At 47.1% G+C, this 230,686-nt stretch carries 211 protein-coding genes and 25 pseudogenes (2 of these 236 only partly in view); 126 read left to right on the forward strand and 110 right to left on the reverse strand.

What is annotated here, in order from left to right; translation table 11 throughout:
• The 3 genes in view from BJF97_RS29185 to hutG are tightly spaced (at most 11 nt apart) and all read left to right on the forward strand, a layout consistent with a single transcriptional unit that may run on beyond the window.
• Positions 1 to 711: the 3' portion of a purine-cytosine permease family protein gene (locus BJF97_RS29185; protein ID WP_004118873.1), read on the forward strand. It extends 681 nt beyond the left edge of the window; the window shows 711 of its 1,392 coding nt (coding positions 682-1,392); its start codon lies beyond the left edge, outside the window; the stop codon is at positions 709 to 711.
• 11 nt (positions 712 to 722) lie between these two features.
• The gene (hutI, locus tag BJF97_RS29190) at positions 723 to 1,931 is read left to right on the forward strand and encodes an imidazolonepropionase (protein ID WP_004118868.1); all 1,209 of its coding nucleotides are present in this window, start codon (positions 723 to 725) and stop codon (positions 1,929 to 1,931) included.
• Positions 1,924 to 2,733 (forward strand): N-formylglutamate deformylase, encoded by an 810-nt coding sequence (gene hutG / locus BJF97_RS29195; RefSeq protein ID WP_004118865.1) that lies wholly within the window; start codon positions 1,924 to 1,926, stop codon positions 2,731 to 2,733. The genes hutI and hutG overlap by 8 nt, the downstream gene beginning before the upstream one ends.
• A gap of 202 nt (positions 2,734 to 2,935) precedes the next feature.
• On the opposite strand, the pseudogene BJF97_RS29200 reads toward hutG, so the two are convergent.
• Positions 2,936 to 3,187: pseudogene (locus BJF97_RS29200) on the reverse strand (IS3 family transposase); the annotation flags it as partial.
• Here BJF97_RS29200 and BJF97_RS33295 point away from each other — a divergent pair.
• The 4 genes and pseudogenes from BJF97_RS33295 to BJF97_RS29215 form a co-directional block, all read left to right on the forward strand.
• Positions 3,154 to 3,467: pseudogene (locus tag BJF97_RS33295) on the forward strand (IS1-like element transposase); the annotation flags it as partial. The pseudogenes BJF97_RS29200 and BJF97_RS33295 sit on opposite strands and share 34 nt — an antisense overlap.
• A gap of 94 nt (positions 3,468 to 3,561) precedes the next feature.
• A pseudogene (locus BJF97_RS33300) lies at positions 3,562 to 4,635 on the forward strand (integrase core domain-containing protein).
• Between the two features lie 52 nt (positions 4,636 to 4,687).
• Positions 4,688 to 4,861 (forward strand): annotated as a pseudogene (locus BJF97_RS35255) (plasmid mobilization relaxase MbeA); the annotation flags it as partial.
• 186 nt (positions 4,862 to 5,047) lie between these two features.
• Positions 5,048 to 6,604, forward strand: coding sequence for a sensor domain-containing diguanylate cyclase (locus BJF97_RS29215; protein ID WP_038992358.1), 1,557 nt, complete (start codon positions 5,048 to 5,050; stop codon positions 6,602 to 6,604).
• Between the two features lie 91 nt (positions 6,605 to 6,695).
• Here BJF97_RS29215 and BJF97_RS35260 read toward each other — a convergent pair.
• The 3 genes and pseudogenes from BJF97_RS35260 to BJF97_RS29220 all read right to left on the reverse strand — a co-directional run.
• A pseudogene (locus BJF97_RS35260) lies at positions 6,696 to 6,923 on the reverse strand (IS3 family transposase); the annotation flags it as partial.
• Positions 6,924 to 7,229: 306 nt separating this feature from the next.
• A pseudogene (locus tag BJF97_RS33315) lies at positions 7,230 to 7,343 on the reverse strand (transposase); the annotation flags it as partial.
• Positions 7,344 to 8,283: 940 nt separating this feature from the next.
• Entirely contained in the window at positions 8,284 to 9,555 is a 1,272-nt protein-coding gene (locus tag BJF97_RS29220; RefSeq protein WP_004181719.1) for a DUF1173 family protein, read from the reverse strand.
• 182 nt (positions 9,556 to 9,737) lie between these two features.
• Here BJF97_RS29220 and BJF97_RS29225 point away from each other — a divergent pair, with 182 nt between their 5' ends.
• The 4 genes from BJF97_RS29225 to BJF97_RS29245 all read left to right on the forward strand — a co-directional run bounded on the left by BJF97_RS29225 (position 9,738) and on the right by BJF97_RS29245 (position 13,182).
• Positions 9,738 to 10,232, forward strand: coding sequence for a thermonuclease family protein (locus tag BJF97_RS29225; protein WP_032455404.1), 495 nt, complete (start codon positions 9,738 to 9,740; stop codon positions 10,230 to 10,232).
• Positions 10,233 to 10,342: 110 nt separating this feature from the next.
• Complete coding sequence (locus tag BJF97_RS29230) at positions 10,343 to 11,161, forward strand: phospholipase D family protein (RefSeq protein WP_004181718.1); 819 nt, start codon at positions 10,343 to 10,345, stop codon at positions 11,159 to 11,161.
• Positions 11,162 to 11,564: 403 nt separating this feature from the next.
• Positions 11,565 to 11,963: an H-NS family histone-like protein gene (locus BJF97_RS29235; RefSeq protein WP_070083037.1), complete on the forward strand. Its 399-nt coding sequence runs from the start codon at positions 11,565 to 11,567 to the stop codon at positions 11,961 to 11,963.
• Positions 11,964 to 12,549: 586 nt separating this feature from the next.
• The gene (locus BJF97_RS29245) at positions 12,550 to 13,182 is read left to right on the forward strand and encodes a DUF6904 family protein (protein ID WP_001567369.1); all 633 of its coding nucleotides are present in this window, start codon (positions 12,550 to 12,552) and stop codon (positions 13,180 to 13,182) included.
• Positions 13,183 to 13,210: 28 nt separating this feature from the next.
• Here the strand turns inward: BJF97_RS29245 and BJF97_RS29250 are convergent, their stop codons facing one another.
• Positions 13,211 to 14,614 (reverse strand): ISNCY-like element ISKpn21 family transposase, encoded by a 1,404-nt coding sequence (locus BJF97_RS29250; RefSeq protein WP_001567368.1) that lies wholly within the window; start codon positions 14,612 to 14,614, stop codon positions 13,211 to 13,213.
• A 111-nt stretch (positions 14,615 to 14,725) separates the two neighbouring features.
• Between BJF97_RS29250 and BJF97_RS29255 the strand changes: the two genes are divergently transcribed.
• Positions 14,726 to 16,258, forward strand: coding sequence for an IS3-like element ISKpn38 family transposase (locus BJF97_RS29255; RefSeq protein ID WP_009310015.1), 1,533 nt, complete (start codon positions 14,726 to 14,728; stop codon positions 16,256 to 16,258).
• A 150-nt stretch (positions 16,259 to 16,408) separates the two neighbouring features.
• On the opposite strand, the gene ltrA (BJF97_RS29260) is transcribed toward BJF97_RS29255, so the two are convergent.
• The gene (gene ltrA / locus BJF97_RS29260; RefSeq protein WP_023332914.1) at positions 16,409 to 17,896 is read right to left on the reverse strand and encodes a group II intron reverse transcriptase/maturase; all 1,488 of its coding nucleotides are present in this window, start codon (positions 17,894 to 17,896) and stop codon (positions 16,409 to 16,411) included.
• 435 nt (positions 17,897 to 18,331) lie between these two features.
• On the opposite strand from ltrA (BJF97_RS29260), the gene BJF97_RS29265 reads away from it, so the two are divergent.
• The 4 genes from BJF97_RS29265 to BJF97_RS29275 are packed head-to-tail and all read left to right on the forward strand — an operon-like array spanning position 18,332 to position 20,280.
• Positions 18,332 to 18,646 (forward strand): hypothetical protein, encoded by a 315-nt coding sequence (locus BJF97_RS29265; protein ID WP_004196316.1) that lies wholly within the window; start codon positions 18,332 to 18,334, stop codon positions 18,644 to 18,646.
• 8 nt (positions 18,647 to 18,654) lie between these two features.
• A complete protein-coding gene (locus tag BJF97_RS29270) occupies positions 18,655 to 19,164 on the forward strand; it encodes a hypothetical protein (protein ID WP_004181938.1) in 510 nt (169 codons plus the stop codon).
• A complete protein-coding gene (locus BJF97_RS33325; protein WP_074404002.1) occupies positions 19,154 to 19,594 on the forward strand; it encodes a hypothetical protein in 441 nt (146 codons plus the stop codon). Before BJF97_RS29270 ends, BJF97_RS33325 begins: the two co-directional genes overlap by 11 nt.
• 29 nt (positions 19,595 to 19,623) lie before the next feature.
• Positions 19,624 to 20,280: a hypothetical protein gene (locus BJF97_RS29275; RefSeq protein ID WP_004181937.1), complete on the forward strand. Its 657-nt coding sequence runs from the start codon at positions 19,624 to 19,626 to the stop codon at positions 20,278 to 20,280.
• A gap of 273 nt (positions 20,281 to 20,553) precedes the next feature.
• Here the strand turns inward: BJF97_RS29275 and BJF97_RS33330 are convergent, their stop codons facing one another.
• The 7 genes from BJF97_RS33330 to BJF97_RS29305 form a co-directional block, all read right to left on the reverse strand.
• Positions 20,554 to 21,156, reverse strand: a complete 603-nt coding sequence (locus tag BJF97_RS33330; RefSeq protein ID WP_004181934.1) for an HAD domain-containing protein — start codon at positions 21,154 to 21,156, stop codon at positions 20,554 to 20,556.
• A 2-nt stretch (positions 21,157 to 21,158) separates the two neighbouring features.
• Positions 21,159 to 21,674: a hypothetical protein gene (locus BJF97_RS29280; RefSeq protein ID WP_004196349.1), complete on the reverse strand. Its 516-nt coding sequence runs from the start codon at positions 21,672 to 21,674 to the stop codon at positions 21,159 to 21,161.
• A 117-nt stretch (positions 21,675 to 21,791) separates the two neighbouring features.
• The gene (locus BJF97_RS29285) at positions 21,792 to 22,748 is read right to left on the reverse strand and encodes a hypothetical protein (protein ID WP_070083038.1); all 957 of its coding nucleotides are present in this window, start codon (positions 22,746 to 22,748) and stop codon (positions 21,792 to 21,794) included.
• 229 nt (positions 22,749 to 22,977) lie between these two features.
• Positions 22,978 to 23,934: a DsbA family protein gene (locus BJF97_RS29290; RefSeq protein WP_004196319.1), complete on the reverse strand. Its 957-nt coding sequence runs from the start codon at positions 23,932 to 23,934 to the stop codon at positions 22,978 to 22,980.
• Between the two features lie 59 nt (positions 23,935 to 23,993).
• The gene (locus BJF97_RS29295) at positions 23,994 to 24,335 is read right to left on the reverse strand and encodes a hypothetical protein (RefSeq protein ID WP_004181929.1); all 342 of its coding nucleotides are present in this window, start codon (positions 24,333 to 24,335) and stop codon (positions 23,994 to 23,996) included.
• A gap of 13 nt (positions 24,336 to 24,348) precedes the next feature.
• Positions 24,349 to 24,660 carry a hypothetical protein gene (locus tag BJF97_RS29300; protein WP_004181928.1) on the reverse strand — a complete coding sequence of 104 codons (312 nt, stop codon included), beginning with the start codon at positions 24,658 to 24,660 and terminating at the stop codon, positions 24,349 to 24,351.
• 16 nt (positions 24,661 to 24,676) lie between these two features.
• On the reverse strand, positions 24,677 to 25,405 hold the full coding sequence (locus tag BJF97_RS29305; RefSeq protein ID WP_004181926.1) for a thioredoxin fold domain-containing protein: 729 nt from the start codon (positions 25,403 to 25,405) through the stop codon (positions 24,677 to 24,679).
• Positions 25,406 to 25,538: 133 nt separating this feature from the next.
• Here BJF97_RS29305 and BJF97_RS29310 point away from each other — a divergent pair, with 133 nt between their 5' ends.
• On the forward strand, positions 25,539 to 26,153 hold the full coding sequence (locus tag BJF97_RS29310; protein WP_004026303.1) for a lytic transglycosylase domain-containing protein: 615 nt from the start codon (positions 25,539 to 25,541) through the stop codon (positions 26,151 to 26,153).
• Between the two features lie 267 nt (positions 26,154 to 26,420).
• On the opposite strand, the gene BJF97_RS29315 is transcribed toward BJF97_RS29310, so the two are convergent.
• The 8 genes and pseudogenes from BJF97_RS29315 to BJF97_RS29345 all read right to left on the reverse strand — a co-directional run bounded on the left by BJF97_RS29315 (position 26,421) and on the right by BJF97_RS29345 (position 34,512).
• Complete coding sequence (locus tag BJF97_RS29315) at positions 26,421 to 27,704, reverse strand: DEAD/DEAH box helicase (RefSeq protein ID WP_223819051.1); 1,284 nt, start codon at positions 27,702 to 27,704, stop codon at positions 26,421 to 26,423.
• A 60-nt stretch (positions 27,705 to 27,764) separates the two neighbouring features.
• Positions 27,765 to 28,073, reverse strand: a pseudogene (locus BJF97_RS34485) (integrase core domain-containing protein); the annotation flags it as partial.
• Between the two features lie 16 nt (positions 28,074 to 28,089).
• Positions 28,090 to 29,166, reverse strand: a complete 1,077-nt coding sequence (locus BJF97_RS29320) for an IS110 family transposase (RefSeq protein ID WP_000227969.1) — start codon at positions 29,164 to 29,166, stop codon at positions 28,090 to 28,092.
• A gap of 272 nt (positions 29,167 to 29,438) precedes the next feature.
• A pseudogene (locus BJF97_RS33345) lies at positions 29,439 to 29,627 on the reverse strand (DDE-type integrase/transposase/recombinase); the annotation flags it as partial.
• Positions 29,628 to 29,707: 80 nt separating this feature from the next.
• Positions 29,708 to 31,216, reverse strand: coding sequence for a group II intron reverse transcriptase/maturase (ltrA, locus tag BJF97_RS29325; protein WP_001189111.1), 1,509 nt, complete (start codon positions 31,214 to 31,216; stop codon positions 29,708 to 29,710).
• A gap of 672 nt (positions 31,217 to 31,888) precedes the next feature.
• Positions 31,889 to 32,577, reverse strand: a pseudogene (locus BJF97_RS33360) (IS3-like element ISEc52 family transposase); the annotation flags it as partial.
• Positions 32,578 to 32,633: 56 nt separating this feature from the next.
• Positions 32,634 to 34,211: an AAA domain-containing protein gene (locus BJF97_RS29340; RefSeq protein WP_224146627.1), complete on the reverse strand. Its 1,578-nt coding sequence runs from the start codon at positions 34,209 to 34,211 to the stop codon at positions 32,634 to 32,636.
• A gap of 22 nt (positions 34,212 to 34,233) precedes the next feature.
• On the reverse strand, positions 34,234 to 34,512 hold the full coding sequence (locus BJF97_RS29345; RefSeq protein ID WP_004181924.1) for a hypothetical protein: 279 nt from the start codon (positions 34,510 to 34,512) through the stop codon (positions 34,234 to 34,236).
• A gap of 966 nt (positions 34,513 to 35,478) precedes the next feature.
• Between BJF97_RS29345 and BJF97_RS33365 the strand changes: the two genes are divergently transcribed.
• The gene (locus tag BJF97_RS33365) at positions 35,479 to 35,784 is read left to right on the forward strand and encodes a hypothetical protein (protein WP_004181922.1); all 306 of its coding nucleotides are present in this window, start codon (positions 35,479 to 35,481) and stop codon (positions 35,782 to 35,784) included.
• Between the two features lie 50 nt (positions 35,785 to 35,834).
• On the opposite strand, the gene BJF97_RS29355 is transcribed toward BJF97_RS33365, so the two are convergent.
• The 6 genes from BJF97_RS29355 to BJF97_RS34855 form a co-directional block, all read right to left on the reverse strand.
• Positions 35,835 to 39,803 (reverse strand): conjugal transfer protein TraG N-terminal domain-containing protein, encoded by a 3,969-nt coding sequence (locus BJF97_RS29355; RefSeq protein ID WP_004196345.1) that lies wholly within the window; start codon positions 39,801 to 39,803, stop codon positions 35,835 to 35,837.
• A gap of 1 nt (position 39,804) precedes the next feature.
• Complete coding sequence (locus BJF97_RS29360) at positions 39,805 to 41,214, reverse strand: conjugal transfer protein TraH (protein WP_004026310.1); 1,410 nt, start codon at positions 41,212 to 41,214, stop codon at positions 39,805 to 39,807.
• Positions 41,204 to 42,241, reverse strand: coding sequence for a conjugal transfer protein TraF (traF, locus tag BJF97_RS29365; RefSeq protein WP_070083040.1), 1,038 nt, complete (start codon positions 42,239 to 42,241; stop codon positions 41,204 to 41,206). Before traF ends, BJF97_RS29360 begins: the two co-directional genes overlap by 11 nt.
• Positions 42,242 to 42,606: 365 nt before the next feature.
• On the reverse strand, positions 42,607 to 43,149 hold the full coding sequence (locus BJF97_RS33370; protein ID WP_004196331.1) for a hypothetical protein: 543 nt from the start codon (positions 43,147 to 43,149) through the stop codon (positions 42,607 to 42,609).
• A gap of 16 nt (positions 43,150 to 43,165) precedes the next feature.
• Complete coding sequence (locus tag BJF97_RS29370) at positions 43,166 to 43,690, reverse strand: hypothetical protein (RefSeq protein WP_032438005.1); 525 nt, start codon at positions 43,688 to 43,690, stop codon at positions 43,166 to 43,168.
• Positions 43,691 to 43,882: 192 nt separating this feature from the next.
• A complete protein-coding gene (locus BJF97_RS34855; RefSeq protein WP_004196341.1) occupies positions 43,883 to 44,638 on the reverse strand; it encodes a hypothetical protein in 756 nt (251 codons plus the stop codon).
• Between the two features lie 597 nt (positions 44,639 to 45,235).
• On the opposite strand from BJF97_RS34855, the gene mobI reads away from it, so the two are divergent.
• From mobI to BJF97_RS29415, 8 genes are read left to right on the forward strand one after another with little or no spacing between them, the layout of a single operon-like run.
• Positions 45,236 to 45,700: a conjugative transfer protein MobI(A/C) gene (mobI, locus tag BJF97_RS29380; RefSeq protein ID WP_004026319.1), complete on the forward strand. Its 465-nt coding sequence runs from the start codon at positions 45,236 to 45,238 to the stop codon at positions 45,698 to 45,700.
• Entirely contained in the window at positions 45,700 to 46,488 is a 789-nt protein-coding gene (locus BJF97_RS29385; RefSeq protein WP_004196318.1) for a hypothetical protein, read from the forward strand. The genes mobI and BJF97_RS29385 overlap by 1 nt, the downstream gene beginning before the upstream one ends.
• 13 nt (positions 46,489 to 46,501) lie before the next feature.
• A complete protein-coding gene (gene mobH, locus BJF97_RS29390; RefSeq protein WP_045289281.1) occupies positions 46,502 to 49,450 on the forward strand; it encodes a MobH family relaxase in 2,949 nt (982 codons plus the stop codon).
• Positions 49,440 to 51,566 carry a conjugative transfer system coupling protein TraD gene (traD, locus tag BJF97_RS29395; protein WP_045289280.1) on the forward strand — a complete coding sequence of 709 codons (2,127 nt, stop codon included), beginning with the start codon at positions 49,440 to 49,442 and terminating at the stop codon, positions 51,564 to 51,566. The genes mobH and traD overlap by 11 nt, the downstream gene beginning before the upstream one ends.
• A 2-nt stretch (positions 51,567 to 51,568) precedes the next feature.
• Positions 51,569 to 52,666, forward strand: a complete 1,098-nt coding sequence (locus tag BJF97_RS29400; RefSeq protein WP_042935923.1) for a hypothetical protein — start codon at positions 51,569 to 51,571, stop codon at positions 52,664 to 52,666.
• A gap of 12 nt (positions 52,667 to 52,678) precedes the next feature.
• Positions 52,679 to 53,353, forward strand: a complete 675-nt coding sequence (locus BJF97_RS29405) for a DUF4400 domain-containing protein (RefSeq protein WP_004026331.1) — start codon at positions 52,679 to 52,681, stop codon at positions 53,351 to 53,353.
• Positions 53,354 to 53,361: 8 nt separating this feature from the next.
• Entirely contained in the window at positions 53,362 to 54,498 is a 1,137-nt protein-coding gene (locus BJF97_RS29410; RefSeq protein ID WP_004883400.1) for a S49 family peptidase, read from the forward strand.
• A 2-nt stretch (positions 54,499 to 54,500) separates the two neighbouring features.
• Positions 54,501 to 55,274, forward strand: coding sequence for a nuclease-related domain-containing protein (locus BJF97_RS29415; RefSeq protein ID WP_042935920.1), 774 nt, complete (start codon positions 54,501 to 54,503; stop codon positions 55,272 to 55,274).
• 53 nt (positions 55,275 to 55,327) lie between these two features.
• Here the strand turns inward: BJF97_RS29415 and BJF97_RS29420 are convergent, their stop codons facing one another.
• From BJF97_RS29420 to BJF97_RS29440, 5 genes are all read right to left on the reverse strand, one after another.
• Positions 55,328 to 55,606 carry a hypothetical protein gene (locus BJF97_RS29420; protein ID WP_227649886.1) on the reverse strand — a complete coding sequence of 93 codons (279 nt, stop codon included), beginning with the start codon at positions 55,604 to 55,606 and terminating at the stop codon, positions 55,328 to 55,330.
• A 619-nt stretch (positions 55,607 to 56,225) separates the two neighbouring features.
• On the reverse strand, positions 56,226 to 56,459 hold the full coding sequence (locus BJF97_RS29425; protein WP_042935952.1) for a hypothetical protein: 234 nt from the start codon (positions 56,457 to 56,459) through the stop codon (positions 56,226 to 56,228).
• 78 nt (positions 56,460 to 56,537) lie between these two features.
• Positions 56,538 to 56,885: a hypothetical protein gene (locus BJF97_RS29430; RefSeq protein ID WP_042935949.1), complete on the reverse strand. Its 348-nt coding sequence runs from the start codon at positions 56,883 to 56,885 to the stop codon at positions 56,538 to 56,540.
• A 155-nt stretch (positions 56,886 to 57,040) separates the two neighbouring features.
• On the reverse strand, positions 57,041 to 58,108 hold the full coding sequence (locus BJF97_RS29435) for a hypothetical protein (protein WP_045289278.1): 1,068 nt from the start codon (positions 58,106 to 58,108) through the stop codon (positions 57,041 to 57,043).
• A gap of 68 nt (positions 58,109 to 58,176) precedes the next feature.
• Positions 58,177 to 58,473 carry a hydrogenase expression/formation protein HypD gene (locus BJF97_RS29440; protein ID WP_094313394.1) on the reverse strand — a complete coding sequence of 99 codons (297 nt, stop codon included), beginning with the start codon at positions 58,471 to 58,473 and terminating at the stop codon, positions 58,177 to 58,179.
• 326 nt (positions 58,474 to 58,799) lie between these two features.
• Here BJF97_RS29440 and BJF97_RS29445 point away from each other — a divergent pair, with 326 nt between their 5' ends.
• Positions 58,800 to 59,177, forward strand: coding sequence for a hypothetical protein (locus BJF97_RS29445; protein ID WP_045289277.1), 378 nt, complete (start codon positions 58,800 to 58,802; stop codon positions 59,175 to 59,177).
• Between the two features lie 91 nt (positions 59,178 to 59,268).
• Here BJF97_RS29445 and BJF97_RS35430 read toward each other — a convergent pair whose 3' ends face one another.
• The 6 genes and pseudogenes from BJF97_RS35430 to relB all read right to left on the reverse strand — a co-directional run bounded on the left by BJF97_RS35430 (position 59,269) and on the right by relB (position 61,711).
• A complete protein-coding gene (locus tag BJF97_RS35430; RefSeq protein WP_254911979.1) occupies positions 59,269 to 59,391 on the reverse strand; it encodes a hypothetical protein in 123 nt (40 codons plus the stop codon).
• On the reverse strand, positions 59,375 to 60,349 hold the full coding sequence (locus BJF97_RS34860; RefSeq protein ID WP_004196336.1) for a hypothetical protein: 975 nt from the start codon (positions 60,347 to 60,349) through the stop codon (positions 59,375 to 59,377). Before BJF97_RS34860 ends, BJF97_RS35430 begins: the two co-directional genes overlap by 17 nt.
• A 609-nt stretch (positions 60,350 to 60,958) precedes the next feature.
• Positions 60,959 to 61,051, reverse strand: a complete 93-nt coding sequence (locus tag BJF97_RS35750; protein WP_223175079.1) for a DUF5431 family protein — start codon at positions 61,049 to 61,051, stop codon at positions 60,959 to 60,961.
• Positions 61,018 to 61,113, reverse strand: a pseudogene (locus BJF97_RS35755) (Hok/Gef family protein); the annotation flags it as partial. The gene BJF97_RS35750 and the pseudogene BJF97_RS35755, both read right to left, overlap by 34 nt.
• A gap of 71 nt (positions 61,114 to 61,184) precedes the next feature.
• Positions 61,185 to 61,472: a type II toxin-antitoxin system mRNA interferase RelE gene (gene relE, locus BJF97_RS29460; RefSeq protein ID WP_000323025.1), complete on the reverse strand. Its 288-nt coding sequence runs from the start codon at positions 61,470 to 61,472 to the stop codon at positions 61,185 to 61,187.
• Complete coding sequence (gene relB, locus BJF97_RS29465; RefSeq protein WP_004196370.1) at positions 61,472 to 61,711, reverse strand: type II toxin-antitoxin system antitoxin RelB; 240 nt, start codon at positions 61,709 to 61,711, stop codon at positions 61,472 to 61,474. Before relB ends, relE begins: the two co-directional genes overlap by 1 nt.
• Before the next feature lie 24 nt (positions 61,712 to 61,735).
• Between relB and ydfV the strand changes: the two are divergent.
• From ydfV to BJF97_RS29480, 4 genes and pseudogenes are all read left to right on the forward strand, one after another.
• Positions 61,736 to 61,834: pseudogene (gene ydfV, locus BJF97_RS35270) on the forward strand (protein YdfV); the annotation flags it as partial.
• 127 nt (positions 61,835 to 61,961) lie between these two features.
• On the forward strand, positions 61,962 to 62,327 hold the full coding sequence (locus tag BJF97_RS33395) for a hypothetical protein (protein ID WP_009651956.1): 366 nt from the start codon (positions 61,962 to 61,964) through the stop codon (positions 62,325 to 62,327).
• A gap of 43 nt (positions 62,328 to 62,370) precedes the next feature.
• Complete coding sequence (locus BJF97_RS29475) at positions 62,371 to 63,108, forward strand: HupE/UreJ family protein (protein ID WP_008460272.1); 738 nt, start codon at positions 62,371 to 62,373, stop codon at positions 63,106 to 63,108.
• A gap of 13 nt (positions 63,109 to 63,121) precedes the next feature.
• Positions 63,122 to 63,811, forward strand: coding sequence for a hypothetical protein (locus BJF97_RS29480; protein ID WP_004196322.1), 690 nt, complete (start codon positions 63,122 to 63,124; stop codon positions 63,809 to 63,811).
• A gap of 30 nt (positions 63,812 to 63,841) precedes the next feature.
• Here the strand turns inward: BJF97_RS29480 and chrA are convergent, their stop codons facing one another.
• Complete coding sequence (chrA, locus tag BJF97_RS29485; protein ID WP_004196363.1) at positions 63,842 to 65,218, reverse strand: chromate efflux transporter; 1,377 nt, start codon at positions 65,216 to 65,218, stop codon at positions 63,842 to 63,844.
• A complete protein-coding gene (locus BJF97_RS29490) occupies positions 65,175 to 66,152 on the reverse strand; it encodes a chromate resistance protein ChrB domain-containing protein (protein ID WP_004196334.1) in 978 nt (325 codons plus the stop codon). Before BJF97_RS29490 ends, chrA begins: the two co-directional genes overlap by 44 nt.
• Before the next feature lie 29 nt (positions 66,153 to 66,181).
• Between BJF97_RS29490 and BJF97_RS34490 the strand changes: the two are divergent.
• From BJF97_RS34490 to BJF97_RS29525, 8 genes and pseudogenes are all read left to right on the forward strand, one after another.
• Positions 66,182 to 66,389, forward strand: a pseudogene (locus BJF97_RS34490) (MFS transporter); the annotation flags it as partial.
• A 109-nt stretch (positions 66,390 to 66,498) separates the two neighbouring features.
• Positions 66,499 to 66,870 carry a hypothetical protein gene (locus BJF97_RS29495; RefSeq protein WP_004196359.1) on the forward strand — a complete coding sequence of 124 codons (372 nt, stop codon included), beginning with the start codon at positions 66,499 to 66,501 and terminating at the stop codon, positions 66,868 to 66,870.
• Between the two features lie 62 nt (positions 66,871 to 66,932).
• The gene (locus BJF97_RS29500; RefSeq protein WP_004196315.1) at positions 66,933 to 67,853 is read left to right on the forward strand and encodes a methyltransferase domain-containing protein; all 921 of its coding nucleotides are present in this window, start codon (positions 66,933 to 66,935) and stop codon (positions 67,851 to 67,853) included.
• A 53-nt stretch (positions 67,854 to 67,906) separates the two neighbouring features.
• A complete protein-coding gene (locus BJF97_RS29505) occupies positions 67,907 to 68,665 on the forward strand; it encodes a hypothetical protein (RefSeq protein WP_004196325.1) in 759 nt (252 codons plus the stop codon).
• A 233-nt stretch (positions 68,666 to 68,898) separates the two neighbouring features.
• The gene (locus BJF97_RS29510) at positions 68,899 to 70,197 is read left to right on the forward strand and encodes a Metal Resistance (protein WP_004196314.1); all 1,299 of its coding nucleotides are present in this window, start codon (positions 68,899 to 68,901) and stop codon (positions 70,195 to 70,197) included.
• A gap of 105 nt (positions 70,198 to 70,302) precedes the next feature.
• Complete coding sequence (locus tag BJF97_RS29515) at positions 70,303 to 70,572, forward strand: nickel-sensing transcriptional repressor NcrB (protein ID WP_004196355.1); 270 nt, start codon at positions 70,303 to 70,305, stop codon at positions 70,570 to 70,572.
• A 12-nt stretch (positions 70,573 to 70,584) separates the two neighbouring features.
• Complete coding sequence (locus BJF97_RS29520) at positions 70,585 to 71,715, forward strand: Ni(II)/Co(II) efflux transporter permease subunit NcrC (RefSeq protein ID WP_004196366.1); 1,131 nt, start codon at positions 70,585 to 70,587, stop codon at positions 71,713 to 71,715.
• Positions 71,716 to 71,876: 161 nt separating this feature from the next.
• Positions 71,877 to 72,299 carry a nickel resistance OB fold protein NcrY gene (locus BJF97_RS29525; RefSeq protein ID WP_032072095.1) on the forward strand — a complete coding sequence of 141 codons (423 nt, stop codon included), beginning with the start codon at positions 71,877 to 71,879 and terminating at the stop codon, positions 72,297 to 72,299.
• Between the two features lie 255 nt (positions 72,300 to 72,554).
• Here BJF97_RS29525 and BJF97_RS29530 read toward each other — a convergent pair whose 3' ends face one another.
• Both BJF97_RS29530 and BJF97_RS29535 read right to left on the reverse strand, forming a co-directional pair.
• Positions 72,555 to 73,895 (reverse strand): IS1202-like element ISEsa1 family transposase, encoded by a 1,341-nt coding sequence (locus BJF97_RS29530; protein WP_004196353.1) that lies wholly within the window; start codon positions 73,893 to 73,895, stop codon positions 72,555 to 72,557.
• A 74-nt stretch (positions 73,896 to 73,969) separates the two neighbouring features.
• A complete protein-coding gene (locus BJF97_RS29535; protein WP_009310015.1) occupies positions 73,970 to 75,502 on the reverse strand; it encodes an IS3-like element ISKpn38 family transposase in 1,533 nt (510 codons plus the stop codon).
• A gap of 41 nt (positions 75,503 to 75,543) precedes the next feature.
• On the opposite strand from BJF97_RS29535, the pseudogene BJF97_RS29540 reads away from it, so the two are divergent.
• Together BJF97_RS29540 and BJF97_RS29545 are read left to right on the forward strand one after the other, a co-directional pair.
• Positions 75,544 to 76,221 (forward strand): annotated as a pseudogene (locus tag BJF97_RS29540) (IS481-like element ISKpn28 family transposase); the annotation flags it as partial.
• 708 nt (positions 76,222 to 76,929) lie between these two features.
• Positions 76,930 to 77,190, forward strand: coding sequence for a hypothetical protein (locus BJF97_RS29545; protein WP_070083041.1), 261 nt, complete (start codon positions 76,930 to 76,932; stop codon positions 77,188 to 77,190).
• A gap of 110 nt (positions 77,191 to 77,300) precedes the next feature.
• On the opposite strand, the gene BJF97_RS29550 is transcribed toward BJF97_RS29545, so the two are convergent.
• The 4 genes from BJF97_RS29550 to umuD form a co-directional block, all read right to left on the reverse strand.
• A complete protein-coding gene (locus BJF97_RS29550) occupies positions 77,301 to 77,771 on the reverse strand; it encodes an RES family NAD+ phosphorylase (RefSeq protein ID WP_070083042.1) in 471 nt (156 codons plus the stop codon).
• On the reverse strand, positions 77,768 to 78,211 hold the full coding sequence (gene parS / locus BJF97_RS29555; protein WP_004181895.1) for a type II RES/Xre toxin-antitoxin system antitoxin: 444 nt from the start codon (positions 78,209 to 78,211) through the stop codon (positions 77,768 to 77,770). The genes BJF97_RS29550 and parS overlap by 4 nt, the downstream gene beginning before the upstream one ends.
• 100 nt (positions 78,212 to 78,311) lie before the next feature.
• Positions 78,312 to 79,583 (reverse strand): translesion error-prone DNA polymerase V subunit UmuC, encoded by a 1,272-nt coding sequence (gene umuC, locus BJF97_RS29560; RefSeq protein WP_004197886.1) that lies wholly within the window; start codon positions 79,581 to 79,583, stop codon positions 78,312 to 78,314.
• Positions 79,583 to 80,005: a translesion error-prone DNA polymerase V autoproteolytic subunit gene (gene umuD / locus BJF97_RS29565; protein WP_004181893.1), complete on the reverse strand. Its 423-nt coding sequence runs from the start codon at positions 80,003 to 80,005 to the stop codon at positions 79,583 to 79,585. The genes umuC and umuD overlap by 1 nt, the downstream gene beginning before the upstream one ends.
• A gap of 296 nt (positions 80,006 to 80,301) precedes the next feature.
• Here umuD and BJF97_RS29570 point away from each other — a divergent pair.
• A protein-coding gene (locus BJF97_RS29570) for an IS1-like element IS1B family transposase (protein WP_095033700.1) occupies positions 80,302 to 80,999 on the forward strand; the annotation gives its coding sequence in 2 pieces (ribosomal slippage) (positions 80,302 to 80,551 and positions 80,551 to 80,999; 699 coding nt in all).
• On the opposite strand, the pseudogene BJF97_RS33405 reads toward BJF97_RS29570, so the two are convergent.
• Positions 80,993 to 81,488, reverse strand: a pseudogene (locus tag BJF97_RS33405) (ISNCY family transposase); the annotation flags it as partial. The gene BJF97_RS29570 and the pseudogene BJF97_RS33405 overlap by 7 nt on opposite strands.
• An 11-nt stretch (positions 81,489 to 81,499) precedes the next feature.
• Positions 81,500 to 82,728 (reverse strand): IS3 family transposase gene (locus BJF97_RS29575; RefSeq protein WP_167877429.1). Its coding sequence is split into 2 segments (ribosomal slippage): positions 81,500 to 82,413 and positions 82,413 to 82,728, totalling 1,230 coding nucleotides; the frame shifts between segments, so codons are not numbered across the junction.
• 192 nt (positions 82,729 to 82,920) lie between these two features.
• Here BJF97_RS29575 and BJF97_RS29585 point away from each other — a divergent pair.
• Entirely contained in the window at positions 82,921 to 83,919 is a 999-nt protein-coding gene (locus tag BJF97_RS29585) for a nitrilase family protein (RefSeq protein WP_070083044.1), read from the forward strand.
• Between the two features lie 87 nt (positions 83,920 to 84,006).
• On the opposite strand, the gene BJF97_RS29590 is transcribed toward BJF97_RS29585, so the two are convergent.
• Positions 84,007 to 84,405: a hypothetical protein gene (locus tag BJF97_RS29590; protein WP_033128602.1), complete on the reverse strand. Its 399-nt coding sequence runs from the start codon at positions 84,403 to 84,405 to the stop codon at positions 84,007 to 84,009.
• A gap of 10 nt (positions 84,406 to 84,415) precedes the next feature.
• Positions 84,416 to 84,724, reverse strand: a complete 309-nt coding sequence (locus BJF97_RS33410; RefSeq protein ID WP_306823293.1) for a glutathione S-transferase N-terminal domain-containing protein — start codon at positions 84,722 to 84,724, stop codon at positions 84,416 to 84,418.
• A 110-nt stretch (positions 84,725 to 84,834) separates the two neighbouring features.
• On the opposite strand from BJF97_RS33410, the gene BJF97_RS29595 reads away from it, so the two are divergent.
• Positions 84,835 to 85,866 carry an IS630-like element ISEc33 family transposase gene (locus BJF97_RS29595; RefSeq protein ID WP_070083045.1) on the forward strand — a complete coding sequence of 344 codons (1,032 nt, stop codon included), beginning with the start codon at positions 84,835 to 84,837 and terminating at the stop codon, positions 85,864 to 85,866.
• A gap of 72 nt (positions 85,867 to 85,938) precedes the next feature.
• Here the strand turns inward: BJF97_RS29595 and BJF97_RS29600 are convergent, their stop codons facing one another.
• The 3 genes from BJF97_RS29600 to BJF97_RS29610 form a co-directional block, all read right to left on the reverse strand.
• Positions 85,939 to 86,538: a LysE family translocator gene (locus BJF97_RS29600; protein ID WP_023283488.1), complete on the reverse strand. Its 600-nt coding sequence runs from the start codon at positions 86,536 to 86,538 to the stop codon at positions 85,939 to 85,941.
• A 193-nt stretch (positions 86,539 to 86,731) separates the two neighbouring features.
• Positions 86,732 to 87,340, reverse strand: a complete 609-nt coding sequence (locus tag BJF97_RS29605) for an ATP-dependent Clp protease proteolytic subunit (protein WP_070083046.1) — start codon at positions 87,338 to 87,340, stop codon at positions 86,732 to 86,734.
• Positions 87,341 to 87,465: 125 nt separating this feature from the next.
• Positions 87,466 to 87,876 carry a DoxX family protein gene (locus tag BJF97_RS29610; protein ID WP_070083047.1) on the reverse strand — a complete coding sequence of 137 codons (411 nt, stop codon included), beginning with the start codon at positions 87,874 to 87,876 and terminating at the stop codon, positions 87,466 to 87,468.
• Between the two features lie 157 nt (positions 87,877 to 88,033).
• On the opposite strand from BJF97_RS29610, the gene BJF97_RS29615 reads away from it, so the two are divergent.
• The 9 genes and pseudogenes from BJF97_RS29615 (at position 88,034) to BJF97_RS29665 (ending at position 97,406) form a co-directional block, all read left to right on the forward strand.
• On the forward strand, positions 88,034 to 89,350 hold the full coding sequence (locus BJF97_RS29615) for an aminotransferase-like domain-containing protein (RefSeq protein WP_070083048.1): 1,317 nt from the start codon (positions 88,034 to 88,036) through the stop codon (positions 89,348 to 89,350).
• A gap of 246 nt (positions 89,351 to 89,596) precedes the next feature.
• A pseudogene (locus BJF97_RS33415) lies at positions 89,597 to 90,502 on the forward strand (excinuclease ABC subunit A); the annotation flags it as partial.
• Positions 90,503 to 90,632: 130 nt separating this feature from the next.
• Positions 90,633 to 91,856 (forward strand): annotated as a pseudogene (locus tag BJF97_RS33420) (IS3 family transposase).
• 10 nt (positions 91,857 to 91,866) lie between these two features.
• Complete coding sequence (locus BJF97_RS29640; RefSeq protein WP_070083051.1) at positions 91,867 to 92,727, forward strand: LysR family transcriptional regulator; 861 nt, start codon at positions 91,867 to 91,869, stop codon at positions 92,725 to 92,727.
• 163 nt (positions 92,728 to 92,890) lie between these two features.
• Positions 92,891 to 93,079: pseudogene (locus BJF97_RS29645) on the forward strand (IS5/IS1182 family transposase); the annotation flags it as partial.
• Positions 93,080 to 93,173: 94 nt separating this feature from the next.
• A complete protein-coding gene (gene tnpA / locus BJF97_RS29650; RefSeq protein ID WP_004114613.1) occupies positions 93,174 to 93,551 on the forward strand; it encodes an IS66-like element accessory protein TnpA in 378 nt (125 codons plus the stop codon).
• A complete protein-coding gene (tnpB, locus tag BJF97_RS29655) occupies positions 93,548 to 93,895 on the forward strand; it encodes an IS66 family insertion sequence element accessory protein TnpB (protein ID WP_070083053.1) in 348 nt (115 codons plus the stop codon). Before tnpA (BJF97_RS29650) ends, tnpB (BJF97_RS29655) begins: the two co-directional genes overlap by 4 nt.
• Before the next feature lie 49 nt (positions 93,896 to 93,944).
• Entirely contained in the window at positions 93,945 to 95,483 is a 1,539-nt protein-coding gene (tnpC, locus tag BJF97_RS29660; protein WP_070083054.1) for an IS66 family transposase, read from the forward strand.
• 720 nt (positions 95,484 to 96,203) lie between these two features.
• Positions 96,204 to 97,406, forward strand: coding sequence for a multidrug effflux MFS transporter (locus BJF97_RS29665; RefSeq protein WP_070083055.1), 1,203 nt, complete (start codon positions 96,204 to 96,206; stop codon positions 97,404 to 97,406).
• 7 nt (positions 97,407 to 97,413) lie between these two features.
• Here BJF97_RS29665 and BJF97_RS29670 read toward each other — a convergent pair whose 3' ends face one another.
• A complete protein-coding gene (locus tag BJF97_RS29670) occupies positions 97,414 to 98,094 on the reverse strand; it encodes a nitroreductase (RefSeq protein ID WP_070083056.1) in 681 nt (226 codons plus the stop codon).
• 259 nt (positions 98,095 to 98,353) lie between these two features.
• Positions 98,354 to 99,403: an alpha/beta hydrolase gene (locus BJF97_RS29675; protein WP_021571251.1), complete on the reverse strand. Its 1,050-nt coding sequence runs from the start codon at positions 99,401 to 99,403 to the stop codon at positions 98,354 to 98,356.
• Between the two features lie 250 nt (positions 99,404 to 99,653).
• Between BJF97_RS29675 and BJF97_RS29680 the strand changes: the two genes are divergently transcribed.
• The 9 genes from BJF97_RS29680 to BJF97_RS29720 all read left to right on the forward strand — a co-directional run bounded on the left by BJF97_RS29680 (position 99,654) and on the right by BJF97_RS29720 (position 108,148).
• The gene (locus BJF97_RS29680; protein ID WP_172970609.1) at positions 99,654 to 100,820 is read left to right on the forward strand and encodes an aldo/keto reductase; all 1,167 of its coding nucleotides are present in this window, start codon (positions 99,654 to 99,656) and stop codon (positions 100,818 to 100,820) included.
• A gap of 14 nt (positions 100,821 to 100,834) precedes the next feature.
• Positions 100,835 to 101,515, forward strand: a complete 681-nt coding sequence (locus BJF97_RS29685; RefSeq protein WP_060544634.1) for a heavy metal response regulator transcription factor — start codon at positions 100,835 to 100,837, stop codon at positions 101,513 to 101,515.
• Positions 101,516 to 101,530: 15 nt separating this feature from the next.
• The gene (locus BJF97_RS29690; protein ID WP_060544649.1) at positions 101,531 to 102,988 is read left to right on the forward strand and encodes a heavy metal sensor histidine kinase; all 1,458 of its coding nucleotides are present in this window, start codon (positions 101,531 to 101,533) and stop codon (positions 102,986 to 102,988) included.
• Positions 102,989 to 103,052: 64 nt separating this feature from the next.
• Entirely contained in the window at positions 103,053 to 103,532 is a 480-nt protein-coding gene (locus BJF97_RS29695) for a (R)-mandelonitrile lyase (protein WP_060544635.1), read from the forward strand.
• Positions 103,510 to 104,271, forward strand: a complete 762-nt coding sequence (locus tag BJF97_RS29700; RefSeq protein ID WP_060544636.1) for a carboxymuconolactone decarboxylase family protein — start codon at positions 103,510 to 103,512, stop codon at positions 104,269 to 104,271. Before BJF97_RS29695 ends, BJF97_RS29700 begins: the two co-directional genes overlap by 23 nt.
• A 9-nt stretch (positions 104,272 to 104,280) precedes the next feature.
• Positions 104,281 to 104,865 (forward strand): flavodoxin, encoded by a 585-nt coding sequence (locus tag BJF97_RS29705; RefSeq protein WP_060544637.1) that lies wholly within the window; start codon positions 104,281 to 104,283, stop codon positions 104,863 to 104,865.
• Between the two features lie 107 nt (positions 104,866 to 104,972).
• Entirely contained in the window at positions 104,973 to 106,037 is a 1,065-nt protein-coding gene (locus BJF97_RS29710) for an alpha/beta hydrolase (RefSeq protein WP_070083058.1), read from the forward strand.
• A 243-nt stretch (positions 106,038 to 106,280) separates the two neighbouring features.
• Entirely contained in the window at positions 106,281 to 107,132 is an 852-nt protein-coding gene (locus BJF97_RS29715; protein WP_060544639.1) for an aldo/keto reductase, read from the forward strand.
• 26 nt (positions 107,133 to 107,158) lie between these two features.
• Positions 107,159 to 108,148 carry an aldo/keto reductase gene (locus BJF97_RS29720; protein WP_070083059.1) on the forward strand — a complete coding sequence of 330 codons (990 nt, stop codon included), beginning with the start codon at positions 107,159 to 107,161 and terminating at the stop codon, positions 108,146 to 108,148.
• Positions 108,149 to 108,182: 34 nt separating this feature from the next.
• Here the strand turns inward: BJF97_RS29720 and BJF97_RS29725 are convergent, their stop codons facing one another.
• Positions 108,183 to 109,076, reverse strand: a complete 894-nt coding sequence (locus tag BJF97_RS29725) for a LysR family transcriptional regulator (RefSeq protein ID WP_060544641.1) — start codon at positions 109,074 to 109,076, stop codon at positions 108,183 to 108,185.
• Between the two features lie 148 nt (positions 109,077 to 109,224).
• Between BJF97_RS29725 and BJF97_RS29730 the strand changes: the two genes are divergently transcribed.
• A complete protein-coding gene (locus BJF97_RS29730) occupies positions 109,225 to 110,010 on the forward strand; it encodes an SDR family oxidoreductase (protein ID WP_060544642.1) in 786 nt (261 codons plus the stop codon).
• 34 nt (positions 110,011 to 110,044) lie between these two features.
• Here BJF97_RS29730 and BJF97_RS33425 read toward each other — a convergent pair.
• Together BJF97_RS33425 and BJF97_RS29735 are read right to left on the reverse strand one after the other, a co-directional pair.
• Positions 110,045 to 110,188: pseudogene (locus BJF97_RS33425) on the reverse strand (helix-turn-helix domain-containing protein); the annotation flags it as partial.
• 52 nt (positions 110,189 to 110,240) lie between these two features.
• A complete protein-coding gene (locus BJF97_RS29735) occupies positions 110,241 to 110,945 on the reverse strand; it encodes an IS6-like element IS26 family transposase (RefSeq protein WP_001067855.1) in 705 nt (234 codons plus the stop codon).
• Positions 110,946 to 111,007: 62 nt separating this feature from the next.
• On the opposite strand from BJF97_RS29735, the pseudogene dhaT reads away from it, so the two are divergent.
• The 3 genes and pseudogenes from dhaT to BJF97_RS29750 form a co-directional block, all read left to right on the forward strand.
• Positions 111,008 to 111,862: pseudogene (gene dhaT / locus BJF97_RS29740) on the forward strand (1,3-propanediol dehydrogenase); the annotation flags it as partial.
• A 16-nt stretch (positions 111,863 to 111,878) separates the two neighbouring features.
• Complete coding sequence (locus tag BJF97_RS29745; protein WP_070083060.1) at positions 111,879 to 112,232, forward strand: glycerol dehydratase reactivase beta/small subunit family protein; 354 nt, start codon at positions 111,879 to 111,881, stop codon at positions 112,230 to 112,232.
• A complete protein-coding gene (locus BJF97_RS29750; RefSeq protein WP_070083061.1) occupies positions 112,233 to 112,763 on the forward strand; it encodes a cob(I)yrinic acid a,c-diamide adenosyltransferase in 531 nt (176 codons plus the stop codon).
• Here the strand turns inward: BJF97_RS29750 and dhaR are convergent.
• Both dhaR and BJF97_RS29760 read right to left on the reverse strand, forming a co-directional pair.
• On the reverse strand, positions 112,741 to 114,666 hold the full coding sequence (gene dhaR, locus BJF97_RS29755) for a dihydroxyacetone kinase operon transcriptional regulator DhaR (protein ID WP_070083109.1): 1,926 nt from the start codon (positions 114,664 to 114,666) through the stop codon (positions 112,741 to 112,743). The two genes, BJF97_RS29750 and dhaR, sit on opposite strands and share 23 nt — an antisense overlap.
• Positions 114,667 to 114,755: 89 nt before the next feature.
• Positions 114,756 to 115,853, reverse strand: coding sequence for a glycerol dehydrogenase (locus BJF97_RS29760; RefSeq protein ID WP_070083062.1), 1,098 nt, complete (start codon positions 115,851 to 115,853; stop codon positions 114,756 to 114,758).
• 560 nt (positions 115,854 to 116,413) lie between these two features.
• On the opposite strand from BJF97_RS29760, the gene BJF97_RS29770 reads away from it, so the two are divergent.
• A complete protein-coding gene (locus BJF97_RS29770) occupies positions 116,414 to 118,072 on the forward strand; it encodes a glycerone kinase (protein WP_016243888.1) in 1,659 nt (552 codons plus the stop codon).
• A 40-nt stretch (positions 118,073 to 118,112) separates the two neighbouring features.
• On the opposite strand, the gene cfa is transcribed toward BJF97_RS29770, so the two are convergent.
• The gene (cfa, locus tag BJF97_RS29775; RefSeq protein ID WP_047935058.1) at positions 118,113 to 119,267 is read right to left on the reverse strand and encodes a cyclopropane fatty acyl phospholipid synthase; all 1,155 of its coding nucleotides are present in this window, start codon (positions 119,265 to 119,267) and stop codon (positions 118,113 to 118,115) included.
• A gap of 129 nt (positions 119,268 to 119,396) precedes the next feature.
• On the opposite strand from cfa, the gene BJF97_RS29780 reads away from it, so the two are divergent.
• Positions 119,397 to 119,801, forward strand: a complete 405-nt coding sequence (locus BJF97_RS29780) for an AraC family ligand binding domain-containing protein (protein WP_226650518.1) — start codon at positions 119,397 to 119,399, stop codon at positions 119,799 to 119,801.
• A gap of 153 nt (positions 119,802 to 119,954) precedes the next feature.
• Here BJF97_RS29780 and BJF97_RS29785 read toward each other — a convergent pair whose 3' ends face one another.
• Positions 119,955 to 120,269, reverse strand: coding sequence for an ArsR/SmtB family transcription factor (locus tag BJF97_RS29785; protein WP_000349485.1), 315 nt, complete (start codon positions 120,267 to 120,269; stop codon positions 119,955 to 119,957).
• A gap of 111 nt (positions 120,270 to 120,380) precedes the next feature.
• On the opposite strand from BJF97_RS29785, the gene BJF97_RS29790 reads away from it, so the two are divergent.
• Together BJF97_RS29790 and BJF97_RS29795 are read left to right on the forward strand one after the other, a co-directional pair.
• Complete coding sequence (locus tag BJF97_RS29790; RefSeq protein ID WP_070083063.1) at positions 120,381 to 121,415, forward strand: permease; 1,035 nt, start codon at positions 120,381 to 120,383, stop codon at positions 121,413 to 121,415.
• 12 nt (positions 121,416 to 121,427) lie between these two features.
• Positions 121,428 to 122,705 (forward strand): ISL3 family transposase, encoded by a 1,278-nt coding sequence (locus BJF97_RS29795; protein ID WP_070083064.1) that lies wholly within the window; start codon positions 121,428 to 121,430, stop codon positions 122,703 to 122,705.
• Between the two features lie 166 nt (positions 122,706 to 122,871).
• On the opposite strand, the gene BJF97_RS29800 is transcribed toward BJF97_RS29795, so the two are convergent.
• The 6 genes from BJF97_RS29800 to BJF97_RS29820 all read right to left on the reverse strand — a co-directional run bounded on the left by BJF97_RS29800 (position 122,872) and on the right by BJF97_RS29820 (position 126,402).
• On the reverse strand, positions 122,872 to 123,105 hold the full coding sequence (locus BJF97_RS29800; RefSeq protein ID WP_070083065.1) for a DUF905 domain-containing protein: 234 nt from the start codon (positions 123,103 to 123,105) through the stop codon (positions 122,872 to 122,874).
• An 87-nt stretch (positions 123,106 to 123,192) separates the two neighbouring features.
• The gene (locus BJF97_RS33445; protein ID WP_228706714.1) at positions 123,193 to 124,131 is read right to left on the reverse strand and encodes an Ivy family c-type lysozyme inhibitor; all 939 of its coding nucleotides are present in this window, start codon (positions 124,129 to 124,131) and stop codon (positions 123,193 to 123,195) included.
• A 49-nt stretch (positions 124,132 to 124,180) separates the two neighbouring features.
• Entirely contained in the window at positions 124,181 to 124,396 is a 216-nt protein-coding gene (locus BJF97_RS29810) for a hypothetical protein (protein ID WP_042944388.1), read from the reverse strand.
• Between the two features lie 11 nt (positions 124,397 to 124,407).
• Positions 124,408 to 124,551, reverse strand: coding sequence for a hypothetical protein (locus tag BJF97_RS34865; protein WP_165821571.1), 144 nt, complete (start codon positions 124,549 to 124,551; stop codon positions 124,408 to 124,410).
• Between the two features lies 1 nt (position 124,552).
• On the reverse strand, positions 124,553 to 125,266 hold the full coding sequence (locus BJF97_RS29815; protein ID WP_042944385.1) for a WYL domain-containing protein: 714 nt from the start codon (positions 125,264 to 125,266) through the stop codon (positions 124,553 to 124,555).
• Positions 125,267 to 125,526: 260 nt separating this feature from the next.
• Positions 125,527 to 126,402, reverse strand: a complete 876-nt coding sequence (locus BJF97_RS29820) for a GTPase family protein (RefSeq protein WP_042944383.1) — start codon at positions 126,400 to 126,402, stop codon at positions 125,527 to 125,529.
• A 330-nt stretch (positions 126,403 to 126,732) separates the two neighbouring features.
• Between BJF97_RS29820 and BJF97_RS35760 the strand changes: the two genes are divergently transcribed.
• The 6 genes and pseudogenes from BJF97_RS35760 (at position 126,733) to BJF97_RS29850 (ending at position 134,853) form a co-directional block, all read left to right on the forward strand.
• On the forward strand, positions 126,733 to 127,065 hold the full coding sequence (locus BJF97_RS35760) for a transposase (RefSeq protein WP_367206297.1): 333 nt from the start codon (positions 126,733 to 126,735) through the stop codon (positions 127,063 to 127,065).
• A pseudogene (gene tnpB / locus BJF97_RS29830) lies at positions 127,062 to 127,298 on the forward strand (IS66 family insertion sequence element accessory protein TnpB); the annotation flags it as partial. The gene BJF97_RS35760 and the pseudogene tnpB (BJF97_RS29830), both read left to right, overlap by 4 nt.
• A pseudogene (gene tnpC, locus BJF97_RS29835) lies at positions 127,286 to 128,491 on the forward strand (IS66 family transposase); the annotation flags it as partial. The pseudogenes tnpB (BJF97_RS29830) and tnpC (BJF97_RS29835), both read left to right, overlap by 13 nt.
• A gap of 368 nt (positions 128,492 to 128,859) precedes the next feature.
• On the forward strand, positions 128,860 to 131,622 hold the full coding sequence (locus BJF97_RS29840; protein WP_032670757.1) for a class I SAM-dependent DNA methyltransferase: 2,763 nt from the start codon (positions 128,860 to 128,862) through the stop codon (positions 131,620 to 131,622).
• Between the two features lie 14 nt (positions 131,623 to 131,636).
• Positions 131,637 to 133,682: a DEAD/DEAH box helicase gene (locus BJF97_RS29845; RefSeq protein WP_032669192.1), complete on the forward strand. Its 2,046-nt coding sequence runs from the start codon at positions 131,637 to 131,639 to the stop codon at positions 133,680 to 133,682.
• The gene (locus tag BJF97_RS29850) at positions 133,675 to 134,853 is read left to right on the forward strand and encodes a GIY-YIG nuclease family protein (RefSeq protein ID WP_032416088.1); all 1,179 of its coding nucleotides are present in this window, start codon (positions 133,675 to 133,677) and stop codon (positions 134,851 to 134,853) included. The genes BJF97_RS29845 and BJF97_RS29850 overlap by 8 nt, the downstream gene beginning before the upstream one ends.
• Before the next feature lie 281 nt (positions 134,854 to 135,134).
• On the opposite strand, the pseudogene BJF97_RS29855 reads toward BJF97_RS29850, so the two are convergent.
• Positions 135,135 to 135,350, reverse strand: a pseudogene (locus BJF97_RS29855) (IS5/IS1182 family transposase); the annotation flags it as partial.
• A gap of 85 nt (positions 135,351 to 135,435) precedes the next feature.
• On the opposite strand from BJF97_RS29855, the gene tnpA (BJF97_RS29860) reads away from it, so the two are divergent.
• Genes tnpA (BJF97_RS29860) through tnpC (BJF97_RS29870) form a run of 3 tightly spaced genes read left to right on the forward strand, consistent with a single transcriptional unit; the run spans position 135,436 to position 137,809 of the window.
• Complete coding sequence (gene tnpA / locus BJF97_RS29860; RefSeq protein ID WP_015632445.1) at positions 135,436 to 135,843, forward strand: IS66-like element accessory protein TnpA; 408 nt, start codon at positions 135,436 to 135,438, stop codon at positions 135,841 to 135,843.
• The gene (gene tnpB, locus BJF97_RS29865) at positions 135,840 to 136,190 is read left to right on the forward strand and encodes an IS66 family insertion sequence element accessory protein TnpB (RefSeq protein WP_032414478.1); all 351 of its coding nucleotides are present in this window, start codon (positions 135,840 to 135,842) and stop codon (positions 136,188 to 136,190) included. The genes tnpA (BJF97_RS29860) and tnpB (BJF97_RS29865) overlap by 4 nt, the downstream gene beginning before the upstream one ends.
• A gap of 29 nt (positions 136,191 to 136,219) precedes the next feature.
• Complete coding sequence (gene tnpC, locus BJF97_RS29870) at positions 136,220 to 137,809, forward strand: IS66 family transposase (protein ID WP_060415438.1); 1,590 nt, start codon at positions 136,220 to 136,222, stop codon at positions 137,807 to 137,809.
• Positions 137,810 to 137,818: 9 nt separating this feature from the next.
• Here tnpC (BJF97_RS29870) and BJF97_RS29875 read toward each other — a convergent pair.
• Both BJF97_RS29875 and BJF97_RS29880 read right to left on the reverse strand, forming a co-directional pair.
• A pseudogene (locus BJF97_RS29875) lies at positions 137,819 to 138,616 on the reverse strand (IS5 family transposase); the annotation flags it as partial.
• A gap of 2,107 nt (positions 138,617 to 140,723) precedes the next feature.
• Positions 140,724 to 141,803, reverse strand: a complete 1,080-nt coding sequence (locus BJF97_RS29880) for a RepB family plasmid replication initiator protein (RefSeq protein WP_040210162.1) — start codon at positions 141,801 to 141,803, stop codon at positions 140,724 to 140,726.
• A gap of 52 nt (positions 141,804 to 141,855) precedes the next feature.
• On the opposite strand from BJF97_RS29880, the gene BJF97_RS29885 reads away from it, so the two are divergent.
• Positions 141,856 to 142,860, forward strand: coding sequence for an IS110-like element IS4321 family transposase (locus BJF97_RS29885; RefSeq protein WP_001567384.1), 1,005 nt, complete (start codon positions 141,856 to 141,858; stop codon positions 142,858 to 142,860).
• 1,252 nt (positions 142,861 to 144,112) lie between these two features.
• On the opposite strand, the gene BJF97_RS29890 is transcribed toward BJF97_RS29885, so the two are convergent.
• The 9 genes from BJF97_RS29890 to BJF97_RS29925 form a co-directional block, all read right to left on the reverse strand.
• On the reverse strand, positions 144,113 to 144,904 hold the full coding sequence (locus BJF97_RS29890) for a hypothetical protein (RefSeq protein ID WP_004026443.1): 792 nt from the start codon (positions 144,902 to 144,904) through the stop codon (positions 144,113 to 144,115).
• Between the two features lie 320 nt (positions 144,905 to 145,224).
• Positions 145,225 to 145,578: a hypothetical protein gene (locus tag BJF97_RS29895; protein ID WP_046654924.1), complete on the reverse strand. Its 354-nt coding sequence runs from the start codon at positions 145,576 to 145,578 to the stop codon at positions 145,225 to 145,227.
• 9 nt (positions 145,579 to 145,587) lie between these two features.
• Complete coding sequence (locus BJF97_RS29900; RefSeq protein WP_226650520.1) at positions 145,588 to 147,948, reverse strand: hypothetical protein; 2,361 nt, start codon at positions 147,946 to 147,948, stop codon at positions 145,588 to 145,590.
• Positions 147,949 to 148,004: 56 nt separating this feature from the next.
• Positions 148,005 to 148,967 (reverse strand): hypothetical protein, encoded by a 963-nt coding sequence (locus BJF97_RS35275; protein WP_226650521.1) that lies wholly within the window; start codon positions 148,965 to 148,967, stop codon positions 148,005 to 148,007.
• Between the two features lie 68 nt (positions 148,968 to 149,035).
• Positions 149,036 to 150,280: a site-specific DNA-methyltransferase gene (locus tag BJF97_RS29905; RefSeq protein ID WP_046654925.1), complete on the reverse strand. Its 1,245-nt coding sequence runs from the start codon at positions 150,278 to 150,280 to the stop codon at positions 149,036 to 149,038.
• Between the two features lie 342 nt (positions 150,281 to 150,622).
• Positions 150,623 to 151,381 carry a hypothetical protein gene (locus tag BJF97_RS29910; protein WP_223433953.1) on the reverse strand — a complete coding sequence of 253 codons (759 nt, stop codon included), beginning with the start codon at positions 151,379 to 151,381 and terminating at the stop codon, positions 150,623 to 150,625.
• A 130-nt stretch (positions 151,382 to 151,511) separates the two neighbouring features.
• Positions 151,512 to 151,901, reverse strand: coding sequence for a hypothetical protein (locus BJF97_RS29915; protein ID WP_046654926.1), 390 nt, complete (start codon positions 151,899 to 151,901; stop codon positions 151,512 to 151,514).
• Positions 151,902 to 151,930: 29 nt separating this feature from the next.
• Entirely contained in the window at positions 151,931 to 152,248 is a 318-nt protein-coding gene (locus tag BJF97_RS29920) for a hypothetical protein (RefSeq protein ID WP_046654927.1), read from the reverse strand.
• Positions 152,249 to 152,259: 11 nt separating this feature from the next.
• On the reverse strand, positions 152,260 to 152,571 hold the full coding sequence (locus BJF97_RS29925) for a type II toxin-antitoxin system RelE/ParE family toxin (RefSeq protein ID WP_004181835.1): 312 nt from the start codon (positions 152,569 to 152,571) through the stop codon (positions 152,260 to 152,262).
• A 278-nt stretch (positions 152,572 to 152,849) separates the two neighbouring features.
• Between BJF97_RS29925 and yfaE the strand changes: the two genes are divergently transcribed.
• From yfaE to BJF97_RS29960, 8 genes are all read left to right on the forward strand, one after another.
• Positions 152,850 to 153,122, forward strand: a complete 273-nt coding sequence (yfaE, locus tag BJF97_RS33460; protein WP_016947059.1) for a class I ribonucleotide reductase maintenance protein YfaE — start codon at positions 152,850 to 152,852, stop codon at positions 153,120 to 153,122.
• Between the two features lie 35 nt (positions 153,123 to 153,157).
• On the forward strand, positions 153,158 to 153,376 hold the full coding sequence (locus BJF97_RS29930; protein WP_004181834.1) for a hypothetical protein: 219 nt from the start codon (positions 153,158 to 153,160) through the stop codon (positions 153,374 to 153,376).
• Positions 153,377 to 153,442: 66 nt separating this feature from the next.
• Positions 153,443 to 154,063, forward strand: a complete 621-nt coding sequence (locus BJF97_RS29935) for a hypothetical protein (protein ID WP_046654928.1) — start codon at positions 153,443 to 153,445, stop codon at positions 154,061 to 154,063.
• A 228-nt stretch (positions 154,064 to 154,291) separates the two neighbouring features.
• Positions 154,292 to 154,726, forward strand: a complete 435-nt coding sequence (locus BJF97_RS29940; protein ID WP_077251652.1) for a hypothetical protein — start codon at positions 154,292 to 154,294, stop codon at positions 154,724 to 154,726.
• Positions 154,727 to 155,020: 294 nt separating this feature from the next.
• A complete protein-coding gene (locus BJF97_RS29945) occupies positions 155,021 to 155,329 on the forward strand; it encodes a hypothetical protein (protein ID WP_070083066.1) in 309 nt (102 codons plus the stop codon).
• A 158-nt stretch (positions 155,330 to 155,487) separates the two neighbouring features.
• Complete coding sequence (locus BJF97_RS29950; RefSeq protein ID WP_046654930.1) at positions 155,488 to 156,162, forward strand: hypothetical protein; 675 nt, start codon at positions 155,488 to 155,490, stop codon at positions 156,160 to 156,162.
• Positions 156,163 to 156,204: 42 nt separating this feature from the next.
• Positions 156,205 to 156,498, forward strand: a complete 294-nt coding sequence (locus BJF97_RS29955; protein WP_070083067.1) for a hypothetical protein — start codon at positions 156,205 to 156,207, stop codon at positions 156,496 to 156,498.
• A 44-nt stretch (positions 156,499 to 156,542) separates the two neighbouring features.
• Complete coding sequence (locus BJF97_RS29960; protein ID WP_124737157.1) at positions 156,543 to 156,821, forward strand: hypothetical protein; 279 nt, start codon at positions 156,543 to 156,545, stop codon at positions 156,819 to 156,821.
• 120 nt (positions 156,822 to 156,941) lie between these two features.
• On the opposite strand, the gene BJF97_RS29965 is transcribed toward BJF97_RS29960, so the two are convergent.
• Together BJF97_RS29965 and BJF97_RS29970 are read right to left on the reverse strand one after the other, a co-directional pair.
• Positions 156,942 to 157,259 (reverse strand): DUF3846 domain-containing protein, encoded by a 318-nt coding sequence (locus tag BJF97_RS29965; protein ID WP_046654932.1) that lies wholly within the window; start codon positions 157,257 to 157,259, stop codon positions 156,942 to 156,944.
• A gap of 27 nt (positions 157,260 to 157,286) precedes the next feature.
• Positions 157,287 to 157,535: a hypothetical protein gene (locus BJF97_RS29970; RefSeq protein ID WP_004883142.1), complete on the reverse strand. Its 249-nt coding sequence runs from the start codon at positions 157,533 to 157,535 to the stop codon at positions 157,287 to 157,289.
• Positions 157,536 to 158,114: 579 nt separating this feature from the next.
• On the opposite strand from BJF97_RS29970, the gene BJF97_RS29975 reads away from it, so the two are divergent.
• Positions 158,115 to 159,317 (forward strand): type II restriction endonuclease, encoded by a 1,203-nt coding sequence (locus tag BJF97_RS29975; protein ID WP_004883140.1) that lies wholly within the window; start codon positions 158,115 to 158,117, stop codon positions 159,315 to 159,317.
• 89 nt (positions 159,318 to 159,406) lie between these two features.
• Here the strand turns inward: BJF97_RS29975 and BJF97_RS29980 are convergent, their stop codons facing one another.
• The 5 genes from BJF97_RS29980 to BJF97_RS30000 all read right to left on the reverse strand — a co-directional run bounded on the left by BJF97_RS29980 (position 159,407) and on the right by BJF97_RS30000 (position 163,113).
• Positions 159,407 to 160,822, reverse strand: a complete 1,416-nt coding sequence (locus tag BJF97_RS29980; RefSeq protein ID WP_004883137.1) for a DNA cytosine methyltransferase — start codon at positions 160,820 to 160,822, stop codon at positions 159,407 to 159,409.
• A gap of 126 nt (positions 160,823 to 160,948) precedes the next feature.
• A complete protein-coding gene (gene dnaC, locus BJF97_RS29985) occupies positions 160,949 to 161,692 on the reverse strand; it encodes a DNA replication protein DnaC (protein WP_070083068.1) in 744 nt (247 codons plus the stop codon).
• Entirely contained in the window at positions 161,689 to 162,123 is a 435-nt protein-coding gene (locus tag BJF97_RS29990) for a hypothetical protein (protein ID WP_004196690.1), read from the reverse strand. The genes dnaC and BJF97_RS29990 overlap by 4 nt, the downstream gene beginning before the upstream one ends.
• A 32-nt stretch (positions 162,124 to 162,155) precedes the next feature.
• Positions 162,156 to 162,416: a hypothetical protein gene (locus BJF97_RS29995; protein ID WP_004026466.1), complete on the reverse strand. Its 261-nt coding sequence runs from the start codon at positions 162,414 to 162,416 to the stop codon at positions 162,156 to 162,158.
• Positions 162,417 to 162,669: 253 nt separating this feature from the next.
• Positions 162,670 to 163,113, reverse strand: coding sequence for a hypothetical protein (locus BJF97_RS30000; protein ID WP_004026468.1), 444 nt, complete (start codon positions 163,111 to 163,113; stop codon positions 162,670 to 162,672).
• A gap of 230 nt (positions 163,114 to 163,343) precedes the next feature.
• On the opposite strand from BJF97_RS30000, the gene BJF97_RS30005 reads away from it, so the two are divergent.
• Positions 163,344 to 163,703: a hypothetical protein gene (locus tag BJF97_RS30005; protein WP_004196726.1), complete on the forward strand. Its 360-nt coding sequence runs from the start codon at positions 163,344 to 163,346 to the stop codon at positions 163,701 to 163,703.
• Positions 163,704 to 163,887: 184 nt separating this feature from the next.
• Here BJF97_RS30005 and BJF97_RS30010 read toward each other — a convergent pair whose 3' ends face one another.
• Positions 163,888 to 164,298 (reverse strand): hypothetical protein, encoded by a 411-nt coding sequence (locus BJF97_RS30010; protein WP_040120493.1) that lies wholly within the window; start codon positions 164,296 to 164,298, stop codon positions 163,888 to 163,890.
• A gap of 124 nt (positions 164,299 to 164,422) precedes the next feature.
• Here BJF97_RS30010 and BJF97_RS30015 point away from each other — a divergent pair, with 124 nt between their 5' ends.
• Positions 164,423 to 164,737, forward strand: a complete 315-nt coding sequence (locus tag BJF97_RS30015; RefSeq protein WP_004181824.1) for a hypothetical protein — start codon at positions 164,423 to 164,425, stop codon at positions 164,735 to 164,737.
• Here the strand turns inward: BJF97_RS30015 and BJF97_RS35765 are convergent.
• The 3 genes from BJF97_RS35765 to BJF97_RS30030 all read right to left on the reverse strand — a co-directional run bounded on the left by BJF97_RS35765 (position 164,728) and on the right by BJF97_RS30030 (position 166,414).
• On the reverse strand, positions 164,728 to 165,228 hold the full coding sequence (locus BJF97_RS35765) for an HNH endonuclease (RefSeq protein WP_223819061.1): 501 nt from the start codon (positions 165,226 to 165,228) through the stop codon (positions 164,728 to 164,730). The two genes, BJF97_RS30015 and BJF97_RS35765, sit on opposite strands and share 10 nt — an antisense overlap.
• A gap of 134 nt (positions 165,229 to 165,362) precedes the next feature.
• Positions 165,363 to 165,869 (reverse strand): hypothetical protein, encoded by a 507-nt coding sequence (locus BJF97_RS30025; RefSeq protein WP_004196707.1) that lies wholly within the window; start codon positions 165,867 to 165,869, stop codon positions 165,363 to 165,365.
• Positions 165,870 to 166,060: 191 nt separating this feature from the next.
• Positions 166,061 to 166,414 (reverse strand): hypothetical protein, encoded by a 354-nt coding sequence (locus tag BJF97_RS30030; protein WP_004181821.1) that lies wholly within the window; start codon positions 166,412 to 166,414, stop codon positions 166,061 to 166,063.
• A gap of 551 nt (positions 166,415 to 166,965) precedes the next feature.
• Here BJF97_RS30030 and BJF97_RS30035 point away from each other — a divergent pair.
• From BJF97_RS30035 to BJF97_RS30055, 5 genes are all read left to right on the forward strand, one after another.
• On the forward strand, positions 166,966 to 167,385 hold the full coding sequence (locus tag BJF97_RS30035) for a hypothetical protein (RefSeq protein WP_070083070.1): 420 nt from the start codon (positions 166,966 to 166,968) through the stop codon (positions 167,383 to 167,385).
• 130 nt (positions 167,386 to 167,515) lie between these two features.
• A complete protein-coding gene (locus tag BJF97_RS30040) occupies positions 167,516 to 168,193 on the forward strand; it encodes a PIN domain-containing protein (RefSeq protein ID WP_004196712.1) in 678 nt (225 codons plus the stop codon).
• A gap of 146 nt (positions 168,194 to 168,339) precedes the next feature.
• Entirely contained in the window at positions 168,340 to 170,745 is a 2,406-nt protein-coding gene (locus BJF97_RS30045) for an Ig-like domain-containing protein (protein WP_038992084.1), read from the forward strand.
• A gap of 135 nt (positions 170,746 to 170,880) precedes the next feature.
• The gene (locus tag BJF97_RS30050; RefSeq protein ID WP_004196714.1) at positions 170,881 to 173,286 is read left to right on the forward strand and encodes an Ig-like domain-containing protein; all 2,406 of its coding nucleotides are present in this window, start codon (positions 170,881 to 170,883) and stop codon (positions 173,284 to 173,286) included.
• 138 nt (positions 173,287 to 173,424) lie between these two features.
• On the forward strand, positions 173,425 to 175,830 hold the full coding sequence (locus BJF97_RS30055; RefSeq protein WP_070083071.1) for an Ig-like domain-containing protein: 2,406 nt from the start codon (positions 173,425 to 173,427) through the stop codon (positions 175,828 to 175,830).
• A gap of 721 nt (positions 175,831 to 176,551) precedes the next feature.
• Here the strand turns inward: BJF97_RS30055 and BJF97_RS30060 are convergent.
• The gene (locus tag BJF97_RS30060; RefSeq protein ID WP_004181814.1) at positions 176,552 to 177,562 is read right to left on the reverse strand and encodes a ParB family protein; all 1,011 of its coding nucleotides are present in this window, start codon (positions 177,560 to 177,562) and stop codon (positions 176,552 to 176,554) included.
• Complete coding sequence (locus tag BJF97_RS30065) at positions 177,562 to 178,809, reverse strand: ParA family protein (RefSeq protein WP_004181813.1); 1,248 nt, start codon at positions 178,807 to 178,809, stop codon at positions 177,562 to 177,564. Before BJF97_RS30065 ends, BJF97_RS30060 begins: the two co-directional genes overlap by 1 nt.
• A gap of 3,153 nt (positions 178,810 to 181,962) precedes the next feature.
• Here BJF97_RS30065 and BJF97_RS34870 point away from each other — a divergent pair.
• Entirely contained in the window at positions 181,963 to 182,118 is a 156-nt protein-coding gene (locus tag BJF97_RS34870; RefSeq protein WP_153908803.1) for a hypothetical protein, read from the forward strand.
• On the opposite strand, the gene BJF97_RS30090 is transcribed toward BJF97_RS34870, so the two are convergent.
• On the reverse strand, positions 182,090 to 184,528 hold the full coding sequence (locus BJF97_RS30090) for an Ig-like domain-containing protein (protein ID WP_070083073.1): 2,439 nt from the start codon (positions 184,526 to 184,528) through the stop codon (positions 182,090 to 182,092). The genes BJF97_RS34870 and BJF97_RS30090 overlap by 29 nt on opposite strands.
• A gap of 386 nt (positions 184,529 to 184,914) precedes the next feature.
• Between BJF97_RS30090 and BJF97_RS30100 the strand changes: the two genes are divergently transcribed.
• Positions 184,915 to 186,142, forward strand: a protein-coding gene (locus BJF97_RS30100; RefSeq protein WP_148722765.1) for an IS3 family transposase whose coding sequence is annotated in 2 segments (ribosomal slippage) — positions 184,915 to 185,231 and positions 185,230 to 186,142 — 1,230 coding nt in all. Because the reading frame shifts where the segments join, the coding sequence is not laid out codon by codon here.
• Here BJF97_RS30100 and BJF97_RS33485 read toward each other — a convergent pair.
• The 6 genes from BJF97_RS33485 to BJF97_RS30115 all read right to left on the reverse strand — a co-directional run bounded on the left by BJF97_RS33485 (position 186,113) and on the right by BJF97_RS30115 (position 190,162).
• Positions 186,113 to 186,481, reverse strand: a complete 369-nt coding sequence (locus BJF97_RS33485; RefSeq protein ID WP_228706715.1) for a YuiA family protein — start codon at positions 186,479 to 186,481, stop codon at positions 186,113 to 186,115. The two genes, BJF97_RS30100 and BJF97_RS33485, sit on opposite strands and share 30 nt — an antisense overlap.
• Before the next feature lie 257 nt (positions 186,482 to 186,738).
• Positions 186,739 to 186,867: a hypothetical protein gene (locus BJF97_RS35435; RefSeq protein ID WP_004196653.1), complete on the reverse strand. Its 129-nt coding sequence runs from the start codon at positions 186,865 to 186,867 to the stop codon at positions 186,739 to 186,741.
• A gap of 41 nt (positions 186,868 to 186,908) precedes the next feature.
• Positions 186,909 to 188,087 (reverse strand): hypothetical protein, encoded by a 1,179-nt coding sequence (locus BJF97_RS30105; protein WP_004196657.1) that lies wholly within the window; start codon positions 188,085 to 188,087, stop codon positions 186,909 to 186,911.
• 127 nt (positions 188,088 to 188,214) lie between these two features.
• Positions 188,215 to 188,979, reverse strand: a complete 765-nt coding sequence (locus tag BJF97_RS30110; RefSeq protein WP_070083074.1) for a hypothetical protein — start codon at positions 188,977 to 188,979, stop codon at positions 188,215 to 188,217.
• Between the two features lie 55 nt (positions 188,980 to 189,034).
• The gene (locus tag BJF97_RS33490) at positions 189,035 to 189,703 is read right to left on the reverse strand and encodes a hypothetical protein (RefSeq protein ID WP_014386506.1); all 669 of its coding nucleotides are present in this window, start codon (positions 189,701 to 189,703) and stop codon (positions 189,035 to 189,037) included.
• A 144-nt stretch (positions 189,704 to 189,847) separates the two neighbouring features.
• Entirely contained in the window at positions 189,848 to 190,162 is a 315-nt protein-coding gene (locus BJF97_RS30115) for a hypothetical protein (RefSeq protein WP_032437932.1), read from the reverse strand.
• Between the two features lie 815 nt (positions 190,163 to 190,977).
• Here BJF97_RS30115 and BJF97_RS30120 point away from each other — a divergent pair.
• The 10 genes from BJF97_RS30120 (at position 190,978) to BJF97_RS30165 (ending at position 200,475) form a co-directional block, all read left to right on the forward strand.
• A complete protein-coding gene (locus tag BJF97_RS30120) occupies positions 190,978 to 191,346 on the forward strand; it encodes a hypothetical protein (RefSeq protein WP_004026504.1) in 369 nt (122 codons plus the stop codon).
• Positions 191,347 to 191,447: 101 nt separating this feature from the next.
• Positions 191,448 to 191,750, forward strand: a complete 303-nt coding sequence (locus BJF97_RS30125; RefSeq protein WP_024198097.1) for a type IV conjugative transfer system protein TraL — start codon at positions 191,448 to 191,450, stop codon at positions 191,748 to 191,750.
• An 18-nt stretch (positions 191,751 to 191,768) separates the two neighbouring features.
• Positions 191,769 to 192,629 (forward strand): TraE/TraK family type IV conjugative transfer system protein, encoded by an 861-nt coding sequence (locus tag BJF97_RS30130; protein ID WP_004196647.1) that lies wholly within the window; start codon positions 191,769 to 191,771, stop codon positions 192,627 to 192,629.
• Between the two features lies 1 nt (position 192,630).
• The gene (locus tag BJF97_RS30135) at positions 192,631 to 193,800 is read left to right on the forward strand and encodes a TraK domain-containing protein (protein WP_004026506.1); all 1,170 of its coding nucleotides are present in this window, start codon (positions 192,631 to 192,633) and stop codon (positions 193,798 to 193,800) included.
• Complete coding sequence (locus tag BJF97_RS30140; protein ID WP_014386508.1) at positions 193,797 to 194,315, forward strand: hypothetical protein; 519 nt, start codon at positions 193,797 to 193,799, stop codon at positions 194,313 to 194,315. Before BJF97_RS30135 ends, BJF97_RS30140 begins: the two co-directional genes overlap by 4 nt.
• A complete protein-coding gene (locus tag BJF97_RS30145) occupies positions 194,275 to 195,645 on the forward strand; it encodes a TrbI/VirB10 family protein (RefSeq protein WP_032437928.1) in 1,371 nt (456 codons plus the stop codon). Before BJF97_RS30140 ends, BJF97_RS30145 begins: the two co-directional genes overlap by 41 nt.
• A 2-nt stretch (positions 195,646 to 195,647) precedes the next feature.
• Positions 195,648 to 196,112, forward strand: a complete 465-nt coding sequence (locus tag BJF97_RS30150; RefSeq protein ID WP_004181799.1) for a hypothetical protein — start codon at positions 195,648 to 195,650, stop codon at positions 196,110 to 196,112.
• A gap of 2 nt (positions 196,113 to 196,114) precedes the next feature.
• The gene (locus BJF97_RS30155) at positions 196,115 to 196,966 is read left to right on the forward strand and encodes a disulfide isomerase (RefSeq protein WP_025368610.1); all 852 of its coding nucleotides are present in this window, start codon (positions 196,115 to 196,117) and stop codon (positions 196,964 to 196,966) included.
• Between the two features lie 9 nt (positions 196,967 to 196,975).
• Positions 196,976 to 197,713 (forward strand): type IV conjugative transfer system lipoprotein TraV, encoded by a 738-nt coding sequence (gene traV / locus BJF97_RS30160; protein ID WP_004181797.1) that lies wholly within the window; start codon positions 196,976 to 196,978, stop codon positions 197,711 to 197,713.
• Positions 197,714 to 197,757: 44 nt separating this feature from the next.
• A complete protein-coding gene (locus tag BJF97_RS30165; protein WP_004196678.1) occupies positions 197,758 to 200,475 on the forward strand; it encodes a TraC family protein in 2,718 nt (905 codons plus the stop codon).
• A gap of 26 nt (positions 200,476 to 200,501) precedes the next feature.
• Here the strand turns inward: BJF97_RS30165 and BJF97_RS33495 are convergent, their stop codons facing one another.
• Genes BJF97_RS33495 through BJF97_RS30180 form a run of 4 tightly spaced genes read right to left on the reverse strand, consistent with a single transcriptional unit; the run spans position 200,502 to position 202,886 of the window.
• On the reverse strand, positions 200,502 to 200,918 hold the full coding sequence (locus tag BJF97_RS33495) for a hypothetical protein (protein WP_014386510.1): 417 nt from the start codon (positions 200,916 to 200,918) through the stop codon (positions 200,502 to 200,504).
• Complete coding sequence (locus BJF97_RS30170; RefSeq protein ID WP_004196661.1) at positions 200,890 to 201,390, reverse strand: hypothetical protein; 501 nt, start codon at positions 201,388 to 201,390, stop codon at positions 200,890 to 200,892. Before BJF97_RS30170 ends, BJF97_RS33495 begins: the two co-directional genes overlap by 29 nt.
• Positions 201,377 to 202,093: a hypothetical protein gene (locus BJF97_RS30175; RefSeq protein ID WP_040209781.1), complete on the reverse strand. Its 717-nt coding sequence runs from the start codon at positions 202,091 to 202,093 to the stop codon at positions 201,377 to 201,379. Before BJF97_RS30175 ends, BJF97_RS30170 begins: the two co-directional genes overlap by 14 nt.
• Positions 202,083 to 202,886 carry a metallophosphoesterase gene (locus BJF97_RS30180; protein WP_014386512.1) on the reverse strand — a complete coding sequence of 268 codons (804 nt, stop codon included), beginning with the start codon at positions 202,884 to 202,886 and terminating at the stop codon, positions 202,083 to 202,085. The genes BJF97_RS30175 and BJF97_RS30180 overlap by 11 nt, the downstream gene beginning before the upstream one ends.
• Before the next feature lie 683 nt (positions 202,887 to 203,569).
• On the opposite strand from BJF97_RS30180, the gene BJF97_RS30185 reads away from it, so the two are divergent.
• The 8 genes from BJF97_RS30185 to traN all read left to right on the forward strand — a co-directional run bounded on the left by BJF97_RS30185 (position 203,570) and on the right by traN (position 215,539).
• Entirely contained in the window at positions 203,570 to 204,028 is a 459-nt protein-coding gene (locus BJF97_RS30185) for a hypothetical protein (protein ID WP_004196672.1), read from the forward strand.
• Positions 204,003 to 204,407, forward strand: coding sequence for a hypothetical protein (locus BJF97_RS30190; RefSeq protein WP_032437918.1), 405 nt, complete (start codon positions 204,003 to 204,005; stop codon positions 204,405 to 204,407). The genes BJF97_RS30185 and BJF97_RS30190 overlap by 26 nt, the downstream gene beginning before the upstream one ends.
• Positions 204,395 to 204,931, forward strand: a complete 537-nt coding sequence (locus BJF97_RS30195; RefSeq protein ID WP_004181791.1) for a hypothetical protein — start codon at positions 204,395 to 204,397, stop codon at positions 204,929 to 204,931. Before BJF97_RS30190 ends, BJF97_RS30195 begins: the two co-directional genes overlap by 13 nt.
• A gap of 127 nt (positions 204,932 to 205,058) precedes the next feature.
• A complete protein-coding gene (locus BJF97_RS30200) occupies positions 205,059 to 209,300 on the forward strand; it encodes an Ig-like domain-containing protein (protein WP_070083075.1) in 4,242 nt (1,413 codons plus the stop codon).
• 137 nt (positions 209,301 to 209,437) lie between these two features.
• Positions 209,438 to 209,962, forward strand: a complete 525-nt coding sequence (gene lepB, locus BJF97_RS30205; RefSeq protein ID WP_004026522.1) for a signal peptidase I — start codon at positions 209,438 to 209,440, stop codon at positions 209,960 to 209,962.
• Complete coding sequence (locus BJF97_RS30210) at positions 209,949 to 211,310, forward strand: TrbC family F-type conjugative pilus assembly protein (RefSeq protein WP_070083076.1); 1,362 nt, start codon at positions 209,949 to 209,951, stop codon at positions 211,308 to 211,310. Before lepB ends, BJF97_RS30210 begins: the two co-directional genes overlap by 14 nt.
• Entirely contained in the window at positions 211,307 to 212,344 is a 1,038-nt protein-coding gene (gene trhU / locus BJF97_RS30215) for an IncHI-type conjugal transfer protein TrhU (protein ID WP_070083077.1), read from the forward strand. Before BJF97_RS30210 ends, trhU begins: the two co-directional genes overlap by 4 nt.
• 9 nt (positions 212,345 to 212,353) lie before the next feature.
• Positions 212,354 to 215,539 carry a conjugal transfer protein TraN gene (gene traN, locus BJF97_RS30220; RefSeq protein WP_070083078.1) on the forward strand — a complete coding sequence of 1,062 codons (3,186 nt, stop codon included), beginning with the start codon at positions 212,354 to 212,356 and terminating at the stop codon, positions 215,537 to 215,539.
• Positions 215,540 to 215,587: 48 nt separating this feature from the next.
• On the opposite strand, the gene BJF97_RS30225 is transcribed toward traN, so the two are convergent.
• Positions 215,588 to 216,436: a hypothetical protein gene (locus BJF97_RS30225; protein ID WP_064794295.1), complete on the reverse strand. Its 849-nt coding sequence runs from the start codon at positions 216,434 to 216,436 to the stop codon at positions 215,588 to 215,590.
• A gap of 505 nt (positions 216,437 to 216,941) precedes the next feature.
• Between BJF97_RS30225 and BJF97_RS35570 the strand changes: the two are divergent.
• Positions 216,942 to 218,043 (forward strand): annotated as a pseudogene (locus BJF97_RS35570) (conjugal transfer protein TraG N-terminal domain-containing protein); the annotation flags it as partial.
• Between the two features lie 92 nt (positions 218,044 to 218,135).
• Here BJF97_RS35570 and BJF97_RS30240 read toward each other — a convergent pair.
• Positions 218,136 to 219,323, reverse strand: coding sequence for an RNA-guided endonuclease InsQ/TnpB family protein (locus tag BJF97_RS30240; protein ID WP_040209642.1), 1,188 nt, complete (start codon positions 219,321 to 219,323; stop codon positions 218,136 to 218,138).
• Positions 219,324 to 219,358: 35 nt separating this feature from the next.
• Here BJF97_RS30240 and tnpA (BJF97_RS33505) point away from each other — a divergent pair, with 35 nt between their 5' ends.
• Positions 219,359 to 219,787 carry an IS200/IS605 family transposase gene (gene tnpA, locus BJF97_RS33505; protein WP_077257669.1) on the forward strand — a complete coding sequence of 143 codons (429 nt, stop codon included), beginning with the start codon at positions 219,359 to 219,361 and terminating at the stop codon, positions 219,785 to 219,787.
• A 78-nt stretch (positions 219,788 to 219,865) separates the two neighbouring features.
• A pseudogene (locus tag BJF97_RS33510) lies at positions 219,866 to 220,090 on the forward strand (zinc ribbon domain-containing protein); the annotation flags it as partial.
• Positions 220,091 to 220,360: 270 nt separating this feature from the next.
• On the opposite strand, the gene BJF97_RS30245 reads toward BJF97_RS33510, so the two are convergent.
• The 3 genes from BJF97_RS30245 to BJF97_RS30255 form a co-directional block, all read right to left on the reverse strand.
• On the reverse strand, positions 220,361 to 221,587 hold the full coding sequence (locus BJF97_RS30245; protein ID WP_040209639.1) for an RNA-guided endonuclease InsQ/TnpB family protein: 1,227 nt from the start codon (positions 221,585 to 221,587) through the stop codon (positions 220,361 to 220,363).
• A gap of 153 nt (positions 221,588 to 221,740) precedes the next feature.
• Positions 221,741 to 222,025: a type II toxin-antitoxin system RelE family toxin gene (locus BJF97_RS30250; protein ID WP_004181778.1), complete on the reverse strand. Its 285-nt coding sequence runs from the start codon at positions 222,023 to 222,025 to the stop codon at positions 221,741 to 221,743.
• Entirely contained in the window at positions 222,015 to 222,263 is a 249-nt protein-coding gene (locus BJF97_RS30255; RefSeq protein WP_004181777.1) for a type II toxin-antitoxin system Phd/YefM family antitoxin, read from the reverse strand. The genes BJF97_RS30250 and BJF97_RS30255 overlap by 11 nt, the downstream gene beginning before the upstream one ends.
• Positions 222,264 to 222,553: 290 nt before the next feature.
• On the opposite strand from BJF97_RS30255, the gene BJF97_RS30260 reads away from it, so the two are divergent.
• From BJF97_RS30260 to BJF97_RS34510, 7 genes are all read left to right on the forward strand, one after another.
• Entirely contained in the window at positions 222,554 to 224,353 is a 1,800-nt protein-coding gene (locus BJF97_RS30260; RefSeq protein WP_004181776.1) for an ATP-dependent helicase, read from the forward strand.
• Positions 224,354 to 224,686: 333 nt separating this feature from the next.
• Positions 224,687 to 225,673 (forward strand): hypothetical protein, encoded by a 987-nt coding sequence (locus BJF97_RS30265; protein ID WP_025368599.1) that lies wholly within the window; start codon positions 224,687 to 224,689, stop codon positions 225,671 to 225,673.
• Between the two features lie 144 nt (positions 225,674 to 225,817).
• Positions 225,818 to 226,171 carry a hypothetical protein gene (locus BJF97_RS30270; RefSeq protein WP_004181774.1) on the forward strand — a complete coding sequence of 118 codons (354 nt, stop codon included), beginning with the start codon at positions 225,818 to 225,820 and terminating at the stop codon, positions 226,169 to 226,171.
• A 61-nt stretch (positions 226,172 to 226,232) separates the two neighbouring features.
• Positions 226,233 to 227,054 (forward strand): hypothetical protein, encoded by an 822-nt coding sequence (locus BJF97_RS30275; protein WP_004181772.1) that lies wholly within the window; start codon positions 226,233 to 226,235, stop codon positions 227,052 to 227,054.
• Positions 227,055 to 227,081: 27 nt separating this feature from the next.
• Positions 227,082 to 228,134 carry an ATP-binding protein gene (locus tag BJF97_RS30280; RefSeq protein ID WP_004181771.1) on the forward strand — a complete coding sequence of 351 codons (1,053 nt, stop codon included), beginning with the start codon at positions 227,082 to 227,084 and terminating at the stop codon, positions 228,132 to 228,134.
• Positions 228,135 to 228,229: 95 nt separating this feature from the next.
• Positions 228,230 to 229,306: a DUF3150 domain-containing protein gene (locus BJF97_RS30285; RefSeq protein ID WP_070083079.1), complete on the forward strand. Its 1,077-nt coding sequence runs from the start codon at positions 228,230 to 228,232 to the stop codon at positions 229,304 to 229,306.
• Positions 229,307 to 229,369: 63 nt separating this feature from the next.
• Positions 229,370 to 230,143: a hypothetical protein gene (locus BJF97_RS34510; RefSeq protein ID WP_228706709.1), complete on the forward strand. Its 774-nt coding sequence runs from the start codon at positions 229,370 to 229,372 to the stop codon at positions 230,141 to 230,143.
• A gap of 100 nt (positions 230,144 to 230,243) precedes the next feature.
• Here the strand turns inward: BJF97_RS34510 and BJF97_RS30295 are convergent, their stop codons facing one another.
• A protein-coding gene (locus BJF97_RS30295) for an IS5-like element ISKpn26 family transposase (RefSeq protein WP_070082752.1) crosses the window boundary here: on the reverse strand, positions 230,244 to 230,686 show its final stretch. 538 nt of this gene lie beyond the right edge of the window; 443 of the gene's 981 nt are visible here — the last part of the coding sequence; its start codon lies beyond the right edge, outside the window; its stop codon occupies positions 230,244 to 230,246.

Raw genomic sequence — 230,686 nt, forward strand, 5'->3', positions numbered from 1 at the left:
ACCTCTCCCGGGAAGGTCTTTTTCGCCGTCGGGAGCGGTTCGGTGATTGGCGCGCAAATCGCCATGACCGTCGGGGTGCTGGCTGCCGCTCTCTCTCAGGGAAAACTGGTCGGTCATGAGGTGGACTATATCGTCGGCCTGGGCGGCACCGGCGCGATTGCCACGCTGTTATATCTGAGCATCGCGTTTGGTAAACTGACGATCAATACCCTGAATGCCTACGGCAGCCTGATGTGCCTGGCGACGGTGTACAGCTGCGGGAAGCAGCGAGTGCGCGTAAGCCAGTCGGTACGTCTGCTGGTGCTGGCGATGATTATTACCCTGGCGACCGCTATCGCGATTATCGGGCAACACTCTTTCCTGTCGGCGTTTAAATCCTTCCTGTTGTTCCTGTTGACTTTCTTTACACCGTGGAGCGCGATTAACCTGGTGGATTACTATTTCTTCAACCATCAGGCGATAGACATGGAGGCGCTGAACGATCCGAACGGGAAATATCGGGCGTGGAATGTGACGGGGCTCGGGGTTTATCTCGTTGGAGTGGCGGTACAGACGCCGTTTATTGATAGTGGATTCTATTCCGGCCCATTCGTGAAGATGCTGGGCGGTATCGATATCTCCTGGCTCATTGGGCTGGCGCTTCCGGCGGGGCTCTACTATGTCCTGCGCAAAGCGCCGTCCGCGGCGGCTGTCGCCGCCATCAGTCGTTAAAGGAGAGCGTCATGTATACCCTTTGGCACCACTGCCGGATCGCCACCATGGCCGCAGGGCATTATCAGTTGCTTAACGATGGCGCGATGCTGACCGACGGCGCAGTGCTGTTATGGGTCGGGAACCGGGCAGAAATGCCGGACTTGCCCGTTGCGCAGCAGGTGGATTTGCAGGGCAGGGTGGTCACGCCGGGACTGGTGGATTGTCATAGCCACGCAGTGTTTGGCGGCGACCGGGCCCGGGAATTTGAAATGCGTCTCAACGGGGCGAGCTATGCGGAGATCGCGGCCGGCGGCGGTGGGATCGCCAGTACAGTCAACGCCACTCGACAGGCCAGCGAAAGCCAGTTGCTGGAGAGCGCGCGGCAGCGTATCCGGGAGCTGTGCCGGGACGGCGTAACGGCGCTGGAGATCAAATCCGGTTACGGCCTGGATCTGGCTAACGAACGTAAAATGCTGCGGGTGATCCGCCGTTTAGGCGACATAGTGCCGCTGACCGTGCGCAGTACCTGCCTGGCGGCCCATGCGGTGCCCGTCGAGTATCAGGAGCGGGCGGATGCCTGGATTGACTATATTTGCGAACGACTGCTGCCGGAACTGCATCAGGAAGGGCTGGTGGATGCGGTGGATGCGTTCTGCGAACACCTGGCATTTTCGCCCTCGCAAGTGGAGCGGGTCTTTCAGAAGGCCCGGGAACTGGGGCTGCCAGTGAAGCTCCATGCTGAACAGCTAACGCTACAGCATGGGGCGGCGTTGGCCGCTCGCTACCATGCGCTGTCGGCGGATCATCTGGAATATTTGTGCGAAGAAGATGTCGCCGTAATGGCACGCCATGGGACGGTGGCGGTGCTGCTGCCGGGCGCCTATTACTTCCTGCGTGAGAAACAGCTACCGCCGCTGGATCTGCTGCGTCAGTACCGGGTGCCGATTGCCCTCGCCAGCGATTTAAATCCCGGCACCTCGCCGGTGTTGTCCCTGCGTCTGATGATGAATATGGCCTGTACGCTATTCCGCATGACGCCGGAAGAGGCGTTGGCTGGCGTGACGCTTAACGGCGCGAAGGCGCTGGGGCTGGATACAGTTTGCGGTTCTCTGGAAGCCGGAAAAGAGGCCAGCTTCGTGGCGTGGGATATCGCTCATCCGGCGGAGCTAAGCTACTGGCTGGGAGGCTCCCTTTCGAAACAGGTGATTTATCAAGGTAAGGAGGTTTATTGTGATTAAGGCGTTTGATTTGCGGCAGGGGAACCTGCCCCTGCTGGTCAGTATGCCCCATCCGGGAACGTTATTAACCCCCGAAGTCGACCAGGGACTCACGCCGAGGGCGAAGCGTCTGGAAGATACCGACTGGCATGTTCCCTTGCTCTATAAGACCATCGCGGACATGGGGGCCAGCACGTTATGCGCCCGCTATTCCCGCTATGTGGTGGATATCAATCGCCCGGCGGATGATAAACCGCTTTACAGCACGGCGACAACCGGGCTGTTTACCGATATCTTTTTTGACGGCGAAGCCCTGTTCGTGCCGGGCGGTGCGCCTGACGCGGCGGCGAAGGACGCGATCCTAAAACAGGTCTGGCAGCCTTATCACCAGGCGCTTGCCGCTGAACTGGCACGCCTGCGTGAGAAATTTGGCTATGCGCTGTTGTGGGATGCGCACTCGATCAAATCCGTGGTGCCGCGCTTGTTTGAAGGGCGCCTGCCGGATCTGAACTTTGGTACGGCGGACGGCGCCAGCTGTTCGACGCAGCTCAGCCAGGCGCTGCTGGCAAGCTGCAGTGCGTTCCCGCAGTATAGCCGGATACTCAATGGCCGCTTTAAAGGCGGATATATCACCCGTCACTATGGCGATCCCGTCAACCATATTCATGCAGTTCAGCTAGAAATGGCCCAGTGCTGCTATATGGATGAGGAGAGCTTTGCTTATCTTCCGGAGAAAGGGCTGCAGGCGCAACAACTGCTGGAGAGGTTGATTAATACTGCGTTGCAGTGGGGACGAGAGGAGTACGGCAAGCCCGGAATGTGAACACGTATATTGAAAAGCCGAAGACACAATCACACGAAAACACCAAAATAGACGAAAGCGATAAGGAAGGGAAGTGCTGACACAACGATCGCTTAGCCTTAATGCTGAAGCAGGATTCTCCCATGAAGGAACTGACCCATACAGCTTGACAGTTATAATCAGCCAATGGACTTACCCCACGCCTGTAGACAAAATCCTGTCCTCACGACGAGGCCTGTTCAAAGGCCTCCGGACTGACGCTACCGAGGTGGCTGTGGCGTCGGTTACGGTTGTAGAACACTTCAATGTAATCGAAAATATCCGCCCGGGCCATGTCCCGGGTTTTGTATATTCTCTTCCTGATACGTTCTTTTTTCAGTGAACTGTAGAACGATTCGGCCACCGCATTATCCCAGCAGTTGCCACGCCGGCTCATGCTCGGTGCCAGGTTATTGGCCCGGCAGAAACACTGCCGGACATCAGCGCTATCTCTGCTCTAACTGCTGTAAAACATGGCGACTGAAGTTCACTTACACCGCCTCTCATCCCGGTACACTCCAGAAAATTATTGATATAGTCAGGAATGGCGACGGATGTCGCGCCAGTGCACGCATTATGAGCGTTGGCTTCAAAACGATTTTACGGCACTTAAAAAACTCAGGCCGCAGTAGGTAACCTCGCACATAGAACCGGGCAGTGACGTCATTGTCTGCGAGGAAATGGACGAACAATGGGGCTACCTCGGCGCAAAATCATGCTGGGTTAGCCCCTTTAAACACCAGACAGTGGCTGTATCTCCAGATAAGAGATAGGCTTGAATATATGTATAACTCTAACGCCAATTTTGAGATGACCGGGATCCTGTTAGGGCAAGAAGTCCGTAAATGTAAAACGCCTCATAAGGAAATCGCTATTATCCTGCAGACGATGTAGCCAGGCATGAATGTCTCCCATGCCGCCCGCCTGCACGGTATTCAGCCCAGCCTGCTGTTTAAGTTGAAGAAGCAAAATCAGGAAGGCTGCCTTACCGCCATTGCTCCCGGAGAAGATGTCGTTCCTGCTTCTTAGATCATATCTACACTGAAGCAGTGTCCGGGAGTTTCAGTACCTTCTGGGCAAGAGACGATGGAAGTCGAGATCCTGAAAGAAGCCGTGGAGTACGGTCAGTCGCGAAAATGGATAGCGTACGCGTTCTTGTTGCCAAAGGACGGGGAATAGCCCGTGTCAGCCGCGCCATGGGCATGTCGTGTGCGCAGCGAAACGTTCTGCCGACTGGTAGGACAGGCGCAGTAACCGGCGTAATGACGACGCAGACGCGGAATACTGTCGGCTTTCCTCAATATTATCAGTGATAAACCGAGTTATGGTTATCGACGCGAGTGGGGCATCCGGCGCAAGCAAAGTAAGACAGAGTGACAACCAGCAGTAAACGCCAAAAGGTTTTACAGGATAATGAGCGAGTATATGCATGACAAGCAAGAGCGACCGAAGCGTAGACATAAGGCCAAAATCTCGTTAGCAGAAAGCGAGATGCTCAGGTGTTCAGATGGCTTTGAATTCGTCTGCGAGAAGAGTGAAAAACTGCGGGTCACGTTCGCGCTGGACTTCTGCGACCGTGGGGGCATAGACTGGGCAGCAATCACGGGAGGTTATGACAGTTCGACGGTGCGGGATGTGATTCTGAAAGCGCATCGGCGACATGTTGCCGGACACACCAGTGCAGTGGCTGACGGACAACGGTTCAGCGTATACCACGTATGAAACGCGGAGGTTCGTGAAAACGATGAAAGAAGACTATATAGCGTTCATGCCAAAACAGGATTGAGAACAGCACTGTGAAACCTTGCAGCAGCATTCAAGCATAACAATGAAAACCACCCGCACAGCGCGCTAGGATATCACTCTCAAAGGGAACAACTGTAGCAGTGCACATCGTTAATTTAAGATACAAAAGCTGTCCAGAAACGGCGGGTCAAGATCAGGACGAGTAGGAGTACGCCTTCGCGGAATAGCGTACGATGTCTGGTCTTATGCAACGGTAGGACGCGGCGCTGAGCGAGCGCGTCACGGCCTTCAGAACGCAGATGCAGAGTTTGAGCGAGCAGCGCAGCATCATAAAGCGCTAAAGCTGAAACGATCGCAGTGGTAGCAGACGTACAATGGACCGACGCTGTGACAAACCGGTTAAAACAGGGCTTTCAGCTAAGTTGCGTCGAAAACCAGTGCCATTCACACGACTGCATGCTATGCAGTCGTGCTGAACACGTCCGGAGCGGTGTAGCTAAGGGCTGCTATGGTAAATGCGGCATTTTTTAATTATATGGAGTGTATTTTTATGAGAATTAAAAAGCCTCACCTTCGTCCGATAGTCATAACCTTGTCCGTTGGTGGTATTTTTTTGACTTCTATTTTTATGATAGTTGTCATTATGTTTTATCAACACGAAAATATAGAAAAAGATTTGCTTGATGCTAATTCATCGTACGCTATGAAAATGTCGGATGTAATGAGCAGTTATATTGAAATGGCTCAGGGCGAACTAGCATATGGCGCTAAGAAAATTGAATCAACGACTGATGTTGAATATCTTAAAAATGAGGCTGATAGGCTAAGATTGCAGTCCGGCATGTTTAATTCAGTTATTGTTGTTAGTAATGGCGCTGTTGTTCTGGCAACTTCTCCAGAATCACTTGATTTAGTTGGTGTTCACTTGAACTCAAGTGTCAGTAAATTGGCTATTGAGGGCAAAAAGGCATTTATATCGCAACCTTACAAATCAGTTGCTGGGAATTTGATTGTTTTGTTGTCACATCCTATTTATGATAAGAGTGGTAATTACATAGGGTATATCGGCGGGTCTATATATCTAAAAAAACAGAGTTTATTTAGCGATGTTTTGAGTAGGCATTTTTTTAATGACGACACTGAAATTACCATCGTTAGTGATGATGGTAATGTGATCTTTAATAAAGATAACAGTGTTGTTGGTCGACCGATGGTTATGCCTGATGATTTGAAATCAAAGTTAGCTTCGTCTGAAAGAGGCGATGGTACCTTTTTTTCTTCGGGGCATAAGTATCTTCTTGGTTATGCTCATATGAAAAATACTGACTGGAATGTGTTTGTTTATAGTCATGCTGACAACGTGACCACTATTCTTATTAATTATGCTAAAAATGTGCTTGTGCTGCTAGTTGTAATAATAGTTGTGTTTTCAATTGTTTCATATTTCATTGCATCCCAAATCTCAATTCCTTTAGAAAATCTTGCTATATCTACCAATGCTAAAGATATAGAGTCCTCGCTGACTTATATTAAAGGTATCAATGCTTGGTATGCCGAAGCTGACCGCCTTAAAAAGGCACTTTTAACGAATGTAAAGGTAATGATGAAAAGGGTTAACACTCTAAATGAAGTGGCAGTAAAAGATCCCCTAACCGGTGTAAATAATAGATTGGGGTTTTCGAATAAAACAAAGGATTACACGCAAGGCTCAGGGGCTTCAGTTATTGCTATTGATGTTGACTTTTTTAAAAAAATAAATGATTTCTTCGGGCATGGGGTCGGAGATGAGGTGCTTATTTCTTTGGCTCATGCTATTAATTCTTGCTGCCGTAGTGAAGATATTGTTTGCCGGTTTGGTGGTGAAGAATTTGTTATTTTTCTGCCGAATACTTCAGTGGTAACAGCAGAGCGTATTGCGGAGCGTATCAGAAGTGTTATTGAAAGTTCTGTTTTTACTAATGACTTGCGTGTCACCATATCTGCTGGTGTAGCAACGCAAACTGATCCCCTTAGTGGGATCGACTTTTTGCTGAAAAATGCTGATGATGCTCTTTATCAAGCAAAGGGAGAGGGGCGTAATAAAGTGATTGTATATAGTGCTATTTGAGTTTTGTGTAATGCTCCCAACTTACTGATTTAGTGTACGATGGTGCTTTTGAGGTTCTCACGTGGCTTACATTTGAATCGTCACGGATAATCTAAACACTTCCGAGCCATTGATAATACTGGTTTTCATATCCTGTCGGTGACATCTGATTGCTCGACCCATGTCGACGCTTACTGTTATAAAAAATTTCGATGTAATCAAAAATTTCGCTGCGGGCTTCTCCCGCCTTCCGTAGATCTTTTCTTTATGCGCTCTCGGTTCAGTAACTGAAAAAGCTTTCTGCAACCGCGTTATCGTGACAGTTACCGCGACGGCTCATACACCCTTCCATGATTGCCGTGGTTCCGCGTCGTCTGGCCTGCAAAGATGATTATCTGGTGATTGTGGATATGCCACTGGAAGTACCATGCTTTACGATAGCATGGCCTGGAATCGCGATCCGGCGCATCAATGGATCCGGGCGTTGTGCGTTGAGGTCAGTCAGGATGATCCATTTTGACGGTATCAGAATACAGGGCGACTGTCGGTAAGATATAAAATTACTTATTTTCCTGATGCCGGATAGATGTAAGCAACACCCCAAACCAGATTAATTACTTGCAAAACGGAGGTAGTCCATAGATGTAAAAGTGGGCTCAGAAATGCCCATATTTCGGCAGACTACCCCGACGCGAGTGCCGGTTTCGGCCTTTTTCAGCGCAAACGCAATCTGTTCTTCAGTATAGCTTGTCTTTTTCATGGCGAAATACGTGAAATCGCTATTTAGCTATTTTTTATGAAGAATGATGATCCGAGATACTTGAAAACCGTTGTTGCCCTGTGAAAGCATCCCATTTTGAAAAAATCTTGAATTCAAAATGTTGAAGACAAAATCGGATGGAAAAAGTTAACTTATCTGGTATTGTCAGTAAAACCGGCAAAGGATTCAACTTACCAGGGGTGGTTTGTTGAATATGGAGCAGTAGCAGCCCCTTTGCCGGTTTGTCATCCTATCATGCTTGCATCACTTTCCTTCCTGCACCTAAAGACATCCACATACGATCTGCAAATAAGAAGCTCAGGTTTCATTATGGGAGTGAACTTCTTTTAACGATAAATGGGTCTCGCCAGATGCATGAAACGTGACACTGTCACATTTAGATGAATATGATTTAATTCCATTGGTTATAGTTACTATGATAAATATCAATAGCGATAAAATAACATCAATTAATTATAAAATTGATACATAATAAATAAAACGAAGTTTCATTATTTTGCTATAAAAACAATAAAAATGTATGGATTCGGGAATAATGAGAAATATGCTCATTTTTCCATCGCTTCAAGAGGTATGCAACATCCTATTTACAGTTAGAATAATACCCTTTATTCCATGTGTTAGATTAATGTTATCACCCGAGGTGGGGGTAACCAGCTTCTAAATCAGTCCAAAAGTTACTTTTCTAGTGGTTTTTGTTCAGGTTGCGCTACGCGAAATCTGAAGAAAAACGGAGGGGTGAGTACGTCAGATTTCACGTAGCGCACGGCGACGAAAAGAAAATTTCGTATGATTTCTGGCCGGTTAATTGATCAAAATTGAAATCGCAGGATGAAGTACAACAGGGCTGAAGCCTTTTATGCCAGAAAAGTGCTGATAGTTATAATAGGGCCGAAGCCCTTACTGAAGCATTTTGGCGTTAACTGCAGCCCTTATCGGGCAAATGGGGTAGGGGGCCAGCCGGGGCAACCCATGATGCCCAACCATCCTTTCCATATCGTTCATTATAGTAACTTTCTTTGATCGCCTTACGCGCCAAATATGAAGCAGTATCCATACCAAATACCTCAATAGGAAATAGTTCATGCCCCCCAATATCCGTCAGACAAAAATCTGGGAAAACATCATTATTAGAAGCATCGTATCTCAGGGGTTTGATAAATGACCGCTCATGCTTATGAAGATAATTTAGCATGGTCAGCTCATAACTCGAGTCTGCCGGGATCCAGTTTTCATCAACATTCATCAATGCTATCTGAAGTGGTTTAAGATAGTATGTATCTTTCCCCTTAAATTTACCCAGATCACCTATAGCCATACAGATTACGTTACCTCCTGAACGCCAGTTTGCTATTTCAGAGCTGAATCTCTTCTCCAGTGATGCCCAATTCTCAGTATTCATCAGCACAACTGGAACACCTGAAAAAAACTTTATCGGAAGTCGTTTTGATGCATTCGAGTGTCTTTCAGGGTTATATTTAGATAGTACATTGAGGCAAATCAGACGCTCTTTATTCATCAGCGCCTCTGATGTCATTTTTATGTTTTTTGTCTCTTGAGGTGTCGAAGGATATGCACCTGCAAGTAAATGCATGGACAGCGGATGTGATGCGACTTTAATTTTTTCCGCAGAGTGGGTTATAAGGTTGAACACCTTGCCAGGATTACGTTTCCCGGCCATTTTCGGATACCAACGATTCAGACCGCTGTCATCCCACAGGAACTGGAGAAGACCCAGCAATGACATGCTATTCTGAGAAACACCACCTGATTTATTCCTGTTATCTATCGGTACGATCGAGGTCGACTCCGAGTCAGATGAGGCTAATGCCACGTCTAACCTAATTCCGTAGCCTCCATCTTTAAGGTCTTTGACGACACCTTGTGTATAGCATTTTAGACCTGAATTGTCTTTATCAAGTGTAAAGAAAATACAGTCAGGTGAATGTTGACTACCTGTATTCGGGTACCGCGCCAGGAAATAAGTATCACCGCCTGAGTGATATTTTACGGCAAGTGATTTTTGTCCTTTTCCTTTACAGGCACAGCTTACCTTCGCTTCTACCGAAGCATGCGCCCGGGACAAAACGGCGTACCAACTCTTTTTAAATTCTTCTTTTGTCTGGAAGTCTCTTGAATACCTTTTACTGTCACCCCCATAAGATACAATCACATCATTAACAGTAGACATAAGCCCCCCTTAATTGATCTGAGCCGAGATGCGTTTTCATTCACCTCAGGTAATAATTTTCATATACATTGACACAATAGCATGTTGTTAATAAAGTAACCTATACTTTGAAAGTAACTTTTCAAAATCGTTGTGATTTCCCCCTCAAATCACATTTAATGATTATCATCCAGAGACAACCAATGATAAACATCCGGTCAACTAGATTAGCCATTTTTCCACTGGCAGTTATCCTTTTATATTCCCCATTAACTTCTATTGCCAAAACTTTCTCGGCGAAAGTAGTGCGAGTTATTGATGGTGATACAGTCCAGGCTTATGACGGTGCAACAAATACAAGAATACGGCTCTATGGGATTGATGCTCCTGAAAGTAAGCAAGCCTTCGGACAGAAAGCAAAGCAAGCAATGATTCAGTTAGTAGCAAATCAGGTTGTTAGTATTCAGGACCATGGGCAGGACGTCTATGGTCGTATGCTTGGCACAATCTATCTTAACAACAACGATGTTAACGCCATCATGGTCGCAAACGGTATGGCCTGGGCATATCGGTATCAGGGGAGGTTGATTGTTCCTGAATATGGGCCTCTTGAACAAAACGCTCGAAATGAAGGGAAAGGTCTGTGGTCTGATCCGCACGCTATAGAACCACGTCAATGGCGAAAAGCGAATAATTAAGTAAGGAATCACACTTCCACTTTCACAATATCGAGCATTCCTACTCCTAAAAAGTAACTTTTTAACGTGCGCTATTATTTATAAACAACACTGTAAAAAATGGGGGATTTATGGTTCAGATTCTTAATACAACAGGTTTAAACTATCATGTAGAGCAAACCATCGCTAATGCCGAAGAGCGCATTATTTTGATAAGCCCTTATCTGAAACTTAGCGCAAGAATTAAGGAGCTCATTGAAGACAAAAACCGTATGAAGGTTGATATTCGTATCATCTACGGTAAATCTGAACTTAACCCTAAAGACCATGAATGGCTTGTCAGTTTACCTTATGTTCGTTTGAGTTTTTGCCAGAACCTTCATGCTAAGTTTTATGCTAATGAAAATCAAAGCCTGATATGCAGCCTAAATCTATATGATTTTAGTCAAATCAACAATCATGAACTTGGGGTGTTAATTGTAAAGGATGATGACCGTGACGCTTTCAACGCTTCTATCACAGAGGCCCAGCGGTTAATCAGGATCAGTACAGAAAATATTCCATCACCAATATCATTACAATCGGGTAGATCTGAGTTGCAAAAAACTCATGAGCAGAAGAGTGAACATACAAGAACATCTCAAAAAAATGATGAAAAACATAGTATGTTAACAGATCCTATCTCAACCGAGTCAGATGAGAGAACAAGTAAAGAGGGGGATACAAACCCAGAACCCGCAAATAAACTAACCTCAACTAATTTAGCTAAACAACATAAAATGGGTTTATCTGAAATGTATGCGGAATTGATGAATTCAGGATACCTCATAGAGAAAGACGGAAAATATGAGTTAACGCCTTTAGGTATTTCCATCGGAGGCGAGAGTAAACCCAATCGTTATAAAAAAGGTGAGTTTTATTTTTTATGGCCTTCTGATATTTCTCTTTAACAGAGTTAACTTTTAAATTGCAGGGTGGTTTTTTTAATCACCCCTTTAACATTTATATGCAGTCTGAAATTTCTTAAGCAGTATCCTTTTGCAATCAAAAAATGTATTCAAATAGCATTGATTGTTTGCTTGATGACCTTTACAATTACAACATCTTATTCACTTCATACAACGATAGAATCATAACCGGATAAAAATTTTCCCGAGATGATTTTTTTCAAGATGGTGAATTTACCAACAGGGCAGTATCAAGACCAAGGAACATACATTCAGCATGAGATAGACTCATTTTTAAGACTTTTCTCGATTGAGAGAATTGAACTTCCTAAACCACTTGCTGAATTTCTTTAATTAATTTAATGTTCTTATGTAATTGCATAACAATGTGCATAAAGAGGTAACTATGAGCGAGACATTACAGGTTCTCAATAACATCCGTACACTTCGCGCTCAGGCACGAGAGCTACCATTAGAAGTGCTTGAAGAAGTATTAGAAAAGTTCACTATTGTCGTCGCTGAACGCAGTGAAGAAGAAAAGGCGGCCGAAGCGGCTAACCGTGAGCGTTTAGAAAAACTCTCTCATTACCGGGAAATGATGATCGCTGATGGTATAAATCCGAGCGAACTTATGGACGCGGCCGTCAACATTAAAGTACGCAAAAAACGTGAACCACGTCCTGCGAAATATGCTTACGTAGACGATGCCGGTGAGCAAAAAACCAGGACAGGTCAGGGACGTACTCCGGCACCAATTAAAGCTCAGCTGGATGCAGGAAAAACTCTCGAAGATTTCCTGATCTAAAACAAAATTTCTTTATTTTATTAACCACCTTACCAAGGTGGTTTTTTTTATCATCTTCATGCATTATCGTGGTTGGTCCGGCCGCAGAGAGATTACTATGTTAAACGATCATATTGAGACAGTTATGGATTTGTTTAACGGATCCAGACATCTAATCATTGCTGGAATTGTTCTAATTTATCTGGTGTTGATATGCCGTATAGTCAGTCATTATGAGGTTTATGCGGTAATGAACCGTAGACAGACATCATCCAGAGCTGGTAAGTATGAAGATGAGGACTCGGATTTAGCTAACCTTCTCATAAGCAAGAGTAAGGTTTCTCTGTGTTTAGACGTCATTACATTAGTATTGATTACATTTTTCACTGTAATGATGTATGTGTCAGCCTGAGTTTGTTGTGTTCATATTGGCATTTGGTATATCTGGCCATAGCCACACCAAACCACAAAACGTGTAAAATCAATAACTTTGTCAAGGCTCAATTGAAATGTCCGTTATCCAGCTCAATTAAAATGACCACTTTGATCTCTCATTCTCTTTACTGATAGACTTTCCTCCGACTGAAACAACAGGATGATTGAGCCCATGCTTCGATACGAGTTAACGCCGAACAATGCAGGTTTTATACTGTGGGGAGATTCAGAAGCCCTGAATGAATTACATGAACTCATTCATTACATCGTGGATGAAAGCCCACTGATTAAAGTTAAAGACGGATTTATGTTATCCCTTGCCTATGATATTCGTAAAGCACGGGAAGGTAATCGTCGTGTTGAGCAACATCAGTATGATCAACATGATACATATAAGCTTTATGGTGTTGAGCTTTTATGGCCTCTGGTCCTGGTACAGTCCTCAATACTCAGAAACTCAATGGGTTATATTCAGACAGACAAAAACCAGCTGTCTGTCATGTATGCCTTTGAATACCTGATAGAATCAGCATTAACAGAGTCTGAGAGAACAACGTCGAATGATATTATGCTAACAGTAAAATATGCATCAGACTCTGATTTTAATTTCATTGAGGATAATATTGACAGCAGGTGCTGCTATTTTATCAGCCTATCTCCGGAGCAAAGAAAAAAGCAGTTAATCAGTATTGTTCGTTCTTTTCATTCATTATGGGGTAAGTATGCCCGTGAAAAGCAGGACATAAAGATGCTGAACGAAATGAATAATACATCATGGGTCTGGCCGGACAATATCAACTGGTGAGCAACCACTGTCCGGCCAGTGAGTACCATCAGCGGGCTCTTTTACCAAAAATGTCCTCTGAACGTGACTGAAGCTGTTTGAGTGCTTCGAGCATGTCATCATTATCCAGTGAGCGCTGGGATTTCTTCCCTTCCTGCTTTGGCCGTCGTCGGGAAGGGCCATCTCCAGCGGGAATTGACTGAGAGCGCGTGTTATCCCGCTTGCTCTGCACCAGACTGATAAACTCCAGGGTTCGGCCAAGACGCTTGTTATCGACAATCGCGCCCTGGTCGATTTCTGACAGTCGGTCGTAGGTAGAGTAGGGAAGTAGCGTACCGTTCAGGCGCAGCTCTTTTCTGCCATCAGGATAGTGATACACATCGATATATTTACCTATTGCACGGCGACTCAGTTCGCTGTCTTCAATCAGGTACAACATTTTATCATATTGTATCGTCAACGATTTTGAGACTTTACGTTTTTCACGAACAGTGAAAATAAGCCCCAGGTCCTCATCATGTTCTACAGCACGGTGTACGTCAAAATCATGTCGCGGTACTTTGCCAAAACGGCGGTTATAGTCAGCCATATAGGCCTCAGCGAAGTCATTTGCAGCCTCCATTGAACAAATGCCCTGTAACCGCAGCTCTTTGACCAGACGATCCTGTAAAGTGAGGTGAGCTCGTTCTACACGCCCTTTGGCGGGACTGGTTTCTGCACAGATAGTCTGGATGTTCAGTTCATGCATGGCTCGCCCAAACTGAGTATGCCCGTCTCCGCCTGTGGCGTGTTTATTGTTAACACGAAAAACACCGGCTTTATCGCTGTACAGTGCCAGCGGTTTACCATGCTTATCGATATAGCGCCGCGTGGCTTCGAAGTAAGAAAACGTGGACTCCGATTTAACAAACAACAGTTCCATCAGTTTGCTGGTTGCATCATCAACATAGACCAGCGCGGTGCAGGCCGGGCCACGGCCTTCAAACCAGTCGTGATCACAGCCATCTATTTGTATCAGCTCACCAGTACACGGACGCCGGTACCGTGGTTGAGGGATCCTTGCGGCACGTTGTTTACGGGGAACCCATAAGCCAGCCCGCACCATGATGCGCCGGACAGTTTCTTTGCCAAGAAACAGTCCGTGGAGTTCTTCGAGCTTTTCACGCGCCAGAGTCGGACCGAAATCAGCATAACGCGTCTTGATCAGTTCCAGAGCCTGATCTGCGAGCCCGGGTGGCAACTGGCGGTTACCACGCATGCCACATCGTCTGCTGGCCATACCAAGCGGTCCGCCTTCACGGTAACGGGCAAGAAGTCTGCGGCATTGCCTGTCGCTGATACCGAGGTGCTCGGCCGCACGGCGCGTTGTGATGCGACGTTCAATGACGTCCTGTATAATCTTGATCCGGTTGATCTCTTTCAAAGTAAACACTCCTGAGCTTTCTGCGCTCATGATATGCCTCCCGGTAGTTTAAACGGACCAGTGAAGCTTACCATAGCGCGGACATCTGAATTGAGCCACAGGGAAGTGCGGACAAATTCCTGGACCTTCAGGAGTTAATTTATGCATTCATACGAGGACCGGATTCGGGCCGTCGAACTCTATTACCGGTACGGAAAGAAAGCCTCCGTTGTCGTCATGGAGCTGGGATATCCTTCCACAAAACAGCTGGGCCGTTGGGTTCGGATTTATGAAGAGAAGGGCGATTTACCCAGGGAATTAAAACCAAGAGAACGCTATTCACGTACACAGAAAATTGCTGCTGTTGAGCATTATCTTACTCACGGTGGTTGCCTGTCGTACACTCGCCGAGCCATCGGCTACCCCAGTAACGAAATTCTAAAGCGCTGGATTGAAGAGTTTTACCCAAATGCGCGTCCCCTGGTCATTCGCTCAGGCACAAGCAAATGCTTCAGCCCGCAAGAGAGGTCTCAGGCCGTCCGGGAGCTCTGTAACCGACGTGGAACCGCGCGTAAAGTTGCACAAAGCATAGGCGTCAGCGTCCCGGTCCTGTACAAATGGAAGAAAGACCTTATCAGTGACGAGGCTTATCAATCCATGCGCAAACGAAAGGCAGCCCCTCAGGATAAAAATCAGGATGCTTTACTCGGTGAAATCCAGCATCTCAGGAAGCAGGTTCATCAGCTGCAGCTCGAACGTGACATACTGACAAAGGCGAATGAACTGATAAAAAAAGATCTGGGCATCAGCTTTCTGAAACTGAAAAACAGGGAGAAAACCCTGATAGTTGATGCCCTTAAGAAAAAGTACCCCGTTGCTGAGTTGCTAAGCGTTCTGCAACTTGCCCGCAGCTGTTATTTTTACCACAAAGCCAGCAAACGTCTGTACGATAAGTATGCGGAAATACGCGTGATCATGGCCGATATCTTTGAGGAGAATTACCGCTGTTACGGCTACCGGCGCCTTCACGCGATGCTTCGCAGTAACAACAGGGTTATTTCTGAAAAGGTTGTCCGCAGACTGATGGCAGAAGAGCAGCTCGTTGTTAAGCGCACCAGGCGACGACGATATAACTCTTACTGTGGCGAAATCGGTCCGGCACCGGAAAATTTACTCGCCCGGGATTTTAGTTCCTGCAGGCCAAATGAGAAGTGGCTGACCGATATTACGGAGTTCCAGCTTCCGGCTGGAAAAGTCTATCTGTCGCCGGTTATCGACTGCTTTGATGGCCAGGTTGTAAGCTGGTCGATAGGAACACGCCCGGACGCGACGCTGGTGAATACGATGCTCGATGACGCACTCGATACGCTCAACGAACATGATAAACCGGTGATACACAGCGATCGTGGTGGCCATTACCGGTGGCCGGGCTGGCTCGAGCGTATCAACACCTCCGGACTTATAAGGTCCATGTCGCGCAAAGGATGCTCGTCGGATAATGCTGCGTGTGAAGGCTTCTTCGGGCGTATCAAAAACGAAATGTTCTATGGCAGAGACTGGGCGGGTATCACGCTGGAAAAATTTATCTGCTTCCTGGACAGGTACATACGCTGGTATAACGAGAAACGTATCAAGCTATCATTAGGTGCAATGAGTCCTGTGAAGTACCGGCAGCATCTTGGGATCACAACATAACAGTCCAGGAAAACATCCGCAGCCCCCAGGCGGACATTACTATTGAGCCATTACAAACTTAGTACGCATAATGTACGTTATGTTAAATCCAGGTCGCGGTAGGGATACCCGTTACCGGGTACCCCCCGCACAGATCCCGGCGTGCGCTATTCACGCACCGGGCTCCTGCCTTGGGTGTCTGGCGGTGAACCGCTCCACAGGCCATGGATGCAGAACCCGAACCTTCGGCAGCCATACGGCTGCCAGTCTGTTTGCTTTCGTCCATGTCGTATCATCCTGCTGGCTCCTGCGCCTCAGCGCCCGTCGCCAGAGGTCTGTTACGTATATCCTGAACTTCCGCATCATGGGATAGTTGCCCGGGACTGAGTGGTAGTTCAGGTATCCCTGAACCACTCTCCTGAGCCATTTTCCCTGTTCGGGGATTGAGTAATGCCAGCGCTTTCGTAGTCCGTCCTTGATCGCTTTCAGTGTCGCCGTCATCCTGTCCCGGCGTGTCTTTCGTATCAGCATGAACCTGCCACTACGGTCTTTCCCACTGATATGCGTGAACCCGAGGAAGTTGAACGTTTCTGGTTTACCTTTTCCCCTGCTGGCGCGGTTTTCGGCTGCGAAGCGGCCGAACTCCATCAGTCGGGTTTTCTTCGGATGTACCGTGAGTCCGAACTCCTTCAGTCTGCGCTGCATGGCTATACGAAAGCATTGAGCGTCGATTCGCTTGTCGAACCCGATGACTATGTCATCTGCGTATCTGACCATGACCACATTGCCTGTGGCATGGCGGCGTCGCCACTGATGCGCCCACAGATCGAAGACATAGTGGAGGTAGATGTTTGCCAGCAGCGGCGAGATAACCGCACCCTGTGGGGTGCCTTCCTCCGATGCCCGCCATTCTCCTTCCTCTGAGGTCCCGGCTGTGAGCCACTTTCGTATGAGCCTGATTACCCTCTGGTCGCCGATTCTGTGTTCTATGAACCTGATTAGCCATTCATGGCTTACCTTGTCGAAGAACTGACTAATATCGGCATCCAGTACCCAGTTTACATTGGTCCGAACCAGCCCTGTGGCCAGTGCGTCCAGCGCATTGTGCTGGCTTCGCCCGGGTCTGAACCCGTATGAAAACCCCATAAAGTCATTTTCGTAGACTGCATTCAGGATCTTAACCAGCGCATACTGGACGATTTTGTCCTCCAGTGAGGCGATGCCGAGCGGGCGCTGTTTTCCATCCGCTTTCGGGATGTAGTGCCGCCTGCCGGGCTGAGCCCTGTAACTACCCTGATGAAGCCTCCGGTGCAGATCTGCTATGTTGACCTTCAGGTTTTCGGCGTAGTCCTTCCACCTGACACCATCAACTCCGGCAGCCGCTTTCCTGCTCAGGGAGAGGAATGCGTTCTCCAGTGCCTCTGCTGTCAGGAGGTGGAACAATGCGGTAAACCGTTCTTTCTTCCGCTGCTTCGCAGCTTCCCGCACGCGTGACAGCCTCTGTGACATACTTTCCCGGCTCTGCGTCCGGCGCATGTGTGGCTGTTCCGCGTTTCCCTTGGCCCCGCTCCTTCGCTCCACTGACTCCGCTCCTTGCGGATTGTTCGCCAGATTCGCAGCTACTATGAGCGAGTCCGACTTCTCCTCTCCGTACATCACCGGCTTCGGCTCCTCGCCTTCCCGGTGCGGGCCATCTCCGGCACTGGCAGATGGTCAGAGGGGAGATCTCCCGGTTCCCGCGTAAAGATCGTATTGACATGCCAGGGTCTCAGACCCCGCCGGGTCCATATGGCACTCGCAGTAACGCACCCTATGATGTTGCCTTCCGTAAACAGTACAACGTCGGCACCCGGGAATTTAATATACATTTCGTGGCTCAATGGCTGGCCTGTCAACACCCCTGTCAACGCTTCGCCCCATACCTCACGGTATACAACGCATGACTCGGGGACCCTGTGGATTGCTGGTCCTTCAATGGTCGGGGACTTTCACCCCTTGATCTTTACCGGTCTCCCGGCGCACACTGTATATATATACAGTGCTTTATCAGACACTAACCTCTCACGTTGTAAGTCTTGCATTAGGGTTAATGCTATGAATGTCCATAAGAGTTATCAAACTATCACCCACTACCATTTTGATTGGTTGACCCCAGCTGGCGACTACCCCAAGTCTGCTATTATGGTAGTTGAATGCAAGGATGGCCGTTGGATGATAGTTCAGGAGTTTGGGGAAGATTACGGCTGCTTCGAAGGTGTGCTGAAGAATGAATGCGATCTTATCACTAAGCCTACTTTTTATCCCGACTTGCGAAGTGCAGCTATGTCCGGTTTTGGTATGATGAAGCAATTATACCCACTGTACGATGATAATCTCTTTAATGAATTCCTCTCAGAAATTCCGGAATAGGTATTTATATGGCCAATATCCTTATGCCCGATTGTCTTGTGAAGTTAAACAATCTCTTACAGGCTATTGAGAATGCACCCGTTGAGTGCGATGGTCATACATTAATGATAAGCAGTGCTCTAAATCATGCAGGCATTTCTCATCAACGAATGTGCGGGGTAGTTAAAAACCCCAAAACGTATTTTGAGTTATATCCACATTTCTGGATTGAGATAGGTGAATTCACTCTGGATTACCGACTCAGGATATGGGTTGAGTTATATTCAGGTGGAAAACTATCAGAGGGTGCCCCTCACGGCATATTTGATGCGCGTGGGCTTGAGTATCTTTACACTTCTGGAAGCATTTGCCCACCACCTGCCCTGGACTTTAATTTATTAAACTTAATCAGTGATGGTTATTACGAAAAAATTAACTTTACCGAGCTAACAACACTGGCACATTCTGTAGATATTAGTTTAATCAGTGATGTTAAGAATGTTACAAACACCGGGGTTGCAGAGTACAATGATAATTAATCAAAAAATATTAGAAGCTGATATTACAAATATAATCAATACATTTGAAAGGCTAATGGATGAAAGTAATAAAAGTATTATACCAGTAAAATCCAGACATGTTGATGGCTTGGCCTTGTTCGAAAACATGTATATACGTGCACGTAGCAAACATGCATCTTTGCTGGGTAAACCTGTTCTGGTTGTTTCATCAGTTTCTGTATTTATCACTAATCAAGGCTGCTTCAGTACACTTCTTTCTCACTTAAAAGCCCATTGTAAGAACAAGAGTTACCTGTTAAAAATTGAGAGCGTAATCTCTCAGGAACTCAGGAGATATCTTGCCAGGCAAATGTTCGCATTCATTGGAGAAGAATGGGAGTGCGGGTCTGGTTATTGGGTGCCTGAAGATGATCCAGTATACCCATCTTTAAATACACTACCTTATTGATAATAAATACTCTTTATAGGCTCTGAATAATGTCGACTATTCATCTCATTACAACATGCGCGAAAAAGAAAGCAGGACCTGTACATGACACTGTGTTTCCCTACCATACGACAGATACTGAGATTGCCTATCAGCAATGGAAAAGTCTTGTGCAGTCCCGATTCACTACATGTAATGATGATATTAAGGAAACGGAAAACATATACTGTAGTGCTCACTGGAGTACAGCTAAGTCTATTGCAAACTCTAATTCTCATATCTGTTTATGGGTTATTTCTGCAGGTCTGGGCCTACGACACAGTTCTGACCCCGCGATCCCTTATGATGCTACGTTTACAAAGATAGGAAGAAAGAGCGCCAGCATATGGGGTATGCTGACTTCTGACCCCATACTGCCTGGAAAAGTCCCTTCCCTTGCGGAACTGTTTAGTATGTACCGGCATGATATCTTTATCATTGCGGCCTCTCCCGTTTACCTGAACGCTGTTGAGGACGATCTCGTTAAAGGAGTGGCTTATCTTCCCTGTCCGATAAAGCAGCTTAAAATCGCTTCCAGCGCTGCCTACAATGGAAGATTAAGAGAATATGTGCGATGCGGCGGAACCAGAATGATGAAAGACCTTAATGCAAACATGACGACTCTAAACATTAAACATGCTGGCATGCTGATTCATGAGCTGGAGTAATGGCAGGTACACTTAGCCTTTGATGCAGCTGCAGAACGCTGGCTCTGACTGCCGGTGCCCACCCAGCAACGCATTATTTCATTTGTACTGTTGAGATATTGCCTCGATTACCCCGCCTTACTGTCATGCGCTAGTTCTACGATTTCTTTGCCCGGACATGTCCGGGAGCCGATTATCCATGGTGGTTGTTCCTGCCCTGCCTGAATAACCGGCTTTAATTCTCTGTTCATCGCCCACAAAAAAAACTTATATTTAACATTTTAATTCATTCCTTCATGTTAAGTACTGACAATATTTCATAATGACAGATGCTACTGTTTGGTCAGTCATCCCCTCACTGTAATTCGTTGACACCAGATTTTCGCACCCAGGTGGAAAACGGTGTGATTCATCATCAATGATAATAAACTTGTTGACCCCCATATGTCTGGCATGTAAAAGGCACTCTCTGTACCGAACATATTCGGTATCCTTTACTTCCTGAAGTGAAGGTGTAACACCTATTATTCTGTGTCTGAATGCTACCGGAAAAAGGTATTTAAGCCCTTCTAAAGTCATTGTTTCCCTCCAACTGCTGGACACGACTATATGTAATTCTGGACATTGTTTTAAAATTTTTTCCAGTAGAGGCATTCTTTCAAATGTCTCATTCATCCTTCGATGGAGGACTCCATCAAAATCAAGATAAAGCAGGACAGTACCACCTGAACAATTGCAAGATGCTAGTTGAGGTGATCCTGTAAACTCTGGTGGGTTAATATTTTTAGAACGTCTTTTAACTATACTGTCATATAGCATAGCACTAAAGATGATAATAACAACAGCTGTTGCAAACATCACCCCACCAGCAGAAAGTGAAAACAATGCCCCTGCCATTTTCACCCCCTTTTTACATCATACTTAACTTTAAGTTTAGCAAACCCATCAAACTCTTTATTTTTCAGTTTAAACTCATCATCTATAACATTCAGCTCACCCAACGAAGCGAACGGTGATAGAGATAATTTAATATCTTTTATTACGTCCGTATTATTTACCACTTCATTTATTCCTTTCATGGATTTGTCCAACCAAAAATGGCTGTCTGATATAAGTGAAAGAATATACTGAACATCATCCTCTTTTTCGCACACAATATTTCTGCCATCAAACTGGACAGTGTCTTGATTTAAGTAAACAGCAAGGAACTGCAACTGAGCATTGCTTAAAGATAAGTTTTTGTAAACTTCTTTTAGGCCGCCGGTGTACTCTGAATTCGCAATATGAAAAGCCTTAAACACCTCATCATACTTATGCTGAAGCCTTTTCTTTGACTTAAGACTTTTAAATAGCAGATAAGATAAGATAACAATCACAATCATCATGCCGTTAAAAGCAATGTTATGTTCGAACATAGAAACCGCCATAAATATTTAATGTTTAGTGAAATTTACATCGTTCAAATGTAAAATTCATTTATTATTAACCTCATTATCTCCATGCCCACTGGGTCACGTTTTACGAGGCATTTACTATATATCCCTGTTTTTGAAGTGCTGCTGATACCGACACGATATGATATATAGAAAAACAATTCGTATGTTAGGAAATTCTTTAATTATTATATCTTCATTCAACCACTTACGAGGTTCTCGTGTATTCGGTTTCTGTCGATGGTCAAAGCGCCCCTTTCTGTATATAACTAACTCAGCACCCCCTGTTTTCGGGTTAACCAGTATGCTTCTATAATAGCTATCACATGATAAGTATCCTTCATCATTAATAATCACTTTGCCGCTTTCAGTTTTGCACATGTATGGCATAAGTATTTCCAGACCTATACACAAGTCTTCATAAGTGTTTTTGCTCACTGAATTGCGAATACCTATCTCCAATGGTTTCCCAGGCTCTCCTTTTTTGAGATGCAGCGAAAATGACCTGACATAAAAGTAAAGTAAATTCTTACAAAAATCAGGATAAGGAGGATTTGTCAGAAGTTCAAGATCTGGACGAAATTTGTCATTCCTCATATAGATGAATTTTTTTCCCTGCGGGCAGTAATAACTATTGTCATACTTGATACCCCTTGATAATTCGGGTCTGTTATAAAGCACTTCCCTGCTATATTCATCGTTCTTTGCACATGATACATAAGCAGATAAATGTTCCAAACTAGGGAGGAATATACCATAATCCTTTGTCTTATCGTCATCAATAACGCCACCCCATTTAGCTATCAGGTTTCTTTCATACTGTTCTTTGAGCGCATTTGTTTTTTGTATATTTAGAAATAACGTTTCAAGAATCATGCTTTTTTCGGTAATTATCTTTATAGACAGTGCTCTACGTCTTGCGCTTTCTTCCTTCGCCCTCTCAGCTTCACGTCGCCAGTACTCAATGCATGTTTTTTTTGTTTTCTCTTCTTTATTTATACAATCCTGCAATGATATAAAAAAATTTTCTTGGACATGATGTACATTGGTGTTCATTTTCAGGTAACCTTTTATAAAGTTAAGTAAGTATACAAAAGATACTATAGCTAGTGTTTCTTTGACGCATTTCCATTTACGTACTCGTATGACGCTAAACACTAACAACGTCAGCAAAAACGACGCCACCAACGAAAACTGTCAAGAAAGCCTCCGACATACATACTCCTAGAATTTTGCCAATGAATTAAACACTCCGCTTATATTTCTATGTAAGGGAGGGCTATGTTTAGTTCCCTTTTGCCTTATCAATTGCCTGTTGCAAGCGATAAAAATCAGGCGCACCGGGCATAATGGTTGTGGTTTTGTTTTGCGGGTTCTTCATGTTCATAACAATAAACACTGGCGTGCCGCTATAATTGAGTTTATCCGCCAGCATCATATTTGCATCAAGAACATTCTGAAGCTGATCGCGCATTTCGACAGTAAGCAAGAAGTTACCTTGCTGATCCAGTATTTCTTTATATCCTAAACCATTGACCAGGGCCGCCAGATTAGAAGGTGTATAGTCCTTCCTGTCCTTCATTGCCCTACCCGCTTCACTCATGAGCTTATTATGGAACTCGTAGTATTTTTCCTGCCCGTACTTATTAAAGATGTAGAGACCAATTTTTGCCCCCATCCCGGAGATAGGTGTGCGGTCAGCAAAAATGGTGAAGTCTTTAAAGAAAGTCCGAACATTTTTATTTTCTGCAATCGCCTTTTCAAGCACGGGACTGGACTGCTGACAGAAATGACACATGTAATCGAAAAATTCAATAACAGCTACATCTGCGTTATCTGGGCCGTAGTTTGGCGTGAATTTTGTTTCAAGCAATACGTCTTTTGTATTCACAACGTCTGAGGTTTTTTCACCATCTCGGTTGGCTTCAAGGCGCTTACCAGCTTCCACCAGGTTCTCTGGATGTTCGATCAAATACTGTGCCGCAGTTTTTCCAATAAGTTCCTTGTCCTGCTCAGTCAGGACTAAACCGGCTGGCTTATTTACCTGGTTCGCTGTTTGAGCTAATGCATTGAATCTATTTGCCAGTTCGATTTGCTGTTTTTTGACAGACTCATTAGCCGAGTCATTTGAGTTCATAATATTACTGCCATTCCCCCAAATTACCGAACCAGCAACAAAACCACCTACTACCAAGGCGATGTGAATCAGAGTTTGTTTTTTAGTGCTTTGTTTATTTTCCATGATTTATCTCTGAGTTATTTTATTTTAAACAGGCGTATCTGATGGTTCTGAGAGCCATTTTACTTACTGGATTTACGGCTATTGCTGTCTAGTTCATCCACTGCATCCTGAATAGCCTTCTGGATATCGACATTACCGGCCGTCATGACAACATTATTGACAGACCCCCTGATATCCTGAGCATCATCCAGAATACTGGATATACCGTCAGCAATCGGGCCATTCTTCAGTGAAGTGTAATGCTCGTTCACCCATGTCGATTGTATAAAGTTATTCCTGGAGATTGACGATGGAAACTCCGCATCCGGAACCGAAATATTTTCAAGGCTATCTTTTGTTTGTGTATAGGCAAAGATGCCTCCAATGATACCCACGTATACCACTGTTCTGATTAATCCCATGAGAGACTCCGTTTTATGCGCTGTAGATGACCACAGGACTTAATTCCCTGCTCATTTGCACGGGTGATGATTTATCAGGATGCCCGGCAGCTGGAGTGGTTGATTTCAGGTCAGTCTGGACCTTACGGCCGTGCGAGTACACATCATCAAATACACGGTTCATTGAGCTCTTCCGCGTTGAAACTTTGTCATCGAGAAGCATGATCGGCTTTTGCGAGCCGTCGACATCGACGAAAGTAACTTTGCACGCAACTGGCCCGCAAACGCTGGATTGGGCGGCAAATGAAACAACCACTACCGCTGCCACTGCAATTAATTTCTTCATTGTTGCTCCCGGAGAGTTATTTTTTCTGATTGGCCGTTTTCAGGCTGTTCAGCATCTGGTCAGGGTCACGTAACCCCGCAAATACCATCGGCTCACCTTTCAGGCTTAAACCGCTAGGCGTGCCTGAGAGTTTGAACATGTTCCCTGCATTAAATTGGCTCTGAATGGAGTCCATGCAGGCCTTTGTCGGTTGCTTTTCAGGTAAACCATCCCCTTTCATTGCTCTGGTTAAAGCTGCAGGTTTGTCATCTGCACACCAGACAGATGCCATGTTTCGGGCTATCATGGAGTTCATCCCGGCACGTGGGTATGCGATGAATTTAATAGTGATGCCTTTATCCAGATAGGATTGCAGGTCGCTATGTAGTTTCTGGCAAAAGCCACAGGTGATATCAGTAAAAACACCGATGACATATTTCTCATCTGGTGCTTTGTAGGTGATAGTATCGAGCTTCTCAATATAGGATCGCATCCCTTTACTGATAAACTCGTCCGTGGTGTTTTCCACTTCTGTCCCTTTCACTTTGAATAAATTTCCGGTGAAGATGTATTCACCGTCAGACGTGACGTAACTCGTCCCTTCTTTTGAAAAGACTGAGTAAATACCACTTACCGGAGATTTCTCTGCAGAGACGGGGTTGATACCAACGGCTTCAATTTTGTCCTTTAATTCTGCAGGTAAATCAACATCAGCATAGGCCGATGGAGTTAACAATATCAGAGCAACTGCAATGGGTTTAATCATGTCCTACCTCCTTAAATACTGTATCAAACAAAAAAAAATATTTTTCCGACCAGGAGGCATTTACCCCCGGTATAGGAAAAAAATTTTTTTGTTGTCGTGTAACCTGTAAAAGTTACTTTTGAGGAGCGGGTTAATGACTAGATTATTTTTTGGAGCGGTGCTGTTCGCCACTTTAACCGTCAATGCAAATGCAGCATTCAATCCCCCACCGGATCGACCTAAGCCCCAAAATGTACCCGAAACGGTTAAAAACGAATGTTTAACTGACGCCGCGCGTTTCTTCGGGATTGACCGTGACCTTGTCTTTACTCTTTTTGATAACGAAGGTGGAAAGATTGGCTCTTTCGTCCTTAACACCAATGGCACATGGGATATTGGCCCAATGCAGATTAACTCATCAAATCTGGCTGAGGTGAAATCCCACTTCCCCGCAATTACCTGGCGTGAGCTCGCTTATGACGCCTGTGCTTCTTTTTGGGTTGGGACATGGTGGCTGCACCGGAAAATTATTGACCGTAAAGGGAACGTGTTTGAAGGTATTGCTGACTACAACAGTAAAACGCCTCGCGTAAGAGCCAACTATATTTTCAAATTTATGGAACGTTATAACCGGCGTCTGCAGCGTAACGGCAAAATGATGCAGCTCAATGCATGGACCGGTCTTGATCGTGTAAAGCAGAATCCTCCCGAGGTAACAGGTAAGCTCGCTAACAACTCTCATCAGCAATCCTGGCAATCCTATAGATAAAAGTAACTTTTACTGCACCTTCGCTGGTTGCCCTGGTGAGGGTCCAACTTTTGGTGTCCAGTTCACAAGTCGGCGAGCGTTTATGAGTAACTTGCTAAACCAGAGGGAAGACCTCCCTGCCTCACCTGCATACGCTGATGGTCCGGCAGGGAATATCAGGAATAGATTAGAGGCAGATATCCGACTGATTATCATCCCTCAGGCATGTCATAGTCACCCGGCATTGCGGTCGATACCGCATTAGACAGCTGGCAGACCTGGCGCTTATCAGCGCCATTCAGTGGTTAAGTACTCTTCCATATATGACATCGCACGCGGGTTGCTGTTGCTCACCGGCACATCCAGCCTTCCCAGTGCCCGGGACAGCGTGGAAAAGTAAGGTTGCTTCTCCCATAATGCACGCTCGCCGATGACATAAATGCGTTGTTTCGCCCTGCTTACCGCGACGTTCAGAAGATTGGGTTTTTCCGCCGCCCAGGCTTTCGCCCCCTGACTTTTTATGTTGCCTCCCAGCACGAGGATAACCACAGTAGCTTCCTTGCCCTGTGTTTTATGTACGGTCCCCGTTCTGTCCATCCTGAATCCCAGCCTCTTTGCGATCCGGTTAAGCTGCTTAGCGCAGTCCTTGAATGGCGAGATCAGAAACACGTCGTCAGGTGTCAGTGAATACTGGTGACGCAACGCCAAAAGTAACTTTTCCACTGCCGCCCCTTCCTCCACTACCCAGTTTCCCTCGCATGTCCTCCCTTTCACATCCAGCCATCCGCTTTCAGGGAAATCCACCAGGCCCGGCTTTTTCCCGTGGACCATGAGCCCGTCATAGGCAATATGGTTACTGATACTGAACATTGGGTCATCACAGCGCCGGTGAACCCGTAACGGACAGCCCACCCAAATCTGTTCTGACTCCGGGTCGGGTAGATAGGTGCCAACGTCCATCGTCTGGTCTGCCAGTATCTGTGCTGAGACTTTTCCGGGCCACCAGCAGGACGGGATCTTATAATGTTTTCCCAGCGCCCCCTCTACAGTGGACGGAATACCGCTGACCGGCTCCAGTTGTTTTGGGTCACCTACCAGAACCGTGCGTTTTGCTCTCCAGATAGCCCCAATCGCATGCTGAGGTTGTGCCTGTCCGGCTTCATCAATCAGCAACCAGCCTATCGCTTCCTGACCTGTATCCCTGAACATCCGGGGCATGGACGCAAAGGTGCTTGATATAACCGGGACGACCAGAGATAAGGAGTCGAGAGCCAGACCCGCCTGTTTTTCGGTCAGTTTTCGCCCTTTTAACCAGTCCATTGCAAGCCCTATATTAGCGGCCATTTTTACAGGATTATTTTCAATAAACGCCCGGTGAACGTCTAATGCTGCGATAAACACATCTTCCCTCGCCTTTCTCCAGCGCTCATGAAGCCATGGTGCTGACAACTCCCTTCGTTCATCTGTTGCAGTCCGCTCCGGCCAGGAGGCTCCCAGATCGGATATAGCCTGCTTCAGCAAGGTATTATTCTGTTCCTGCTCTTTACAGACCGCCTGACCGTTGCTGATCACCTGAGTGAGCTCACGCTCAAGGCTCCTGAGTTCATTGTCTGCATTATGTTTTTGAAGTGGTCAACAAAAACTGGCCACCGCGTTAGAGTTTTTCCAGTATCGGTTTTCTGATTCGTTTGGCGGTAACCCACCATTATATTCGTGCGGTCTTAGTGCGCTGTAATATCCAACGATATAGTCCGTTATTGCGTGAGCTGCATCGCTGAAGCTTACATAGCCCGTCGCCGGCACCCATTCGTTCTTCAGACTCCTGAAGAAGCGCTCCATTGGGCTGTTATCCCAGCAGTTTCCACGCCGACTCATACTCTGCCTGATCCGGTATCGCCACAGTAACTGCCGGAACTGCCTGCTCGTATAATGGCTGCCTTGGACGCCCTTCTAAGAGTCAAGCTGTTATCGGGATACTGTTGATCCGCCTGTTTTGATTGCGCAGTAACGTGTAAACTTCGCGGGAGATATATCGCTTTAGACAGCGTATCGCTTCCATTTTTGTATGTCCTTCGGCTACACGCCTGGCGACATATTCCTTTGTTTTTGCGTCAGTTCGTAAGCGTCCGATGGCGATGATGTGAAGTGCACTATTTGCAGCACGATCTCCACCACGATTAAGTCGGTAACGGTTCGTTTTTCCAGAAGAAACGGGGACCGGGCTGACACCACACAGTGCCGCAAATCCTGATTCTGATCTTAACCGTTGAGGATTGTCTCCGGCAGTGATCAGCAACTGTGAAGCGCTTTCGTATCCGATAGCATTACGTTTAATCAGCTCAGGTGCCAACTCGTCGACAATTGCCGCAATCATGACATCCAGATCAGCGATTTCGTCATGTAACTCGAGATAGCGTCGGGCAAGGGACTTTAATGAAATGCGATAAACGTTGGTTACATTGCGGTATTCACTGGCATCAGGTCTCCAGGAACCCAGGGTCCTGATGAGCTGCATGCGCGTCATATTTCTGAGCTGTTCACGTAATTCATCCGGGGCAGAGATAATATTTGAATGGATAATCTGGAGAGCGACTCTGCGGGCTGATATTGCTGTTTTTCGGCAAGTTTTTAATACCCGCAGGGACTCAATCATGCCATCACGCGTTTTGGGAGTAACTGTCCTGATGCCTGAGAATGCTGCATGAGCGGCACATTCAGCATCAATTGTGTCACTTTTACCCCGTTTGCGTCGCTCCATCCGGTCTGGAGCAGTCACCTCAAGAACTTCTAACCCGGCGTTCTGAAAATAACGAAGCAAACCGGAACCATAGGTACCTGTGCACTCAACACCAATTCGCTTTAATGTCCCAAACGAGGTCATCCATGCCAGCATCTGCCGGTAACCTTGTCGTGTTGTGGAGAAATACTGAGTCCCAAGGACTTTATTGTTCTGATCTACGACAGCGGCAACGTGCAAATCTTTATGTGTATCCACGCCACCCACAACGGCAGCTTCGGTAACTTTATCAACCATGACAGAGCTCCTGTGAGGAAACAGAGTTGAATCTCCAGACAGATAACCCGGACAGGACAGTAACGAGACAAGCCGTCAGGCCCTTCTTGAGTCACGCGCATCGGTGAGGAGATGCCTCGCATGAAGGCGCTTCCGGCAACCGACGGGTCCAGGGCAGGACACAAAAGGTCGATCGCTGTGTGAGTCAGGATGCGGGAAGGTCTTCACTGCATCAGTAATCACACCAATCTGGTTAAACGGCAAACTAAGTGGTGGTAAAGACTGACATCGGCATTATTACTATCGCTGTGGAACATCACCCCGACGGGCTTACCACGGGTTTCCCATGCCATTTCCAGTGCTTTCATGGTGAGCCTGCTGTCCGGCGAGAACGACATGGCCCAGCCCACTGGTTTTCTTGCGAACAGGTCGAGAACAACGGCGAGGTACGCCCAGCGCTTACCCGTCCAGAGTAGAGTAAGAGGCAGGGCGTAGTCGGACTATTTCCCTGCCTCTCCTCCCCGAACCGGACGTGCACCTTTCAGCGCATCCGGCTCTCCATTTAAATGCTGGCGAACGCCATTGCCACTTCTGTAAAGCGCGATGTATACGTGTTTCTGGTCTCCGTCCTCAGATAGGGATTACCTTCGGGTAGCCGCCAGCGGAACAGCTTCTTGCCTTGCCCCACCAACCGGTACAGTATTTCGCCGCTGAGCTTGCCGTGATTGGTTTTACCAAATAAAACCCACGTTTTGCTCTGACCCGGTTTCGGTGATTTACACCACCACCTCATCAGGGAAGCGATACCTGTACGGTATTTGCGGGCCAGCCAGTGAGCCAGCTTCCAGAACACGACACGGTCGATATAACTGAAGACTTTGGCCTTAAAATCAACGAACTGATAGAACATGGCCCAGCCTTTCAGTTTTCGGTTGAGTTGTTCAGCCATATCGACTTTGCTTTCACTGTAGTTGCCTGATAACAGTGCTGTCAGCGATGCGGCGAAGTTTCTGGCTTTCTCCTGCGGGATCGTTGAGACCACTCGCATCTCGCCATAACGACTGCGTTTGCGAATGATCCTGTGCCCCAGAAAGATAAAGCCGTCATTAACATGGGTGATTTTAGTCTTATCCATGTTCAGCCTGAGTTTCAGACTGCCTTCGAGCACACCCCGACACTCCTCCCTGATGGCTTCCGCCTGTGCTTTGGTGCCTTTGACGATGAGGACAAAATCATCGGCATAGCGGCAGTACGCCACCGCGGGTTTCCACTGCCAGTTTTCTCTGACCGCCGTACTTCGGCCCCGTTGGATACTGTTATTCCAGTACCACCGATCTTTTCTGGCTTTCCCGCTCAGGTAGCGCTCATGCAGGTATTGATCGAACTCATTCAGCATGATGTTCGATAATAGCGGCGATATAACACCGCCCTGTGGTACACCTTCACTGGCCGCCCGAAAGAGACCGACATCGATATGTCCCGCCTTGATGGTTTTCCACAGCAGAGTCATGAAACGTGCGTCACTGATCCTGCGGCGTACAGCCTTCATCAGCAGTCGATGATGTACGGTGTCGAAGTAACTGGACAGGTCGCCTTCAATCACCCAGCGTCCCCGGGTTTCACCACAGTCTGTGAGCTGTAATTTCACCGTGCGGATCGCGTGGTGGACACTGCGCTCAGGCCGGAAGCCATATGAGAGCGTATGAAAATCACTCTCCCATATCGGCTCCATCGCCATCAGCATGGCCCGCTGAACAATACGATCCCGCAACGCGGGGATACCCAGTGGTCGCAGTTTGCCGTTGCTTTTAGGGATGTAAACCCGTCTGGCGGGCAAGGGCTGGTAGTGGCCTGAGAGTAATTCATCCCTGAGGATTTGCAGCTCAACAGCCAGTCTGGCCTGTAGCATTGTTTTGTTCACGCCATCAACGCCGGGGGTATGGGCCCCCTTTGATGAAAGCGTGATCCGCGCCGCTTCAGCCAGCCATTCTGGTTGTGTTATCAGACGCAGCAGCCGTTGAATCCGTAGGGACGGATCGGTGGCTGCCCATGTGGCAAGCTTGCGTTGCATTTCGCTGATTATCAAAGGTCTTCACCTCGTTAGGTCAGTTAATTCACGTCGCAAACACATTCAAACTGCTTCCCTTCGCCATGTAATGGGCTTTCCCCATCGCGGACTACTACGGAAGCTCCGCCAGCCAGCGCGTCATCGGAGCCATGCCCCCTTAACATCCGTCGCTGACCTTCCCCGGTTTACCTGCCTGGACTCAGGCATACTGAGGAGGCTGCCCGTCGCACTCTTTATCCTTGCTTGCCGCAAGTTGGCAGAAGTCAGCATCGCAAGCGTGATAGACGCTGCTGCCCCGGTGTTTCGCATACATGTCAAAACACCTTCGACCGGCAGTGCTTACGTATCACTGCCAGTTCCTCCTGCACGGCCTGTCAGATCACGTAGGCCGTGGTGACGTTTTCAACCCACAGAGGCGGATTAACGGGTTCATGTTCTTCAGCCTTTCAGTACTTAACCTTGAGGATCATCTCGGCTTAGTGATCTCGCCTCAATCCCCGTTGTCAGCGGGTTACATCACCCTGCGGGCATGCCGCAGGTCACTGCCGCTCAGGTTCTCCACCGTCACACCCGGTGGGATTGTTGGGTTTCTCATCGTGAGTTACCGGTTCAATATTCCAGACAGACTCGCGGTTCATTTAAGCATCCATGCCCGCCCTGAACTCCGGGCACACTATAGGTCACATCACCGCACCACACCTGATTTGGTTCCGTTACGGCGAACTGTCGCTCAAGATGATTCGGGATAGCAACGTGCTCATGACCGCCACGCTTATACCGGTGAGTCGGCTGCTGGCAACTGACCAGCCCCAGCTCTTTCATGAGTCTGCCAGCAAGCCAGCGCCCCATCTGGTAACCTCTCTGGGTTGCCATTGTGGCGATGCTTCTTGCTCCGGCAGAGCCGTGGCTGATGCCATGCAGTTCAAGTACCTGACTGCGTAATACAGCCCGTCTGCCGTCTGGCTTTTCAGGACGGTTTTTCCAGTATTTGTAGCTGCTGCGATGAACCCCGAACACATGGCAGAGAGTGGCCACAGGATAACGCGCCCTGAGTTTCCCGATTATCGAGAACTGTTCAGGGAGTCTGACATCAAGAGCGCGGTAGCCTTTTTTAATATTTCATTTTCCATTTCAATACGTTGTAGCTTTTTCCTGAGCTCACGGATTTCAATTTGTTCCGGGGTAATGGGGGAGGCTTTTGGTGTTTTGCCCTGCCGTTCATCACGTAATTGTTTCACCCATCGCGTCATTGTGGAAAGGCCGACATCCATAGCGCTGGCTGCATCTGCCACGGTGTAGTTCTGGTCAACGACCAGTTGAGCGGATTCGCGTTTAAACTCTGCGCTGAAATTTCTTTTTTTCATTATGACACCTGTGTTGTTCTGAGGTGAGCATATCACCTCTGTTCAGGTGGCCAAATTCAGTAAACCACTTCATTTTCTGATTGCGCCAGCTGCAGTTCCTGCCGTTGCTGAGTCAACGTCGCCCGCAAAGAATCTGATTCGTCTGTCAGCCGTTGATAACGATCCCACCATGCCTTCGATATCCTCCCCAGCGAAAAGAGATTAGCCAGAAGGCCGGGTTTATTTTTTTCATGCTGGTGGATGCGCTGATCGAGTTCGTCCCGATCTCCACTGGACAGGGTCAGGGTCATTTCCATAGCGGCGAGTCTGTCAGAGAGCGTCTGTAGCGCGTTCCGGCATTCCTCAATCTGAAGCGTTGCGGTTTGCTTCCTTTCTTCCCACACTCTTCGTTGTTCTTCGAGCCACTCAATTTTATGCGTTAGCCCTGAACTGGTGACCAGTTGCTGACGCTCGGCTTCCTCCACCGCCTGTGCCTGTTCAAAACGTGTGACAGCCTCAGTCCAGGTCAGTGCAGGCTCTCTGACTTTCCGGGGCGGTCGCAGTAAATTCAGATGGTATTTCAGCCCCTCCCCACGTTCGGGTGAAAACTTCTCCGGAGGTGCTTCATCGCCTTTTTCACTTTTCTGCAGATTTCCCCACCACAGTGTGTTAACGAACTGCTCTCTGTTACTTTTATTGCCCAGTCTTGCCGCCAGAAGTCCCCAGGCAGGCCTGTTAAGTATTACGGTAGCCAGCCCGCCAAAGTAATCGCTGCGATCTGACACATCCTCCGGTACCGCTTCCATCCCGGGGAGCTCAAGTGAGATATTCTCCACGGCTCCGTTATTGGACGATGCAATCACGATGGCACTCCCCGCCAGGGACGGGTGAAGCGAATAATAGGGTATCAGCCTGTCATCGTATTTGAGGCTGTCTTTGGCTTTAAATGCAGAGTCTCCGAATTTAACCAGTTTACTCGCCCGATCGGTGACGACTGCGGCCACCACATCACGCAGGAGTGTTGTCTTCCCCGTTCCCGGAGGACCATTTACAGCAAAAATACCCGGTTCAGTGTGATTTCTGGTCCAGATTTCATTGACGGCCAGCTGCTGGCTGAATGCCAGCGGGTACTTTGAAGGCCAGGAGCCAGCTGGTGGCTGTGTGGGCAACAGTTTCTCAAAAGCAAAATCCAGGCCTTCTTCAGTGCGTATATCGAGGCGCTGTTGGTTATCCCGGGTTATCGCCATGATAAATTCTTTAAAACCGGCCCCACCCCCTCCTTGCCTCCACTCCGCGTCGAGCTTTCGCAGTTCCTGAATGAAAAAACTGTTAATGAGGTCATCGGGCACCGCTTCTTTCTTTTTATTGTCTTTCTTTGCACTGTCTTCCTGGATGACTTTCGCCTTCCTGGTCAGGGAACACTTAACCACACTGACGATCGTCGTATCCATGGCTTCTTCCGGGAAATACAGTTTTGCGATGACCAATTTCTCAAGCGTCTTCAACCATCCTGTATCGGCCTTCTGTCCCTCCTCCTGTAATCGATAAGCCTCATTGTCCACCCACTGCATGAGATGAAGGGTCAGATTATCAAAATCGTAAAAACCGCTATCCACCAGCGGGAGGCTGTCGTTTGGTGCGGGCAGGTCGTTCACATCGCGGTCTGCGAGGTACGCTTTACCTAAAGTAGTCAGATGCAGGAGGATTAAGGTACGGTACGGACTGCCAGGCGCGGATCATGTTAACCATTTGCTCAGCGATCCCCATTGACGGTTTTAGCCGGTATGCCGTCCGGGTTACCATTCCTTTCTGACGTTCATTAGATTTCACATCCACCAGCCTGAAGCGCCACCACTCCTTGCCGCAGCTGATGATACAGATATCAAACTCGGCTTTAACCACCGGCAGATAAGTGTTTTGATTCAGTTCCAGCAAAAGCGAATATGCCTGTGGCATATACCGTCCATCGAATGATCCCGCCCAACGATATGTTGCGATGAAGGGCGGCGAGTCCAGAGATTTGAGAAATGTCATGTCAGATCCACCAGCAGCTTTACCAGTCTCTCATTATAAATATTCGAAAGCCTCCTCAAAGCCCCCATTTTCAAACATGCAACAAAGTGACTTTTCACCGCGTACAAAAAAAGTGACTTATATCGGCATCGTACCCGGGTCTTGAACCATGTTTAGTGCGAGTTTTTAATAGGTTATTCTCCGCGTCCGGTATAAAAAGTCGTTCCCGTGTGCAAGTGCTTAAGCTGGATAGCCCGGAGCCGGTGTCTATCCACGATTCCCAGAATTTATTGGGTAGAACCGCCGGGGTGCTGTGTCGATGGCCGAGGAAAAAAAGTAACTTTCCGGACCTGTGCAGCACATAAACAACGACTGTTTTGCATATCGGCCAGCGGAAACATCTGTGTATCACACGGATACACTATGAACTATGCCCTGTAAAGCCCCCTTTTTGAGTTGAGGCTCTATTCGGGTGTGATGAAAATAGGGGGTTGGAGGTGGGGTTAAATAGTTTATAATGTAACCAATTGCGAAAGAATAGAGGGCGCCCCAACGATGTACGAACTGTTTGGTTTTGAACTTGCCGACTTCAAAGAGCTCTTCTATGTCTTTTGCCTGGCAGTGCTTGTTTACCGCTACATCACTGTCGGGCGAAAATACCCGCTCTTTGGAACCCGAAACAAAACAAGCCACTAGCGTGATAAGTGCGGTATGGAAGAAACAAGTCAGTCCTCCAGTAATCCTTGCGAGTATAGTGAGTTTGATGTCACAGACCCTCGATCTCTTGAATACTGGTATTCTCAAAGAAGTAAATTTTGAGATAGTAAAAAAATCCCGCCTTATGGAGGGCTTGTGGGTGAGCTCCGATAGGCTAGAATGTGTTCAACAACTAGAAATAAGAGGTACACAATGGCTAATTTTCTGTATTGGGATTACCTAGTATGGTTCTCTTATGCCGCTATGCCGGTTGTGATTTTTTTTATTATTTTGTTTAAGCATAAAGGAAAATCTGCAAATTCAAATCCGGAAGAACTGAAAAGTTCGAGTCTACGGTCAAAAAATCACATAAAAAATGAAAAATCAGAAGGACTTGACTCTACAACTATTTTCCAAAACGAGCGTATTATTGACGATTTTGACCCAACAGACCCTTTTTCACTAGCAAGTAGAATGAATCAGCATCTTCACGAATATCCTGAGTCAAAATTTGATTAAGATTGCAAATATAAAGGGGCCAGTATTACCGGCCCCTTTTACATTCATCACTAATTCTTTCTATGCTTATCTAAAAAATCTTTAGTCATTTTAGTCCCTTCATTTACACCGATGTTACTAGGTAAACTTGCTATAAACTTAGGATATTCTGCCGCTACATCGGGCCCATATCGCGAATCATTAGCTAATGCTTTTTGTACTGATTCGGTAAGCATCTGATTTTGATCAGACATCCTGGTAAATTTCTCATCATTTATACCAGCGTTAACAGAAGCACTATCAACAGCCTGACTTAACTGTATGTTATTACTGATATTACTGATAAGTGAGCCCGGAGCTCTATTGTTCGATATACCCATTGCATTCGGCACGTTTCTTTGCGAACCAATGTCTGGAACCAGTGCATTCCCACCAGGGATAATACCCGCAACACGTTGTGCTAAATCTGAAGCTACTTCATGGCCAGGAATAGCGTCTCCTGTCTTTTGAAACGCAGCGGACGCCTTATCCATGGGATGTTCGCTTGCCCCGTTATTTTCACGCAACTCCTTACCAAGCGATGAGTCAGCAGATCCGGTAACTGGTCGGCCTGTTGTTCCAGTACCATTAACTTCAGCACTAATTACATCCTTAAGACCACCACTAAAGCCATTATTTTTTCCGTCAGCGGCTTGTCGAACTATGCGTTCAACTCCAGCCTCGGAGAGATTACTTCCGGTTATTTGATTGTATTTTTCTCTATAGGCATTGCTCTCAGCTAAACTCTGCTCTCTTGCGGTTCCTATTTGATTATTGGCGTTGGCAGCATGCAGTGCAGCCTGGGCCAGCGCGCTTTCAGCATCGCTGGTTCTGTCACCTGATGATCTAAAGGTATCAATGCTTTTAGGGGGTTCTTCTGTCTGCAAACTTTGCATAGTCTGTTGTGTACTAGCTTTGTAATCGCTTGATTTAGGATCTCCCAGAACGAGAGACTGCGCTTTGCCTGTTGTGGCATCAGCAGCGTCTCCAGCTTGTTTCGCACTTTCGTATGTTTCTTTTGGAGAGCCTACCGGCATATTTTCTCTAATATAATTGAGCTTGTCTCTATCACCAGAGGAAAGAACACGCGATGCCCCCTTTCCAGCTTCATCTTCAACATACTGGCGCCCATTGTTACCTGAAAGTGTTTGAGCAGATATGCCACCAATTGATGTGCTAGGTTGAACTCTAGCGGCTTCCTGGTGTTGTCCTAGATTAGAAGATGTCAGACCTCGCTGACTATCCATGCCACCGGTAATAGCTCCGGCTGAAGAGACACCTGATGTATCGGGCGCAGTTTGTGCCTGCTCTTGGTAGTTGGCATACTGTCCACCACTTCCCAAAGCCACAAATTGATCTAATTTTTCTGCTGCTGGTGAAAGAATTTGTTCATTGGCTCCCATCATGCTGACTGCATTTTTGAACATCGCAGATGTCTGTTTAATATCAGCCAGATTTTTGGCGACGGTTTCCCCGGATTCCATTTGAGTTTTAGCTTGCGCCTGGTCAAGTAATACCTTTGCAAAGGCATCATTACCATTTTTATCAGAACCGAGCGTGTTACTCCTGTTCATCATATCGCGTGTTGACTTCCACTGACCAGCTATCGCATCTGCATTAAGACCTGAAGCTGACGCCCAAGCTCTTACTGAATCCTCGGTTGCCGGTGTTCTCATGGTATCTGAGATCATATTGCCATCAATATTCAGACTGTTACTCATAGCCAGTTGAGATGCTTGTCCACCAGTTTTGTTGAATGCATTTGTTTCGGTATTACTAATAGACTGGCTATATTGGTCCATTTTCTGAGCGGCTTTCTGATATGTGTCAGAGCTACTAAAACCATCTTGTGTTACATTTGAAGCATACTTAGAAAGGTCACTTGAAAACGCACTACCTGATTTAAACATATTCTCAATATTGTCAGTCATCCCTTTTTTAGCAGCATCTGACAATTTTGAATCGCTGCTTATTTGCCCAAGAAGCGCACCTTTCAAGGCAGCCATGATTTTTCCAGGCATAACACCTGCTACACCTGCTGATTTTCCTGTACCTAAACCAAGCTGCGCTGCAATATCCCCACCGGCCTGAAGGGTTGCTGCCATTGCCTTCCCTTTAATTGCATCACTTGACATTCCAACATTAGAACCGATCCCATTACTTATACCTGTTGCTATATCTTCCACAAGTTTCTGCCCGCCTTGCGTCGTTATGGAAGCGTTTTGAGAATGCTGCCCCTGAAAAGCTGACGACCATGCCTCACTTAGACCTTGACTCGTCATTCGCGTTGACTGACGCGTCGTGCCAATATCATTCCTACCTGCTGCAGAAACAGTATCCTGCAAGTTATTGCCAAGTGACAGAGAGGGCATAGAACTACGAACGGCTGCATTCAGAAGCCCGCCTGATGACATACCGGCACCGGTTGAAGTGGCTGCGGTGTGTGTCTGGTCACCAAAGGACTGTTTACCCGCATTACCCGCCGACCACACTTCTGGTGTGACATGGCCAGTATTGGCAGGAGCATCCGGCGTGACATTTTTCAACGCTCCCATCATCGGGTGGATGCTGGTGGTCAACAGGAACAGTGTCAGCATCGGCACCATGCAATACAGCGCTGAAGCTACGGACAGGTAGCTCCCGTACGTCTCCTGAATACTTCCCATATTCGCCCAGTTCATAGTGGTCTGTACACCCAGCGATGACCATGTGTCAAACTGCTGATTTAATACCATTTTTACGTATGCATTGACCATGACCGCTGTTATCGGCCACATGTTAACGAAGACTATCAGTTGAAGGTATTTTGCAGCTGAAGTTATGCCTTCACCTCCCAGGAAGAGGATCGCAATCAGAGCAAAGGGCGCAACCATATAACTGAACATCTCGAGAAAACTGATTGCAGCGCCTGAGATGTTCAGCCAGAGTTGCCCCTGACTGACCATGGCGTTGGTTCGTTTCATGCTCGCTTCGAAGAGTTGGTAATCTGCGGCGATACCCAACGACTTGCGATACTGCAGCACACCTTTATCTATTTGGTTGAGGACAAAAGCCCCTGTGGTGATATCGTGAGCCTGACCAGCGCTTCCAAAAAGCGAAGACGCCACACCTTGCAGAAAGTCACTTTTTTGTCCGGTTTCTTCTTTAGCCGGTTCAATAAACTGATTCATCTGCCCTATATGTTTCATGATAGATACGCCCTGTGGCGAGGCGAACGAAGCTTTTACCGCCGCCCAGGCATCCGTACACGACGCATACTGCAAACCTGTAGATGTCACCATGGGGACGCTGGCCGTCTTCAGGCTGTTGGCCGTCATTGAATCCATCACGTTCATTACTGACGCAAGATCTGTGGCATAGATTTCATTCAACGCCACGCCTCTGAGTGGCGTATTGACCTCTGAGTCCTGGGTCGTTTTAATACAATCGCGTGCAATGGACTGGATGATTCTGCATACATCAAAGGTGACAGGTTTTTCGCTCCCGCTCATCGTATTCGGGAAAGCCTGACAGAATCCACTGGATTCCCCACCCCACTCCATATATTTGACCATTTTGGTCATTGGACCCAGCGTCAGGCTGTCATCGAGCGTGTCAGTGACCTGGCCCACCGGCGTAAGCGGGTCAAACGCTGCTCGCCAGTCCGTAATGAGCCCGTGCAGTAATCCGGTAGTCAGTTCACCGGTTGACGCGATAAATAACGGAACATCGTCTATGTTCCTGACTTCCCCCGTTTTAACCGATTCCAGTGTGACATCAGCTTTAATGACCGCGATGGAATAGAACAATAGCCCCATGATCCAGGAGAAGATCGGGACATCGTTTTTTGTGGGGGCAAGAACCCATTTCATTGATTTATAGAAGAGTCCAATTGCTGCTGCATATGCAGCAAACCTGAGCCATTCATTGGAGCCATGAGAGGAAAAAATCAGCGCGATCCCGTTAAAAGCCGTATAAACAAAATCGATATCACCAATGGTATAAATAGTGTAATTACTCATATCAGCCACCATTCCCGCTATCGCCATAGGTCCGTTTTTTAACGTATGCCATATCCCAGTAAGCCAGGACCGTTTTTTCCTCAGTGTTCTGTATGGACTGAACCTCTGAAGCGCTGCGGATCTGGTTTCTGAAGGTTTGGTTTATTTTTTCTAGTTGGTCCTTAAACGATGCCATTGCCTCTGAAGGCAAAGTCATATTCGTCATTTTATTCTGCACACTACTCAGCAACTCTATTGTGAAGTTTTTGGCCGCGATCGTACTGATATCATTGATGTATTGAACCCCCTCAGCAGCTGACAAGGTCTGAAGAGTCGGAATGATGTTATTAACACCTAACATACTGATAAGTTTACGTTGGTCTTGCGTCAACTCAGTGTCATTCCTGACAGCCCGCTGAATTTCGAGTAATGTTTCAATAATGGTTTCAGAAAGACCTTTAAATTGTATAGAGTCCTGACGCATTTCAAGACACTGTGCTTTTCTGTTACTACGTAAATCAGGTGTTGGGTTACAAACATTTAATTTAACGTTGCCGGATCCTGTCCCCTTTATGAAATCAGCGGCTTTCATCGTAGGTGGGATCGGTGTTATCGCTGAATTTTCTCCATTACTATCCCAGCTGACGATAAGTGTTCCTGTAAGCGACATTATTTGTTCTGCAAGTTTGTAACCTGTTAATTCAGTCACGCCCCCCACATTCATATTGCCGTTATCAATGCTCATGAATCCTTGGTAAACAATATTCCCTGCATATTTCTCTTTAAAGGCATCAGGATCTTTTGCATAGTTCTTTTTGTTGACTTCACTGGCAGGCTGACTCATGGTGCTACCAAAATCCGGGAATATACCTGATACCATGGAGTCAACAGCGCCACCGCCGAGCCCTATTTTCTCAGTAAACTCCTGAGGTGTACCCAGCCCGTTTTGCAAAAACTCATAGGTTGCGTTACAGCTGTCTTTGGCAAATTTGTTCAGTGCTGCGAGCTTGTCCTGAATGTTGGCAATGATTGCTGCGCAGTCGGCACAGATTGCCGATACTGCCGTGTTAAAAGCATATACCGCTGACCCCTGCGCAATACCGCGTCCAATCTGCACAAGCTGATCACCATTGATCATGCTGAAACTGCCGAGGAAAATATCGATGCCGTTACACCCGACGCTGGCTTTCGGGAAACTGACATTGACGAGGTTGGTATTCACCTGAGGCTGGCGGTATGAGAAACTCCCCCCAACAGCTCCGACACGTGATGCCGTTCTTACGGAAGCGGGATCTGTTGAAGCCACCATGCCTTTAAATATGCCCTCCATGACGTTGGCAGCATGGACCTGCTGCATGGAGAACACACCAAAGAACATGGCCGATAAAAGTAACTTTTTCATGAAAGTTACTTTTGGAAAATCAGTAGCCACTTAAGCCCCCTTCACTTTCTGAAATACCGGTATTAACCCGATCGGTTGTTGGCATGTCGTACCCGCTAAGTTTTTCATCCATTATGTGCTGAAGCAGATAAGGATCCTGTTCATAGCGCTCTTTGTTCACGGTCAGGACATCTCTGTCGCCAATGGCATATTGTTTCTTAATATCGAGCGTGTTCTGGAATGTCGCTTCGTCGAGAAGGTTCATACCTCTGGCCGCAAGAATAATCGTATTTTTCAGTTCGTCAGCGGAAACCAGACCGGTACTGACTCGTGTAGCCTGAGAACCATCATTGGACATGAGATAAATAGTGGGAACTTCTGTGATGGCGTATTGCTTAATCATCTCCATTGTTGCCCGTCCATAACGGGGAAATAAACCATTGTGAAGAGGTCGCCCGTCTATACTCACCGGCATAATGTCAATGTGATAATAGTTCTGCATGAAATTCAGTATCTGGCTTTGCTCGTGACAGTACGCACAGGTACTCTGGAAAAAGAAAAACAATCCACCTTTCTGAAAGATGGAGGTAAGTGCTTTTTGCTGATTTTCCTCAAGTCCTGCACGGTGTGCATTTAACGCGACAGTTTCGGTTGGCTGTCGTCGTTTTTCTGACATCATCGGGTTATTAAGGAAATAGTCGCGGGTCCGGTCAGAGAAACGGGTGGCAAGATCCAGCATTAAACGTTGCGCAGTATAATAGCGGGACAGGTTTTCGTTGGTCGGGTTATCCATTGCCGCATAACGAAGATTCAGCAGGTTTTCTTTTAGCCAGCGTGAATCGAGCTTAAGCTCTTCTTTTTTGTCCTGAGACGGCGACCCCGTTAATGGCTGTTGCGGTTGGTCTTCTTCATCTTTTACCGGTTCTTTATCGTTATACCAGAAGAAACCTTTTTTCAGGGATTGTCCCGAAACAAAAGGTGTGTTCTCAACTTTCTGCGTATCCGCCAGGCTCATAGTGGAAAGCACCAGCAACGAACTAATGGCTGCTTTCAGGATAAAAGTTTTGGTGTTCTGCATATGCTACCCCTCGATGGTTAGCATTATCATCCCATAAAAAAAAATCCGTTTTCTTCTATAAGGAAGATGTTCTGTACGAAATCTGAAATTTTTCTTGAGGGGTGTTGGGATGCAATGTCGCCGGATCATGAATCATCGGGAAAGCCAGAAATGAGTAACTCCAGGTAACGGGTTTACCTGTAACATGACTATTCAGTAAAACCACCTCAGTTATACGCTGAATGTTTAAGCCTGTGAATTTACGGAATGTTAAACAATAAACGGGAGGATAGATTCCTGATCCACGAACACATTGACCTTCAGTTGGTTAAAAAGGTCAACGCCAGAAAGTAAAAGATAATGAGGAAGATATAACATGACCCCGTTCAGGTACGCCTGGTAATACCCGGCGATTTAAATCTGGACACGGTTTCTTCTGCCTGCATCAGGAGTGACAGCTGATGCGAAAGATTACATTTTCTGGCAGTGAGTATTTTCTCAACTCTCGCCTTACGGTCAGGGTTTTTTATCATCCGGAGAAAACGGGATGGGCCCGAAAGATATTCGGCCAGACGAATGCTGACAGCATCTGGACTGGCTGAAAACATGGCTTCCAGCTCTTTATCAAACCTGATTTTTCCGGATGGACAGGTAGTCCTTTTTAACGGTGCAAGTTCCTGAACAAGTTGCAGGATATAAGCAGGAAAATGGTTTTTAAGGTCGCCAGTTTTTAACTCTGTATGAATGACAGGCAGGAATAAATAAGAGGCACAACGGACATGAAGGTCAGGAGAAATCGCACGCAGGCGATTATGGATGCTGTCGGAAAGATCAAAAAACCCCTGCTCATCTGACGGTGTCGTTATTCCCGTCGATGCAAACGCGATATGGCAGATGGTGCTTGCCGTGTGTAAAAGCTGATTTTCCATGTAATCTTAATTACTTTTATTCAAAGGGAACTAAGGACTGAGAATAACGCATAATAGCAACTTTGCATTTTTTTGCGCTACATGTCGGGCAGGAATCATACCTGTCCGGCGCATGTATGAAGGGCTTTTTACATACCAGGCAATAGTCTTTATAGTCAGCTTCCGACATCCCGTTGAGAACTTCGACAATCCTGTTGACCTTGAGCGGGTAGTATTCCGGCGTATAGCCCGTGTTAATTAACAAATCAACAAGTGCATTAAAATCCATTTCTCTGGTTGATTCTGTAGGATTTTGAGGGTCATATCCGAAAATATGAATAGCATTGTTTACAACGACATTTGACAGCAACATGGCGGATTTTTCACCGAGCCATTTACCTACCCCTTTTCTTGTATTTATCCCTTTGGGGTACTCCAGGCTGTCGGCAACTTTACGACCATACAAATGTGTTATGGTATATTTATTGGCATCAAATTCTATTAACTTTATGGCACTTGCCAGACTATTTAGCTGGCTTACCTCGCTCTTTTTAAAGCCCATTATCCGCATTCTCCTTAACGTGTACCTGGTCCGGTTCTGTCGACCGGCAGGAAAAACCACTTCATGTTTTCAGAAAAGTTACTTTTCAGCGAAGCACGCTCGGATCCTGTTATTCACCAACATGAATGAACCGTAATCAGGTTACCATATCAATGAGTGAAGCCAGTTAACTCATATAGCATCCAGAAACCGCTAAAATAACTTTAGCTTCTCATATGAATCTTTAAGAGCAAATTCTACCCGTAAGTTTTCCATATTTTCCCTTGGAATGAAACCCTCCAGAACATCAGCCATAATCTCGTAACCCCATGCATATACTTTGTGATCACGTCGTCCGGTATCATAGGTTATAAACCGGGGGAAAAGAACCACATTTGTCACCTCCACAAAGGCGGACATCTCTGTATCGAGGAGCATCTGAAAAGCGTCATTAGACAGGGCCAAATAAGCCCTGACATAAGCCGGTTTAAATCTGGCCAGATTCCATAGATTGACCAGGAAATTCATCTGTATAGAGACGATATTTTTCCTGAATAACTCAAGGTCGATGGGTTTATAAACATACTGCTTCCCGCTCAATAATTCGCATGGCTCATTTGGTTTCATCTCGGTACTGTCAAAAGGTCTGCCGTACGTTTCAAACTTCAGTAACTGAGAGTCATCCAGAATTAATTTTATTAACTCACCCCATAAAACAGGTTTCCCGTTGACACGGGGAACTAGCAGGCTACCTGGCCTGGCTTCTGACAGGGCAATTCTATTTAGACGCGCATCAGTGGCGGGATGGAAAAAACGCTCCAGCAGGTTGTCCGGTATATAGCGGTAGTCCGACGCGAGATCACGAGGCAACACACTGAGTAGTTTTTTCTGACTACGTATCAACTGCAACTCCGAGCGCAGAAACGCCTTAATGACCGTGTCAGTCTGTACGTTGGGTTGTACGTCCATACGCTCTCCAGGATACTTTTAAATCGCGCTACTTAGGTTACTGAAAGAGGTTTTATTATATCATAGCAATCCGAGGGAGTGTAGAAAAGGGTTAATCACAAATAGTATAAAGCCCTATCTTCGTTTTAGTTCCTTGTGCAAGAACATCCGAATTTTCACCAATATCATTAGGCACTTTTTTGAAAAAACCGTCGATAAGCGACATCTTTCATTGGTATCTTTTTTGAAAAAAGGTACCAATGGGGAAAAATCTTCATTTGTAACTTTTCCCGGAATAGTGACCAATGGACAACAGATTTTCATGCTCCATCATTTGTAACTATTATGCAAAAAGTTACTTATGTATAAGGGTAACTATTACTGGTTCGCAAAAAAGTTACTTTTCCATCTCCACGGTTGCAAGGAGTGGTTTTACGGGAGGTGGAACGCACACTTTGTTGGGCCTCAGGCAGAGGTTGCTGGTCATGCTCACAAGAAAGTTACTTTTTTGCCGACGACATGTGCACAAAAAAAATTTTAAAAAAAAATGCAAACACCCTTGTTAGTTCAGAAAAATCTTTTGGGATTCCTGTAGTCTGTGAGAATGGAGGAGTTGATATGAACCCGATAATTACGGCACATCAGGAAATCGTTATCGAAAACTCGGTTCGCTATATCGAGTTACTGAAATCAGAAGCGACAAAAATTCTGGATGAATACTGGGAGACCTGGAAGGCACGAAACCAACTGATATCCCAGACCACGTATGCAAACGGGGGGAAATTCATGCCCGGTCGATTCGCACCGGTGTTTAAAAAGGTCGGCTCATCGCAAAAGCTGACAATTGTATGGAAAGATTTTTCGCCCAGGTTCAAAAACAAAATTGAACATCATGGCGTGGTTGTTAAACCAAAACTCGGAGGATACAGCGTTAGTTGTTTTAAAAATGCCCTGGACTGGGAACTGGAGATGATCCTGGAAACAGAAAACAAAATTAAACCGATCCGTGAACTACTCGCGGAATACCATCAACGAAAACTGGCCGACATCAAAAGACTGGAAAAACTGAAGAGGTTAATATAATGGCTGACAACGCATCCCCAAAAACTGAACCGCGCAATCAACGTAACGCTGGCAATAACCGCCCGTTAGGGATGGTCATTTCAAAATTAAAGCCACTTTCAAGTGAGTTCTATACGCACTTTCATGAAAAAAACAGAGCCTGCCTGCGCCAGTTTAACGCCATTTCCAATGCAATTTATAATATTTTCCGGCTTGTAGAAGGTGACCAGGCGACAAGCACTAAAGTTCAGAAATGGCTCTCCGGTGTTTACGATGAACTGTCGGGTAATGTAAATACCTTCAAAGAGCAGATTGACAAAAATGTCGCCAGACTGCCTCTGGATGATTCATCATTCGAAGGGTTTGACTATGGTGAATTTGAAATTCGCTGGAACCACCCAATGACCTATAAATTGCTGGATATTATCCAGACCATCAACGTCCTGACACGTCAGGCACATCAGTTGTGGTTATACGGTCAGATATCACAACAGGTTCATGACCGAATTATCCTGCAACTCCTGAGCTCACTGCGGGTTGCGATGGACAACATCACTAAAATACTGAACGCTGAAAACCGCGTGAATGGAAAATACGACGCATTGCCATTCATCCAGAGCATTAAGCGGTTTAAATCGGTGGAACTTTATATTGCCAGTCTCGAAACTAAAGCACCTGTTCAGTCCGGCCACAGTAACAGTTCTGCTGATGCTGGCAGTGAGCCGACATTAAAACCAGAAGAAGCAGCTGGCTCCGGTAAACCATCTGACAAAACACAGCCTTCTGCCACTCCTGTTTCGGTACAATAACTCACAGGTTGATATGAGTATTATATCCAGGCTTTTTTTAAAAATTAGGGTCGCCCTCTTCGGAGGGCCTGACCACGATATTATTTTTGATACAGATGATGAGTACGATATCCCGCACACGCCTAACAAGGATGTGCAAAGCTATCTTGATTATCCAAGCAAGCCTGCGGGTATAACACTCTTTTCAGAGCGTGAGATTCTATCTGTACATGCTAACCGGTTACAGGAAATTAATATGTATATCGGTTTGCCAAATTCAGACCTGAGTGAGGAGGCATATACCTTCACTAATCTGGTCATTAAACCATTGTATGAATATACACGTTGGATACATCTTTTACCTGCGTCTGAAAACCATCACCACGCCGGGACAGGGGGTCTGTTAACGCACAGTTTAGAAACGGCTTTTCTTGCTTTAAAATTCGCGTACAGTACGGAATTACTCCCCATTGGTCTGCAGGATGAAGAACAGACCCGTAAACGTCGTTATCTATATGCGGCCTTTATTTGCGGTCTTTTTCATGACGCAGGCAAAATATTTGATGTCGACGTTATTTCGTCCACCCCTGGTGTTAAAAGCACATGGCGTCCGCTCTCCTCCAGCCTGATGGACTGGGCAAAGTCCAACCGTATTTTTTCCTATGAAGTTATCTGGCGCAAAAGGCAGGCTAACGAGCATTCCGTGCGGGCACCTGTATTCCTGGAACGCTGCTTAAACGATACGTGCCTTAATTATTTGAGCGACGTAGTCAAAGAACGGTTGTACGATAAAATGCTGTCGGCATTGGGTAATTATACAACCAGTGATGATTTTATTTCTCGTTGCATGAGAACGGCCGACTGGCATTCCACCGGCACCGATACCAGCTACCGGTATGATAAACAATCCGGTATTCGGGCCTCTGATACTGCTGCACGTGCCATCGCGATTCTGAAAGACAACATCAGTACTCTTAATATCAATGGTTTCGACTCATCGTCAGTAAGACATGACAGAAACTCACCGCCTCCGGTACATATTATGATTATCGGTGGCTCTGTTTACATCAACGAACATGCGGCCCTTGATTTCATCCTGAATCAGTTTAAACATCTTGGGATTAACTTCCCGGATGGCGATCTTGGCCGCAAAGCATTAACCGACCTTCTTTTAAGTGGGGGCTATATAGAGCCATACGGTGAACAACGGGTTGCTCACTTTTTCCATCGCGGTGACTTTACGGAAAATGACATACAACGAATGTTTGATGAGGGTATCAAAGGCCTGAGCTGGTTCTCTCTCTTAAAAATAAAATGGGTTGGTTTTCTGTTCAAATACGATATTCTGCCCGAAAGTACGCCTGGTATTTTCAGTATTAATGAGACTAATGACTATGTTTTTGTCGACCGCAAGGGGAATGACACGCTTTATGTACGCCCTCTTTCGCATGGTACAAAATCAATCCGTCTTGGAATAACTCAAACCACTGATAACGCTTCAGTCTCTACGGCTGACAAACAACGCGCAGCGGAAAATAACAGTACAGTTTCAGATACTGATAATACTGCTGATTCTGAAAATGAAGAGGCGACTTCCGGTGAGAATCAGCAGGCTCAGGAAAACACTAACAAAACATCCCTTACAACAGATGCAGCTGAACCTGAGACAGAAGCACGTGATTCTAAAAAATCTGTTAAAACCCGCCGAAAAAAAGGTGAAGTGAGTTCTGATGAGTACATTTCCAGACTCCTGCATCAGTTCAAAAATAATGCCATTAATGCTAATGAACTGGCTTTAATCGATGGGGTTCTGTATGTATCAGAAACTCATATACGTTCCATAGCTCCGCTTGAAGAGCCGCGCTTAATGGAGACCGGTCTTTTTGTTCTTTCTTTACGGTCAGGAAGTCTCGATGAAGAATTCAGTATTCCGTGCAATGACGGGAAACGATATGTTCAGTTAAATGACGAAGTATCGCTTGTCCAGTTACGTCATCAACCTGATATTAGAGAGGTTGAGATGCTGCCTTTGCTTTCTGCAGATTTATTTGGTGGGGTTAAGACTGATGATGAAGGGGTGTCTTTCACTTTTCCGCCGCAACTGGCTAAGGTGAATCCTGAGCCACTCCCTCCGGAACGTTATGAAGAGCAGGCACCTGAACTGAATCGAACTGAACATGAACCGACTGACATACCATCAACGGAATATCCCGATGCGCAGGAAGATGATGTTGAACAATTCTGGGTGGATTACGCTTCATATTCATACGGTGATGACTGTTTTAACAGTGAGACAGGCCCGATAAATCAAACCTGCGAGAGCGCTGATGTTGATGTAGCACAGGACAAAAAGTCACTTTCAGATCGTACGCCGGATAATAGTACCTCTGTTCACGAACTCCCTCCGGCAGAGATGGAGCATGATTTCGAGCTAACGGAAGACGAAGTGCAAGAGGAAGATTCTGTTGAGGGGGTCGTTGACATTAACAGCGATTTTGAAGCGCTGTTTGCCCGTCAGAGTCAAATTATCACTGATCCGGCTGTCGTCATTGCACACAGCCTTGAGCAGTTAAAATCCAGTACTTCACCAGATCAGCAGCAAGTTGAAACCAGTAATAGTGATACGCTTTCATCCGATATCGACACGATTATTACTCTCTTAAATCGTGTCAGGAACAATAACAATTCTGCTCATGTAAGAGTATTGCTACGGGTGGTTTTGGTAACTGATATAAATCTTTGCATCCGTCTTCGAATTCTAGATGATGTCGGATCCTGGGGTTTTAATCAGGAAGAAATCGGTCAACTCAAACTATCACTGTCTCATTTCCCTGTAGCCTCGCTAAAGGTCACGATAGGCCAACCAATTCGACACTACATGATCCGCCTTAGTGACCTTCAACAAGGTGCTCTGCGCAATAACATTTTCTACGAAGAATTTATTTCGTTTTTTAATCATCAGGAAGTAAGCCATGAAACGTAGAAGCCGTAACAATCTCCATACGCAGGAAATGCTCTACCGCCCTGCCCTTGAATTTCGTTCAGCGCTAATACTCATACTTTTTTCTGCTTACGTGCTTATAGACTCATGGACCAGTAAGTACGGTATCAGTGAAATACCCTTCTATTGCTCTCTGGGGTTAATAGCGATGGCAGGATGGAGGGTATGGCACGGGGTACCGGTCTTCATAGCTCACTGGCGATTATTTCATCGCACGATGGATTTTTTATCACTAGAAGATTTTCGAATGATTAATAATGCACATTTTTTTGCTGATGACCGTAAATATCAGAAACTGGTCAGTTTGCAGGAGTCTGGTGGAGCACCATCGAAGAAAAGTGTTTACAAGCTCCTTCGTAAGAAAGAAAAGATTGTGATCCCCCAGCGTACAACGTTTCTGTGCAATGGTTTCAAATGGGGACCGGAGCACTCTGAACGTACCTACCAGGTGCACAACCTTTCCAGTGATATGCATGAGGTGCAGTTACCGTTTATATTGAATCCCGTTACCCGTCACTATCGAAAACTTGCCTTCGACCTGGGCGGGAATTATGCGATTTTCGGCGTTGATAAAAAAATCCCGATATTCGTCAATGAAGAAAATTTCTTTGGCCATACTCTTATTACAGGAAACGTAGGTACCGGGAAAACGGTTCTCCAGCGCCTTCTTTCCAGTTCAATGCTACACCTTGGACACATCGTTCTCGTTGTTGACCCTAAAAACGACTATCAGTGGCAGGAAGGGTTAAAGGAAGAATGTGAAAGTCTTGGTAAGCCTTTTATGCATTTTCACGCAGGCAATCCTTCAACGTCTGTATCTTATGATGTCAGCGCTAACTATGTTAAGGATACAGACCTTTCCGCCCGTATTATGAGCATTATTTCAGGTACTGAAGGAGGTGAAGATCCGTTCGTGCGTATTGCAGAGGGGCTTGTCACAACGGCGATAGGTGCCCTGAAACTGAGTGGTACAAAACCGACTATCCAGAATATTTACTACGCCATACGCTCTAAACAGGATCTCATTGTTACCACTCGTAACGCTCTCAGGGGTTTTTATACTTACCATCTCGGGGCTGACTGGCATTTAACTGTTCAGGTATCTCCAAATCTTACTTTTGCAGACGAAATCGAAAAGCTGAAAGAATATTTCCACTGCAACTACTTTGAAGACAATTCTCCCAAAAACATGCATGGCATGGATACGGTTCTGGAATGTTTTAAATACATCTCCGGCGATGAATCGCACTATTACAAAATCACTGCCAGCCTGATGCCTATGCTCAAGCGATTGTCCCAGACCCCTATGGATATATTGCTTTCGGCGAACGATGTCGAGAACCCTGAGCGTAACATCGTTAACAGCCATGGACTCTTTAACAGCGGTGGCGTGCTTTACATTTCGCTGGACGGCCTGTCTGATCCGGCAACAGCACGGGACCTCTCCCAGCTGATTACTTCGGATATCGCCGCTGAGGCGGGTAGTCGCTATAACACAGCATCTGATTTGTCCACTGTGCCCAGGGTTTCCATATTCATTGATGAGGCTCATCAGGCAGTTAATATGCAACTGATTAACCTTCTCGCCCAGGGACGCGCGGCCAAGATCGCATTGTTCATCTCTACGCAGACCATTTCTGATTTTGTATCGGCCACCAGCGCCGATACTGCTGACCGTTTAACGGGCCTTTGCAACAACTACATTTCCACACGTGTTACTGACGCGAAGACTCAGGAGCTTGTTCTGACCAAAGTCGGCCAGACTAATGTCTCAATGAACCAGGTCACTTACACCACCAGTGCTGGTACAAAACAGTCACATACAGATTTCAATGGTTCCATTTCCGAGCGAAAGTCGACAACGATGGTAAATGCTATACCACAGGAATTACTGTCGATGATCCCAACCCTTCACTTCATCGCCTGCTTACAGGACGGGCGTAAAATTGTGGGCCAGATGCCTATAACCGTGCCGGGCAAATCAATGCGTAGGTCAACAACCGTCTTTGATATGGTAACGACTTCGCCCTACAAACTAAAAATGAGACGCAATCTCAATGTGGAAGAAATACTTAGCAAATCACAGAAGGTGGGCTAACTATGGAATGCAAACAGGTATCAAGGGAATCGTTATTCGGTATGAATTCCTCCCAGCCCAAATACATTTCACGTGCAACCAAGACACTGAAACTGTATGGCATAGATGTTGATGATGAAGGCCTGCCGGAACTACTGTCACGTTATGCGAAGAAGCTTACTGGTGACATTTCCAAGGTCTACGCCCAATACACGGTTGATAGTCTCGACGTGCTGGCCCGCACGCTGGCGGAGTTTTTTATTATCCGTTATGCGGTGACTATCGTTACGCACGATGATACAGAGGTCACCTGCAACTGGTCTGTATCCCAGGGCCCTTTTACCGAGTGGCTCAAGGAGCAGCTGAGTAACTGCATGGCGAAGACCCACACGGTTGAAGTGCAGATTGATAAAAATCAGGAACGCATGGCTTTCATCCAGCTCAATGCCGAGCGGCTTGGCTGGTACCTGCTGCCTGAGTTTATTGATATTGCAGGCTTCCTCCCTGTTTTCCTTGAGATGCCTGAACAGGTTGAATACCAGGTAATGCGGCGCAAGCGACACGGTAAGGTGCCATACATCCACCAGCACGATCTGGGGATTTTCGAAGAGGATGCTTTGATATCCGGTTTGAAAGAAAAGTTACTTTTCTGGAGTGGCAACCTGAGCGATCCACATGATGAATACACGTCTCTTTTCAACCGTGTTATAGATCTTTCCATTCTGGGTAACCGCCACCAGCCCGCGATGTACCGTAAAAGCAGCATTATTCAGTCGTTCCTTGATGAATTTTCCGCCTCGGTGCTGACTCTTCCCGTTCGCTTTAACGACGATACCCTTATCGCACTCTGGACGCCATGGGCAGAGCCCTTTAGTCAGTTCTCGCGCTTGCGGCCGGTTGAAGAAGATATGGTATACACGCCAACCCCGGGACAGGTGCGCTGGAAAAATGAAGATGTTCGCAGAAAAGTAACTTTTTCTCTCATCTCCCGGTTAATCGCGTCGGATGACCTGGCGTGTTCGGGAATTCTTCACGGCTGGAAAAATCATTACCTCAACAGAGAAAGCAACATTCGCCTGGCAGCCCTTTGGGCAGAGCTGTTCACTAATAAAACTGACTGACAGAGGTGTAAAATGGCTGGAAAGGATATGTCGGCGCAGAGAATGACGATGATCCGGTTTGGATTAGGGTTGGGTCTGCTGATTTATTTTCTGTTTAACGTTTACCTGGAAGACACTAACAAACTTTATAAGGATATCACCGCTGAGGTGAACGCCAGTAAGTTGCTTATGGATGTGGAGAGATGGCAGGAGGTAACGCGTAATACGGAAAAGACGTTTAATTACCTTTTTGTCGAACTAAACATTACGGCTTACCTGAATAAGACTCTGTTGCCCGAGGATGATAAAACCAAACCGGCACGCGGAATGAATCTCGCGGCAAACAAATTCATGAGCCCGAGCTATACCGCTGCCCGAAACATCCCCTTAATGGTGTATCAGGCGATTTACCGCTGGTATTTGCTGGCTGGCTGGTTTTTTACGTTCCTCCCCCTGATGATAGCTCTGGCACTGGATGGTTATTACCAGTGGAAAATGAAGAGATTTGTTTTTGGCGATGTTACAATTCAGCTTTATCGCCTCTGGTTCCGTTCGCTGTCGATAATCGGTGTTTTGATAATTGCTTATCTGGTCATCCCTAACCTGAATTTATTTTATGGACTGACACAGTATTTTCCGCCACTTGCCTTGGCGTTGCTCGCTATTGCAATTAACCGGCTTCTCGCGCACTACCAAAAACTCATGTGAGGAAGAATATGTTTAAAAAAAGACCATCGAAACCTGAAACAGGCTCGGTTCAGGACGTGGTATCGCGTGAAAGTAAGAAGTTTTACCGTTTGTATAAATCGCATGTGTTATCAAAAATAACCCTGACGATTATTGGTATTGGGTTTGCAGGTTTTAGCGGCTGGTCCATGTATCAGGATAAACAGAAAAACGGTAAAGGGGCAGACCATATCGCGGTTATCCGTATCCATGGTGAAATGGGTACTGGCTCGCCTACAGGCGACGGTGTCATTATTGCCCGCGCTTTACGTGAAGCATGGGATAACCCGCACGCAAAAGCGATCCTGATTGAGGCCGAATCTGGCGGCGGTGGTCCGTCTGACGCTATTAATATTTATCGTGAGATAAACGAGCTTCGCGACACCCTCCATGGAGTACCGGGGCTCACAATTGAAAACTCCGACCCCACAACATCCCCGAATAAAAAGGACATGCCACCAGCGCCCTCTGAAGCGGTTAAACAGGCGTTGCTGAAAGCCGTGGGTACTGGGCATGGCAAACTGCCAGCCGCCGCCCGGGACGTCCGCCCCATCATCGTCAGTATTAAAAATATGTGCGCCTCCGCCTGTTATTACGCAGCCTCACCGGCTGATGCGATCTATGCGGATCCCAACGCCATCATTGGCAGTATTGGCGTACGTATGGACCACTGGGATGTGTCTAGGATTATGGACCGTCTCGGTGTGGCTAACGAACCGTTGACGGCCGGAGCCTGGAAGGCCTCGCTTGACCCCTGGCGTCCGATTGATGACGAAACCAAGGCCTTTCTGCATAGTGAGTTACTCAACAAAATGCATGACCAGTTTATCAATGATGTCGAAGCCGGTCGTAAAGGAAAGTTACTTTCGCGTGAACAGGCGGACAAAGAACAGCTCTACACGGGGCGTTTCTGGCTGGGTGACCGTGCGAAGCAGTTTGGCCTTATCGATGATACAGCCACCAGCACAGAGGTGCGTGAACGCCTGAGTATTGTCTACGGCACCACGCGTTTTCGCGACTACAACGCGCCAAAAGCATCGTTAAGCAGCATGTTAGGATTGTCACTGGACGTGAACCTTAAAGAGGCTTTATCCAGTGCGCTTCACACCACCAGCACAGTGAGGTAGCGATGGACCTGACCATGTTGTCGACCATTTTTCTTGTGTTCGTCATGCTGATCCTGTCATGCATCATCCTGTGCATCTGGCCGCTTATCAGTAACATGTTCAGCGAGCAGCGCACACGAAATGCTTTAAAGGGGGTGTTAGCAGACCTTGAAGGGACGCTTTTATCTGACATTACCCTACCGCTCAACGCCTCCCAGACAACGCAGATAGACCATATCTTTATCAGCACGAAGGGTATTTTCATTATCGAAGAGAAAAACTATACCGGTGACATTTATGGTGCTCTCGATGATAAAACGTGGACGGTTGTATACGGTTTCGGTAAAGCGAAACATAAGATGTTAAACCCGTTTGTTCAGAACAAAACCCACATATCCGGAGTGTGTCGGGCCATAAAGCGGGGTGATGAGGGTATTGTTAATGTTGTGTTACTGACGGGCTCCAGTAAGTTTATGGTAGACCCAGTACCGGAGTGGTTGTGCCGTAATTGTGATGACCTCGGTAACAAGTTCACTGCGTACGATGCTGAGCCCGTGTTTAGTGTTGAGGAGACTGGCTGGATCGAAAATGACCTGCGTAAAGCAATGCTGCCGCAGACGCTGTTGACCGACCTGGGTCACGTCTATTCACTGAAACTGAAACACCGACAACCAATATCTGTACCGCACAGGGTGACCTATTTTACGCTACTGACCACCACCCTGTTCTTCCGTGCGCTGAAAAAGTTATTTTCGCGTAAGCGCTCAGAGGTCATCCACAAGCAGTACCGTGAATAGCTCACATCCATTTTCCACCGTTCTATATGCACAGGGCCACCAGCTGGCCCTGTTTAGCTAAAGTAGTCAGATGCAGGAGGATTAAGGTACGGAACGGACTGCCATGCGCGGATCATGTTAACCATCTGCTCAGCGATCCCCATTGACTGGTTTAACCGGTATGCCGTCCGGGCTACCATTCCTTCCTGACGTTCATCAGATTTCACATCCACCAGCCTGAAGCGCCACCACTCTTTGCCGCAACTGATGACACAGATATCAAACTCGGCATTAACCGCCGGCAGATAAGTGTGTTGATTCAGTTCCAGCAAAAGAGAATATGCCTGTGGCATATACCGTCCATCGAATGACCCCGCCCAACGATATGTTGCGATGAACGGCGGCGAGTCCAGAGATTTGAGAAATGTCATGTCATATCCACCAGCAGTTCGAACGTGCTCCCATTATAAATATTCGAAAGCCTCCTCAAAGCCCCCTTTTCAAACATGCAACAAAGCGACTTTCCCGCGCCCCAAAAAAAGTGACTTATATCGGAATTGTATCCGGGTCTGAAACTATGTTTAGTGCGAGTTTTTGTTACCAGTGCTTTTGGTGAGTATTTAGCAACAGGATTCAGATGATCGGGCATTCATAAACAACCAGAAATTATGTGGCACATTGATGAATTGCCTCGGTGAGGTCCGTTGATGAAAAGTACCTTTTGTGCTGAATGCCGACCGGGATATCAGGGGGAGTCGCCGTCTCCGGGAGGGGCCGGAATGAACAGCGACGTCCTGCCAGATATACATTAACGCGCTTACGATCGAGCCCGGTCCATTACGACCACAATTTACTGATGTGGATACCTTAGCCCACCAGCTGCAGGTTTTTTTACCTCTTAGCCTGCATAACAGCATCACTACGGCGAGAATGAGGCATGGTCGGTGACAATTAAAGTTACTTTCTCTTAAATCAATTCAATACGAATCTAAAATTACTGTTGCTGTATACAGCAAGTGCAATCTTATTTTTTTCTTCATCAGACCAGCCTGCCATTTGCTCATTGAGCGGCGTTGACCTTACGATGATGTTTCTCGCTATGTTCAGAGGTTTCACGTCTTTACAGGAACCAGCGAGGATAACGGCTTTACCGTCGTTTAATTTTTCATTGAATCTATCTAATTTTACAAATGATACTATTTTCATAATCATCTCCATTTATCTGAATGCCTGTTCATTAAAAATATCGTTACTGAGCCAGTACTTCCTCACGGTCAGCGAAAGCTATCCAATAAAATCAAGCAGAACCCTGCGGGCAATGCTTTGCTCCGGCAAATCACTGTAGATACGCCGCATTGCTGCTTTGTGGAATGGGGAACGATTAACCATGTCCACCAGCGCTAACCTGCTTTTGTTGAATGATGCCCTAACCTCCCTGTAACGCTGGTAATGAAACAGCCTGTGGAACAGATTCATGGACAACATCTGATCGCCTGCGACTTTGAATCGTATTACCGCCTCCCTTACCTCAATCTCTTCTGCCGAGATTTCACCATCAGCATAGAAACCCACAATACCAGGGGAAAGCAGGTATTCCTCATCAAGTGGATCGTTCATGAAACGGCTATACATTTGCGGCTCCTGTTTAAGGAAATCGTCGTACCGGGGCATCCTAAAAGTTTCGTATGGCATATAACTCATGTGGATTTACCGTCTTTTCTTACTTTACGATGTGCGATAAAGGGAACCGCATGGATCCCCACCAGCAGCTGGCAATGATGGTACTGTCAGGAAGACACCAGCGTTTTAATTTCTTCCACACCAAACGCTTTACACTTCATTTGCGTTTTCTGCCCGACAGTTTCAGGTGCTTTCCACATGCCGTATAACTTGTCTTTGTCTGCTATAAATTTCGCGCCTTGCAACTCGCATGACGGAGCCTGTTTTTTATCATTCCATGTGGCATTAACAACGAACGTCCAGACCTGACCCGCCTTTAATTCTGTCGGCATATCGTAGGAGAAGGAGACAGTCGACGCGTGTTGGCTGTTATCCGCAACCGTCATCGATGAGGTATCTATTCCGGCCGCTTTCAGCTCATTGATCGCAGCTACCCGGCTTGCACCGTTACTTTCCTGCTCTTCAATCTGTTGCTGAATCCACTCTTTGTCGCTGGATGTAAGCGAGGATGCATGGCTGTTGTTGCTGCTCGTTATCCAGTACAGCATCGCAAGATGCGAGAAACCGAAATGATTACTTTTATCTTTCTCTATGATGTTACTTACAAGGTTCTGTGAAGGAGGGATGAATTTTACAGATGAAGAGCCCCGCTCAGAACTTCCTGGAATGCTCTGAGACGACGGGAGAGACGACGATTTTTCGGATGTTGGACTTGATGCAGGTATAGTCCCTTTCTTAGCCACCAGCTCCGACCCGCTCACTGATTTCTTTGGCGTAGTGCCTGCAGCAGCGCCTTCGTTATCTCCCTTGGCCTGAGATCGACTACTGACAACAGCATACCCTCCAGCCTGGTTCTCCACCTTCCCGGAGGTGCTCTCTGACGGTTTATTCCCTGAGGACGCGGAAACTGCCCCGACCGTTAATGCGGCTCCAGAACCTGCAATCATCGCTTTCTGGCTGGTGGTCAGTGGTTTGGTGGCAGCTGGTGCTGGCGTATCGTTAACCGTGCGGCTTGCCTGGCTTCTGGTTGAAGAGTTGTACGACTTGGTGATGGTCGATGGGCGGAAGGATGATTTGTAGGAAGACCGATTGGATTTATACCCTGCTTCCGCAGAGGTGGCCACCAGCATCAAACAGATTAGTGAGATCGAGGTTTTGCTGATTTTGCTGCGCATGATATTTCCCATTCTTTGACGAGTTATTCAGAAAGTAACTTTGGACACGGAGAGCGTTGATCAGCCGCTCACAGGTTTTTGAAAACGGAATCGCCTCTTAATGCCAGGTTAACCCCCAGCCAGAGGAGGTTACCCATAACCGAACAGGTCAGAATGTTAGTTAACATTCCTTGTTGCAGCAGGGTAGCCAAAGGGACACCCGTGGAATCAAATGCTAATGCAAATCCCACCAGCACATAAAAAAACACGACCGGGAATGAGCGCAGATAATATTCCGTCATTATCGCCGTTGCTCTTACAGCGTAAATAATGTTGCGGATTATGGTTTCTGACCTGGGTGGGGCATCCTTTATATTTACCTTCATGCTCGAATCTCTTATTTTTGGGTTTAAGACAACATTTTACAGTAGCCATGTAGTGCCCTATCCCCTTAACTGTTGGATTTTGCCATTCCGGGATATTTTTTTCCTTTACTCTAATTCACCATTCAACTTTCTCCAGGCATTTTGAATTCAGCGCGACAGATAGCGGCAAAATGATAAACCCATCGTTCCTGGTTGCTGATAAGACAGAAGCCTGCCGGGAACCGGCTGCTGTTTATTGTCATTTTCTGGACTGGATTACACAGAATGTTTATGGCAAATTTCTGGCTTCTTTCTTGTTCTCATCCATATGCTATTGGTGATGTAGTATGTCCAGGTTCCTGAAGGGTGTTGGTTTGGGTATGGCGGGCATTGTGTTGCTGCTGTGCGGACTTATCGCGCTGTATTATTTTGAGTCTAAAGCAGAGCTCAGAGCTGATATCAAGGCCTGTCCCACGGTTACAGCTGGTCAGGCAACCGATGCCGTCATTCAGGACATACTCGTGAACAGAGAGCGCGTTTTCTCTAAGCCGCAGCTGGAGCGTCGGGACATAGTGATTGAAGAACTGAACGTCCAGATAGGCTATTCTGGAACCCTTGTCCCATTCAGGATCAACGGTGTCGATGATCGCCGGTTTTTTGGCATGTCGGGATGTGCCTCTCTCGACACTGTTGAATATGCCACAGAGTTTTTGACCCAGCAGTAGCTTGATCGGGCACAAGTAACGAGCAGCATATTTTTCCTGATTGTCCGTTTCGTTTGGCTCAGCCGGTGTCACAGTACCGGAGAATTTGCATTCAGGAGAAATGGGCTAAAGTGGTGGCCATAGACAACCAACCGGTCAGCAACACCTGTTCCGGGCGATTCCGGTTCATAATGTTCGCGTCGGCCACCAGCTGACCATCAGTCAATACCAGCATCCTGATCTGCATTAAAAAGAGCCATCTCCTCATCTATAAACACCGGATACTCGAACTTCTCTACCGCCTGAATTACTTCCGGATGGTTACGCCAGCATTCTTCAACAAAACCGAGAGATAACTGTTCAGCTTGCCGCCGCAGCTGTCGTGCAGTCTCGTAGTTGTCCCAGCCACTCTCATAGCTTGCTTTCTGATAGAGGTCTTTTTGCTGTGCTTTTATCTTTTCGATCTCATCAGGGCTGGTTACATGGCGGTGCCACTCCAGTGTGCGGGCATTGCCTGTTAACACCAGCCTGTCACCCTTATCGCGGATCTCTATAGTCCTTTCGGAAAAACTCACCGGCCCCTGGTCACGTCCTGTCAGGTGGTCAACGAACTCATCCCGCCCTTCTTCTTCCAGGACAATCCATTCACCCCGCGTAAAAGCTTCTTTTGCGCATTCCAGGGCATCATGTATGGTTTTCGCTTTACCTACCAGGAACGTACCTTCTGTAACGTACGTGCCATATATCGGGTCATCTTCCGGATATTCTACCTGACCTGTTACGTAGACGTTGAAGGGGTACTGGCGCTCCCTCTGACAGACAATAAATCGCTCGCGTTTTGCCCTAGCCTCTTCCTGGTAGTACCGCAGCGGCTGAACCGACCATGGCACGATTTGCTTCCACCAGTCTGGGGCTAAACGCATCGCCAGTTGTTCAACGTGTGTAACCATCTCATATACCGCAGGGCTCGTTATGGCGCCACAATCCCTTAGCTGAACCACGCACTGAGCAGCTGAGTCCTGACTCACCCCCAGCATGCTATCCATCATCCCTTCATCTACCTCGATACCGTTCCGCAGAAGGCCTTCAAACGTCATTAGAGTACCTTCATGTTTAGCAAGGTCCACCAGCGTATTCACGATATGGGTAAAAAGAATGTCGCTGTGATCAGCTGGAGTGTTTTGAGTTTTCATTCGTGAACCCCTGTTTAACAAAAATATTGGCAAGGTATAAGCGAATATTCCATTCATGCACACCAGGATACCAATTAAATAACGGCCATCAACCCCTTACACTCACCAGATGCTATTTCCAGCTTACGGGAGATGCATACCAAAGCGGTTATAAATTCCTTAGTCATTTACAGCATTCAGAATCATCCAGAGTTTTTATGAGTTAACATGCAGCATACCGGCGTATAAAATCCGACAGGAAAATAAGGATTAATGATTTTCCTGATTGTGTTTCATGGATTTAATTAGCCAGTAATTTAATATATTGACGCCCCCTCATCCGTTGAGCAGACGTAAGGATAAAGGTTGTGTCCCCGTCCTGTTTTTCAGACTGATGACAGGGTGTCACATGGAGTGAAGTGTGCTAGATTGATTTGCGATTAATTGAATTCATGTGTAGAAAGATGAATGTGTTTTTTTGCCCGTCGTCGTGCGGGCTTTTTTTATTTTCCTGTCTACAGGAAAAAGGGGCTACCAGCGCACTGGTAACCCCTTCATAAAGCGCTTCAGGCATGTCCAGACAGTTCAGCCCCTGTACGGCGGAGGTTGCCCTCCGCCGGGGTTGGCTACTTAGCGGATTCGTAGGCCATAAAAGCCGCCACCTCCCTGGTTGTGTCCCTGTACCGGATTTCGCAGAGCGATTTTCTGGTCAGGTAGGTGAATGCCAGTAGTGTGAGACACACTATTAATACACACCATAACAGGTTACTAGGTGGCAGTTTCATAGCCTTTTTCTCCTGTCAACGCAAAGCAGAAGTGTCACCTTCGGTGCGAAACAGAGATGTCATGCTTTGGTTCAGAGAATGCGTTTGACCGCCTCGCTATATACTTCCGAGCGTTCTCTTTTCCCAACAGAAATCACGAAAACGACAACTTTCTCGTCTATAACCTGGTATACAAGGCGATAGCCTGAAGACCGGAGCTTAATCTTGTAACAATCAGGCATACCACGGAGCTTGTTTGCTTCAATCCGGGGTGACTCAAGTACTTCAACCAGCTTCTTTTTCAACTGTTCACGTACCGTCGAGCCCAGCTTTCGCCATTCCTTTAGTGCCCGCTCGTCAAAATCCAGAAAATACGCCATCAGAGTTCATCCAGCGTCACACGTACTGGCTTAGGATTACAAAGTCGTTCTTTCACTATCTCCACAAGTTCAGCATCTTCATCACTCAGGAGTGTCTGTTTGAACGGCAAGCGTTCATTGTCAGCGATATACTCGAGCATGAGACGAAGCGCTTCAGAAGGAGTTACGCCCATTTTTTCAAGCGCGGCGTAAGAACGCGCTTTAAGTTCATCGTCAATACGTAGGTTAATGCTACCCATGTCTTACACCCCTTGTAATTACAAATGTCATTACAAGTATCGCACTACAACATGCTTAGGGCAAGTCACGAAGTAAGTCAGAAAGTAGTCGTAAGAACGGTGATCACTGTCCGCTTTGTGCCAGAAGTGGACGGCAGGATTTGTTGAACATTTCAGACAAAACCAAACTCAAAACAACTATTGAAATCAAGCCAGCATAGCGGATACATTACGCACGTTGTTACTTTGTATCATCAGGATGCCGTTAACTGTGTTTATCAGCCGTGAAGTCATTTCCAGAATCGTGCTTATCATCATGGCTGTTGCCGTGCTGAGCAGTTCGTTTATGGCAAAGCCACAGGCTGCATACAGCGTTCAGGAAACAACGTCCATCAGTGACCATCAACACGACAGCGATGAACCACTGAATGAGCACGATCCATTGTTGTTTCACTCCCACGGTAGCGTGCATCACCTCAATGCCGATCATTCCCACGATCTGAATAAACTCTTTGCTCTGCCTACTCTGCACGCATGGAATCCGGGCATGCGGGTGATATATGCGTTGAGTTCAGAACAAATACTGCAAATGCCGCAGTCCACCCCCGAACGCCCTCCGAGAATCCTGTCTGCGTAATAACTTCTGCTAATTCGTTATTATTCAACATGTAAGGATTTTTATGTATACCAGCCTTGATACACAGGGCCGGTTGAGCGCTCGCCTGCTTTCAGCTCAGGCGCGTTCGGCTTGTCTGTTTTTCCTGTTGTTACTGCTTTTCTACAGCCAGGGCGCGTATGCGCACGGCGTGGCGGAAGGCGACAAAGGGTACATCCAGGAAATCACCGGGGTGAACATCATCCCGTTTATCTACCTTGGCGCGAAGCACATGGTGACCGGTTACGATCATCTGCTGTTTCTGTTCGGGGTGATTTTCTTTCTCTACAAAATGCGTGATATCGGGCTGTACGTTAGCCTGTTCGCTATCGGGCATTCAACGACGCTGCTCATCGGCACCTTCTTTGATATCAGCGTCAGTGCTTACCTTATTGACGCCATTATCGGGCTGTCCGTGGTCTATAAAGCGCTTGATAACCTCGGGGCATTCCAGCGCTGGTTTGGCGTTCAGCCCAACACGAAGCTTGCGACGCTCATCTTTGGATTCTTCCACGGTTTTGGTCTGGCAACCAAAATCCAGGAATTCGAAATCTCTCCCGATGGCCTGTTTGTCAACCTGATTGCCTTCAACATTGGCGTTGAGATCGGCCAGCTGCTCGCGCTGAGCGCCATCCTGATCGTTATGAGCTACTGGCGGCAAACGGCGAGCTTTTTCCGACACGCTTATACCGCCAATGTGGTGATGATGAGCGCGGGATTTCTGTTAATGAGTTACCAGCTTTGTGGCTACATTTTAGCCTGAGGGAGACAAAACAATGTACAACACTGATTTACCAACACGCGCAGAATTACCTTCTGCCATCAAACTGATGCAGTCCACTATCCTCGCCGCCATCGTGGCGCTGACGCTGCTGATCACCGTCGTCATGCCTTCGGAATACGGCATTGATCCTACTGGCGTGGGTCGTTTACTGGGGCTTAAGCAGATGGGAGAAATCAAAACGCAGCTTGCCGAAGAAGCTGATGCCGATAATCAGGCCAGCGCTGTTCAGCAAGGACAGCTGGCTGCGCCAGTTAATGAGCGACCGATCCCGGATAATCCTCCGGCAATAACGCAGAACACCTACCCGGAGCTGAGCGTTCCGGCGACCACGCGCGCGCCGGAAGTACCATCGGCTGGCTCGCAACGTCATCAGATGCTCATCACCCTGAAGCCTAACGAAGCTGCTGAAGTTAAACTGGAAATGCGCAAAGATGCCCGCGTGACCTATCAGTGGACAAGTTCCGGACCGGTAAACGTGGATGCGCACGGCGATCCGGTCAACGCCCCGAAAGGCTTCTACCATGGCTATGGTAAAGCCCGGCAGATCACATCCGGAGACGGCGTTTTACAGGCCGCGTTCGAGGGTAAACATGGCTGGTTCTGGCGAAATCGTGGTTCTGAGACCATCACGATCCAGCTTGATACAACCGGCGACTACCTGAACATCAAACGGGTTATCTGATAAATCAGGGGCAGGATAACCTGCCCCTTTTCACACAGCTGACAGCCCGGTCAGGCGGAGTATCAGCCCGGCGAGAGCCGCCATGGCAATAACGTGCGTAACCTTCCATTTTAATCTGAAAAGCGCAAACGCAGCGGCGACGGCAATCAGGGCGGCAGGGATATCGATCCCTCCCTTTGCGCCTTCCGGCCATACGGTATGCCAGATAAAAAACAGCCCCAGATTAACAATGACGCCCACTACGGCCGCTGTGATGGCGGTTAAAGGTGCCGTGAAACCCGCCTTGTTGTGGGTCGTTTCGATAAACGGCCCGCCTGCCAGCACGAAAATGAAGGACGGGAGAAAGGTAAACCAGGTCACCATGCAGGCGGCAACGGCGCCGCCGACAAACAGCATATCCGCGCCAAAAACGGCATGGGTATACCCGCCCACAAATCCGACAAACGTGACCACCATAATCAGCGGGCCGGGCGTGGTTTCTCCCAGCGCCAGCCCGTCCATCATCTGCCCGGCAGTCAGCCAGCCAAAATTGACGACAGCACCCTGATAAACGTATGGCAGGACGGCGTAGGCCCCACCGAAGGTAAGGAGCGCAGCCTTGGTAAAGAACCAGCCCATCTGCGTCACCGGATGCGCCCAGCCCAGCCCCAGCGTCAGCACCGTCATGGGAATAAGCCAGAGCAGTGCACCCGCTGCCACAATCCTTAACAGTTTCGCCCAGCTGAACAGGGCATGCGCCGGTACGGGCGTATGATCGTCAATAACCGCAGCATCAACGGCGGCTTTCTCCTGTTTGTTATGCCCGCTGCCGCTGTGAAATTTTTCCGGCGCGATGCGTCCGCCGATAAAGCCAGTTATCGCTGCTGAAATAACGATGACGGGAAAAGGAACGTTCAGGGCGAAAACGGCCACAAAAGCCGCAGCAGCTATGGCCCAGTGGGCACCGTGTTTCAGCGCACGGGAGCCGATGCGATGCGCCGCCTGCAGCACGATTGCCGCCACGGCGGGTTTAATGCCGTAAAAGATACCGGCAATAATGGCAACGTCTCCCCAGGCGATATAGATCCACGACAACGCGATAAGAATAAAAAGTGAGGGAAGGATAAATAACAAACCCGCTATCACTCCGCCCAAGGTCCTGTGCATCAGCCAGCCAATGTAGGTGGCAAGTTGCTGAGCTTCCGGACCGGGCAGCACCATACAGAAATTGAGTGCGTGGAGAAAACGGGACTCGGAAATCCAGCGCCGGTTCTCGACCAGTTCCTGATGCATGATCGCAATCTGTCCGGCAGGACCGCCAAAGCTGATAAAACCCAGCTTCATCCAGAACCAGAACGCCTCCTTCAGGGGGACCGGCTTGGGCTTAACGTTTTCCTCTGCCAGCGTCAGCAACTCCGTTTTGTTCATCATGGCCGGACCTCATTTCAAACGTCGTTAACAGACCGTCAAACAGCGAACAGGCCGCTGTGAGTAATGTGTCATCATCCGTAATGCTTTCACGCAATCCTGCCAGTACACTTTCAACGCCAGCGGCTTCGGGGGGCTGAACCCCGCCAACATCAAGGTAATGCACAAGCATCCCCAGACCATTCAGGGCATCCCCCGTCAGCCCGAAGCGGACCATCAGCACTTCAAAGGTCACACGATTGTCGATGTGGCTGAAGGTCGCGCCATCAAAATCAAACCCCACCGCCTCTTCCGGGCAATCGTTGCCATCCTTAAGCCAGAGAAACTGCGCATCCTGGTCGATAAAACGCCGTATAAGCCAGGCGCTGGCAAGCCTGTCAATCCATGGCCGGCGACGCGTAGCCCAGATCCTGTTATGAAAATCCTCAGGCTTCAGCCGTGTCAGCAAGCCACTGACGGCATGAGGCTCTCCGGGAGAGATGAACCTGTTAATGCCAGCTTCCAGTTCTGACAAGGCAAAAATGGCCTGCGCCTGCGCTTCACCAGGAAAGAAATCAATCGCCACAATCCGATCCAGCTCGCGACGAAGTTTTCTTACCATCTTCAGTTGGCTGACCGCGGTTTCCTCATTAAGGTCGTTTTTACAAACCTGAAGGCTCTCCATCAGGATCAGGTACTGCTGAGAGCGATCGAATAACGGGCGAATTTTCTCTTCGTCGGAAGTCTCTGCGTCAAAAACAAAGGCCGTTCCTCCCTCACCGCTGATTTCACGACTCATCTCGTTAAAAATCTCATGGCTCTGTTGCGCTTCAGGCAACAGATAAACGCCGTCGCGCAGCATGGCGGCACCGGTATTTTTTAATGCCCGCCAGACACGCATACGTAATGTGGCCTGCTCAGTGGGCAGTGTCAGAATAAGGATATGTAGTTTCATAGTGTAGAGATTAATACATATGGTAGAGATTGCTACATATTTTCAGTCTTTCTAACCGTACATATCGCTATCTTTTTATGGTGCTCATAATTGCTCTTATCGGTACCGGTCTTGCTACCGTTGCACTGGGCCTGCTGGCGGGCGACAGGGCAGGGGGAGTCGGGAACGGCGCTGGCAATGAAGATGCTTGCTTATATTCTGGTCGCCCCGGTCGCTGATGCATTATGCGGGCCTTTTTATTCATATCGCCAATACAAGACTTTACATTCCAGCCCTTACATCCTCCCCGGGGGGATGCTAATCTTTTTATACCGTTGTCATTGTCTATTGAGGAAAGCAATCAGCGATGTACCCGATGTTTAAACGTTCGCCCCGTTATGTTCTGATGATCGTCATCATGGCCATTGGCATGATGATGTCGTCGATGGTGACGTTTGCGTCGCACGGTACAAACGGCCTGACAGGCTACGAGATGAATCTGCATGACGCAGAAGTCACCATGTCAATGCAGGATCACTCTCACGATTCGGATATCCCTCAGTCTGGCCACGCAGGCCATCATCAGACAGACCATTTCCATGAAACCCCTGAGCAGCCGCCCTCTGTAGAGATTTCCCTCTCTCCTGTAACAGACAGATGGTTGCCGCTTGCCGATCTTCGTAGCCCGGTTAAGGCCACGGACATCATTTACCGTCCTCCCAGCATCCGCCAGATCTGATCGCTGTTACCGGCAGTTTTTGCTGCCCGGCTTTAATCAACTTCAGATTTAGCGGAGAGGCTATGTATAAAGACTCTATCCAGGCGCGTCGAGAGATTGCGCGTAATTTCACTGCACTCAATTATCGTGTTGATCCCCTGCACTGGCAGACGCTCTGCATGGGCGTTAATCGCGACCTTCAGGCCAAAAAAATGCGTCCGAATGTCCCGGTTCCTTCACGGCGTAAAGTCATTCCGTTCCTGAAAATGATGCATCAGGAAACGGGCTCGATGCTCAAAGCGATCCTTGCCTTTGGCTTTGATGGCCCCTGGACATCCAGCGGCGGTTCATTTCGCCTGGCGCGAGAAATTGGGTTCGACATCGCCCACTATGCGAAAAACATTCACCACAAAAACGGGAAAGTCACCTTCCTGGAAATTGGTGCCGCCTGGGCGGGTTTTCGCGCTGAGGAATGTGCCGGCCATCAGGCGACGATTTCCGGGCTTTCCGGGGAGTTCAGGGAGCAACTTGGGGAAAGCGTATTCCTGCACTTCACTAATCTCACACCGTGGCATGCATCGCTGCCAAAAGGCGTGACTGAGCATCCTTACGTGACAGCAGCCGGGCTGGGAGCGCTGGAAAACAGAGGTGTTCAGGCAGGTGAGGTCGATATTATCTACTCCCAGGCAGCGGCCTATTTCGAACAGGATTACACGGCTTTCCTTCGCAGCGCTGCACGCCTGCTGAAAGAGGATGGCGTCCTGATCTTCAACCATGACCCTGTTCTGGCGAGCGCGATGGATGAAGTCGCCTGGGAGCACGGACTGCGGCTGGTCAGACGTAAGCAAATGGGAGGAATGAATGGCGCGATTGCCCGTTATCACCGGCTTCGTTCGTCCCCGGTAAGTCAGATGGTCTTCCCCGGCGTAAAGCGGGCAGAGGATGAAGAAGTGGTCTGTGAATCACTGGTTATGTCGGCGCTTCGTCGCAACGTAGAGGTGTAACGCCCGATATGTTGACGCGCAGACATTTTCTCACCACCACAGGAGCGTTGCTGATGACAACATTACTGCCGGGGGAAACCCTGGCAGCCTCTCTGGCTGAAAAAGTCAGTGAAACATGGCAAAAAATAAACACCCGCCGCAATCAACAAGAGGCGATAACGCCGGGCTGGGTTTTGCAGTCGCTCGGGCTTAAACCTGGCTCAACTGAACTGCGAAGAGCCATTTTTGAGCTGGTCAGGCGGATACCCTATCAGCTCGGTGCATGGAATGGCGAAAGCATGAGTCTGTTTCAGCAGGGCTTTGGCGACTGCCGTCATAAAGCCGCTGCTGCCGAACGACTGCTGACCGATGGTGGCATTACGGCAAAGCGAAAGCTGGTGCGGTTTGACTGGGCTGATTTGCCTGTACCTGCGGATATTCTGGCAATTTTGCCGCAAACACAGGGATTTCATGACACTGTGGCTTTTGAGCTACAGGGCAAAACATACCTGTTTGATGCCACCTGGGATATGGCCTTGCGCGGAGCGGGTTTCCCGGTGATGCCTTCCTGGGATGGCAACTCTGATACCTGGCCGGTGACTTCCCGGATGTCGACGCAGCAAACCGTACTAATGCCGCAGCCAGGGCAGGACATTTACAGCACTAACCAGATGAGCTGGCCGCAGCGCGAGAAAACCATGGCGTTTAATCAGGCACTGAATAACTGGCTGGAGGTCATTCGGGCTAACCGTGATGACTGGTGCACCATTATCCATAGTGATATTGAAGCCACCCGGTTGAGCCTGAAAACCTGTCTGGGACAACTGAGTTAATTCCCTTCTCGTCAGGAGGGGCTGCGCAGGGAAGCGGCGATAACACCTTCGACACTTTTTATGCTGCTTCAGGTATAACGCTGGGATACCTGAAGCTTTTTTATTTAACATCCAAGATAACAGACGAATCAGTATCCTCCTCACCCGGATAAAGCTTGTCATTTTTTTCAGGTCCCTCTATGCTTTGAATATCCCCCTGGGGGGGATGTGATTTCAAACCAAGAGATTTCCTGATGCTCAACATTCTTTCTAATCGTACCTATCGCCACCTGTTTATGGCACAGGTTATCGCCCTTATTGGCACCGGTCTGGCGACCGTTGCGTTAGGGTTACTGGCCTACGATCTCGCAGGTGACAGAGCCGGGGCAGTGCTGGGTACCGCGCTGGCTATCAAAATGAGCGCCTATATTCTTGTTGCGCCCGTGGCGGCGGCTTTTGCCGATAAATTCCCGCGTCGCACCATGCTGGTAACACTGGACCTGGTTCGCGCTCTCGTGGCTATCACGCTGCCTTTTGTCACCCAGATATGGGAAATCTACATCCTGATCTTCATTCTTCAGGCTGCCTCGGCGGCGTTTACGCCTACTTTCCAGGCAACTATCCCGGATATTCTTCCTGACGAACGTGAATATACCCGGGCGCTGTCTCTGTCACGTCTGGCCTACGATCTTGAAAGCGTCATCAGCCCTATGCTGGCGGCTGCACTGCTGACGGTCATGAGTTTCCACAACCTGTTTGCCGGTACGGCAGTCGGGTTCCTTGCTTCAGCAGCTCTGGTTGTTTCCGTGACACTGCCGAAGATGAAAGCGTTAACGGTCAAACGCAGCATCTATGACAAAACTACACGAGGTATGCGCATCTTCCTGAAAACGCCCAGACTGCGCGGCCTGCTGGCACTCAACATGGCCGTAGCGGCAGCGAGTGCAATGGTTATCGTCAACACCGTCGTTCTGGTTCAGGCGGACTTTGGTTTCTCACAGCGGTCTACCGCTATTGCGCTGGCCTTCTTCGGCGTGGGGTCCATGGTATCGGCCCTGGTTCTCCCCAGACTCCTCGACAACATGAGCGACCGTATGCCGATGCTTGCAGGTACGGCGCTTTTAGTCATTGGCCTGGGGTCAGGCATTTTCCTGAAGGATTACATCACGCTGGTTGTGCTCTGGGCACTGCTGGGGGTGGGCTATTCACTTTCTCAGACACCGGGTGGTCGCCTGCTGCGCCGTTCGTCAACAGCGGAAGACAGACCGGCGCTGTTTGCCGCCCAGTTTGCACTGTCACATTCATGCTGGCTGGTGACTTATCCGCTGGCCGGATGGGTTGGTGCGGCATGGGGGACACAGGCTTCATTCATCGCCCTGACTGTTGTGGCAACATTGTCGCTGGTCACCGCCGTACTTATCTGGCGTCCTGAGCATGAAGTGTACGCTCAGGTTCACAGCCACAAAGACCCGGAAACAAACAACGAATCGACCCATGAGCATGATTTCGTCATTGACGATGAACATCCGTCCTGGCCGAAGAAAGAGAAGTAATTTCCCAAAAAAAGACAACGTATCAGGAGAGGATAAGCCGATAAAAAGTGTGACCATGGCGTTGATACACATTATCTTATCCCTTCCACCTGGAGAGGATAAACCATGACCGTTCATGCATCACACCCTGACATTATTAAAAGACTTAAACGTGCCGCAGGGCACCTGAAAAGTACCATCCAGATGCTCGAAGATGAGAAAGCATGTCTGGATATCGCCCAGCAACTGCACGCTGTGGAAAAGGCGATAACGAATGCGAAGCGTACCTTAATTCATGACCATCTGGATCACTGCCTGGAGGATGCCCTTCATGCTGACCACACGGAGTCTGATAAGACGCTTAGCGAATTTAAAGAGATAACTAAATATCTTTAAGGCAAGCGAAACATGACTGATTTTTCCACTCTTTTACAGCAAGGCGTGGCCAATGCCTGGCTGTTCATCCCCAGCGCTATTTTGCTCGGTGCGCTTCACGGACTGGAGCCAGGGCATTCCAAAACGATGATGGCCGCCTTTATTGTGGCCATCCGGGGAACGGTCAAGCAAGCGGTATTACTGGGGCTTGCCGCGACAATTTCTCATACGTCTGTTGTCTGGCTCATTGCGTTCGGCGGAATGTATATCAGTCAGAAATTCACTGCTGAATCAGCCGAACCCTGGTTTCAGCTGATTTCCGCCGTCATCATTCTCGGTACGGCGGCATGGATGTTCTGGCGAACCTGGCGCGGCGAAAAGCTGTGGAAGATGGAGCAGGAAGAGGAACACAGCCACGGTCATCACGATCATGACGAAACCCGCATCATCGATACGGGCCATGGCAGCGTTGAACTCTCGATTTTCGAAGAAGGACAACCCCCTCACTGGCGTTTACGCTCGCTCAGCGGCAAGAAATGGGAAGCTCGCGACATTTCTCTGGTGACCAACCGTGGTCCAGGGACATTTTCACAGGTATTTGATTTCGTCGAAAAAGACGGGTTTATGGAATCGGCCCTGGCGATCCCGGAGCCACACAGCTTTGATGTTCGCCTGTCTTTAGGCCATCGCGGCCATGTGCATGATTATGATGTGGAATTCCGTGAACATGAACACGACCACGATCATTCCTCGCTGGAAGGTCTGGATGTTAATTCTCGCGAATATCAGGATGCTCACGAAAAAGCGCATGCGAACGACATCAAAAAACGTTTTGCGAATCGCAGCGTAACCACCGGACAAATAATCCTGTTCGGCCTGACCGGCGGCCTTATTCCTTGCCCGGCAGCCATTACCGTTTTGCTGCTCTGCATCCAGGTGAAGGAATTTACGCTCGGTGCCGCGCTGGTACTGTGTTTCAGCATCGGTTTAGCGATCACGCTGGTTTCAGTGGGCGCAGCGGCGGCTTTCAGCGTTCGTCAGGCAACCAAACGCTGGAGTGGCCTGGATACGCTGGCGCGGCGGGCTCCATACTTCTCAAGCGTACTGATTGCACTTGTCGGCATTTACATGGGCTATCACGGCTGGATCGGCGTAACGAGCTGATTTTCTCCTGTATGAATCTCACGCCTGAACCCACCAACCGGTGGGTTTTATATTTCTGAAGCCCATCATATTTTTATCCCCCTGCCGGGGATAGGAATTGAGCTTTTATAGCCGCTCATTTATCATCGACAATATCCCCCATGGGGGATGTAAAATTATAAATGGAATCTGCTATGCAAAAACAATATTTCAGTCAGTTCGTCACCGGAGTGTTACTCACTTCGTTCATCGCCATTCCTGCTCTGGCAGCGCAAGGTGGCTTCTCCGCAGAGAAAGAGCCTGTCGTCACTGAGCACATGTATGCCGGTCATAAAGTTCAGCAGGAGAATAGTCAAAGCCGGATTCAGATCGTATCGTCAATGCACGAAGGGGCGTGGATCACACTGGAAGGCAATGTTGTCAGCCAGCAGCAGGACGAGTGGTATACGTTCCGCGACCCAACCGGTACCATCAAAGTCCGCATCCCGCAGAAAGTCTGGAACGGGCAGCACTTCGATGCTCAGGACCTGGTACGGGTCAGTGGACCGGTAAGCCATGAAAATGATGGTTCAATTTTATATGTTGCAGTTATCAGCAAACCCTAAAACACAATTCTGACGGGCTATGTTTTTTTATATATATAGTTCGTCAACCAAACGTCCGCTTCTCGCTCTTAGCGGACATTAGCATAGGCTATTTACCATAACGCCGCATTACGCGCACCGCCCAGACTGACTCAGCGCGTTTCTGGCATATCCCCGGTAAAACAAGTAACAAACCACCCGAAAATGAACACCAGAAACGCGACTTAAGAATCTACCCTATGAATGGATATGCACTCAACCGAATCGATCTTGGTTTCAATCTTTTTTATCGGGATCAGGCTTCTTTTTAGGTAACTTCGGGGGCTTAACTTGCTGATGACTTTGCGTTCGGCGCGTAAGCCAGGGATGGTCAGCTTTAGGTTTAACATAGTATTTTGAGCGTAAATCAATACGGGCATTATCCACTCGTTCATGGACACTCTTTTCATCATCCAGTGGTATAGGCTCCGGGCCATCAACATACTTTTCCCAGCCCAGCGCTTTCCCGTCATACAGAACGTTAATTTCACCGTCAAAGTTCTCGCATACAGTAACAACCGAATGCCTAAGTCGATATCCCCGGCCCTCACTGCGTACCTGAAACGCACTGCTTTTGTACTGGAAAGTGAGATTTTTAGACAGAACGCGCTTCGCCTGTAGGCTGAAGATATAACCCAGTTCCTCTTCAGAATGGTGCACATCAAGATGAGCATTATCAGTAGTACGAGGCGACGTAGCGAACCGGTTGTTATAGGCTTCAATAAAGGTCGGCAACCATGCATTTGCTGTTTCAATATCACTGATATTCTGAAGCCGCATTTCTTTGACCAGCCTGTCCTGTAGTGTCTGATTGGCGCGCTCTACCCGCCCTTTTGCCTGCGGGCTGTTGGCATGGATTGGCTCGATGCCCAGTGTCTTTATCGCACGAGTGAACTGGGTCAGCTCACCTTCCCGCTCTGGGTTATTTACCCTGAATATACTGTGTCTATCAGAGTAGAGAGCGAGCGGTACGCCATGATCATTAAGGTAACCCCGGAGGGTTTCCATGTAAGCCCGGGTTGTTTCAGCAGGCACAAAACGCAACGCCATCAACGCACTGGTGGCATCATCAATGAAAACGATCAGTGTACATCTGGGGCCTCGATTTTCAAACCAGTCATGAGGTGAGCCATCAATCTGGATCAGTTCACCGTAAGATGGTCGTCGCATGCGGCGTTGATATATACGGGCAATTTTACGACGGCGTTCACGCCATAACCCCTCTTCTATCATCCACTTTCTGAGAGTTTCAACGGATAAAGATAAACCGTGTATCTCGCGCAATTTTTCGCACGCAAACGTAGGTCCAAAATCAGCGTAACGGCCTTTGAGGAGTGAAATTACTGTTGCTCTGAATTCAGTAGAAAAGGAATTATTAGGACGCTTTCCACGTCGGTGGGAAACCAGACCAGAAGGCCCTTCATTTCTATACCGTTGCACCAGACGTTTAACCTGCCGAATAGAAATGCCAATGCGTGCCGCAGCTTGTTCCTGAGTAATATGTCGATTAATTGACTCCTGAATAATCTGAAGTCGGTGGAGTTCCTTATGACTCATCGTAACAGTCTCTTTGATCATGAAAAATCCCCCAGAGAATTGTCTGGGGACATTTTAGAATGGTTCAAAGGGGCTGCGGATGTTTTCCTGGACTGTTATGTTGTGATCCCAAGATGCTGCCGGTACTTCACAGGACTCATTGCACCTAATGATAGCTTGATACGTTTCTCGTTATACCAGCGTATGTACCTGTCCAGGAAGCAGATAAATTTTTCCAGCGTGATACCCGCCCAGTCTCTGCCATAGAACATTTCGTTTTTGATACGCCCGAAGAAGCCTTCACACGCAGCATTATCCGACGAGCATCCTTTGCGCGACATGGACCTTATAAGTCCGGAGGTGTTGATACGCTCGAGCCAGCCCGGCCACCGGTAATGGCCACCACGATCGCTGTGTATCACCGGTTTATCATGTTCGTTGAGCGTATCGAGTGCGTCATCGAGCATCGTATTCACCAGCGTCGCGTCCGGGCGTGTTCCTATCGACCAGCTTACAACCTGGCCATCAAAGCAGTCGATAACCGGCGACAGATAGACTTTTCCAGCCGGAAGCTGGAACTCCGTAATATCGGTCAGCCACTTCTCATTTGGCCTGCAGGAACTAAAATCCCGGGCGAGTAAATTTTCCGGTGCCGGACCGATTTCGCCACAGTAAGAGTTATATCGTCGTCGCCTGGTGCGCTTAACAACGAGCTGCTCTTCTGCCATCAGTCTGCGGACAACCTTTTCAGAAATAACCCTGTTGTTACTGCGAAGCATCGCGTGAAGGCGCCGGTAGCCGTAACAGCGGTAATTCTCCTCAAAGATATCGGCCATGATCACGCGTATTTCCGCATACTTATCGTACAGACGTTTGCTGGCTTTGTGGTAAAAATAACAGCTGCGGGCAAGTTGCAGAACGCTTAGCAACTCAGCAACGGGGTACTTTTTCTTAAGGGCATCAACTATCAGGGTTTTCTCCCTGTTTTTCAGTTTCAGAAAGCTGATGCCCAGATCTTTTTTTATCAGTTCATTCGCCTTTGTCAGTATGTCACGTTCGAGCTGCAGCTGATGAACCTGCTTCCTGAGATGCTGGATTTCACCGAGTAAAGCATCCTGATTTTTATCCTGAGGGGCTGCCTTTCGTTTGCGCATGGATTGATAAGCCTCGTCACTGATAAGGTCTTTCTTCCATTTGTACAGGACCGGGACGCTGACGCCTATGCTTTGTGCAACTTTACGCGCGGTTCCACGTCGGTTACAGAGCTCCCGGACGGCCTGAGACCTCTCTTGCGGGCTGAAGCATTTGCTTGTGCCTGAGCGAATGACCAGGGGACGCGCATTTGGGTAAAACTCTTCAATCCAGCGCTTTAGAATTTCGTTACTGGGGTAGCCGATGGCTCGGCGAGTGTACGACAGGCAACCACCGTGAGTAAGATAATGCTCAACAGCAGCAATTTTCTGTGTACGTGAATAGCGTTCTCTTGGTTTTAATTCCCTGGGTAAATCGCCCTTCTCTTCATAAATCCGAACCCAACGGCCCAGCTGTTTTGTGGAAGGATATCCCAGCTCCATGACGACAACGGAGGCTTTCTTTCCGTACCGGTAATAGAGTTCGACGGCCCGAATCCGGTCCTCGTATGAATGCATAAATTAACTCCTGAAGGTCCAGGAATTTGTCCGCACTTCCGTGTGAAGCGCGGCATTTTACCTGTCCCAGCACGTCAACCATTGGAAGAATCATTGCTGGTGCTCACGATAAAATGCGGATGATCCCCGTACGCCTCAGCGCCAGGGGCAAAGCCCGGTTGATAAAAAAACGCTCAGTGAAGCCCAGAAGACCAAAACAATACCGCCCGGTAAAAACAGGCGAACTCATAGGGATGGACGCGATTGAACTCAGGATGGGGGACCTACGCCGCTATATCATTACCATGATCGACGAGCACAGCGACTATGCGCTGGCCCTGGCGGTCCCTTCACTCAACAGCGATATTACCAGCCATTTCTTCAGCAAGGCCACAAAGCTCTTTCCTGTCGCTATCAGACAAGTTGTCACTGACAACGGTAAGGAGTTCCTCGGTAACTTTGATAAAACGCTACAGGAAGCCTCGATTAAACACATCTGGACCTATCCGTACACACCGAAAATGAATGCGACCTGTGAGCGATTTAACCGGACACTTAGAGAACAATTTATTGAATTCAATGAATTGTTGCTTTTTGAGGACCTGAATTTGTTTAATCAAAGAATGGCTGAATATCTGGTGCTGTATAACAGCAAAAGGCCACATAAATCACTCGAACTGATGACGCCAGTGGACTATATTTTACGTGAGAGTAAAAATTGCAATATGTGGTGGACCCATACATCTCCTTGCCTTACGGCAGCTAAGAGGCTACTCTGTTGGTGTCTAGTCAAGCAGATGGCCTCGTGTGGTTGGTTAATGAAAATTAACGTCCTACGGGGCTTTCTTCTTTCTGCCTCACAACATCAAAACACTCAAACATCATGAGGCAAAAAGCCTCAAGCGCCGACACCATTATACCGTGTTTACTCCCATCCTCCCAGGGCTAATAAGCTGGTAAGTTAATAACTTTTAAGATGGTTTCCGCCATTTTTCTGCCCTGCATCTGCTGGAGTTCAGTCATGAATTTTCCCCTCTGTCGATATGCTCCGGTTACCACTTCTGCGCCGTCCAGTGTAGCGGTTCTGTGCAGACGCAATGTAGTGCCAGAACAACCCCCTTGTTCGCCAGCTGCGCCCATGTCTGATGTTAACCAAACGACTCAGCTACCAGTTTGAAGATTTACGCCCAAATAGAGGTCTACGCCTATGACAAAATTCTCCAGGCAATATCAGATATCAGTAGCGTCATGTTCGAAAGAGATTTTTAAAGTCACTTTTCCTGATTGTATTTCTTTCAAAATTTAATGAAGGTAAGGTTATTTAGCCAATTGACGCGCCACTTGAATAAGTTATTATTACTTACAAGCACTCTGAACTATCAGCAATTTCACAGACTCAAATGCCTGTAGAAATATTTTTGTATCGGTATTATTTTAAGGAATCAATTATGACACTCACTGCATATTACCAGCTAAGGAATACAAAGGCCGCAGGTCTTGGTTTCGAATTGCTGACCAGTGAACCGGGAGCCTTTATTGTGCTGGAAGAATGCAGTTATGAGAAACCGTATGAAATTGCCCGCTATGGGCATAACGGGACTGCAGGCGATCGTTCGAATGCGTTCAGCTGCGCGATGAATAAAGCCCGTAGTCTGCAGAATTACAGTGGAGCAAAGCTGGATTACAACGTTTACGAAGAAACTGCCTGAATCATCCTGTAATAGCTGTGTGTAGTCTTTGCCCGCCGCTGGCGGGCTTTTTTTATGTGACACCGGACAGGAGCGCCAGGCATCATGACAGCGCCCTCTCCTCCTTTGCTTCACTTCCTGTCAGGTTTAAGACGACTATCAAACCGGAACGGTATCTGTTGAGCCTTCTGCACAATCCCGTAAAACTCAGGGTGCTCAGGATTTAACAGATAGTTGAACTCTACCGGCGATAAGGCTGAGGGAACACGCAGAGCAACCGAGCTCCTGGTAAATGACCAGGCATCTCCGTAATCAGCCAGTTCCTGAGGCGCATCCTCATCAGCCCAGTTGTCCGGTAATTCATCCATGTTTGCGCTTTGGATCAGTTCATCAGGCACATCGATACTCAGTAGCGTGAAAGATTCCATTATCTGTGCCGCATGCAGGTGTACCAGCGTCTCCAGCATCGTTAGTGATGCCGTTTCGGAGACATATACCATTGACACCCCCACGCTATTCCAGCGCCCACCAGCCTCTTTCGCACCATATCCGGTCCAGGCCGTAGAAAGATACTTTGTTTTCGTCAGCCTGTAGAGGATCACGAGTACACCCCATGCTCCAGACGCGTAATCAGCTTAATGACCTCATAGGCTCCCGTTTCGGATGCCATCAGGTCTGCTGGCACTTTCCAGCTCAATGCCCGGTTAGGTTCGTTCAACCACTTCTGTGCGGCTTCCCTGTCGCCTTCAAACAAATCTACCGCCCGATCAATAACGCGGATAATCCGTACCAGACGTTCACTTTGTTCCGGGTTAAAACGTGCCTTCACACTGCGGCTAAATGTGGTTGACGGGATACCGGACATTTTTCTCAGGTCATTCTGGGTTATTCTGGCCCAGTCAGTGATCCGGTTCACCACCTTCCCGTCCAGGCCTTCATTGATTTGGCCCAGGAGCGCTACACCATCAGCATTATTTAACCCGGCAACCTGCCAGAGGCGCTGTGGTCTGGCTGGAGTTGAGGACAAACTAAAAGTTTTCATAGCAAACCTCCATTTGGTCATTACATTATACCCAAATGGTAACACCAGAGCAAATATCAACCACCAGCAGACGGAAGGCATTTTTCCTGATTGCGATAACTCAGAGTGTAGCGATCGGTATCGAGTCCCACCTCGTTGTGTAGGCTGGAGAGAGCATATCTCTCTTCATTGACCACGCCGGTGCGATGCCCCGACCGGCAAACCATACTTTGCCTTTGCCTGAGTTATTTATCGTATCCAGTACGTTCATGAGCGCGTCACTGTTTGCATACGACCTCCCTTCATCAAATAACGATAGCTGGGTAACTCCGCAGGGACGGAAATCGTTGAGCATGACTCCCGCCTTTGCATAGTTATGTCCTTCTTTCCAGATTTTATCCAGAGCCCGGCCAGCCGCCGCGATAATGTCCCGCGTATCACGTGATGGAATGCAGAGCTGTTCGCTGGAGACTTTGCTGTAATAGGGTTCATGTTTTGAAAAAGGCGAGGTTTTTATGAAAACTGATACCTGACCGCAGTATTGACGTTCCTGGCGCAATTTTTCCGCAGCACGTTCAGCATACTGGCAAATTGCCTGCCGCATGGTTTCATACGTTGTTATACGCTGCCCAAAGCTCCTGCTGCATATGATCTGTTGTTTTGGTGGCGGGGCATCCTCCAGGTCGATACAACTTTCTCCCCGTAGTTCCCTCACTGTTCGTTCAAGAACTACGGTGAAGTTTCGTCTTATGAATGCAGGGTTAGTACGAGCCAGCTCCAGCGCAGTGGTTATGCCCATTGCATGAAGCTTACTTGTGGTTCGTCCACCAACCCCCCACACCTCCTCTACCGGCATCAGAGAAAGCATCTTATCTATCCGATTACGCTGGCCTGCAGTCAGTGCGAGTACCCCTCCGAACTGGGGCCAGGTCTTACTGGAATACTGGCAGGCTTTAGCAAGGGTTTTTGTAGGGGCCAGGCCTACCCCTATCGTCAGTCCAGTGCAGCGGAAAACATGATCCCTTAGCTGATGTCCGTATTCCTCAAACGTCATGCAGTTATCAATCCCACCAGCCCAAATAAACGACTCATCGATGGAATACTCTTCGACACGGGATGATAATTCCTCCAGGCAGAAATGTACTCTGGCGCTCATGCTGGCATACAGCTCGTAGTTACTGGAGAAGGCAATCACGGGCTCCGGGAAACGCTGCTCACGCAACTTAAACCAGGGTAAACCCATTGGAATCCCGAATTTTTTGGCCAGTTTACAACGAGCTATAACGCAGCCGTCGTTGTTAGACAGGACGACCACTGGTTTATCGCGTAAATCGGGTCTGAAGCATTTCTCAACACTGCAATAGAAACTGTTCACATCCGCCAGAGCATACATTACAGATTACCCCGGGCACGATGAACCCAATGAGTCACCACGCCAAAAATTGTCAGTTCATCGGGGTCTGGGTAAATTGGGGAATAAGCATTGTTCATAGGCAACAGGGCCAGTCTGGGAGTGGTCTGGAGCTGTTTAACAGTGAAGCCGCCGTCCACTTCGGCGATCACGATATCGCGATGTTGAGGACGCAGAGAACGGTCCACCACCAGCAAATCTCCATCACGCATACCGACATCCTGCATGCTGTTTCCCTGAGCTCGCACGAAATATGTTGCGGATGGATGCCTGATGCAATAATCGTTCAGGTCTAGCTCACTGGAAGTATAATCCTGGGCAGGGCTGGGGAAGCCAGCTGCACACCGCTCGAGAAATAAAGGGATGGCAATTTTCTCAGGATTTTCCATTGGAATTAAGAACATAGGCACAACCTCCGATCACTTAAAAACACTGTATATATAACCAGTGTGCGCCGGGAGACCGGTAGAGATCAAGGGGTGAAAGTCCCCGACCATTGAAGGACCAGCAATCCACAAGGTCCCCGAGTCATGCGTTGCATACCGCGAGGTATGGGGCGAAGCGTTGACAGGGGTGTTGACAGGCCAGCCATTGAGCCACGAAATGTATATTAAATTACCGGGTGCCGACGTTGTACTGTTAACGGGTGATGCTGCCAACTTACTGATTTAGTGTATGATGGTGTTTTTGAGGTGCTCCAGTGGCTTCTGTTTCTATCAGCTGTCCCTCCTGTTCAGCTACTGACGGGGTGGTGCGTAACGGCAAAAGCACTGCCGGACATCAGCGCTATCTCTGCTCTCACTGCCGTAAAACATGGCAACTGCAGTTCACTTACACCGCTTCTCAACCCGGTACGCACCAGAAAATCATTGATATGGCCATGAATGGCGTTGGATGCCGGGCAACCGCCCGCATTATGGGCGTTGGCCTCAACACGATTTTCCGCCATTTAAAAAACTCAGGCCGCAGTCGGTAACCTCGCGCATACAGCCGGGCAGTGACGTCATCGTCTGCGCGGAAATGGACGAACAGTGGGGATACGTCGGGGCTAAATCGCGCCAGCGCTGGCTGTTTTACGCGTATGACAGGCTCCGGAAGACGGTTGTTGCGCACGTATTCGGTGAACGCACTATGGCGACGCTGGGGCGTCTTATGAGCCTGCTGTCACCCTTTGACGTGGTGATATGGATGACGGATGGCTGGCCGCTGTATGAATCCCGCCTGAAGGGAAAGCTGCACGTAATCAGCAAGCGATATACGCAGCGAATTGAGCGGCATAACCTGAATCTGAGGCAGCACCTGGCACGGCTGGGACGGAAGTCGCTGTCGTTCTCAAAATCGGTGGAGCTGCATGACAAAGTCATCGGGCATTATCTGAACATAAAACACTATCAATAAGTTGGAGTCATTACCCATTTCCCTGACCCAAAAATCTCCTCAGAACGTGATTGTAGTGTCTTCAATGCTTCCAGCATATCGTCATCGTTAAGCGAGCGCTGGGATTTCTTCTCAGTTGGTTTTCTCCGTCTCCGCGGGGGGCCATCTCCAGCAGGAAGAGCCCGTGACCGGTTGTTGTCGCGTTTGTCCTGAACAATCTTAATAAATTCAAGTGTCCGCCCGAGGCGCTTGTTGTTCACGATAGCGCCCTGGTCAATTTCCTGAAGGCGATCATAGGTAAAGTAGGGAAGGACGACCCCCGTTTAGCCGGAGTTCTTTCCGGCCATCCGGCTAATGCCAGACCTCAATGTACTTCCCAAGAGCTCTGCGGCTTAATTCATTATCTTCAATCAGATAGAGTACTTTGTCATACTGTACCGTCAGGGATTTTGAAACACGGCGCGGTTCCCACCATGTGAAAAATGCGGCCAGATCATCGTCAGTTTCAAGTGGATTTGCCCCTATATTTCCATACACTTTTTATCACTTAACCCATTACTGGCCCGCTGCCGCAGATATTCCCGTGGCGAGCGATAACCCAGCGCACTATGCGGATGCCATTCGTTATAATGCTCGAACGCCTCTGCAAGGTTCTTTACCGATGTTAACCCATCGGGTTTCGGCATGATACTTATGTAGTCACGCTTTATCGTTTTCACGAAGCTCTCTGCTATTCCGTTACTCTCCGGGCTCCGCACTGCCGTGTTCTTCGGTTCAAGTCCCAACATCCTGGCGAACTGACGTGTTTCATTCGCCCGGTAGCATGAACCATTATCCGTCAGCCACTCCACTGGAGACGCCGGAAGCTCGCTGCCAAAGAGGCGTTCCACTGCTCCCAGCATGACGTCCTGTACGGTTTCACTGTCATATCCACCGGTACTTGCCGCCCTGTACAGTGCTTCACGATCGCAGCAGTCCAGGGCGAACGTGACCTGCAGTTTTTCGCCATTATCACAGCTGAATCCGAAGCCGTCAGAGCACCACCGCTGGTTACTTTCTCCAACGACCACTTTCCCTGTATGCGCCCGCTTCGATGGCGGTATTGCCAGTTTTCGCTCAAGCAACAGCGCATTCTGGCGCATGATCCGGTAAACACGTTTGGCATTGATCGCAGGCATACCATCAGGTTCTGTTTGTCTGCGAAGCAGCGCCCATACCCGACGATAACCATATGTGGGCAGCTCTCCGATAACATGGTGTATACGGCGAAGCACATCCGTATCATCCGTGTGACGGCTGCGGCGGCCGTCCTTCCAGTCATCGGTTCGTCTGAGAATGACGTGCAACTGCGCACGCGACACCCGGAGACAACGGCTGACGAAGCTTACTCCCCATCCCCGGGCAATAAGGGCGCGTGCGCTATCCACTTTTTTGCTCGTCCATATTCAACGGCTTCTTTAAGGAGTTCATTTTCCATCGTTTTTTTGCCGAGCAGGCGCTGGAGTTCTTTAATCTGCTTCATGGCGGCAGCAAGTTCAGAGGCAGGAACGACCTGTTCTCCGGCAGCCACAGCAGTAAGACTTCCCTCCTGGTATTGCTTACGCCAGAGAAATAGCTGGCTGGCTGCCACACCATGTTGCCGGGCAACAAGGGAGACAGCCATTCCCGGTTTAAAGCTCTGCTGAACAATAGCGTTCTTTTCCTGTGTAGTACGCCGTCTGCGTTTCTCCGGCCCTAAGACATCAATCATCTGTTCTCCAATGACTAGTCTAAAAACTAGCATTAAGACTATCACTTATTTAAGTGATATTGGTTGTCTGGAGATTCATGGGGTCAGTCTAATCCATTACATCTAGTTATCAGTTAGTGATAAATTCTGATTATACATGGTTAATCCTCTCTGATGAAATAGCATTCTAATTGTTAGATGAGGAAATATATGATGGAAAAATGCATTCGTGCCGCTACAGTCCAATTTTGTCACCGGGCCGATGACAAGCAGTACAATTTATCGGTCATAGAAAATTTCATTATTCAGGCTCATCGAGAAAATGTGCAGCTCCTTGTATTTCCAGAAATGTGCATTACTGGATATTGGCATATACCAAATCTCACAACTGAAACTTTAAATGATCTGGCAGAACGAGTTGAAGACAGTCCATCGTTGTCCAGAATTGTCACTAATGCCGTAAATTATCATATGGCCATAGGTGTAGGTTTCATAGAGAAGGGAAGCGACGATATATTATATAATTCTTACGCAGTCTGTATGCCGGATGGTAAGATCCATATACATAGGAAGTTACATGCTTTTGAGCATCCAAACATTTCCAGTGGAAATAATTTTACTGTTTTTGATACGCCTTGGGGGGTGCGTATTGGTATTCTCATTTGCTGGGACAATAATCTTGTTGAGAATGCGCGCATAACAGCATTGCTGGGTGCTGATATTCTTGTTGCCCCACACCAGACAGGCGGAACTGACTCACGAAGCCCATTCGGTATGAAACCTATTGAGGTCAGTCTCTGGGAGAATAGGCATAATGATCCGGAGAAGTTAATGGCTGCTTTTCGAGGAGATAGCGGCCGGGGGTGGCTAATGCGCTGGTTGCCCTCACGGGCACATGACAATGGATTCTTCATTCTATTCAGCAATGGTGTAGGCTTGGATAACGGAGAAATCCGCACTGGTAACGCGATGATTATTGATCCTTACGGCAGGATCGTCAGTGAAGCATTTTCATATGAAGATACGATTGTATACGCAGAACTTGATCTTGGTCTGCTTACTATGTCCACCGGACGCAGGTGGATCCACGGACGTCGGCCAGAATTGTACGGTATTATGTGTGAATCTCAGGGCTACGAACGGGATGCCAGAACAGCTAGGTTTTCTGATGAAGATCCATCTTTTTGTGCCGAAAATGGAAAATTATTTTAGTATCAATAATTAGATTTTGACATAACAAGATTACTAACCTCACATGTATCTATCAAACAAACGGCCATCGGGCCGTTTGTTCTATCTTTAGCTATCAGGGATGAGAGTATCCGTAAGGGTAAGCGCCTCTGTGAAGGATCCGACAACTTCATGGGGGATAGTAAATATATATGTCGAGGCTGCTCCTTGGAGTATGATACTCTCTCGGATATCTTTATCAGTAATAATAGTGATAATGGACCGACAATATTCAGACAACAACTGCTGATTGTGCTTCATCCACTCGAAACGGTAGATACGATCTTCCTTTGATTCGTTAAAGGCGTTAATGAACACTAAAGTAAAAGGCTTCTTGAAACTAAATAGATAGAGTAATTCCTTTCCCCATTTCGCTCCATAACCTGAATATATCCTTTCCGGAATGAAAACGCAGGCTGGGAAAGCAGAGATATCGTGAAATCTGAGTCCAGCAGTGTATTTGTTCATAATGTTCACATTATACCAGAGGCCAGGGTTCTAAAAACCGACCCAAAAAGGGTCCAGTACCTCCATAACGATTAGCGAGGTAACGTATGATGATATTGGACTCCCACAGCACGAACTTGTTATCCAGCAGTATAGGTACTATAGCATTGGGGTTTAGTTCGGTGAATACAAAGCCTGATTGCATCGGCGATGATGCAATCAAATCTATATCACATTCTTCATGTTGAAACAGCAAGCCCAATTCGCTACATGTCCAAAGCACTTTACGTACATTGATTGATGATAATCTACCGAGAACTCTTTTCATAAAACACCTCATATTGAACTAAATAGCTGCGCGGAATAGTAGATCACTGAAAGGGAACTCAGCCCGGATTGTGCGATCTGATCAATCGCCAAACCAACCAAAACCACCAACCGGACTGAGCGATGCCGATCATAGCACCAATACCCCGTGGCGAACGACGCCTGATGCAGAAAGCTATTCATAAAACGCGCGATAAAAATCATGCCCGCAGACTCACGGCCATGCTGATGCTTCATCGGGGTGAACGGGTCAGCGATGTTGCCAGAACTCTCTGTTGTGCCCGTTCATCCGTTGGTCGCTGGATTAACTGGTTTACGCACTCAGGTATTGAAGGCCTGAAATCCTTACCCGCAGGGCGCTCCCGACGCTGGCCTTTTGAACATATCTGCACCCTGTTACGTGAGCTGATAAAGCATTCTCCCGGCGATTTTGGTTATCAACGTTCACGCTGGAGCACCGAATTACTGGCAATAAAAATCAATGAGATAACCGGTTGCCAGTTACATGCAGGAACCGTTCGCCGCTGGTTGCCATCTGCGGGGCTTGTATGGCGCAGGGCCGCGCCAACTCTGCGTATCCGTGACCCACATAAAGATGAAAAGATGGCGGTAATCCACAAAGCGCTGGATGAATGCAGCGCAGAGCATCCGGTATTTTATGAAGATGAAGTGGATATCCACCTTAATCCTAAAATCGGTGCGGACTGGCAGTTGCGCGGACAGCAGAAACGGGTAGTGACGCCGGGGCAGAACGAAAAATACTATCTGGACGGCGCACTGCACAGTGGCACGGGTAAAGTCAGCTACGTGGGCGGCAACAGCAAAAGTTCAGCGCTGTTTATCGCTCTGCTGAAGCACCTGAAAGCCACTTACCGGCGGGCGAAAACAATCACGCTGATCGTTGATAACTACATTATCCATAAAAGCCGCGAAACACAGCGCTGGTTGAAAGCAAATCCCAAGTTCAGGGTAATTTACCAGCCGGTTTACTCGCCGTGGGTGAATCATGTGGAACGGCTATGGCAGGCACTTCATGACACGATAACCCGTAATCATCAGTGCCGCTCAATGTGGCAGTTACTGAAAAAGGTCCGCCATTTTATGGAAACCGCCAGCCCATTCCCCGGAGGAAAACATGGTCAGGCAAAAGTGTAGCGGTATTAGGCACAGCTATTTAGCTCAGTAAGCTTGCATTGTGGATTATTGATACTTGAGCTATATTTCATGTCATAAAAATAGCAAAGGATAAAGAGATGCTAATAAAAGCATTGCCATACACACGTTGAAAATCCGGAGATACTTTATGTCATTTAACCAGTGACGCAGAGTCGCTCCAAAAGTGACCCATATACTAACACTTGGCGCATTAATACTTGCGAATAAAATCGATAAAAATATTACAGAGCGAACATTCTCTCCCTGAGGTAAATAAGTAGTAATGGCGCCAGTTGCCATAATCCATGCTTTAGGATTAACCCACTGAAATCCTGCTGCTTCCCAGAAGCTAAATGGGCGCGCTGATGATTCAGATATTTTCGACATCGGCAACGCTGTGGCTATATTCCATGCCAGATATATTAAATAAGTCGCACCGCATATCCGTAAGGCTATATACACCTGAGGCCAATTTTCAAACACACGACCAAGACCAGTACCAACGGCAATGACCATTAGAGCAAAACCAATGCTGATGCCAAGAACATGGGGAAGGCTACGTTTAAAACCATAATTCAGACCTGATGCAAGCAACATAGTGTTATTAGGCCCGGGTGTAATTGAGGTAACAAATGCATAAATAATAAATGCGATCAGAATTTCTGTTGACATGAAATATCCTCCGACCAGCAACCATAGAACAATGGTTTACCCACGGTATCTTTTGCTGTTAAAATATGAATTAATTGTTCACGCAGCCACTCATGGGCAAAGTGATAAACTATTTCATCAGAATATCTCCGGACTTTCTGTATAAATATCCAAAAGTATCAGTAAGTTATTTAACTTACCTCTTCTTTGTGCTTCAGCGATCATCAATATGGAGAAGTTCCTCACGGCGGGTAATGATGCGAGAGACCAATCCATATTCAACTGCTTCCGATGCCGACATCCACAAATCATGTTCAATATCCTCAAGTACCCGCTCTAACGGCTGACCACTTTCTCGAGCAATCACACGAGCAATGCGTTCTCGCGCCTTGATGATTTCTGCAGCCTGAAGTGCTATATCGCTGGCAGCCCCTCCAGTTCCACCACTTGGCTGATGAATGAGAAAACGTGTCTGCGGTAAGCAGAATCGTCTTACACGGGGGGCGCCAAGGTATAGATGCGTGGCTGCGCTACCTACCCACCCTGTACCTACCATATTGACCGGTGAAGACACAAAACGGGACACATCATGTATTACATCGCCCGACTCAAGATGTCCCCCGGGTGACGATATTATCATTGTAATGGGGGCGTTTGATTCTGCGTCCAGTGTCAGCAACCTGCGAACAGTATCAGATGCAATTGTATCAGTGATGTTACCGAACACTAATACCATCCGGGAACGAAAAGCTTTTTCTTCAATAAAAATGCTTTCCTGAGTCTGTATAGACCGGGGTTGAGCTTCATTTTCCAGTGTTATCATCTAAAAAACTCCTTGGGTCGAATTAGTTACAAGATGGATGGGGTAAAAGCCTTTGTATCTGCACAGCAGGCCGATACTGTGGGCGAACTTTTCAACCATTAACTTCATACCGTACTGCCCTATGACTAAATAAGTTTTTGTCTGGAGCGACTAGCAATAGCAGCCGAAAGCAATCCACCTACAAGAGAAACATGCTCCACGGCCCAGAACATGGCTTGTGTGGAATCTGGTTGCGGCATATCCCAGAAATGGTGAACCAGGACAATTGTTAGCAGTAGGAAAATGCTCAATGCGACCGTTCCTACCCAAAGAGCTTTGTCGAGTATGATTAATAGTGAACTGAGGAGCAGAAGCAGTGCGGTAACGATGTTGAAAAGCCAATCAGGATGTAGTCCTGCAGCACGCATTTCTCTCATTCCCCCCTGAAAATCAATCATTTTTGCCGCACCCGATGAAAGAAACACCATCGCTAATAAGATACGCGCTATGATCCATATCCCGTTATGTTCTATTATCAATTCGACTCTCTTCAACACTTTAATTTCTCCTATTTTTCAATGTATTAATTAGCTTCTAATGAACCGAACGGCGCAGAACTTGGCTTGAAACCTGATTAACTCAGTTCTGTTGCTTTTAAACTCATACTAGTGTACTAAATGTACTACAATCAAATTATTGTCATAGATACATTCAATGAAAAACAAGTACAAAATGATTGTTGATAAATACGTTGATTTAATTCGATCCGGAGAATTGACAGCAGGGACCCGGTTACCTACACACAGGGATCTGGCTGCCAGTAAGCGTATTTCACTGGCTACAGCTACCCGGGTCTATGCTGAGTTGGAGACAATGGGCTTAGTCAGTGGGGAGATCGGACGGGGAACCTTTGTCAGAGAAATATCACTACCTCCTGGACATGGTATCGATCAGCATGATGTAGCGGCGGGTATAATTGACCTCAATTTTAATTATCCATCCCTACCGGGACAGGGAGAGTTATTTCGTGAAGCTCTCAGGCAAATATCTGGTTCTGGCGATATTGAATCGCACTTGCGGTGCCAACCGCATGCCGGGAGGTTATCTGACAGGCAAATTATTGCAGGGCATCTTTCGCGCGGTGATTTTGAGCCAAAAGCGGACAACGTGATTATAGTCAATGGAGCTCAGCATGGGTTAACCGTCACAGTAATGGGACTCCTGAGACCGGGGGATGTTGTCGCTGTAGATGCGCTAACATACTCAGGTTTTAAAGTTCTTGGTGCATTGTATCATTTGGAACTGATACCTATCCCGGTAAAAAACAACGGACCAGATCTTGAAGCCTTGCGTCAAATTTGTAGGTTAAGACATGTTCGAGCCATATATGTAATGCCCACTTTACATAATCCTCTGGGTTGGGTACTAAGCCATGAGCAACGTAAAGAAATTGTTAATATTGCGCGTTCAAATGATCTGCTAATAATTGAGGATGCTGCGTATCATTATCTGGTTAAAACCCAACCTCCGGCAGTTGCTTTTTTTGCTCCGGAAAGAACTATATACGTCACCGGTTTTTCCAAAAATGTGGCGACAGGGTTGCGGATTGGCGTAATTATCTGTCCAGAGGTTTATCGTCCCGCTCTTGAAAGAGCAGTAAGAGCAACAACATGGAATACACCATCTCTTATCGTATCACTGGTCTGCAATTGGATTCAGGACGGGACTGTGTCACGGTTTGAAACGCTGAAAAGGCGTGATGCACGTGAGCGACAGAGGATACTTAAGGAAACGCTTGGACACATGACCTGTCTATCACATCCTGATTCGTATTTTGCATGGTTCCCTCTTCCGGAAGATATGAGGGCTGACAACGTTGTTAAAGTATTAATGGAAAATAATATTTCGGTTTCAACTGCCGAACCTTTTTGTATTTCTCAGAATGTACCTCAAGCTATACGACTTGCACTAGGATCCGTCAGTTATGAAAATCTGCATAAAGCCCTGCAGAAGGTCAGAAATTTGGTTTAATTATCGACGAGAGGGCTCTCGGGTCGCCATTCATTTATGAAGATATGGGGATCCTCGCCCCTGCTGGTGAATGCTTCTATCATGCAAACTCCTCGTTCTATATAAGAGTTAATTGCATAATCTTAGCGGCCGTTTTTTCGGCGGTCCAACTTCACCGCTCTCATAGTCCTTTATAACAATGCCTGGCACTTCCGCCACCATCCTACTACGGTGATTGCACCCCGATTTACCCGATGCAGGAAAACTATGGCAAACAAACAACCTGTTCCCCTACCCGCACAGGTTACCGACGGCGACTGGGTGGTCGTTCGCGGCGGCGGCGAACACAATCTTAAAAACGTCAACGTCGCTATACCGCGCAACGCACTGGCTGTGTTTTCCAGCGTGTCGGGTTCCGGCAAGTCTTCGCCGGCGTTTGGCACTATATATGCCGAGGCGCAGCGGCCCTACTTTGAATCGGTCGCGCCCTATGCCCGCGGATTATCGATCATGCCGGCGTGCTCGACGTTGACTGCCGCCGGCGGTTGCGCTTCAGCAGCAGAACGGTGCCAGCAACGCGTGCTCGTCGGTGGGCAACGTGACCACGCTTTCAAGCCAGGTACGGATGATGTACTCGCGGGCGGGCCCCTATCCGTCGGCCAGCCATTTCTGAATGCCGAGGACTTTTCGGCCAATACGCCCCAGGTGACCTGCCCGTCCAGCACGGCCTAGGCCAAATGTATGACCTGATAGTGCCCACTCCGACCCTCAGCATCCGCGATAAGGCTATCGCCTCATGGCCGCCGGCCTGGCGGGGACAAAATCTACGCGATATTCAGGTCACGCTGGGCTATGACGTCGATACACCCTGGCAGGCGCTGCCGGAGTAAGATCGGCGCTGGATCCTGTCAACCGAAGAGGCGCCGACGGTACCGGTCTATCCCGGCTGACGCTGGCGGAGACGCGCGAAGCTATCGAGAAAAAGATGGCGCCGGCTTTATAGGCACCTTTACCGGGGCGAGCCTATATGTGCTGCACACGTTTGCCACCACGTAAAGCGCGCTGATGCGCAAGCGGGTCTCCCGTTTTATGGAAGGTAGGCCGTGCCCCGTCTGCCGCGGCAAAAGGCTTAATCCGGAATTGCTGGCGGTTACCTTCGCCGGAATTGACATCGAATATACTTCCTTATTGATAATAATTTTCCTTTCTGGGTAGACTGGCCCCATAAATCTCCAGACAGTTAGTATCACTTAAATAAGTGATAGTCTTAATACTAGTTTTTAGACTAGTCGCTGGAGTTCGGATGATTGATGTTCTAGGTCCAGAAAAGCGCAGACGGGGCAACGTTCAGGAAAAAATCGCCATTATTCAGCAGAGCTTTGAGCCCGGAATGACCGTGTCGCTGGTCGCCCGTCAGCATGGTGTTGCTGCCAGTCAGTTGTTCCTGTGGCGTAAGCAGTAACAGGAAGGCAGCCTCACCGCCGTTGTCGCAGGAGAACAGGTTGTACCCGCGTCGGAGCTGGCCTCTGCGATGAAGCAAATCAAACAGCTGCAGCGTCTGCTGGGCAAGAAGACAATGGAAAACGAGCTGCTGAAAGAGGCCGTTGAATATGGCCACCAAAAAAGTGAATAGCGCACGTGCCCTTATTGCCCGGGGATGGGGAGTAAGCTTCGTCAGCCGTTGTCTCCGGGTGTCGCGTGCGCAGTTGCACGTCATTCTCAGACGAACCGATGACTGGAAGGACGGCCGCCGCAGCCGTCATACGGATGATACTGAAGCGCTGGCCCGTATCCATACTGTTATCGGGGCTCTGCCCACCTATGGTTATCGTCGTGTATGGGCACTGCTGCGCAGACAATCAGAAACATGACGACATGGCGGTGGTCAATGCCAAAATACCTCATCATGCGTCAGAATGCGCTGCTGCTTGAGCGTAAACTGGCAATACCGCCATCGAAGCGGGCGCATACAGGGAAAGTGGTCGTTGGAGAAAGTAACCAGCGGTGGTGCTCTGACGGCTTCGGATTCAGCTGTGATAATGGCGAAAAACTGCAGGTCACGTTCGCCCTGGACTGCTGCGATCGTGAAGCACTGTACAGGGCGGCAAGTACCGGTGGATATGACAGTGAAACCGTACAGGACGTCATGCTGGTTGCAGTAGAGCGTCGCTTCGGTAACAGCCTGCCGTCATCCCCCGTTGAGAGGCTGACGGATAACGGTGCGGCCTACCGGTCTCACCAGACGCGTCAGTTCGCCAGAATAGTAGGACTGGAGCCTGAACATACGGCGGTACGCAGCCCGGAAATCAACGGGATGACAGAGAGCTTCGTCAAAACGATGAAGCGCGACTACATCAGTATCATGCCGAAACCCGATGGGTTAACATCGGTAAAGAACCTTGCGGAGGCCTTCGAACATTACAACGAATGGCATCCGCATAGTACACCGGGGTATCGTTCGCCACGGGAATATCTGCGGCGGAGGACCAGTAATGGGTTAAGTGATAAAAAGTGTATGGAAATATAGGAGCCAACCCGTGGATATTAAGTTATTGCGTGCATTTGTTACTCTCTCGCAACTGAAGCGGTACCACTCGGCGGCTGAAAAACTATGTGTCACTCAACCGGCATTGACTAAGCAGATACAGACACTAGAGTCTTTATCAGGAATAACCCTATTTCAGCGAGGCCGTCATGGGGCCAGATTGACCGTTGCAGGAGAACTGTTACTACAACGGGCTTCTGAAGTACTGGCATCCTATGATAATTTCCGTACTGATGTGTCCAGCATTCAGCAAGGACTAGTGGGTAAACTGACGGTAGGCTTCGGTATTTCATCTTTCCGCGTGGCCCCTGAAAAGGTTGCTATTTTCCGTGCTCTGTATCCAGACGTGCAAGTGTCCCTGAATGATATGTCCTCGGCAGTACAGTTCCAGAAGCTTGCAGAAGGGCAACTTCAGACGGGGTTTGTTCGGCTTCCTGCACCTGAACGACTGGAGAGTAAAATTCTGGCAGAAGAAAAGCTAGTTCTTGCCGTAGCCCACGAGCATGATACTGAGTTATCTAGTGCGGCAGAGCTGCTAGGATCGAGGAAGCTCCTGCAATTATCCAGGGATAGAGGGGAGGGGCTGTCGGAACAGATATTGCGTTTTCTTTCACTTCGTCAACTCACTCCCCAGACAGTCTTTCCAGCAGATGACATTCAGACTCTTCTGGCTCTTGTTGCCACCAAAAACGGCGTGGCCTTATTGCCTGCATCAGTTATCCATATTCTTCCTTGTGGCGTCAGGCTTATACCTCTTGAGGGGGAACATACAACCTGGCAGACAGGAATTGCCTGGAACCCGCAAATAAACGACCCTGTCAGAGATAATTTTATAAATATAGTGATACCATAATAAGTAAAAAGATGAAATGTACGACTGAAGCGCGAGCTGAGGTGATGCAGGACGTAGTTTGGAGGAGTGCGTTTATGCAGTCGTTATGCATTTAGGGAAGGTGCGAACAAGTTCCTGATATGAGATCATCATATTCATCCGGAGCGCATCCCAGAGGGACATCATGAGCCATCAACTCACCTTCGCCGATAGTGAATTCAGCACTAAGCGCCGTCAGACCCGAAAAGAGATTTTCCTCTCCCGCATGGAGCAGATTCTGCCATGGCAGAATATGACCGCTGTCATCGAGCCGTTTTATCCCAAGGCGGGCAATGGCCGACGGCCCTATCCGCTGGAGACCATGCTGCGTATTCAGTAAGCGTACAGCGTGAACCGTCTGGTCATAATCTGAAGCATCCGACAAAGTGGTGTCCACCAAATAAGTAGTGGGAACCAAAGTGTCAGATATGCAGAAAAATATGACTCCCGGCAGGCGTAAAGGCTGCCCTAATTATTCTCCTGAGTTTAAACAGCAACTCGTTGCTGCCTCCTGCGAACCCGGGATATCCATCTCAAAACTGGCGCTTGAAAATGGCATTAATGCCAATCTGCTCTTTAAATGGCGCCAGCAGTGGCGCGAGGGAAAGCTGCTATTACCTTCCTCTGAGAGTCCTCAGTTACTTCCTGTGACTCTCGATGCCACCGCCGTACAACCAGAACCGCCCGCTGAGGACTCAGAGCTCAGCATCTGCTGTGAGGTAACGTTCCGGCACGGGACACTCCGCCTCAACGGCACTGTCAGCGAAAAGCTTCTGACTCTGCTGATACAAGAACTGAAGCGATGATCCCGCTACCAACAGGCACCAAAATCTGGCTGGTTGCCGGTATTACCGATATGAGAAACGGCTTCAACGGGCTGGCTGCAAAAGTGCAGACGGCGCTGAAAGACGAACCGATGTCCGGCCATGTCTTCATCTTCCGGGGCCGCAGCGGCAGTCAGGTTAAACTTCTGTGGTCCACCGGCGACGGGCTGTGCCTGCTGACCAAACGGCTGGAGCGCGGGCGCTTCGCCTGGCCGTCAGCTCGCGGTGGCAAAGTGTTCCTGACCCCGGCGCAGCTGGCAATGCTGCTGGAAGGCATCGACTGGCGACAGCCGAAGCGGTTGCTGACCTCCCTGACCATGCTGTAGGCTTCTTTATCCTGGTTGTCGCAGAATAAGCCTGGTAAAATGCTGGCTTATGAATGACATCTCTTCTGACGACATCCTTCTGCTGAAACAGCGCCTTGCCGAACAGGAAGCGCTGAACCGTGCCCTGCTGGAAAAGCTGGCAGACCGGGAGCGCGAAATAGACCATCTGCAGGCGCAGCTGGATAAACTTCGCCGGATGAACTTCGGCAGCCGTTCCGAAAAAGTCTCCCGCCGCATCGCACAAATGGAAGCCGATCTGAACCGGCTTCAGAAAGAGAGCGATACGCTGACCGGTCGGGTGGATGACCCGGCAGTACAGCGCACTCTGCGTCAGACCCGCACCCGCAAACCGTTCCCCGAATCACTCCCCCGCGATGAAAAACGCCTGCGGCCAGCGGGTTCCTGCTGCCCGGAGTGTGGTGGTGCGCTGAGTTACCTGGGTGAGGATGCCGCTGAACAGCTGGAGCTGATGCGCAGCGCCTTCCGGGTGATCCGGACCGTACGGGAAAAACATGCCTGCACAAAATGTGATGCCATCGTGCAGGCCCCCGCGCCTTCGCGCCCCATTGAGCGGGGTATCGCCGGACCGGGGCTGATGGCCCGCGTGCTGACCTCAAAGTATGCAGAGCACACACCGCTGTATCGTCAGTCTGAAATATACGGTCGCCAGGGTGTGGAACTGAGCGGTTCACTGCTGTCGGGCTGGGTGGATGCATGCTGCCGGCTGCTGTCCCCGCTGGAGGAGGCGCTTCAGGACTATGTCCTGACTGACGGTAAACTCCATGCCGATGATACCCCGGTCCAGGTGCTGTTGCCGGGCAATAAGAAGACGAAGACCGGGCGGTTGTGGACGTATGTTCGTGATGACCGCAACGCCGGGTCAGCGCTGGCACCGGCGGTGTGGTTCGCCTACAGCCCCGACAGAAAAGGCATCCATCCGCAGACCCATCTTGCGGGGTTCAGCGGTGTGCTACAGGCGGATGCGTACGCCGGGTTCAACGAGCTGTACCGCGATGGCCGGATAACGGAAGCCGCCTGCTGGGCTCACGCCCGCCGTAAAATCCACGATGTGCACGTTCGCACGCCGTCAGCCCTGACGGAGGAAGCCCTGAAGCGTATCGGCGAACTGTATGCCGTGGAGGCGGAAATAAGAGGAATGCTGGCGGAACAACGGCTTGCTGAACGTCAGCGGAAAACGAAACCGCTGCTTAGTACCCTGGAAAGCTGGTTGCGTGAAAAAATGAAAACGCTGTCGCGACACTCGGAGCTGGCAAAGGCGTTCACGTACACCCTGAACCAGTGGCCGGCCCTGACGTACTATGCAGAAAACGGCTGGGCCGAAGCCGATAATAACATCGCTGAAAATGCGCTGCGGATGGTCAGTCTGGGTCGTAAAAACTGGTTGTTCTTCGGCTCAGACCACGGTGGTGAGCGGGGAGCATTGCTGTACAGTCTGATCGGGACGTGCAAACTGAACGGCGTGGATCCAGAAAGCTACCTTCGCCATGTCCTTGACGTCATAGCTGACTGGCCGGTCAACCGGGTCAGCGAGCTGCTACCCTGGCGCATCACACTGCCAACTGAATAACACATCCCCGTCAATACGGTTCTCGCTGTACGCTTACGGTTAACCGGGGGTGGCGCGGCTTTATTCTTCGCCTGATGGGTATCCATTTGCCTGAAAAAAAAACGTGTTTGTCTTTATGGCATTAATGCCAGAAAAGACTCCATCTATCCCGACTGAAGCCGTGCTGGCAGTGATAGTGAGCAGGCCATTGCAGAAGAACAGCTGTAATTTGACGCTAAGTTGTTGATATTTAGCATAAAACGCATTAAGCGCACCAATACTGTAAAGGCTCAATGCTAATGTCTAGTTGGGGGCTGCGGATGTTTTACTGTGTACGATTATAATCGGCGCTTTGTCAAAATTCCTCGACATGACTTTGATGTGCATCTGCCACTTGAATATGATGACCTGGCTGCCTTTTTCATATATTAGAATAAATGAAGAAAGCAATATTTTATTAAATGTGAGTGATAAACCACATGACTCATTTGAACCAATATGATTATACTTTGACGTACTGTATTGAGATTTTATGAAAATCCAACTTTAGCTTGGTGTAAAGACTTATAAGCCTCTACATGTTGTGATGTTATCATCTGTCGGAGCACACTCCTTGTCTGTCGGCGAAAACAATCCTAAATATTGATGAATACCATTCATAGTCCCTATTTTCCAGCCTCGGATTATCAGCATTTATAAAACTGTTAACATATACTAAATCTCCATTTCAAACGGATCACCATGCTTAATCAACAGTCGCGAACTCACTCAACTACAGTAAAAAAAGCTGGTCTATCATTTTTGCTCATTCTCAGTGCACTAATGGCTGTTACCTCTTTATCAACCGACATCTATCTTCCAGCTATGCCGGTCATGGCAAAGGATTTACAGGGTGACGCAGAGCTGACAATCACAGGGTTTCTTATCGGCTTTTGCATCGCACAACTGATATGGGGACCGATTAGCGATCGTTGTGGGCGTCGACTGCCGCTGTTTATCGGTTTAGGTCTATTCATCGTCGGCTCGGTGGGCTGCGCGTTATCAACAGATATCGTGCAAATAGTCTTCTGGCGCGTTTTTCAGGCGTTAGGTGCCTGTACCGGGCCGATGCTGGCTCGAGCAATGATCCGTGACCTGTTTAGCCGTACTCGTGCAGCACAAATGCTTTCGACTCTGATGATCATCATGGCCATCGCGCCGATTGCCGGGCCCCTGATCGGCGGGCAGATGATTAAAGTCACCTCGTGGCATGCCATTTTCTGGCTGCTGGCGATTATCGGGACATTAATGCTGTTGTCTTTATTCTGGTTGCCGGAGACATTACCTGCTGAAAAACGCTCGCACGCCTCCGTAACCAGAGCATTTCACAACTACTGTGCCTTGCTCACCAACGCCAGATACATGCGATTTACTTTGTGCCTGACGTTCTACTACGTTGCAGCCTACGCCTTTATCACCGGTTCCCCGTTTGTGTACATCACGTACTTCGGCGTCGACCCGCAGCATTACGGTTGGCTGTTTGCAGTAAACATTGTTGGACTGATGGCGGTGAGCATGGTCAATAGACGCCTGGTTCACCGCTATCCACTGGAAGCGTTGCTCCGGAATGCCGTATTCATCGCCGCTATTGCGGCGATAGTGCTGGCGGTCACCACCGGCCTGGGCGTAGGTGGGATTATCGTGATTGTCGGCGCTGTGTTCGTGTTCTTCTCTATGAATGGCATCATCGCGGCGACATCCACGGCTTGCGCTCTGGACGCAGTGCCTAATGTGGCTGGCTCCGCGTCGGCGCTAATGGGCGCGTTACAATACGGCAGCGGCATCATCTCTTCACTGCTTCTTGCCTTGTTCAGTGATGGCACACCCTGGACGATGGGCTGGATAATTGCGTTGTTTACAGCAGCCAGCGCTCTGATGGCACTGACCGTTCAGATAAAAAAATAAAACGTCGTTATTGATGCCAGACGACACTTTCGTCCAGAGATACCCGCCCTTCCCTGTAACTCAGGGAGGGATGCGTTTTATCTGGGATCCCAAAAGAAATACCGTAAAGCAGCCGGAAACCCTCAGGAACTTTTAATATTCGACGCACCGTTTTGGCAAAATAACTCAGCACTGCCTGTGGAACGCCTGCGTAACCGCGAGCTGCCAGGGAAAGCAGGAATGTCTGCGCATACATACCGGCGTCAGAGGCTACGCGAACGTTGTCCCCTACAGCAGGAATGAACAGCAGAGCAACATGAGGCGCGCCGAAAAATCTCACATTACGCTCGACCACTTCTGAGCGACTTAAGTTATCCCCCCGCGCAACGCCCAGTGCCTGATAGTACGAGCGCCCCTGCTCCGAAGCCCGTTGCCTGAATGGCTCGGGATAAGCTTCTTTATCAAAGGTAAAATCAAGACTGTAGTTCCCCGCCCTCAGATCTTCCGTCAGTGCGTGGCTTAATTCACGAAGTTTATCTCCTGCAACAATATGCAGGGACCAGGGTTGAGTATTGCAGTTGGATGGTGCGCATTGCGCTTCGAGCAAAATGTCTTTGAGGATATCGCTGGGGATAGGAGATGGAAGAAAGGCTCTTGCCGAGTACCTGTTTTTTACTACCTGACTAAATGTTGGCTCTTGCGTACTCATTTGCTTCTCCGCCTGAAAGTAATTTGAAGTGAATGATTCACTCTATCCAGATCCATCCTGTCACATCAGTCTCATCGTTTCCATTCCCGGTTCCAGATTAGGTCTATGAATTCTATTCATAGCGCCTATTTAAGCAGCGTAATTATCTTTAACCGCAACTTCGTTAATCTGGGTCTATCGCGTGAACACGCAAGCGGAAAATGGCTACAGCTGATGGGCATACCCCAGCCTGCGCGGCTGGGGCATCATCGGAGGCTAACTAAATATTCTTATTGAAGAAGACGTCTAACTTTTGCATTGCCTGGTCAACGTATTTGGGCACCCAATACGTCTCGATATGGGTAGCGCCATCGATCAGGAAGAGTTCTTTGTCCTTCGTACCAGTGGCTTTCGCGAACGCGTCTTCAGTCATATAGAGCGTATCCGCTTTTGTACCGGCAATCATCAGCAGCGGTTTATTGATGAGATTGATATGGTCCGTTACGTCAAAGCTCATCAAATCCAGAAGACTGCTGGTGGTGTATTTAAACGTGGAATTCGGGTGCGCGTGGGTTTTCCAGTAGTACTCGTAGCCCTGGCGATACAAGGCAAAAGGTAATTTAGCAATCTGTTCATCAGTCAGGTTGGCATCGCCGGAGTAGAGCACTTCTCCTCCGGCTGCTTCCTGAGCACGTGCGTCAGAAGCCTGCTGAAGACGCTGCTGGATAGTATCCAGCTGTGAATCCTGCATACCGTTGCGGCGCACAAGGCCTGAATTAAACATGCTGATGGTTGCTATCGATTTGAACCGCTTGTCAGTTTCAGCCGCAACAAGTGAATACCCGCCGCCTCCGCAAATACCCAGCAGACCAAGGCGGGCGGTATCTACACCAGGATACTGACTGATGTAGTCAGCCATGCCGTGAATGTCCTCGATACGATTAGCAGGTTTATCCACGCTGCGCGGCATCCCACCGCTAGCGCCCTGATACGCCGCATCGGCGGTAATCGTGATGTATCCCTGCTCGGCAAGACGCTGAGCATACAACCCGGCGACCTGTTCTTTTACGCCGCCATTAGGATGTGCCACCACTACAGCAGGGTATTTTTTGGCGGGATCGTAGTTAGCAGGGGTATAGACATTCGCAGCAATCTGGATGCCATGCAGATCGTATTTCACGGGATGAATGTTGACCTTGCCTTTGACGTTCTCAGTTATGGCACCGTCATAGACGAGTGTGAATGGATTTTTTTTGTAATCAGCCGCATTGACTGAGGTCACTCCGGCCATTGCCGTGAGTAGCATTGCACTGATAAGCGTGAATTTCATGGTCTCTCCCGATGAGTGTCGACCTGGTTATACAGGCCCGCAGAATCAAATTTGCAGGCTCAGATTAGGCGGAGAGGGCTGTCAGCATCGTGACAGGGAAATAACATTTTTGTCAGGAAACAGGCTGGGATGGGAAAGCAATTCTGACAGCGCTGTCAGGTAGCCGTCAGCTTTATGTTGGCAATCGAAAGGCAGAATGGTCTCGCTTAAATGAGATTCATGTTCAATTTTCTGAGAAACGGAGCGATCAATGAAAAGACAGAATGCCCCAACAATGCCAGAGCGGCGCAAGCTATTAGTCGCCGGGGCCGGTATTGCCGCCGCCTCGCTGATTCCGCACGTATCAGCGGCGAGCCAATCCTCTCAGGTCGATTCATCCAGACAACCCAGCCAACGCAATGCTGCTCCGGGCAAGCGTAAACTCGGGAAGCTGGAAGTTTCTGCCGTCGGTCTGGGCGTGCAGAACATGAGTCGTAAATACGACACCTCCGTTCCCTGGCGTCCTGAGATGATCAATGTTATCCACCGGGCATTGGATGAAGGAGTAACATTCTTTGACGCTGCTGAAGCCTACGGCCCGTTTGAAGTCGAAAAAATTCTCGGGGAAGGCGTCGCCCCGTTCAGGGACAAAATTGTTATCGCCACCAAGTTTGGCTGGAACATTGACCAACAGACGGGTAAGCGTCTGCCGGGCCTTAACAGCAAACCTGAGCATATCCGACAGGTCGTCGACAATATGCTCAAACGCCTGCGTACCGATCGTATTGACTTACTGTATCAACACCGGGTTGATCCACAGATCCCGATCGAAGATGTCGCCGGTGTGGTGAAAGATTTAATGGATCAAGGGAAAGTCCTGCACTGGGGTCTGTCTGAAATGGGCATCAATACGTTGAGACGCGCTCATGCGGCATTACCCGTTACCGCCGTGCAAAGTGAATACTCCATGCTCTGGCGTGGCCCTGAAAAGCAGGTATTTCCGGTGTGTGAAGAGCTGGGCATTGGGTTCGTGCCATGGAGCCCACTCGGCGTGCAATTTTTAACGGGCTGGATTGATGAGAATACCCGGTTCGCTGCCGGTGATTTCCGCGCGACAGAAACGCGTTTCTCGCCTGAAAACTTGCCACACAACTTACAGCTGGTTGAACTACTGAAATCCTGGGCAATACGAAAAAATGCGGCACCGGGACAGATTGCTCTGGCATGGCTCCTTGCGCGTAAACCCTGGATTGTCCCCATCCCTGGCACCACCAATAAAGACCATATGCTGCAAAACACAGCGGCTACCGGCGTATCGCTGACTTCCGCTGAGATGACCGAGCTCACCCGCTCACTGGATGCCATCACTATCCAGGGGCAACGTCTGCCGGATGCCGTACAGGTTTATTCCGATGTTGAAGCACCAATGAAAAGTTAAGAGGAAGTCCCGTTATGCGCCTGTTGTTAGTCGAAGATGAAGAAAAAACGTCAACCTATCTCTCCCGTGCGCTGGGTGAGTCCGGGTTTACGGTAGATATCTCTGCAGATGGCGCGGAAGGACTTCATTACGCGCTGGAGTTCGACTACGACGCGATAATACTGGATGTAATGCTGCCGGGGATGGATGGTTACCGGGTACTTGAGGGTGTGCGAGCAGCCAAACAGACGCCGGTGCTGATGCTCTCGGCTCGGGGTTCGGTCGATGAACGCGTTAAAGGGCTTCGCCTTGGCGCGGATGATTATCTGCCCAAGCCCTTCTCGCTGATTGAGCTGGTGGCGCGTATTCAGGCACTGGTGCGCCGCCGCGCTACGGATGGCGCAGACATCACCCAGCTGCAAATTCACGATCTGCATCTCGACCTGCTGGCTCGTCGCGTATTTCGCGCCGGAACACGGCTGGAGCTGACCGCGAAAGAGTTTTCCCTGTTGAGCCTTTTGGCCCGGCATCAGGGAGAGATTCTGTCAAAAATGATGATTGCGGAGCAGATATGGGACATGAATTTCGACAGCGATGCCAACGTGGTTGAAGTGGCCATTAAACGACTTCGGGCCAAAGTGGATGCGCCGTTCGATATCAAGCTGTTACATACCGTTCGTGGCATGGGGTATGTCCTCGAAGTCCGGTCCGAATAAATGAAGGGGATAAGCATGCTTAAGCGTTCCATCTCCGTTCACCTGGCGCTGATGTTTGCCTTATCCGCGCTACTGATTGTTTCCGTTATCGGCATCCTGCTCAGAAGCTCCTTGCATGACTCTTTGCAAAAGCAGATGCACAACGAGCTGCTGTTCCGCGAATCATTAATGAGTCCGTGGATCACCGCACGAACCTCTGCTGACGGCTGGTCACTGCTTGCCAATAAATTTACCGTATTAACCAATTCTGAAGGTGAACGCGTTCGCTACTGGATAGTGAGCGATAACCCACGCTTTAGCATGGGGGGAACACCACCGGTAGGTGTTCAGTGGTCTTCTTTGCGGGAAGGCTTTAATAAAGTGCCCGGCGCATCAGAAGGTGCATGCTCGCTGTTTCTGTTAGTGAAAACGATCCCCGCCAACGGTGAGCGGCCTGAGCTGCGCTATGTGGTTGCCATCGACTCCACGCCGTATATGGGCACACTCGATGCGTTCACGCGGACATTGCTGATCATTACCGCACTGGGCGTCGTGATTGTCGCCTTACTGGGATACGTCGTGTCAAGGATCGGTCTTCGTCCCGTTGGGGCGCTCAGTAAACAGGCCCGGCAACTCGCTCCCGGGGACCATGGTCAGCGCCTGAATACCGAAGCATTACCTGACGAATTACAGCAGTTAGCATCATCTTTTAATGGCGTGCTGGAACGGCAGGAGGTCGCCTGGCGGCAGCTCGAAAGCTTTAATGCCGATGTTGCGCATGAACTCCGGACTCCGCTGACTAACCTGATCGGCCAGACGCAGCTGGGGCTTTCGCGCCGACGCTCGCAGGATGAACTGGAAGAGTTACTGGGTTCCAATCTGGAAGAACTTGAACGCATGACGTCTATCGTTAACGACATGCTGTTCCTGTCCCATGCCCATGCGGGTGAACATGCTTCCCAGCTTACGCAGGTGTCCCTGCGCGAAGAAACCCTAAAAACAGCGGAGTATGTGGAACCCTCTTTTGCTGAAAAACAGCTCTCTCTCGATGTTCAGGGCGACGTCACCGCGGACATCGACCGACGACTGTTCCACCGTTCACTGGCCAATTTACTGGAAAACAGCGCAAGACACTCCCCCTCCAACAGTACGGTTACGGTGCGGTTAAGCGAAACCGGTCATCAAGCCTGTGTTGAAGTGTCAAACCCGGGCGATCCAATAGCACCAGAGCACTTACACCGGCTTTTCGAGCGGTTCTATCGCGTTGACACCTCCCGGGCCAGGAGTGATACCCACCATGGGCTGGGCCTGTCGATCGTGCGTGCCGTCGCCATTATGCACCGGGGAGATGTCTTTGCCCGTAGTGAAGGAGGCATCAATACTTTTGGCCTCACCTTTGCTCTACAAGCGGATAAAGCGGCAGACAATGCTCAATCCGGTACTGAGCCGGGACCCGGGTTAGCTGACAGAATTGTCAGGGGGGCGTCAGCCTGACGTCATTACCCTCCCGATAAAATCATCGCAGGCAATCCCCTCTTCATTGATAAGGACGCTTTGCATGATCAGACATTTACGTTATCTCGGGCTATTACTGCCCCTATTCGCATTTTCATCCTGGGCAGCGGAGCAAAATCTCGCTGTCCATATCGCCCCCGCAGGAAGTCAGAACACGGTATATGGGCCCGCCGAGAACTTTACCGGTCGCGTCCGGGTTGATCCTCTCTTCAAGCCAGATAGCGACATCCCTGTTTCCGGGGCTTATGTCACCTTTGAGCCTGGAGCCCGTTCCGCCTGGCATACGCATCCGGCAGGTCAGCGGCTGATTGTGACCTCGGGTGTAGGGCTTACCCAACAAGAAGGCCAGCCGGTGCAGGTTATCCGCGCCGGTGACGTTGTCTCTTGCCCGGCGGGCGTCAAACACTGGCACGGGGCGGCACCCGGCAGCGCGATGACGCATCTGGCAATAACCGGGATTGTGGATGGCAAAAGCGTTAACTGGATGGAGAAAGTGACAGATGAACAATACCACGCCCATTAAAACATTAGCGGCAGCGGTACTGCTGACCTTTGGTTTTGGTCTCGCGGCACATGCTGCGTCCGTCAATAAAGGAGCCTCAGAAATGAACCACGAACAAACGGTTTCAGATACGCTGTCAGCCAGCCAACAGGCCATCCCGTTGATTGCGGCATCGATGGCCAGCAGCCAGATGGATAAGCTGAATGCAGCCCTGAATCAGGGTCTTGACGCAGGGCTCACGATAAACGAAACCAAAGAGATTCTCGTCCAGCTTTATGCCTATACGGGCTTCCCCCGTAGCCTGAATGCGCTTAGTGAACTGATGAAGGTCGTCGAAGAACGTAAACAACGTGGTATCAAAGACGTTGAGGGTAAAGAACCGGTTGCCCCGATCCCTGTCGGGGATGAGCTTCGCCGTGTCGGTACCGCAAACCAGACAAAAATCTCAGGCGCTCCCGTCCAGGGCCCACTGTTTGATTTTGCCCCGGTGATTAACCAGTTCCTGCAAACGCACCTTTTCGGCGACATTTTCGCCCGTGATAACCTCGACTGGCAAAGCCGCGAGCTGGCAACGGTTGGCGCATTAGCGGCCACGCCGGGCGTCGAATCACAACTGCTGTCGCATACGCGAGCAAGCATGCGGGTCGGCCTGACGGCGTCGCAGCTGCGCCAGCTGGCACAGGTTCTGCGTGAACATGGCGAAAGTGATGCAGCAACGCGAGCTGAAAAGGCGCTGCAGCAGGCGCTCGCAAACAATTAGGAGTGGATTATGGAGCATGATCCCAACCGCAGAATGTTAATCACCGCACTTGCCGGGCTGACGCTGGCGAACGTTGCTTTTGCCTCAGTTGCGACCGGAACCGCAAACGTGCAGTGTAAAAGCCGTGTTCTGGTGGCGTACTTTTCCCGCAGCGGAAATACACGGGTGATTGCGGGCGTCATTCACCGCAGCCTGAATACCGATCTGTTTGAAATCGAACCGGCTACACCTTATCCGGAAGACTATTTTCAGACCGTTGAACAGGCGAAAAAAGAGCGTGAGCGAGGTGCAAAACCGGCATTAAAAAATAGCGTTGCAGATATCTCACGCTACGAGACCGTGTATTTAGGCTTTCCGATCTGGGGGACCAGCGTGCCGCCTGTAGTGCAAGCATTTCTCAGCAGCCACAACCTTGCGGGCAAATTACTCATCCCCTTCATTACTCACGGTGGCTACGGTAAAGGAGCCAGCGACGACATCCTTACCCGTCTTGCCCCGACTGCACGTCGGGAAAAACCGCTGGTCATTGAATGCGACCAGGAGCGAAGAACCACTGAAACGGTCACCAGCTGGTTAGAGACAATACGCAGTTAATCGTCCGCATTCATGAGTCTGCCAAATAAGGGCAATCAGGGGTGCTAAATAATTAACGCTGACAACTCAGATATGATTGAACGGCAAACATAACAGAGGATGTAATCTTGAAGACAATCTTAAAAACGCTGGCCATCTGCGTAATGGCGGGTGGCCTGATGGCTCAGTCGGTATACGCCGAGCCGCTGGTCATTCAGGAACAGGGAAGCTTTTCTGCTGGTGGCACTATCATCACCGCACCAGGAACATTTGATGCAAAAAAGCCGCTGGATTCTGCTGGCCAAACCTGGCATGGCGATCATGCCTCAGTGTTCTACCAAATCCCGGAGAATCCGCATAAATACCCTATCGTCATGCTGCACGGCGCAGGTCAGTTCTCCCGTACCTGGGAAAGTACCCCGGATGGTCGCGAAGGGTTCCAGAACATCTTCCTGCGTCGCGGGTTCTCAACTTATCTTGTCGATCAGCCACGCCGGGGCAGCGCCGGACGCACTACTGTAGAAGGTACTGTTACGCCTAAACCGGATGAACAGATGTGGTTCAACCAGTTCCGCGTTGGCGTGTGGCCAGAGTATTTTAAGGGCGTTCAGTTCTCTCACGACAAAGAAGCACTGAATCAGTATTTCCGTCAGATGACCCCAAATACCGGGCCGTTTGATATCAATGTTATCTCTGATGCGATGTCCGCCGTCGTGGATAAATCCGGCCCGGCAATCCTCTTCACCCACTCTCAGGGCGGCGGACCTGGCTGGTACACGGCGATGATAAACAACAAGGTCAAAGCCATTGTCGCTTTTGAGCCTGGCAGCAGCTTTGTCTTCCCTGAAAAAGAACTCCCGGCCCCTATGCCAAGCGCGTTCGACACGCTGAAGGGTGAGCCGGTGCCGATGGAGCAGTTTATAGCTCTGACCAAAATCCCGATTCTGATCATTTACGGCGATAACATTCCGGATAAACCTGTCTCCATGCCCGCACAGGACAGCTGGCGCGTACGTCTGGCGATGGCCCGCGAGTGGCGTGACGTGGTGAACAAGCATGGCGGGGATGTGACGGTGACGCATCTGCCTGAAGTGGGAATCAAAGGGAATACCCACTTCCCGTTCTCTGATTTAAATAATGTGCAGATTGCTGATTTGGTTAGTCAGTTCCTTAAAGAAAAAAAACTCCAGTAGGACGAGATAATAGCGAGCCTTCGTTATTGAAGGCTCGATACAAACATCATATTTATAAAAAATAAAGTGGCCAAATCCTGACGGAAAGCGTTCAATGTGACGGTCTGCTTCGCGCATAAAGCAGACCGCCAGCCCATCCCAAATTAATGAATACATCTAATAAACCCTAGCTAATTACCCCATCTAATCGAATAAATCACTTTGCGTTATGCTTTTCCTACACAACAGCTGAAGGATAACGTCATGCAAACTGTAAAACTGAACAACGGGATTGAAATGCCCCTGCTGGGCTTTGGTGTGTTTCAGATGTCTGATGCCGCTGAATGCGAAAGAGCCGTTATTGATGCCATCGATACGGGATACCGCCTGATCGATACCGCTGCGTCTTACCAGAATGAAACCCAGGTCGGGAATGCTCTGAAACAAAGCGGTATAGCGCGTAACGAACTCTTTGTAACGACCAAACTTTGGCTACAGGATACCAATTACGAAGGCGCTAAAGCACAGTTCGAACGCTCCCTGAATCGACTGCAACTTGATTACGTCGACCTGTATCTGATTCACCAGCCTTACGGCGATGTCCATGGGGCATGGCGTGCCATGGAAGAACTGCAACAGGCAGGCAAAATTCGCGCCATTGGTGTCAGCAATTTCCATCCTGACCGTCTGGCCGACCTTATCGCCTTCAACAAAGTGGCCCCTGCGGTGAACCAGATTGAAGTTAATCCCTTCAACCAGCAGCTGCATGCCGTTCCATGGAATCAAAGCCATGATATTCAGCCGGAAGCCTGGGCACCGTTTGCTGAGGGTAAAAATGGCCTGTTCCAGCATCCCGTGTTAACGGCAATTGGGCAGAAGTACGGCAAAAGCGTGGGTCAGGTTGTGCTGCGCTGGATCTTCCAGCGAGGCATCATTTCACTGGCGAAATCGGTGCGCAAAGAACGCATGGAAGAGAATATCAACATTCTCGATTTTGAACTTAGCGCTGAAGATATGCTGCAAATTGCCGCCCTCGACACCGCAACTAGCGCCTTCTTCTCTCACCGCGACCCGGCGATGGTGGAATGGCTGACTGGCCGCAAACTTGATGTTTAAGTCGCGATAAAAGAGGTATTCATTCAATGCAAAAACGTTATCTGGGTAAATCCCGACTCGAAGTCTCCGCGCTTGGGCTCGGTTGCATGGGATTAAGTCACGGCTACGGCCCGGCGACCGATACACGTCAGGCTATCGAGCTCATTCGCGCCGCGGTTGAACGTGGCGTCACCTTCTTCGATACCGCTGAAGTGTATGGACCCTTTCTTAATGAAGAGGTGGTTGGCGAAGCCTTAAAACCGTTTCGTGACCGTGTGGTCATCGCCACCAAATTTGGTTTTACCTTCGGTACGGACAACAAGCAGCAGATTTTAAACAGCCGTCCGGAGCATATCCGTGAAGCTGTGGAAGGATCGTTACGCCGTCTTAAGACTGATGTCATTGACCTGCTGTATCAACACCGTGTCGATCCGGATGTCCCGATTGAAGATGTTGCGGGTACGGTAAAAGACCTGATAGCTGAAGGCAAAGTTAAACATTTCGGTCTGTCCGAAGCGGGTGCGCAAACCATTCGTCGTGCGCATGCCGTTCAACCTGTCACTGCCCTGCAAAGCGAATACTCCATGTGGTGGCGCGAGCCTGAGAGGGAGATCCTGCCGTTACTGGAGGAACTGGGTATTGGTTTCGTTCCCTTCAGCCCATTAGGCAAAGGCTTCCTGACGGGATCGATTAAGCCAGGAACCACTTTTGGGAAGGATGATTACCGCAGCACAGTGCCGCGTTTCGCCGGGCAGGCGATTGAAGCCAATGAAAAGCTGGTCTCATTGCTGGGTGAACTGGCGGCAGAGAAAGGTGTGACGTCTGCACAAATCGCGCTGGCATGGCTGCTGGCACAAAAGCCGTGGATTGTGCCTATCCCTGGAACCACGAAACTGCACCGGCTGGAAGAAAACCTGGGGGCTGCCGACATCATTCTTTCTCAGGATGACTCACTGCAGATAACCCAGGCGCTTGAAACGATTAAAGTCGTCGGCGAACGTTACTCTCCTGAGCACCAGGCTCGCGTAGGCCGTTAATATCCGGACGGGTCCGCTGAGATTGGCGGACCCGTTATTCCTGGTAGCGAAGTGCATCGATCATCAGCGCAAAAGCGGGCGGATGCTGCTTACGGCTCGGGTAGTAGAGGTAATATCCGGGGAAAGATGGAGACCAGTCATGCAGAACCTGAATAAGCTCTCCTGACTTTATATAATCCTGCACCCTGTCTTCAGGTATACAGGCGATACCAAAACCGGATAACGCCGCATCAATCCTTTCCGCCTGCAGATTAAACGTGACCTGCCCTTCCACTCTGACCCTTAACGGTTTCCCTTCCTTCTCAAACTCCCAGTGGTAAAGCCCACCGGCTGTCGGCAGGCGCATATTGATACACCGGTGATTTTGTAGCTCGTGCGGCGTTTCAGGTGCAGGATTTGCAGCGAAATAAGACGGCGCTCCTACCACAGCCATTCTCATATCCGGCCCAATTCTTACCGCAATCATATCCTTATCCACACTTTCGCCAAGGCGGATCCCGGCATCAAAACGCCCCTCAACAATATCGACAAAGCCGTTATCAACCACCAGTTCGAGATTAATTTCGGGATATTCCCTGAGGAAGGGTTTTAGCTTCGGCCATACCAGACTTCGCGCGGCATGCTCCCCGGCAGATAAACGGATATTGCCGGAGGCGGTGCCGTTCAGTTGAACAAGCGATTCCAGTTCCTGTTCAAGATCGGCAATGCGAGGTTCAAGGCAGGCAATAATTCTCTCACCGGCTCCCGTAGGGGCAACGCTTCGGGTCGTGCGGGTCAGAAGGCGAATATTCAGCCTTTCCTCCAGGGCCTTCATCGCGTGGCTGAGTGCAGACTGAGAAACGCCCAGTTTACCCGCTGCTTTGGTAAAACTTCGCTCCCTTGCCACCACAAGAAAGATTTGCAGTTCGTTGAAATTTTCTTTGAGCATCGGCGATTTCCTTATGGGGGTATTCCCTTCATTGCGTACTCATGAAGGGTGTTCATAGACACAATCATTTTAGCCCCATTACTTACATTAATGATAATTGATATTCTGACCGTATCAAAAATAAGTCTGAATTATCAGTAGGTTTATCATGAGAATACTTGTTGCAGGGGCGACAGGAAGTATTGGCCTTCATGTCGTCAACACTGCTATCAAAATGGGCCATCAGCCTGTAGCGCTGGTCAGAAATAAACGCAAAGTAAAATGGCTTCCTCGTGGAACAGATGTTTTTTACGGCGATGTTTCAATGCCGGAAACACTCACCGAATTGCCGAAAGATATTGATGCCATCATCTTCACGCTCGGTTCCGATGGTCAGGGTCGTATTGGTGCCAGAGCGATCGATTACGGCGGAGTACGTAATATTTTACGAATTTTCAAGGATACGCCTGTTCGTATCAGCCTGATGACCACGATTGGCGTGACTGAGCGGCTCAGCACCTGGAATCAACGTACTGAGGTCCATGACTGGAAAAGACGTGCCGAACGTCTGGTCAGGGCGAGTGGTCATCCCTATACCATAGTCAGGCCCGGCTGGTTTGATTACAACAATGATGATGAGTACAGAATCGTTATGCTCCAGGGGGATCGACGCCATGCAGGAACGCCGGAAGATGGTGTGATATCCAGAAAACAAATCGCCCAGGTTCTGGTCAGTGCGTTGAGTAACGATGCAGCAACAAATAAAACGTTTGAGTTGGTCGCTGAGCGAGGCGAAGCGCAACTGGATTTTACGCCTCTCTTTAAGGACTTGCAGGCAGATAACCCTCAAAAAAATGATGGGGTTTTAGATTTGAACAACATGCCTTTCAGTGAAGAACCTGAGTGCATTATTAACGAGCTAAATCAGTTTTCAATACACGTAAAATCAATCTAACGCCTTTGATAATTGGGTCAAATAGAGGCCAGTCTTATGACAGTTTGGATCTGGCCTTTACTCGAAGTATAGTTTGCCGGGTAGTACTAAATTCTCGGGCAATGGCGCTGATGCTTAAGCCTAAATTAATACGCTCAATAACGACCTGTTTTTGTTCTTCGTTCAGGGCAGAAGGACGGGCACTGTTGCAAAGTTAGCGATGAGGCAGCCTTTTGTCTTATTCAAAGGCCTTACATTTCAAAAACTCTGCTTACCAGGCGCATTTCGCCCAGGGGATCACCATAATAAAATGCTGAGGCCTGGCCTTTGCGTAGTGCACGCATCACCTCAATACCTTTGATGGTGGCGTAAGCCGTCTTCATGGATTTAAATCCCAGCGTGGCGCCGATTATCCGTTTCAGTTTGCCATGATCGCATTCAATCACGTTGTTCCGGTACTTAATCTGTCGGTGTTCAACGTCAGACGGGCACCGGCCTTCGCGTTTGAGCAGAGCAAGCGCGCGACCATAGGCGGGCGCTTTATCCGTGTTGATGAATCGCGGGATCTGCCACTTCTTCACGTTGTTGAGGATTTTACCCAGAAACCGGTATGCAGCTTTGCTGTTACGACGGGAGGAGAGATAAAAATCGACAGTGCGGCCCCGGCTGTCGACGGCCCGGTACAGATACGCCCAGCGGCCATTGACCTTCACGTAGGTTTCATCCATGTGCCACGGGCAAAGATCGGAAGGGTTACGCCAGTACCAGCGCAGCCGTTTTTCCATTTCAGGCGCATAACGCTGAACCCAGCGGTAAATCGTGGAGTGATCGACATTCACTCCGCGTTCAGCCAGCATCTCCTGCAGCTCACGGTAACTGATGCCGTATTTGCAGTACCAGCGTACGGCCCACAGAATGATGTCACGCTGAAAATGCCGGCCTTTGAATGGGTTCATGTGCAGCTCCATCAGCAAAAGGGGATGATAAGTTTATCACCACCGACTATTTGCAACAGTGCCCGCATGACTGCGGTAAAGGCATCGGCATCGCAGCGACGCACGAAGGCGATCTCTATAGCTATGCCGGGATTGAAACCCTGACCAATCCGCTGCCGCCGATCGTCGCGGTGAATACCACCGCCGGTACCGCCAGCGAAGTCACCCGCCACTGCGTGCTGACCAATACCAAAACCAAAGTGAAGTTTGTGATTGTCAGCTGGCGCAACCTGCCGTCGGTTTCCATCAATGACCCACTGCTGATGCTCGGCAAACCTGCGCCACTGACTGCGGCAACCGGAATGGACGCCCTGACTCACGCCGTTGAGGCCTATATTTCAAAAGATGCCAACCCGGTTACCGACGCCGCCGCTATCCAGGCAATTCGTCTGATCGCCCGCAACTTACGTCAGGCCGTAGCGCTGGGCAGCAACCTGAAAGCTCGCGAGAACATGGCCTATGCCTCTTTGCTGGCGGGTATGGCCTTCAACAACGCCAACCTTGGCTACGTTCACGCGATGGCGCATCAGCTTGGCGGTCTGTATGACATGCCGCACGGCGTAGCAAACGCCGTCCTGCTGCCGCACGTGGCACGCTATAACCTGATCGCTAATCCGGAGAAATTTGCCGACATCGCGGAGTTTATGGGTGAGAACACCGATGGTCTGTCCACCATGGATGCCGCTGAGTTGGCGATTCGCGCCATCGCTCGCCTGTCAGCCGATATCGGTATTCCGCAGCATCTGCGCGAGCTGGGCGTCAAAGAAGCCGATTTCCCGTATATGGCGGAAATGGCGCTGAAAGACGGCAATGCCTTCTCCAACCCGCGTAAAGGGAACGAGAAAGAAATTGCCGGGATCTTCCGTCAGGCATTCTGATCAATAAGGGGGCGCAATGTCACTTTCATCACCGGGCGTACATCTGTTTTATCACTCACGCTGGCAGGATACGCGCGAGCTTGATGAACTATGCTGGGGGCTGGAAGAGCAAGGCGTCCCTTGCCGGACAATCTGTTGCGACGAGCATGACTGCGCGCTGGCCCTCAGCAAGCTGGCGGCTAAAAGCTCAACGCTACGCGTGGGTCTCGGCCTCAGCGCCAGTGGTGATATTGCCCTAACCCACGCCCAGCTACCCGAGGATCGGGCGCTGGTCCGCGGGCATATCGCCGCCGGGATAGCCCACATCCGCACACTCGGCGCCAATGCTGGCCAACTGGTCAAAGTGCTTCCCTTTAGCGAGATAAAATAAATGTACCGCATCTATACCCGAACCGGTGATAAAGGCACGACCGCGCTGTTTGGCGGCAGTCGTATCGACAAAGACGACATCCGCGTTAACGCCTACGGTACGGTGGATGAACTGATTTCCCAGCTTGGCGTCTGCTATGCCAGCTCGCGCCAGGCAAAATTACGCCAGGATCTGCATGCCATCCAGAAGATGCTGTTTGTGCTGGGGGCGGAACTCGCCAGCGATGAGAAAGGTCTCGCCCGCTTAACGCAGACGATTAATGCCGAGGATATTCAGGCGCTGGAGCAACTTATTGACCGCAATATGGCGCAGAGCGGCCCCCTGAAAGAATTTGTCATTCCGGGGAAAAATCTGGCATCGGCACAGCTACACGTGGCGCGCACCCTGGCACGGCGGCTGGAGCGGATCCTCATCGCGATGGACAGAACGCTGACGTTACGCGATGAACCCAAGCGTTATATCAACCGGCTGTCGGATGCGCTGTTCTCAATGGCCAGAATCGAAGAAACTACTCCAGATGTTTGCGCTTAAACTGGCTGGCGTCGATGTCGTACTGCTTCATCTTACGCCACAAGGTGGTGCGACCAATATTCAGCAGTTGCGACATCTCCTGTACTCGCCCACTGGTGACACGGGCGGCATGGATAATCGCCTCTTTTTCGATAGCGGTAAACGTCAGGCTGGCTGGCAGCAGGGAAGACGCGGTCTCCAGACCGGGGCGCTCGGCAAACAGATAATCAGGTAAATTACTCAGCCGAATATGCCCGTTATCGCTACTGATGGCGATGTTTTCGATAATGCTGTTCAGCTCGAAGTCATTGCCCGGCCACGAATAAGCCACCAGTTGTGCCAGCGCGTCATCGTCGATCTTCAGGCTGTATGAAAAGCGTTTTTTCAGGCTATTCAGTCGCGTATAAATCAGCGAGGGAATACTGTTACGCCGCGCCCGTAGCGGCGGGATAACAATCTCAAAAGAGTGCAGCGCGTAATACAGTTGGCGGCTAAAGCGGTTTTGCTCCACCAGGTTAGCGAGATCAACCGTAGTGGTGGCGATCACTTTCACATCCACCGGAATCAGCCGACGGGCATCAAGACGGGTTAACACCCCCTGCTTAATCACCTGTAACAGCGCGGATTGCAGCTCCGGCGCCAGATATTCAATTTTCTCCAGAAACAGTGTGCCGCCGTTCGCCAGCTCAAGGCGGCTCAACCGACCATTTTCATCATCGGTGGGCGCACTGCCCATAAAATCCTGCCCCAGCACGCTGTTGGCATACAGCTGACAGTTCACGGCAATATACGGCCCGCTGGCGCGTTCGCTTTCATTGTGAATGGCCTGGCTCAGCAGCTCTTTCCCTACGCCCTCTTCCCCACACAGCAGGATCGGGAAACTCCCCCTTGCCGCCTGGCGACCAAAATGGATCAAGCGTCGGGTTTCTGGATCGTCCGTCGACATCTGCTCAAAGGTGTGGCTCACCTTACCAAGCTGGCTGGTCATCAGCTGACGCATTTGCTCCACCGGGTGCAGCAGCAGGATAAAGCTGTTGCCCTGCTCCTCAACAATCGGCTTCAGGGTGATAACAGCATCAACAAACTGGTGCTGGCTTTCAAAAGTGACTTCGACGTGATTCAGACCGCGGGCATGTTTAATTGCCCGACGCAGCAGCATGGGCAAATTGAGCAGGTCGTGAATGTTTTTGCCCTGGCTGGCCTGCGCGTCGAGATGCAAAAGCAGCGCCGCGCGCGCATTGAGGAACTGCAACACCCCCTGCTCATTCCAGGCCATCACGCCATCATCCATGCTCTCCAGCAGCCCGTACATCTGGTTCAGATGGCGGTTGGATTCTGCCAGCAGGCTGTCGGTCAGCAATGAATTGCCGACTTCTCTGGCAATCGCCAGCGTCAGGGATAAATCAGAAACGGACTCATGTTCTACCAGACAGCACAATGAGATGGAGCCAAACAGACGCCCATGGTTATCGAACACCGGCGTCGAGCAGAACGACCACGGATGCAACGCCTGTTTAAAGTGCTGAGCGCCAGAGGTTTTTGTCGGCTGCCCCGGCATCGTCGCCAGCGACAGCGCACAACTGCCGATAATGCTTTCCGCGCAATAGCTGCCGTCGCGAAATCCAAGCTCCGCCAGCTGTTCTATCGTCTGCGGATCGCCGCAACGGCTGAGAATACAGGCTGATTCATCCAGAATCAGCAGTGCGCACGGACGACCGTCCATAAACTCCCAGGCATCTTCCAGCGCGGCCTGCGCAATCGTCAGCAGCGCCGTCTTGCGACGACAAATCGACTCAAAGGTCAGCCCTTGCGCCTGATGCGGCGCCTGCCAGGTTTCCCGCTGCATAAACTTGCTGCAACGATGCCAGGACTGGGCGAGAACCGAAGAGACTTCCTGCCCGATGCTATGCGTGTGCGCCGTCATATCCATTTCCGCTGTTTTGCCATAGACAACCCCTCCGGCAGAGACTGTCAGAGGGGGAGAAGATGCTGGGTAAATTTACCTGTGCCCGATTAACGCGCCAGCCACTGCTGTCCCAGCAGGTCTGCCGTCAAAATAGCGGCATGTACGCTTTCAGGCGTCACCGGGAACGGCATATTGTGAATAGTTTCACCTTCTGCGCAGGTGGCTTTAGCCACGGCCATAATCTTGCCGTCAATGTCGTCTTTCACACCCATTTCCGCTAACGTTACCGGCAGGCCCACTTTCTGACAGAAATTCAGCACGGTTTCGATCTCTTCCATCGGGCTGTTCTGCAGCACCAGCTGCGCCAGCGTACCAAAGGCGACTTTTTCACCGTGGTACAGATGGTGGCACTCTTCCAGAATCGTAAAGCCGTTATGGATAGCATGTGCCCCCGCAAGGCCGCTGCTTTCAAAGCCGATACCGCTGAGGTAGGTGTTGGCTTCGACAATACGTTCCAGCGCATCGGTCACCACGCCAGCCTGCGCGGCAAAGCGTGCCTTTTCGCCTTCCGCCAGCAGGGTATCATAGCACAGGCGCGCCAGGCTCAGCGCCGCCACGGTGGACTGCCCGCCCGCCATGCTGGTCGCCCGAGCGTCATAACAGGCTTTCGCTTCAAACCAGGTCGAGAGCGCATCGCCCATCCCGGCCACCAGCAGACGTACCGGCGCTTTGGCAATAATTGCGGTATCCATCACCACCATATCCGGGTTTTTCGGGTAGATCAGATACTCTTCAAACTCACCCGCTTCGGTATAGATAACGGACAGCGCGCTGGTTGGCGCATCGGTTGAGGCGATGGTCGGGATCACCACTACCGGCAGCTTCTGGTAATAACCAATTGCTTTGGCGGTATCTAACGTTTTCCCACCGCCAATCCCAACCACGCCGCGGCAACCGTGTTTTTTCAGAATGGCAATCAGGCGATTAATTTCAACATGGCTGCATTCACCGTTGAAGCGTTCCGCGTGGCAGCTAATGTCATGGCTGTGCAGGCCATTGAGTACCTTTTCTCCCGCCAGCTTCATGACGAAGTCGTCCGCAATCACGAAAAAGCTGTCCGCCAGATTTTTAGCGTATTGACCAAATAAGGTAGAAGCGTCAGGACCCTGGAGATATTTGGCTGGAGATTGAATAACTTTTAGCATTCCTTTCATCCTCAAATAAGTACATGTTTTTACATGGTGAGCCCTGGCGTTAACCCGTTTAACCTGATGTTGACGGCGAAAGCGGACGTACCGGAGCGATGTAATAACTGTATGGCGAGGCGTGTACAAAAAAATCTTTCGTCATTTTGTTCTGATATGGAACAGATAAAAATGACATGCGTTTCATATTGGAACGCTTAACCACAAAAATAATGAGATTTGCGATCTCGATCCGTTCCGTTACCGCGAAATCACCGACAAACACGATGATAAATTTCCCCAATTACGCGCCATCCTGGGTAAAGCCCCGCAAAAAAGACTGACTGCGCCGTGTGGCCTGCTCTGATCGCAGGAGGAAAAAGTCGAGCTGGTTCGCATTGTGATGATTTCTCGCCTAATTAAGTTTCATTTCGGAACAAAAAACAGCAATCACGTTTCGTAATGAAACTCATTTTCGTGTTGTTTTTTTCCATGCTGACTTCGCCAGAATCTCTCTATCGCCTCCGCACCATGAACATGCATTCGGGGGTTTGTCTTACACTCAACCTCGAGGAGCCGTTATGTCTCAATTCTTTTTTAATCAACGCCCCCATCTCGTTAGCGACGTGATCGACGGTACAATTATCACCAGCCCGTGGAATAACCTGGCGCGTCTGGAGAGCGATCCGGCCATTCGCATCGTGGTTCGCCGCGACCTTAACAAAAATAACGTGGCGGTGATCTCCGGCGGCGGTTCAGGACACGAACCCGCGCACGTTGGGTTTATCGGCAAAGGAATGCTGACCGCGGCGGTCTGCGGCGACGTGTTCGCCTCCCCGAGCGTGGATGCGGTACTGACCGCTATTCAGGCAGTGACCGGTGAGGCTGGCTGTCTGTTGATCGTGAAGAACTACACCGGTGACCGTCTTAATTTCGGTCTCGCCGCCGAGAAAGCGCGACGCCTGGGCTACAACGTTGAAATGCTGATAGTCGGTGACGATATCTCCCTGCCGGATAACAAACATCCGCGTGGCATTGCGGGAACCATCCTGGTGCATAAAATCGCCGGCTATTTCGCTGAACGCGGCTACAACCTCGCCACCGTCCTGCGTGAAGCGCAGTACGCAGCCAACAACACCTTCAGCCTGGGGGTTGCGCTTTCCAGCTGTCATCTTCCGCAAGAAACCGACGCCGCGCCGCGCCATCATCCGGGTCATGCAGAGCTGGGCATGGGTATTCATGGCGAACCGGGAGCCTCGGTTATCGATACCCAAAACAGCGCGCAGGTGGTCAACCTGATGGTGGATAAACTGCTGACGGTCCTGCCTGAAACCGGCAGAGTGGCGGTGATGATTAACAATCTTGGCGGTGTATCCGTAGCCGAAATGGCTATTATCACCCGCGAACTGGCAAGCAGTACGCTGTACCCGCGTATCGACTGGCTGATTGGTCCGGCCTCGCTGGTCACCGCGCTGGATATGAAAGGATTCTCACTGACGGCCATCGTGCTCGAAGAGAGCATCGAAAAAGCGCTGCTGACCGCAGTGGAAACCAGCAACTGGCCGACTCCCGTCCCACCGCGTGAAATCAGCTACGCGCCATCATCCCAGCGCAGCGCGCGCGTGGAATTCCAGCCCTCTGCCAACGCGCTGGTCGCCGGGATTGTGGAGCTTATCACCGGAACGCTTTCCGGTCTGGAAGCACATCTCAACGCGCTGGATGCCAAAGTCGGCGATGGCGATACGGGTTCAACCTTTGCCGCCGGCGCGCGTGAAATTGCCAGCCTGCTACAGCGTCAGCAGCTTCCGCTGGATGACCTTGCCACGCTGTTCGCGTTGATTGGCGAACGTCTGACCGTGGTGATGGGGGGGTCCAGCGGCGTGCTGATGTCTATTTTCTTTACCGCCGCCGGGCAGAAACTGGAACAGGGAGCTAGCGTTGCCGAAGCGCTGAATACAGGTCTGGCGCAGATGAAGTTCTACGGCGGCGCAGACGAAGGCGATCGCACCATGATAGATGCCCTGCAACCCGCACTGACCTCACTGCTGGCGCAGCCGCACAACCTGCATGCTGCTTTTGACGCCGCGCAAGCCGGAGCCGAACGAACCTGCCTGTCGAGCAAAGCCAATGCAGGTCGCGCATCCTATCTGAACAGCGAAAGCTTGTTGGGTAATATGGACCCCGGCGCGCATGCCGTCGCAATGGTATTTAAAGCGCTGGCGGAGAGTGAGTTGGGTTAAGTCATAAATGCCTGATGCGCTTCGCGCATCAGGCAGAACGTTAACGATAAACGCGGAGGCCACCCTCGACGCCGCGACTAAACAGTACCTGCCAAAGCTCAATATCTCTGGCGCGGAAAGCCCCGGCGCAGGCGCATAAATAGTAATTAAACATTCTTCTGAAGGTGGCGGAGTAACGTGAAGACAGCTCCGGCCATGCCTGATTAAAACGCTCATGCCAGGCCATCAGCGTTTTATCGTAATCGCTGCCAAAGTTATGCCAGTCTTCCATTACAAAGCGCGATTCGCTGGCCTCGGCAATATGCGAAATCGCCGGTATGCAACCGTTCGGGAAAATGTATTTATTGATCCACGGATCGACGCTCATCCCCTTTTTGTTGCTGCCAATGGTATGCAGCAGGAACAGCCCGTCCGGTTTTAAACAACGGTCGGCGATGCTGAAATAGGTGTCGTAGTTTTTCGGCCCGACGTGTTCGAACATCCCCACGGAGACAATGCGATCGTAGTGTTTATCGAGGTCACGATAATCCTGCAGCAGAATGTTAACGTCCAGCCCTTCACAGCGCTGTTGCGCCATTTTCTGCTGCTCTTTTGAGATAGTGACGCCTTCGACCGCCACGCCATAATGACGCGCTGCATATTCCGCCAGTCCGCCCCAGCCACAACCGATATCGAGTAAACGCATACCCGGTTTGAGTTGTAGCTTCTCACAAATCATTTTCAATTTGGCATTTTGCGCTTCGTCTAATGTGGTGGCGTCTTTCCAGTAACCACAGGAATATTGCATGTGCGGATCCAGTATCAGCGCAAAAAGATCGTTCCCAATATCATAATGTTCTTTGCCGACAATCCACGCGCGGCTCCGCGACTGCAAATTAAACAGGCGGGCGCTGACAATGCGTAAAATATCTTTCAGGTTGCCCGGCATTTGCTGGTCGAGTTTTGCTTTGAGAATTTTGCAGAACAGAATATCGAGCCGCTCGCAGTCCCACCAGCCTTCCATATAGCTTTCACCCAGCCCTAACGAGCCTTGTTGCAGTACCCGCTTAAAGAAACCGACATGATGAAGCTGAATATCCCAGGCACGAGAGCCATTAATCTGGATATCCGCTTGCGAAAGCAGCTCTTTCCCCATTCGGGTCCAGTTATCATTTGTTTCATTGACGATGACAGCATCTGAACAAAGCGTGTTCATGGTATTTACCAAAGTGGGCTAAAAATCGTTACGCAAGATTATTATGGAAAACTGAATGCATGTATTATTATCTGCGGACAAGATCTATCGAATAGCGGACACATCACCGGGAGCATTGACGATTTATTTATGGAGACTCTCGCGCAAAAACAGTGGAATTCATTTCCCGATAACTCCATTACGGAGCTGCCGCAGGACGTGTATTTCCGTTCTTATGTCCTGGAAGCCAACTATCATGTTCCGCTGCATTCGCACTCTTTTATGCAGTTTCATTTCGCCCGTAAAGGCAGCATGCGAATTGATGTCGCCGGCAAATGCTGGATAATCCCGGCGCATTATGGAATCTGGATCCCCAATAATACCGAGCATGCGGTCTGGGCACTGGATGATGTGCATTTAGAGAATCTGGATATTAAGCCGGGTTTTCTTGAAGAGAGCATCAATGAATGTAAAGTGGTGGCGATCAGTGATTTCGCTAGAGAGTTTATTCATTACGCCACCAATTTAATTTGGGTATCCGGAATTTCTGGTTGATAAAATGCCAAAGATGTAAAGAAGAAAATCTTTCTCAGCGGATTATCTGATTGATCCTCTTCAGCCTACTCTACTGCCAATTTTCTGTTTCCACCTTCGCCTGAGTCTTCATAGCGATGCTGACTAGGGAGGACAGCGAGAGCTGGGCAAGCGTCAAAGCGGTTCTGGTTCATGCGCAATCCGGACACCTGCACAACATTCCTCTTGTAAGAAACCGATCAAATTCTCTAGGTGCCCATACTCGGGTATACAGACAATCGTGCGGCTATGTTTCTCCTGCCGGATCAGCCCTACCTTGGCCATGCGCGCAAGGTGATGTGATAGCGTCGAAGCAGGAATACCCAGCCCCTTCTGGATATCTCCGACCGAAGCCCCATCATGGCCAGCTTTGACCAGAAAGCGGAACACGGACAGTCGGTGACTATTCCCTAGCTCAGCTAAGCTGGCTGCAACCTTTTCGTGATCCATAGCACGCCCCAATAATTCTATGTTTCTAGAATTATAGTTGACAGGTCGGATAAACGCAAGTAGGCTGCGTACATCATTTCGATAAAACTAGAAATATAGGAGTAATATTGAATGTCACCTCAACTCCAAGACGCTCTAGGCATGTTCGCCTTTCTCGCTATCGAGCTATCGGTTTTATTCATTGGCATTAGCTTGCTGGTCGGAGTTCTTCAACGTCACATCCCACCATCCAAGGTGGAAGCGTTACTGACTTCCAGTGGGAAGCGAGGCTATTTTCTTGCTGCTGGTTTAGGAGCTATAACGCCCTTCTGTAGTTGCTCGACTATCCCCATGTTGAAAGGGTTGATTCGGGCACGGGCCGGTTTTGGGCCGATGATGGTGTTTCTTTTCTCATCTCCGTTGCTGAATCCTATCGTCGTCGGCCTGCTGGTTGCCACGTTTGGATGGACACTTACTGCTATCTATGTGCTCGCCGCTTTGGTGGTCGCGGTAGGTGCCGGATGGCTGCTTCACACGCTTGGCTTCGAGCGTTATGTGCGCCGGACGGCGACACAAGAGAGCAGTGGATGTAGTTCATCAGCAAGCCCGTGCAGTGCTACATCGACCGCATCGAGTTGCGGCACCAACAGCTGCGACACCACTCCGAAGACGGCTTCTTGCGGGGCTGATAGGAAGACAACAGTCTCTACGTCTAGCGAATGCTGTGACAGTCAACCCACTGTCACGGTTAAGAAAGAAGGGAAGTACAGTGGTGTGTGGCGGGAAGCTTGGTCGGACTTTATCGATGTGTTGCCTTACCTGCTCATCGGTATTGCGATTGGCAGCGTGATCTATGGTTTCATGCCCACTGACTTATTGGAGCAGTATGCAGGCCCAGATAATCCCTTTGCCATTCCAGTTGCCGCTATCATCGGCGTGCCGTTGTATATTCGCGCTGAAGCCGTCATACCTCTGGCAGCGGCTCTGATGGCCAAAGGCGTGGGTGCCGGGACGGTGCTAGCGTTGATCATCGGCAGTGCCGGAGCCAGCCTGACTGAGCTCATTCTGTTGCGCTCTTTGTTCACGCTGAAGCTTTTAGCGGCGTTTTTAGCAGTCATTTTTGCTATGGCGATGATTGCCGGTTACGCCACCTACCTGTTTTTCTGATCAAGGCGGGAGATGATTAATTCGTTAAGCCTTCCTGGGTACCAGTTGGTGGATTCTGATGAGCAGAATGAAGACATACATTTTCGGCTTGAAGCACCTACACCAGTAGCCTGCGAGGGGTGCGGCGTGCAGGGTGAGTTCGTGCGGTTCGGCAAGCGTGATGTTCCCTATCGTGACCTGCCCATCCACGGCAAGCGGGTCACCCTCTGGGTAGTTCGTCGCCGGTACACCTGCCGGGCCTGCAAGACCACCTTCAGGCCCCAGCTACCGGAGATGGTGGACGGCTTCCGCATGACGCTGCGGTTGCATGAGTACGTGGAGAAGGAAGCCTTCAATCACCCCTACGCCTACGTGGCTGATACCACGGGCCTGGACGAGAAGACGGTACGCGACATTTTCAACGCCCGCGCCGAATTCCTGGGGCGCTGGCACCGCTTCGAGACGCCCCGCATTCTCGGCATTGACGAGTTGTACCTGAACAAGCGCTACCGCTGCATCCTGACCAACATCGAGGAGAGGACCCTGCTCGACCTGCTGGCCACCCGCCGTCAGGACGTGGTGACCAACTACCTGATGAAGATGAAAGACCGGCAGAAGGTCAAGATCGTCAGCATGGACATGTGGAATCCCTACCGAGCAGCGGTCAAGGCGGTGCTGCCACAGGCCCGCATCGTGGTCGATAAGTTCCATGTGGTGCGCATGGCCAACGATGCCCTGGAGAAGGTGCGCAAGGGCCTCAGGAAGGAGCTGATGCCCTCCCAGAGCCGAACCCTCAAGGGTGACCGGAAAATCCTGCTGAAACGCGCTCACGAAGTCTCAAACCGGGAACGCCTCATCATGGAGACCTGGACCGGCGCATTCCCACAACTGCTGGCCGCCTACGAGCACAAGGAACGTTTCTACGGCATCTGGGACGCTACCACACGGCCCCAGGCAGAAGCCGCCCTGGACGAGTGGATAGCCACCATCCCGAAGGGCCAGAAGGAAGTCTGGAGCGATCTGGTCAGGGCTGTAGGCAACTGGCGCGAAGAGATCATGACCTACTTCGAGACGGACATGCCCGTCACTAACGCTTACACGGAGTCCATCAACCGACTGGCCAATGACAAGAACCGTGAAGGACGTGGTTACTCCTTCGAGGTGATGCGGGCACGAATGCTCTACACCACGAAGCACAAGAAGAAGGCCCCGACCGCGAAGGTCTCTCCGTTCTACAAGAAAACCATCGGTTACGGACTGCCGGACTTCGCAGAGGAACTCAACTACGGGGTCGATCTATCAACCATCTGATAATGGTATCAGGTTGGTGGGGTAAAGGTGCCCCATCAACCATTAAATCCGTATACCCTTAATTTCCTTCGTTGGTTGATTTTGCGGCATAAACAAAAAAGCCATGCTCCTGTGGGTACATGGCCTGTGAGGTTGTGGCTGATATGAGGGCGGTGCCCGTGGTGATTTATCTTTTGGGAATGCCGTGGCTGAGCAGATAGCGGTTAAACCAGAATCCGGTGTCGGGTTCAAAATTCCACTCCCGCCAGAGTAACTGTCCTTCGCGGTCACGAAGGACCAGCCGAAAATGGGTGGACTGGTCGTCTTCGATGGTGACGTTCTGGTACGCCGCCACGATAGCTTCAGCCTGCCTGCGGGTAAACGAACCATCGGGCAGCAGTGGATTGCCAGTATCTGGCATGGGAATACTCCTGATGAATGGTATAAAACAGAAAGGCCATGCTCCCGAAGGAACATGGCCTGATGACTGGTTTTATCGCTGGTGTTCTCAGTGCTGCTGATTTTTTTCCTTAACCTTTGACCACGACGGGCGTCGGCTACCGGAAAATTCCTTGCGCATTGACCAGTAACCAATCGGGAACTGCTTCACCAGCACCCCGTTGATACCGATATCGACGGACAGATACTGACCGTTGTTGATGCTGCCCTTGCGGATATACGCATCCGGGCTGCAGGTGCCGGTATCATACTGTTGCCATGATGCGGTATCCCGGGCAGCGACATAAAAATCACCGAAAGCACAACCCGTTGCGGATTTACGGTTCAGCACAGCAACGTAATACTTCGTGTTAGCGATAATGGTACAGCTGCTGTTCTGACCACCACAGACCTGCCATAACGATTTGCCGCCATCGCCCTTAAAGGTCCAGATAGTGTCTGCCGGTGCCCCGTCCGCAGGTGCTGCGGGCAGGGCAGACGGTAACGGTGTTTTCTCCGCGATGGCGTCGGCATTGCCGCGCAGCAGTTTCGCTTCTTCTGCCGGTGGTTTCCCGACCCAGCGTGCCTGACCGTCAACGTAGAAACCCAGAACCTGATGCGTACCCGGCGAATATAAAAAACGCAGATAATGGTCGCCACAGTTCCCCTGCTCACACAGCGAGCCCTGAAGCCATTGCCTGCCACCGACGGTGACGGGCTCCAGCGTCTCTTCCGGCCCGTTCAGACTGCCATCCGGTCCCAGTACGTTACGGATACCCGCCTTCTGTAAGGCCGATTCCATATCTTTTTTCCAGACGGGGTCGGCGCGGTAAAGGTCGGCAGGATACGGACAGGTCCCGTTGTAGCCGTTTTCCTGAGTATCAGGCTGACACTGAATCGCCTGAGCCGCTGTTTTCACCCGGGAGGCAGCATAACTGCTGTTAACCACAACAAGCAGGCCGAGCGCCAGCCATTTCGCACAGGTGGAAAGTTTTACCCTTTTCATCATTTTTATTTCCTGAAATAAAAACAGGGCCTGTCCCGGCCCTGTGGTGTCATTAACGGTCGTCCCGGTTACGCAGAATGCTGCGAGCCAGGCGCTTTTCCGTGATGGTAGTGCTGCTGAAAAAACCATCGTCAGTGGTTATCTTTCTCAGTTCAGCGCTGCTTTTGTCTTCCAGGCGGTCATGTATCGCCTTTACTTCACGTGCGCTGCTGAGTGCGTCTTTTGCCACTTCAGCCGCGAGTTTTCCGGCAGCCTTCCAGAATCCCATTGCCCCACCTTCTACAGATAGCCGTTGTCTTTGCCCCATTCACACCCGCAGTCCCGGCACATCCAGCCATCAGCCCAGGGGATGGTGTCGTGAGAGCCACAGTCCGGGCAGCGTTTGCCGGAAGTCGGGTTGCCGGGTGTGATACGTCTCATCATGTTATCCTTCTGTTGCGGGTTGATGTGGTTCAGGGACGAAGCCGGACAGCACTTCACCAATGAACCGGAAATGAGGTAACGCCTGTAAAAAATCAGGGCGTGACAGAATGCGGGTGAAATGCCCGTCTGGTGTGAAGGTTTCCGCGTGAAACGTCACGGAGTGAACGGTGTGCAGCGCAAAAACGGTCATCCGGCCGAGGTGTTCTCCCACCAGAAACCACTCGCCAGTGCTGAAAATCAGCCGGTAGGGAGCAAGGCTGTCGCAACGGCACCCGTCAGCCAGCAGGGTTACCCTCCGCTGTTCTGACACAGCCCTGACCAGTCGCGTGAAGATGCCCGGGCGGGAAGACGGTACGGATGCCCCCTGATGCCAGATAAGGCATGGTGAGGCGCGCTGACCACTCAGCAATGAACTGACCAGATGGTGGTCCATATCAGGAAACAACGCGCCAGTGCCTGACTGAAAGGCAAACTGCAATGCTGCATCCTCCCGGATCTCCTGACGGCCCCCGGTCAGCAGACGGCAGCAGCCATCCTGATATTCGAGATCGAGATAAATCAGACGCTCGCGGAAATCACGATGCAGGGTACGCTCCGAGACGCCAAACTCCGCCGCCAGTTTGCGCATATTCAGCGTTTCACCCGCGAGCAGACGGCTGATAATCAGCGACAGCCGGACAGACAGGCGGTCATAACGACGCTCAGCTTGAGACATGTATTATCTCCGTGTCGGGTAAGTGGTTAATTAAGAAGGTATTACTGTAAAGGATGAGACTGACAGGTTGTGTCCGTGATGCGTGGCAAAGCGCCTGGCGCGAAAAGGCCGTGTGGATGCACTGTCGGCAGTGGTGACGCGCTTGTGACTGGTGGTATCTTTTTCTGGTTAAGACAGGTTATGTCTGCCTGAAAATAATCATCTATCAGGCTGCGAATAAACAGAGTCATCCACTACCATCCTGACGACCTTTTACTCATTCAGAAGAAAATCCAATCCCAGACAGCCCGCGCCACCGACACCACTACATCACGCACGGTACGAATCACCGCCTTCAGCGGGGCGGGCAGGAACGACGATGACTCAGCCGTATCGAACACCCGGCCTACCGCCTCACCGAAGCCGTCACGGGCCTGCGACTTTACCGGCTCCGTGCAGAACCTCCCGTGCAGTTGTGTCGCCAGCGGGCTGGTGGCGCGGTCCGGAAGACAGCGCATCATGGTTGCCACCATCGCTTCCACGCCCCAGCCGGTCAACGCTGACACCACGCAGACCGGATGACGGGGAGTGAACATCGTGGTAATGGCGGCCTGTTTCGCCTTCAGGTTTTCCCGTTGCTGTGGTGAAGGTGTGCCGGTACGAGTATCCCATTCGTGGCTGGGTTCGATTTTGTCGGCCTGATTCAGCACGAACAGCACTTGCTGCTGGTAAGGTTGCATCACACCGTTCCAGAACTGCTCGTCCACCGACAGCGCACGGTCATCAGCTTTGATGACCCACAGCACCAGGTCAAGCTCTGGCAGCATACGCCGGTACAGGGCGCGGTATTCATGGTCCCGTTGTCCGTTCTCTCCCACGCCCGGTAAATCAACAATCACCAGACTGTGACGACCACTGCGCAGCCGGAAGCGCAGTATGTCGCGGGTGCAGGCGTTCACATCACTGACGGCGGAGACTTTCCCCCGAAAGAGTTCGTTACAGAGCGACGACTTACCGGCACCACTCTTGCCCATGATGCCAATCACCGGCTCGTAGTGGGTCAGATTCTGAATACGTTCAAGAATAAGCTGGCGAAGCGTATCGGGAAGCGACGCCAGCGGTTTTTCCAGGGCCTGAAGGCCATCAGTTTTATTCATACAGGGTTCTCAGCGTGAAAAACAAAAATTCCCGCGCTCCGGTCAGGGAGGCGGGGGATTCACGGAGATAATATCTATCTGAATTTATTTAGAATATAAGCAGGCTCATGTAACTGTAGCAGTGTCAACTTTACATCACAGCTCATGTTGGCTGGTGGTATTTTGCCAATAATAGACATTTACGCTTGGGTTTAGAGTAAGCGTTGTCTCAAAAACGTCTGGCTCTGAAACCACTATCCTGTAACTTAAGCCCCCGCTTAATTTGCAGGTGGACACCTAATGCGCGCCAAAGAAAGACTTCCCCGAAAACGATATTCCCCTGAGTTTAAAATGGAACTGGTCAGGCTGGCACTTGAAAAAGAAGGAAGTGTTGCTGCGCTGGCCCGACAACATGATGTCAATGACAACCTGCTCTTTAAATGGATAAGGCTCTGGCAACGTGAAGGGCGGGTCTGCCACCCACGGAAAAACGCATCGTCGCTTCCTGCTCTCATACCCGTGCAATTTCGGGCAGAGCCATCTCCCCCAACGCCCGAACCGCCATCCTGTTCACCTCAGACTGCCTGTCACATAAAATGTCGGGGCGGAGATATAACACTGACTCATCCCTCAACTGAACTCATCACCACTGTCCTGTGCGAACTGATGCGAGGGACTGTATGATAAATCTTCCTGCAGGCACTAAAATCTGGCTGGTTGCCGGTATCACCGACATGCGCAACGGCTTCAACGGGCTGGCGGCAAAAGTGCAGACGGCACTGAAAGACGACCCGATGTCCGGCCAAGTCTTCATCTTCTGGGGCTGCAGTGGCAGTCAGGTAAAATTGCTGTGGTCTACCGGCGACAGGCTGTGTCTGCTGACCAAACGGCTGGAGCGTGGTCGCTTCGCCAGACCCGCACCCGTAAACCGTTCCCCGAATCACTCCCTCGTGACGAAAAACGGCTGTTGTCGGCGGCATCATGCTGCCCGGACTGTGGCGATTCACTGCGCTGGCTGGGTGAAGATACTGCTGAACAGCTGGAGCTGATGCGCAGCGCCTTCCGGGTTATCCGGACCGTGCGGGAAAAACACGCCTGTACAAAATGCGACGCTATCGTGCAGGCCCCCGCGCCTTCACGCCCCATCGAGCGGGGTATCGCCGGAGCGGGGCTGCTGGCCCGGGTACTGGGCTCAAAGTATGCAGAGCATACCCCGCTGTACCGCCAGTCTGAAATATATAGCCGCCAAGGTGTGGAACTGAGCCGCTCCCTCCTGTCGGGCTGGGTGGATGCATGCTGCAGGCTGCTGTCACCGCTGGAGGAGGCGCTTCGGGGCTATGTCCTGAGCGACGGCAAACTCCATGTCGATGATACCCCGGTCCAGATGCTGCTGTCGGGCAATAAGAAGACGAAGTCCGGGCGATTGTGGAAGTACGTTCGTGATGACCGCAACGCCGGGTCAGCAGTCGCACCGGCGGTGTGGTTCGCTTACAGCCCGGACAGAAAAGCCATCCACCCGCAGACCCATCTTGCCGGCTTCAGGGGAGTGCTGCAGGCGGATGCGTATGCAGGATTCAACGAGTTGTACCGCGGTGGCCAGATAACGGAAGCCGCCTGCTGGGCTCACGCCCGCCGTAAAATCCACGATGTGTACGCCCGCACGCCGTCGGCGCTGACGGAAGATGCCCTGAAGCGTATCGGCGGGTTGTATGCCATCGGGGCGGAAATAAGGGGAATGCCGGCGGAGCAACGTCTTGCTGAACGTCAGCAGAAAGCGAAACCGCTGCTGAAATCCCTGGAAAGCTGGCTGCGTGAAAAGATGAACACCCTGTCACGACACTCAGAGCTGGCGAAAGCGTTCGCGTACGCCCTTAACCAGTGGCCGGCCCTGACGCACTATGCAGGCAATGGCTGGACAGAAGCCGATAACAACATCGCTGAAAAGGCGCTGCGGATGGTCAGTTTGGGGAGAAAAAACTGGCTGTTCTTCGGCTCAGACCACGGAGGTGAGCGTGTAGCGCTGATGTACAGTCTGATCGGGACGTGCAAACTAAACGGCGTGGATCCAGAAAGCTACCTTCGTCATGTGCTTGACGTCATAGCTGACTGAACAGTCAACCGGGTCAGGGTCAGCGGGGAAAACCATATTCGGTGCAACCTTAATACGTTTTAAGAAAACCAGAAATAAGAACGGAAGTTACTCACATGCGAGCGTCTCATATACCATGAATTTAGCAGTCTTTAATTGGCTGAAAATATGTATATTTTATCGAAAATATCTCAATGCTAAAATTCTCGCCATAAATACATAATAGGGCTTTCTGAAACGTGGATCTGAGACTGAATCAGCTACAGCGCTGGGTTCTATTCTGTTAAACTTACGGTCAAAAATTTCCAAGAAAACCTAGGATATGACATGAGTTCACTGCACACCAGTAGCAGCAGGGCGGTCACATGCCAATGGAGAACTGTAAGCAAATGAACGCCGTAGAAATTGAACAAGCCATCACGGATCTTGCAGAGCAACCCTTTGATCCCATAGAGTTTCCTTATGCTTTCCTTGAAGCCTTTGGTAACAAGGAAACGACTATCAAACGCTTGCGAGCCGGAGCATCGAATAAGTCCGATTTGGGCGGCGTTCTTCAGACCAATAACATTCACATTTTGGCTAGTGAAGAAGGGCAAGTAACACAAATGCTTGCTTCACTCAAGGCCAGCCCGGCAACAGGCAAGGCCAAGGCCAAATTCATCCTCGCCACAGATGGAAAAGACTTCGAAGCTGAAGACCTCATCAGCGGCCAGACTGTCGCTTGTGCCTTTAAAGACTTTCCCGATCACTTCGGTTTCTTTTTGCCACTGGCAGGTATCAGCACTGTTCGGCAGATCAGCGAAGACGCCTTTGACATCCGGGCTACAAGCCGCCTGAACCGCCTTTACGTTGAACTGCTGAAAGACAACCCTGAATGGGGTACTGCGGAGCGTCGTCATGACATGAATAAGTTCATGGCGCGTCTAATATTCTGTTTTTTTGCTGAAGATACTGACATATTCATAGGCAAGGGGCGCTTTACTGACACCATTGCACAGATGAGTGAGCGCGATGCTTCTAATATGCACGAGGTCATCGGCACGCTCTTTCGTGCTATGAACACTCCAGACTATGAGCGTGCCGCAGTAGGTATTCCGCGCTGGGCTGCAGAATTTCCATATGTTAACGGCGCTTTGTTCTCAGGTACGGAAGAGGTGCCGCGCTTCAGCCGTATCGCGCGCTCCTACCTGCTTCACGTTGGCAATCTGGACTGGACCAGAATAAATCCGGACATATTCGGCTCGATGATTCAAGCAATTGCCGAAGATGAAGAGCGCGGTGAATTAGGGATGCACTACACTAGTGTTCCCAACATCCTGAAGGTACTGAACCCACTATTCCTCGACGAACTGCGTTCAAAGCTGGAAGATGCGGGCGAAAATCCACGCGCTTTGCTCAATTTGCGCAAGCGTATCGCCCGTATACGCATTTTTGATCCAGCCTGTGGTTCGGGCAACTTTTTGGTCATTGCTTATAAAGAAATGCGTGCCATTGAAGCTGAGATTAACTGGAGGCGAGGCGAACCTGATCGCCCATCTGATATTCCGGTCACAAATTTTCGTGGCATTGAGCTGCGCGACTTCCCGGCAGAGCTCGCCCGCCTTGCGTTGATTATCGCAGAATACCAGTGTGATGTACTCTATCGTGGGCAGAAGTTGGCCTTGGCCGAATTCTTGCCACTACGCAGCGAGAATTGGATCACTTGTGGAAATGCGCTGCGGATCGATTGGTATAGCTTAATGGATGTGAGTGGCTCAGGAGTTAAGGTGGTTTCAGACGATATCCTGCAAACTCCACTTGATCAAGCTGAAATCGAGTTTGAACATGAAGGCAGCGAAACATATATCTGTGGAAACCCTCCTTATAAAGGAACCAAAAATCAATCCGCTGAACAGAAGGCAGATCTATTGTTTGTCTTTTCTAAATATCCTGGAACTTTCAAAGTGCTCGACTACGTGAGCGCATGGTTCGTGAAAACTGCGGAGTACCTCTCCCATGTAAATGGAGCAGCCGCTTTCGTCAGTACAAACTCGATTTGTCAAGGGAACCAAGTTCCTGTGCTGTGGCCACTGATAATGGGACTAGGTGTCAGGATCTCGTTCGCGTACACATCTTTCAAATGGTCTAACCTTGCAACCCACAATGCTGGTGTAACAGTCGTTGTAATTGGGTTGACGCGTAGTTTTGGAACGAAGTGTAGATTATTTGAGCATCAAGGTGAGGGAATAGTCGAGAGAGAGGTAGATAATATCAATGCCTACTTGGTTCCAAATGCAGACATCTTTATAAACAAGAAATCTGATCCTCCTCCTGGCTGCGCCCCGATGGTACTTGGTAATCAGCCATACGAAGGCGGTCATCTAATTTTCGATAGTAAGGGGATTGAAGCCCTTTGCATCCCAAAGGATGTTCGAGAGACGATCACGCGCAAAATCTTAGGTTCGAGCGAGGTAATTAACGGTAGCGAGAGATACTGTCTCTGGATTGAGAATGAGAATTTTGCGCTGGCCACATCGTTTCCAGCAGTCTCAGCGCAGATCAATAAAGTCAAAGAATGGCGCTTAAAGAGCGAGCGGCAGGCAACGCGTTCTATGGCCACTCGACCGCATCAGTTTTGTGAGATGAAGTGTGGAAATCAGTCGGTAATAATTGTTCCAATCCGGAGTTCTGAGAATCGGGAATACCTTCCCGTGGCTCTATTCGATGAGCGGACTACAGTAAATAACCTTGCTTATTCGATCTATGATGGATCTTTGTTTAATTTGGCACTAATAGCATCAAGATTGCATCTAATCTGGATTAGCACCGTCTGTGGAAAGCTAGAAACACGATTTAGTTACTCAAACAAAATGGGTTGGAACACTTTTCCGGTGCCAATGCTTACAGATAAGAATAAGGAAGACTTAACACGCTGTGCCGAGGACATTTTGCTGGCGCGAGAACATCATTTCCCAGCAACAATTGCAGAGCTGTATGACCCCGAAAATATGCCCGCTGATCTACGTGCCGCGCATGCTCGCAACGACGAAGTGCTTGAACGCATCTACATCGGCCGTCGCTTTAAGAATGATACCGAGAGGCTTGAGAAGCTGTTCGACCTCTATATCAAGACGGCCACCTCGGCTGTACCGGCTAAGGGAAAAAAGAGTTAAGAAGGAGCCAACATATGAGCGTCAAGATCAATTCAGTACCATCCGTTTCCGTTACTTATGCACGCAACGGAGCATCGACCAAGGCTAATGCCCTTGGGATGCGCCCTATGCAAGAACGGGCCTATGAGAAGCGCGGAGAACAATATCTTCTCATAAAGTCGCCGCCCGCCTCTGGCAAGAGTCGTGCGCTGATGTTCGTCGCACTCGATAAACTCGCAAACCAGGGGATCAAACAGGCAATCATTGTCGTGCCGGAAAAATCTATTGGCGCGAGCTTCAACGATGAACCACTATCGCAGTTTGGATTCTGGGCTGATTGGCATGTCGAACCTAAGTGGAACCTATGCAACGCGCCCGGTAACGACAACGGTGGCAAGGTAAGAGCTTTCGGCTCTTTTCTTGAAAGTAGCGACAAGGTGCTTGTTTGCACACACGCAACCTTTCGCTTCGCGGTCGATGCCTACGGCGTAGAAGCGTTTGACGATCGCCTGATCGCCGTCGATGAATTCCACCATGTGTCAGCTAACCCGGATAACAAGCTTGGTCAGCATCTGGGGCAGTTCATCGCGCGTGACAAGACACACATCGTTGCCATGACCGGCTCCTACTTCCGGGGTGATGCGGAGGCCGTTTTGGCTCCTCAGGATGAGTCCAGGTTCGATACCGTCACCTATACCTACTACGAACAACTCAACGGTTACGAATACCTCAAGCAACTTGACATCGGCTACTTCTTCTACAGTGGCTCCTACGTCGATGACATCCTTAATGTCCTCGATCCTGACAAGAAGACCATTATCCATATACCCAACGTCAATTCGCGCGAGAGCACGAAGGATAAAATTAAGGAAGTGGAACATATTCTTGGCGCGCTTGGCGATTGGCAAGGTGCGGATCCTGCGACAGGTTTCCAGTTAGTCAAATGCCGCGATGGCCGAATGTTGCGTATCGCTGATCTGGTGGACCCAACTAGCCAAGGCAAGATTCAGGAAAGCCTTCGAGCTGTAGAAATGAAGACAGACCGTGATTATGTGGACATCATTATTGCACTTGGTATGGCGAAGGAAGGTTTCGACTGGATCTGGTGCGAACATGCGCTGACTGTGGGCTACCGTGCTAGCCTGACTGAGATCGTGCAGATTATCGGTCGCGCCACTCGTGACGCTCCGGGTAAAACCCGCGCGAGATTTACTAACTTGATCGCCGAGCCGGACGCTGTAGAGGGCGCAGTTACTGAGGCAGTCAACGATACCTTGAAAGCTATCGCGGCGAGCTTGTTGATGGAGCAGGTACTGGCTCCGCGCTTCGAGTTTAAGCCCAAGAATCCAGAAAGCGGCCCGACTCCAGGCTTTGATTATGGTGATGGAGGATATGACCCGGATAGCTGCAATTTTGGTGTTAATGAGCAGACAGGGACGTATCAAATCGAGATTAAGGGACTTGCCGAGCCCAAGAGCAAAGAAGCGGCACGCATCTGCCAGGAAGATTTAAACGAAGTGATCGCGGCCTTTGTGCAGGATAAGCCCGCCATCGAACGAGGTCTGTTCGATGAAGAGCTTATCCCTGAAGAGTTAACACAGGTTCGTATGGGTAAGATCATCAAAGAAAAGTATCCTGAACTTGATGCTGAAGATCAGGAGGCTGTACGTCAGCATGCTATCGCCGCCCTTAACCTCACGCAGCAGGCCAAGCGTATTGTCAACGGCGAGAACGATGGGACGCTCAATACTGCCCTTATTGACGGAGTGCGTCGCTTTGCGATGGACGTACGCGATTTAGACATAGACCTTATCGACCGCATCAATCCCTTTGGTGAAGCCTACGCCATACTTGCTAAGACAATGAGCGAAGATAGCTTGAAGCAGGTCGCGGCGGCCATCTCGGCCAAGCGTACCTCGATCACGCCTGAAGATGCCAAAGTGATCGCCAAGCGTGCTGCTGAATTTAAACGTGAACGTGGGCGACTCCCATCGTTAACTTCGGCGGATGCCTGGGAAAAGCACCTTGCAGAAGGTGCAGCCGCGTTTATGCGTTTTAGGGCGGAGGGACGTTATGAGTAATTCTGATTTAGACGATTTGGCGGCAGAACTTGCTGAATTTGCACCACCGGAGAAGAAAAAAGGACGTCCAGCCAGCGAGGAACGCATCATCGCAGGTTTTGAGGAAATCCAGCGCTTCGCTGACCAACATGGACGTGCGCCGCAACACGGCGAAGAGCGTGAGATCTTTGAGCGCCTCTATGCAGTGCGGCTCGACCGGCTACGCAGTCTCCCAGACTGCCGTGCCTTGCTAGAGCCGCTGGATCATCAGGGCTTGTTGGCCGGAGGGGGGGATGGAGCGGAGTCAGCGGACGAATTTATCGATATCGATAATTTGGCTGCCGAACTGGCGGATGTTACCAGCGAGGACGATATCACAGTCTTGCGTCATGTTCGTGCTAGCGCCGAAAAGCGTGCTGTACAAGGGATCGCGGATCGCAAGCCGTGCGAGGATTTTGATACATTCAAACCGCTATTTGAACAGGTGCGCAGTGATCTAAGTTCAGGGTTAAGAGTGACCCGACCTTTTGGACAGTATGCAACGATTGAAGTGGGCCATTGGTTCATCCTGGATGGTCAAACGGCTTATGTGGCTGAGGAAGGTGAAGAGTTCGATTCGCCACAGGGGAAGAAAGATGCTCGGCTGCGTGTCATTTACTCGAATGGTACGGAAAGCAACCTACTTCGGCTGTCACTGGTTCGTGCTTTGTATAAAGACGAAACAGCACGCCGAATTACCGATCCAGACATGGGGCCTTTATTCAGCGATGCTCTAGAAGAGAGCGATCTAGAAAGTGGCACCATTTATGTGTTGCGTTCGCTATCTGATAACCCTTATGTAGCTGAACATCGTGATGTCATTCACAAGATTGGAGTTACTGGCGGCAAAGTTGAGGCGCGTATTGCCAATGCGGAACACGATTCCACCTATCTGTTAGCGAAGGTCGAGGTGGTAGCTTCATACAAGCTTGCAGGCATCAACCGCACCCGGATGGAAAACCTGTTTCACAGGTTGTTTGCACCCGCAAGGCTTAACATTACCATTAACGACCGTTTCGGCCATCCAGTACAGCCCGAGGAATGGTTTCTCGTTCCGTTATTCGTTATCGATGAGGCTGTTGCACGTATTAAGGATGGTAGCATCATTGGGTATGTTTATGACCCCATGTCTGCGAAACTGGTGAAGGCATAGTGAAGTGACACACTGAATTTGGCCACCTGTTCTGAGGTGAGTATATCACCTCAGAACAGCACAGGAAAAAAGATACTGATTTGAATGTGCCTATACTTTGCGATGTGAGGATCAATGAATAGTAACCTGACCAAGGGAAGGTGCGAATAAGCGGGGAAATTCTTCTCGGCTGACTCAGTCATTTCATTTCTTCATGTTTGAGCCGATTTTTTCTCCCGTAAATGCCTTGAATCAGCCTATTTAGACCGTTTCTTCGCCATTTAAGGCATTATCCCCAGTTTTTAGTGAGATCTCTCCCACTGACGTATCATTTGGTCCGCCCGAAACAGGTTGGCCAGCGTGAATAACATCGCCAGTTGGTTATCGTTTTTCAGCAACCCCTTGTATCTGGCTTTCACGAAGCCGAACTGTCGCTTGATGATGCGAAACGGGTGCTCCACCTTGGCACGGATGCTGGCTTTCATGTATTCGATGTTGATGGCCGTTTTGTTCTTGCGTAAGCGTCATCTCAGTACCGTCTGTTGAAATTTCCGGTGATTGACGATGATAGAGTCCTCTTATAAACGTTAATGGACTCTATCAATGTCAGATTCTCTTCGTCCCCGCAGGGTTCGTGCGTCTTACTCCATGGACTTTAAACTGGAACTTGTCGAAAAATCTTATCAGCCTGGAGCCTGCGTGGCCCAACTGGCCAGAGAACACGGGATTAATGACAATCTGTTGTTTACATGGCGCCAGCGCTACAGCCACCTTTTGCCCGATGAAATACAACGTTCAGTCAGTAAACCTGATGCTGTCATCCCTGTTGTGGTATCTGACATGTCCCTGTCACATCATGCAGAACCACACTATGAACCATCCGGTTCCGCTTACGGTGAGGTGATGACCTGCGAAGTGGCTGTCGGGAGCGCCAGTCTGCGCCTGACAGGGAACTTATCTCCCGCTATCCTGAAAACACTGCTTCGCGAACTGACCGGGAGGGGACGATGATCTCCCTCCCGTCTGGCACCCGTATCTGGCTGGTCGCCGGCGCCACCGACATGCGTAAATCCTTCAACGGTCTGGGCGAGCAGATACAGCACGTACTGGATGAGAACCCCTTCTCCGGCCACCTGTTCATCTTCCGTGGCCGCCGGGGTGATACCGTCAAAATTCTCTGGGCAGATGCGGATGGACTGTGCCTCTTCACCAAACGCCTTGAGGAAGGGCAGTTCATCTGGCCCGCCGTGCGCGACGGCAAGGTGGCCATTAGTCGCTCGCAACTGGCCATGCTCCTCGATAAGCTGGACTGGCGTCAGCCCAAAACACCCCGTCTTAACTCACTGACAATGTTGTAAAAAAAGCATGGCCGCATTATAAATGGGTCATGAGTCAGGACTATCTCGCCCGTATCACCGCGCTGGAAGAAGAACTTCGCCGGAAAGACAGCCAGCTCAGTCTCGTTGCCGAGACTGAGGCCTTCCTGCGCTCCGCGCTGACCCGCGCTGAAGAAAAGATCGAGGAAGACGAACGGAAGATAGAACACCTGAGGTCTCAGATAGAAAAACTGCGCCGTATGATGTTCGGCACCCGTTCTGAAAAACTGCGCCGCGAGGTGGCACAGGCCGAAGCGCTGCTGAAACAGCGCGAACAGGCGAGCGATCGTTACAGTGGGCGGGAAGACGACCCGCAGGTTCCCCGCCAGCTCCGTCAGTCCCGGCACCGTCGTCCGCTTCCGGAACATCTTCCCCGTGAGATACTCCGGCTGGAGCCGGAAGAAACCTGCTGCCCGGCATGTGGCGGTGAAATGGCGTACCTCAGCGAAGTCAGCGCGGAGCAGCTGGAGCTGGTTGCCAGCGCCCTGAAAGTGATCCGCACAGTGCGGGTAAAAAAAGCCTGCACAAAATGTGACGGTATCGTGGAAGCTCCCGCGCCGTCACGTCCTGTCGAGCGGGGTATCGCCGGACCGGGTCTGCTGGCCCGTGTGTTAACAGCCAAATACTGTGAACATCTGCCGCTGTACCGCCAGACGGAAATCCTTGCCCGCCAGGGGGTGGAGCTGAGCCGCGCACTGCTCTCCAACTGGGTGGATGCGTGCTGCCGTTTAATGGCGCCGCTGGACGAAGCCCTTTATCACTACGTGATGAACTGCCGCAAACTGCATACAGATGATACTCCAGTGCCGGTGCTGGCGCCGGGCAGGAAAAAGACGAAAACCGGGCGTATCTGGACGTATGTCCGGGATGACCGGAATGCCGGTTCGTCAGATCCTCCGGCAGCGTGGTTCGCGTACTCACCGGACCGGCAGGGAAAACACCCGGAGCTGCACCTTCGCTCCTTCCGTGGCGTCCTGCAGGCAGATGCCTTCGCGGGGTATGACCGGCTGTTCAGTACATCGCGAGAAGGCGGCGTGCTGACAGAGGCGGCATGCTGGGCGCATGCCCGCCGAAAAATCCACGACGTGTACATCAGCAGCCAGAGCGCCACGGCGGAGGAAGCGCTGAAACGCATCGGCGAACTGTACGCCATCGAAGCGGAAATACGCGGCATGCCGGAGACAGAGCGTCTGGCGGCCAGACAGTCGCGGAGTGCGCCGCTGCTGGCGTCACTGCATGAGTGGATGGTGGAGAAAAGTGCGACACTGTCGAAAAAATCCCGGCTGGGAGAGGCGTTCACGTATGCCCTGAACCAGTGGGATGCCCTGTGTTACTACTGCCGTGACGGTCTGGCGGAACCCGACAATAACGCCGCGGAGCGGGCGCTTCGCGCCGTCTGCCTGGGAAAGAAAAACTACATCTTCTTCGGGAGCGATCATGGTGGCGAACGTGGTGCACTGCTGTACGGACTGATCGGAACGTGCCGTCTGAACGGTATCGATCCAGAAGCGTATCTGCGCCACATCCTGAGCGTTCTGCCTGAGTGGCCTTCCAACAGGGTTGGTGAACTTCTGCCGTGGAACGTGGCTATACCTGCCTGACCAGTGTCAATACGGCGTCCGGTTAACGCTTACGTTCTTGCGCGGATGCTGCTTCAAGGTTTTTACCTTGCCGGGACGCTCGGCGATCAGCCAGTCCACATCCACCTCGGCCAGCTCCTCGCGCTGTGGCGCTCCTTGGTAGCCGGCATCGGCTGAGACAAATTGCTCCTCTCCATGAAGCAGATTACCCAGCTGATTGAGGTCATGCTCGTTGGCCGCGGTGGTGACCAGGCTGTGGGTCAGGCCACTCTTGGCATCGACACCAATGTGGGCCTTCATGCCAAAGTGCCACTGATTGCCTTTCTTGGTCTGATGCATCTCCGGATCGCGTTGCTGCTCTTTGTTCTTGGTAGAGCTGGGTGCCTCAATGATGGTGGCATCCACCAAAGTGCCTTGGGTCATCATGACGCCTGCTTCGGCCAGCCAGCGATTGATGGTCTTGAACAATTGACGGGCCAGTTGATGCTGCTCGAGCAGGTGGCGGAAATTCATGATGGTGGTGCGATCCGGCAGGGCGCTATCCAGGGATAATCGGGCAAACAGGCGCATGGAGGCGATTTCGTACAGGGCATCTTCCATGGCACCGTCGCTCATGTTGTACCAATGCTGCATGCAGTGAATGCGTAGCATGGTCTCCAGCGGATAGGGCCGTCGGCCATTGCCCGCCTTGGGATAAAACGGCTCGATGACAGCGGTCATATTCTGCCATGGCAGAATCTGCTCCATGCGGGAGAGGAAAATCTCTTTTCGGGTCTGACGGCGCTTAGTGCTGAATTCACTATCGGCGAAGGTGAGTTGATGGCTCATGATGTCCCTCTGGGATGCGCTCCGGATGAATATGATGATCTCATATCAGGAACTTGTTCGCACCTTCCATAGAGGATTTCATTACTCTGACCTGCCTTAATTTTTGATTATCTTTCTAACCAGATATCTTCTGCTTGTCCGAAACATAATTCACTCTTCCATACATACCCACCATATACTTGAAGTGTATCCTGATATGCAGTGGAGATTCTGGCTTAAGACGATAAATTGTCTTTTGAATAAAATTTATTTTCCTGCATGCTGGATACGGCGAATTTTCTGTTTATCTGGTACTGAAACTGGCGGCGTGCAGCCAGGGAATAGGATATGTATTCGTGCCCGCACTGCCTGCATTTACACATATAACCTGTACCTTTAGTTGCGAGTACTGATACATCTCCCCATCCGTTATGATCCAGACCCGCCCTTAAACGGTGCCAGTTTTTTTCATAGCAGGGCAAGCAGCGTAGGCTTCGATTTCTTCGGCAACGTCCACGTTCCCCCATATGCAGTTAAAACCCCTATTGTATTCGTGTCTGGCAGGAACAATTATACAGATTGAAACGTTGTGTAAAGCACCTATTTAGGAATTCCGTCCAAAAAATATTATATATATCATAAACATCCAATAATTACGGAAAGAGCTACAGAGGGTGACTGTGGCGTGAGTGATTGATCATGTTGTTCTGGTCTCGATATGGCCCACCAGCACAAATGTGTAGGGTGCCGGTGCAAGTATAAAAATGACTAGTGTGCCGACAACAGTGAGAAAAGCGGAAAAGTGACTTTTACGGGAGTACAGCATGGTCATAAACAACAGATCATCCCCCACAATACAGATATCTCTAAGAGGAATATGCTTCATATTTATGATGTAGTCTTATCATCTCTTTTTAAACTTTATGCGATTCATTAGAGACATACGGTCAAAACCATAACTATGCCTTAGACGCTGCCCTCTTTTCCTCGTCCCCCCCACCCCCTCCCATCGGTCAAAAAACAGCCGCAGTTATGTTGTCACACTGTTTATTTATACAGCATTGATATGTAATGACATTTTTTTGTTTACATCCCCAAAAAACGTTCCTTAGTTACGAAAAATGATTCGCTGACTCTGTAAAATTGTCCTGCCTGTGATTAGCAACGGATTACCGGAGCAAATCTGGTGAGGTTGTTTAACAAAGTTACTTTTGATTGCGATAAACCTTGCGTCAGTGCTGGAGGTCAGAGTAGGCCAGATGTACGAACGGATGCACAAAGAAAATGCCTTCGTTCCACTCTGTCCCTCTCTTCATCTATAGGCTCTTGCTTACACCTGGCGAAACCAATCTCGAACAGGGTTTATCGACAAAAGTAACTTTCCGTCCTGGTTATTTACCTGGGCAAAGCGATCTCTTAGAACGAACGAGCGTACAAGCGTTGTCCTGGAACCAGAACCGCACAACGCATAGAACACTTTCCGGCATAAAAGTAACTTTCTCAAAGTTGCGTTGTGACCAGAAAGTAAAACCGGAGAGTAGCTTTACGATAATCGACCCTTAGCATGCAACATAAGGCCCCGTTGATCTGGGCTCACTCGATGGCTTACGAGGTAACAAACATCGCAACTAACGGTAAGTTCGCATCCCTGTAAAAATGCATGGTGATACGTACGACGGTTAATCTTTTCACTTTTCATAGGATGAGCACAACAGCTATCTAACCATGTCAACCTACTTAAATTTCTCTTAATTTATTGTTTTATAATGTAAAACGCCACTATCTTTCTGGGGTTACCCTGATACTGTGAACGTACAACCGTTAATTCTTTCAGATTAAAGTGACAATCTGCGGGCTTTGCACGTCCATAGGAACGTACGACGGTTAATGTTTTGAGCTGGAGAGGTCGGATACGAATGACAACATACGACCGTTAATGTTTCTGATTGAACTTGTCTTGAATGAAGTTTATTTGCTGTAGTATCAGATAGTTACTGTGCTTTCGTGTAGAGAGGCAACAATGGACGTGTAGTTAAAAGTGCAGCAACAGCGATAAAAGTTACTTTTCGATAAAGGGACTATTCTTCCAGAGAGTCATCCCCCTCTTTTGTACGCCTGATTTCCTGAATTAAAGCTCCTCAAAATCGGCATCTTCGACTTCGGATTCCGGTTTTCCTTCCCTCTGCAACTTATCGAGGGCATCCAGAACGCCAGCAATCTCAGTTTCTGAGTAACCTGCAGCCTTCAGCATTTTAAGTTTATGTATCAGTGCATCGTCATCAGCTGGGTTATGTGCAGCCGGGACCAGGATGGTCTTTTTGGCATCCAGCGAGGGACTTCGTTTAAGTATGTGGAACTTTATTGACCGACCAATCTTCTCTTCTCTGTATTGCAAGTAACCGATTTGCTCAAGCTCCTTCAACGAACGGCGAATGATCATGTTCTGAGAGGCTACTGGGGACGTTAGCCGTAAACGGTCGCGAAAGCGTTTCATTGAGATTGGTGCAGGGTCTTTAGGTAGGCTGGCGAGGTAGGTATACAAGGCCTGGGCGGACTCTTTCCTTTGCAGATTATCAAGAGCCTTAAGGCGAAGATAAACCTTATAGTCAATCTGATAGAGCTCCTGAATCCGGGGATCTCCCTCTATCTCAATCTCATTGGTTTTTATGTTGTACCGTGCCCAGTTAATGAGGCCGGTCGTGAGGGTTGAATCTTCATTGCGGAACTGAAAAGTGACCATTTTCAGTTTAATCATCGAAGCATCGATACGTTGTTTCATGGGCTTATTCGACCTCGAGGGGTCAAACCCACAATTTTTAAGGAAGGTGCTAAAAGGAAGCTTAATCCTTCCTGAGTAATGGCCATGGTCATGTAATGAACGGACTATACCAAGCCATACACGGAAATCTGTCCCCATATCAAGACGAGGGCTGGATAGCGATATTTCTTTGTAGCCTTCACTGGATGCGATCTGCATATGCTGTAAATCGCGGGACACATCCATCGTAACCAAACCCTCTGGGAGGTTTTTCTTTGCTACGCCCGGAGGGGCCGGGACAAATACCCCAAGCCTCAACAAAGCAACAGGTTGAACGGTACCATTGTTACCAGGGGTAAAGTTAGTAACTTTACCCGTACCCCCTACGACATTGAATGAGAATGCGGCTTGTTCTTTGATTTCATTGTTAATTTTTAATGAGATGGTCACTCCCTCCTTCCCGGTACTATGCTGAGGACAGGCTTTCATTCGGAGAACTATCATGGAAAACATTGCGCTCATTGGTATCGATCTGGGTAAAAACTCTTTCCATATTCATTGCCAGGATCGTCGCGGGAAGGCTGTTTACCGTAAAAAATTTACCCGGCCAAAGTTGATCGAATTTTTGGCGACATGCCCCGCTACAACCATCGCAATGGAAGCCTGTGGCGGTTCTCACTTTATGGCACGCAAGTTGGAAGGGTTGGGGCATTCCCCAAAGCTGATATCACCACAATTTGTCCGCCCGTTCGTTAAAAGCAATAAAAACGACTTTGTCGACGCCGAAGCTATTTGTGAAGCTGCATCGCGTCCGTCTATGCGTTTTGTGCAGCCCAGAACGGAATCTCAGCAGGCAATGCGGGCTCTGCATCGTGTCCGTGAATCCCTGGTTCAGGATAAGGTAAAAACAACCAATCAAATGCATGCTTTTCTGCTGGAATTTGGCATTAGCGTTCCCCGAGGAGCTGCCGTTATTAGCCGACTGAGTACCATTCTTGAGGATAATAGTTTGCCTCTTTACCTCAGCCAGTTATTGCTGAAATTACAACAGCATTATCACTATCTTGTTGAGCAGATTAAAGATTTGGAATCCCAGTTGAAACGAAAGTTGGACGAAGATGAGGTTGGACAGCGCTTGCTGAGCATTCCCTGCGTCGGAACACTGACAGCGAGTACTATTTCAACTGAGATTGGCGACGGGAAGCAGTACGCCAGCAGCCGTGACTTTGCGGCGGCAACAGGGCTTGTACCTCGGCAGTACAGTACGGGAGGTAGGACGACATTGCTGGGAATTAGTAAGCGAGGTAATAAAAAGATCCGAACTTTGTTGGTTCAATGTGCCAGGGTATTCATACAAAAACTGGAACACCAGTCTGGCAAATTGGCCGATTGGGTCAGGGATTTACTGTGCCGGAAAAGCAACTTTGTCGTCACTTGTGCTCTGGCAAACAAGCTGGCCAGAATAGCCTGGGCCCTAACGGCACGACAGCAAACTTATGTAGCATAACGGCAGAAATACACCGGTTTAAAGAATTACTGATCTGGTTTTGCGAATACTGATATTGATGATACTAACGGCCCACCGGCCTGTTGAGGAACCTGTAAAACGGAAAGGCTCATTGAAGCCGTATATTTTCTGGAGGTTCATCAGGCGCGGAACTCATCAAGGCGCGGGAATAAAATCCCATTCAGACGCCGGATAGATTCAAGCAAGCCAACTTGTCGTCAAAATCGGTGTTGCAAAAACGGGAGTGACCATAGATTCCGTTTTCTTGTTCACAGTCATTCCTATCCTAAACATACGACCGTTAATGTTAAATCCCATTACTGTAGATCATCCAGCATACGACTGTTAACTAAAATCATTCATGTATTAATGAAACTCCATATGAACATTAACAAAAACACGTACGACGGTTAATCAAAAGTGTCGATTTTCTTATATAATTCAATTGGATACAGTGCCGGGGATCCTTTTGGTTTTTATGGGTTAGATCTAGGATCATATTGGGATCAATTATTGGTTATAGGGTGTGGATAACGGGGATAAGTGGCTGGACCCACAAAATCGTTTACAAACACAGCATTTGTCTCCTTTTAGGGGATTTGACCCCTAACTCTTACCGAAGCCGGATCCCAGATCGGAATAAACAACAACAAATATGCCGAAGACACAACGTAGATCACTGTCACACAGTTTAATAATTCGTTATTTATTAGTATGATAAGAACAAAACCAGTGGGTGTTGCCTCTCTGCAGGGTAGTGCTGGTGGTTGAGTTTCGGTACCTCGAACAGTGGTAATGATCGGATCCAGCGCAGAATGGTCGTCAAACACACCAGGATTAGTCGCAAATATTATACGTAGGTAGGTACCATTTTTCTAAGAAACGGCTTCTGAGAGCGATTACGGGCCTCTGAGAGGCTAGTTAACTAGCAGGCTGAACTAACTGAAAGGTTTTACCCTTAACGATCCAGAAAAGGATCCGAGTGATCCTGAGCACGTTCGCTTCCGGACGATAATCCAAAAATTGGGCTTTTGTGGATGGTTTGATGTCGTTAGAAAATGGTTATTTCAAGGATAAACGTAGCTACGAAAGCTATGGTTCGGGCCTTAGATTTCGTACAGCAAGGGGCGCAGAAGACAGCAAACGCTATCTGGCAATGTTTTCTGAACCCACCGGACCATGAATCGTACTACTCCTGGGACGGTCACCTGAAAGGTTGGGGCTGCACTGCTGCAGCCCCTCATTGGAGAAACTATAACCTTATGTTTGTAAGTTCCTTACGGCTATCTTCAATTTTTACCCGCGCTTCCTCAAATGCTAACCTTAACCAATCGCGGTCAAACCAACGTCGCACCGGACTATTTTTGTTAATTGAAACCAGTTCGGCGTAATGTTGTCCGTATACCTTTCCTGTGGTTCTTCCCCTCACGATTATTTCAAGATTCTTCAGTTCATATCTCCCGGTAAGAAGATCAGCTATGTATAAATCTTTACATTCATCATCCCAGGCATCTGATGTGTCCCAAAATTCCTCTTCGCTTTCGGTTACAATGATTTCGAAATTAGCTGTGGCACGTGACATAACAAGGTCGCCAGCATAGGAAGGGCTCATATTTTCATGGATTTTATAACCGTCATTTTCAAGCGTGCTACATATCTCCTCAATGCTCCCCTGGATACTATCCAGAACGTCATAAAAGCGATCTTCATACCCGATATCTTCCGGGTAATTTTCTAACAGGACTCGGATGGTATTTGCATGAGAATATCGGTACCCAAAACCGTTGCGTTCAAGGATGAGTTTTGTTTCGCTGTCTTTGATTACTTCGGCAACCTCTTCTGCCAGTTTTGCAGTGATATGATTATATTTCACCAGACCAGCCAGTAAGGACAATATTTCTTTGTCATGCAGCACGCCGTAAAATGCCACACCATCTCCCTGGCAGTAAGCTAATGAATAGTTCAGTTCCATATCGGCAGGCCATCCGCGAGCCAGCAGAGTGTTTTGACAGTGACGGTTAAACAGATTATTAAAAGCATTCATAGCGTATTCTCCTGCAATTTAGGATTGTGTGCGGCCTGACCTGTGCCGTGAGACAAACGCAGACGGGGAAAACAGAACGAAAAAGGGCGGAGAAGGAAGCCGCAGCTCAAAGTTTTTGCAGGCTGAATGCCTGTAAAAATTTTGAGACCGGGTGACTGAGACGGCGACAGCTTCCCTTTGAAGTGATGTGACCCGTCTAAAGTGGTCTCACGGCACAGGTCCCGGTTCCGGGTTTACCGGGACCGTGGGCCTGTGCTGGTGGATAGAACGAAATACTAAATTGCAGAGGGGTAAAATGGAGAAAAGTGGTTCTTGATGATTTACTCGTAACCGTATTTTATGGCGGCTTTTACAGCTGCATCATACAATTCCTCTTTAGCCACTTTTTCTTCTCCGCCACAATCAAGGGTCACAGTCCTGAAAGTTTCGGGGTCGGGTTCATTACGCGATTTTAACTGGCAAGATAAATATTCTTTCCCTATTGGCACCAGGCCTATGTTCCTGTCCTGCCAGCTGGAATAAGAAACGTAGGATGCACCGACAATGCTAAAGAAAACGAGAAAAATCCATTCTTTTCGGGTTAACAGGTCCTTACGGAAAATTGCGCCAGCGATAGTCATCACCGGCATAATCCAAACAACAATACTGGTCAAAACAAAGAACTTGCTAAACATAAAACTCCCCTAATACCACCTTTCGACAACGCCTTCTGGCGTGTTGAATCTGTCTTCGGAGATATTTTTCCTAACGGTATCCTTCTGCATGAGTATATGCATAATTGCCGCCTCCCTGCTATCGAAACTGTGTCTGGTAACTTGACTTACAGGTGCCTCGATATTGCTCAATGAAACGTTAGGGTCAGCGCCTTTTGGACAGATATCAAACCAGTGGTGAATACGGTAGATTTCACCACTCGATTTGATTACCGGCAGCGGCCCTTCTGACAACGACTTAGGTAGAATGACTTCGAATACATCAACGGCAGACTGCACCTGTAGATGTGAAGAACCAAGGAGTTTATCTATGATAAACTCACCATTATCGCTTTTAAGGTTATCGGCAATATAAATCCTGCGATGTAACCCGCGTTCCGCTTCAGCGAGGACAAAAAACAATCGGTTTTCAATTCGCTGAAGCTGGCTGTAGGCGCTGTAAGATAAAGGTCCATAATTCACGCTATCCATTTCAACATTGCGATCTGCACAGAACATGCCGATGTCGGGAGTTCTGTTCGTCATGCCCAATGCCAGCCTGTTCCCCCTAGTTTCAAGCCTTTCGAGCTTTCCTTCCGGGTGAGCAAAGCGTGAAACATATTCCTGATAAAGTTCCTTTTTCAGGCGTTCGCTGCTGTTGTGATAAAAATACCCAGCGGCCTCACTTTCTGTTGTGACGTAGATATACTGCCAGTCTCCCCGGTTAATGTAGATGCCTACCGGTATCATCAATCTCGGCTGCTGCACCTGGCCCCCGGTTTTGCGGTAATCATTCATTTCGCAGTAGGCCGTCATCCATTCACGTACCCCAGCCTCAAATTCTGAGGGGTTAGCCGGAGACAGTTTTCGGAGGTCCTCTTTGCCTGTCTCAATATATTCAAACGCTCTTTGCTTTTCGTGAAAGCTGGAGAACACTGATTTCAACCCTTTCCACTCATTGGCCTCCGGCCATTCATAGAGGGTTGTTTCGCAAACACTATTTTTGCTTAGCAACGCAGGTTTGCTGGAATCAAGAGTCAGCCCTTTTGCTGACATTTTAAAGGTCAGCAGCATGGCCCACTTATGTTTTTCCACGCGATCGTCACGTTCCTCGGCTGTAGGGGTAACATACAGAGCCAGTCTGGCATTTGTCGTGACTATAAGACGTAACGGTTTGCTACCCCGGGAGATGGCCATCTCCACTGCAGCCTCTCTATGGCTCAAACCGCGCCAGGCGATCAGGTCCATCATGCCAAGTAATGCTTTCCAGCTTTTCTCGTTGTCAATTCCTTCACTAAGCGGCTGACCTTTTTTGTCCGCCCGCCAGGTGATGACTGTCTTGTCGACGATTTCAGCACGATTAGTTTTAGTGCCTATGTTGCCATCCACCAGCGCTCTGATGAGCTTTTGCCGATAGGGCTTCTCCTGCTCTTCTTCCGCTCTCAGGACAGCTGAAAGGCGTTTGAAGAGCTTTATGTAGTACATAAAATTTTTACGGCTGGAACGGCTGTGGATGTAATAATCCAGATCATCGGCTTTAACCGCGTCCAGACAGAGGAATCCCACGCTGCAGGCGTCATCCCACGGATCACGCTGAAAATTAGTGAGGGATACTTTCGCATTAAATTCACGTACATCATTAGCCCGGGTGCGACGGTAGATATCTTTTTTGACCGGAACCTCCACGCAAATCTCATTGTTGCGGGTAAAGGCCACCGCCATTCCCTCATCATTGATGAAATCGGCGGTAAAATAATAGGATCGGTAACTGGTACCAGTATCGACTTTCACAACGCCCGGCGCGGTATTTGGTGTACAAACAGCTCTCCACTCGCAGAACACCCTTGAACCTGAGCGCAAATGGCTATTGGCCTGGGTTATATACTCCTCAATAGAGGGGCGCACTTTCGCATCAGGATCGTCCAGAAGGCCAGTACCATCATGATCATAAATGAATCGACAATACTTCTCCTGGAACGCCATAGAGACGAAACTTAAGCGGTCCTGAGGGTCGTAGAACTCGCCAAACAGCTTAAGCCGGTGGTCGAGCCCGCAGCACAGGATAAGAAACCGGTAATAATGCAGAGCAACCATCTCATGCGCTTTAAGCTTGTCAGTGTATGACACGTCATTGAACGTAACCTGCGAACCGTCAATGCCTCGAAAGATATTTCCCTGTTCATCGGTGGTTGGAAAAAGTGTATGAGCGCCGAGGTGAGACTCTACTCCAGAGTAAACCTGGAACAGCCGTTCGCCGTCCCGAACCATCAGAAAGACCGTCTGGTTTTTTGCATTGAGCTCCCAGTTAGCCCAACGGTCCTGATAATCAATATAGCGACGGGTAGTGGTCATACATACCACGCAGCGCCGTGACGGGAAGATCTGCTCCACCAGCCCTGGATGGTTGTTTAATGCATGGAAAAAAGTGGCAACTTTTCAAAATCAAACCATTCTCCTATATCGAGAAAAACAGCCGTTTCCTCATCGACGGCCAGCTTACGCTGTACGAACGTCAAGGGAATGTGTGGCGGTGCTGATTCACCCTCCCTGATAGTGTTCACCACCACATCTTTCCCGATGTAGAGGTCAAGGGACTTTATACCGTCCATCAGTTTATTCAGCGTTTCGCGACTTTCTTCGGCAATGGCAAGCTGGGCGGCAGCCGACTCTTCCAGATAGGGAGTAATAGCCATGACGGCTCTCGAAATCGCATTATTCTTTTCTTTAATCCAGTCGATTTGCGCCTGTGCGATTTCATGTCTGAACTCAACAGCCTGCTGGAGCTGTGCTATTTTGGCTTCATCGATACCTGATGACAGAGCTGTGCCAAGAGACGCTATCTCAGTTGATGAAGACAGCTCCATAACCATAGGAAGTTGCTTTTTGTCATCGCCTGGCGTCGATGAACTGGCTTTCTTTGCTTCAACCCTGCCGAGGAGTTCCGTACGCAGTGCTTCAGGATCAGACATGGTTTCGGTCATTTGCTGAGTCAGCTGGCTAACCCGGTTTTGAGCTGCAAGCAGTTCCTGACTCCGGATATCCTGCCCATCATCTGCAAATTCAAATTTATCCAGAAAGTCATTAAACAGAAATCGATGCTCTTTAAACGATTTCGTGGTGCGGCAGCTACGGCCAGCAGCATCGGTAAATTTGAAAACAAAGTCTTTGCCGTATTTTGACGGATGGGTGCGGAGGATCACAGTATGGAGTGCATTATCAACCCAGCGGAGCGACTCAATCAGCAACACTTCATCCTGTTCAATACATTGCTCAGGAATATCGTTTTTTGCGCGCCAGTATTGCCCTCCCTTGAGGGAGTGAAATTTATGAAGACGTTCCGGCTGTTGTTGGTGCGGGATAATGTCAGGCATATCGCCATCTCCTGTGATCGTTCACTCCGCAAAAGACAGAGTGAATAATGTTTATTCGTAACGGCCGCTTACTCGAACAACTCACCGTTATCAATAATCGGGTTCATCTCAAATCCCGGGAAGTCAGAAAAAAAGCCGGTGGCTGAAATTCGTAACCATTCCAGAATACTATCAAAACACATCCATCTGCGGTTGAGCCGCTCGGCGGCCAAGCCTGTCTTGAGAGAACCGGCAAAAGGATCAACAACAAGCTCGTTTTCCTCCGTCAGGAACCGTATGAAAAAATCGGGGATGGCCGTAGGGAACATCGCCCCATGAGCAGGAAGCCCTAAGCGTTTAGCCTCCTGATGAAACCGGCGAGTGTCAGCACATGCATGGCCTCGGATTATTACATTTTTGGGAATAGCCCCGTCAGTGGATTGAGAAAAGGCCCCTGGTTTCACGACATGGGCACCGTCACCGTAGATGGTCGTACGGTTCTCTCCGCCTCTGGCAACCAACGCGCTGTGGCTCTCAGTGTGGGGCTGCAAAACGCGCTGGTTACAGGAGCGGACAGCATCAGGATTATTGGTCAGCCAGAAAATCATTTCATGACCGGCCAGCAGCTGAACTTTCTTACGGCAGGCCCAATATGTCGGTGAGGGTGGTTTGCTCATATTAACCCATGGCACCCGGTCCATCAGGTAGAGGTCAAGCTTTTCACACAAGGCCAGTAACAGGCGCTCAGGATAGAGGGAACGAGAAGGCCGCCCCGGATTAAAAATATCCTGTCCGATATTCAGCACGACAGAACCACCGTCAACCAGCTGGTGGGCAATTGGCCGAATGGCTTCTACGATGAAATCAATATAGTCACAGTCGTTTTTGAAGGCTGCAGCATAATCCCGCTGCTTTCTGAGCGGATAAGGTGGAGAAGTCAGGCAGAGATGAACCGGCTCGGTATTGCCCGGTAACACCATTGTCGAATTTCCTAAAATCGCTACGCCGAGATCTGTACTGAATGCCACTAAACAAGCCCCTTCCCTGACTTCGGAAAGCCCTGACTTGTTTTTCCGACAGTGGCGCCATAGAGAACGGCCTGAGCTTATACGCTCAATGACGTTCATAGCTTTTAGCGTCTGTTGGAACCAACGGATACGGTGTTTTATTTTGTTATGCGGCACACCGGCCAAACCGAATTTTTCTTTTTTATTGAAATCATTATCTGAAATTGAAAGGCGAGACTGTACCTCCCTATATAACTCATCATTGGTGAGTTCACGCTCGGCATCAGAGTAAATGGCTTCAATTAAATCCAGATTCAGAAGAGACATAACATACCCCTGTGAAATTCGTGTAATCATTATCTCATATTTAATCTTGAATGCCAGGGGCGAATTTCATCAGAATCAAAAATAATACGGAAAGGACATATTTAGTTAATAAACATCCAATGTTTGAGTGTGGTTACCCCCCCGGAAAACCATTTTTCTTTGATTGCAATATCATAGCCCCTGACTAAGGGGGGGGGGTATTTTAAATGGAGATTACTTGTGATGTTCCAGTGTTTATTTCTAATTGTGAACTCCCTTGAAAACAATCAGGTGTAAATAAAAAATGGACACCTGCAACCAAATGTCCACTTCCGGAGCCAGACTGCATTATTAAATCTGTTGTTAAGATTTAATAAATTTTTCGTAAAGTCGTGATAGTTCTTTGTGTCTTAAACAAACAACACGATATAGATTTTGTCTTTCTGTTTCAGGCATTAGCCGATAAATAGCAAGGAGCTCTTCGGTATCACTATTGTAAACCTCATTAAGTGAGACGATCGACCCGGCTGGGCTCTGCTGCTTGTTATCGAGTTCGCTGATTTCTTTCAAACGCAAACTGAAGCTTTTTGCCAGAACAGCGATTTCTTCAGGGGGAAGATTCTGCAATTCTTTCGTCAGGCCTTCACTGTTTGCCTTAAGGGTTTCATCCTTACCGGAGACAAAGCCCCGAATCCATTCCGTCGATACCCCGACCGCACATGCGATGTTGTGTAGTGCTGTCTCACTGGCGACCCCATCCTGGAACCAGGACTCCACTGCAACAGAATCGGTACCGGCGATTAGCGCAACATCATCTGTCTCCATCTTGTGAGATGACATAATTTGAAGCAAATTAACAGGATTAAAAGGCACCATTTTTTCTTCTCCGGCACTCAAATAATTAATTAAAGCAAGACGTTGGGCAGTTTCAGTAGGATCCGGTGAGTGGTATTCATAGTTAACGGATGTTTTGTCCAGAGGCCCACCACGAAGTTGGTCAATCAGGTCGTTATTTGATCCTGGTTTAAGAATCCTAATTGTGTTTTGTTCGCTCTGTCCTGATTGCACAGGATCATCTGCATGTTTGTCGCTGGCATTATTCTGCTCGTCGTTGAAATTCATTGTTTTCTCTATGATTAATAAGGTTTTTCGTTCGCTGCATGTTTACTTCAGAAAGATTATCAGATTTGAAAGTAAGCTTCCTCGCATAACCGCTACAAATGCCGCAGCGGATAATTATTTTTATCGAAAGTTACTTTTCTGGCAGTAAGTGACAACTTGTCACCCCCCTGAACGTGTTGCAATCCTGATTCTGCATCAGCTGTCGTGAGTAAACGTCAGCATTAACAACCTGTTGACCGTCATCGCACATTAGGACAACGACCGGATAGCCACGACCGCTGATTTCAGCTGATTGCTGGTCAATGAAGTCACACTGTGTAAAGTCCCTTGTACCGGACAATATCTGATCCATACCTGTTGCTACGGAGTTATCCAGAGTATGGAAAGCCAGACAAATCACCAGGGCACCGATGGTCAACGTCAGGGCCAATGGACTGCGTCTGCTCCATGCGAAAACGAAACCGCGAATAATGCAAATCGCAATCAGAAAAAGGGCAAGGTAATAAATTTTCTCTAACATTGTCGTCCCATATATTTGCTTTGACTGGTTCAGTCAGCATTTTGCTGGCTGCTACCTTTCCTACGACTGGCTAAACGCTGTTTGATACGCTTGCGGGCCTCTGCCTGTTCATCAATGCAGAGCATCTGTCCGATTAACAAAAGATGCCTTTCTTCGCGTTCAGCATCCGTCAGAAAATCAAATGGTGTCCCCGTAAAATCAGGAGGCAAAGGTAGAGCTTGCTCCCAACGAGATGTAGCCTTAACAGAGAGACTGTTCAGACGCACCTGCACGCCTTCCCGGCCCAACAATGTATATAACTCGATAGCCCGGATTTCTTCCTCAGGATGCTCTGCTACATGGTGCATTCAACAATTCCTTAAGCATGGGCATGAGCGGTAAGTTTGACCCGATTAGCCCCACCATTGGCCCACGTAAACAGCAGGCGGTATTTTGAAGACACGCGGATAGAGGACATATCGCCCGCCCTTTCACGTTCGCGTAACCGCGTATGGTGGATTTTTTCATAGTTACGGCTTTTAAGACGGATCAGGTCGGCTTCGCTTCCCGCAGCGTGTAACTCATTAAGGGCTCTTTTAAGACTGTTAGTAATATCCGTAGGAAGCCCTGACTGCGATTTCCCGCTCGTAAATAACTTCTCAAGATTTTTTTCTTCAAATGAATGAATCATATTTCCTCCTTTGTTATGAATATGATTGCATATTAAAACGCTACGACAAGGGGTCATTTTAAATTTAGAAGAGAAAAGGTGAGTGATATTTCAAAAACATTCGCAGTTTTTGGGCGGGGTGTTTTCAATTTGTTTTTTTGAGGGAAACCCCAAGTGGTTATTTCTGGCTGTTTATGACGAGGTGAATTAACTAAGGGGTTTTTCCTGTTGCCAAATAATTAAGGGGGTTATGGTGGCATCTGGAAGTGATATAATGAACCAACTACCAAGGGGGCGTTATGTCAGCTAACTTTAATTGTCAGATTGTTTCTACCGAACAGAGTGAGGCAGTTATAACTGGCGAAGATGCCGTTACTACTATCTTGGAACAACTGGAATCAGCAGGCATCCAGGTGGAATCACAATGCCGTTCTGGTTATTGCGGTGCATGTCGACTCAAGAAAAAATCGGGTGAAGTGAAGTATGATAATGACCCGCTGGCTTATGTTGGACAGGATGAAATTTTGCCTTGCTGTTGTCGTCCTTGTGGCCTCCTGGTACTGTATATTTAATTTTAATACTGATTCAATCCGAGTAAGGCTAACTTATGGCAAGTAAAGGCATTGAAAAATTAGTCTCTGAGGCAAGTAAAAAAGGATACTCTGTATTTCGCAAAGGAGACAGGATAGAGATTTGTAAACCTAACAGAAAAATGGTGCGTCTGGTTATTTTACCTGATGGTACGGGATACAGGGGAGATGTTGATCTAACGCTGGCAAAAGCCATCAGAACGCAAAAGCAAATGAAAGAGGTACTAGGCCTCTAGACTAGACGCACGGAAAGTAACTTTCTTTGATGGCACCCAAACCAATAATATTAAAAGGAAAGCACAATGTCCGACCATGTGAAGTTTTATGATTACTATATTGTGGAAGGGCCAGAGGTTCAGGCTCTAATTGAGTCCTTCGAGCCGATTTCACAGAAGCGGTCAGAATTAATTAAAGAAGCCATGACACTCGTTGAAGCCGTAGGTTGGGTCGACTCCCAGAGTTTTGGTGATAAGGGGGATAAAATACAGTCATTCGTCTGGAAAGCAGATCACAAATTCCCGTGCGAAATCACGATTAAAAGACGAAGCTATATGGATAAGGTACCGGTGATTGTAGCCCGGGGGAAAGGAAATACATCGGATGGGCGGGAATTCAACAAAAAACTCGATGTAATTATTAAAAATGTTAATAACAAACTCGGTCCTTTCCCATGCTGGTCTTCATACATAATTAATCATTTTGGCATCATGCACAGCGCCCACGGTGGACCAGTAGCCAATCGCCCTTTCGCTACAGCTATCCTGACAACTTACGGTGGTACAATCCCTGGAAGGCAGGATGCATTAGCTTTCGCCATACCTAACAGGAATGATGGGTATAATAAACCAGTTATCATCCCCCCAAACTTCAAGAAACTAACTTATGGACAGTTTTACGACATAACACACCCCCATCTTGTTTAGGTTGCAGATCTCAGATCTGAGGATCAAAAATGAAGCATTACACAGTAATACTGTGTGATAACTTTAGGTTTGCTGATTATCATGTTTTAGCTGAAGACAACTCAGTTGCTGTCACTAGAGCGATATCAGAACACTGCTGGGACGATTCAGAAGAGAGAAAAGAGGAACGGTGCTCAGATCGCTGACTGCAATCACAAGCAATTTTCGTTTATCACGGTTGGTGCAAGTATGCAAAAAGATAAAACAGGCAGTATCGAACCAACAACCTTGGGTGCTGGGGGGCATTTCCGCATCAAAGATATGTTTCGGTTAAAGATGCCCTGTGCTAACTGCCCTTTCAGGAAAGAAGGGGCCATCCATCTGAGCCCTGGTCGTCTATCGTCCATTATCGATACCCTGCTAAAAGATGATCACACAACCTTTTACTGCCATAAAATTGTACATTCTATTGCTGGCGGGCAATTTGAAGATGGCTTGTACACCCCTTCAACGAAAGATGCTATGTGTGCAGGTGCAGCGGCGTATCTCATGAAAGCGGGCAGACCTACAATAGGTATGAGGATTGCGTACCTGACGGGAGCAGTGACCCCAAGTGAGTGGGACAAAGCTGCGGATATGGTAATTGATCCTCCCTTTGATAAAAACAGCAAAAAGCCTGGATAAGAAACCAAAATGAAAAAGGTCTGGAGGCATGTTGTACACATTGACATCACAACTGGAGAAAGAGGAGGCAGGATCTGGGTCTTACGACTTAGCTGCGGTCATACCGTATTTCGCCGTATTCCTCCGCTCAGACTGCATACATTGACGTGCTTTGAAAAACATGAGCCACCACATAGATGTGATTGCAAAATATGTTCCTCCTACGGCATATAATTGTAAGTGTAATGACGTAACCACCGATAAGCCGCTAAAAACATACGATGAGTGGTGTAACAGCAGATTGAGGAAGGTATTATGGGCAACTTTTATTGGGCAATTTGCCATCACTGTGATGGCCACGGTAGCATGGACAACCCTGCATTTTCAGATGGTTTTACCAACTCTGAACTTTACGATATTGAGCCAGAGGAACGGCAAAGGATCGTTAACGGTGCCTATGATGTCCTTTGCACTACCTGTAAAGGCAGCGGGAAAGTGAAAGTTCCAAATATCCGCGAGATGTCTTTCGGCGAAAAAAGAGCGTTAGTGGAAAGACGGCGTGAACAGCGTGAACTGGATGGGCTGAGCCAAATGGAAAAAATGGAACGGATGATGGGATGCTGAGCAGATTTGTGCCCCTCTATGTCCCTGGGGCATACCTCTGGTTTTCCGTTTGCAAAAAAAAATATTTAAACCTTGTTTATGAGCATTTAAGTCAGAAAAGTAACTTAACTGGCCTGTACGATAGATAGACCACTTTCTCTACTACTCAGGCTATTTTTATGAAATCCTCGAAATTTTCTTCCTTCTTTCGGACATCCCTGCCAGTCATTCTTCTGACTGCATTCATGAGCCCTGGTAGCTTTGCCAGCAGTATTGATGAACCAGCCAATGATAAATTTGAGTCTAGCGATTTACCGGGGTTGAACCACTTAACTGATCTGATTAATGAAAGAAACACTACTTCTGCAAAAATATCTGAGCACAACGTGCTTAATCAAAGTCAGGAGGAACTGACCAATAAAATATTCATGCAGCTGAAGAACAAACTTGAACAAGAAAAAATCGATCAACTGATCTCATCATTGAATAAAAACAACTCATCCAGCGAAGAGTTGAATTCTAGCATTCAGCGTCTGATCTCTATACTTGAAAGCCAAAAACAAAGCCATGATGCGGTCATCTCTAAAAATATAACTGCCGAAGCAAATGTTTTAAAATCAACAAAAAATGACATGATTGAGTTAATGGTAGAAGATTTGGGTGCAGACGCTCAAAAGCAAAAAGTCGCCATTGAGAACAACGATCTTCATAGAACGACGGCGATAAACGAATCTCAAGCAATGGATGACCTCATGAGCCAATGGCGAGCATTCTTCCTCACATTTTGTGTGGTTGGTCTGATTGTTTTTATCGCATGCATGACTCGCAAAAAGAAACTTTCTAACAGAAAATAAAATGATATCAGCAGAGTTCTATTCAATAAAAGGACAAAATATATGAGCATGAAAACCACAAAAAGTGATTCTTACTTTAGTCGAAATCAAAAATGGTTGAGCCCGCTTGTTATTCTCGCTTTTTGCCTGTTAAGCTCACAGGTCGGCAAGATTATAGGCGAAAGCAATGTTTTTCCAGGTTACATTATAAAAACTGTTGCAACCATTGCGCTTTTCATCTGCGCATTTAATGCAAGGATGACACCTACCGTGCCTGCCAGAATCATTGTTGCTACGTTCTATTTTAGTGTATTTGGTGTTTTTGGCTTGCTAATTTTTAACTATTTTAATGGGTAGGCACGAATCCTATATTTCATTTAGATTAGATGGAGGGGATTGTAATGATTCAAAATGAACCGACAGGTCGTATGGTTAAAGTCACCAGAGCAACGGGTCGGAGTAGTGACTACCTGGGGCCTTGCGAGATTTGCTCAAAAAATATGCCAGAAGCATACGCAGCACGTTACGGAAGGGAAAGAAAGAGAGCTAATGGTGAAGTCTATATCGATAAATCCGGAGGTGGCACATATGGCCATAGAGAATGTTTATTGCAACTGGTTAATGTTAAACCTGATATATTAGCTCTAAATATTTCCTCAGGAATGTCAAAAAGAAAGTAACTTTCTGCTTGCACTTGGATTAAATCCCAACACCATGATTTTTATAAAAAAGCCTGTCAATGACAGGCTAATATAAAGACCAAAACTTCATAAAAAAACATTCAAAGCCATGGTGTTACGCTATTGAAATTCGGTTTCTTCGAGCATCAACGCATTTCCGACTATATAGTCGCCAGGGCTGATAACGCTTTTAACCAGAAGAGTTGCATTTTTATTTACTGGTAATGATAGAAACTTTCCTTCTTCATTAATAATCAACCAACAATATCGAATGTTTTCATGAACGATTACAGGGTTGAGCTTCACAGCTTCAATGTAACCACCGACCAGTTGTTGCATATCTGCAAGCGAGAATGCACCGTCATTATCACGGCTACCTTCCATGTCCAGAGGGCATAGCCTTGTAATGCGATCGTCTGCTGATATCAGTAATGCCATGAGTTGTTCCTTTCAGTTATGCTGCATTCATTTGTCATTGACTGCATGCATTTTTTCAATGAACGGAACCACCCAGGGCTTTACATAGTGGAAATACTGCTCATCGTCGGTTTTTGAGTCAGAACCTGGTGCTTTCTTTACCTTTACCATTGTATTGTAAACAACCATGTTGTTCACAGCCCCCAGAATAATACGACACATTTTTATATTACCCGTCTCTCCTTCTACAGATGCCTGGTAATTCAATTCTGCGGTAATCTTGTCACGGATTATCATATGTTACCTTTTTGAGTGATACGGGATGAATCTATTTTTCCACATATAAATGTTTAGTCAATGAAATCCCGCATTTTGATTGTAATAAAACATATTTTGTACGCACTATGTTGACCTTTAAGAACGAAAACACAGCTCTTTCCTATGTATCTTTCATTACTAAGAACAACGTGCATATCTATTCTTGCATTTAAAGTCGCTTCGTCAATCCCTTAAATTTCTTTAGGCGGCTAATTTTGGATTAAAGAGGGGGACACATCTCATAAACAGTGGAAAATTATAAGAAGGAAATTACACAATGTTGTCTGTTTTTAATTTCATTATCATTTTCAGATGTAAATTAATTTATGTATGTAATGTTAAGATAGTGATAACATTTCTTCAGATAACTAGTGATTAAATAAATCATTCAGTAATGGTGTTTGAATGTTTTTATGCATAACCTTCTGATCATAAAAGTGAATTCATAGGTAAAAATTCCTTCCCTGCTGTCTTGCTCAGTCTCTTTAGACTTGCTTCTTACCTCAGGATCCGTAACATCGCTCATAAACAGTGAGTGTTTATGGTGGAGTGGTTTGAATGAGTCTTCTGGCGGAGTGGTTGCAAACAAAGTGTTCTGCGAATGTTTGGGTATTCGTTAAGCGCTTATCCGCTAACGATACCGGCGCTACAAAATCCCACCAGTCTGGTCTTTACATGCCGGGAGCCGTCATTGATGAGCTGTTCCCCTCCCTCCGTGATACTCAGTTAAGAAATCCCGAAGCTCTTTTTTCCGTTCATGTGTCATCTCATCCTGATTGTCCTGACCTAAATGATGTAAGGGCCATTTACTACAACAATAAATTTTTCGGCGGCACCCGTGATGAAAAGCGTCTGACGGGTTTTGGTAAACAAAATCCTCTCCAGAATCCGGAGAATACCGGCGCTCTGGCACTTCTCGCCTTCGATCATATGCCAGGAACATCTTCCAGTTATTGTGATGTCTGGGTGTGCAAAGACCTGAGCGAGGAAGAGATTCTTGAACCAATAATTGGTGAAGTTATCCCGGGAGCAACAATATTTGGCCCTGGAGACAAAATAATTGGAGGGTTCGTTACAGAGACCCCTCCAGGAAGAACAAAGTATAAGTTACCACCGGAATGGAATCACTATTTCCCTTCAGGCAGGGAAATTATTGGTTTTGCTGCATGCCATTACGATAAAAAGACAAGCGATCCGGATACTCAACTGACGCGAAGAAGAAAAATTGAGTTTGAAATTTTCCTTGCCGTTGAGGAACTGCACGTGTTGGGGCAGATAGCCAAAGGTTTTGCAACTGTGAATGATTTTATTACGCTTGCTAACTCGGTGAGTAACCGAAGGAAGTCTCGTGCCGGGAAAAGCCTTGAGCTACATCTTGAGTCCCTTTTCACCGAACACGGCGCAACGAGCTTCGAAACGCAGGCCACCACAGAAGGTAAGAAAAAACCCGATTTCATCTTCCCTTCCGGTGCTGCCTATCGCGATCCTGACTACCCGGCAGAACGGTTACGCATGTTGGGGGTAAAAACAACCTGTAAGGACCGCTGGCGGCAGGTACTGAATGAGGCTAACAGAATAGATACAGTACACCTGTTCACCCTACAGCAGGGCGTATCTGTCGCCCAGTTCAGGGAAATGCAGGCTGAGGGCATACGACTCGTTGTACCGGAAGGGTTACATAAGGCCTTTCCCGAGGAAATTAGAGGAGAGTTAATGTCTTTGTCTGCGTTTATCAATGAAATTAAGGAACTCTATTCTTGACGTCTTCCCTAATATCATTGAATGTTTTATTCGCACAGAACAATACCTGCACAGATAAATGAAGAGCCCCTCAGGGCTCTTTTAGTGTACTATTTCCGAGACTTTACAGCCTCGATGATCCGTGACTCCAGCAATTTCGCTACCGCATCAAATACCGGCACGATGACGGAATTTCCGAACTGGCGGTAAGCCTGAGTATCGGATACTGGGATTCGAAAAGTTACTTTCCCTGGCTGCTCAAATCCCATTAGCCGGGCACACTCACGCGGTGTTAGACGCCGAGGACGTCTGGCCATGTTATCAGGGTCATTAAAGTTTTTTTCACCGAGTTCGCTATCCCAACCACGATCAACAAGCGATTCACTGCCATCTTTGTGATACCTTGCTGATATTGTTCTGGAAATAGCTTTATCATCGTCTGGTTTAACCAGGCCAAAGCCAAAGCCATTACCTTTCTCTTGGTGTTTTTTGGCGTATTTATAGAGATAATCCCACAGCTTTGGCGTTAGTGTGTATTTATCATCAACATCACTGTCAAGGAGTTCTCTGAACAGCACTTTTCTTTCAGGAAACAGCGAAGAAATGTCAGCAAGGCTAAATCCCTGACTTAAATTCAGGTCACGTCTGAAGCCCACCAGAACAATACGCTCCCGGTGCTGAGGGATGAAATGCTTACCATCTATAACTTTTGGATCATCCGCACCTGTAGCTTCAGCATCAGCAACGTCGTAACCGAGCTCATTCAGGGTATCCATAATGACACGGAAAGTTTTCCCTTTATCATGGCTTTTGAGGTTCTTGACGTTCTCGAGTACAAAGATGGCCGGTTTTTTTGCCATGATGATACGAGCCACATCAAAGAATAGGGTCCCCTGGGTGTCACATTCAAAACCGTGTTTACGGCCAAGTGAGTTTTTTTTGCTCACACCTGCAAGGCTAAAGGGCTGACACGGGAAACCAGCCAGCAGAACATCATGATCGGGTATCGATTTATCGATATGGGCGTAGGCATCTTCTTCGCTGACATCTTCCTTATGACTGAGTGTCACATCGCGGATGTCCGAATTGAAGATATGCGCTTCGGGATCGCAGTACCAGTTTGCTTTATAAGTTTTGACTGAATAGCTGTTCCATTCACTTGTGAAAACACACTGGCCGCCAATGGCTTCAAACCCATGACGGATACCGCCGATACCGGCGAAGAGATCGATGAAGCGAAAAGCATAATTGGGATGGTTTGCTGGCGGCTGCGGGAGCAGTCTTTCAAGAAGCGATGCCTCAGTTACGGTAAGTGAACGTGGCCCACATTTCCCGTTAATCCAGCGGTTCAGGGTCTCCCTGGTCCAGTCTGAATTTCCCAGCTTACGCAAAAGTTCGGCAACAAACTTCTGATCATAGATTTCAAGGACTTTCCCTATCAGGGACAGGTCCCTTTGCTGTTGTCTGGCCTCTTCATTACGTGCCTCTTCCACCAGCTCTTCCGCAAGGGAATCAAATTCAGACATTATTGCCTCCACAGGTTATATGCGTGATATTCTATCACTCATTTAACCCAGCGCAAATAATATCTGTGATTTTAACCAGTATAACGTGCTCTGCCAGGCAGCACTCTCATTGTTTTTCCAGTCGATTCAGTATTCTTTTCCAGAAACACGATGTCGGTAGCTTTCCCAGTTAAACACTACCCATAGGCTGTTTCCGAGACGCATGCGGTCCATCACGCGCTCACCTACAAGTTTGTTCATCTCTTCCATATTGCTGTTAGTGAGCATCCCCGTAGGGTGTTTTGATGATGACCTGCGATCAACAATCTGGTTGATGATAACTTTTTCATAGCGTGATTCTGTTTGCACTCCAATTTCATCAATGACCAGAAGGTCAACTTTACTGAGATCGTTCAGTAGTTGTTCTTCACTGGTATTCCTGTTGCCGAAGGTATCTTTCATGGACGACATGATGTCTGCAACCGTTATGATTAAAACTGACTTTCCCCGCAACAAGAGGTCATTACAGATTGCTGCTGCCAAATGGTTTTTGCCAGTGCCTGGTTTTCCAGAGAAAATAAAACTGGCGATGTTCCCCTCAAATTCTTCTACATATTGGCGGGCGAGCATGAGTGCTTTCATTTGTCCCTCACATTCAACTAAGTAGTTATCAAATGAACAATTCTGATGCAGAGGACGTATCCCTGACCGGTTAAAAGTCCTTTGCATTTTCATAGCTCTATTCTCGCGCTCAAGGGCCTCCGAGCGAAGCTGTCCCTGTTCCCGCTGCCATTGCAACAACTCCTCAGGTGAATTGAATGCAGGCTCAACGGTCTTGGGCATCATTTTTCTGAGGCGTTTCATGATGTCGCCATTTTTGACAGGGCTCATAGCCGGGTATCCTCTGAAGAGTAGCTTTGAAAAAGCTTCTGAAAACTATCAGCAACATGCTCATCTACTACAGCCTGGTGCCCTTCCACGTACTCCGGGGCATCCTTAAGACCTTTGTATATGATACTGTCCATACCGAACTGATCGGCAGTTATATCTACAATAAAGTGCATGCCATGAACGTTAGCGACAACCCAGTAATGCCCTTTCATGCCTTCAGGGGTGACAATTCCGCCATCACCAACACCATCACCACCGGCGATACGCGTCCTGACCCCAGAAAATTTCTCCAGTAGCATGGAAACCAGAATCGAACCATACATGCAGGTTCCTGTGGTATCAGATGTCTTAAGAGTACTGGAGATTAAATTTTCAAAAATACGCCGGGACATTTCCACCACCTCATGCGGAGGAGAAAATTGTTGCGTCATTATGCCTCCTGTTAATGGTCAGCTGCAGGTACCTACATTTTATCTTTCTTACTGGCTTGAATCTGTTTAACTATCAGCTCCATTTTGGAGCTTCTGTCCTCCAGTAGTTCACGCAGGTCATCCCATATACCGACAGGTATTGGTCTGTCACCAGAAAGCCACTGACGGATGCGTCTGCCGTCCGACAGTCCAAGGGCTCTGGCGAGTTCTGTTTGCCAGCGCTCACCAAACAGCAACTGACCTGCACTGATGAGCAATCCGCGTCTGTTTTCGTTCTCATTGGTTGATTTCATATCTGGCTTCATCTCTGCGGGAGAGCTCCCATCCGGCGAATTGCCGAAATACTTTCCTCCACGCCAAAAAGATTCTCAGCTGGTGGTTTCTCGCCTGCAAGCTGGCAGGCGGTGCAGTCTGCATGATATGAGTTACTTCGCTCCCGGAAAAGAGCCTGGAGAGCGACTACAACCAGAGTACGGTCGTCACCTGTTAAATCTTCAAGTTTCATACAAGCCTCAAAAGTTATGGGTCAGTAGGGGCTGAGAATGGTTAATCCTGATTAATACCGTACGCTGAAAAGTCCTGAACGTTTCCTGTCACAGCAGATAGAAGACGGAGGATGTTCTCTTCTCCGATGACAGCGAGCGCGGTCGGCATCAATCCGAACTCATCGTTTGTCAGACCAATAGCCATTTTATGCTCGCTGTGTCGACTAGCCGACTCGATACGGTCTATGAAGACGTCAATGCAGCCATCGATACCGCGTGCTGCGGCAGCTTTGGTCATATCACAGGCATGGTCCCCGTTCAGTACGAAAAACACACGGCCATCCAGAACCAGAGCGGTTGTATCGCAGCCATACCCGGCAGATGAACTGTTATAGCTGATATGAAAGCGCTCAAATCCGCGAGTCATATTGGGCGCTGGGGTATTGATCACAGGAACAACATCTGAGGAAAAACCCAGCTTAGCTAATTGAGGGATAGTTGACATGAACGCCTCCTTAGGCAGTTAATGGGCGGCTCCGTGGCCTTCCCTTTCAAACAAATTGTACCTTATTTTAGGTACGCAGCAACCCCTTTTATAAAACGAATGTGTTTTCGAAAGGTAAAAGTCGATACTCCCCCACCACCGGTCTAGATCCGACCGTATCTTTCCCTGGTTCCAAGATTTTAAGAATGTCCGTATGATAGGTGGGATTAGAATGCACAGGACCAGTTTGAATGTTTAATAGCCTTTCTGATTATCTACAGCAACAACGAGATCGCGAGGAGGCTCTGAAACGAAAACTAAGCCAGTTGAAGCCAACTGTTAGGAATGGCGAGGCAGGAGAGATAATCGCAGCGCTGATTGACCTCGGCTCAGTGGGGGGCGATTTTAAAAAAACGACGTACGATTATATCTATGAGTATTTTGCATCCGCCCGCTGTATTGATGTGTTGGTGGTAATGTTATTCCTCAATATGAAGCATCCACTCTCCGATGGAGCAATAAAAAAAGCCTATGCAAGACAGTCCGACAGTGAAGATTCGAGGTCTGCTTACATAAGCTTGATAGTTGACACTATTGATAAACGCCGGTAATCCCACAGTCCGCCGCTAACTGGCGTCTCCTTTTTTCCTACGAACGGCCATACTGACCTCCTCACGCAAAACAGAAATGGCCATAAGCTCAGCCTTTAGTCTGGAGGCAGCGAGATCAAGCTCTTTCCCATACCAGGCCAGGGTCTCAAGATCAATGAGTTTTGTGTCGATGGTCGGAGGTAATTCAAGTAGTTCGGGTGGGGTGCTGCTTTAACAAGAACAAATTAATTTCATCAATAGTATTGAACTCCCCAATGATGCTTTCTTCGTAATCTGGTCGCTGGGACTGAACCACTAGCCTGAAGGGCGGTTCGTTAGAGTACATGAAGATAGGTTTCAGACGGGTTTTGACCCATTTTGCCTGGGCGTCGTGAGCCAGGACACAAGCCTCTTCGTAAGTTCTTACCTTTCCAAGCACCGATGAGCGGTCCCTCGCTCCACCGTTAAGACATCTGTCAGTAAATGAGCCGTCTGGTTTAGTGATCCCATAAGGATGATCCCACCATTCATCTAGCTGTTCTTTGCTTCGTTCACTATTAGGGGTGTCATCAAAATTGGCCGGAAGTTTTGGGTCAAGGGGGAGCTGAGATGGCATGCGTTTATCCGTTTTTACCATGTTGAGGCATTAAGCCAGATAGACGCGATACAATTACTGGTAGATGCATCAGACCAGGTAATGTCTATAATTGAAAAACCATGTATAACAGGGAATGGGAACAATGCAAAAAAAAATGCTTACAGTGTTGATCTGTGCCACAGTCTTTCTTTCTGGCTGTAAGGAAGAAGGTATAACCCCAACTGGCAAAGCATGTATGGGCACCGATAATGACTCATTGATTGAAGGCCTGAAGGGGAAGTGCCAGAAAGGCGATACTATAGCGACAAAGAACCCTGCATATTTTTGTGATTTCAAAAGTCAGATTGCTTTTAATAATTACAATAGTGCTATATGTATCTATACCGGAATGCAAGCTGAGGAACGGATTAAAGAAGCCGACATCAGTCCAAGAAAAGACAGCAAACCTCAATCCTGATAAGCCTCCCGGTGTGCCAAAAAATAAGAAAGCTGGGGTTCAAGTTCTTTTGAGGCATCGTACGCCTCAAACCAGAAAACCACAGGTTTCTCAATAACCGTTACCAGCCCAAATCGTTGGGCTGTGCGGAAATTGACTGAGTATGCCTGAGCACGCTCAGGCTGGTGGGCAATCTGTTCCCTGAATCCTTCGATTGAATATGTCGCTTTGAAAAGGTTGCATGCTGAACACGCGGGGAAAAGATTATCTAAATCATGGCGATCAGGATGAAATACTCGTCCATTGCTTCGTGCAACGTGACTCACCCTACTCCCCTGGGGCGCGCGAACTATATCGAAATCTCTACGAACTGGCTCTACATGATCGGCATGCCAGCCCTTTTCCTTCAGCTCACAGCCGCAGTAGGCACACCTGCACGCAAATTTTAATCTGAGTTCTTCTCTTTGCGCTTTGGTGATTTTCGTTTTGGGTTTTTCTGTCCTGGTCTGCATCTCGGTTTTTACGGCATTGTTGTTATGAGAGGGCAACTCTATGAGCTCCCCCCCCTTTTGATTATCTTTTCAGACATAGATCCCCCAGAAAGTAACTTTCTGCAATTTGATAATTGAAAATTAATGAATGGACATCAGTCCTTTTTACTTTCAAAACTTTTAAGGTTAACAACCACCTCTTTTTTGATTTTGACGCGACTATATTTTCTATGTAGTTTATCCAGTTGCCATTCTTGGTCATTAGCCCAATATTGAATGTCGCTAATCGTTAGTATTTCCTTGCCATGTTCAATAAAATCATCAGTGTGTACATCTTTGAGCTCATCAATGAATGACATATCTGACCGGTACTTCAAAATTTGACGGTCCAGTGAATCAATCCAGCTTTTAGGAAAATCCAAATAGAACCATACAGAAAGTATTGTTATAATCCCAAGTCCGTATATCGCCAATGCAATTAAAGGAGAAAATTGCGGGAATAGCTTTATATATGCTATTAAAGGAAGCCAAGGTAACCAAAAAAGGGCTATAAAAATAGGTTGAGGATATTTCTTTTCGATGTAATGGCACGTCCAAAATATTTTGGACGCCTTCTTTCTTTTTGCCTTTATTTCTTTTTTAACTTTATTGTTAATCAACATGTTTAATCCTATCTAATGAGTATCGCTGGTCAATTCCCGATACTCGTTATTAACCCGGTAACGTACAACAGTCTGACACCTTAACGGGGACACCTGTACCTGTTGCCACTTCACAAGAAAAGGTCAGCGGTATGGCTTTGTGGGTAGAACAATTCATGCAGGCTCTTTTAACCAAAGAAGTCGGAAGGATGTTAGGTACGCGCTCTCCAGACGTTGAAATACACATATCCCATCCCGATGAGCAAAGGCGCATAAACCATTTGATACTCAATGAAACTTGCCCTGCTATACCTGGCATCGATATAGAGTTGGATGAGTGAAAGAATGGTAAAAACAAGGTGGTGTGAGATGATGGACAAAACCAGAAATCGTAAATTTTTATATTGAGGCCGCAGGGTAAATAAGCGAACCGCCATAGCCATAGTCACGAGGAACAGGAAAATGGGCTGAGAATGAGGGAACAGAACAATCTGACCACAAGCAATGATTGTGAAATAGACGACCGCCAAAACATTAAATTTTTTCGTCAGATGAGTTGCATGCATATACATCCCGCTTGAATAATCTGGAAGTTAAACCGAATTTTCAGAAGCTACCGCCACTCCCTTTTACCAGACAGGGCACTGGTTTAGTTCTGGCATACTAAAACAGATAATAATCTAACATAGAAAATTTTGGTTTTTCCCGACTTAAAGGTACTTTAAGGCCGTGGAGTGTGTTTTTTTACGTTCGTCGTTAAGTTCCTTTTCTGAATGCTTCCTGATACATCACGTCGTCGGATATCTGATCAAGCATTCTGCTGTTAATATAGCTGTCATCAGTGATGTGAATGAGCCTCCCTCTCCTTCTATGTCGTTTTCTTCTTGCTGCACATTCTGTTTTCACATTTCCCGCGCTGCATACTGGCGTCATTTGAACATCTCGGGATGGAATAGTTAATAGACGATATCAAAATAAGCGATCCTGAAAGACCCTTTTTGTCCCGCATTTCTTTCCTCTCTGGATTTTTTTTGTCCTGTTATTCAGGAATTTCTGAAACAAATTTTGATATAACTGGATTATTGGCGTTAGGACTGTTCATACGGAAAACGGAACTATGATGAGCTCGAAACACGTGGTCATTAGCACGAAGCATCCGGTTGCCGGATACCTGTACCTGGAAATGATCCCCGATAGCGAGGTCGGGTTTTCAGATATCTATCAGATAACAGACAGTCTTTTTCGTGCAGACGTTCTGCCCTGTGACTGGCGAGAGCATAAACGGCAGTGGGGTAAGGACTTTTTGGGCCATGGCTCATGGGATGTGTACTACATCAAACAGCATGAGAACCGAATTAACTGGTTTGGCAATGACAGCATTAAGAAAATTAAGTTCAGATACAGCCTGTCCCTTAAAGAGCTGATTGACTGGGTATCCGACCCCGACCATTGGATAGATATTGCCGTAGAGGTAGATGATACCAGTGGTTCCAGACCAATGGCCGTAGCCATGTTTAATCAGAACCAGCACGTTTAGTCAGTATTTGCGCCGTAAAAAGTCACTTTTACCGGGTGGCGGGAGTGTACATAGGCCCAAAAGTTACTTTTGGGCTGCTGGTGGTGATTAAGTTGATATTTAGTCCAACCTGTTTTTTCGGGAGAGAATAATGCTCAGTTCCAAAACCAGAATTGCCCTGATTGATTATGAAAATATCGGAAGCCTTGAGGGGGTTTCCCTTCATGACTTTGACAAAGTGCTTTTCTTCACGGGCGCTAAACAGGAAAACATTAAAATTCCCGTTACGTCCCTGAGCTCTGCAATTTCTGTATGCATTATTCCGGCGACTGAGGTATCCAAAAACAATGTTGATTTCCATCTGGTTCTGGAACTCGGCCAGCTGACCGCATTGTCCGGGGATACGTCACACTTCTCTGTTATCTCCCGTGACAAGGGCTATGACGGCATTATTGCCCGTCTTAAAGCAGCAGGGATCAGCTGTACAAGGTTCTCTCCAGCCCTGCCCGCTCCGCAGCCGGTTAAAGACACGGCTTCAACAATGAAAGTGATGAAAGCCAAAGAGCATGACATGGGGTACTGGATTAACAGACTGAAGCTTTCCTGCGCATCCTCCCCTAAATCGCTCCCGGCCACGCCAATGGGCTTACAAAATTACCTTTCAAATGTGACAGGGCAAAAATCCTGCTCATTGCTGAACGAGCGGATTAAGCAGGAGCTAATTCGTCTTGGTTTCATCACGATTTACGAAAAAACGCTGGTCTGGAATCGCTCATTACATTCGCCAGCCCAGAAGAGCAGGCGTGCTGATCTCGAGCAGGTGAAATAAGCCGTAGGCCAGGTGAGCAGAATCATAAACATGCGTTGTTTTTGCAACGGAGAAGGAAAGTAACTTTTTTGGCATGTATCGCTCCGTCAGTGGTTAAGAGCGACTCACAATGCGACCTTTTAACCATGATTTAGACTGGTACTGATATGAAATTCAAACTCAAACTTCTGGCGGCATTAATCCTCGGCACCCTTTCATTGCCGGGCCATTCCCGTGTTTATGAGTACACAATAAAAGATATCTACGGTGTGGAGAAATCCGTTAGCGCCGATTCAGCGAAGCTGAACACCACGGAGAAAATCCAGCTTAGCCTGATTTCAGGGCTGGACAGGAAAATCCGTGTGACGGTGAAAAAAGGCGACGCGAATGTCTACAGCACGACGACAGAAAGCGTGAAAGTTGCCGATCGCATCAAATCATCATCAGATGAAGAGTTTTACGGGAAAGTTATAACCATGCCACCGTTAAGTGAAGGGCTGTATACCATTACCTCGGAAATATTGAATACCCAGGATGCCCTTATTGATTCGACAACTCAATCATTCCTGATTGATACGTCTGGCCCCACAGCCGATAACATGAGGATTGACCAGCGTCCGGGATATGACATGGTGCTTACCGGAAACCTCTGGGAACTGGGGTTGGGGGCAGAAGCAAAACTATATGTCACCGTCAAAAATGTGAAAGCGACGGCCGGTTTTGATAAAGCTACTATCCAGATCTTAAATCCCGATAATACCGTCTATTCCAAAATGGACATGGTTTACGACAGCGGTTCTGCATCGCTTTCTGTTCCGTGGACTAAGGGGAGCGCGGTTAAAGCCGACTGGATGCCGGTGTCCAATGCGGATACAGAATATCGCTTTCGTGTCACGCTATACGACAAGGCAGGTACCCGAAAAGTCCTGCCGGATCAGAAGTTCCTCTTTGACTCGGATTTAGGCGAATACACGCTAGTCGCGGTGTATGACCCTACAGCTGAAACCAGTGTTATACCCGGATTCAGTAAAGGGTATGTTGAATATAAATCGGGGATGACGGTCAATCTGAATCCCATTACTTTTGTCTACCGTGTCCCTTCTACGAACCGCAGGGAGTACAGAAAAGGTGGGCTGGCCTTCGGGAACATAATTTCTGAGGCTAACGGCTACAGCTATGTGTCGGTCACGACCCCTTACCAGACGCTCTCTGTTATCCATAACGGTTATCAGTGGGGGGGGGCCAGTGTTACCTACAATATTAAAATGGGTGCAGATGCGCCGGTAAGCCCGACTACTCCTGACGTGTGGATTACCTCGGACAAGAAAAGCTCGGTAAGCTCATATGATTTCCTCTGGAAAACATCCGATCTCCCGGTGACATTTCTTACTGCCCGCGTGAAAGCGTCGGCACGAAATTACATTCAAAAGGCTATGTCTAATACCGGAGGTTTCTTATGTAACATTCCTGTCGGCGAGCTGGAGTGTGAAGGGAAAATTGTTGGGAATATTCAAAAAAGTGGTAACGGCCATATGGGTTTTTTCTTCAAGATGACCAACTCAGATGGCACCCTTTTCTCACAATATGCTGAAAGGCGGCAATACTGGAATGCTGACCAGTTGCCCAGAATTACTGGTTATGATTATCAGGAAGACAAGAAAAAGGTTCTGCTATTTGTGAATCTACCGGGGAACGGCAGTTTACGGTACAAATTGCAGCTCAAGTCTGCGGTTCTGATTAATGCGGATTCAAATGTCCAGGTGTTAACCGGTACCAATACAGCGATTGCTGGTGATGATTACACCTACACGTTTGATTTGGGAGCTCTCCCGGAAGGCAAATATAACCTTTCCTTCCTTGCCAAAGACACCTTCGATAATGAATCGTCATCGCCGTTCATCACGCTGGTGAACGATATGACCCCCCCAGACGTCATATTTAATTATGAAAATGCCCCGCTTGCTTCCGGTTCTACCGTGTATGGGCTGGAGAACATCGCGATTAGCCTGAATGACGCGCTGACAAAGCCTGTTCTCGAACGCCTTGAGCTGAAAGGTGGCCCCGCATCTGATAGCGTGATTCTTGGTTTCAACCAGAATGCCGATGGCTCCTATACGCCAGATTATCCACGTCTGTTCCCTACCCTTGTCGAAAATACCGATAAATACACCCTGACGGCGTATGCAACGGATACCAAAGGGAACGCCACTCAGAAAAGCATTCAGTTCGCCTACTATCCGAAAAATCTTGTGACCCTGGAAAAACTCAAAACGCTGGGTGTGGTGAAGGCGCTGAAAACCAGCGACAACACTCCGCTGGCCGTCATGCGTACCGGGCAGTTGAGGCGGAACGATGGCTCCTTGGTTCAGGGTGTACAAACTGCCAACATCACGCTCAGGACTGACGCTAATTATGCGATCAACATACTGGGTACTGTCATTCAGCCGGGCGAAACCAAAAACATCCAGATAGACCTCGGCGCTGGTGTTAACACAACGGTCCCAATTTTCCCGGCAACAAACGGCGCTACCGGGCAAAGCGATTTCATCATTGAGTTTCCGCAAATTAAATAGCGACTCACGATTACGGGTCCCTGCTGTTGGGCCGGTAATTTTTGGATAAACACGACAACGCCGAATATGACGGCCAGGAAGAGAGAAAAGTTACTTTCTCAACTCTGATTACAAGCCTGCTGGGAATGATCTGAAATGAATACCAAGATAAAACTGCTGACAACGATAATCCTTGCGACGATGTCCTTTTCATCGCATTCACGGGTCTATGAGTACACCATTAAGGATATCTACGGTGCGGAGAAATCAGTCAGTGCGGAAACCGGCATTCTTAACACTAACGAAAAAATTCAGTTGAGCCTGATTTCCGGCCTAGATCGCAAAGTACACGTATCTGTCCGGAAGTCAGGAACGGAGGTTTACAGCACGACAACCGATAGCATTAAGGTAAGTGATCGAATTAAGGCATCAACAGGTGAAGAGTTCTACGGGAAAATCATCACGCTTCCTCCCCTTAGTGATGGACCGTATCAGGTTATCTCTGAAATACTTAACACACAGGGTGCTCTGGTAGACTCCACCACACAGGATTTCACCATAGATAGTGTGGGCCCTACAGCGGACGATTTGAGCATTTTACAGAAACCGGGGTATGAAATGGTCACCCAGGGAGAAAGGTGGGAACTGGGCCTTGGAGCCGACCAAAAACTATATGTGAACGTTAACAACGTTAAAGCAGTCGCTGGTTTCGATAAAGCTACATTACAGGTTATTAATCCCGATAATAGCGTCTATTCCATTACTGCTATGGACTATGATAGCGGGTCTTCCTCCCTGTCTGCTGCATGGACTTTAGGGAATCGGAAAAAGGCCTCCTGGATGCCTACATCAAATGCTGATGTAGAGTATCGTTTCCGGGTTACACTCTTTGACAAAGCAGGCTCCCGAAAAGTATTACCGGAACAGAAATTTGTATTTGATGACCAACTGGGTGAATACACTCTTATTGCTATACGGGACCCCGAAGCGCAAACAAGCGTTGTTCCAGGGTTCACTTCGGGTTATATAGCTTATAAAGCGGGTATGACAGTTAATCAAAACCCGATTACCTTAATCTATCGTATCCCCATCAACAATGTAAGGAAATACAACAAAGCTGGTTTAAGTTTTGGCTCTATCATTTCAGAAGCTAACGGTTACGCCTATGTGGCGGCAACAACAGCATATAACAACAGGTACGATATACATAACGGGTACCAATGGGGCGGCGCTACTGCAAACTATAACCTTAAACTGGGTCCCGACACGCCTGTCGGACCGGAAATGCCTAGTAGCGTTTGGCTCACGACGGACACAAAAGGTGAAATTAATTCTTTTAACTATTTATGGAAAACAAGTGATCTACCGGTGAAATTTATTTCAGCGAGGATCCGTGCTTCTGCGAGAAATTATATCCAAAGAGCATTTACAGGTAACCTGGAAATCTGTCAAATCCAACCAGGTGAGACTGAGTGCAGCGGGCCGGTACCGTGGTCAATTGCTAAAAGTGGCAATGGAGGCGTGACATATTCTTTTAAAATGTATAATGAGGACAAGACACTTTCATCAATTAATCAGGAAAGGAGGAACTACTGGAACACAAACCTTCTACCGAGGATAAAGGGATATGACTATCAGGAAGATAAGAAAAAAGTACTTTTATTTGTTACCCAACCCGGTAATGGTACCTTCAGAGATCAACTTCAGCTTAAGTCCGCTGAACTGATTGATGCTAATTCAGGTATGCAGGTGCTGAATGGAGCCAAAATAGCGCTTTCTGGTGAAGATTATACTTATGCGTTTGACTTAAGTAAGTTGGCTGAAGGAAGATACGACTTAAACTTTCTGGCAAAAGATACCTTCGAAAATGAAACATCTTCTCCATTCATCACGTTAGTGCATGATATGACTCCCCCTGAGATCAGCTTTAACTACGACAATGCCCCGCTCACCTCCGGCAACACGGTCTATGGTCTGGAGAATATATCCATTAAACTAAACGATGAGCTGACTAAACCTACTCTTCTCCGCCTGGAACTACGAGGGGGGCCTGCATCTGATAGCGTAGTCCTTGGTTTCAACCAGAATGTTGATGGTAGCTACACACCTGATTACCCACGGCTGTTTCCTACTCTGGATACGTCGACGGATAAATACACTCTCACTGCATATGCCACAGATGCTAAAGGTAATACGTCCCAAAAAAGTATTCAGTTCGCCTACTTCCCTAAAAATCTCGTTACCCTGGAGAAACTGAAAACACTGGGCGTGGTTAAAGCACTCAAAACCAGTGACAACACACCTCTGGCAGTCATGCGTACCGGCCAGTTGAGAAGGAACGATGGCTCTCTTGCCCAGGGTATGCAGACGGCAAATATCACGGTCAGAAGCGACGCTGAGTATGCCATCAACATTCTGGGAACGGTGATCCATCCCGGGGAAACTAAAGAAATACAGCTTGACCTCGGAACTGGTGAAAACTCTACGGTTCCGATTTTTCCGGCTATCAACGGGTCTACGGGTCAAAGCAACTTCATCATCGAGTTCCCACAACTTAACTAACTATCGACGGCCACCGCCTCTGCTATGTGGGGCTGGTGGCGTTTCGTACCAAATGGTGTTGTTAAAAGTATGCAATCAGAAAAAAGTAACTTTCTCCAAGGCATAAACTTCACGAATTTTTTGGATTAATAATTTGATATGAAAATTAATTTACAGACTACTTTAATACTAATTGCCCTCTCCGCTTTTTCACTCCCCTCATATGCTCGTGTGTATGAATATGTATTCAAGGATGTCTATGGAACGGATAAATCAGTCAGTGCGGAAGCAGGTATCCTAAATACAAATGAAAAAATTCAGGTAAGAATAATATCGGGACTCGACAGAAAAATTCAGGTAACCGTAAAGAAAGAAAAGGTTGGAGTATATAGCTTTACTACTGAGAGCGTGACGGTCAATGACCGTATAAAGGCATCAACTGGTGAAGAATTTTATGGTAAAACGCTGACATTGCCACCACTGAGTGATGGAAGTTATGTAATAACGTCAGATATCCTGAATACTCAAAACACTGTTATCGACAGCACGTCTCACAATTTTATTATTGATACTGTAGGGCCTTTGTCAGATAACCTGAGCGTGGACCAAAACCCCGGATATGATATGGTCTTAACAGGTGAGCGTTGGGAACTAGGCCTCGGGGCTGAAGCAAAGCTGTACCTGAATGTGAAAAACGTCAAATCTGCCACCGGTTTTGATAAAGCGACTATTCAGGTGATAAAACCTGATGATACTGTTTTTTCAACTACAGATATGGTTTATGACAGTGGATCAGCATCCCTTTCAATACCGTGGACAAAAGGGAATATGAGTCGGTCATCATGGATGCCTGTATCAAACGCTGATGTGGAATATCGTTTCCGTGTGACGCTCTATGATAAAGCGGGAAACCATAAAGTTTTGCCGGATCAGAAGTTCATATTTGACTCAGATCTTGGTGAATATACTTTATTTGCTGTTTATGACCCGACTTCTAAAACAAGCGTAGTTCCGGGATTTAGTGAAGGTTACATAGCATATAAGCCGGGAATGACCGTTAACCAAAACCCTTTAACACTCGTGTACAGGGTTCCATCGAATAATCGAAGGGAATACAGTAAAGCTGGTTTGAAATTTGGCACGATTATTTCCGAAGCGAATGGATACAGTTATGTATCCGCGAAAACGGCCTATAAGGTAGCTTACGTCATCCATAACGGATATCAATGGGGTGGAGGCTCACTCTCCTATAATATCAATTTAGGAAGTGAGGCTCCGGCCAGCCCGGCAGCACCTGAAGTATGGTTAACATCAGATATAAAAGGTGAAATGAATGCAGGCAGCTATCTTTGGGATTCCAAAGATCTACCCGTGAAATTCAGCTCTGTAAAGATCACTGCGTCTCCGCGAAATTATGGTCAGAGAGCGATGAGTGGAAATACTGAGATTTGTCAGATACCTGCTGGTGAGACTGAGTGTACTGGTGCGGTATCATGGTCTATTCCGAAATCAGGGAATGGTATTACAACATACTTCTTCAGATTGACTGATATGGATAAAACACTTTCATCAGTCACTGTAGAAAAAAGACATCACTGGAACACTGATCTGTTACCCAAGATAACTGGATATAGTTACCAGGAGGAAAACAAAACTGTACTCTTATTTGTGACGCAACCAGGGCGCGGAAAATTCCGCGATTTGTTGCAACTCAAATCTGCTGCTCTGATTGATTCAGATACCGGGGACCAACTACTGTCAGGTATCCAAACAGCTCTATCTGGCGAGGATTACACATACAGTTTTGATCTCAGCAAACTGGCCGAAGGTAAATACAATTTAGGCTTTCTGGCAAAGGACAGCTTTAACAATGAAACTTCATCACCATTCATAAATCTGATTAACGACAAGACACCTCCTGTTGTTAATTTTAAATATGAAAATGCGCCGCTATCCCCCGGTGCTACTGTTTTCGGGCTTGAGAACATCAGTATAACGCTAAATGATGAGTTAACAGCACCCAGCCTTGTTAGACTTGAACTTAAAGGAGGACCAGCGTCGGACAGCGTTATCTTGGGGTTTAACCAGAATACGGACGGTAGTTATACACCTGATTACCCTCGTCTCTTCCCCAGTCTGGATGCAAATACGGACAAATATACACTAACCGCATATGCTACCGACGCGAAAGGTAACACTACTCAAAAAAGCATTCAGTTCGCCTATTACCCAAAAAACCTGGTCACCCTTGAGAAGCTGAAAACTTTGGGTGTTGTAAAGGCGCTAAAAACCAGTGACAACACACCGTTGGCCGTCATGCGGACGGGACAGCTACGACGTAACGATGGCTCACTGGCTAAGGGTATACAAACGGCAAACATCACGGTCAGGAAGGACGCAGATTATGCGATAAATATCCTTGGGAACGTTATTCACCCCGGGGAGACAAAAGAAATTCAGATAGACCTTGGAACCGGTGAAAACTCAACTGTTCCTATTTTCACAGCAGAAAACGGTTCTACAGGGGAAAGCAATTTCATAATCGAATTTCCGCAAATCAAGTAACCAAGTAACATGCATTAATCAAAAAATGTGCCCTGATCAGGTTCATACTGATTAGGGACGTTAGGCATAGATTCATCGTCTAACTATAGAAAGTAACAATAAAAAGTAACTTTCTAATTACCCACCAGATAGGTTAATTTTCACATCAGGGCAATAGATACCAGCTTTGCTGGAAATTTTCCAGAAATGATCAGAGTCGAATTTCGACATGATCAGACCCGTTAGTTGGTGTTGCCCCCTCCCCCAGTATAAGGGTTATAGAGTTCTTTAGGACGGTACATTGTCAGGGTTATTCGTGAGTAGGCTGGGCGCAGCCCTAACTAGTTAGGCTGGTTGTATAATCATAACGGTGCACCAGAAGGTTTCAAGAGCAACAAGAAACAGACTGCGAACAATGGGGTTGTATTCATCTGCTGCACAGAATCAGTCTGCCGTGGATTCTGGTATCCGACTGCGAACAACGGGGTTGTTTTCACCTGCAGTACATCATGAGTCTGCGGTGGCTTCAGGTATCCGACTGCGAACAATGGGGTTGTTTTAGTCAACGATGCTTCTGAAAGCTGCCGGAGCACCAAGAGATGGACTTGAGCAAAGGGATTCTTCTCTGCCAAGAGTGGAACAGAAAGCTGTTAGAACCTCCAGTGTCAAAGTCGTACATGTGAGTTGCATAAATGAGAAAGTCATGATCCCTGTTAAAGAATCATGACTAAAAATAAAATAATTATTTTGCTTTGCTAATACTAACTTTAATTAAGCGTTCAATCTCATTTATTGTTGATTGACCAATACGCTTAAATTCAAAGCTTACTTTCTGGCCATCGGCGCTTCTTTTTACCCTAGCGTAAGTATCCTTATTATCAAAAGCAGCAATATCAGTCACTGTCCATTTTTGCGGTTTATTTACATCATTACAAAGAATACTAAGAACTGAATGTAAACCATCTAAAATTGACTTCTGAACTTCCTCAATATCATTAATGTTAGTAATTTTATTGTCATCCGCCCCTACTTCAGATGTTAGCTCTGTCAGAGGAATGTTATTAGCATTAGCGGTTTTTTCAATTCTAGCCAATTTACTATAATAAGTATTAGGTATCCCCTCACTATCTGGGAATATTCTAATAAGTTCTTTACTGATTTTTGCAGCCTGAATTCTCTTTCTTATCGATTCAATACCAATATTAAGATAAGAAGCAAGTTCCTCATTAGTTTTAAAACCCTTATTCTTCATGATTTCAAGGTATTTAATTCCAACTTCACGATACGAGAATCGTTTTGCCGTTTGTGCAGCATTAACAATACAATCGACATCTTCACGGCTAACCTCTACATCGAAGGCCCATAAAGGTAAATCAACCGAACATTTTATGCAGCAGAAACGACGCCTACTTCCTTCAATTAGGTAAAATTGGCCGTCCCGGTAGACGGCAATAGCTTCAGTTGTAACCCCATTCTCTTTAATTAAAGGAAGAATTTCTCTTGTAGAGAGATCGTCAACTGCCTCTTGATTTCGTGGGTTTAGTTCATGAACGAGCGTTTTATTAGCAACTTCTGAGCCAGGGACGACAACGTAGCGAGCTTCAACTTTACGCCCATTTGCTAGAGTAAATAGTCGCTTCTGTGTAGGAGAAGTACGTAAAGGTGGAAGTCCGCTTTTTTGATCGACAAATGTACGTTTGCTGTTTCCGGTTAAGTATTTGTCTTTGCTTGTACCGCGTTCAACATCACTCATTATTTACCCTCCTCCCTAACTGAGAAGCTTTTAATTTCATTGATAAGTTGTTGATACACCGACTGAACCGACATTTCAGCAATATCATATTGTTTTGAAGAACAAAGTTCTTCTGATTTTTTAATATCGAGTACAGTACGACCTTTTTCAGCCGCTGCAACGAAAGCCTCTGAATGTTTAATATTTGTTGTCATGAACCGATCACGTACAGTTCTTACTAGTTTATTTAAAGTACGAATCTCATGTTGACTTCTATCATCTACGTTTACTGCAAGAACATTTATCCATTTAATATTTGTTCCCTTAGATGGAAGCTGCTCAAGTCGGTCAGAAATCGTAATCATATAGTTTGTGGTTGATGCAAAATCATATTCTCGTGGTGTAATGGGAACAAGTATTGCATCAGCTGCTTCGTTTGTTGACCAAATAATTGGAGAATCTTGTGGCGGAGTATCTATAAATATAAGGTCATATTTTTCCTTTAATACAGGTATAACCACATCACGAAAACGTGTCAGAAGTTTGAGTCTTGCCTCCTTATCGAGGCTCCAATATTTATCAGTAAATCTATCATCTGTCGGGAATGCAGTTATAACATCCATGTTAGGGAGATGGGTTGAAAATGCCATAGCACCAATAATTTGTGCTTCCGTATATCCCTGTTTTATATATTGTGTAAAGTCATTATCTTCAATTTCACTAAGCAGAACATCGGTTATGGTTAGGTAAACACTATCTTCACTAGTTGAGTGGATAAGGTTATTGCCTAACGAGCCTTGGGGGTCAAGATCAATTACGCAGATTTTTGCATTCAGATTAAGATCCAAAGCGGCCGCGGTAGCAAGTGTTGCTGTTGTTGTACTTTTACCTGTCCCACCTTTATGGTTTTCCGTAACAATAACTCGGGGCAAATACATTTCACGATATTGAATAGTGCCCATCGCTTCCATTATTTTTTGAACATCCCAACGTGTATACAGGTGACTCTTATTCTGGAAGATAGGTTCACCGATCACTTTTTTCTCATGTAGTTCAGCAAGAATTCTACTAAAAGTGTTTCTTGATTTACCAAAGAAGTCCGAAAGAGTTTTTTTATTTAAACAATGGTTATAGATAAGACGATCTAAGCCATCGACTTGTTCATCCGAAACATCAACCCGACTCGACTCCAAGATTATTTCCTTGAGGCTTGCTTGTTCATTTTTCATCTTTAGGCCGATAGTACGAATATCATCTAATATGCTCATGATCTCTCCTTAGGTTAGTCTTCACATTATTCATGAGGATTGAGCGTATTACAAGGTAAAAGTGCATTACAATGCACTTTTATCACATCATGCGCTAAAAATGAGATTTCGTGCACAGTCATTTTTTGGGCGAGAAATGTACAAATAATTCTCAAGGCATTGATATTAAAAGAAATCTAATTTAACTAGGCAAAATTCACAGATTTGGTGAATTCTGAGACTTTTTCCCAGCCATCCATACTCAATTTTTAAAATTTAGCTAGAACCCATGGGCGCAAATGACTATGCCACCCCTTTACCATGCCCTGCCCTGCCCTGCCCTGCCCTGCCCTGCTCTGCCCTTCTCTTTCACCTAACTACTGGAGGCCGGTTTAACGATGTATACCTTCCCAAATTTCGAGGTCGAAAACATGGCTGTTCAACTTATTGGGGCTCCAGACCAGAATTGCCGACTACGAACAATGGGTTTTCATCTACAAGGCATTAGGATTCTTCTGTGGATTCTGATACCGACTTTGTGAAACGTAGTTTGATTGCATCTGTGGGGCTTCATGAGTCTCCATGGGCACGAATGACCAGACTGCGAACAGCGGAGTTGCATTTCATCTGTGGACTTCATGGGTGTCCAGAGAATCCTGGGATCCGATTACGAACAAAAGGTTTTTTACAACTGCAAGCATCAAGAATCTGATAAGGCTTAAGATAGCCGACTGCGAACAGACAGCGGGATGGTTTTATCTGCAAGATATCTGGAATAGTCTGAGGATTCAGATAGCCGATTTTATAAAAAGGAGTTGAAATCATCTATGGGGCTTCATGAGTTACGAGAGGCTCACATGAGTATAGTGCGAACAACGAGGTTGTTTTCACCGGCTTCACATCATTCATCCGCTGAGGTTTCACGTAACGACTACGAATAACGGCGTTGTATTCACTGGCTGAACTTCATCAGTCAGTAGAGGCTTCACTTAATGACGGCGAACAAGGGGGTTGTTTTAACTCGCTACGCATCATGAGTCTGCTGTGGCTTCAGGTATGCGTCTGCGAATAACGGGGGTTTTATTCACTGGCTGAACTTCATCAGTCAGTTGAGGTTTCACGTAATGACTGCGAACAAGGGTTTGTATTCACCGGCTGCACATCATGAGTCTGCTGTGGCTTCTGGTAACCGACTGCGAACAACGGGGTTGTTTTCACCGGCTGCACACTATGAGTCTGCTGTGGCTTCTGGTAACCGACTGCGAACAACGGGGTTGTTTTCACCGGCTGCACACTATGAGTCTGCTGTGGCTTCAGGTATCAGCCTGCGAACAACGGGTTTGTATTCACCGGCTGCACACTATGAGTCTGCTGTGGCTTCAGGTATCAGCCTGCGAACAACGGGGTTGTTTTCACCGGCTGCACATTATGAGTCTGCTGTGGCTTCTGGTATCCGACTGCGAACAACGGGGTTGTATTCACCTGCTGCACATCATGAGTCTGTGGTGGCTTCGGGTATCCGACTGCGGACAAGCTGAGGGGGGTTTACTTGCTATGCATCGGGAGTCTAATGAGGCTGGAGGTATCCGACTGCGAACAACGGGGTTGTTTCACCGGCTGCACATTATGAGTCTGCTGTGGCTTCAGGTATGCGTCTGCGAACAAGGGGTTTAACTGGCTACACATCGGTAGCCTGAAGAGACTTCAGGTAACCAAATGAGGACAAGCTGAGGGGGTTTAACTTGCTGCGCATCAAGGGTCTGATGAGGATGGAGGTATCTGACTGCGAACAGGGAATTGTTATCACCTGCTGTACATCATGAGTCTGCAGTGGCTTCTGGTATCCGACTGCGAACAACGGGGTTGTATTCACCAGCTGCACATAATGAGTCTGCTGTGGCTTCAAGTATGCGTCTGCGAACAAGGGGTTTAACTGGCTACACATCGGTAGCCTGAAGAGACTTCAGGTAACCAAATGAGGACAAGCTGAGGGGGTTTAACTTGCTGCGCATCAAGGGTCTGATGAGGATGGAGGTATCTGACTGCGAACAGGGAATTGTTATCACCTGCTGTACATCATGAGTCTGCAGTGGCTTCTGGTATCCGACTGCGAACAACGGGGTTGTATTCACCAGCTGCACATAATGAGTCTGCTGTGGCTTCTGGTATCCGACAGGGAACATGGGGTTTAACTTGCTGCGCATCGGGAGGCTGATGAGGCTGGAGGTATCTGACTGCGAACAACGGGATTGTTTTCACCGGCTGCACATAATGAGTCTGCTGTGGTTTCTGGTAACCGACTGCGAACAACGGGGTTGTATTCACCTGCTGCACATCATGAGTCTGTGGTGGCTTCGGGTCCGACTGCGGACATGCTGAGGGGGGTTAACTTGCTACGCATCGGGAGTCTGATGAGGCTGGAGGTATCCGACTGCGAACAACGGGGTTGTTTCACCAGCTGCACATCATGATTCTGCTGTGGCTTCTGGTAACCGACTGCGAACAACGGGGTTGTTTTCACCGGCTGCACATTATGAGTCTGGTGTGGCTTCAGGTATCAGCCTGCGAACAACGGGGTTGTCTTCACATCCTGCACATCATGAGTCTGCTGTGGCTTCAGGTATGCGTCTGCGAACATGGGGTTTTACTTGCTGCGCATCGGGGGGCTGATGAGGCTGGAGGTATCTGACTGCGAACAACGGGATTGTTTTCACCGGCTGCACATTATGTGTCTGCTGTGGCTTCTGGTATCCGACTGCGAACTACGGGGTTGTTTTCACCAGCTGCACATTATGAGTCTGCTGTGACTCTGGTATCCGACTGCGAACTACGGGGTTGTTTTCAACTGCTGCACATCAGGAGTCTGATGAGGCTTAAGGTATCTGACTGCGAACAAGGGGGTTGTTTTCAGCTGCTGCGCATCAGGAATCCGCTGAGGCTTAAGATATACGACTGCGAACAGGGATCGTACTGCATATGTGGGGCATCATCAGAATTTAGAGGCTTCCGGGATGTAGCTGCGAATAACGGGATGATTTTATTCATACAGGTCTTCATGAGTAAGTTAAGTCACAAGTAAATCACCGGGAAGAGGGGGGGTGTTCAGCATATTATCACTTCAGGTAATTGCGGAAGCTCAGGGGATGACTGGTAAATATCGAAGGGGGAGGATATGTGAAAAAAAAAGAAGATGGGTTTTCAGGTCATGTAAAAGAAAAGGGGAGGGGGCTAGGCATATCAGCCATCTTTATTAAAAAAATACAAAAACCAGCCAGAAGCTGGTTTTTGGCGTGGTTAATAATTATTTTAGTTGAGGGAATTCAACAATAAAACCGGAGGCACCGACAACGCCAGATACTCCTGGGAATATAGGGACAACAACGTCATTTCCTACAGAACCTAAATCTATTTGAATTTCTTTCGTTTCACCTGGAGAAACAAGGTTTCCAATAACACTAATTGGGAATGCTGAGTCACCCCTAACAGTAATTAAAGCTGTCTGTACGCCTTTTGCTAAGGAACCATCATTACGGCGTAACTGACTTGCTTTAAGAACAGCCAGAGGTTCACCTGAAGAAAGGTTTAAAGGTTTGTTAACCGCAAGGGTATTAAGTTTATCAAGAACAATGAGATTCTTAGGATAATATGCAAAACGGATAGATTTTGATGACTCATTACCTGCATCATCTATAGCTTTAACTACAAGTGTGTATTTATCAGTTTTTTCATCAAGTGAAGGAAACAAACGAGGATAAAGTGGTGTGTATGAACCATCTGTGTTATGGGTAAATCCTAATTCTACATCATCTGATGCAGGGCCTCCTTGAAGAACCATTTGAGAGATCTTGGACTTACTTAAAGCATCAGATACAGCTACTGAGATGTTTTCTAATCCATAGACTGTACTTTCTGATAACAGTGGTTTCCCTTCATACGAAAATGAAATTGAAGGAGGGGAGTTATCTATGATAAGAGATCTGAACGGCAACTGAGAACTGTTGTTAAAAGTATCAGTGGCCCTGAAGGTTAAATCATACTTCCCTTCAGGTATAGCCGATAAATCAAATGCATAAGTATAGTCCTCTCCAGACATCGCGGCTTTTGTGCCCGTCAGAAGAACCGTATTAGAAATTGTATCCAGTATCTCTAGCTTAGAAAGCATCAAGACATCACGCCAATTGCCATTGCCGGGTTGTGTGACATAAACAAGGACAGATTTATTCTCTTCTTTGTAATCATACCCTGTGATCTTAGGTATTAAATCCGTATTCCAGATGCTACGAATCTCAAATTGATTTGATGTAAGTGTCTTATCTTGATTGCGAACTATAAAATAATGAGCTATGTAGCCATTCCCCTTATTTATTGCGTATGAAAAAGGACCAGTGCAAGAACTTTCTCCGGGCTCAATAGTACAAACTTCGTAGCCTTGTGTAAGGTTATAAAATGACTGCACATAATCCCTAGGGTCTACAAACACAGTTATACTTTGATACTCACCTGGCAAATCTATGTTTGTGAATTTCATTGTGCCAGCAGAAAAATCGCCAATTGTTGAAAAGTTTGCTGAGTAGGATTTTATTGATGGGGATTTCGGAGCGATTGAACTTAACTTAACATTATACGAAGCGTTACCTCCTCCGTATTGGTATCCATTATGAATAGTAAATGATGTACCAACTGGGGTGGATTGTTTTATATATACATAACTATTATCTTCAGTAAGCAAAGAACCGAAGGATAAACCAGCTTTGTTATAAGCCCTATAATTATGTTTGGGAATCTTGTACACAAGAGTAACAGGGTTAGTATTAACAGTCATCCCTGCTGAATATTTAATGTAGCCAGACGAAATGCCGGGAACAACACTAGTTGAAGAATTGGGGTCTGCAACTGCAAATAGCTCATATTCACCTGCAGAAGAATCAAATACAAATTTTTGGTCGGGGACTTGAGTAACATTTCCGGCTTTATCATAAAGGAATGCTCGAAAGCGAAACTCTACATCGGCATCCGACACTGGCATCCATGTAGCTTTAGCTATCGCTCCACCACCTTTAGTTATAGGGGCTGTAGCAGCTCTTGACCCATCGTCGTAGGCCATTGTATAGCTGGATTGTATTGATCCATCTGGTTTTATTATTTGAACAATAGCCTTATCAAAACCAGATAGATCATTGATATTCTTAATTGCAAGATTTATGGCAGATTCTTGACCTTGGCCAAGTTCCCAGCGAGGTCCCGTTACAACCATGTTGTACCCAGGAATCCATGGTACAGAGAAGTTATCAGACGTAGGGCCAACCGTATCTATTATAAAAGGATGGGATGTTGTTGAAACAACGGTCGATTTTGAGTCTAAAATCTCAGATTTTATGGTGTAACGACCATCACTGATAGGTGGAATAGTGACAGTCTTTCCGTAAAACATATTTCCATTAGCGGAAGAAATCCTGTCATCAACAGAGATGATACTTGTTGTTGTGCTGTAAACAGCACTGTTATCAGCATCGCGAGTTACGGTTAAGCGGATTTGTTGGTCCAAGCCACCAATGAGGAGAGCGTTAAAATTCCCATGTGGATTAAGATAGGGCGCACTTTCAGGGACACTTTTTTGCGCCCCATTGATATCTGTAAAGGTGTACTCGTATACCCGGGCCTGGGCGTTGGAAAACATGCTCGTGGCTATTGAGAGACTCAAAGCTAAAGCAGAATGATTTAAGAATAGTGAAAAGCGCATAGGAAACCTTTTTATGTGAGAAGCCACGAAAGTTACTTTTCAAAGACACTCATAGGTCTATACGAGAATAGTATCATGTGATATTTTTGGGTTTCCGACATAAGAGAGCAAAAGAAAGAAATGTCACCATCTTTTGATAGTGACATTTTAACTCGGAGGTTCAGCTAAGTTGGGAAAGGATACTTTCTGCTACAGCAATCTGCTTAGTTGAAAGATGACGACCACTTTGAATCGTAAGCGTAAGGCTTTTAAGGAAGGGGTTTTTGTTGCTTGAAGACATGATTTGTCTCTCAAGGTAGACTGGCCCCATGAATCTCCAGACAGTTGGTATCACTTAAATTAGTGATAGTCTTAATACTAGTTTTAGACTAGTCGTTGGAGTCCGAATGATTGATGTTCTAGGTCCAGAGAAGCGCAGACGGCGCAGCGTTCAGGAAAAAATCGCCATTGTTCAGCAGAGTTTTGAGCCCGGAATGACCGTGTCGCTGGTCGCCCGTCAGCATGGCGTTGCTGCCAGTCAGCTGTTCCTGTGGCGTAAGCAATATCAGGAAGGCAGTCTCACTGCGGTTGCCGCGGGTGAACAGGTTGTACCCGCGTCGGAGCTGGCATCTGCAATGAAGCAAATTAAAGAGTTACAGCGCCTGCTGGGCAAAAAAACCATGGAAAACGAGCTGCTGAAAGAAGCCGTTGAATATGGCCGACAAAAAAGTGGATAGCGCACGTGCCCTTGTTGCCGGAGGATGGCGAATAAGCCTTGTCAGTCGTTGCCTCCGGGTCTCACGTGCGCAACTGCATGCCATGGCCCGTCGGTCGAAGGGCTGGCAGGATCGTCGGTGCAAGCGTAAGCCTGATGATACTGAAGCGCTGGCTCGTATCCATACCGTTATCGACGATCTGCCCACCTATGGTTATCGTCGTGTATGGGCACTGCTGCGCAGACAATCAGAAACTGACGACATGGCGGTGATCAATGCCAAACGCGTATACCGCATCATGCGTCAGAATGCGCTGCTGCTTGAGCGTAAACCGGCAATACCGCCCTCGAAGCGGGCGCATAGAGGGAAAGTGGCCGTTGGAGAAAGTAACCAGCGGTGGTGCTCCGACGGCTTCGAGTTCAGCTGTGATAACGGTGAAAAACTGCGGGTCACGTTCGCGCTGGACTGTTGCGATCGCGAGGCACTTCACTGGGCGGCAGGTACCGGTGGATATGACAGTGAAACCGTGCAGGACGTCATGCTGGGTGCAGTAGAGCGTCGCTTCGGTAACAGGCTGCCGACATCCCCCGTTGAGTGGCTGACAGACAACGGTTCAGCCTACCGTTCTCATCAGACGCGTCAGTTCGCCAGAATGGTAGGACTGGAGCCAAAACATACGGCGGTACGTAGTCCAGAAAGCAACGGAATGGCGGAGAGCTTCGTGAAAACGATGAAGCGCGACTACATCAGCATCATGCCAAAACCTGACGGGTTAACAGCGGCAAAGAACCTTGCCGAGGCCTTCGAACATTACAACGAATGGCATCCGCACAGTGCACTGGGATATCGTTCGCCACGGGAATATCTGCGGCGGCGAACCAGTAATGGGTTAAGCGATAAAAAGTGTCTGGAAATATAGGGGCCAATCCACAAGGGCTGATAAATTTTTTCCTTGACTCTCACGCCAGTGTCGTGAAGAAACAATCTTTTTAGCAGCTAGATAATTCTTTTTAAAAAGCATTTGAAGGGTGAAACACTCTTTTATTAAGGTACCTTGTTTGCCCGTACCTTTACACGCGGAACATTTTCCTGAAGAATTTGCATAACTGATACGATGACGACCTGAGCCTTTACAATATGAGCAGATAAAATTTTTTTCGTACCGAGCAGTGCCGTTGAATTCATTAATATTGAAAACAAGTTTATTATCAATTAACTGACCGTCAACTGAATACCATCTTTCATTCGAATGTGTCATGGATAGGCCCCACCATCTCGTTATGTATGACACAATTAAATCAAATGAAAAAGGCTTGTACATACCCTATTTTAAAAATACAAAAAAGGGAGAACAAGGAGTTAATCTATAGAAATCAAAAACATTCAATAAAAACAGCGGAATTGATTTTATTCAGTGTCTATAACGATAGAGGGGTATTTTAAGGTTAAGTTACAATAAAATAAGGAGCTGTAAAATAGCCCCTTACTTTAAAGACGAGTAGGTTCAAAGAGTAGTTAATCCTCTTCTGGATTAGCCAACGGAAAATTATTCATTGCTACCGGGGGAACCAATACTGCAATAGGTTCTCCATTTTCTGGAAAAGGGGGAATTCCCTGCATCTCGTTGATTTTACTATCAGACATAGCCCAACCCTCTATCATTTAAATTATCTCGTTGTTTAAATTCAAACTGCGGAATGTAAATTCAATAGCGAAAATTCGTTTTCCTGACTTTCTGAAGCGGGCTCCTCCATAGGATCATTAGCTGGCAGCGCATTAGAGTTTACCTCTGATGTTACTGATGGGGCAGAACTAGAAAGTTTTCCCTTTGTTGTTTTACGCTCGAGCTTAGCTTCATGGCCACGAATAGAGTCATCTGAATTAAATATAAGTTCAATTAGATGTCTGTCAACTTCAATATTTATTTTTTCGTTGGGTCCAATCTGATTGAGATCAAACGAAGAGGGAAGTGAGGCTCGTAATCTGTTGCAAACCTCTTTAGTACTGGCTGCGAGATTTTGTGCCAGTTTACGAGGAATTGGTTGCACTCCCAGTGAAGATTTAGTGACCCTGACAGCCTTAGGACTACCATGAGACTTAATTATTTCGGCAACATTCAGAGGAAGGGTATCACTCCCGGTGGAACTATTAATAACCATTATCTTTGCGTTTAGGTCGGCCCGAATTTTATCAAGAGCTTCCTTTTCACCAAGATCACGAATTAATTCAAGACAGAGTGTGTACGAAATCACATCCTGACTAATCAACGTCTTTAATTCGTCATCGATGGTTGCAAGAGAAATGATTTGGCGAACTGCCATTTCAGAAATGTTTTCCCGTTGTGCAACCTGCTCAACAGACATCCCGGCATCATTTACCAGTCTGCTATAGGCAATGCCGCGACCTACGGGGCAAAGGGGGAGAGATTTCGCCCCATCCAGAGAATGCCATTCTTGTTCTATCTCGTCACCCTGGAACTCACGCAATCTAACTAGGATGGGGAGACCTGATTCTTGTTGAGCCAAAAGCGCAGCTCTTGTACGACAGTTCCCCTGTCGAACAAGTGGTTTACCGTCAACAATAACGACAGTTATAGGGTCAATGTCTGCCCCATTCAGAAATGCTTTTTTAAGATTCTGAATATGCTCGGCAGGTTTTGGTAATTTGTAGTATGCCTCTCCCAGACCCATCTCACGGCAGTTCCAGTTTGGAACTAACACTAATGCCCTTGGGTCGATCATAAACGGTTGGCCATTAACCGCTTTGTGGCAAATGTCAGGATTTGCGTCACTAAATTCACGCAAATTTTTGACTAGCCTCCCGTTCCGCTCTGTAGAGATAAAAAAGTCAGCTGTTTGTTTCATTTTCTTACCTATGACTGAACCATTTCTGAAATTAGACTGTACAGTATTATTTTGTAAAAGTTTCTCGCTATGTGGTCAAAAAAGCCAGTTTGGTAAATTTTTTATGAAAGTTACTTTTACTGGTTGTTTACAATGGGTGGAGACCTTCAATTAAAACACTAACACTATGAATATCAAGTATTTTATGCTTTTTAGTGTAAGTGACGAGGCCATGACGGCATAACAACTGTACGTGTTGCAACGTTGCAGGAGCAATGTCGCTAAGGGAAACCTCTTCAGTTTTTGAAAGTAACTTTTGCAGTAGGCTGTATAGTTCCGGGCGCTTGGCAAAAAAGAGAGTTGTCAAAAAAACTGACGCCGAATTAGCCAGTTCCCAAAGTTTGTCAACCACTCTAGGATTGATAGTAACACTAGCCATGCTGATAGACTGAAAATCTATATCGTGACTGATTTCTGTAAAAACCGAACAGGTCTGACAGATATTACTTTTTTGTATCTCGATTCTGAACTCTATGAGTAGCAACAAAAAGTAAGAAACTTCAGCAAGTGTATAGTTGACTTGCCTGATTCCGAGTGCCTGACAAACACGTCCCGATTTTTCTATAAGTTCAACAAGTGAAATATTGAACTGAAGTTCTTGATGGATTGGTTGTCTAGCGTTCAGTCCCAGCAAAATAGCAAACCATAAAGGTTGATACCGTAAATGCATCACCGGTCCGGATAAACAAAACTTAGCCTGTTGAAAGTTACTTTTACCTTTAACAAGAAGTGGAGTGATATCACTAGAGGTGATCTCAACTTTATTTTGATCACAATTAAAGGTAGCTTTATGGTTTTTTCTAAAAAAATCCTGCAATAACCCTAACTCTTTGTAATTCTTATGACTATTCATAACGAGTAAGTATTGCCTCTTTAAAAGACTTATAACTTGTGTTTGGTAACCACTGTCACTTAATCAGAGAAGATGAAATCATTTTCACCAGCAATATACTCATATTATTAACCCAGAGTCGTTTAACAACTTGGACATTGCAATTAATTATATTACCAAGAATAAACCCTGATGGGTGCGTATCATAAGCAATAAAATGCCGGTGGTCAGAGGTCTCCAAAAGTAAAGATGAAAAACTCTCAGAAGAACATTTTCTGGTGAGCACCTGAATTTTAATTACGGTGAGAGCCAGATACAGTTTGGTACCGATTTTGGCAGTAAAGGGCCGTACTTGAAGGCTGACTGCTGAACTTTTTCTATATCCATTAGGTTTCAGACATCGAAATTGTAACTTTGTAGGAAAGTAACTTTTATCCAATTTTTGGATGAGTGCTGAGTAAAAATTACTTTTACCCTGATTGGGTGCCTCTAAAATAACTTTAAGAAAGCTTTTAATAAGTGCTTGTTCAGGTGATTTAAATGGCATCTGTAGAGAGTTTTTAGAAGCCCACTCGTACACAGGATATACTTTTTCCATAACAGCCGGCAATGAGCCAGAACCCGCACACTGGAGGCAGTTTATACCTGAACCTAAACAGTCAGGGCATGGACGGCGAACTTCCATAAAACCGTCTGAATCCGGTTCAGCATCTGAGATAATTTCATTATCTTTTGTGACCCACATATTTACCCCCCTCACAAATATTCCTATCCTATCAGGAAAAGATCGCTAGGTAAGGGGGTATTTTTATGTCACCAGAACCAGCTGACATCACGAGCAGGGGAGCGATAATACTTCCGATTATCCCTATGGTATCTAGACTATTAATCAGAAATTCTTGAAACAAGACGCCATTACTCCAGCCGCAAAGTTAACCTGTTTAGCTTGAGTCTGTATAGGTATTACGCAGACATTAGAGTGTACGATGTTGTTTATCTGCTTGATATTTACAGAAAAAACTTTGCCAACCAAATCAGCGCCAATTCTTGCGAAAATCTCAGATTCGGTTAGTTTTGAGTTGCGAATAATACGACTTGAATTGTAAATACTGAGCCCATCAATATTATAACTCAAAGCTAACATGTTGTTATGTATGGTAATTTTAAGATTTAACCCAGCGACCTCTACCATCCGACTTTTCATGATATTCCTTTCATGACAAACATAAGAATTCTCCTAAATTTACATTTAGAAATGGCCCATGGGAAGAGGGTAAAAGCATAAGTTTTATCTTCTATAGCTGATTATGTTCCAAAGTGCTATGTGTAACCGTAGTCATTTAGATAATTATTCCAAAAATAACATTAAACTATTAAAGATCAATATGTTATGTGGGTTACAAATTATTCAAAATTTCTCCATTTTCTCTACATTCTAGGACCATTTTTGGAGGATCTGTGCGCCTCTTTTGATGACCCACTAATTATGGTTGTTAAGCTGGAAGGGGAAAATTAACACCTGAACTGTATCACAGCCAAAAAGTGACTTTTCTCAACTCCCTGGTTGTCCTTGCTCAAGAAGTGAACATTAAGATGGTGACCAATAGTCACTTTTTTAAAGGACATCGAAATTTATCAGGTCCAAAAGTTACTTTTATGATCGCAAAAACAGTGTTTGCATGGACAAAAAAGTGACTTTTTCGAAGAAACCAAGAATGTACAGGAGGATAAAAAGGATTACGGGAGAAAAGAGGTTGTCAAAATCTACTTTAAAATCAATATGTTTTCTTTGGCAAAGTGAAATGAATGAAACAGGGCGAATTTTGTAACTAATTGATAATGACATGTCGATAAGAAAAAAACTCATTGAAAAGTAACTTTTATAACTTCAGCGTTTTCTCTTTTTTGTTTAAAAAATTTGTTCCTTAGTTTGAAAATCAAAAATTAACCCAGGGTATTCTCCAATTGCTGGTTAGTCACCAGAACACATATACAATATTCGCATTCAGGAGTTTCACAATGATCCAGAAATCAATGGCTATGAGCGGCACTACTGCTAACTACACTCTGGCTGAAAGCCTGCGTAATATGCTTAGCAATAAAATGTTCCAGGTATTTATTGCGCTGTTGTGCGCTGCGTTGTTCTCATCTATTGCTTTGGCGGGCGGGGATGACGGAGCCTTGGGTGAAATTTGGACCCAACTTTCAGAAGCTTTAAGTGGCGCGCCCGGGAAGGCCCTGGCCGCATGTATGCTGATCTCTGCATTCTACTTCTCCATCGGCCGTCCGAACCCGGGTTTGGCACTCGTTTCATTCCTAATGATGATGATTTTGGCTAACGGCGAAAAAATCATCACCGGATTCCTTGATGCGGGTGTTGTGCTTTAAAAAAAATTTTTGCTAAACGAGCAAAACAACAATTTGGGGACGAAAGTCCCCTTTTTATTACCTGTACAATAGACAGCATGATGACTACTGGTGGTAACTGAATGGAAAATAACTACACATACCGCTTTCCGTACCGGATTAATTTACCTTTGCTGATTCTCTTTTTTGATGCAAAGCAGATTGGTGTTGTTATGGGACTCCTGGCATTCGGGAACATTTTTGAATGCATGACGATAGCCACAGTAACCGCAGTTGTTTACTGGGTCTCATACAACAAAGCTAAGGAAAGCTCTGTACGGGGGAGATTGAAACATAAACTTTGGTGGAATGGTTTTCTTCCTGGAAGAACTGTTTACCAGAGTCGATATTTCTCTGATCCCTTTATGAGAGTGCTGTACAGCTAAATTAACCCCGGAGAAGTTATGAACGAGAAAAAGTCACTTTTAGAAAACGTCATGAACTTCTTCAGGTTTGTACCGAAGAAGAAGACAGTTGATAAATCAAAGGATGATGAGGCTGACGACGTCCAGTATGAAAAAACTGAAAGTTACAGCAATGATAAAATTCAGCGTCATAAGTCCATCCTGAATTTGTCAAAAGAACTCGAGCCTCCTAAAAAAGGGAAGAAAACGGGTGCTGAACTTACCTACAGTCAGTTAATTCAGCGTGACAAAAAATTAATCTTAAACAATGGATTATTGACGGTGATTGCTGGCCTTTTGGTAATTAAAGTGGTCTTTTTTTCCACAACTGAGGTCATTGCCATCCCTCCGGATATGACTGAGGAAGTTTCCGTTGCCGGAAGTAAGGCAAGTGAGTCATATAAGACGCAATGGGGGCTATTTATAGCAACCACATTGGGGAACATTAACCCTAAAAATGTTACTTTCGTTACCAGTTATATTCTTAAGATGTTTCCGGCATCTAAACAGAGCGAGTTAGAAGCAGAACTCAAAAAAGCCTCGGATTTAATGCTTGCAAGAAAGGTTGATCAAACATTTGTTGCAGAGGACGTCAACTTTTTACCCAGTGATAATGTTCTTTATGTATGGGGTACTCGCAAAACTAAATTCCTAAACGTCTCTGATAAGGAACAAACTGAGCGTTGGACTTACGAGATGGTTTTGAGTGTGAAAAGTGGGCGACCTCGAATACTGTATCTGAACCAGTATTCAGGGACCCCTAATATCAAAAAAGTCACAGTTAACGGGAAGGTATTGGAAAAAGAGTTCACTGAAAATACCGATATGAACAAGCAACTGAACGAAGCAGAAGCTCAATAATATGAAAAGAAAACTCTTAGGTATACTAATCACATTAAACGTGCTGGCTCCATTTGTTCATGCAGATGAACCGTTCAGTATTCCGGCGTCGGCAGTGAATACACAAGCTTTCGATGAACCACCAGATTCCGCCGAAGCTATGAATATTGTAACTAATGCAGTTAAACAAGTTCCGGGGACAGTGGCTGTTAATCAACCACCAATTGACAGCAATCAGCCGCCTGTTAATTCGAACCGCCCGACAACTGCACTACCTGCTGCCCCCGGACTTTCACCAGCGAGTGCTTCTTCACCAGCGGTTCGGTCAATGACCGATTCCCTGTTGAACAATACCCCTTCTGAGGGGCCTGGGCAGAAAGCGGTAAACGAAGCAAAAAAACGGTATCAGCCAATGCAAAACGTCACGGTGCCGCCGGGTGGAAACATTGTTCTCCCTGTTTCATTAGGTTTACAAAACCGTATCCAGACGACTTTTAAGAACGTAAGCGTTTCTACAACTGCACCGTCAGAAGATACAACCATCTATGTAGAAGGTGGCAGTGTCTTTATAACAACTGTAAAAGATGCGCCTATAGGTATCATGTTGTCCGAAGAAGGGGTTCCTGAATCAACATATAACCTGACATTGATCCCCATCGATGTACCGGGAGCTATGATTCGTGTTCAAACACAGTTAACGCGAAACATGGCCATTGAACGTGATCGCCATATCGCTGAAAACACAAATAAAGAACTTCTTGAAAAAGCGCAATCGGGTGAGCTTGACGAAAAAGCTATTGCTCAGGATGACCGCAAACAAAGGATAATAGATATTCTTTATCCCGTTGCTAACGGTGAGGTACCTACCGGTTTTGCACTCCAACTAGATAAACTTTCGGTTATACCTAATAACGAAAAATCCCCTTGCCGGTTTAATTTTTACGCAAAACTTGGGCAACGTCTTATTGGGGCTCGTGAACTGGTTGATGTCATTCTTGTGCAAAACACACTGACATATCCATCGGTTGTTGATGACCAAAAATGCATAACACCAGGTGTGATTGCTACCGCAATCTTTGATAAAGCATTCTTACAACCGGGTGAAAAAACTGAGCTGTATATCCTTCGTGACAAGCTTTATCAGGAACGGGAGTCACGTGTAACTAAACGACCAAGTCTGATTAATGAATGACAAAAAAAAGTAACTTTTCAATTTTCACTTGGGGCATTTTGTTCAGTGTCGGTCTAGGGATGGGGTTTTTTATAGGGAATTTAGCAAAGGAACGCACCGCGATAGTTCAAATTGTGCCATCGGAATATACAGTGCAAGAATCAGCGCCCCCTGGCTTTGATGATTTTAAGGTATATGACTCTGACAAATTGCTATCTGATAAGGATTTCACTCGAAAGGGTAGCTTTGATTCAAAACCGGATGAAAGTTTTGATGAAAAAAGCATCACCACACTTGATCAGAAAACCAATGAACAGGCAATAGAGTTGCCTCACATTGAACTGGATAGTGATAGTCAGTTCTATGAGCAACTCGAAAATAACGTTTTCAAAAATTTACGGGCTGAGCCTCCTTACTCTGTACCGCAGATAGATGAAAAGGTCAGGTCATTGAGGGTAAAGAGATATTTACCACCAAGTAATAAAGGTCAATATAATGAAAACTTTGAAGCTGAAGGAATTGTGGGAAGAAAATAAAGCAATTCGAATTGCTTTTTTGCTTGTCCTAGCATTAGCGGCTCTTGTGATGGTAACCATCACGCTTATGGGCGGAGATGATTCGAGCAAGAAAGCTAAAAAAATTAAGCCTGTGACTAACTTGCTTGACACTTCTTCCATCGTCAATATGGATGAAGAAGGTCAGAAAAGGTTTTTGCAAACAGTTCAGCAGGAAAACCGTAAAGATCAACAAAACATGTTGGATCAGGTAAAGCAAATGGAAAAATATAAGGCCGAAAATTCCAGTGAGCTGACTGAACTTAAAATCCAAATTAAGCAACTGAACCAACAGATCTCTGATATGCAGAATGGAAAGGGACCTGCGAGCAATCGTAGTCTTGATAACCGCGTAGGCCAGCCGGTCTATGAAAATCAGCAGCAAAATCCAGCCTATCAGCTAAACCGTAATGCAGAAGGGAATCGCAATCAGGAAATACCAGTTGCAGGAGGGATTGCGCCTCAACGCACTCAGTTGGTACGCACTATAACCAGCAACAGCATTACCACGGCCAATAACGGTGTTCTTGAAGTCACACCAATTGTTGAAAAGAACATTACTAACGCGAATCAAAAGCGGGTCGTTAAAGCTGGACCTGGAGCTGCTATCGCAGGAGATGGTACTAAGCCGGTTGATAGCAATGCTCGCCACTCAAAGCGTGCTGAAGACCAGTATTTGCCTGCTACGTCTCAACTGTATGCAGTTCTGGTGACAGGTGTTGAAGCGCCGACATCATTGTCGTCTCAAGAAGAACCTTTGGGAGTAACGTTCAGGGTTAAACGCGATGTGTTTTTACCCAATAACTACAGAATGGATCTACGTGACTGCAACCTCTTAGGTACTGCTCGTGGAGATATGGCTTCTGAACGAGTCTATATCCGCACAACTAGTCTGAGCTGTGTTAATTCTAAAGGCAAAAGCTTTGATATCAAATTGGAGGCATACGCTGTTAGTGAAATCGATGGTAAAGCCGGTATCAAAGGTACGCTTATCTCCAGAAACGGTAACGCCATTATGGGTAGTGCTTTTGCAGGTGGACTTAGTGCGCTGGCGCAGGGACTGAGCCCAAGCAAAGTTAGCCAGTTGAATATCGACCCTAACTCACAAGCACAATACCAGGGACCTAATATTGGTGCTCTTGGCGCTGTGGGTGCAAGCGGTATGGTCTCAGGAGGATTAAACAAGCTGACAGACTGGTATACCCACATGATTGATCAGCAGTGGCCAGTTGTAGAGCTTTCTCCGGGTATTAATGCGACTTTTGTCGTTCTTAGTGGTGCATCCATCCCAACCAATTTATCGGCGAAATAAACATGACTCAACCAGTTAAAGATGAAGACCAACATGACGCTGATTTTGAAAAAGTGTCAAGCGAACAGAAAAGCCTGACATTCTCACTGTCTTATTCTTTAGTCGAAAAGGCTGTTAAAATCATCATTGTCGTCGCTATCCTGGTATGTATTTCAGTGTATATTGGGAAGAGAATGAATGAAGGAGTAGGACTGTTTCATAAGAGCGTAAAAATTGCCGTTCTTAACCCTTCTGCTTTAAATGAACAGTATTTAAAAGCACACAATGGAAAAGGTGAAGGTTATCTCCCTTATATTCGCAAGTTGATGGCACTTTACCGGGCACGTGATTTCCTGGTGCTCGATATGAATTATGTCATTACACGACCATCAACAGTAAATGAAGTAGCTTACATAGATGAATCAGAAGTAGAAAGCGAACTGACTGAATATGGTATAGACCCTAAATATTTTGAGGGTAAACAGTGATTATGAGAAAGTTACTTATCAAGTTGCTCGTGTGTATAGCACTACTCAATTCAACTCATTCTGCTGCAGCTGATAAGTATGATGCAGAAGCTGCGGCGTTAACACGCGCTGCTGCTGAAAATGGTCTCGCTTTAAATCAGTCGTCAAGGGGATTAGTTAGCAAGCTTAGTCCTTACCAGCCAAAGGATGCTGTCTACTTACCGACGGGTGGGATTTTTTTATTTGAGGATCAGCGAAGTGGCCTCACCCTAGTTACCACAACGGGTCGCTACTCTTTTTCAGAAGGTAAAGTTTATGATGTTCTCAGGAAAAAACAAGTTCAATCGATATCAGATATCCGAGAAAGTTACTTTTTACCATTGAACGAAGCACCGTTCAAACCTGAGGATGCCTTTACTATCCAGTTCGGGAATCCGTCCCTCAAACGACAGGCAGTTATATTCATTTCTCTTGATTGTCAAGATTGTATTGACTTTCTGAAAAAGATGAATGAAGAAAGGGAACTTGTTCGCTTTGATATTGTTATTTTACCCAGCCCTGGCGAATCAGCTAAACGGGTAAAACAAATGTGGTGCTCTGTTAAAGCTGGTAAAATTACCAATTACGATATTCTTCAGTCGTTATTAGGAAAATCAAAAGATATAAACAACCGGCTTATTCCTCATGAAAATCTGAAAGATTGTTCAGTTGAACCTATTGTTACAGGTCTATACCTGGCATCCATTTATAACGTTCAAGGCATCCCATCTGTAGTTCGTGAAGATGGAGTGTTGGGCAATGGATTACCGACTGATTATAAAAACTGGTTAAAACTGAATTTACAACCTTTGCTTAAAAATCCCTTTAACAAATAAGGTATATAAATGAACAACATCACGAAATTTCTCATGTCTGTTGCTGCGGTGTCTTCTTTATCAGGGTGCATAGGTCAATCTGAGAGCAGCTGCCCAGGTATTGAAAAAGGTGTGCTGTGTATGGGGCCACGGGCAATTATGGAAGCAACTAACAATCATGACGATCTCAAATATTTAAAAAAGGAAGGTGATGAGGGAAAGCAGGATATTGCAGATAGCAAATATCCAACGTCGTTGACTCCGCCACCGGGCGTGCAGTACCCAAAGAAACCGGTAGTAAGTGCTGGCCCTAAACCCTTGTTCACCGGAACTTCTAAGCCGGTGAAGCCGCTGACAACAGCGAGTTATGTGTCGCAGCAGCGCGTACCAGCAGGAAAGGGACTGTATTCAGAATTTGATGGCAAGCCGGTAAACCCAACGCTGAGTTCATATCAAGAGCGTCAGTATCAGGTACAGGGTACGAGACAAGCTGTTATCGCTCCTGAGCCGCTGGCTGTGTTAAGACAAGGCAAAGTTATGCGTGTGCTTATCGCGCCTTACACAGACGATAACGACGCTTTGAACCTCCCTGGCTATGTATATGTCAATGTTAAGCCTCAAACGTGGGTGGCAGGTGATTCAGCATTAAAAAATCCGGCGCGAATTGTCCCACTGGAAATTCAGGAACGCGCTCGTGACAACATGCAGCAGCAGCAACGTAGTACTAAAGGCGTAACGGCGAATGGGGTTACCGGTAGTTCTTTCTAGCCACACGCATAAATATAGTGTTCCACGGAATGTAAGGTAACAGTATGAACAATTCACGTCTCGCAAAAGAACTTGAAAGATATAACTTAGGGCACTTCATTCCCGTGGTCGACAGAATGGTGGATGCCCCTTATTTTTTGCTGGAAGATAACGCGGTAGGTTTCTTTTTTGTCTGCAACCCTTCTCCTGGATTGTATGATAACCAACAAAACCTATTGACGGATCTGTTTAAAATGGATTTTCCTGCGGAGTCCATTATGCAAATGACACTGGCTGCTTTACCGGATGTCAACATATCATTGTCCCGTTGGTTACGTCGCAGAGGTAACAGGATGGGAGGTAGGGATAATGAAAAAGCGGATCTTCTTACCGTATACTCACTGGATTACCTGACAAAAAGTCAATATGAGCCTTTGAAAGAAGCTGATGGCATTAAGATCACGCAAGCTGATGATTTGAAGCTTAGGAATTTCGAGTTGTGGGTAACGGTTAGGATACCTATTAAAGGTTTTTCTCCTAATGAATCCGAATCCATGCGACTGGATGGCCTTTTTAAAGACCTTCTATCTAAACTAGAAGGTTTAACCTTGTCACCAATTGTTGGTAATGCTGACACATGGTTGTACAGTGTTGATAAAATATTAAACCCCGGAAAAGACTCCAGATGGAAATATGGTGGACTTGAAGCTAGTACATTAATGCCATTAAATAATCAGGTCAACATTCCAGGAAGGAAATATGAGGTGGGGGAGGATTATTTCGCGTCATTGTCTGCTGATGATGATGAGACAGCTCAACGATATTTTAAGCATTTGTCGATGACAAAATTCCCTGAATATGTCAACTTTGGTGCTGTTTACGAGTTGGTTGTTGACTGGATGACTGGAAGCAAAACCATTTTCTCTCCTTTTATTATCAACTTCTGTATACAATTCCCACATCAAAAGAAAATACAGAAAGAGTATCTTCGTTATAAAGCGATAACAGATAATCAGTCAAAAATACCTATTGTTTTAAAATATCTTCCTCGCCTTGCCGATATGGACAAGGATTACTCGGCATTGACTAGAGAGTTGGAGGATAAAGCTAAACTACTACAAACTTACATGACATTTATCGTCATGGATAATACACTGGAAAAAGTGAAAATAGCTGCAAAAAGTCTAATTAACTATTACAGCGAGAAAAAAATCGTTGTGGCTGATGATAGTTATATTTGTTTTTCAGGTGTCATGTCGGCTTTACCTTTATGTAATGATCCGGCGACTTTTAGAGATATGGATCGTGGTGATGTAATGACTAATACGGGTGCGGCTCACCTAGCTCCTATCTTTGGCCCGTGGAAAGGAAACTCCACAAATCCAGTCATTCCATTTGTAACCCGCGAGGGACAGTTGGTTATGATTGATATTTTCGAAACTTCAGCCAGTTACAACGTATGCGTTGGGGCTACCTCAGGGGCAGGTAAATCATTTGCAGCAAACAACATTATTCTCAACTATCTTTGTTCTGGCGAGCATATCAATCCGCTTTATCATTTTGATGATATTAGAGATCTGCTTACGGCAGATAAATACGATCCGCCTCTGGACCTGAATGGCAAATTTAATGCGTCACCAGATGGTGCTCAGGTGTTTGTTGTTGATATCGGACGTTCATATCAAGGGCTTGCTGAGCAATTTGAGGACTCTCAATTTATTGATTTTGGAGTTGACGCTACCTTTTCTCTTAACCCTTTCGCTTTCCTAGTGAGAAAATATACAGGAGATGAATCATTGGAGGGATTAACGGGAAATTCAGGTGAAGAAAGTAAAGAATCAGACATTATTGCTCAAACAATCATGGTTCTGAATCAACTAAAACTAATGGCTTCAAGTAATGGTAACATTAGTTCTTTACAGGAAGCAGTAATGCTTCGTCTTATTGCTGAGGAATCAAATAGCCCTGAAGATGGATATCTTCCTTCAGTTACTGGCTTCGCTAAAAAATGCATGAAGCATGAGAAACAAGAAATTAAAGATATAGGCATTCAACTTGGACCTTGGTGTGAAGGCGGCATTTACGGTAGGAGGTTTACAACATCATTGCCACCCATTAATTTTAATAGCCGCTTCATTGTACTTGAACTTGAAGAACTCAAACCTACACCACATCTTCAGTGGGTTGTGTTAATGTCGATAATCCAGGCAGCACAGCATGCTATGTTTATTAAAAAGGATGGTCGTCGTCGTTTGTTTATACTTGATGAGGCTTGGGAGTATATCGGCGAAAGTAATGGTGATGATGCTGCTGTTAACTTTTTTACTAAATTCCTTGAAGCAGCATGGCGTCGTTTCCGTAAAACAAACTGTGCAGGGATCTGTATTACACAGAGCTTCGAAGACTTCTACAAGTCGCCAATCGGTGTAGCGATAGCCAACAACTCACCATGGAAATTTATTATGAAGCAGAGCCCAGAGGCGATTGATTCAATGGAGAAAAATAAATATATTTCAGCATCAGCATCAGAATATGAACGGATGAAGATGATCAGGACTGTAAAGTATGTTTTTTCAGAGATTATGATTCGTTTTGAGAACGTGCAACAAATCGTCCGTCTTTATGTTGATCGTAAAATGGAACTTTGTTTTACTACAGACCCGTCTGACCGACGTAAAATATGGAACCTTGTTAATGACGGATATACGTATGCCGAAGCAATTGACAGGGTTTATGAAGAAGAGCTAGTACAGTTAGGCATGAAAACAAGGCAGGTTGCTTAAAGAGAAAAGGGGCATAAGCCCCTTTTTTATTGTAAAGTAACAGGTTGTGACATGACTGGACGCAAATCCACAACAACTTTATCCCGTACTTCATCAATATTTACACTTAAGGGATATTCACCAGGAAGAGCGCTAGTGACCACAACGGGTGGACTATTAGTAAAAGCTCTCTCTGCGGTTGGTGCTGGTTTGTATATCATGAGGGCAACATTTCGGTAGTCTTTGTAAAGGATACCAAATGTTTTTCCTTCCTGTGTATCTGGTATATCCACTTTAATTGGTGTCAAACCCATTCTTTCCTTTGTGATCACATTAATGACTACAGCTCCTTGGGGATTTGAGTCAATCGTATAGGTAAAGGCCCATGATGCACTTGTTGTCAGAACAATAGCGAATCCAGCTAAGCAAACTTTTTTAATTCCACGAGCTATAAATAACATCATTAAATTCCTCTTTTTCTTTAGCAGAAGTAAGCTTAAACTGCATCATCACTTCAATAGGGACAGTTGTATCCTTCTTATCCTTGGACAAACCATTGAATGTATTGTTAATGAAAATCAACTTTATATCATCTGTATAGCACAGACCTAATAATGCTACATTAGGAACCATATATGTACTGACTGCAGCGGGAGGAATGAGCAACTCCCCCTGAGACTCATATCCGCAACGATTCCCGTATAAGGAAAGTTTATCTACAGTCATAAACTCATTATAACCATTGTCAATTATTATATATACGTCGATACCTGCATTGACTACGCGAACAGAATATTCCCCTGTAACCTTCCCTGGCATTTCAACTGTTTTAACAGGGCTAAAGTTAATCGCGGGTAGCGTTTTATGCCATCCTGGGGGGTGCTGACAAGCTGTTAGTAAAATTATTACAAGGAACATCAGACTATTTTTCAACATGAGTTTCTCCGCTAATGTTCATTATTATTTTTTCATGTGGATAGGCAACAAGATTTTTAGTGTAATATTGTGATCCCGCAAGCATATTATTTCGGGTAATTATTAAAGCCTCCTTATCAAAGCTCACAGAAGTAAATTTGTCGACCTGTACTTCATAAAAACCTTTCTTCAGTTTATTTATATTACCAAAGCCTGATAGCTTAACAACCTTGTCATCATGTGACATTCTTTTTTGATTTGGTGAAACTTTATATTCAATTAGCTTTGTCTCTTTCGCAGCACTAATTGCTTTACCGGGTAAAACAGTAAGTACATTTGGTTTCTTTTTCCCTGTAATGTAGACTATTGGAATGAAATCGTAGAGTTTTTCAGCTTCTTTAATTTTTAGTATGACGTTACTCCCAGGTTCTACCCAAATCATGCCATCATCTTCTGAGAGAAGCGTACTGTGTCCATTTTTTATGATGACAGAGTATTTAATTTCCGGTAAGGAGAGGATTAATGGGAATGATCTTGTGTGATTGCTAATTCGAATAAATTTTGTGTTGTCAATTTTGTTTTTAAAATAACTTGTTTGGACAACAATGTTTTTCATTTTCTGGTCAACCATAACATCAGAACTTAGCTGGAGCTGAGAGCCTGCCATTACGTAGCTTGCGTTTGGTAACAATAAGATAACACAAGCTAAATTCTTAAAACTCATAGCAACTCCCATATTCACTTTCAGTGATGTCAAGAAATCTTATTTTGAAATCAAGTGGTGCATTTGAGAGTCCATCCCAGTTGTTAGGGAACAGACACAAGGTTGATTTAGCTAGTTCAGTTTGCCCTGAGAGAATTCGTTTTAATTGATCAGGTTGATGCACTCCTAATACTACAAGCGATATATCATCTATTGTCTTTCCTGATTCTAGAAAATACCTAGTTCTGGTTATATTACTCGCCATAATGCGTAAGTTTTGGTTATCCAACTTGTTCAAGGTTGCCATGAGAGTGTTCCAGTCACCACCATCGTGGGGGATATCTGACGAACCAATTATGTATGTTCCTAGTTTTGTTTTGAGATTTATTACCAGTGGGTAATCGATTTTATAAATATCACGTTCAAGCAAAATCTGGTCGTAAGAGTCATGCCAGCTTCCACCTAAACTTCTCCAGTGTTTACGAGTATGTGTATCCGGAAAGTACCTGAAGGTTTTAAGGTACTTTTGAGTAATAGCATCAGTCATAAGTAATTCATGAAAACCTACCACAGTGAAAAAATGAACTTTCCTGTCACCAAATTTTTTGTAAACCACTGCCTCAAGCAGCTGACAGGGGGAAGGGCCCCAGTCAAACAAATTACCAGTAGTTATAACAACCACTTCATCACCGGACTGGGTCAGTTTTGAAAGGCCCTTGAGTAACAGTTCAAAATGTCCATAAAGGTCACTGACGATAAGAATTCGTCCTGTAAAATCAGTAAGGTCAATACTTAGATTTGAAAGTATAGTCATTTATCACCTCTGTGTGATCATACATTTATGAGGGATGTGATGACGTCGCCAGAGAGGAAAAAAGCTATTTTTACAATATTTTTTTTCAGTACATTGTTAGATTTATGTAAAAGTGACTTTTTAATAGTTGATGAGAATCATTCCCATGTAGGCATGTAACACACGTGGTTTAAATGCAACCAAAGGTCTGACCTCCAGCGCGGGCTCACTCATTCTTTACAAGGTTAAAGAATTGCCTCAGTGCCACATTCGTAAGCGCAGATCCAGTGAAAAGGCATGTTATCAAACACTTGGCGTTTCGTTATAACTTATTGTTTTAAATGGTGATACTGCAATGTAAAAGCAAGGCATACTCTGATTGCTAAAGTTAAAGATCCTGTTACCAAATCACAATCCAGATTCTTATTCGAGCTAAATTGTGTGCATTCTGATAAAAGTAACTTTTGGCGCGTTGTAATGTGTTCCTTTCGATTGATGATCTAGTTCAACAAGTGAATAATACGAGCCCTTAGAATTATGAGCGGTGCAGATATCGGTAGCTTACATGTTAAGCTAAGATTAGATAAACCTACAGGTTCAGAGCGAAAGTTAACTTTTTCTCACTCTGGCTGAGGTAGGAATACTTTGTTTTTGGTATGATTTTTAGCGACACACTATCCATCAAAGCACATGAGTAACTACAGATGACAGATGGCATGATTTACCATGGGGTACGAAAGCAGGAACTTCTCAAGATTATTGAGCGCTCTGGCTTAAACTTCGAAGAAGCAACCAGTAATTTTGGGTTTGCTGACAACACCCGCAATCCACTTTCTTTGATCCTGGATGGGTATTTTATTCAGATAATTCCTATGGCCCGAGAGGAACACAATTGGGAAATAGCTCCAGTAGATACTGTTATCTTATCCATTATTATACCCCCTTCGCTTGATGAAGACCCAGATGAAAACACGATGACAATAATGTCGGATTGTGGAATAGCTGAGTTTGAACTTGAAGATGCAGGCATCAGAATTAACAGAATGATAACATTTGTAGGTGGTGCTACAGCAGAAAATTTCCTACATCAACTTAGAATTCTTTACATTACTGCATGCCAGACCCAAGGGGGATTTGATGACGATGAAGATAGTGAGTATTAAAAAAGTTAGTTTCTTCATAGTTCCACTTATTACCCTGCTAGGTATTTATTCTCTAACTATGAATAAACCAAGCCTGTCGAGCTTTAAGCAAAACTCGGTTCATGCCGCAAGTCTGGCGGGCGCTGAAACCAGTATGAATTTTAAGATCGTTGATGAAAAAACAATAATGATAAACAACATTCCTTCTATTGTTAAAAAGGAGTACATTAAAAGTCTTAGCTCTACAGAGGTTCCACCTGGTGCTCCATCGGGAGACTATCTAATGCTAGAGACCAGTGCTTATATTTTTGCGATGAAGCAATCTGGAGGGAATACCTACATTGGTCTGGTGAAGGATTTAATCAACGAAGGTGAAGGACATATTTGGTGGAAAATATAAATAATGATGTTCCACAGCATCAACCTTACCGAAATGAAAAGGTATTTAATTCCGGCAAGACTGCACTTGAGCTCAATTATTCTGAGACAAATGGCAGTGTGAATCTTATCCTTGCTGGGCCTTTAGCATCTAAGCCGGGCGCGTTTGACTGGACTGGGCAAAAGGCCTTTTCAACAAAGCTGAGTGATGATGAAGTGATCGCTTTGTGTATGGCGTTTCTTCGCCTTACTCGTGAGGCTGTTCTGAAAGATAAAAAAACAAAGCACCATAATAAGCAAGTCTACAAAAACGTAAAAGTTACTTTTGATGGTAAATCCACAGCAATGTTGGAGGGGGGCGTTGTAGCTATCAACAAAGACGAGCGAGACATTAACTTTATACATAAAATTAGTATTGATCCTGCCGCCTGCCTTCGCTTAGGTCTTTTCCTCTTATCCGTCATACTGGCCCGAAATCCAGGGGTTCCATCTGACGCGGTTCTAACGTGCATGCGTCTTAATGCAAATGCTCAACTACAAAAGTAACTTTTCTGTACAGCCATTCCCGTTTTACGGGAATTTCAATGAAGATACTTCCCTTAATGGGAAAAATACGCTCTGTTCATAGGATACATTAGATGTAACTATGGCATAACTACGATCAGAGCGTTCCATGACTAAAATTAATAAAATCTCTTTCCTGATGTTCTGTTCTGTGTTCAGTGCTTTTTCAAACGCAGAATCGATAATGGTTTCCGGTACCCTGGAAACGTCATTACCAGATGTCAAATTTTCTACCAGTTCACAAGTAAATACGGCCTTCGTGAAAGAAAGTACGGTTACAGCTATTCCGGTATCTGAGGGATGCGAGGTGTCCTCTGATCCTAATGTCAAAAGTACGGCTGGTAGCCTGAAATGTGTGTTTGAATGGTTACCTAATAATTCCGGTATGCCGATTGCTAATGGGTTCTCACTGAAGGGCATCCCTGCGATCGCTGGGGATATCAAACTTCCATGGCAAATCGTTTACTACTCGGGCTCAGAACGTGAAAAAGTCATAGTCAAGGAAGGGGAGTACAACTTCAAGACTGTTGCGCCTGTAGCTCCTGTGATTACTTCTATAAAAGGTTCAATGAGCAACGGTTCTTCCGGTTCAACACTGACGTCATACATTAAAAACGAGACACTCTCAAATATTGATATAACCGTTGAACCCCGAGACTACGATATGGTCGCGTCTGTCGGTTCTGGGACATCCTGCGCCATTGCTGCAGGAGCCTCAAAATGTTCTATAACGACCGGAAGCGTAGGCATCAGTGATGGGAGTTCCGATTTCGGAAGCAGGGATGTAGGCGTAACCTTAAACTCGTTCAATAATTACTTCTCCCCACCAGTAACCTCTAAGGTGAGATTAAGCTGGGATTACCGCGCTCCAGCGATAGACAATACCTTCTGGAACGTCTCTAAAGAAGCTCGGTCATTCAAGATCGGAGATAAAGATATCTACGTTGCTCCGCAGACGATCGCTGTAGCTGTCTCGGTTCCTGCCCGGTCAGATACCAATGACTGGTGGAAACCTGCTGCAATGTCGCTCACACTTGCTCCTGATGGTAGCTTCTCTCCAATGACAAAAGTTACTTTAGATGATGGTACGGAGCTTAATTTTAACAAAATTTGGTCAACTCCGTCCCGTCGAACTCTTCAACCTGTCGCCGGATATCAGGAAGTTGCGGGTAAATTTGTTTATTTTTTTGATATAAGCGATCTGGCCAGCGCTTCTTACGTTGCAACATATTCTGTGTCTAATACAGCGGGCAATGATTCCAGTTATACCGAACCGGAATCTAAACTTATACTGTCTGATGAACCATCTGTTTCCGTTTTCAAGGACGGCTCAGAGCTTGTTAAGCGGGACCAGGTGTACTTCCTGAATGAGATCGTTATTGCTGCATTCCAGGGCGAAGAGGGTGTTGCCGACATCAAGAGCGTTGTCATTGATAACGTCATGGCTTCATACACTCCCACAAACGTCAAAGGGATCTACCGGTTAAAGCCGATGCCGTCACTCGAAACAAACAAAGTCCATACTTTGACGGTTGTTGCTGAGAATGTTAACGGTATATCCAAAACCTATTCAATCGATTTTACCTATATGCCGATGACTTTCACTCTGAAGTCCATCGAATCAGCGTCTACGATTTACGGTTACGTCCGTCCTTACACTTCGCTGGTTACTCAGCAATCAGGGAATACCTGTAAGATTTTCTCTACTGAAGAAGACGCTCAGGCGTTTCTTAGCCAGTTCGGAACTGCGGTTTATGGAACGGCCTGTTATGTTCAGTGGAACAACGTTCCATCTGGTCTCGAATTTTACTCGAAGTCTAAAGTTCCTGGCCTGACGGGTTACTTCTCTAAAGTTGGCGATAACGTCCTTGACTACAACGTCTATGTGATTAATACAAAAGGCTCTAAAGCCATTGCCACTCATAACCGTAAAACCGTTAAAGCCGTTGAACCGTTTGCACCTGAAATTTCATACAAGATGAGTAAAACGGTAGAGACTCTTGGTAAGGATACAGCACTGGTTTATATCACTGGTGGGGACGCAGCTAAGGTGCTTGCAAAATCAGTACCGGCTAACGTTGTCCTTACAACTAAGGTTGAAGGCCAGGACGCTGAAACTAAAACCTACAAGAATAAATCAGGTGGTGATACGCCGGTAACTTATTCTGAGCGTATAAAAGTACCTGCAGCGCCATTGTGGACGCAAACGAATGTAAACATCGAAGCTTCCTACGAAAATGAAGCCAGTATAAAGTCATCCAGTGTGCTCAAAGTTTATACTGTTCCAAACTTCAGTATTCGTGCCTATATGAAAGTTGCAGAGCGTAAATCAGCAACGAGTTTGAAAGTACCGGTATCGGTAAACATCGGCCAATGGAATAACAGCTGTAACTGTACATTGTACGATGCCTCCACAATGGGGCAGTGGGATGTGGTGGTTTACAAAGTTACCTCTAAATGGGTTACGGATGAAGAAACCGGTAAAGATGTTTCGGTAACTGAGCGAACTCCTCTGACCGGTGATCTGCCCGTTAACTCTGAGGGGATTGCGACCGGTGAGCTCAACATGGACGATCTGACTCTGGGTAGTCACCGCATCATCGCAGTAGCTACGGTACGCAGTCCGTTTAAAGATTTTGTACTCAAACGTGAGACATCAACAACAAGTATCAGGGTGTATAAAGGGGCCAACCTCGAAGGTGGGCTGTCTAAATCGCTTATTGTAGGCCGAGTTCCTCTGTCAGCAATGGTCTCATTCAGAACGAAAAGTACCGATGATTATGATTCCCTGAGTCCAACTGAATGGCAGATGTCCAGTAACAATGGATCAACCTGGAATACGCTTGAAGATATGACCGGACTTCGAAGCGTAAGCATCAAACAAAAAGAAGTAGGTAAGTGGCTTTACCGCGCCAAACTGACCAACAAATACACAGGTAAGGTCTCATATACCGATAATCTCACGGTGGTTGCTTACCGGGAACCTAAACCTGTTATCTCGGTTGGAAAGGTTCTTGAGGGGCACAGCATCCCGGTGACACTGACTGATAACAATGAAGATGTACAAGGTAGTGCAGTTGAAGTCCAGTGGTCAGAGGATGGAGAGGAATGGACTGAGGGGGGGGTTAAATACATGATTACGTCCTCGGAGGTGCCCAAGTATATCTTTGCAAAAGTACGGTATACCGAAACCGACGAAATGGCCGGGAAATCGGCATGGAAAGAAACTCGTGCTCGTGTCACTGTCATTAAGCATAAGAAATTGTCGGTTAAGGTTGAGGGGAACTCGCAGGTAGAGGTAGGTAAAAAAGTTACTTTGCAGGGTACCTACACGAACCCTAATATCGAGTACTCATCTGATGCTAAAGTTGTCCAGGAGTGGGTGCTCCCTGATGGAAGCGTAAAACAGGGGGGGCTGCTTGATACCGTCCTGACCGAAGACATGTTAGATGAACGTGGGTATGCAACGTTTACGTATCAGGCCTACATGCCGGAGGCAAAAGACAGAACCATAGCAAAACGGAAAATCAGCGTAAAATCTTGGGTATACAAATTCCCGGAGCCACGCCTGAATACAAAACTGAAATACACCATGATACCTTCGGAACTCACCGTATCAGTCTCTGGTGTGGATGTTTCTTATCCTAGAGTTGTGTTCACCCAGGACTGGCAATACGACAAAAATATGATGACGCTGTCCAGCGACAATAACGGGACGAAAGTGTTCCAGGTAACAAAATCGGGTACACATACGTTGACGTATGTCCTGAAGGATAACAGGAACAATGAAGCCCGGGTTGATTACACTTTTATCGTGAACGAACAGAGTCCGATGGAAATTAGCGTTACTCCCAAATACTCTAACAAGTTCATGAGGGCCCCGCTGGACCTGTCCTTGAGGTCCAGTGTTAAGCTGGCCCACTCGGCAGACTCAATTGACAATGTGACGTTTAAGCTGAATGGTAAGCCTGTCGATGGTGGCAAAAATTACTGGTCACAGACGTTTGAGAACATCATGGAAGGTAGTTATAAACTGGAAATGGACGTTGTCAGTACGCAGGGTCAGAGAGGGGTTGTTGTGGTTGATTTTGACGTGATACCGAACACGCCTCCTACATGTAACCTGACATACACTGAAACGCAACTGAGCTGGGCATTTACTGCAAAATGCAGTGATCCTGACGGCAAGATTTCCAGTTATGTTTGGAAGGTGAATGATCAGGTTCGTGGTGTGTTCGGAAGTACTGCAACACTGTCCAAAGCTCAAAATAAGGGTAAGCTGGTGGTGTCTATAACTGCTTACGATGACAGCGGTGATTCAGCGACAAGTTTCATTACGTTGAATAACTGACATAAGTCATTCTCTTGAGTAGCCCCTGAGTCAGGGGCTATTTTTTTTGGTAAATGATTAAAATCATCTTGTTATTCAGCAAATGGCCTCTTCCTTTCGGGCATAATATCCTGAAATAATCATTCAGGACCCATCTCATGTTGATGTCCCTTAGATATCTTTCTCCGCACAGAAGAGGTGTTTTACGAGTTGATAAATCACTGATTCTGCACCTGGTGATCATCTCGGTATTAATGCATCTGTTCTTTTCCCGCTTCACTCTGGGGCATGGACTCCTGCATGGCTGTATTCCAGCTGATTATTACATGGTGGATAAATATGATAAGGGCTATGAAATTGGGGATATGATTAACTTCACCATGGACAGAGATGTTCGATTCATTAAACCTGGGGAGAAGGTAATAAAAATCGTTGCTGGTAAGGGTGGGGACAAAATCCAGATTACAGAAACATACGTTAAAAACGGCGACCGTATTTTCCGGGTTGACGGAAGGCGTATTGCCAAAAAATACCATATTGAACCGCAAATTCTGAACCGTGAAATCACGGTTCCAGCTGGACACATTTTCGTAGTTGGCCAGACCGATTACTCATGGGATTCCCGTTTTTGGGGAACAATACCAGAAACGACAATCACAGGAAAAGCATATGCCATCTTCTGAATGTATTAAAAAGTTACTTTTTAGCTGCCTGTTAGCTACATCTCTGTCATATGCCGATGACTCTATTGATCATGCAAAGACTCAAAGCATAGAGTCGATTGTCGGCACACCCCGGTACAATCCCAGCTCTGTCTCCGACAGTGTGCGTGCGGTGATAGAACACACAGGTAAGCTGCGTGAAGCGGAAGCGATGAGTGATATTGCGCAGGACATAAAAAAGAATCAGTCTACAGAGACCTTCTCTGAAGAGGCAGACACAATTAACAAGTCAAAAAACGAGTCAATGCGAACCCAGTCTTCCAACGTTGAAAAAATGTTTGGGAAGTCGGGGATTACTGCACAGGACTTCGAACGTAAATTAGATAACAACAAAAATGAAGAACTATCGACTGATAATGGCTTGACAATATTTGCATCATTCAGCATGCCAGACTATGTATTGATAGACCTGATTAAAACAGCATCGGAAAACAATGCGCGCGTGGTGTTCAGGGGGCTTAAGGAAGGTGTAGAAAACCTTATTCAGATGCAGGTAGTGCTGCGTGATTATATATCTAAAGCAAAAATAAAAAAAGAACCTTTAGTCACCCTCGATCCGGAAAGTTTTACCCAGTATAGCGTAAAAGAAGTTCCAACGATGGTGTACAGAAAAGATGATAAAACCTACAAGATTAGTGGGTCGATTAACATTAAGTATTTCATGAAACAGATCGAGGAAAACCCAGAAAAAACAACCTTCCCGGTTTCAGCCCAAACATTCCCTATAAAAGAGAAAAGTATTGTACAGGAACTTGAGGAGAGAAGTAATAAATATGACTGGGAGGCGGCCAAAAAGAACGCAATAAAATCAACTTGGCAAAATCAGTGGATGGCGTCCCTTCCCGTATCTGACGAGAATAAAATCTGGTATATCGACCCAACAATTCAGGTAAACCAAGATATTAGAGATAACCAAGGTAACCTCATTGCTGCCGCAGGGCAGAAGGGAAATCCTCTTGCTCAATTTCCACAGAAACTGACAATGATCGTTTTTGACCCAATGAATTCTGAGCAGCTGACATGGGCCAAAATACAGTTTCGTCACCGTTTCGGCGAAGGAAAAGTTATGCCCATTTTTACGCGAATCAAACGTGATGATGGCTGGAAGCATTTAGAGGAGTTGCGCGGCCAGTTCTATGGGCAGATGTACAAGATCAACCCTGAAATCATTAGCCGGTTCCTGATTAAGTCCACCCCTACAATCATATCGGTTGAAGGAACCTACTTCAAAGTACAGCAGTTTGCTCAGGCAGATGTACGCGAGTATACGCGTATAAATCAGCAATCAGAAAAAGAGGCGGCTCAATGATACGAAAGTTACTTTTGTCAGCATTCACTGCTGTCATACTCAGCCTGGCTTTACCAGGAATGGCGATTGGGGCTGAGACGGGTAGCGGAATCTGTCAATCGGCCGGTGTTTGGAAAGGTTTGATTAAAAACATCTGTTGGAGCTGTATTTTTCCAATGCGCATTATGGGAGTAGGCTCCTCACCAGAAGGGGCTGCACCGTCACAACCCGTATGTTATTGCACAGATCAAAATGGGGTCCCAGAGGTAGGATGGCAACTGTCGTTTTTCCAACCAGTAAAAATAGTAGAGGTTGTACAGTCACCATGGTGTTCGCCATTCCTTGAAGGGGTTAGTCTTCAGTCTTCAAGCTTCGATATGGGGAAAGGAGCAACTAACAGGCCCAAAGGGGGTAATGAGGCAGGGTTTTATGATGTTCACTTATGGGAGTTTCCGATCCTAGTGATGCTTAAGCTCCTCATTATGGGGGATTGTACCGCTGAGCCTTATATTGACCCGTCTCTTACCTACATTAGCGAAGTTGATCCGCTCTGGGAAAATGACCTGCTTACACTCGTATTAAATCCTGAGGCAGTTGTTTTCGCAAATCCTATTGCTTCAATGTGGTGCGCAGCTGACTGTGTGAAGGTTACAGCTGGGGCTGACAATCTGAGTGCCCACTTTTGTGCAGGTTGTGATGGTAACCTCTATCCGCTAACCGGCCATGTTTTTGCGAATGACGATTCAGTCCGGGTTTCCTCATTATTAACTCAACGAATGATTACCAAGTTGCACAGGCAAGGAATGTTGATGAAAACCATGGGCCAGGACGCTATGTGCGAACGCAGGTTCAGTTATTTCATGCCTAGATCACAGTACAGGCTATCGATGCTGTATCCCGTACCGGAAGCAGAAGGACCGGAATGTTGTCATAGACTTGGTGATTCTGTTCATGACTGGTCGACACGGAAGGGCGGACGAAAACGTATAGGTGTAAATAACTATGTATACATGCTTTGGCGTTATAACGATTGCTGCGTAAGGTGGCTTGGTTAAGGGGTCAAGATGATATTTAAAAGGGCTGTTTCCTTAGCCGTAGCTGTGTCAATTGTAACTAATACGCTCAGTTGGGCGTATTATGTCACGCTTCTCAATATTGTGATGGCACCGAAAGTATATGCGGCAAACGAAATTTATGAACAACTGGAAAACAATTTTGATCTTGCTAATCCTGCAGCGAACAGAACTTCAACAGTAACTACAGAGGACATTTTAGAAAAATATAAGAATAGTGAAAATCCTTCTTATACCGACAAAATAAATGGTTTTGATAGTACTAACAGTTCGTCAATGGACCTGAAGAAATATGGTGGAAAAACATTCACAAATGATGATGTTTTGAATTATGCCAAAACTGATGGTTCGGACATCGCTGGTACGGTAATGCTACCCAACATGAACGGTAATAATATAAACATAAAAGGTTCAGAAAACGGTGGAAAGTTACTTTCACGTAACCAGGATGGAAGTATATCTATAAGTAACAACCCCAATCCTGGAGGCGCGATCACTAGTACCAATACAGCTGAAATGTATAGTTCAGAGCAAAATAATGCTGATGTTCAGTTTAATGCTGGTGATAGTTATGGTGACGAGAAAGGATTCATTAACGATATAAAAACTCGTAAGAGTCAATTATTCACTGCTAATAGTTATGATGGGCAAGCATATCGTTCGCTGGTGGCTGCAACAAAATCCAATCCAGCCCCTAATATTTCGCCAAATGACCCAATGTTTACAAGTGGCAGAAATGAAATAGCAAACGCAGCGGCTGGTACGGGTCAATGGTTGCAAAACTGTTCAACACAGACCACAACTACAACAAAAGAAAAACATATTCCTGATTATAAGGAATATTACTGTAACGCACCTAAAAAAGATAATTATGGTAGTTGCACTATTACACGTGACTTCAGTGTACCAGTTTACATCTCTGGTGGTAATGGTGACCTAAGCGTATGTGGCGATAACTGTATACGTATCTGGTTCGGAAAGCGTGGTAATGACTACTGGTCTGGTGGTGTTTATGACAATAGCATGACGCTTCATTTCCACCAGGACGCTATCTTAAAATCAGCAAGCATAGTAAATGCTGAGTGGGATGACCACATGCAAGTTAATCTTGATGGCAAGCAGATTTTTGCTCATATCGATGGTGAATATCGCGAACCTGGTTATGGCCCACCACGTAATGGCATGGAGAGAAATAAATCGAATAAATTAAAGGAACCTATTGATATAACGCGCCAAGTTTCAGAATCCGTGTACAAAGAAAGTGACCACGAAGTTGAAATGTCATCTACTGTATGGGTCGGGGGTAACGGTGAAGGGTACTTTGAAGTAGAACTAATTTTTGAAAATATCAAACTTGAAGATAAACATATACAGGACCCACCTGGCTGCTACGATGTTGTTAAACAAACAGGTTCATTTTGCAGGTTTGATCGTTTTGCCGATCTTGATGTAGGCACTAAACGTTTACCACAATCGATATTGCAATATGCATCACCTTTATATGAAGGAGACCAAGGTAACTTAACCTGGAAAACTAATCTAGAAGGATATTTTTGCGATCCGTTAGGGAAAGAAAAATTATGTCAGTATGATGCATCAGGAAATATTCTTAAAGATGAGAATGGCAATGAGGCTTGTTACAATTATGACCAGATAAAGAATATGCCTGATGCATGTTCAAAATACTCTACAAACTCTGCATGCACTATGTCCAGTCAAACATGCGCTGAGGGATGGTTCGATTCTGCTACTAATCAATGTTACATGTACGAACAAAAGTGGACCTGTGATGAAGGAATAACAAGGACTGTGACAGTAACAAACGAAGCAAACACCTGCGTAGGCATGATCCCATGTTCAGGAGGTACTTGTAATACCGGTGCGAATGAACAAAACAGTGATTTCGGTAAGGTCGCAGCCTATAGCAGCATGGTTCAGAACATGCAGGGCGATGCTATGTGTAGTGACCCTAACGACCCCAATAGTTGCATTGTCTTCTCCGGAGAGAAGCAATGGTGTGGCCGTTCTGTAGGCTTTGTAAACGGGTTGGCAAAAACAGATTGCTGCGAAGCTCCTAAAGGTGCAGCCGGAAAACTAGAGGCAATTATCTTAGCCGGGACAATGCTCAGAAACACAAACTGGGAAAAAATATCAGCAAAGCTGACAACCTGGACTGGTGGTGAGTCAGGTACGTGGGCATCGATGACGAACTCTGTCGGACAATGGACCTCCGGTGTATCTTCAAGCGTGGGCCAAATGTGGCAACGCGTGACTGAACCACTAACTTCTGCTTATGAATCAATAGCAGGAAACGTCTCGAGACTTATTGGCTCTTCAACAGTTGAAGGGGGAGGTTCAGCTGTTACAACAGAGCTCACCAAAGATGGGTTACAGACCGGCGGTCTCGCTGCAATAAAACAGCAGTTGATGAATAAAGCTTACGATATGTTGCCCGATGCAATCAGGGACTTTGTGTTTGATAAGACGGCCACCACACAACTTGGACAGGCAGTTTTCTCAAGTGCTGTTCAGAATTTTATGTTAGCTTTAAACATAGTTGGTTGGATATATACTGCTTATCAAATCACAAAAATGCTTCTCGAAATGCTTCTGGCTTGTGACCAAAAAGAGATGGAAGCGTCAATTCACAAAAACCAAGGGGCATGTTTTGTTATTGATACAGATCGTTGCGTTAAATATCTCAACGTTGGCTTCACTAAGAAGTGCATTAAAAAAGCAACCGACATGTGCTGTTATAACTCTTTATTATCAAGGGTAATAATGCAGCAGGCATATCCGCAATTGGGAATTAATCCTGTAGAAAGTGGTTGTGTGGGATTAACTATCTCACAGGTCCAGCAACTTGACTGGGATAAAATAGATATGACTGAGTATATTGAATCAGCAGTTGTCGCGGGGGAAGTCCCGGATGAATATGCAGCATTCACAGAGAGTTCTGTAGCTAATATGGGTCCATATAAAAATAACGAGGCGCAATTGTCCTCGGAGCGAACACTGGAGTCGATGGGGGGTAGTATCAATATGACCAAAGCGAGAGAAGAGAATGTGCAGGCAATTAATGGCAACAATGTAGATTGTTCATACCTTCCGAGACCAAGTGTATGTGAGGTAGGCTCTGTCTACGTTGATCCTGTAACTGGTAATTCAATTAATTAAAAGTAGGAGGCCGGAGACCCGGCCTTTCCGTTCACTGACAAATCCGGATTATATTTCTTTCTTATGAGGAAATCCTTTCTTTCCAAGATCACCTTTAATAAAATAATATTCAAGATTATTAATTGTCACACTAGGAAATCCAGGTGCTGTTTTCTTTGATTGAGGCTGTAGAATAAAACCTGGAAAGTTATTAGTCATAAATGTAGCATTCTTACTAAAAATATTAGTATATCGAATTATCGAGTAATTACCTTTTGGCAACGAAAGCTGAGCTAATTCATCACCAGTTGCTGGCCGGATAACCTGGTATTTGAAGAACTCACTTCCTACATCCCCTGAGTTTTCTACCTTTGATTTAAGTTCGCAACTATCCCAAGGTCCCATTGAAGATTTTGAGATTGTGCATGCGTTCAAGGCGTTTATTTGACCCTCATAAGTTGCACCTAAAATTTTAGGTTGTTCCTTTATTGACTCGATAACAATTCTGGCCCCTTCTTTTATAAGTGATGGGTCGTCATAAGGAAGATTGCGAGGATTTGAAACGAAAACCACACTCTGTGGAACCATGAGAAATTCAGCATCAGCCTCGCTGTAGAGTGATGCCGTAAACATCCCAATTCCAGCTTTAAGCCCGCCTGTTATTACACCGGTAGCAGTGTTCAGAAGCATTTTTGAAGCAAGACCTTCATCAACTCCCCCTCCTGCATTCTCTGCTTCATCTACATTTACTGGTACACCTGCAAGTGCGTATGCGTTCGTTGCCACCGATTTTTGAGGATCTGCATGCCAGTAAACACCGTGTTCTTTTGTGAACATACGGTTATCTGGGCTCTGTGGTTGAGTGGCGCATCCGGCCAGAAGAGTGCATGTGAGGATAGCTAATAATGTTTTTTTCATTGAAATGCCCCAGTGGTTGTTTCCATCATTATTTCATAAAATTATGCACGTGCAAGATACTATTTTTCGGTTGGACATCTGAGTAACCAAACTCAAAAACAGGCGTTAAAGTTGAAAATATACCTGTCCAAAAAAAATCAACTTTTTCGATTTTCCCTACCCTTATTTGGAAGAAATAAAATTCAACTATGTGAAAATATATAGATTGCACCAATGGGCTGAAAAGATGATAAGACATAGAAAGATACTCAGCGTTGTTAATTGTTTGTATGGCGAGAAAAAAGTGAACCTTCTACCAGGAGGCATAAGTGCTTTACACCATGCCTCGAAACCTTCGAGGAGAAACTACCAAAAAGTAACTTTTTTAGAAGAGTTACTTTTCCCAGTAGTACTGTCAGGAGTCGATTTAATGCAACTTTCAAACTCAACATGAGACGTCGTTTTCGGCATAGATTCAACGTATCTAATAGAGGTCAGCTACCCTCAATACAGTGTAGGGGGGTAAATGAGCAACTTTACTATATATACCATTAGTGATATCGATTTTGTTTATACGGCTTTTACGGGATCGCGCTGATTATTTCCACTCACGGATCCAATGAATGGCTCAGATTTGCTGAATATGCAGCAGCAATTGGACTTTTTTATAAATCCCTGCGGTGGGTCCTTGCCTCCACAAAAAACGAAGTCCCGATCTTCTGCTGGATAATGGGGTTGCTGTTCTATTCAATTCCCGTCATTAAAGCCGATGTCACTCTGGAATCGGTTAAAACAGGGGAGGTCAGGAACATAGACAATGTACCGTTATTTATCGCGTCAACCGGTTAACTGACAACCGGATTACTTCACGGGCTAATTACGGACTGGCGAGCAGCGTTTGACCCGCTTACGCCGGTGGGGCAGGTCACTGACACGCTCGATGACAGCCTGACGCTGGGGCCAATGACAAAAATGGTCAAATATATGGAGTGGGGCGGGGAATCCAGTGGGTTCTGTCAGGCTTTCCCGAATACGATGAGCGGGAGTGAAAAACCTGTCGCCTTTGATGTCTGCAGAATCATCCAGTCTATTGCACGCGATTGTATTAAAACGACCCAGGACTCAGAGGTTCAGACCCCACTAAGAGGGGTGGCGTTAAATGAAATCTATGTCACTGATCTTGGTTCAATAGAAACGGTGATGGATTCAATGACGACAAACAGCCTGAAGACGGCCAGCGTCCACATGGTGACATCCACCGGACTGCAGTATGCATCCTGTTCCGACGCCTGGGCGTATCTATCATGAAACGTATAGGGCAGATGAATCAGTTTGTTGAATCGGCTAAAGAAGAGTCAGGACAAAAAAGTGACTTTCTGCAAGGTGTGGCGTCTTCGCTTTTTGGAAGCGCTGGTCAGGCTCACGATATCACCACAGGGGCTTTTGTCCTCAACCAAATAGATAAAGGTGTGCTGCAGTATCGCAAGTCGTTGGGTATCGCCGCAGATTACCAACTCTTCGAAGCGAGCATGAAACGAACCAACGCCATGGTCAGTCAAGGGCAACTCTGGCTGAACATCTCAGGCGCTGCAATATCGTTCCTGGAAATGTTCAGCTACTTGACATCCTCCCCCACCTTCTCACTACGTGAATCAGGAAGGGGATTCCCTTTGTAGGGTAGCAACGCGTTACCGCATTGCCCGGTTCCTCGCTTAACGGCTTACGCCGCCTTACGGGCGCGTCCGGGGTTAATCCCGGACAACACGGCATGTCCTGCCGCGAGAATATTTTGAGCGCCGTTTATGTCGGCGTTCGCTTCGTATCCACACGCCACGCAGACAAATACTGCCTGCGATTGACGATTTTCCTTTACTGTATGACCGCAACGCGCGCATTTCTGGCTGGTATATGCCGGATTTACTGCCAGCACCTCACCGCCGCGCCATCGCTGCTTATATTCGAGCTGGCGGCGCATTTCGTACCAGCCCTGATCCAGTATCGCCCGGTTAAGACCTGATTTTGCCGCAACGTTGCGCCCCGGCTCGTCTACCGTACCCGCTGCCGATTTCGACATGTTGGAAACCTTCAAATCTTCAATAACGATCATCGCGTGGTTTTTGCTGATTGTTGTCGTGACTTTGTGAAGGTAATCGCGGCGGATGTTGGCGATATGCGAATGTAAGCGGGAAATTCTTGCTTTCTGCTTCTTCCAGTTCGCACTGAATTTCACTTTACGGGCAAGCTGGCGCTGTAACCTTGCCAGTCTGCTTTGGTTCTGTTTAAAACTGTTGACAGGTTCAAACACCGTGCCGTCTGACAGCGTTACCAGCTTGCAGATACCGGCATCCAGGCCGACAGCAGACGTTGACGGGTGCGCGGGCTGTTCGACCTCCATTTCTACCTGAAACGAGATATACCAGCCGCCAGCGTGCTGGCTGACCGTTGCGTTTTTGATTTTACCCACAACGGCCCGGGACTGCCGGAATGTCACCCAGCCCAGCCCCGAGGGTAACTTAACGCGTCTGTACTCAAGCTGGCAGTATTTGTCAAAATTGACGAAACGAACGGAATCATTGCCGTGGGTTTTACGTTTGAACACGGGCGCTTTCGCTGCCAGTTTTTTATCAAAGCACCGTATCCATGCCCCGTGCAGGTCTTTCAGTTTCTGCTGAAGGTTGTCGGTGTAGGCATCAGATAAAAACGCCAGGTCAGGTAATTTCTTCCATCCTGTCAGCATTTTATTCAGCTCAAAGGCGGAAGGGAGTTTTTGTCCGGCCTCAAGAATACGCTGCGTCTCTGCCAGGGCGTAATTCCAGACAAAACGGGCGCAGCCGCACATCTGACGCAGTCGTTGCGCCTGTGCATCTGTCGGATTGAGTCTGTATTTATACGCTTTCTGGATTAGCATTTTGCATTCAGTGTGTATTGAGATAACCTGTATAAATAACCATATGTACATCACGGAGTCAACAGGTGCAGGAAATAAACAGAAGTCGTCATTCTGCCTATTTATTACATGTTCACATTGTTTTTGTGACTAAGTACCGCCGTAAAGTTTTCGGTGAGTTACATCTGGAAAAAGTAAATCAGTATGCAGGTGAAGTTTGCGGTGATTTCGGTGCTGTACTGAAAGAATGTGACGGAGAAGCCGATCATGTTCACATGCTGGTCGAATACCCACCAACTGTGCAACTGTCAAAACTGGTTAACAGCCTGAAAGCCGTCACAAGTCGGCGGCTACGGAATGAATTTCTGGATTTGCGGGAGGCGTACAATAAGCCTGTTCTCTGGTCACGCAGCTACTTTGTTGGGTCATGTGGTGGAGCACCGCTGGAAGTCGTAAAGCGCTACATTCAGCACCAGCGCGGCTAAATGTTCCTTTAACGCTAGCGCGTCAATTCAAATTCCCCTCCCGCCTGCCACGGTGGGAGTACCCTTTGAGACAAAAGATGGTCGGGGCGATCCGTGGTCGCCATTGACCAGTTTTTCCCGTCCTCAAAACGCTATAGCGGTTGCGTCTATACCATGACAAAAATGGCGCTTAACGTCAGGTCATGGATTTGCCCTGAATGTGGGGCTAACCATGATAGTGACGTAAATGCGGCGAAGAATATAAAAGCGGTCGGGCTGATCACATTAGCCCACGGAGCGACTGTAAACCCTAAAGCCGCTTAATGTGGTTTAGGTAGGTTGCGTTGAAGTGGTAATCCTCGCCCTTCTTCAGAGAGGGGGAGGCTGTTAACTTGAGCTACCGGTGACGAGGAAAAAATCATGAAAAAAACTAAAAAGCCTATATTTCCAAAAATAATTCCTGAATGTGAAATGATTTATGCAGGAACATAAGGGAATTAAGATGTAATCAAGTACTGAAGAACAAGAACGTGTTATACGGAATTTGACATCCTCCCCACCTTCACGCTGCGCGATTCAGGAGGGGGATTCCCATTAGTGGGTGACGACTGATCGCTCAGTGCCAGGTTCCTGCTTCATCGGGCGGACTGACTGCACCGTCCCTCCACAGGCAAGTACGGCATGTCCTGCCGCTAAAATATTACAAGCGCCGTTTACATCAGCATTCGCTTCGTATCCACACGCCACGCAGACAAATGTGGCCTGCGATTGACGGTTTTCCTTCGAGGTATGACCACAGCAGGCGCATTTCTGGCTGGTGTAGGCCGGATTTACTGCCAGCACCTCACCGCCGCGCCATCGCTGCTTATATTCGAGCTGGCGGCGCATTTCGTACCAGCCCTGATCCAGTATCGCCCGGTTAAGACCTGATTTTGCCGTAACGTTGCGCCCCGGCTCGTCTGCCGTACCCGCTGCCGATTTCGCCATGTTGGAAACCTTCAAATCTTCAATAACGATCATCGCGTGGTTTTTGCTGATTGTTGTCGTGACTTTATGAAGGTAATCGCGGCGGATATTGGTGATATGCGCGTGTAAGCGGGAAATTTTTGCTTTCTGCTTCTTCCAGTTTGCGCTGAATTTCACTTTACGGGCAAGCTGGCGCTGTAACCTTGCCAGTCTGCTTTGGTTCTGTTTAAAACTGTTGACAGGTTCAAACACCGTGCCGTCTGACAGCGTTACCAGCTTGCAGATACCGGCATCCAGGCCGACAGCAGACGTTGACGGGTGCGTGGGCTGTTCGACCACCATTTCTACCTGAAATGAGATATACCAGCCGCCAGCGTGCTGGCTGACCGTTGCGTTTTTGATTTTACCCACAACGGCGCGGGACTGCCGGAATGTCACCCAGCCCAGCCCCGAGGGTAACTTAACGCGTCTGTGCTGAAGCTGGCAGTATTTGTCAAAATTGACGAAACGAACAGAGTCATTGCCGTGGCTTTTATGTTTGAACACGGGCGCTTTCGCTGCCAGCTTTTTATCAAAGCACCGTTCCCATGCCCCGTGCAGGTCTTTCAGTTTCTGCTGAAGGTTGTCGGTGTAGGCATCTGATAAAAACGCCAGCTCAGGGAGTTTCTTCCATCCTGTCAGCATCTTATTCAGCTCAAAGGCGGAAGGGAGTTTTTGTCCGGCCTCAAGAATACGCTGCGTCTCTGCCAGGGCGTAATTCCAGACAAAACGGGCGCAGCCGCACATCTGACGCAGTCGTTGCGCCTGTGCATCTGTCGGGTTGAGTCTGTATTTATACGCTTTCTGGATTAGCATTTTGCATTCAGAGTGTATTGAGACAACCTGTATAAATAACCATATATATATCACGGAGTCAACAGGTGCAGGAAATAAACAGAAGTCGGTATTCCGACTATTTATTACATGTAAAGATTGTTTTTGTGACTAAATACCTGAACGAATGGGCTCTTAATTTCTGTGTTTGGTTAAATTGTAAATATCATCATTCTCACGTTTACCGACGCCAATTACGGTGACCGTCACAACATCATCGTTGACACTGTAAACCAGTCGGTAGCCTGCGCCACGGAGCTTTATTTTGTATTGGTCTTTGCGTCCATGTAGTTGCGATGCGGGCACCCGTGGGTTCAACAGGCGCTCAGCGAGCTTCTTTTTGAATTGTTCCCGAATGGTATGGCCCAATTTTTTCCATTCTTTCAGAGCTGATTCATTAAAGGCCAGCTTATAAGTCATCTAGACTGACCTCGATTACCGCCTCACCAATTCGCTCATCAGCAATACGACCCAGCTCCTGATCTTCAAGAAGCTCCATCAGTTGAGCATACAGAGCAGGCGGTACACAGTAAAAAGCGGGTTCGTTGCGATTCAGTATGGCTACAGGGGCACCTTCTCCTGCATTGAAAGTGCCCATAGGATCACGTTTAAGCTCTGTGATGCTTGCTGCAGTAGTGGTTAGTACCTGAAATGCCATAAAAAAACCTCCTGTTCAGAGTCTCAATTATAGCACGCTTAAGAGTGCTTTTAAAGGTGCTTTTATCAGTTAAGTTCCCTAGAAATCTCGTCCCGTGCGGGTTGGAATCCTCGCCCTGTTTTGAACTGCATCCCAAAAGTTGAACTCCAACTGAGTAAAGGTGCAGTACATTCTGGGCGGGGAGCAGTCAATGATACAAAATACTGAAGATAAAACGAAAAACAGCCTCTATTTCAGAAAATTCTTTCCTGAATGTGACATGATTTATGCCGGAACAGGAAGGAGCTAAGATGTCATCGAGTACAGAAGAACAAGAGCGTGTTATACAAAATATGGATAAAAACACGATGGTCATTGCCTGTCCAGGGAGTGGCAAATCCTTCACCATGAAGGAGGGAACAAAAGCCATTTTTCAACGTCATCCATTGGCCCGGGTATCCCTGGTAACCTTTACCCGTGCGGCCACAGACTCTTTAAAAAATAGCCTCCAGAAAATGATAGAGCCGAGGTTTCTCAACCGTATAGAGGTCGATACCTTTCACGGTTTTATAAAAAAAATGGTAAACCAGACCGGTTGGAAAGGAGGGCTTCTAATCGGACACAAACAAATGGCGATGGTATCACGGGTACAAAAACATCTTAACTACCATGAAAGTGTGAACGACATAATGCCATTCATCGACGGCATTGGCCGGGAGCTTAACCCGGACATTATCAGGATTAAATATACACGCGACCAGGTGGCGTTCTACAACGAGTACATGAGCTTTTGCAAAAAGGATAATGTTGCAGATTTTAACTCACTTTCAAAGTATGTAGTGGGCATGTTGAGTGCCGATAAGATGAGGCCTTTAAGTATTACTCATCTGATTGTTGATGAAGTACAGGACACCGATGGTATTCAATTCACTTGGATATCTGAGCACGCAAAGAGGGGCATCAACACCACAATCGTAGGCGATGATGACCAGACAATATACAGTTTCAGAGATGCAGGTGGAGTTAAGATCTTTCGTCAGTTTGATAAAGCATATAATCCTAACGTTTTTCACCTGACCAAATGTTTCAGGTGTGCACCATTGATCCTTAAATTTGCTGATACAGTGATCAGAAAGAACAAAGCCCGCTATGAAAAGAGTCTCGTGTCAGGCAGAAATGGGGATAAAGGAAAAGTAACTTTTATAAGATCGGATAAGGCAGACGACCAATTTGATGTGATCAAGGAGCTGGTGGAGAAAAACCCTCATGATTGGGCGATTTTAAGCCGAAACAACACGACACTCGACAAAATGGAAAGTTATCTTGAAGTTCCGGTTACGAGGATAGGGGGAAAATCCTTCTGGGAGGGATTAGAGCCAAGTAACATTCTCCATCTGTTCTCCTTTTTCCGACAGCCAGGTAACATCGGTCTGATGAAACGAGTTCTATCTTTCCTCAATGAGGATGAACAAGTTTTGGACACAGTGTGGAAGCATATGAGTTCCAAAAAAGTTACTTTTCAACAAACTGATTTACCTCCTGATGCATCAGTCCTTACCAAAACCCTACACAAGCACATGGCACCGATGATGACTGATACACGAGTCAAAGAAGAAATTGAAAACCGTTTTAAAAAAATTAAAGAATGGTTAGAAATGGCCGGATACAAGATGTCCAATACGAAAGGTGATTCGTCAGTAACCCGGATTTCTTTAATGTCATGCTACCGTTGGGCAATGAAAGATGGATGGCTTAAGATGCTAAATATTGCAGCTGGCATGACCATGGGTAACAAAGTGGAATCTAGTGAAACAGAGCAAAGTGGAATCTGTCTCTGCACGCTCCATGGTTCCAAAGGACTGGAATGGAAAAAAGTACTAATCATCAACTGCAACCACGACCAAATACCCTCACCGAAGGTTATCGGTGATGAAGGGATAGAAGAGGAGCGTCGTTTATTTTTTGTTGGGATGACAAGGGCAGAGCTTGAGCTTTACATTACCTGGCATGGGAAACCGTCAGAGTTTATCACTGAGTCGTTCCCGAAAGTAGTTGAGTTAGCTGAAGAAATACCAATTATTGAGGGAAGTGAAGATATGTGTTTACAATGATACAGGGTTGATGTATAAATTTCTCAATAGTTTTACTTTTAATACCTTTATACCTTCTAAGATATCCATAAATGGGTAGCTCAATTTTGAGTTTCGACACCAGAGCCTCTTTCCAAAAGAATGGCGCTGGTGCGATAACTCACATCTGTCTTACCACAACTCGTAGTTAAATTGCTTTCAAAAAGTAACTTTCTACGGACTTTCTAATGCCAGAAAAGTATAAACTCAGGCGGTTTGTTGCTTCAGGGTGATAAACGACGGCTTTCGCCAATTTCTAAATAAACTGCGTAAATGGTTTTTCCGGATTTAATTCTAAACTTAAAGGTATATAAAATGACTACTGCTACTACTGCTAAACCCAAAGCTAAAACCCCAACACGTGCTAAAACCGCCACCAGTGCTAAACCGTCACGCCCGGCTGCTGACAAAATTGAGAAAGATTCAATTTTGATGGCTTATTCCAAAGCGTTTTATGGTGAAGAAATTCCACCATCGAATACTGGCAGTGATATTTGTAAAATAGAAAAAGGCACCGATGACGATAAGAGTTACATCTGGTATATGACAGAATCTGTCAGCCGTGTAATTGAGTTAAAGGCGCTTGAAGAAAGTTCTAAACTGAAGCATTTAGTTGGTTGTGAACGTTCTGTGATTTACAGCGTGAATGTTGGTGATGTCTTCATTAATGAGATCAACCTCGATGAGGCTGAACAACTTCTTGAAGAATTTCCCGACATCCCACGTGAAAAAACGCTCGAAGCTTTTTTATCATCTCTTGATGAAAAGCTTGTTGAGTTGAATATCAGCTCCATTGTTACTTCAGAGTCTCTTCACTTCGGTAAAGATAAACTGACCAAGCTGGGTGCTGTTAAAGTAAGTCAATGGCTTGATATGGTTATTGATGAGGTGCATGTTTTTTATAAACGTCAGCACTTTGTTGAGACCGTTGAATCTCGTCATGAGGACCTCAATGACCTTTATGGTAAATTGAAGCCTTTGATGAGTGAATTCGGGCTTCAAGACAAATACTATGACTTATCATTTAACGAGATGATGATTCACAAAGTAAATGGTTTTGATTTTGTAGTTGCAGATTTAATGCCACGACTGCTTAAACTTGAAGCATCATTGAAAGATGATGAAATGAAAGCTAAAGCAGCTATGGAAACAAATCAAGCTCAAGAAATTAAAGCTGTAGAAAATAATAGTTTTGTAAAGGGATATGATAATACGGTATCAAGAGTACTGAAAGGTGCTGCTTGTGTTGCCATTCTCTATTTCGGAATCTCAACTATTATGAACTTCATTGGCTATAATTGATACTTATCTTATTCATGGAGTTCAACTATAAAAGTTGTCCTTTATAAAAAGGTATCATCTTCTAAATTTTGTTTAATCACACATCCATAAGGAGAAAAAGAGACTCCTTTTGGGTCTCTTTTTGTTTTTTAAAAGAGGCCTAACATGTTTACAAATCACATAAATACTGTTTGCGTTTCCGGCGAGGTTAATAAGGTGATTGTTCGTAATGAATATGACACTATTATGCTAATACTGGATAACAAACAGGAAATGGAAAGAAATGGTAAAATAGAAATGGTAGTTTCATCGATCCAAGTGAAAATACCTCAAGACCTGTATGATAAGGAGTTTAAAGAGATTATTCGAGGCGATAACCTGATGATAACTGGTTGTCTGGTGACTGATAAAGTTCACTCTGGTGAATTGACGGTTGTTAGAGTCCAGGCCCAGAAATTGATTCACCGAGCTCCTAAGCCTATTGAAGGTTTCGGCGGTTCAAGGTTCTTAACACGTTAATAATTTTTTAACCCCTATTGGGAGAAATCCCATTTGGGTTTCTCCTATGGAGAAACCTATCATGCATTTAAGTAGTAAATTAAGAAAGATTGAGAATGAAAACCAACTTAGTTTCAGATTCTTCTTTGAGGATGATGGAATTAAAGAAAAGGTATATATACCTGTGGAATCAAACTCAATAGTTGAAGATCATGGTAACAAAGTACCGAACCATGATTATCAAGAGCTAGATGATTTCATTTGGACAGATGAACATATATGTACGTTCTTCTATAAAATAATGGAGTCATCTTTTGTAACCGTTCAGTACCATATAGACCAATCGATGGTCTATAAAATTGATGCCAATGGGTTTCGATATCTAACACCGAAATTAAAATTGGAGTTAGATTGGTATTGTACTAAACAATTTCAAATTGTGTGTCATCGCTTCGGATATGACCCAGATGAAATTATTGATTTTATTAAGTCAAGACTTCTTCTTGCAATACGTTCAAGAGAGTCAAGGCAAGATCTTATTAAATCTTTAGAAACTGACAACTTAACATTTTCTCATCCTATTATAGGCCCGATTAAATGGTCAGATTTCTTAGATGATAGATATTGTTATACAAGGAGATCATTGATCATTAAATGGTCAATAGCTGACAGATTGAAACTCTTTAAAAAGATTTTCGATGAGCAAATGATTATCCTTGAAAATCTAAGTGAAAATGGTGCCTGGACTTTGGATCAGAATACCGATTCTTATGTTCTTAAAACCGAAGCTGTGGATTATGTTGAGTGGTTATATTCCGATGCATGTAAGGTAATATCTCATGTATACGGTTTTGATTACGGATTACTTTTCAGCACTTCGAAAGCCATTATCAAAAACCTTTAATTTCATAAATATCCAACGGAGTTATATATGACACCCGCTACTACTGCTAACAACAATGCAAAAATTCTAACTTTGAATGTTAACTCTGACTTAGAAATTAAATATTTCGAACCTCATGAGTTAACCAAGGCTATAGAATATCAAGATGAAGAGGAATACATTATTGTCCGTGCAAACGAGCACTTTAATGTTGACTGTTTTGGAGAAAATGACGTTATACCTATTTTCAAAAGAGTTACTCCTTTTCGTGCTCCGTTAAACAGTAAATATCGTCCAAATCCGATCACTCTACGCCGTATGGTGAAGTTACTTTTAAATAATGAAGTAACTGCTGGCATCTGCCTGCAAGGAGAATCTGGATCTGGTAAAACGGAGTTAGCATTATATATCAGCCATATGCTGAACTGGCCTATCACCATCAAACAAATCAACAATGAGTTATCGATTGATGATCTTGAAGGTATGAGAACGCTAGAAAATGGAAATACACGGTATGTTTATAGTGACCTTGTGCAAGGCTATCGTGATGGGCATATCATTCTTCTTGATGAGATAGATAAAATAAACCCAGATACGGCAGCTAAGCTTCATATGCCGCTTGAGCGTAAACCGTGGGCAACCGGTAAAGAAGGTGGCGAGTTGATTTATGCAAATCGCTACACCCGCTTTATTGGTACAGCTAACACTAACATGAGTGGAGAGGATATGCGTTTCGCTTCATCACAGTCCCAAGACTCTGCATTTATTAAGCGTTTTTTAATATTGCCGATGATTCGACCTGATGAACAAGCTATGTATTGTGCAGCTGAGGCTCATTTTCCTGATTTGAAACCTTCATGTTTAAGAATGTTTGCAAAAGTTGCTTTTGAACTTAACAATCTGAAAGATGACGAACTGGTGATGGATATTCGTGAATTGATTTCATGGATTTCTACCTCCAAAGTCCTTGATGAAGAAATTTCTGTTGGGTTTAAAATTGCATTCACGTCTAAGTTATCTTCTGAAGCATGTAGTAAAGCTGAAATTTTGCTTGAGCAACTTTTCCCGGAAGAAGTATCACGTTCAATTTCACAATTGTAATTGATACGTTTATTTAAATTTTACCTACCCCCCCCCCCACCGGGAAATATTTTCCCTTTGGGAGATATTTTTCCGGTGCATACTGGAGAAATATCATGGCTAATATCAAAATCGCTGCTATTGCTGATACCACTCAAATCAGTAACACTGTAAAAAGTTTCATCGACCGCAATCCTGAATTACAAGATGGTGCCGTTATTATTAAGGTAGATGTCGAAGGATGTCAGGGTCGCCGTAGAACGAATGAAATTCGACAGTTTCTTGATGAAGATGAAGTATCGGACCAATCGAGTGTGAGTAAGGTTGAAGTCCAATGGATTTCTACTAAGGCTTTGAACTTTAAAAGCGCTGTTCATACAAGATTGAGTAATCTCAAACGTAAATACTGCATTCCTTTCAGCTCCATGAATATACTGCCAACCTCTAAGTTGGAAGAGTATTTGATTGAAGTAGAGGCCGTCCGAGAATATTTCAAGGAAGGCATTCAGAATGCTCTAGAGCGTTATGAAGAATACATTCAGATGGAAAAAGACAGAAGTCCTAAATTGGCAGAATTAATTGAAAAATTAAGAATGACTAAAGATGACTTCGAAAAATCGTTTCTTTTCCAGATTAGCCATCCAATCCCTTTCACACCAATGTCAATTGATGGAGAGGATTTAGGAGACCGCTATTCAGTTGGTTTAATACAGGATATTGCTCTGACTGCTGAATCTATCTATGCTTCCTGCACAAAACCTAAAATTGACCAGACTTTCGTAGAAAAACTGTCAAATTTAAAAGATAAGGTTGCGAGTTTTATGTTTTTGGATGATCGTGCAACTAAAATTGCTGACTCTATCCAAAGCGTACTAAACCATCTTCCTTCTGGTAATTTGGATTCCCCCCTTCACATGAGTTTGTTTCGCGAATGGTTATTACTGCTAAGTGATACGAATCGTTTGAACAGAATTATGGATGGTGACGATCTTGTAACAGGTTTTATTGCCGAAATTAAAAATCGTTTTAACGATTTAGATGATAATTTGGCTAATAATACTGGTTCCATTTTCGTTGATCCTTTTACTGGAAATGGTATTCCTGCTAAGACATCTAATTCTTCGATAACTCCGGTCTCAAATAATGATGTAGTCCAGAAAAAAGTAACTTTCTCGACTCCATTTAATTTTTGATATCTTCTAATCCCTTGTGGGCAAACCCACATGGGTGCGCCCATTTAACTTTATGGGTGCTATATGACTATTAAGCTAAACAATTCTATTCGTAGTAAGTTGGCTGTAGATAATCTTGCTCGTGTGATTGGTGCTGATCCTGAACTCAATGTTCTTTTTTTGGGGCCACATGCAACACCATGCATTAACATGAGATCTAAAACTATTTTTTTACCAAACGGTGACTTTAGTAATGACAAATACTGGAAGCTATGTAGCGGCTGGATATGTCATGAAGGTGGTCATAATCGTTATACAGAAATCGAAACTACTGTTGATTTTGAAAATGAATATTTATCAAAACAACCTGGCTTCGAATGTATAATGCCTGACGGAACCGCTAGTTTTTCCTCTAAAGAAGAGGAGAAAAAAGCGGAAATAAAACTTAAGAGGCTTCATCGTTCTATTAACCTCTTCGAAGACATTCAGATGGAAGAGAAAACTGGTAATCAGTTTCCGCTTTCAAAAGTAATGCTTGCTGAAATGTATTCGTTTATGGTTAGTGATGGAAACATGACTGGTGACGGTTCTAATATCGTTTCCTACATTGAAATGTATATTTTAAACAAGCTTCGTGTAAATCAGCTTGGGCAAGAAGGCGTTCCTGAAATATTGAATGATTTTTTTGCTCTTGCTGATACTGTTCTATTCGACATGAAAGACCGTTTTGATTCTTTGATTCTCGAAGCCACAGGGGTTAATTCAACTCTTATGGCATGTGAGTTAGGATTGAAACTATATGAAGAACTAGGGAAGGTGCGAATAAGCAGGTCATTTCTTCCCAAGCTGACTCGCTGATTAAAATTTCGCGGATCTGGGCCGATTTTTTTCCCGCAAACACATCGAATCAGCCTATTTAGGCTATTTTTTCCACCATTTCTGGCGTTATTTCCGGTTTTTACTGAGATCTCTCCCACTGACGTATCATTTGGTCCACCCGAAACAGGTTGGCCAGGGTGAATAACATCGCCAGTTGGTTATCGTTTTTCAGCAGCCCCTTGTATCTGGCTTTCACGAAGCCGAACTGCCGCTTGATGATGCGAAACGGGTGCTCCACCTTGGCACGGATGCTGGCTTTCATGTATTCGATGTTGATGGCCGTTTTGTTCTTGCGCGGATGCTGCTTCAAGGTTTTTACCCTGCCGGGACGCCCGGCGATCAGCCAGTCCACATCCACCTCGGCCAGCTCCTCGCGCTGTGGCGCTCCTTGGTAGCCGGCATCGGCTGAGACAAATTGCTCCTCTCCATGAAGCAGATTACCCAGCTGATTGAGGTCATGCTCGTTGGCCGCGGTGGTGACCAGGCTGTGGGTCAGGCCACTCTTGGCATCGACACCAATGT

Source organism: Klebsiella sp. LTGPAF-6F, from assembly GCF_001753185.1.
GTDB lineage: Bacteria > Pseudomonadota > Gammaproteobacteria > Enterobacterales > Enterobacteriaceae > Klebsiella > Klebsiella michiganensis.

What these genes read in the sequence shown, in the direction of transcription:
- hutI (WP_004118868.1), top strand. Translation starts at nt 723, where the DNA reads ATGTATACCCTTTGGCACCACTGCCGGATCGCCACCATGGCCGCAGGG.
- BJF97_RS29215 (WP_038992358.1), top strand. Translation starts at nt 5,048, where the DNA reads ATGAGAATTAAAAAGCCTCACCTTCGTCCGATAGTCATAACCTTGTCC.
- BJF97_RS29220 (WP_004181719.1), bottom strand. Translation starts at nt 9,555, where the DNA reads ATGTCTACTGTTAATGATGTGATTGTATCTTATGGGGGTGACAGTAAA.
- BJF97_RS29225 (WP_032455404.1), top strand. Translation starts at nt 9,738, where the DNA reads ATGATAAACATCCGGTCAACTAGATTAGCCATTTTTCCACTGGCAGTT.
- BJF97_RS29230 (WP_004181718.1), top strand. Translation starts at nt 10,343, where the DNA reads ATGGTTCAGATTCTTAATACAACAGGTTTAAACTATCATGTAGAGCAA.
- BJF97_RS29235 (WP_070083037.1), top strand. Translation starts at nt 11,565, where the DNA reads ATGAGCGAGACATTACAGGTTCTCAATAACATCCGTACACTTCGCGCT.
- BJF97_RS29245 (WP_001567369.1), top strand. Translation starts at nt 12,550, where the DNA reads ATGCTTCGATACGAGTTAACGCCGAACAATGCAGGTTTTATACTGTGG.
- BJF97_RS29250 (WP_001567368.1), bottom strand. Translation starts at nt 14,614, where the DNA reads ATGAGCGCAGAAAGCTCAGGAGTGTTTACTTTGAAAGAGATCAACCGG.
- BJF97_RS29255 (WP_009310015.1), top strand. Translation starts at nt 14,726, where the DNA reads ATGCATTCATACGAGGACCGGATTCGGGCCGTCGAACTCTATTACCGG.
- BJF97_RS29265 (WP_004196316.1), top strand. Translation starts at nt 18,332, where the DNA reads ATGAATGTCCATAAGAGTTATCAAACTATCACCCACTACCATTTTGAT.
- BJF97_RS29270 (WP_004181938.1), top strand. Translation starts at nt 18,655, where the DNA reads ATGGCCAATATCCTTATGCCCGATTGTCTTGTGAAGTTAAACAATCTC.
- BJF97_RS33325 (WP_074404002.1), top strand. Translation starts at nt 19,154, where the DNA reads ATGATAATTAATCAAAAAATATTAGAAGCTGATATTACAAATATAATC.
- BJF97_RS29275 (WP_004181937.1), top strand. Translation starts at nt 19,624, where the DNA reads ATGTCGACTATTCATCTCATTACAACATGCGCGAAAAAGAAAGCAGGA.
- BJF97_RS33330 (WP_004181934.1), bottom strand. Translation starts at nt 21,156, where the DNA reads ATGGCAGGGGCATTGTTTTCACTTTCTGCTGGTGGGGTGATGTTTGCA.
- BJF97_RS29280 (WP_004196349.1), bottom strand. Translation starts at nt 21,674, where the DNA reads ATGTTCGAACATAACATTGCTTTTAACGGCATGATGATTGTGATTGTT.
- BJF97_RS29285 (WP_070083038.1), bottom strand. Translation starts at nt 22,748, where the DNA reads ATGAACACCAATGTACATCATGTCCAAGAAAATTTTTTTATATCATTG.
- BJF97_RS29290 (WP_004196319.1), bottom strand. Translation starts at nt 23,934, where the DNA reads ATGGAAAATAAACAAAGCACTAAAAAACAAACTCTGATTCACATCGCC.
- BJF97_RS29295 (WP_004181929.1), bottom strand. Translation starts at nt 24,335, where the DNA reads ATGGGATTAATCAGAACAGTGGTATACGTGGGTATCATTGGAGGCATC.
- BJF97_RS29300 (WP_004181928.1), bottom strand. Translation starts at nt 24,660, where the DNA reads ATGAAGAAATTAATTGCAGTGGCAGCGGTAGTGGTTGTTTCATTTGCC.
- BJF97_RS29305 (WP_004181926.1), bottom strand. Translation starts at nt 25,405, where the DNA reads ATGATTAAACCCATTGCAGTTGCTCTGATATTGTTAACTCCATCGGCC.
- BJF97_RS29310 (WP_004026303.1), top strand. Translation starts at nt 25,539, where the DNA reads ATGACTAGATTATTTTTTGGAGCGGTGCTGTTCGCCACTTTAACCGTC.
- BJF97_RS29320 (WP_000227969.1), bottom strand. Translation starts at nt 29,166, where the DNA reads ATGGTTGATAAAGTTACCGAAGCTGCCGTTGTGGGTGGCGTGGATACA.
- ltrA (WP_001189111.1), bottom strand. Translation starts at nt 31,216, where the DNA reads ATGCAACGCAAGCTTGCCACATGGGCAGCCACCGATCCGTCCCTACGG.
- BJF97_RS29345 (WP_004181924.1), bottom strand. Translation starts at nt 34,512, where the DNA reads ATGCCACAGGCATATTCGCTTTTGCTGGAACTGAATCAAAACACTTAT.
- BJF97_RS33365 (WP_004181922.1), top strand. Translation starts at nt 35,479, where the DNA reads ATGGCTAATTTTCTGTATTGGGATTACCTAGTATGGTTCTCTTATGCC.
- BJF97_RS29355 (WP_004196345.1), bottom strand. Translation starts at nt 39,803, where the DNA reads ATGAGTAATTACACTATTTATACCATTGGTGATATCGATTTTGTTTAT.
- traF (WP_070083040.1), bottom strand. Translation starts at nt 42,241, where the DNA reads ATGCAGAACACCAAAACTTTTATCCTGAAAGCAGCCATTAGTTCGTTG.
- BJF97_RS33370 (WP_004196331.1), bottom strand. Translation starts at nt 43,149, where the DNA reads ATGGAAAATCAGCTTTTACACACGGCAAGCACCATCTGCCATATCGCG.
- BJF97_RS29370 (WP_032438005.1), bottom strand. Translation starts at nt 43,690, where the DNA reads ATGGGCTTTAAAAAGAGCGAGGTAAGCCAGCTAAATAGTCTGGCAAGT.
- BJF97_RS34855 (WP_004196341.1), bottom strand. Translation starts at nt 44,638, where the DNA reads ATGGACGTACAACCCAACGTACAGACTGACACGGTCATTAAGGCGTTT.
- mobI (WP_004026319.1), top strand. Translation starts at nt 45,236, where the DNA reads ATGAACCCGATAATTACGGCACATCAGGAAATCGTTATCGAAAACTCG.
- BJF97_RS29385 (WP_004196318.1), top strand. Translation starts at nt 45,700, where the DNA reads ATGGCTGACAACGCATCCCCAAAAACTGAACCGCGCAATCAACGTAAC.
- mobH (WP_045289281.1), top strand. Translation starts at nt 46,502, where the DNA reads ATGAGTATTATATCCAGGCTTTTTTTAAAAATTAGGGTCGCCCTCTTC.
- traD (WP_045289280.1), top strand. Translation starts at nt 49,440, where the DNA reads ATGAAACGTAGAAGCCGTAACAATCTCCATACGCAGGAAATGCTCTAC.
- BJF97_RS29400 (WP_042935923.1), top strand. Translation starts at nt 51,569, where the DNA reads ATGGAATGCAAACAGGTATCAAGGGAATCGTTATTCGGTATGAATTCC.
- BJF97_RS29405 (WP_004026331.1), top strand. Translation starts at nt 52,679, where the DNA reads ATGGCTGGAAAGGATATGTCGGCGCAGAGAATGACGATGATCCGGTTT.
- BJF97_RS29410 (WP_004883400.1), top strand. Translation starts at nt 53,362, where the DNA reads ATGTTTAAAAAAAGACCATCGAAACCTGAAACAGGCTCGGTTCAGGAC.
- BJF97_RS29415 (WP_042935920.1), top strand. Translation starts at nt 54,501, where the DNA reads ATGGACCTGACCATGTTGTCGACCATTTTTCTTGTGTTCGTCATGCTG.
- BJF97_RS29420 (WP_227649886.1), bottom strand. Translation starts at nt 55,606, where the DNA reads ATGCCACAGGCATATTCTCTTTTGCTGGAACTGAATCAACACACTTAT.
- BJF97_RS29425 (WP_042935952.1), bottom strand. Translation starts at nt 56,459, where the DNA reads ATGAAAATAGTATCATTTGTAAAATTAGATAGATTCAATGAAAAATTA.
- BJF97_RS29430 (WP_042935949.1), bottom strand. Translation starts at nt 56,885, where the DNA reads ATGTATAGCCGTTTCATGAACGATCCACTTGATGAGGAATACCTGCTT.
- BJF97_RS29435 (WP_045289278.1), bottom strand. Translation starts at nt 58,108, where the DNA reads ATGCGCAGCAAAATCAGCAAAACCTCGATCTCACTAATCTGTTTGATG.
- BJF97_RS29440 (WP_094313394.1), bottom strand. Translation starts at nt 58,473, where the DNA reads ATGAAGGTAAATATAAAGGATGCCCCACCCAGGTCAGAAACCATAATC.
- BJF97_RS29445 (WP_045289277.1), top strand. Translation starts at nt 58,800, where the DNA reads ATGTCCAGGTTCCTGAAGGGTGTTGGTTTGGGTATGGCGGGCATTGTG.
- BJF97_RS35430 (WP_254911979.1), bottom strand. Translation starts at nt 59,391, where the DNA reads ATGCTGGTATTGACTGATGGTCAGCTGGTGGCCGACGCGAACATTATG.
- BJF97_RS34860 (WP_004196336.1), bottom strand. Translation starts at nt 60,349, where the DNA reads ATGAAAACTCAAAACACTCCAGCTGATCACAGCGACATTCTTTTTACC.
- relE (WP_000323025.1), bottom strand. Translation starts at nt 61,472, where the DNA reads ATGGCGTATTTTCTGGATTTTGACGAGCGGGCACTAAAGGAATGGCGA.
- relB (WP_004196370.1), bottom strand. Translation starts at nt 61,711, where the DNA reads ATGGGTAGCATTAACCTACGTATTGACGATGAACTTAAAGCGCGTTCT.
- BJF97_RS29475 (WP_008460272.1), top strand. Translation starts at nt 62,371, where the DNA reads ATGTATACCAGCCTTGATACACAGGGCCGGTTGAGCGCTCGCCTGCTT.
- BJF97_RS29480 (WP_004196322.1), top strand. Translation starts at nt 63,122, where the DNA reads ATGTACAACACTGATTTACCAACACGCGCAGAATTACCTTCTGCCATC.
- chrA (WP_004196363.1), bottom strand. Translation starts at nt 65,218, where the DNA reads ATGAACAAAACGGAGTTGCTGACGCTGGCAGAGGAAAACGTTAAGCCC.
- BJF97_RS29490 (WP_004196334.1), bottom strand. Translation starts at nt 66,152, where the DNA reads ATGAAACTACATATCCTTATTCTGACACTGCCCACTGAGCAGGCCACA.
- BJF97_RS29495 (WP_004196359.1), top strand. Translation starts at nt 66,499, where the DNA reads ATGTACCCGATGTTTAAACGTTCGCCCCGTTATGTTCTGATGATCGTC.
- BJF97_RS29500 (WP_004196315.1), top strand. Translation starts at nt 66,933, where the DNA reads ATGTATAAAGACTCTATCCAGGCGCGTCGAGAGATTGCGCGTAATTTC.
- BJF97_RS29505 (WP_004196325.1), top strand. Translation starts at nt 67,907, where the DNA reads ATGACAACATTACTGCCGGGGGAAACCCTGGCAGCCTCTCTGGCTGAA.
- BJF97_RS29510 (WP_004196314.1), top strand. Translation starts at nt 68,899, where the DNA reads ATGCTCAACATTCTTTCTAATCGTACCTATCGCCACCTGTTTATGGCA.
- BJF97_RS29515 (WP_004196355.1), top strand. Translation starts at nt 70,303, where the DNA reads ATGACCGTTCATGCATCACACCCTGACATTATTAAAAGACTTAAACGT.
- BJF97_RS29520 (WP_004196366.1), top strand. Translation starts at nt 70,585, where the DNA reads ATGACTGATTTTTCCACTCTTTTACAGCAAGGCGTGGCCAATGCCTGG.
- BJF97_RS29525 (WP_032072095.1), top strand. Translation starts at nt 71,877, where the DNA reads ATGGAATCTGCTATGCAAAAACAATATTTCAGTCAGTTCGTCACCGGA.
- BJF97_RS29530 (WP_004196353.1), bottom strand. Translation starts at nt 73,895, where the DNA reads ATGATCAAAGAGACTGTTACGATGAGTCATAAGGAACTCCACCGACTT.
- BJF97_RS29535 (WP_009310015.1), bottom strand. Translation starts at nt 75,502, where the DNA reads ATGCATTCATACGAGGACCGGATTCGGGCCGTCGAACTCTATTACCGG.
- BJF97_RS29545 (WP_070083041.1), top strand. Translation starts at nt 76,930, where the DNA reads ATGACACTCACTGCATATTACCAGCTAAGGAATACAAAGGCCGCAGGT.
- parS (WP_004181895.1), bottom strand. Translation starts at nt 78,211, where the DNA reads ATGAAAACTTTTAGTTTGTCCTCAACTCCAGCCAGACCACAGCGCCTC.
- umuC (WP_004197886.1), bottom strand. Translation starts at nt 79,583, where the DNA reads ATGTATGCTCTGGCGGATGTGAACAGTTTCTATTGCAGTGTTGAGAAA.
- umuD (WP_004181893.1), bottom strand. Translation starts at nt 80,005, where the DNA reads ATGTTCTTAATTCCAATGGAAAATCCTGAGAAAATTGCCATCCCTTTA.
- BJF97_RS29585 (WP_070083044.1), top strand. Translation starts at nt 82,921, where the DNA reads ATGGAAAAATGCATTCGTGCCGCTACAGTCCAATTTTGTCACCGGGCC.
- BJF97_RS29590 (WP_033128602.1), bottom strand. Translation starts at nt 84,405, where the DNA reads ATGAACAAATACACTGCTGGACTCAGATTTCACGATATCTCTGCTTTC.
- BJF97_RS33410 (WP_306823293.1), bottom strand. Translation starts at nt 84,724, where the DNA reads ATGAGGTGTTTTATGAAAAGAGTTCTCGGTAGATTATCATCAATCAAT.
- BJF97_RS29595 (WP_070083045.1), top strand. Translation starts at nt 84,835, where the DNA reads ATGCCGATCATAGCACCAATACCCCGTGGCGAACGACGCCTGATGCAG.
- BJF97_RS29600 (WP_023283488.1), bottom strand. Translation starts at nt 86,538, where the DNA reads ATGTCAACAGAAATTCTGATCGCATTTATTATTTATGCATTTGTTACC.
- BJF97_RS29605 (WP_070083046.1), bottom strand. Translation starts at nt 87,340, where the DNA reads ATGATAACACTGGAAAATGAAGCTCAACCCCGGTCTATACAGACTCAG.
- BJF97_RS29615 (WP_070083048.1), top strand. Translation starts at nt 88,034, where the DNA reads ATGAAAAACAAGTACAAAATGATTGTTGATAAATACGTTGATTTAATT.
- tnpA (WP_004114613.1), top strand. Translation starts at nt 93,174, where the DNA reads ATGCAGAAAAATATGACTCCCGGCAGGCGTAAAGGCTGCCCTAATTAT.
- tnpB (WP_070083053.1), top strand. Translation starts at nt 93,548, where the DNA reads ATGATCCCGCTACCAACAGGCACCAAAATCTGGCTGGTTGCCGGTATT.
- tnpC (WP_070083054.1), top strand. Translation starts at nt 93,945, where the DNA reads ATGAATGACATCTCTTCTGACGACATCCTTCTGCTGAAACAGCGCCTT.
- BJF97_RS29665 (WP_070083055.1), top strand. Translation starts at nt 96,204, where the DNA reads ATGCTTAATCAACAGTCGCGAACTCACTCAACTACAGTAAAAAAAGCT.
- BJF97_RS29670 (WP_070083056.1), bottom strand. Translation starts at nt 98,094, where the DNA reads ATGAGTACGCAAGAGCCAACATTTAGTCAGGTAGTAAAAAACAGGTAC.
- BJF97_RS29675 (WP_021571251.1), bottom strand. Translation starts at nt 99,403, where the DNA reads ATGAAATTCACGCTTATCAGTGCAATGCTACTCACGGCAATGGCCGGA.
- BJF97_RS29680 (WP_172970609.1), top strand. Translation starts at nt 99,654, where the DNA reads ATGAAAAGACAGAATGCCCCAACAATGCCAGAGCGGCGCAAGCTATTA.
- BJF97_RS29685 (WP_060544634.1), top strand. Translation starts at nt 100,835, where the DNA reads ATGCGCCTGTTGTTAGTCGAAGATGAAGAAAAAACGTCAACCTATCTC.
- BJF97_RS29690 (WP_060544649.1), top strand. Translation starts at nt 101,531, where the DNA reads ATGCTTAAGCGTTCCATCTCCGTTCACCTGGCGCTGATGTTTGCCTTA.
- BJF97_RS29695 (WP_060544635.1), top strand. Translation starts at nt 103,053, where the DNA reads ATGATCAGACATTTACGTTATCTCGGGCTATTACTGCCCCTATTCGCA.
- BJF97_RS29700 (WP_060544636.1), top strand. Translation starts at nt 103,510, where the DNA reads ATGAACAATACCACGCCCATTAAAACATTAGCGGCAGCGGTACTGCTG.
- BJF97_RS29705 (WP_060544637.1), top strand. Translation starts at nt 104,281, where the DNA reads ATGGAGCATGATCCCAACCGCAGAATGTTAATCACCGCACTTGCCGGG.
- BJF97_RS29715 (WP_060544639.1), top strand. Translation starts at nt 106,281, where the DNA reads ATGCAAACTGTAAAACTGAACAACGGGATTGAAATGCCCCTGCTGGGC.
- BJF97_RS29720 (WP_070083059.1), top strand. Translation starts at nt 107,159, where the DNA reads ATGCAAAAACGTTATCTGGGTAAATCCCGACTCGAAGTCTCCGCGCTT.
- BJF97_RS29725 (WP_060544641.1), bottom strand. Translation starts at nt 109,076, where the DNA reads ATGCTCAAAGAAAATTTCAACGAACTGCAAATCTTTCTTGTGGTGGCA.
- BJF97_RS29730 (WP_060544642.1), top strand. Translation starts at nt 109,225, where the DNA reads ATGAGAATACTTGTTGCAGGGGCGACAGGAAGTATTGGCCTTCATGTC.
- BJF97_RS29735 (WP_001067855.1), bottom strand. Translation starts at nt 110,945, where the DNA reads ATGAACCCATTCAAAGGCCGGCATTTTCAGCGTGACATCATTCTGTGG.
- BJF97_RS29745 (WP_070083060.1), top strand. Translation starts at nt 111,879, where the DNA reads ATGTCACTTTCATCACCGGGCGTACATCTGTTTTATCACTCACGCTGG.
- BJF97_RS29750 (WP_070083061.1), top strand. Translation starts at nt 112,233, where the DNA reads ATGTACCGCATCTATACCCGAACCGGTGATAAAGGCACGACCGCGCTG.
- dhaR (WP_070083109.1), bottom strand. Translation starts at nt 114,666, where the DNA reads ATGACGGCGCACACGCATAGCATCGGGCAGGAAGTCTCTTCGGTTCTC.
- BJF97_RS29760 (WP_070083062.1), bottom strand. Translation starts at nt 115,853, where the DNA reads ATGCTAAAAGTTATTCAATCTCCAGCCAAATATCTCCAGGGTCCTGAC.
- BJF97_RS29770 (WP_016243888.1), top strand. Translation starts at nt 116,414, where the DNA reads ATGTCTCAATTCTTTTTTAATCAACGCCCCCATCTCGTTAGCGACGTG.
- cfa (WP_047935058.1), bottom strand. Translation starts at nt 119,267, where the DNA reads ATGAACACGCTTTGTTCAGATGCTGTCATCGTCAATGAAACAAATGAT.
- BJF97_RS29780 (WP_226650518.1), top strand. Translation starts at nt 119,397, where the DNA reads ATGGAGACTCTCGCGCAAAAACAGTGGAATTCATTTCCCGATAACTCC.
- BJF97_RS29785 (WP_000349485.1), bottom strand. Translation starts at nt 120,269, where the DNA reads ATGGATCACGAAAAGGTTGCAGCCAGCTTAGCTGAGCTAGGGAATAGT.
- BJF97_RS29790 (WP_070083063.1), top strand. Translation starts at nt 120,381, where the DNA reads ATGTCACCTCAACTCCAAGACGCTCTAGGCATGTTCGCCTTTCTCGCT.
- BJF97_RS29795 (WP_070083064.1), top strand. Translation starts at nt 121,428, where the DNA reads ATGATTAATTCGTTAAGCCTTCCTGGGTACCAGTTGGTGGATTCTGAT.
- BJF97_RS29800 (WP_070083065.1), bottom strand. Translation starts at nt 123,105, where the DNA reads ATGCCAGATACTGGCAATCCACTGCTGCCCGATGGTTCGTTTACCCGC.
- BJF97_RS33445 (WP_228706714.1), bottom strand. Translation starts at nt 124,131, where the DNA reads ATGATGAAAAGGGTAAAACTTTCCACCTGTGCGAAATGGCTGGCGCTC.
- BJF97_RS29810 (WP_042944388.1), bottom strand. Translation starts at nt 124,396, where the DNA reads ATGGGATTCTGGAAGGCTGCCGGAAAACTCGCGGCTGAAGTGGCAAAA.
- BJF97_RS34865 (WP_165821571.1), bottom strand. Translation starts at nt 124,551, where the DNA reads ATGATGAGACGTATCACACCCGGCAACCCGACTTCCGGCAAACGCTGC.
- BJF97_RS29815 (WP_042944385.1), bottom strand. Translation starts at nt 125,266, where the DNA reads ATGTCTCAAGCTGAGCGTCGTTATGACCGCCTGTCTGTCCGGCTGTCG.
- BJF97_RS29820 (WP_042944383.1), bottom strand. Translation starts at nt 126,402, where the DNA reads ATGAATAAAACTGATGGCCTTCAGGCCCTGGAAAAACCGCTGGCGTCG.
- BJF97_RS35760 (WP_367206297.1), top strand. Translation starts at nt 126,733, where the DNA reads ATGGAACTGGTCAGGCTGGCACTTGAAAAAGAAGGAAGTGTTGCTGCG.
- BJF97_RS29840 (WP_032670757.1), top strand. Translation starts at nt 128,860, where the DNA reads ATGAACGCCGTAGAAATTGAACAAGCCATCACGGATCTTGCAGAGCAA.
- BJF97_RS29845 (WP_032669192.1), top strand. Translation starts at nt 131,637, where the DNA reads ATGAGCGTCAAGATCAATTCAGTACCATCCGTTTCCGTTACTTATGCA.
- BJF97_RS29850 (WP_032416088.1), top strand. Translation starts at nt 133,675, where the DNA reads ATGAGTAATTCTGATTTAGACGATTTGGCGGCAGAACTTGCTGAATTT.
- tnpA (WP_015632445.1), top strand. Translation starts at nt 135,436, where the DNA reads ATGTCAGATTCTCTTCGTCCCCGCAGGGTTCGTGCGTCTTACTCCATG.
- tnpB (WP_032414478.1), top strand. Translation starts at nt 135,840, where the DNA reads ATGATCTCCCTCCCGTCTGGCACCCGTATCTGGCTGGTCGCCGGCGCC.
- tnpC (WP_060415438.1), top strand. Translation starts at nt 136,220, where the DNA reads ATGAGTCAGGACTATCTCGCCCGTATCACCGCGCTGGAAGAAGAACTT.
- BJF97_RS29885 (WP_001567384.1), top strand. Translation starts at nt 141,856, where the DNA reads ATGGAAAACATTGCGCTCATTGGTATCGATCTGGGTAAAAACTCTTTC.
- BJF97_RS29890 (WP_004026443.1), bottom strand. Translation starts at nt 144,904, where the DNA reads ATGAATGCTTTTAATAATCTGTTTAACCGTCACTGTCAAAACACTCTG.
- BJF97_RS29895 (WP_046654924.1), bottom strand. Translation starts at nt 145,578, where the DNA reads ATGTTTAGCAAGTTCTTTGTTTTGACCAGTATTGTTGTTTGGATTATG.
- BJF97_RS29900 (WP_226650520.1), bottom strand. Translation starts at nt 147,948, where the DNA reads ATGACCACTACCCGTCGCTATATTGATTATCAGGACCGTTGGGCTAAC.
- BJF97_RS35275 (WP_226650521.1), bottom strand. Translation starts at nt 148,967, where the DNA reads ATGCCTGACATTATCCCGCACCAACAACAGCCGGAACGTCTTCATAAA.
- BJF97_RS29905 (WP_046654925.1), bottom strand. Translation starts at nt 150,280, where the DNA reads ATGTCTCTTCTGAATCTGGATTTAATTGAAGCCATTTACTCTGATGCC.
- BJF97_RS29910 (WP_223433953.1), bottom strand. Translation starts at nt 151,381, where the DNA reads ATGAATTTCAACGACGAGCAGAATAATGCCAGCGACAAACATGCAGAT.
- BJF97_RS29915 (WP_046654926.1), bottom strand. Translation starts at nt 151,901, where the DNA reads ATGTTAGAGAAAATTTATTACCTTGCCCTTTTTCTGATTGCGATTTGC.
- BJF97_RS29920 (WP_046654927.1), bottom strand. Translation starts at nt 152,248, where the DNA reads ATGCACCATGTAGCAGAGCATCCTGAGGAAGAAATCCGGGCTATCGAG.
- BJF97_RS29925 (WP_004181835.1), bottom strand. Translation starts at nt 152,571, where the DNA reads ATGATTCATTCATTTGAAGAAAAAAATCTTGAGAAGTTATTTACGAGC.
- yfaE (WP_016947059.1), top strand. Translation starts at nt 152,850, where the DNA reads ATGTCAGCTAACTTTAATTGTCAGATTGTTTCTACCGAACAGAGTGAG.
- BJF97_RS29930 (WP_004181834.1), top strand. Translation starts at nt 153,158, where the DNA reads ATGGCAAGTAAAGGCATTGAAAAATTAGTCTCTGAGGCAAGTAAAAAA.
- BJF97_RS29935 (WP_046654928.1), top strand. Translation starts at nt 153,443, where the DNA reads ATGTCCGACCATGTGAAGTTTTATGATTACTATATTGTGGAAGGGCCA.
- BJF97_RS29940 (WP_077251652.1), top strand. Translation starts at nt 154,292, where the DNA reads ATGCAAAAAGATAAAACAGGCAGTATCGAACCAACAACCTTGGGTGCT.
- BJF97_RS29945 (WP_070083066.1), top strand. Translation starts at nt 155,021, where the DNA reads ATGGGCAACTTTTATTGGGCAATTTGCCATCACTGTGATGGCCACGGT.
- BJF97_RS29950 (WP_046654930.1), top strand. Translation starts at nt 155,488, where the DNA reads ATGAAATCCTCGAAATTTTCTTCCTTCTTTCGGACATCCCTGCCAGTC.
- BJF97_RS29955 (WP_070083067.1), top strand. Translation starts at nt 156,205, where the DNA reads ATGAGCATGAAAACCACAAAAAGTGATTCTTACTTTAGTCGAAATCAA.
- BJF97_RS29960 (WP_124737157.1), top strand. Translation starts at nt 156,543, where the DNA reads ATGATTCAAAATGAACCGACAGGTCGTATGGTTAAAGTCACCAGAGCA.
- BJF97_RS29965 (WP_046654932.1), bottom strand. Translation starts at nt 157,259, where the DNA reads ATGGCATTACTGATATCAGCAGACGATCGCATTACAAGGCTATGCCCT.
- BJF97_RS29970 (WP_004883142.1), bottom strand. Translation starts at nt 157,535, where the DNA reads ATGATAATCCGTGACAAGATTACCGCAGAATTGAATTACCAGGCATCT.
- BJF97_RS29975 (WP_004883140.1), top strand. Translation starts at nt 158,115, where the DNA reads ATGAGTCTTCTGGCGGAGTGGTTGCAAACAAAGTGTTCTGCGAATGTT.
- BJF97_RS29980 (WP_004883137.1), bottom strand. Translation starts at nt 160,822, where the DNA reads ATGTCTGAATTTGATTCCCTTGCGGAAGAGCTGGTGGAAGAGGCACGT.
- dnaC (WP_070083068.1), bottom strand. Translation starts at nt 161,692, where the DNA reads ATGAGCCCTGTCAAAAATGGCGACATCATGAAACGCCTCAGAAAAATG.
- BJF97_RS29990 (WP_004196690.1), bottom strand. Translation starts at nt 162,123, where the DNA reads ATGACGCAACAATTTTCTCCTCCGCATGAGGTGGTGGAAATGTCCCGG.
- BJF97_RS29995 (WP_004026466.1), bottom strand. Translation starts at nt 162,416, where the DNA reads ATGAAATCAACCAATGAGAACGAAAACAGACGCGGATTGCTCATCAGT.
- BJF97_RS30000 (WP_004026468.1), bottom strand. Translation starts at nt 163,113, where the DNA reads ATGTCAACTATCCCTCAATTAGCTAAGCTGGGTTTTTCCTCAGATGTT.
- BJF97_RS30005 (WP_004196726.1), top strand. Translation starts at nt 163,344, where the DNA reads ATGTTTAATAGCCTTTCTGATTATCTACAGCAACAACGAGATCGCGAG.
- BJF97_RS30010 (WP_040120493.1), bottom strand. Translation starts at nt 164,298, where the DNA reads ATGCCATCTCAGCTCCCCCTTGACCCAAAACTTCCGGCCAATTTTGAT.
- BJF97_RS30015 (WP_004181824.1), top strand. Translation starts at nt 164,423, where the DNA reads ATGCAAAAAAAAATGCTTACAGTGTTGATCTGTGCCACAGTCTTTCTT.
- BJF97_RS35765 (WP_223819061.1), bottom strand. Translation starts at nt 165,228, where the DNA reads ATGCAGACCAGGACAGAAAAACCCAAAACGAAAATCACCAAAGCGCAA.
- BJF97_RS30025 (WP_004196707.1), bottom strand. Translation starts at nt 165,869, where the DNA reads ATGTTGATTAACAATAAAGTTAAAAAAGAAATAAAGGCAAAAAGAAAG.
- BJF97_RS30030 (WP_004181821.1), bottom strand. Translation starts at nt 166,414, where the DNA reads ATGCATGCAACTCATCTGACGAAAAAATTTAATGTTTTGGCGGTCGTC.
- BJF97_RS30035 (WP_070083070.1), top strand. Translation starts at nt 166,966, where the DNA reads ATGATGAGCTCGAAACACGTGGTCATTAGCACGAAGCATCCGGTTGCC.
- BJF97_RS30040 (WP_004196712.1), top strand. Translation starts at nt 167,516, where the DNA reads ATGCTCAGTTCCAAAACCAGAATTGCCCTGATTGATTATGAAAATATC.
- BJF97_RS30045 (WP_038992084.1), top strand. Translation starts at nt 168,340, where the DNA reads ATGAAATTCAAACTCAAACTTCTGGCGGCATTAATCCTCGGCACCCTT.
- BJF97_RS30050 (WP_004196714.1), top strand. Translation starts at nt 170,881, where the DNA reads ATGAATACCAAGATAAAACTGCTGACAACGATAATCCTTGCGACGATG.
- BJF97_RS30055 (WP_070083071.1), top strand. Translation starts at nt 173,425, where the DNA reads ATGAAAATTAATTTACAGACTACTTTAATACTAATTGCCCTCTCCGCT.
- BJF97_RS30060 (WP_004181814.1), bottom strand. Translation starts at nt 177,562, where the DNA reads ATGAGTGATGTTGAACGCGGTACAAGCAAAGACAAATACTTAACCGGA.
- BJF97_RS30065 (WP_004181813.1), bottom strand. Translation starts at nt 178,809, where the DNA reads ATGAGCATATTAGATGATATTCGTACTATCGGCCTAAAGATGAAAAAT.
- BJF97_RS30090 (WP_070083073.1), bottom strand. Translation starts at nt 184,528, where the DNA reads ATGCGCTTTTCACTATTCTTAAATCATTCTGCTTTAGCTTTGAGTCTC.
- BJF97_RS33485 (WP_228706715.1), bottom strand. Translation starts at nt 186,481, where the DNA reads ATGACACATTCGAATGAAAGATGGTATTCAGTTGACGGTCAGTTAATT.
- BJF97_RS35435 (WP_004196653.1), bottom strand. Translation starts at nt 186,867, where the DNA reads ATGTCTGATAGTAAAATCAACGAGATGCAGGGAATTCCCCCTTTTCCA.
- BJF97_RS30105 (WP_004196657.1), bottom strand. Translation starts at nt 188,087, where the DNA reads ATGAAACAAACAGCTGACTTTTTTATCTCTACAGAGCGGAACGGGAGG.
- BJF97_RS30110 (WP_070083074.1), bottom strand. Translation starts at nt 188,979, where the DNA reads ATGAATAGTCATAAGAATTACAAAGAGTTAGGGTTATTGCAGGATTTT.
- BJF97_RS33490 (WP_014386506.1), bottom strand. Translation starts at nt 189,703, where the DNA reads ATGTGGGTCACAAAAGATAATGAAATTATCTCAGATGCTGAACCGGAT.
- BJF97_RS30115 (WP_032437932.1), bottom strand. Translation starts at nt 190,162, where the DNA reads ATGAAAAGTCGGATGGTAGAGGTCGCTGGGTTAAATCTTAAAATTACC.
- BJF97_RS30120 (WP_004026504.1), top strand. Translation starts at nt 190,978, where the DNA reads ATGATCCAGAAATCAATGGCTATGAGCGGCACTACTGCTAACTACACT.
- BJF97_RS30125 (WP_024198097.1), top strand. Translation starts at nt 191,448, where the DNA reads ATGGAAAATAACTACACATACCGCTTTCCGTACCGGATTAATTTACCT.
- BJF97_RS30130 (WP_004196647.1), top strand. Translation starts at nt 191,769, where the DNA reads ATGAACGAGAAAAAGTCACTTTTAGAAAACGTCATGAACTTCTTCAGG.
- BJF97_RS30135 (WP_004026506.1), top strand. Translation starts at nt 192,631, where the DNA reads ATGAAAAGAAAACTCTTAGGTATACTAATCACATTAAACGTGCTGGCT.
- BJF97_RS30140 (WP_014386508.1), top strand. Translation starts at nt 193,797, where the DNA reads ATGACAAAAAAAAGTAACTTTTCAATTTTCACTTGGGGCATTTTGTTC.
- BJF97_RS30145 (WP_032437928.1), top strand. Translation starts at nt 194,275, where the DNA reads ATGAAAACTTTGAAGCTGAAGGAATTGTGGGAAGAAAATAAAGCAATT.
- BJF97_RS30150 (WP_004181799.1), top strand. Translation starts at nt 195,648, where the DNA reads ATGACTCAACCAGTTAAAGATGAAGACCAACATGACGCTGATTTTGAA.
- BJF97_RS30155 (WP_025368610.1), top strand. Translation starts at nt 196,115, where the DNA reads ATGAGAAAGTTACTTATCAAGTTGCTCGTGTGTATAGCACTACTCAAT.
- traV (WP_004181797.1), top strand. Translation starts at nt 196,976, where the DNA reads ATGAACAACATCACGAAATTTCTCATGTCTGTTGCTGCGGTGTCTTCT.
- BJF97_RS30165 (WP_004196678.1), top strand. Translation starts at nt 197,758, where the DNA reads ATGAACAATTCACGTCTCGCAAAAGAACTTGAAAGATATAACTTAGGG.
- BJF97_RS33495 (WP_014386510.1), bottom strand. Translation starts at nt 200,918, where the DNA reads ATGATGTTATTTATAGCTCGTGGAATTAAAAAAGTTTGCTTAGCTGGA.
- BJF97_RS30170 (WP_004196661.1), bottom strand. Translation starts at nt 201,390, where the DNA reads ATGTTGAAAAATAGTCTGATGTTCCTTGTAATAATTTTACTAACAGCT.
- BJF97_RS30175 (WP_040209781.1), bottom strand. Translation starts at nt 202,093, where the DNA reads ATGAGTTTTAAGAATTTAGCTTGTGTTATCTTATTGTTACCAAACGCA.
- BJF97_RS30180 (WP_014386512.1), bottom strand. Translation starts at nt 202,886, where the DNA reads ATGACTATACTTTCAAATCTAAGTATTGACCTTACTGATTTTACAGGA.
- BJF97_RS30185 (WP_004196672.1), top strand. Translation starts at nt 203,570, where the DNA reads ATGACAGATGGCATGATTTACCATGGGGTACGAAAGCAGGAACTTCTC.
- BJF97_RS30190 (WP_032437918.1), top strand. Translation starts at nt 204,003, where the DNA reads ATGACGATGAAGATAGTGAGTATTAAAAAAGTTAGTTTCTTCATAGTT.
- BJF97_RS30200 (WP_070083075.1), top strand. Translation starts at nt 205,059, where the DNA reads ATGACTAAAATTAATAAAATCTCTTTCCTGATGTTCTGTTCTGTGTTC.
- lepB (WP_004026522.1), top strand. Translation starts at nt 209,438, where the DNA reads ATGTTGATGTCCCTTAGATATCTTTCTCCGCACAGAAGAGGTGTTTTA.
- BJF97_RS30210 (WP_070083076.1), top strand. Translation starts at nt 209,949, where the DNA reads ATGCCATCTTCTGAATGTATTAAAAAGTTACTTTTTAGCTGCCTGTTA.
- trhU (WP_070083077.1), top strand. Translation starts at nt 211,307, where the DNA reads ATGATACGAAAGTTACTTTTGTCAGCATTCACTGCTGTCATACTCAGC.
- traN (WP_070083078.1), top strand. Translation starts at nt 212,354, where the DNA reads ATGATATTTAAAAGGGCTGTTTCCTTAGCCGTAGCTGTGTCAATTGTA.
- BJF97_RS30225 (WP_064794295.1), bottom strand. Translation starts at nt 216,436, where the DNA reads ATGAAAAAAACATTATTAGCTATCCTCACATGCACTCTTCTGGCCGGA.
- BJF97_RS30240 (WP_040209642.1), bottom strand. Translation starts at nt 219,323, where the DNA reads ATGCTAATCCAGAAAGCGTATAAATACAGACTCAATCCGACAGATGCA.
- BJF97_RS30245 (WP_040209639.1), bottom strand. Translation starts at nt 221,587, where the DNA reads ATGCTAATCCAGAAAGCGTATAAATACAGACTCAACCCGACAGATGCA.
- BJF97_RS30250 (WP_004181778.1), bottom strand. Translation starts at nt 222,025, where the DNA reads ATGACTTATAAGCTGGCCTTTAATGAATCAGCTCTGAAAGAATGGAAA.
- BJF97_RS30255 (WP_004181777.1), bottom strand. Translation starts at nt 222,263, where the DNA reads ATGGCATTTCAGGTACTAACCACTACTGCAGCAAGCATCACAGAGCTT.
- BJF97_RS30260 (WP_004181776.1), top strand. Translation starts at nt 222,554, where the DNA reads ATGTCATCGAGTACAGAAGAACAAGAGCGTGTTATACAAAATATGGAT.
- BJF97_RS30265 (WP_025368599.1), top strand. Translation starts at nt 224,687, where the DNA reads ATGACTACTGCTACTACTGCTAAACCCAAAGCTAAAACCCCAACACGT.
- BJF97_RS30270 (WP_004181774.1), top strand. Translation starts at nt 225,818, where the DNA reads ATGTTTACAAATCACATAAATACTGTTTGCGTTTCCGGCGAGGTTAAT.
- BJF97_RS30275 (WP_004181772.1), top strand. Translation starts at nt 226,233, where the DNA reads ATGCATTTAAGTAGTAAATTAAGAAAGATTGAGAATGAAAACCAACTT.
- BJF97_RS30280 (WP_004181771.1), top strand. Translation starts at nt 227,082, where the DNA reads ATGACACCCGCTACTACTGCTAACAACAATGCAAAAATTCTAACTTTG.
- BJF97_RS30285 (WP_070083079.1), top strand. Translation starts at nt 228,230, where the DNA reads ATGGCTAATATCAAAATCGCTGCTATTGCTGATACCACTCAAATCAGT.
- BJF97_RS34510 (WP_228706709.1), top strand. Translation starts at nt 229,370, where the DNA reads ATGACTATTAAGCTAAACAATTCTATTCGTAGTAAGTTGGCTGTAGAT.